The organism is Chryseobacterium indoltheticum, assembly GCF_003815915.1.
Taxonomy (GTDB): domain Bacteria; phylum Bacteroidota; class Bacteroidia; order Flavobacteriales; family Weeksellaceae; genus Chryseobacterium; species Chryseobacterium indoltheticum.
In genome coordinates this window covers 3,919,222-4,149,907 of sequence record NZ_CP033929.1, presented here as the reverse complement: position 1 = coordinate 4,149,907, position 230,686 = coordinate 3,919,222, and the positions used below count along the sequence as shown (strand labels likewise).

At 34.5% G+C, this 230,686-nt stretch carries 202 protein-coding genes, 12 tRNA genes, 3 rRNA genes, 1 other RNA gene and 1 pseudogene (2 of these 219 running past the window's edge); 146 read left to right on the top strand and 73 right to left on the bottom strand.

From position 1 onward, the window contains the following. A protein-coding gene (locus tag EG358_RS19130) for a DUF6759 domain-containing protein (protein WP_076560359.1) crosses the window boundary here: on the top strand, window positions 1-194 show its end. Its footprint begins 505 nt before the window's first position; only the last 194 of its 699 coding nucleotides appear in the window; the start codon falls outside the window, past its left edge; the stop codon is at window positions 192-194. A gap of 49 nt (window positions 195-243) precedes the next feature. Here EG358_RS19130 and EG358_RS19125 read toward each other — a convergent pair whose 3' ends face one another. Together EG358_RS19125 and gltX are read right to left on the bottom strand one after the other, a co-directional pair. Beyond that, a complete protein-coding gene (locus EG358_RS19125) occupies window positions 244-1,200 on the bottom strand; it encodes an acetyl-CoA carboxylase carboxyltransferase subunit alpha (RefSeq protein ID WP_076560357.1) in 957 nt (318 codons plus the stop codon). 47 nt (window positions 1,201-1,247) lie between these two features. After that, window positions 1,248-2,756, bottom strand: a complete 1,509-nt coding sequence (gltX, locus tag EG358_RS19120) for a glutamate--tRNA ligase (RefSeq protein ID WP_076560355.1) — start codon at window positions 2,754-2,756, stop codon at window positions 1,248-1,250. 120 nt (window positions 2,757-2,876) lie between these two features. On the opposite strand from gltX, the gene EG358_RS19115 reads away from it, so the two are divergent. Then, on the top strand, window positions 2,877-3,221 hold the full coding sequence (locus tag EG358_RS19115) for a phosphomannose isomerase type II C-terminal cupin domain (protein WP_076560353.1): 345 nt from the start codon (window positions 2,877-2,879) through the stop codon (window positions 3,219-3,221). 92 nt (window positions 3,222-3,313) lie between these two features. On the opposite strand, the gene EG358_RS19110 is transcribed toward EG358_RS19115, so the two are convergent. The 3 genes from EG358_RS19110 to EG358_RS19100 are packed head-to-tail and all read right to left on the bottom strand — an operon-like array spanning window position 3,314 to window position 6,184. Next, complete coding sequence (locus tag EG358_RS19110; protein WP_076560351.1) at window positions 3,314-4,213, bottom strand: glycosyltransferase family 2 protein; 900 nt, start codon at window positions 4,211-4,213, stop codon at window positions 3,314-3,316. After that, window positions 4,210-5,025 carry a DUF6492 family protein gene (locus EG358_RS19105; RefSeq protein ID WP_076560349.1) on the bottom strand — a complete coding sequence of 272 codons (816 nt, stop codon included), beginning with the start codon at window positions 5,023-5,025 and terminating at the stop codon, window positions 4,210-4,212. Before EG358_RS19105 ends, EG358_RS19110 begins: the two co-directional genes overlap by 4 nt. Window positions 5,026-5,032: 7 nt before the next feature. Further along, window positions 5,033-6,184, bottom strand: coding sequence for a glycosyltransferase (locus EG358_RS19100; RefSeq protein ID WP_076560347.1), 1,152 nt, complete (start codon window positions 6,182-6,184; stop codon window positions 5,033-5,035). A 97-nt stretch (window positions 6,185-6,281) separates the two neighbouring features. Between EG358_RS19100 and EG358_RS19095 the strand changes: the two genes are divergently transcribed. Beyond that, on the top strand, window positions 6,282-8,324 hold the full coding sequence (locus tag EG358_RS19095) for a glycosyltransferase (protein ID WP_076560345.1): 2,043 nt from the start codon (window positions 6,282-6,284) through the stop codon (window positions 8,322-8,324). On the opposite strand, the gene EG358_RS19090 is transcribed toward EG358_RS19095, so the two are convergent. Genes EG358_RS19090 through EG358_RS19075 form a run of 4 tightly spaced genes read right to left on the bottom strand, consistent with a single transcriptional unit; the run spans window position 8,321 to window position 12,042 of the window. Then, a complete protein-coding gene (locus tag EG358_RS19090; RefSeq protein WP_076560343.1) occupies window positions 8,321-9,157 on the bottom strand; it encodes a glycosyltransferase in 837 nt (278 codons plus the stop codon). The genes EG358_RS19095 and EG358_RS19090 overlap by 4 nt on opposite strands. 3 nt (window positions 9,158-9,160) lie before the next feature. Then, window positions 9,161-10,132, bottom strand: coding sequence for a hypothetical protein (locus tag EG358_RS19085; protein ID WP_076560341.1), 972 nt, complete (start codon window positions 10,130-10,132; stop codon window positions 9,161-9,163). Next, entirely contained in the window at window positions 10,129-11,067 is a 939-nt protein-coding gene (locus EG358_RS19080) for a glycosyltransferase family 2 protein (protein ID WP_076560339.1), read from the bottom strand. The genes EG358_RS19085 and EG358_RS19080 overlap by 4 nt, the downstream gene beginning before the upstream one ends. Next, window positions 11,068-12,042 carry a glycosyltransferase family protein gene (locus EG358_RS19075; RefSeq protein WP_076560337.1) on the bottom strand — a complete coding sequence of 325 codons (975 nt, stop codon included), beginning with the start codon at window positions 12,040-12,042 and terminating at the stop codon, window positions 11,068-11,070. A 62-nt stretch (window positions 12,043-12,104) separates the two neighbouring features. On the opposite strand from EG358_RS19075, the gene EG358_RS19070 reads away from it, so the two are divergent. Continuing rightward, complete coding sequence (locus tag EG358_RS19070; RefSeq protein ID WP_076560335.1) at window positions 12,105-13,184, top strand: glycosyltransferase family 4 protein; 1,080 nt, start codon at window positions 12,105-12,107, stop codon at window positions 13,182-13,184. Here the strand turns inward: EG358_RS19070 and EG358_RS19065 are convergent. The 10 genes from EG358_RS19065 to pdxA form a co-directional block, all read right to left on the bottom strand. Continuing rightward, complete coding sequence (locus tag EG358_RS19065) at window positions 13,181-13,921, bottom strand: polysaccharide deacetylase family protein (RefSeq protein WP_076560333.1); 741 nt, start codon at window positions 13,919-13,921, stop codon at window positions 13,181-13,183. The two genes, EG358_RS19070 and EG358_RS19065, sit on opposite strands and share 4 nt — an antisense overlap. Window positions 13,922-13,924: 3 nt before the next feature. After that, window positions 13,925-14,680 carry a glycosyltransferase family 2 protein gene (locus EG358_RS19060; protein WP_076560331.1) on the bottom strand — a complete coding sequence of 252 codons (756 nt, stop codon included), beginning with the start codon at window positions 14,678-14,680 and terminating at the stop codon, window positions 13,925-13,927. A gap of 69 nt (window positions 14,681-14,749) precedes the next feature. Next, window positions 14,750-15,508, bottom strand: coding sequence for a glycosyltransferase family 2 protein (locus EG358_RS19055; protein WP_076560329.1), 759 nt, complete (start codon window positions 15,506-15,508; stop codon window positions 14,750-14,752). A 128-nt stretch (window positions 15,509-15,636) separates the two neighbouring features. Then, complete coding sequence (gene rocD / locus EG358_RS19050) at window positions 15,637-16,887, bottom strand: ornithine--oxo-acid transaminase (protein ID WP_076560327.1); 1,251 nt, start codon at window positions 16,885-16,887, stop codon at window positions 15,637-15,639. Between the two features lie 245 nt (window positions 16,888-17,132). Beyond that, complete coding sequence (locus EG358_RS19045; protein ID WP_076560325.1) at window positions 17,133-18,155, bottom strand: MAC/perforin domain-containing protein; 1,023 nt, start codon at window positions 18,153-18,155, stop codon at window positions 17,133-17,135. Between the two features lie 128 nt (window positions 18,156-18,283). Then, on the bottom strand, window positions 18,284-19,639 hold the full coding sequence (gene accC, locus EG358_RS19040) for an acetyl-CoA carboxylase biotin carboxylase subunit (RefSeq protein WP_076560323.1): 1,356 nt from the start codon (window positions 19,637-19,639) through the stop codon (window positions 18,284-18,286). Window positions 19,640-19,736: 97 nt separating this feature from the next. Further along, entirely contained in the window at window positions 19,737-20,219 is a 483-nt protein-coding gene (accB, locus tag EG358_RS19035; RefSeq protein ID WP_076560321.1) for an acetyl-CoA carboxylase biotin carboxyl carrier protein, read from the bottom strand. Window positions 20,220-20,346: 127 nt separating this feature from the next. Beyond that, entirely contained in the window at window positions 20,347-20,550 is a 204-nt protein-coding gene (gene rpmF, locus EG358_RS19030; protein WP_076560319.1) for a 50S ribosomal protein L32, read from the bottom strand. 59 nt (window positions 20,551-20,609) lie between these two features. Then, window positions 20,610-21,134: a YceD family protein gene (locus EG358_RS19025; protein WP_076560317.1), complete on the bottom strand. Its 525-nt coding sequence runs from the start codon at window positions 21,132-21,134 to the stop codon at window positions 20,610-20,612. Between the two features lie 83 nt (window positions 21,135-21,217). Continuing rightward, window positions 21,218-22,309 (bottom strand): 4-hydroxythreonine-4-phosphate dehydrogenase PdxA, encoded by a 1,092-nt coding sequence (gene pdxA, locus EG358_RS19020; RefSeq protein ID WP_076560315.1) that lies wholly within the window; start codon window positions 22,307-22,309, stop codon window positions 21,218-21,220. 49 nt (window positions 22,310-22,358) lie between these two features. On the opposite strand from pdxA, the gene EG358_RS19015 reads away from it, so the two are divergent. Genes EG358_RS19015 through EG358_RS19005 form a run of 3 tightly spaced genes read left to right on the top strand, consistent with a single transcriptional unit; the run spans window position 22,359 to window position 25,106 of the window. Next, window positions 22,359-22,955, top strand: coding sequence for a riboflavin synthase (locus EG358_RS19015; protein ID WP_076560483.1), 597 nt, complete (start codon window positions 22,359-22,361; stop codon window positions 22,953-22,955). Next, window positions 22,945-24,399, top strand: coding sequence for a sensor histidine kinase (locus EG358_RS19010; RefSeq protein WP_076560313.1), 1,455 nt, complete (start codon window positions 22,945-22,947; stop codon window positions 24,397-24,399). The genes EG358_RS19015 and EG358_RS19010 overlap by 11 nt, the downstream gene beginning before the upstream one ends. Continuing rightward, on the top strand, window positions 24,399-25,106 hold the full coding sequence (locus tag EG358_RS19005; protein WP_076560311.1) for a tRNA1(Val) (adenine(37)-N6)-methyltransferase: 708 nt from the start codon (window positions 24,399-24,401) through the stop codon (window positions 25,104-25,106). Before EG358_RS19010 ends, EG358_RS19005 begins: the two co-directional genes overlap by 1 nt. A gap of 35 nt (window positions 25,107-25,141) precedes the next feature. Here the strand turns inward: EG358_RS19005 and EG358_RS19000 are convergent, their stop codons facing one another. Then, complete coding sequence (locus tag EG358_RS19000) at window positions 25,142-25,852, bottom strand: cell division ATP-binding protein FtsE (protein WP_076560309.1); 711 nt, start codon at window positions 25,850-25,852, stop codon at window positions 25,142-25,144. Between the two features lie 158 nt (window positions 25,853-26,010). Continuing rightward, window positions 26,011-26,169 (bottom strand): 50S ribosomal protein L34, encoded by a 159-nt coding sequence (gene rpmH, locus EG358_RS18995; RefSeq protein WP_034679005.1) that lies wholly within the window; start codon window positions 26,167-26,169, stop codon window positions 26,011-26,013. 209 nt (window positions 26,170-26,378) lie between these two features. Here rpmH and EG358_RS18990 point away from each other — a divergent pair, with 209 nt between their 5' ends. Then, window positions 26,379-27,383 carry a DHH family phosphoesterase gene (locus EG358_RS18990; protein WP_076560307.1) on the top strand — a complete coding sequence of 335 codons (1,005 nt, stop codon included), beginning with the start codon at window positions 26,379-26,381 and terminating at the stop codon, window positions 27,381-27,383. Window positions 27,384-27,516: 133 nt separating this feature from the next. Here the strand turns inward: EG358_RS18990 and EG358_RS18985 are convergent, their stop codons facing one another. From EG358_RS18985 to tilS, 9 genes are all read right to left on the bottom strand, one after another. Continuing rightward, window positions 27,517-28,308 (bottom strand): patatin-like phospholipase family protein, encoded by a 792-nt coding sequence (locus EG358_RS18985; RefSeq protein ID WP_076560306.1) that lies wholly within the window; start codon window positions 28,306-28,308, stop codon window positions 27,517-27,519. A gap of 66 nt (window positions 28,309-28,374) precedes the next feature. Next, window positions 28,375-29,157 carry an alpha/beta fold hydrolase gene (locus EG358_RS18980; protein ID WP_076560304.1) on the bottom strand — a complete coding sequence of 261 codons (783 nt, stop codon included), beginning with the start codon at window positions 29,155-29,157 and terminating at the stop codon, window positions 28,375-28,377. Between the two features lie 12 nt (window positions 29,158-29,169). Beyond that, a complete protein-coding gene (locus EG358_RS18975; RefSeq protein WP_076560302.1) occupies window positions 29,170-29,688 on the bottom strand; it encodes a hypothetical protein in 519 nt (172 codons plus the stop codon). Between the two features lie 182 nt (window positions 29,689-29,870). Continuing rightward, entirely contained in the window at window positions 29,871-30,386 is a 516-nt protein-coding gene (locus tag EG358_RS18970; RefSeq protein WP_076560300.1) for an ExbD/TolR family protein, read from the bottom strand. Between the two features lie 208 nt (window positions 30,387-30,594). Continuing rightward, window positions 30,595-32,673 carry a protein-disulfide reductase DsbD family protein gene (locus EG358_RS18965; RefSeq protein ID WP_076560298.1) on the bottom strand — a complete coding sequence of 693 codons (2,079 nt, stop codon included), beginning with the start codon at window positions 32,671-32,673 and terminating at the stop codon, window positions 30,595-30,597. A gap of 63 nt (window positions 32,674-32,736) precedes the next feature. After that, window positions 32,737-33,651 carry a hypothetical protein gene (locus EG358_RS18960; protein WP_076560296.1) on the bottom strand — a complete coding sequence of 305 codons (915 nt, stop codon included), beginning with the start codon at window positions 33,649-33,651 and terminating at the stop codon, window positions 32,737-32,739. 32 nt (window positions 33,652-33,683) lie between these two features. Beyond that, window positions 33,684-34,646: a redoxin domain-containing protein gene (locus EG358_RS18955; protein ID WP_083677030.1), complete on the bottom strand. Its 963-nt coding sequence runs from the start codon at window positions 34,644-34,646 to the stop codon at window positions 33,684-33,686. Window positions 34,647-34,740: 94 nt separating this feature from the next. Next, window positions 34,741-35,295, bottom strand: coding sequence for an RNA polymerase sigma factor (locus EG358_RS18950; RefSeq protein WP_076560295.1), 555 nt, complete (start codon window positions 35,293-35,295; stop codon window positions 34,741-34,743). Beyond that, a complete protein-coding gene (tilS, locus tag EG358_RS18945) occupies window positions 35,268-36,596 on the bottom strand; it encodes a tRNA lysidine(34) synthetase TilS (protein WP_076560293.1) in 1,329 nt (442 codons plus the stop codon). Before tilS ends, EG358_RS18950 begins: the two co-directional genes overlap by 28 nt. Window positions 36,597-36,682: 86 nt before the next feature. On the opposite strand from tilS, the gene EG358_RS18940 reads away from it, so the two are divergent. The 5 genes from EG358_RS18940 (at window position 36,683) to EG358_RS18920 (ending at window position 41,036) form a co-directional block, all read left to right on the top strand. Next, window positions 36,683-37,516 (top strand): OmpA family protein, encoded by an 834-nt coding sequence (locus EG358_RS18940; RefSeq protein WP_076560291.1) that lies wholly within the window; start codon window positions 36,683-36,685, stop codon window positions 37,514-37,516. A gap of 357 nt (window positions 37,517-37,873) precedes the next feature. After that, a complete protein-coding gene (locus EG358_RS18935) occupies window positions 37,874-38,521 on the top strand; it encodes an O-methyltransferase (protein WP_076560286.1) in 648 nt (215 codons plus the stop codon). Between the two features lie 81 nt (window positions 38,522-38,602). Then, window positions 38,603-39,319, top strand: coding sequence for a C40 family peptidase (locus EG358_RS18930; RefSeq protein ID WP_076560284.1), 717 nt, complete (start codon window positions 38,603-38,605; stop codon window positions 39,317-39,319). A gap of 7 nt (window positions 39,320-39,326) precedes the next feature. Further along, window positions 39,327-39,794 carry a DUF1648 domain-containing protein gene (locus EG358_RS18925; protein WP_076560282.1) on the top strand — a complete coding sequence of 156 codons (468 nt, stop codon included), beginning with the start codon at window positions 39,327-39,329 and terminating at the stop codon, window positions 39,792-39,794. A 3-nt stretch (window positions 39,795-39,797) separates the two neighbouring features. Beyond that, window positions 39,798-41,036, top strand: a complete 1,239-nt coding sequence (locus EG358_RS18920) for a 3-deoxy-D-manno-octulosonic acid transferase (RefSeq protein WP_076560280.1) — start codon at window positions 39,798-39,800, stop codon at window positions 41,034-41,036. Here the strand turns inward: EG358_RS18920 and EG358_RS18915 are convergent. Both EG358_RS18915 and EG358_RS18910 read right to left on the bottom strand, forming a co-directional pair. Continuing rightward, window positions 41,028-41,654 carry a deoxyuridine 5'-triphosphate nucleotidohydrolase gene (locus tag EG358_RS18915; RefSeq protein ID WP_076560278.1) on the bottom strand — a complete coding sequence of 209 codons (627 nt, stop codon included), beginning with the start codon at window positions 41,652-41,654 and terminating at the stop codon, window positions 41,028-41,030. The two genes, EG358_RS18920 and EG358_RS18915, sit on opposite strands and share 9 nt — an antisense overlap. Further along, on the bottom strand, window positions 41,654-42,406 hold the full coding sequence (locus tag EG358_RS18910; protein WP_076560277.1) for a glycosyltransferase family 2 protein: 753 nt from the start codon (window positions 42,404-42,406) through the stop codon (window positions 41,654-41,656). Before EG358_RS18910 ends, EG358_RS18915 begins: the two co-directional genes overlap by 1 nt. A 145-nt stretch (window positions 42,407-42,551) precedes the next feature. Between EG358_RS18910 and EG358_RS18905 the strand changes: the two genes are divergently transcribed. The 11 genes from EG358_RS18905 (at window position 42,552) to EG358_RS18855 (ending at window position 53,220) form a co-directional block, all read left to right on the top strand. Further along, window positions 42,552-43,022, top strand: coding sequence for a lipocalin family protein (locus tag EG358_RS18905; RefSeq protein ID WP_076560275.1), 471 nt, complete (start codon window positions 42,552-42,554; stop codon window positions 43,020-43,022). 198 nt (window positions 43,023-43,220) lie between these two features. Next, the gene (locus EG358_RS18900; protein WP_076560273.1) at window positions 43,221-46,151 is read left to right on the top strand and encodes a leucine--tRNA ligase; all 2,931 of its coding nucleotides are present in this window, start codon (window positions 43,221-43,223) and stop codon (window positions 46,149-46,151) included. Window positions 46,152-46,389: 238 nt separating this feature from the next. After that, window positions 46,390-47,253: a MotA/TolQ/ExbB proton channel family protein gene (locus EG358_RS18895; protein ID WP_076560271.1), complete on the top strand. Its 864-nt coding sequence runs from the start codon at window positions 46,390-46,392 to the stop codon at window positions 47,251-47,253. 60 nt (window positions 47,254-47,313) lie between these two features. Beyond that, the gene (locus tag EG358_RS18890; RefSeq protein WP_076560270.1) at window positions 47,314-47,922 is read left to right on the top strand and encodes an ExbD/TolR family protein; all 609 of its coding nucleotides are present in this window, start codon (window positions 47,314-47,316) and stop codon (window positions 47,920-47,922) included. A 13-nt stretch (window positions 47,923-47,935) separates the two neighbouring features. Next, on the top strand, window positions 47,936-48,478 hold the full coding sequence (locus tag EG358_RS18885; RefSeq protein ID WP_076560268.1) for an ExbD/TolR family protein: 543 nt from the start codon (window positions 47,936-47,938) through the stop codon (window positions 48,476-48,478). Window positions 48,479-48,520: 42 nt separating this feature from the next. Beyond that, complete coding sequence (locus tag EG358_RS18880; protein WP_076560266.1) at window positions 48,521-49,363, top strand: energy transducer TonB; 843 nt, start codon at window positions 48,521-48,523, stop codon at window positions 49,361-49,363. A 79-nt stretch (window positions 49,364-49,442) separates the two neighbouring features. After that, window positions 49,443-49,631 carry a C4-dicarboxylate ABC transporter gene (locus tag EG358_RS18875; protein ID WP_228421337.1) on the top strand — a complete coding sequence of 63 codons (189 nt, stop codon included), beginning with the start codon at window positions 49,443-49,445 and terminating at the stop codon, window positions 49,629-49,631. 34 nt (window positions 49,632-49,665) lie between these two features. Further along, window positions 49,666-50,493, top strand: a complete 828-nt coding sequence (locus tag EG358_RS18870) for a PstS family phosphate ABC transporter substrate-binding protein (RefSeq protein ID WP_394337954.1) — start codon at window positions 49,666-49,668, stop codon at window positions 50,491-50,493. A gap of 101 nt (window positions 50,494-50,594) precedes the next feature. Continuing rightward, window positions 50,595-52,244: a tetratricopeptide repeat protein gene (locus EG358_RS18865; protein ID WP_076560262.1), complete on the top strand. Its 1,650-nt coding sequence runs from the start codon at window positions 50,595-50,597 to the stop codon at window positions 52,242-52,244. A gap of 145 nt (window positions 52,245-52,389) precedes the next feature. After that, complete coding sequence (gene bshB1, locus EG358_RS18860; RefSeq protein WP_076560260.1) at window positions 52,390-53,109, top strand: bacillithiol biosynthesis deacetylase BshB1; 720 nt, start codon at window positions 52,390-52,392, stop codon at window positions 53,107-53,109. 35 nt (window positions 53,110-53,144) lie between these two features. Then, window positions 53,145-53,220: transfer RNA gene (locus EG358_RS18855), tRNA-His, on the top strand. A gap of 140 nt (window positions 53,221-53,360) precedes the next feature. Here EG358_RS18855 and EG358_RS18850 read toward each other — a convergent pair. Continuing rightward, complete coding sequence (locus EG358_RS18850; protein ID WP_029295477.1) at window positions 53,361-53,696, bottom strand: DUF3276 family protein; 336 nt, start codon at window positions 53,694-53,696, stop codon at window positions 53,361-53,363. A 101-nt stretch (window positions 53,697-53,797) separates the two neighbouring features. After that, window positions 53,798-55,459, bottom strand: a complete 1,662-nt coding sequence (locus EG358_RS18845; protein WP_076560258.1) for an ABC transporter ATP-binding protein — start codon at window positions 55,457-55,459, stop codon at window positions 53,798-53,800. Between the two features lie 90 nt (window positions 55,460-55,549). Here EG358_RS18845 and nusB point away from each other — a divergent pair, with 90 nt between their 5' ends. The 4 genes from nusB to EG358_RS18825 all read left to right on the top strand — a co-directional run bounded on the left by nusB (window position 55,550) and on the right by EG358_RS18825 (window position 58,313). Further along, window positions 55,550-56,455, top strand: a complete 906-nt coding sequence (nusB, locus tag EG358_RS18840) for a transcription antitermination factor NusB (protein ID WP_076560256.1) — start codon at window positions 55,550-55,552, stop codon at window positions 56,453-56,455. 17 nt (window positions 56,456-56,472) lie between these two features. Continuing rightward, the gene (locus tag EG358_RS18835) at window positions 56,473-56,988 is read left to right on the top strand and encodes a DUF1573 domain-containing protein (protein WP_076560254.1); all 516 of its coding nucleotides are present in this window, start codon (window positions 56,473-56,475) and stop codon (window positions 56,986-56,988) included. A 10-nt stretch (window positions 56,989-56,998) separates the two neighbouring features. Continuing rightward, complete coding sequence (yajC, locus tag EG358_RS18830) at window positions 56,999-57,355, top strand: preprotein translocase subunit YajC (protein ID WP_115596464.1); 357 nt, start codon at window positions 56,999-57,001, stop codon at window positions 57,353-57,355. A gap of 232 nt (window positions 57,356-57,587) precedes the next feature. Beyond that, window positions 57,588-58,313, top strand: coding sequence for an SDR family NAD(P)-dependent oxidoreductase (locus EG358_RS18825; protein WP_076560252.1), 726 nt, complete (start codon window positions 57,588-57,590; stop codon window positions 58,311-58,313). Here the strand turns inward: EG358_RS18825 and EG358_RS18820 are convergent, their stop codons facing one another. The 4 genes from EG358_RS18820 to ku form a co-directional block, all read right to left on the bottom strand. Then, complete coding sequence (locus EG358_RS18820) at window positions 58,314-58,853, bottom strand: hypothetical protein (RefSeq protein WP_076560250.1); 540 nt, start codon at window positions 58,851-58,853, stop codon at window positions 58,314-58,316. A 31-nt stretch (window positions 58,854-58,884) separates the two neighbouring features. After that, window positions 58,885-60,774 carry a DNA ligase D gene (gene ligD, locus EG358_RS18815; protein ID WP_076560248.1) on the bottom strand — a complete coding sequence of 630 codons (1,890 nt, stop codon included), beginning with the start codon at window positions 60,772-60,774 and terminating at the stop codon, window positions 58,885-58,887. A 77-nt stretch (window positions 60,775-60,851) separates the two neighbouring features. Beyond that, window positions 60,852-61,454 carry a DNA polymerase ligase N-terminal domain-containing protein gene (locus EG358_RS18810; protein ID WP_076560246.1) on the bottom strand — a complete coding sequence of 201 codons (603 nt, stop codon included), beginning with the start codon at window positions 61,452-61,454 and terminating at the stop codon, window positions 60,852-60,854. A gap of 2 nt (window positions 61,455-61,456) precedes the next feature. Continuing rightward, complete coding sequence (ku, locus tag EG358_RS18805) at window positions 61,457-62,242, bottom strand: non-homologous end joining protein Ku (protein ID WP_076560244.1); 786 nt, start codon at window positions 62,240-62,242, stop codon at window positions 61,457-61,459. A 259-nt stretch (window positions 62,243-62,501) separates the two neighbouring features. Here ku and EG358_RS18800 point away from each other — a divergent pair, with 259 nt between their 5' ends. Beyond that, complete coding sequence (locus tag EG358_RS18800) at window positions 62,502-63,350, top strand: mechanosensitive ion channel family protein (RefSeq protein WP_076560242.1); 849 nt, start codon at window positions 62,502-62,504, stop codon at window positions 63,348-63,350. Between the two features lie 132 nt (window positions 63,351-63,482). On the opposite strand, the gene recQ is transcribed toward EG358_RS18800, so the two are convergent. The 9 genes from recQ to EG358_RS18755 all read right to left on the bottom strand — a co-directional run bounded on the left by recQ (window position 63,483) and on the right by EG358_RS18755 (window position 72,437). Then, the gene (recQ, locus tag EG358_RS18795; RefSeq protein WP_076560240.1) at window positions 63,483-65,657 is read right to left on the bottom strand and encodes a DNA helicase RecQ; all 2,175 of its coding nucleotides are present in this window, start codon (window positions 65,655-65,657) and stop codon (window positions 63,483-63,485) included. A 309-nt stretch (window positions 65,658-65,966) separates the two neighbouring features. Continuing rightward, window positions 65,967-66,512, bottom strand: a complete 546-nt coding sequence (locus tag EG358_RS18790; RefSeq protein WP_076560238.1) for a hypothetical protein — start codon at window positions 66,510-66,512, stop codon at window positions 65,967-65,969. 46 nt (window positions 66,513-66,558) lie between these two features. Next, window positions 66,559-68,313: an aspartate--tRNA ligase gene (gene aspS / locus EG358_RS18785; RefSeq protein ID WP_076560236.1), complete on the bottom strand. Its 1,755-nt coding sequence runs from the start codon at window positions 68,311-68,313 to the stop codon at window positions 66,559-66,561. A 138-nt stretch (window positions 68,314-68,451) separates the two neighbouring features. Next, on the bottom strand, window positions 68,452-68,886 hold the full coding sequence (locus tag EG358_RS18780) for an ankyrin repeat domain-containing protein (RefSeq protein WP_076560234.1): 435 nt from the start codon (window positions 68,884-68,886) through the stop codon (window positions 68,452-68,454). Window positions 68,887-69,024: 138 nt separating this feature from the next. Then, the gene (locus EG358_RS18775; RefSeq protein ID WP_076560232.1) at window positions 69,025-69,231 is read right to left on the bottom strand and encodes a helix-turn-helix domain-containing protein; all 207 of its coding nucleotides are present in this window, start codon (window positions 69,229-69,231) and stop codon (window positions 69,025-69,027) included. 3 nt (window positions 69,232-69,234) lie between these two features. Next, window positions 69,235-69,804 (bottom strand): DUF2975 domain-containing protein, encoded by a 570-nt coding sequence (locus EG358_RS20070; RefSeq protein ID WP_076560230.1) that lies wholly within the window; start codon window positions 69,802-69,804, stop codon window positions 69,235-69,237. Window positions 69,805-69,936: 132 nt separating this feature from the next. Next, window positions 69,937-70,596 carry a DUF937 domain-containing protein gene (locus tag EG358_RS18765; protein WP_076560228.1) on the bottom strand — a complete coding sequence of 220 codons (660 nt, stop codon included), beginning with the start codon at window positions 70,594-70,596 and terminating at the stop codon, window positions 69,937-69,939. A gap of 64 nt (window positions 70,597-70,660) precedes the next feature. Next, window positions 70,661-71,923, bottom strand: coding sequence for a protein O-mannosyl-transferase family (locus tag EG358_RS18760; protein ID WP_076560227.1), 1,263 nt, complete (start codon window positions 71,921-71,923; stop codon window positions 70,661-70,663). Window positions 71,924-71,927: 4 nt separating this feature from the next. Next, complete coding sequence (locus tag EG358_RS18755; RefSeq protein WP_076560225.1) at window positions 71,928-72,437, bottom strand: DUF2480 family protein; 510 nt, start codon at window positions 72,435-72,437, stop codon at window positions 71,928-71,930. Window positions 72,438-72,558: 121 nt separating this feature from the next. On the opposite strand from EG358_RS18755, the gene lpxB reads away from it, so the two are divergent. After that, entirely contained in the window at window positions 72,559-73,683 is a 1,125-nt protein-coding gene (gene lpxB / locus EG358_RS18750) for a lipid-A-disaccharide synthase (protein WP_076560223.1), read from the top strand. A gap of 308 nt (window positions 73,684-73,991) precedes the next feature. Here lpxB and EG358_RS18745 read toward each other — a convergent pair whose 3' ends face one another. Beyond that, window positions 73,992-74,759 carry a hypothetical protein gene (locus tag EG358_RS18745; RefSeq protein WP_076560221.1) on the bottom strand — a complete coding sequence of 256 codons (768 nt, stop codon included), beginning with the start codon at window positions 74,757-74,759 and terminating at the stop codon, window positions 73,992-73,994. Between the two features lie 433 nt (window positions 74,760-75,192). Here EG358_RS18745 and EG358_RS18740 point away from each other — a divergent pair, with 433 nt between their 5' ends. From EG358_RS18740 to EG358_RS18690, 11 genes are all read left to right on the top strand, one after another. Then, entirely contained in the window at window positions 75,193-76,968 is a 1,776-nt protein-coding gene (locus tag EG358_RS18740; protein WP_076560218.1) for a ComEC/Rec2 family competence protein, read from the top strand. A gap of 145 nt (window positions 76,969-77,113) precedes the next feature. After that, on the top strand, window positions 77,114-77,776 hold the full coding sequence (locus EG358_RS18735; RefSeq protein ID WP_076560216.1) for a succinate dehydrogenase cytochrome b subunit: 663 nt from the start codon (window positions 77,114-77,116) through the stop codon (window positions 77,774-77,776). A 15-nt stretch (window positions 77,777-77,791) separates the two neighbouring features. Continuing rightward, entirely contained in the window at window positions 77,792-79,804 is a 2,013-nt protein-coding gene (locus EG358_RS18730) for a fumarate reductase/succinate dehydrogenase flavoprotein subunit (protein WP_076560214.1), read from the top strand. Between the two features lie 24 nt (window positions 79,805-79,828). Then, window positions 79,829-80,596 (top strand): succinate dehydrogenase/fumarate reductase iron-sulfur subunit, encoded by a 768-nt coding sequence (locus EG358_RS18725; RefSeq protein ID WP_076560212.1) that lies wholly within the window; start codon window positions 79,829-79,831, stop codon window positions 80,594-80,596. A gap of 140 nt (window positions 80,597-80,736) precedes the next feature. Then, entirely contained in the window at window positions 80,737-82,272 is a 1,536-nt protein-coding gene (locus EG358_RS18720; protein ID WP_076560210.1) for a TlpA family protein disulfide reductase, read from the top strand. A 168-nt stretch (window positions 82,273-82,440) separates the two neighbouring features. After that, a complete protein-coding gene (rlmD, locus tag EG358_RS18715; protein ID WP_076560201.1) occupies window positions 82,441-83,847 on the top strand; it encodes a 23S rRNA (uracil(1939)-C(5))-methyltransferase RlmD in 1,407 nt (468 codons plus the stop codon). Between the two features lie 43 nt (window positions 83,848-83,890). Beyond that, the gene (locus EG358_RS18710; protein WP_076560476.1) at window positions 83,891-86,365 is read left to right on the top strand and encodes a zinc-dependent metalloprotease; all 2,475 of its coding nucleotides are present in this window, start codon (window positions 83,891-83,893) and stop codon (window positions 86,363-86,365) included. Window positions 86,366-86,375: 10 nt separating this feature from the next. Beyond that, window positions 86,376-86,846 (top strand): DUF6452 family protein, encoded by a 471-nt coding sequence (locus tag EG358_RS18705; RefSeq protein WP_076560199.1) that lies wholly within the window; start codon window positions 86,376-86,378, stop codon window positions 86,844-86,846. After that, window positions 86,812-87,474, top strand: a complete 663-nt coding sequence (locus EG358_RS18700) for a DUF6048 family protein (protein WP_076560197.1) — start codon at window positions 86,812-86,814, stop codon at window positions 87,472-87,474. Before EG358_RS18705 ends, EG358_RS18700 begins: the two co-directional genes overlap by 35 nt. A gap of 204 nt (window positions 87,475-87,678) precedes the next feature. After that, window positions 87,679-90,639 (top strand): reprolysin-like metallopeptidase, encoded by a 2,961-nt coding sequence (locus EG358_RS18695; RefSeq protein WP_076560195.1) that lies wholly within the window; start codon window positions 87,679-87,681, stop codon window positions 90,637-90,639. Window positions 90,640-91,021: 382 nt separating this feature from the next. Then, on the top strand, window positions 91,022-94,771 hold the full coding sequence (locus EG358_RS18690) for a fibronectin type III domain-containing protein (protein ID WP_083677029.1): 3,750 nt from the start codon (window positions 91,022-91,024) through the stop codon (window positions 94,769-94,771). 118 nt (window positions 94,772-94,889) lie between these two features. Here the strand turns inward: EG358_RS18690 and coaE are convergent, their stop codons facing one another. From coaE to ruvB, 5 genes and pseudogenes are all read right to left on the bottom strand, one after another. After that, entirely contained in the window at window positions 94,890-95,525 is a 636-nt protein-coding gene (gene coaE, locus EG358_RS18685; protein WP_083677028.1) for a dephospho-CoA kinase, read from the bottom strand. A gap of 8 nt (window positions 95,526-95,533) precedes the next feature. Further along, entirely contained in the window at window positions 95,534-96,400 is an 867-nt protein-coding gene (locus EG358_RS18680; RefSeq protein ID WP_076560188.1) for an MBL fold metallo-hydrolase, read from the bottom strand. A gap of 26 nt (window positions 96,401-96,426) precedes the next feature. Next, window positions 96,427-96,996, bottom strand: a complete 570-nt coding sequence (locus EG358_RS18675; RefSeq protein ID WP_262696866.1) for an FMN-binding negative transcriptional regulator — start codon at window positions 96,994-96,996, stop codon at window positions 96,427-96,429. A 70-nt stretch (window positions 96,997-97,066) separates the two neighbouring features. After that, window positions 97,067-97,437, bottom strand: a pseudogene (locus EG358_RS18670) (four helix bundle protein). Between the two features lie 34 nt (window positions 97,438-97,471). Continuing rightward, window positions 97,472-98,494 (bottom strand): Holliday junction branch migration DNA helicase RuvB, encoded by a 1,023-nt coding sequence (gene ruvB / locus EG358_RS18665; protein WP_076560183.1) that lies wholly within the window; start codon window positions 98,492-98,494, stop codon window positions 97,472-97,474. Between the two features lie 287 nt (window positions 98,495-98,781). Between ruvB and hutI the strand changes: the two genes are divergently transcribed. The 4 genes from hutI to EG358_RS18645 all read left to right on the top strand — a co-directional run bounded on the left by hutI (window position 98,782) and on the right by EG358_RS18645 (window position 103,692). Continuing rightward, window positions 98,782-100,005, top strand: coding sequence for an imidazolonepropionase (hutI, locus tag EG358_RS18660; RefSeq protein WP_076560181.1), 1,224 nt, complete (start codon window positions 98,782-98,784; stop codon window positions 100,003-100,005). A 230-nt stretch (window positions 100,006-100,235) separates the two neighbouring features. Next, window positions 100,236-101,342: a DUF695 domain-containing protein gene (locus tag EG358_RS18655; RefSeq protein ID WP_076560179.1), complete on the top strand. Its 1,107-nt coding sequence runs from the start codon at window positions 100,236-100,238 to the stop codon at window positions 101,340-101,342. Window positions 101,343-101,351: 9 nt separating this feature from the next. Continuing rightward, window positions 101,352-102,266 (top strand): formimidoylglutamase, encoded by a 915-nt coding sequence (gene hutG / locus EG358_RS18650; protein WP_076560177.1) that lies wholly within the window; start codon window positions 101,352-101,354, stop codon window positions 102,264-102,266. Window positions 102,267-102,399: 133 nt separating this feature from the next. Next, on the top strand, window positions 102,400-103,692 hold the full coding sequence (locus tag EG358_RS18645) for an aldehyde dehydrogenase family protein (protein WP_076560175.1): 1,293 nt from the start codon (window positions 102,400-102,402) through the stop codon (window positions 103,690-103,692). Between the two features lie 61 nt (window positions 103,693-103,753). Here EG358_RS18645 and EG358_RS18640 read toward each other — a convergent pair whose 3' ends face one another. Further along, window positions 103,754-104,137: an HU family DNA-binding protein gene (locus EG358_RS18640; RefSeq protein ID WP_076560172.1), complete on the bottom strand. Its 384-nt coding sequence runs from the start codon at window positions 104,135-104,137 to the stop codon at window positions 103,754-103,756. 407 nt (window positions 104,138-104,544) lie between these two features. Here EG358_RS18640 and EG358_RS18635 point away from each other — a divergent pair, with 407 nt between their 5' ends. From EG358_RS18635 to EG358_RS18620, 4 genes are read left to right on the top strand one after another with little or no spacing between them, the layout of a single operon-like run. Further along, window positions 104,545-106,146 (top strand): hypothetical protein, encoded by a 1,602-nt coding sequence (locus tag EG358_RS18635; RefSeq protein WP_123890159.1) that lies wholly within the window; start codon window positions 104,545-104,547, stop codon window positions 106,144-106,146. 22 nt (window positions 106,147-106,168) lie between these two features. Then, entirely contained in the window at window positions 106,169-106,660 is a 492-nt protein-coding gene (locus tag EG358_RS18630; protein ID WP_076560168.1) for a hypothetical protein, read from the top strand. Then, on the top strand, window positions 106,660-107,166 hold the full coding sequence (locus EG358_RS18625; RefSeq protein ID WP_123890156.1) for a hypothetical protein: 507 nt from the start codon (window positions 106,660-106,662) through the stop codon (window positions 107,164-107,166). The genes EG358_RS18630 and EG358_RS18625 overlap by 1 nt, the downstream gene beginning before the upstream one ends. A 26-nt stretch (window positions 107,167-107,192) precedes the next feature. Further along, window positions 107,193-107,702 (top strand): hypothetical protein, encoded by a 510-nt coding sequence (locus EG358_RS18620; RefSeq protein ID WP_076560164.1) that lies wholly within the window; start codon window positions 107,193-107,195, stop codon window positions 107,700-107,702. Window positions 107,703-107,820: 118 nt separating this feature from the next. Here the strand turns inward: EG358_RS18620 and pyk are convergent, their stop codons facing one another. From pyk to EG358_RS18595, 5 genes are read right to left on the bottom strand one after another with little or no spacing between them, the layout of a single operon-like run. After that, a complete protein-coding gene (gene pyk, locus EG358_RS18615) occupies window positions 107,821-109,266 on the bottom strand; it encodes a pyruvate kinase (protein ID WP_076560162.1) in 1,446 nt (481 codons plus the stop codon). Next, complete coding sequence (locus tag EG358_RS18610) at window positions 109,259-109,732, bottom strand: IPExxxVDY family protein (RefSeq protein WP_076560160.1); 474 nt, start codon at window positions 109,730-109,732, stop codon at window positions 109,259-109,261. Before EG358_RS18610 ends, pyk begins: the two co-directional genes overlap by 8 nt. Continuing rightward, window positions 109,710-110,474, bottom strand: a complete 765-nt coding sequence (gene rnc, locus EG358_RS18605; protein ID WP_076560158.1) for a ribonuclease III — start codon at window positions 110,472-110,474, stop codon at window positions 109,710-109,712. The genes EG358_RS18610 and rnc overlap by 23 nt, the downstream gene beginning before the upstream one ends. A 10-nt stretch (window positions 110,475-110,484) precedes the next feature. After that, complete coding sequence (gene fabF / locus EG358_RS18600; protein WP_076560156.1) at window positions 110,485-111,729, bottom strand: beta-ketoacyl-ACP synthase II; 1,245 nt, start codon at window positions 111,727-111,729, stop codon at window positions 110,485-110,487. 31 nt (window positions 111,730-111,760) lie between these two features. Continuing rightward, window positions 111,761-112,000 (bottom strand): acyl carrier protein, encoded by a 240-nt coding sequence (locus tag EG358_RS18595; protein ID WP_002976354.1) that lies wholly within the window; start codon window positions 111,998-112,000, stop codon window positions 111,761-111,763. 316 nt (window positions 112,001-112,316) lie between these two features. Here EG358_RS18595 and EG358_RS18590 point away from each other — a divergent pair, with 316 nt between their 5' ends. Further along, a complete protein-coding gene (locus EG358_RS18590) occupies window positions 112,317-112,811 on the top strand; it encodes a hypothetical protein (protein ID WP_076560154.1) in 495 nt (164 codons plus the stop codon). Between the two features lie 66 nt (window positions 112,812-112,877). On the opposite strand, the gene ssrA is transcribed toward EG358_RS18590, so the two are convergent. Both ssrA and EG358_RS18580 read right to left on the bottom strand, forming a co-directional pair. After that, window positions 112,878-113,279: a transfer-messenger RNA gene (ssrA, locus tag EG358_RS18585) on the bottom strand. A 423-nt stretch (window positions 113,280-113,702) separates the two neighbouring features. Continuing rightward, complete coding sequence (locus EG358_RS18580) at window positions 113,703-117,530, bottom strand: T9SS type B sorting domain-containing protein (RefSeq protein WP_076560152.1); 3,828 nt, start codon at window positions 117,528-117,530, stop codon at window positions 113,703-113,705. Between the two features lie 370 nt (window positions 117,531-117,900). Between EG358_RS18580 and rpsU the strand changes: the two genes are divergently transcribed. The 15 genes from rpsU (at window position 117,901) to EG358_RS18505 (ending at window position 128,712) form a co-directional block, all read left to right on the top strand. Next, window positions 117,901-118,098 (top strand): 30S ribosomal protein S21, encoded by a 198-nt coding sequence (gene rpsU, locus EG358_RS18575; protein ID WP_034702010.1) that lies wholly within the window; start codon window positions 117,901-117,903, stop codon window positions 118,096-118,098. An 82-nt stretch (window positions 118,099-118,180) separates the two neighbouring features. Further along, window positions 118,181-119,068 (top strand): tyrosine-type recombinase/integrase, encoded by an 888-nt coding sequence (locus EG358_RS18570; protein ID WP_076560150.1) that lies wholly within the window; start codon window positions 118,181-118,183, stop codon window positions 119,066-119,068. Beyond that, window positions 119,065-119,355, top strand: a complete 291-nt coding sequence (locus EG358_RS18565) for an HPF/RaiA family ribosome-associated protein (RefSeq protein ID WP_076560148.1) — start codon at window positions 119,065-119,067, stop codon at window positions 119,353-119,355. The genes EG358_RS18570 and EG358_RS18565 overlap by 4 nt, the downstream gene beginning before the upstream one ends. Before the next feature lie 107 nt (window positions 119,356-119,462). Beyond that, a tRNA-Thr gene (locus EG358_RS18560) sits at window positions 119,463-119,536 on the top strand. A 20-nt stretch (window positions 119,537-119,556) separates the two neighbouring features. After that, a tRNA-Tyr gene (locus EG358_RS18555) sits at window positions 119,557-119,637 on the top strand. An 87-nt stretch (window positions 119,638-119,724) separates the two neighbouring features. Further along, window positions 119,725-119,797: transfer RNA gene (locus tag EG358_RS18550), tRNA-Gly, on the top strand. A gap of 92 nt (window positions 119,798-119,889) precedes the next feature. Beyond that, window positions 119,890-119,963, top strand: a tRNA-Thr gene (locus EG358_RS18545). A 20-nt stretch (window positions 119,964-119,983) separates the two neighbouring features. Continuing rightward, a tRNA-Tyr gene (locus EG358_RS18540) sits at window positions 119,984-120,064 on the top strand. A gap of 85 nt (window positions 120,065-120,149) precedes the next feature. Beyond that, window positions 120,150-120,222 (top strand) — tRNA-Gly (locus tag EG358_RS18535). Window positions 120,223-120,262: 40 nt separating this feature from the next. Then, a tRNA-Thr gene (locus EG358_RS18530) sits at window positions 120,263-120,334 on the top strand. Window positions 120,335-120,576: 242 nt separating this feature from the next. Next, on the top strand, window positions 120,577-121,257 hold the full coding sequence (locus EG358_RS18525; protein WP_076560146.1) for a response regulator transcription factor: 681 nt from the start codon (window positions 120,577-120,579) through the stop codon (window positions 121,255-121,257). Between the two features lie 41 nt (window positions 121,258-121,298). Beyond that, entirely contained in the window at window positions 121,299-122,663 is a 1,365-nt protein-coding gene (locus EG358_RS18520) for a sensor histidine kinase (RefSeq protein WP_076560144.1), read from the top strand. A 417-nt stretch (window positions 122,664-123,080) separates the two neighbouring features. Next, the gene (locus EG358_RS18515; protein WP_083677027.1) at window positions 123,081-124,322 is read left to right on the top strand and encodes a TolC family protein; all 1,242 of its coding nucleotides are present in this window, start codon (window positions 123,081-123,083) and stop codon (window positions 124,320-124,322) included. A gap of 7 nt (window positions 124,323-124,329) precedes the next feature. Next, a complete protein-coding gene (locus tag EG358_RS18510) occupies window positions 124,330-125,412 on the top strand; it encodes an efflux RND transporter periplasmic adaptor subunit (RefSeq protein ID WP_076560142.1) in 1,083 nt (360 codons plus the stop codon). Window positions 125,413-125,610: 198 nt separating this feature from the next. Further along, on the top strand, window positions 125,611-128,712 hold the full coding sequence (locus EG358_RS18505) for an efflux RND transporter permease subunit (RefSeq protein ID WP_076560140.1): 3,102 nt from the start codon (window positions 125,611-125,613) through the stop codon (window positions 128,710-128,712). Window positions 128,713-128,810: 98 nt separating this feature from the next. Here EG358_RS18505 and EG358_RS18500 read toward each other — a convergent pair whose 3' ends face one another. After that, complete coding sequence (locus tag EG358_RS18500) at window positions 128,811-130,319, bottom strand: DUF4394 domain-containing protein (protein ID WP_076560139.1); 1,509 nt, start codon at window positions 130,317-130,319, stop codon at window positions 128,811-128,813. 247 nt (window positions 130,320-130,566) lie between these two features. On the opposite strand from EG358_RS18500, the gene tuf reads away from it, so the two are divergent. The 19 genes from tuf (at window position 130,567) to EG358_RS18405 (ending at window position 150,903) form a co-directional block, all read left to right on the top strand. Continuing rightward, a complete protein-coding gene (gene tuf / locus EG358_RS18495; protein WP_115596457.1) occupies window positions 130,567-131,778 on the top strand; it encodes an elongation factor Tu in 1,212 nt (403 codons plus the stop codon). A gap of 54 nt (window positions 131,779-131,832) precedes the next feature. Continuing rightward, window positions 131,833-131,903: transfer RNA gene (locus tag EG358_RS18490), tRNA-Trp, on the top strand. Between the two features lie 12 nt (window positions 131,904-131,915). Further along, window positions 131,916-132,122 carry a preprotein translocase subunit SecE gene (secE, locus tag EG358_RS18485; RefSeq protein WP_076560135.1) on the top strand — a complete coding sequence of 69 codons (207 nt, stop codon included), beginning with the start codon at window positions 131,916-131,918 and terminating at the stop codon, window positions 132,120-132,122. Between the two features lie 18 nt (window positions 132,123-132,140). Beyond that, the gene (gene nusG, locus EG358_RS18480) at window positions 132,141-132,683 is read left to right on the top strand and encodes a transcription termination/antitermination protein NusG (RefSeq protein ID WP_076560133.1); all 543 of its coding nucleotides are present in this window, start codon (window positions 132,141-132,143) and stop codon (window positions 132,681-132,683) included. A gap of 71 nt (window positions 132,684-132,754) precedes the next feature. Beyond that, on the top strand, window positions 132,755-133,891 hold the full coding sequence (locus EG358_RS18475; RefSeq protein ID WP_076560131.1) for a hypothetical protein: 1,137 nt from the start codon (window positions 132,755-132,757) through the stop codon (window positions 133,889-133,891). A 232-nt stretch (window positions 133,892-134,123) separates the two neighbouring features. Then, window positions 134,124-134,570: a 50S ribosomal protein L11 gene (rplK, locus tag EG358_RS18470; RefSeq protein WP_034679146.1), complete on the top strand. Its 447-nt coding sequence runs from the start codon at window positions 134,124-134,126 to the stop codon at window positions 134,568-134,570. Window positions 134,571-134,581: 11 nt separating this feature from the next. Next, window positions 134,582-135,274, top strand: coding sequence for a 50S ribosomal protein L1 (rplA, locus tag EG358_RS18465; RefSeq protein ID WP_074231999.1), 693 nt, complete (start codon window positions 134,582-134,584; stop codon window positions 135,272-135,274). Between the two features lie 17 nt (window positions 135,275-135,291). Continuing rightward, the gene (rplJ, locus tag EG358_RS18460; protein ID WP_076560129.1) at window positions 135,292-135,876 is read left to right on the top strand and encodes a 50S ribosomal protein L10; all 585 of its coding nucleotides are present in this window, start codon (window positions 135,292-135,294) and stop codon (window positions 135,874-135,876) included. A gap of 48 nt (window positions 135,877-135,924) precedes the next feature. Continuing rightward, on the top strand, window positions 135,925-136,293 hold the full coding sequence (rplL, locus tag EG358_RS18455; protein ID WP_055983830.1) for a 50S ribosomal protein L7/L12: 369 nt from the start codon (window positions 135,925-135,927) through the stop codon (window positions 136,291-136,293). 584 nt (window positions 136,294-136,877) lie between these two features. Further along, a complete protein-coding gene (gene rpoB / locus EG358_RS18450) occupies window positions 136,878-140,699 on the top strand; it encodes a DNA-directed RNA polymerase subunit beta (RefSeq protein ID WP_076560127.1) in 3,822 nt (1,273 codons plus the stop codon). Between the two features lie 84 nt (window positions 140,700-140,783). After that, window positions 140,784-145,049: a DNA-directed RNA polymerase subunit beta' gene (gene rpoC / locus EG358_RS18445; protein ID WP_076560125.1), complete on the top strand. Its 4,266-nt coding sequence runs from the start codon at window positions 140,784-140,786 to the stop codon at window positions 145,047-145,049. A gap of 85 nt (window positions 145,050-145,134) precedes the next feature. Beyond that, window positions 145,135-145,443 (top strand): DUF3467 domain-containing protein, encoded by a 309-nt coding sequence (locus EG358_RS18440; protein ID WP_066676059.1) that lies wholly within the window; start codon window positions 145,135-145,137, stop codon window positions 145,441-145,443. Window positions 145,444-145,577: 134 nt separating this feature from the next. Next, window positions 145,578-146,222, top strand: coding sequence for a Crp/Fnr family transcriptional regulator (locus tag EG358_RS18435; protein ID WP_076560470.1), 645 nt, complete (start codon window positions 145,578-145,580; stop codon window positions 146,220-146,222). A 128-nt stretch (window positions 146,223-146,350) separates the two neighbouring features. Further along, the gene (locus EG358_RS18430) at window positions 146,351-147,196 is read left to right on the top strand and encodes a DUF5777 family beta-barrel protein (protein ID WP_076560124.1); all 846 of its coding nucleotides are present in this window, start codon (window positions 146,351-146,353) and stop codon (window positions 147,194-147,196) included. Window positions 147,197-147,198: 2 nt separating this feature from the next. Further along, a complete protein-coding gene (locus EG358_RS18425) occupies window positions 147,199-147,549 on the top strand; it encodes a cytochrome c family protein (protein WP_076560122.1) in 351 nt (116 codons plus the stop codon). A 10-nt stretch (window positions 147,550-147,559) separates the two neighbouring features. Beyond that, the gene (locus tag EG358_RS18420) at window positions 147,560-148,102 is read left to right on the top strand and encodes a YceI family protein (RefSeq protein WP_076560120.1); all 543 of its coding nucleotides are present in this window, start codon (window positions 147,560-147,562) and stop codon (window positions 148,100-148,102) included. Beyond that, window positions 148,102-148,629: an ankyrin repeat domain-containing protein gene (locus EG358_RS18415; RefSeq protein WP_076560119.1), complete on the top strand. Its 528-nt coding sequence runs from the start codon at window positions 148,102-148,104 to the stop codon at window positions 148,627-148,629. The genes EG358_RS18420 and EG358_RS18415 overlap by 1 nt, the downstream gene beginning before the upstream one ends. Before the next feature lie 2 nt (window positions 148,630-148,631). Continuing rightward, complete coding sequence (locus tag EG358_RS18410) at window positions 148,632-149,417, top strand: T9SS type A sorting domain-containing protein (protein WP_083677025.1); 786 nt, start codon at window positions 148,632-148,634, stop codon at window positions 149,415-149,417. Window positions 149,418-149,625: 208 nt separating this feature from the next. Then, window positions 149,626-150,903 carry an alkaline phosphatase family protein gene (locus tag EG358_RS18405; protein ID WP_076560115.1) on the top strand — a complete coding sequence of 426 codons (1,278 nt, stop codon included), beginning with the start codon at window positions 149,626-149,628 and terminating at the stop codon, window positions 150,901-150,903. A gap of 204 nt (window positions 150,904-151,107) precedes the next feature. Here the strand turns inward: EG358_RS18405 and EG358_RS18400 are convergent, their stop codons facing one another. Beyond that, window positions 151,108-152,160 carry an NAD(P)-dependent alcohol dehydrogenase gene (locus EG358_RS18400; RefSeq protein WP_083677024.1) on the bottom strand — a complete coding sequence of 351 codons (1,053 nt, stop codon included), beginning with the start codon at window positions 152,158-152,160 and terminating at the stop codon, window positions 151,108-151,110. 168 nt (window positions 152,161-152,328) lie between these two features. Here EG358_RS18400 and EG358_RS18395 point away from each other — a divergent pair, with 168 nt between their 5' ends. The 36 genes from EG358_RS18395 (at window position 152,329) to EG358_RS18220 (ending at window position 185,976) form a co-directional block, all read left to right on the top strand. Next, complete coding sequence (locus tag EG358_RS18395; protein ID WP_076560114.1) at window positions 152,329-153,231, top strand: helix-turn-helix domain-containing protein; 903 nt, start codon at window positions 152,329-152,331, stop codon at window positions 153,229-153,231. Window positions 153,232-153,305: 74 nt separating this feature from the next. Then, window positions 153,306-154,634, top strand: coding sequence for a carboxylesterase family protein (locus EG358_RS18390; RefSeq protein WP_083677023.1), 1,329 nt, complete (start codon window positions 153,306-153,308; stop codon window positions 154,632-154,634). Window positions 154,635-154,909: 275 nt separating this feature from the next. Then, a complete protein-coding gene (locus EG358_RS18385) occupies window positions 154,910-156,229 on the top strand; it encodes a phenylacetate--CoA ligase family protein (RefSeq protein ID WP_076560112.1) in 1,320 nt (439 codons plus the stop codon). Next, window positions 156,226-157,311 carry a 2Fe-2S iron-sulfur cluster-binding protein gene (locus EG358_RS18380; protein ID WP_076560109.1) on the top strand — a complete coding sequence of 362 codons (1,086 nt, stop codon included), beginning with the start codon at window positions 156,226-156,228 and terminating at the stop codon, window positions 157,309-157,311. The genes EG358_RS18385 and EG358_RS18380 overlap by 4 nt, the downstream gene beginning before the upstream one ends. A gap of 87 nt (window positions 157,312-157,398) precedes the next feature. Continuing rightward, window positions 157,399-158,337 carry a 1,2-phenylacetyl-CoA epoxidase subunit PaaA gene (gene paaA / locus EG358_RS18375; protein ID WP_076560107.1) on the top strand — a complete coding sequence of 313 codons (939 nt, stop codon included), beginning with the start codon at window positions 157,399-157,401 and terminating at the stop codon, window positions 158,335-158,337. 107 nt (window positions 158,338-158,444) lie between these two features. Next, window positions 158,445-158,726 (top strand): 1,2-phenylacetyl-CoA epoxidase subunit PaaB, encoded by a 282-nt coding sequence (paaB, locus tag EG358_RS18370; RefSeq protein WP_076560105.1) that lies wholly within the window; start codon window positions 158,445-158,447, stop codon window positions 158,724-158,726. Between the two features lie 72 nt (window positions 158,727-158,798). Beyond that, window positions 158,799-159,548 (top strand): 1,2-phenylacetyl-CoA epoxidase subunit PaaC, encoded by a 750-nt coding sequence (gene paaC, locus EG358_RS18365; protein ID WP_076560103.1) that lies wholly within the window; start codon window positions 158,799-158,801, stop codon window positions 159,546-159,548. Between the two features lie 37 nt (window positions 159,549-159,585). Then, a complete protein-coding gene (locus EG358_RS18360; RefSeq protein ID WP_076560101.1) occupies window positions 159,586-160,113 on the top strand; it encodes a hypothetical protein in 528 nt (175 codons plus the stop codon). Between the two features lie 65 nt (window positions 160,114-160,178). Continuing rightward, the gene (gene paaD, locus EG358_RS18355; RefSeq protein ID WP_076560099.1) at window positions 160,179-160,643 is read left to right on the top strand and encodes a 1,2-phenylacetyl-CoA epoxidase subunit PaaD; all 465 of its coding nucleotides are present in this window, start codon (window positions 160,179-160,181) and stop codon (window positions 160,641-160,643) included. Between the two features lie 129 nt (window positions 160,644-160,772). Beyond that, a complete protein-coding gene (locus EG358_RS18350; protein WP_076560097.1) occupies window positions 160,773-161,573 on the top strand; it encodes an enoyl-CoA hydratase-related protein in 801 nt (266 codons plus the stop codon). 84 nt (window positions 161,574-161,657) lie between these two features. Further along, window positions 161,658-162,791 (top strand): 3-hydroxyacyl-CoA dehydrogenase NAD-binding domain-containing protein, encoded by a 1,134-nt coding sequence (locus tag EG358_RS18345; protein WP_076560095.1) that lies wholly within the window; start codon window positions 161,658-161,660, stop codon window positions 162,789-162,791. Between the two features lie 89 nt (window positions 162,792-162,880). Further along, window positions 162,881-163,195 carry a hypothetical protein gene (locus EG358_RS18340; RefSeq protein ID WP_076560093.1) on the top strand — a complete coding sequence of 105 codons (315 nt, stop codon included), beginning with the start codon at window positions 162,881-162,883 and terminating at the stop codon, window positions 163,193-163,195. A 2-nt stretch (window positions 163,196-163,197) separates the two neighbouring features. Further along, window positions 163,198-163,611, top strand: a complete 414-nt coding sequence (locus tag EG358_RS18335) for a PaaI family thioesterase (RefSeq protein WP_076560091.1) — start codon at window positions 163,198-163,200, stop codon at window positions 163,609-163,611. A 37-nt stretch (window positions 163,612-163,648) separates the two neighbouring features. Beyond that, on the top strand, window positions 163,649-164,356 hold the full coding sequence (locus tag EG358_RS18330) for a DUF6624 domain-containing protein (protein WP_076560088.1): 708 nt from the start codon (window positions 163,649-163,651) through the stop codon (window positions 164,354-164,356). A gap of 148 nt (window positions 164,357-164,504) precedes the next feature. Beyond that, window positions 164,505-165,713 carry a 3-oxoadipyl-CoA thiolase gene (gene pcaF / locus EG358_RS18325; protein ID WP_076560086.1) on the top strand — a complete coding sequence of 403 codons (1,209 nt, stop codon included), beginning with the start codon at window positions 164,505-164,507 and terminating at the stop codon, window positions 165,711-165,713. Window positions 165,714-165,866: 153 nt separating this feature from the next. Beyond that, a complete protein-coding gene (locus EG358_RS18320) occupies window positions 165,867-166,460 on the top strand; it encodes an acyltransferase (protein WP_076560084.1) in 594 nt (197 codons plus the stop codon). 19 nt (window positions 166,461-166,479) lie between these two features. Beyond that, a complete protein-coding gene (locus EG358_RS18315) occupies window positions 166,480-167,307 on the top strand; it encodes an alpha/beta hydrolase (RefSeq protein WP_076560083.1) in 828 nt (275 codons plus the stop codon). A gap of 126 nt (window positions 167,308-167,433) precedes the next feature. Then, window positions 167,434-169,929: a phenylacetic acid degradation bifunctional protein PaaZ gene (paaZ, locus tag EG358_RS18310; protein ID WP_076560081.1), complete on the top strand. Its 2,496-nt coding sequence runs from the start codon at window positions 167,434-167,436 to the stop codon at window positions 169,927-169,929. Between the two features lie 150 nt (window positions 169,930-170,079). Next, the gene (locus EG358_RS18305) at window positions 170,080-170,850 is read left to right on the top strand and encodes a DUF4241 domain-containing protein (protein ID WP_076560464.1); all 771 of its coding nucleotides are present in this window, start codon (window positions 170,080-170,082) and stop codon (window positions 170,848-170,850) included. A 9-nt stretch (window positions 170,851-170,859) separates the two neighbouring features. Next, window positions 170,860-171,549, top strand: a complete 690-nt coding sequence (locus EG358_RS18300) for an SMUG2 DNA glycosylase family protein (RefSeq protein ID WP_076560079.1) — start codon at window positions 170,860-170,862, stop codon at window positions 171,547-171,549. A gap of 23 nt (window positions 171,550-171,572) precedes the next feature. After that, on the top strand, window positions 171,573-172,337 hold the full coding sequence (locus EG358_RS18295) for a methyltransferase domain-containing protein (protein ID WP_076560077.1): 765 nt from the start codon (window positions 171,573-171,575) through the stop codon (window positions 172,335-172,337). A gap of 307 nt (window positions 172,338-172,644) precedes the next feature. Then, window positions 172,645-173,409, top strand: a complete 765-nt coding sequence (locus tag EG358_RS18290; protein ID WP_076560076.1) for an enoyl-CoA hydratase/isomerase family protein — start codon at window positions 172,645-172,647, stop codon at window positions 173,407-173,409. A gap of 244 nt (window positions 173,410-173,653) precedes the next feature. After that, window positions 173,654-176,602 (top strand): SusC/RagA family TonB-linked outer membrane protein, encoded by a 2,949-nt coding sequence (locus EG358_RS18285; RefSeq protein ID WP_115596456.1) that lies wholly within the window; start codon window positions 173,654-173,656, stop codon window positions 176,600-176,602. Between the two features lie 10 nt (window positions 176,603-176,612). Further along, the gene (locus EG358_RS18280; protein WP_083677022.1) at window positions 176,613-178,124 is read left to right on the top strand and encodes a RagB/SusD family nutrient uptake outer membrane protein; all 1,512 of its coding nucleotides are present in this window, start codon (window positions 176,613-176,615) and stop codon (window positions 178,122-178,124) included. 209 nt (window positions 178,125-178,333) lie between these two features. Further along, window positions 178,334-179,569: a cation:proton antiporter gene (locus EG358_RS18275; protein ID WP_076560073.1), complete on the top strand. Its 1,236-nt coding sequence runs from the start codon at window positions 178,334-178,336 to the stop codon at window positions 179,567-179,569. Between the two features lie 58 nt (window positions 179,570-179,627). Further along, window positions 179,628-180,245 (top strand): hypothetical protein, encoded by a 618-nt coding sequence (locus EG358_RS18270; RefSeq protein WP_076560071.1) that lies wholly within the window; start codon window positions 179,628-179,630, stop codon window positions 180,243-180,245. Between the two features lie 53 nt (window positions 180,246-180,298). Continuing rightward, window positions 180,299-180,676 (top strand): four helix bundle protein, encoded by a 378-nt coding sequence (locus EG358_RS18265; protein ID WP_174565092.1) that lies wholly within the window; start codon window positions 180,299-180,301, stop codon window positions 180,674-180,676. A 36-nt stretch (window positions 180,677-180,712) separates the two neighbouring features. After that, window positions 180,713-181,003, top strand: coding sequence for a winged helix-turn-helix domain-containing protein (locus EG358_RS18260; protein WP_076560069.1), 291 nt, complete (start codon window positions 180,713-180,715; stop codon window positions 181,001-181,003). A gap of 66 nt (window positions 181,004-181,069) precedes the next feature. After that, the gene (locus EG358_RS18255; protein ID WP_228421335.1) at window positions 181,070-181,360 is read left to right on the top strand and encodes a hypothetical protein; all 291 of its coding nucleotides are present in this window, start codon (window positions 181,070-181,072) and stop codon (window positions 181,358-181,360) included. A gap of 44 nt (window positions 181,361-181,404) precedes the next feature. Further along, complete coding sequence (locus tag EG358_RS18250) at window positions 181,405-182,244, top strand: metallophosphoesterase (RefSeq protein ID WP_076560068.1); 840 nt, start codon at window positions 181,405-181,407, stop codon at window positions 182,242-182,244. Window positions 182,245-182,254: 10 nt separating this feature from the next. Then, a complete protein-coding gene (locus EG358_RS18245; protein WP_076560066.1) occupies window positions 182,255-182,554 on the top strand; it encodes a hypothetical protein in 300 nt (99 codons plus the stop codon). Between the two features lie 18 nt (window positions 182,555-182,572). Next, window positions 182,573-182,959, top strand: a complete 387-nt coding sequence (locus EG358_RS18240; RefSeq protein WP_076560065.1) for a hypothetical protein — start codon at window positions 182,573-182,575, stop codon at window positions 182,957-182,959. A gap of 12 nt (window positions 182,960-182,971) precedes the next feature. After that, window positions 182,972-183,457 carry a Coq4 family protein gene (locus EG358_RS18235; protein ID WP_076560063.1) on the top strand — a complete coding sequence of 162 codons (486 nt, stop codon included), beginning with the start codon at window positions 182,972-182,974 and terminating at the stop codon, window positions 183,455-183,457. Window positions 183,458-183,515: 58 nt separating this feature from the next. Continuing rightward, entirely contained in the window at window positions 183,516-184,889 is a 1,374-nt protein-coding gene (locus EG358_RS18230; protein ID WP_076560062.1) for a DUF4153 domain-containing protein, read from the top strand. Between the two features lie 6 nt (window positions 184,890-184,895). Then, window positions 184,896-185,420 carry a hypothetical protein gene (locus EG358_RS18225; RefSeq protein ID WP_076560060.1) on the top strand — a complete coding sequence of 175 codons (525 nt, stop codon included), beginning with the start codon at window positions 184,896-184,898 and terminating at the stop codon, window positions 185,418-185,420. A 43-nt stretch (window positions 185,421-185,463) separates the two neighbouring features. Next, window positions 185,464-185,976: a hypothetical protein gene (locus tag EG358_RS18220; protein ID WP_076560058.1), complete on the top strand. Its 513-nt coding sequence runs from the start codon at window positions 185,464-185,466 to the stop codon at window positions 185,974-185,976. A gap of 73 nt (window positions 185,977-186,049) precedes the next feature. Here EG358_RS18220 and EG358_RS18215 read toward each other — a convergent pair whose 3' ends face one another. From EG358_RS18215 to EG358_RS18205, 3 genes are all read right to left on the bottom strand, one after another. After that, a complete protein-coding gene (locus EG358_RS18215; RefSeq protein WP_076560057.1) occupies window positions 186,050-186,946 on the bottom strand; it encodes a hypothetical protein in 897 nt (298 codons plus the stop codon). 198 nt (window positions 186,947-187,144) lie between these two features. Continuing rightward, window positions 187,145-187,594, bottom strand: coding sequence for a D-aminoacyl-tRNA deacylase (dtd, locus tag EG358_RS18210; RefSeq protein WP_076560055.1), 450 nt, complete (start codon window positions 187,592-187,594; stop codon window positions 187,145-187,147). After that, complete coding sequence (locus EG358_RS18205; protein WP_076560053.1) at window positions 187,594-188,058, bottom strand: hypothetical protein; 465 nt, start codon at window positions 188,056-188,058, stop codon at window positions 187,594-187,596. Before EG358_RS18205 ends, dtd begins: the two co-directional genes overlap by 1 nt. Window positions 188,059-188,166: 108 nt before the next feature. On the opposite strand from EG358_RS18205, the gene greA reads away from it, so the two are divergent. The 9 genes from greA (at window position 188,167) to EG358_RS18160 (ending at window position 197,695) form a co-directional block, all read left to right on the top strand. Then, window positions 188,167-188,637 carry a transcription elongation factor GreA gene (gene greA, locus EG358_RS18200; protein ID WP_076560052.1) on the top strand — a complete coding sequence of 157 codons (471 nt, stop codon included), beginning with the start codon at window positions 188,167-188,169 and terminating at the stop codon, window positions 188,635-188,637. Window positions 188,638-188,669: 32 nt separating this feature from the next. Beyond that, complete coding sequence (locus EG358_RS18195; protein ID WP_076560050.1) at window positions 188,670-189,059, top strand: HIT family protein; 390 nt, start codon at window positions 188,670-188,672, stop codon at window positions 189,057-189,059. A gap of 66 nt (window positions 189,060-189,125) precedes the next feature. After that, window positions 189,126-190,313, top strand: a complete 1,188-nt coding sequence (gene clpX, locus EG358_RS18190) for an ATP-dependent Clp protease ATP-binding subunit ClpX (RefSeq protein WP_076560049.1) — start codon at window positions 189,126-189,128, stop codon at window positions 190,311-190,313. Between the two features lie 77 nt (window positions 190,314-190,390). Continuing rightward, window positions 190,391-192,385, top strand: coding sequence for a T9SS type A sorting domain-containing protein (locus EG358_RS18185; RefSeq protein WP_076560047.1), 1,995 nt, complete (start codon window positions 190,391-190,393; stop codon window positions 192,383-192,385). A 13-nt stretch (window positions 192,386-192,398) separates the two neighbouring features. Beyond that, on the top strand, window positions 192,399-192,614 hold the full coding sequence (locus tag EG358_RS18180) for a hypothetical protein (protein ID WP_076560045.1): 216 nt from the start codon (window positions 192,399-192,401) through the stop codon (window positions 192,612-192,614). Between the two features lie 61 nt (window positions 192,615-192,675). Next, a complete protein-coding gene (locus EG358_RS18175) occupies window positions 192,676-193,959 on the top strand; it encodes a peroxiredoxin family protein (RefSeq protein WP_076560044.1) in 1,284 nt (427 codons plus the stop codon). Window positions 193,960-194,003: 44 nt separating this feature from the next. Then, window positions 194,004-194,077: transfer RNA gene (locus tag EG358_RS18170), tRNA-Met, on the top strand. Window positions 194,078-194,360: 283 nt separating this feature from the next. Then, complete coding sequence (locus tag EG358_RS18165) at window positions 194,361-195,917, top strand: tetratricopeptide repeat protein (RefSeq protein ID WP_164462488.1); 1,557 nt, start codon at window positions 194,361-194,363, stop codon at window positions 195,915-195,917. A gap of 146 nt (window positions 195,918-196,063) precedes the next feature. Further along, window positions 196,064-197,695 (top strand): T9SS type A sorting domain-containing protein, encoded by a 1,632-nt coding sequence (locus tag EG358_RS18160; protein ID WP_076560040.1) that lies wholly within the window; start codon window positions 196,064-196,066, stop codon window positions 197,693-197,695. Window positions 197,696-198,355: 660 nt separating this feature from the next. Here the strand turns inward: EG358_RS18160 and EG358_RS18155 are convergent. The 4 genes from EG358_RS18155 to EG358_RS18140 are packed head-to-tail and all read right to left on the bottom strand — an operon-like array spanning window position 198,356 to window position 202,421. Further along, entirely contained in the window at window positions 198,356-199,423 is a 1,068-nt protein-coding gene (locus EG358_RS18155) for a DUF3810 domain-containing protein (protein ID WP_228421333.1), read from the bottom strand. Further along, window positions 199,413-201,185, bottom strand: coding sequence for an MFS transporter (locus tag EG358_RS18150; protein ID WP_076560039.1), 1,773 nt, complete (start codon window positions 201,183-201,185; stop codon window positions 199,413-199,415). Before EG358_RS18150 ends, EG358_RS18155 begins: the two co-directional genes overlap by 11 nt. Window positions 201,186-201,233: 48 nt before the next feature. Beyond that, on the bottom strand, window positions 201,234-201,959 hold the full coding sequence (locus EG358_RS18145) for a lysophospholipid acyltransferase family protein (protein WP_083677021.1): 726 nt from the start codon (window positions 201,957-201,959) through the stop codon (window positions 201,234-201,236). A 3-nt stretch (window positions 201,960-201,962) separates the two neighbouring features. Continuing rightward, a complete protein-coding gene (locus tag EG358_RS18140; RefSeq protein WP_076560037.1) occupies window positions 201,963-202,421 on the bottom strand; it encodes a GtrA family protein in 459 nt (152 codons plus the stop codon). 229 nt (window positions 202,422-202,650) lie between these two features. On the opposite strand from EG358_RS18140, the gene EG358_RS18135 reads away from it, so the two are divergent. The 9 genes from EG358_RS18135 to EG358_RS18095 all read left to right on the top strand — a co-directional run bounded on the left by EG358_RS18135 (window position 202,651) and on the right by EG358_RS18095 (window position 217,669). Then, window positions 202,651-202,914 (top strand): hypothetical protein, encoded by a 264-nt coding sequence (locus EG358_RS18135; RefSeq protein WP_076560035.1) that lies wholly within the window; start codon window positions 202,651-202,653, stop codon window positions 202,912-202,914. A 467-nt stretch (window positions 202,915-203,381) separates the two neighbouring features. After that, entirely contained in the window at window positions 203,382-204,101 is a 720-nt protein-coding gene (locus EG358_RS18130) for a hypothetical protein (RefSeq protein ID WP_076560033.1), read from the top strand. 394 nt (window positions 204,102-204,495) lie between these two features. Beyond that, entirely contained in the window at window positions 204,496-205,347 is an 852-nt protein-coding gene (locus EG358_RS18125) for a BadF/BadG/BcrA/BcrD ATPase family protein (RefSeq protein WP_076560032.1), read from the top strand. Window positions 205,348-205,660: 313 nt separating this feature from the next. Further along, window positions 205,661-207,949, top strand: coding sequence for an NADP-dependent malic enzyme (locus tag EG358_RS18120; RefSeq protein ID WP_076560030.1), 2,289 nt, complete (start codon window positions 205,661-205,663; stop codon window positions 207,947-207,949). Window positions 207,950-208,118: 169 nt separating this feature from the next. After that, entirely contained in the window at window positions 208,119-208,703 is a 585-nt protein-coding gene (gene ruvA, locus EG358_RS18115) for a Holliday junction branch migration protein RuvA (RefSeq protein ID WP_076560028.1), read from the top strand. Between the two features lie 6 nt (window positions 208,704-208,709). Continuing rightward, on the top strand, window positions 208,710-215,807 hold the full coding sequence (gene sov, locus EG358_RS18110; RefSeq protein WP_076560026.1) for a T9SS outer membrane translocon Sov/SprA: 7,098 nt from the start codon (window positions 208,710-208,712) through the stop codon (window positions 215,805-215,807). Window positions 215,808-215,969: 162 nt separating this feature from the next. Next, complete coding sequence (locus EG358_RS18105; protein WP_076560024.1) at window positions 215,970-216,845, top strand: CPBP family intramembrane glutamic endopeptidase; 876 nt, start codon at window positions 215,970-215,972, stop codon at window positions 216,843-216,845. Window positions 216,846-216,939: 94 nt separating this feature from the next. Continuing rightward, entirely contained in the window at window positions 216,940-217,317 is a 378-nt protein-coding gene (gcvH, locus tag EG358_RS18100) for a glycine cleavage system protein GcvH (protein WP_076560023.1), read from the top strand. Next, window positions 217,223-217,669: a VanZ family protein gene (locus EG358_RS18095; protein WP_083677019.1), complete on the top strand. Its 447-nt coding sequence runs from the start codon at window positions 217,223-217,225 to the stop codon at window positions 217,667-217,669. Before gcvH ends, EG358_RS18095 begins: the two co-directional genes overlap by 95 nt. A 7-nt stretch (window positions 217,670-217,676) precedes the next feature. Here EG358_RS18095 and EG358_RS19750 read toward each other — a convergent pair whose 3' ends face one another. Next, window positions 217,677-217,829: a hypothetical protein gene (locus EG358_RS19750; RefSeq protein WP_159436369.1), complete on the bottom strand. Its 153-nt coding sequence runs from the start codon at window positions 217,827-217,829 to the stop codon at window positions 217,677-217,679. Window positions 217,830-218,111: 282 nt separating this feature from the next. Between EG358_RS19750 and EG358_RS18090 the strand changes: the two genes are divergently transcribed. The 6 genes from EG358_RS18090 to rrf all read left to right on the top strand — a co-directional run bounded on the left by EG358_RS18090 (window position 218,112) and on the right by rrf (window position 225,575). Beyond that, window positions 218,112-218,999 (top strand): transposase, encoded by an 888-nt coding sequence (locus EG358_RS18090; RefSeq protein WP_228422012.1) that lies wholly within the window; start codon window positions 218,112-218,114, stop codon window positions 218,997-218,999. Window positions 219,000-220,281: 1,282 nt separating this feature from the next. Continuing rightward, a 16S ribosomal RNA gene (locus EG358_RS18085) occupies window positions 220,282-221,798 on the top strand. A gap of 303 nt (window positions 221,799-222,101) precedes the next feature. Beyond that, window positions 222,102-222,175 (top strand) — tRNA-Ile (locus EG358_RS18080). A gap of 93 nt (window positions 222,176-222,268) precedes the next feature. Continuing rightward, window positions 222,269-222,345: transfer RNA gene (locus EG358_RS18075), tRNA-Ala, on the top strand. Between the two features lie 199 nt (window positions 222,346-222,544). Beyond that, a 23S ribosomal RNA gene (locus EG358_RS18070) occupies window positions 222,545-225,306 on the top strand. A 161-nt stretch (window positions 225,307-225,467) separates the two neighbouring features. Next, window positions 225,468-225,575, top strand: a 5S ribosomal RNA gene (gene rrf, locus EG358_RS18065). The 16S, 23S and 5S rRNA genes sit together here with 2 tRNA genes alongside, the layout of an rRNA operon. 684 nt (window positions 225,576-226,259) lie before the next feature. Here the strand turns inward: rrf and EG358_RS18060 are convergent. Then, window positions 226,260-226,727, bottom strand: coding sequence for a VanZ family protein (locus EG358_RS18060; RefSeq protein WP_076562912.1), 468 nt, complete (start codon window positions 226,725-226,727; stop codon window positions 226,260-226,262). A 192-nt stretch (window positions 226,728-226,919) separates the two neighbouring features. Further along, window positions 226,920-228,548: an acyl-CoA carboxylase subunit beta gene (locus EG358_RS18055; protein ID WP_076562914.1), complete on the bottom strand. Its 1,629-nt coding sequence runs from the start codon at window positions 228,546-228,548 to the stop codon at window positions 226,920-226,922. A gap of 442 nt (window positions 228,549-228,990) precedes the next feature. Between EG358_RS18055 and EG358_RS18050 the strand changes: the two genes are divergently transcribed. Further along, a complete protein-coding gene (locus EG358_RS18050) occupies window positions 228,991-229,869 on the top strand; it encodes a DMT family transporter (protein WP_076562916.1) in 879 nt (292 codons plus the stop codon). Window positions 229,870-229,886: 17 nt separating this feature from the next. Continuing rightward, window positions 229,887-230,686: the 5' portion of a putative type IX sorting system protein PorV2 gene (locus EG358_RS18045; RefSeq protein WP_076562918.1), read on the top strand. 280 nt of this gene lie beyond the right edge of the window; only the first 800 of its 1,080 coding nucleotides appear in the window; the start codon lies at window positions 229,887-229,889; the stop codon falls past the right edge of the window.

Genomic DNA, 230,686 nt, shown 5'->3' with positions numbered 1-230,686 from the left:
AATCGAAGTGCAGACTTATTGTAAAAATAAACGGGAAAAAATATTATAACCTGGATGTGCCGCCAAACGGACAAAACTTTGTAATGGTTGAAAAAGGTGAATATGTTTTAACAACGATGGTGTGTGATGCAAAATATTCTTCGCTCAAGAAAGTAACAAGAGATATTGAAATTCAGCTGAATGTTGCTGAATAGAGAATAGAAAATAAAAAAAAGCGGTTAAGAAATTCTTAACCGCTTTTTTTTATCCTTTAAATTGCCCCATCGCAATAAATTTGTCTTGTCTGTGTGTTTCAAGCTCCTTACCTGTAAATTTTGAGAAAGCTTTAATATTCTGTAAAATAGAAGTTTTCAAATTTAAATAAGCAACTTCAGGATCATAGTGAGCTCCACCAAGTGGCTCTTCTACAATTCCGTCGATGAATTTTTCTCTTAAAGCATCTGCGGGAGTAAGATTTAATGCATTTGCAGCATCTTCTTTGTGATCCCAGTTTCTCCAAAGGATTGAAGAACAGCTTTCTGGTGCAATTACAGTATACCAAGTGTTTTCTAGCATATACACTTTGTTACCAACACCAATTCCCAATGCTCCGCCACTTGCTCCTTCACCAATAATGTAAGTGAAAATAGGAGTTTTAAGCATTGTCATTTCAAAAATATTTCTGGCAATCGCTTCACCTTGTCCTCTTTCTTCAGCTTCCAGACCAGGATAAGCTCCCGGCGTGTCTACCAAAGTAACCACAGGAATTCTGAATTTTTCAGCAAGCTTCATTAGTCTTAAAGCTTTTCTGTATCCTTCAGGATTTGGCATTCCGAATCTTCTGTATTGTCTTTCTTTGGTTGTTCTGCCTTTTTGAGTTCCCAAAATCATGATTCGTTGACCGTCCAATGTAGCCAAACCACCAATCAATGCAGGATCATCTGCAAAGTTTCTGTCACCGTGAAGCTCCAGAAAGCTTCCTTTATCTACCATACCTTTGATGTAATCTAAAGTATATGGGCGATCCGGATGACGTGATAACTGTACTCTTTGCCAAGGTGTAAGATTTCCGTAGATCTCTTTTTTTGTATCTCTGATCTTGTCTTCGATCTGGCTGCATGCTAATTTTACATCAACACCACTTTCTTCTCCTACCAAAGAACATGTTTGATATTGATCCATCAGCTCTTTTATAGGAAGTTCGAAACTTAAATATTCCATTCTTGAAGTAAATTAAATCTTTCAAATGTATGAAAAATTATGAAAACCTATTTAAAATTATTTACAGCATTGCTTATTCTGGCGACACTTTCCTCTTTTCCAATGAGTTCCAAAATATCCGGAACATCTGGTCCTTTCAGTTCTCCTACCAAAGCTAAACGAAGCGGCATCATTACTTTACCCATTCCCAAACCTTTGTTTTCAGCGAAGTCGTGTAAGTTCTGTTTGATGTTTTCAGAAACGAAATCATCAATTGAATTTAAATTTTCAGCAAATTCAGTCAAAAGATTTGAAGTTTCATCATTCCAAGCTTTTTTTGAAGCTTTTTCATCGTAAGAAGTTGGTGCTTCAAAGAAAAACTTTCCGTTTTCGTAAATATCTTTCGGGAAAGTTGCTCTCTCTTTCATCAGATGAATAATCTTTAATAATTTTTCATCTTCCATATTTAAATTTAAATCTGAGGTTTTCAGAATATTTAATAATTCTTCATCAGACGTTTTTTGAATATACTGATGATTAAACCACTCAGATTTTTCTTTGCTAAATCTTGCGCCTGCTTTATGAACTTTATGCAAATCAAATTCTTTCACCATTTCATCCAAAGACAAAATTTCTTTATCATCTGCAGGAGACCAACCTAAAAGTGCGACCATATTGATGAATGCTTCAGGCAAATATCCACTTTCTCTATATCCTTTAGATACGTGCCCTGTTGCAGGGTCTGTGAAATTTAAAGGAAATACAGGGAAACCAAATTTATCACCATCTCTCTTGCTTAATTTTCCTTTTCCTTCTGGTTTTAAAATCAAAGAAAGATGCGCGAACTGAGGCGCTTCCCAGCCCATTGCTTCATATAATAAAGTGTGCAAACCTAAAGAAGGCAGCCATTCTTCACCACGGATAACGTGAGAAATTTCCATTTCATGGTCGTCGATAATGTTGGCAAAATGGTAAGTAGGCATTCCGTCGTTTTTTACTAACACTTTATCGTCTAAAGTATCTGTATTTACCGCTGAATTTCCTCTGATAATGTCTACCAAACCTAAAGTTCTGTCAACAGGCATTTTAAATCTTACAACGTAAGGTGTTTTGGCATCCAACAATTGTTGAACTTCCTCTTCAGAAAGTGCAAGACTGTTTCTTAAGCGGTTTCTGGTTTTATTGTCATAAGAGAAAACATCACCTTTAGCTTCATATTCAGCACGGATAGCATCTAATTCTTCCGCAGTGTCGAAAGCGATGTAAGCATAATCGGTTTTAAGGATCTGCTCTGTGTATTTATCGTAAATATCTCTTCTTTCAGATTGTCTGTATGGAGCAAATTTTCCGCCTTTTTTAGGGCTTTCATCGGGGATGATTCCGCACCATTCCAAGGCTTCTTCAATGTATTCTTCAGCTCCCTCAACGTATCTTGCAGTATCGGTGTCTTCTATTCTCAATACAAATTCGCCGCCCTGATTTTTAGCAAAAAGATAATCATACAATGCGGTTCTTACGCCTCCCAAATGCAAAGGTCCTGTAGGACTTGGTGCAAAACGGACTCTTACTTTCTCCATTTTAAATAAAATTTTTGCAAATTTACTTAAAATTAAATGTTTTAATGATGTTTAATGTTTTCTATATTGGGATTTTTAATCTTAATATTTACATTTGTATAAATTTAGAATTCATCAATTATGCTAGAAATCGGCGAAAGACCTTGGGGTAAATATTACGTATTGGCAGACGAACCCAATTATAAACTGAAAAGAATTGAGGTAAATCCGGGACAAAAGCTGTCATATCAGTATCACCACAAAAGACAGGAACAATGGACAATCATTGAAGGAGATGCTACCATAATTTTGGATGATAAAGAAATAAAACTTTCGTATGGTGAAAGTATTTTTATCCCTTTGGGAGCTAAACACAGAATCATGAATCTTTCAGAAAAACCGGTTGTCTTCATAGAAGTACAGACGGGAACTTATTTTGGGGAAGATGATATTGTGAGGCTGGATGATGAGTATGATAGAGGTTAATTCAATTATTAATTCCTATTAATAAACAAAGCCAAAAATAAAATGTTTGTTTTATTTCTGGCTTTGTTGTTCAAATTTTTATCGTTAGAAGCTTAAAAAAGTTTCTTTACTTCTGATTTTATTTTTTCTAAGATTTTTTTTTCAACCTTATGCTTTTCAACATCGAAAAAATAATTGGCTCGCCAGGGTTTTTCAGATTTGGTAACCAATTCGAATAAGATGCGATTTCTTTCGGCTAATTTTAATCTTTCCTGATAGGTCTCATCATCCAAAAGATTTTTATCTGTGGTATAAGATATTTTAGAGTAATGATTTTGATGGAGCACAATGGGATCTCCTACAATTTGTATTTCAAGACCTTTTAAACGTACTCTATATAAAAATTCGTTATCATCAAACGCTATACCTTTCGCAAATCTTTCATCAAATCCTCCCAGATCGTGCAGGTTTTCCTTTGTAATTGCAGCGCAGAAATGATATCCTTTAGGATTTATAAAAGGATGATTATACCAGCAGTCTAGTCCGTCACCAATATATCCTACACTGTTTTTTTGCATAAGTTCATTTAGTTTTTCTGAATCATTCAAAAAAACTTCAATATTATTTGTGCTGTCTATACCAAGAGAGAAACAGGCAAAACTTATATAGTTTTGATTAGTGATATTTTCTAAGGTATACTTTAAAATGTCTCCATAATGAGTGCATTCAGGATTTTGTAGTATAATAATATCTCCTTTTGCTTCTTTGAATCCGATATTAAATGGGATACAAGAGTTGGAATACCACTTGTCTTTTTTTTCTAATCGGATTATTTTTAAAAACGGATACCTGTTTGCAAGTTCTTCTAGTCTTTCGTCTTCATCACTACCGTCATCTACAGCAATTACTTCAATGTCTAATTTGTGATTTTCAATTTGTTTTGAAATACTTAATAGAGTAGTGTCAAAGAGTTTTTTTCGGTTGTAATATGCTGTTACTATTGAGATTTTCATTTAAATAATAAGAATTTTTTCTTTTTTATCTGCCAATTACTTTGGAAGATAATCCCTAAATACACTTTTTTAAATTTTTCAATATCATGGAATTTCTTTTCAATCTGATATTGCTTTTCATAATGATATACTTTAAAAAAACCTTCTATAGGATACAGGTCTATAAGTCTGGTTTTAAGAAGGTATTCACCATATATCACACATTCCGATGGTGGGGTAACTTTGTCTATTTCCTGGAAGAAATCTAAAAAAGTTTTGTTTTCATTTTTTAAATAAACTTCTACAAAGTGTTCCCAAACTTTACAGCTCCAAAGGTATGGAGATGGACCGTAATCCCACTCTTTACCTTTGTTTCCAAACAGAGGACGAGTCGCTCGTAATGCTTCCTTAAAGAAAATGTTTTCAGAATCTAAACCAATATTTTCCATCGTTTCCAAAAATGGTTTAGATTCATGCATTATCGTGTAAGGCGTATTTTCATCATATAGAAAGTCCGAATAATAAAAATCACGGATAAATTCTGAATCAGAATCAATACACAAATAATTTTTACAGAGATTAAGTTTGTAAACGTGCGCTTTTATGATTTGCTGGTATCTCCATCCATCCGAACTGTCGGCTTCAATGATATCTGAATCTCTAATAACGTTATAATTTGCAATATTATTTTTGAAAAACTCAAAATCATTATCGTTCACAGATATAACGACCGGAATATTCTCTTTATTGTACTTTTCTATAGACGTAAGAAGTTTTTGTACCCTTTCGAAATCGGGTTTATATGTTTTAATGAATAAAATAAGTGATTGCATAATGTCATTAAAAATTTAAGGTTTTTTCCCAAAGCTCAACCGATTTTTTTTCAGAGAAATTATTCTTGAAAAAATGACTGGCTTCATCTTTTTGTCTCTCGTAATCTGATGAATTGTTTAAAAGACTTTTGATAATATCAGCAAATTCTTTTTCATCATCACTTACTAAACAGCCGTTATTTTTTTTGTCTGAAAAACCGTCCACTGCTTTTTCGGTTCCAACAACGGGCAACCCGTAAGACATTGCTTCCACTACTTTTATTTTAATGCCGGTTCCTTTCAGCATTGGGCAAATTGCAATTTTGCTTGCATGATAATAAATGTTTAAATCGTCTGCAAAAAAGACTTTTTCAATATTTTCATGATCCGGAACATGCTTACAGATTCTTCCAATAATACAAATTTTTATTTCTTTAGGAAGAAGAGGCAAGACTTTTTCGACAAACCAGTTAATCGATAATATATTAAAAGGATTGTCGCTGCCAACAAAGATAAGATCATATTTTTTTTCAATATTTGAACCTTCAAAATTTTCAGGAAAACTTGGCGGAATATTAATCACTTTATCTCCCAAAAAACTTTTGAAAATAAAATACTCGTCCTGAGAAATAGTAACGACTTTATCATAAAGCGAAAGATTGTTGATTTCTTCACCAAATCTTTTGCCCAAATCCAGGTTTTTATTGTTGTAAAACTCATTCAGCGTAATCCAGTCGTGAGTGTCAACAATTGTTTTTGCTCCTTTTAAATCCTGATCCCGGATGAGATCTGTCCAGAATTCATAATTGATAAAAATATAATCGTACTTTTTCTGAGCAAGAAGAGCAGTGAAATTATCTTTCAGATATTGAGTAAGGTATTGATTGGAATTTTCTTTGTTGAATTTTTTCTGAATTTTATATTTCCAATATTCTAAAGTCAGTTTTTTCTTTGGCGGTTTGGTTTTCAGAACAAAAACTTCATTAATAATTGCAGAATCAATGTCTTGAGGAGAATCTCCAAAACTGTTGTAATAATCTTCTACTCCTACAAGATCAATATTCAAGCCTAAAGACTTCAATTGTTTCAGATTGGTGTACGTACGCAAAACATTTCCGGCTCTTTTGGAGAAAGGACTTTCGGGAAAGAAAAATAATAAGTTCTTATTAGAAAAATTCATTAATGATTTTTGTTTAGAATGAGCGTCTTTTGAAAGTTGAGGAAATAAATGCTTAAATTCGTTTTCGCAAAAGCTTAGACAAAATAATAAATTTAAAATGGGAATTAAAAGATTTTTTAAAAATAAAATCAAAGATTATCAATTCATCAAAAATAGAAGAAAGTTAACCATCAATCTTCTTAATCTTGATTTTTTTAAAAGTCACCCATTTAATTTTTCCACAGACGCAAACTCTGAAGTTTCAATTATTATTCATAATGTAAATGATGTGAAACTGTTGCTCAATTGTCTTTATTATATTGAAAAATTTGACCGAAATATTCTCAAAGAAATTATTGTTATTAATAGTAAAAGTAACGATGAAACCCAGAACTATTTAGAAAAAATAAAGGGAATAATTATAATCGGACATGAAGAAAGTATTGGTTTAACTCAAAATGTAAATCTTGCCATTGAAAATGCAAAAGGGAAATTTATTTATCTTTTAGATTCTCATGTTTTGGTTCAGGAAAATTATTTGTCACGTTTGATAGAAGTTTTTAATATCAAAGAAAACGTAGGTTCAGTTGGTTCTAAAATGATTTCTATCAACAATACTATAATCGAGGCAGGAAATTTGGTTTGTGAAAATTCTGAAATTGTTGAATTTAGTAAATCTGAAGCAATTGATGCTCCTCAAGTTAATTTTTTAAGAAAAGTAGATTTTTGCGCCGGAAGTTTATTGTTCCGGAAAACCAAAGAAAACGGAGATTTAAATCTACTGAACGAAAATTTTTCTTCGCCCTATTTTGCAGAAGCTGATTTATGTTTGAAACTGAAAAAAGAAGATAATTTAGACACTTATTATCACCCTCTTTCAGAAGTTGTTTGTTTTGATAATTCTTTTAAAGCAGAAAATAATACTGATCGAAAAGTTTTCGCTGATCATTGGAATTCTTATTTTACCAATAAAAAATATGTAAAGAGCGAGAAAATTAATTATAACGCTCATTACAAAACTCCAAATTTTCTCTTTCTGGAAGAAAATATGCCAAAACCAGATCAGGATTCCGGTTCAAGAAGGTTTATGGAAATTATAAAGATTCTTCAGAGAAACGGACATCACATTGTTTTAGCGGTTAAACATTTTGATAAAACTAAAGATTCCGATTATATCACTTATTTTCAAAATGCAGGAGTTGAGATTTGCAAAGATTATGTAAATGCTCAAAATAAAATTGTAAAAGTAGAAGATCAGGTTGTAAACACTTTGTTGTATGTCGATGTTATCTGGATCTTCAGACCTTTAGGATTTAATCATTGGTACAATCTAATTAAGGATAAGATAAGCGGACAAAAAATCATTTACGATATGGTTGATCTTCATTATCTGAGATTGGAGCGCGAAAATAATTATATTGATGTTGTCACAAAAGAAAGAGAACGGGAAATAATTTTCTTCAAAGAAAAAGAATATGCAGGAATGAATATTTCAGATGCGGTGATTTCTATCAGCGACGAAGAAAAAAATACAGTTTCTGAAAACGGAGTCAAAAAAGATAAAATTTTCACGGTGAGTAATATTCACAAACCTGTAAAAAATATTCCGTTGAGTTTTTCCGAAAGAGAAGGCTTGCTTTTCATTGGCGGTTACAATCATTTGCCAAATATTGATGCTGTAAAATTTTTACATAACCAGATTATGCCTTTAGTTTGGGCAAAAAATAATCAGATTAAAATCTTTATGTTGGGACCAGATTTCCCTGCCGATTTGAAAGAAAAATATCATTCCGATCGCTTTCAGATTTTAGGATATCAGGAAACCGTAGATTTTTGGTTTGAGAATTCAAGAGTTTTTGTAGCACCACTTCGTTACGGAGCCGGAGTAAAAGGAAAAATCGGACAGGCTTTAGAATTCAAATTACCTGTAATTACTACCGGAATTGGTGCAGAAGGAATGAGCTTAGAAAATGCAAAAACGGCGTTAATTTCAGATGAAAATCCTCAAAATTTTGCAGATAAAATTCTTGAATTATATGATAATGAAAATCTTTGGCGGACGTTGCACGAAAACAGTCTTTTACCGCTTTCAAAATTTTCTATAGAAACTCAGGAGCAGAATATTAAAAATATGCTTCAGTATTTAGGGTTCAGAAATTAATTTTTATAAATTTTCTGATACTTTTTAGGCTTAAAAAATTTGTAAATCAATTTTCTGTACCATTCATCATAATATTTTGATTTATACTTTTTATTCTCACGAATTAAGCTCATAATGCTGTGAAAATCAAGCCCGTTTTGTTTGTAAAAAGTATAATGTTTCTTATAAATTTCAAAGAAATTATCAGAAAGCCTCGAACTGTTATCAATACTTGTATTGGTAAGCGAATCTGTGGTATTTCTGATTCTGTAAAAGAATAAAAACTCATCAATTTTATGAACTTTCGCACCAATTTCAACCAAAGAAATCCAGAAATCCCAATCTTCGTAATAGTTTAATTGAGTATCAAAACCACCCACTTTTTCGAAATCTTCTTTATAAATAAGTGCAGTAATCGGAATACAGTTTTCAATTAAGAAATCAAAAGTATTGAAAGGCTGCAGAACCCATTCTGTGTCTGTTTTTTCGAAGAATTTTCCTTTGGTGTAGCAGATTCTTATTTCATTGTTTTTTGAAAGAATCTGATGTGTTTTATCTAAAAATTTTTTGTCAATAAGATCATCACAATCCAAAAAGAGAATATATTTTCCTGTAGCCGATTTTACACCGTTATTTCGGGCAGAAGATTGGCCTTGATTTTCCTGATGAATGATTTTTAAATTTTTGAAATCGCTATTTTTTTCAATTAAATCTAAAGCAGATCTTTCGGAACCATCATTCACAATAATAACTTCAAAATCCTGATACGTTTGATCATAAACACTTTTCAGAGTTTCATGAATATAGTTTTCACCTTTGTAATAAGGAATAATGATAGAGATTTTTTCGTTCATGTCTTAAGAAATAAGTGTTTTAAACCAGCTTTCAAAACTGTATTTATTTTTGATTTCTGCAGGAATTTCCTGATAAGGATTTTCAATAAAATTATTCAGATTTTCTTCAGAATCTTCACCGATGATGAATATATTTCCTTGTCTGTAAAAATCGTAATTTTTCACATCCGGGTTATCGGTAATTAATTTCTTTTCGTATTTCAGCGCTTCAAAAAACCGGAAAGACAATCCATTATGCTCTTTTAATTTTAAATCCAAAAGAGCTTTTGAACTTTTAACCCAGCCCATATTTTCATCGTACGTCAGAAATTGATTTGTGAAATTGATTTCTCCTTCAGGTTCTCTTTTGTCCCAACTGAAAAGAAGTATTTTTTGACTGATTTTTTTGAGACTTAAAATTGCTGAAAACTCTTTTAATGTTTTAAATCGCTGTTCCACATACGTTCCGATGTAGAAAACATCATTTTTAATGATTGGTTGAGTTTTCTCTTCTTCAAAATTAAAAAAGAAATTAGTCAGAAAGAAGATATTTTTCTTTTCATCAACATCATTTTTATCAAATACGAAAAACTTATCAAAGAATTTTAGTTTTGGATAAACATCTGGCGTTCTGCTGAGTCCGTCCCAATGATTTCCGACTAGTTTTTTAGTTTTGGTTCTGATGATGCTTAAAAACTCTTCCGAAAAAAAATCTGTTGTCATCACCAAAATTGTTTCATATTCGGGTAATCTTTTAGCCTTTTCTCTCAAAGTATTTTCTATAAAGGCTTTCCTCAGAATTTCTTTATACTTTTTGTCTCCTAAAACTGTTTTTCGGTAAATATTATTAAGTTGCTCACGCCAGTTTTTATATCTGAATTTCTCATCAGAATACAGCAAAAAATCTACATTGTTATAATTCAGATATTCCAGGTTTTTTTTGATGAGGTCTGAAATTCCTGCATAGTTATGCATAATGATGAGGATTCTGTTCATCGGTAAAAATATTTAAAGAATAGGAAAAGAATAAAATGTTCAGATTTTAATTTTTGGTATAAAGCGTTTTTTTCATTTTGCACTTCTTTCAAAAATCTTTTTGCATCTTCATTAAAATCTTTTTCAAGATAAGCCGAAAACTTTCTTTCTTTATCATTAAGTGTTCTCAATTTTATTTTAAAATCTCTGAATATTTCAGTCTTTTTATCATAATCAAAACGGCTGATAAGTTTCTTTTTAGAAGCCTCATCTTTAGAATGGCAAATTCCTCCAACTTGTTGTTCGCCGTGAATACGGTAGGAAAAGAGTTGTTCATTTAAAAAGGCAAACTTTTTTTGTTCGGCAGAAACCAATGCAATCCACTCATCATGATGTAAACCTTCAACAGTTGGAAAAGGCAAAACCTGATTAGTAAATGATTTTCTGATTGCCATTGACGCACCTGTTGCAAAATTTCCAATGGTTGCAAAAATTTTAAAATAGTTGATTTCTTTTTTACTTTCGCTTAAAAATTTTGGAACATCCCAAACTGTATAATGTTTTTTTTGTACACTGTTTTCATCAATAATAAATCCGTTTGAGCATACAACATCGATGTTTTTATTATTTTCGAAAAAATTAGCGAACATTTTCACCTTATCTTTTTCCCACACATCATCCTGATCGCTCAAAAATATAATTTCGCCGGTACAAATTGAGATCGCTTTTTCAAAGTTTTTTACACTTCGCAAATTTTTTTCATTAAGATGAATTTTGAAAATATTTGGAAAATTCTTTTCGTATTCAGCTAAAATGTTTTTGGTTTGATCTGTTGAGCCGTCGTCGCAGACTACAATTTCATCTACTTTCAATGACTGGTCAAGAATAGAATCAATCTGCTCACGGATAAATTTTTCACCGTTATAAGTACAAAGTGCAACAGAAATTTTTGTCATTTAGCTCAGATTAAAAACAGTATTCACCCAATTGTCCAAAGTGTATTTATGATAAACTTCGTCTGGAAGTTTTTGATATTCGGTTTCAAAAAACGACTTTTCAATATTACTGAAATCATCATTGAGAATCAAAATATTTTCCGGATTATAAAAATCGTAATTTTTAATCGTTTGATTGTCTGTGATGAACTTTTTTTCTAAAGCCATTGCCTCAAAAATACGAAAACTTAGCCCCATCTGATTATCTCTTTGAAGATCAAGAATTACTTTTGTATTTTTATATAACTTAGGTAATGATTGTTGAGGAATGTTTTTGGTTCTGAATTTAATGATATTAATATTTTTCGAGTCAACAATCTGTGTGATTTTGTTTTTCCAACTTTTCTTACCGGCTACAATTGTTTTAAAATTGATATTTAGATCATTAATCTTATTAATTAAGAAATTGAGTTTCTGTAATCTCTGCGTATCGTAAGAGGTAATGTAAAAAAGATCAAGATGCGGGTTTTGCTCCTCTTTAGGGCAATATTTGAGATAATTATAGTTGGTTATTTTTTTAAACCCATGTTCTTTCACATCTTCGTCATCAAAAGAAAAAACGGTATCAAAAAAATGTAAAATATGCTGAGCCGGATTTCTCGACATGCTGTCGTATAAATAAGCAATATTTCGATCTGCGTATTTTCTGATCACTTCATGCACATGCTCTTCTATACTTTCAGGGTTAATTACAAGGATTTGATCCTGTTTTCCTATCTTTTTAAGAGAATCGATGATAAAATTTTGTCTTTTTTCGTGTTTCAGATTTTTTCCGATAAAAACTTTGCTCATCGCATTCTTTACCCTTGCACCAAAATTTTTGTGTGTAAAGGCTCCAATATTGATATGGTACGCTTCTACACCTTTTTCTTTTAGTTTATTTACGATATGTTCATCATAATGCCAAAAATCAAAACTGATTAAACAAATTTTCATAAAACAAAAGTAAAGATTTTAAAATTTAAATTTCTATTTTTGAGGAAATGCCCACTTTTTTCATGAAAAAGAATATTCTAATCGATGTTGAGCGACTCAAATACCCAAGATCAGGAATTGCAAATGTCTGTATTTCCTTAATCAAGGGTTTAGACGAAAAATTGTGCCATTTCAATTACACCTTTTACGGTCCGGCAACGAATATTCCGGCAATACAATCTGATTTTAAGATCATTAACTGGAAATTTTGGCATAAAAAAATTAAAGTAAATACTTCGTCTTTTTCTTTAATACATGTAACGCATCAATTATCAGATTATTTTCATTCTAAAAAATCAAATCAGAAAAAAGTTGTTACCCTGCATGATTTGAACTTTCTTCATGATAAAAGTTCTGCCAGAAAAATTGAGAAATCTAAAAAACTAGTTCAGAAAAATATAGGAAACGCAGATGCTATTGTTTGTATTTCAGAATTTGTAAAAAATGATTTCCTCAAAAATAAACATTTATTTACCTTAAAAAATGACGTTGAAGTGGAAGTTATTTACAACGGGCTGATTTTTCCCAAAAACGAAAAATTTAGTTCTAAAAAAAAATATGAATTTATCGATCGAAAATTTATACTCAATATCGGCGTGCTTTTTCCTAAAAAAAATCAGGAAGTTTTATTAGAACTTCTCAAAGATAATGATCAAGATTTGGTTCTGATAACTTCGTCTGCTAAATCAGCTTATAAAGAGAGTTTCCTTGAGAAAGTTAAAAATTCAGGCTTCGAAAAAAGAGTTCACATTTTAGAAAATGTAGAAAATAACGAAAAGTACTTTTTGCTTCAACATTGCGAATCTTATTGTCATCCTTCATTGGCGGAAGGTTTTGGGATTCCTCCGGTTGAAGCCATGTATTTTGGGAAGCCTATTTTTCTAAGTAATTTAACCAGCCTTCCGGAAATTGGTGGTGATTTGGCTTTTTACTTTAATAACTTTTCTGGTGACTCGATGCGAAAAACATATAGTGAAGGAATTGAAAAATTTTATGCTGATCAGGAAAATTTTATCACAAAATTGAAGGAAAGAGCTTCGCAATTTAGTTATAAACAAATGGCTGCATCTTATGAAAAGTTGTATGAAAGGCTTTTAAATTAAAGTTTAGTTTTGCCAAATTTAAGTTTCCTTTTAAAAGTTTTTAAAGTGTCTCCGTATTTGATGTCGATACGGTTAACCTCAAATCTGTTTTTAAATGGGTAAGCTGCAATGTTATTGCCAATTCTCATAGCAGAAGTAATCCCGATTTTTTCGAGCATTTCAAAGAATTCTTTTCTACGCTCTTTTTCTTTCGGAAATTTCCCGTAAGGATATGCCAGAACTTTTGTAAAATTAATTCCATTCTGTTCTAAAATTTCAATATTTTTTAAAAGATCGGTTTCGGCTTCTTGTAATTTTAATTGAGAAAAATTACGATGTGAATGACTGTGTAAAGCTATTTCAATTAATTTTGAATTTAAAGATCTTATCTCATCAAAATTCATGTATACCCTTTCTTCTCCATTTATATTATTCTGAATAAGCTCGGTAGGAATGAAAATTGTCGCTTTCATTTGGTGTTTTTCGAGCAACGGCATGAGATATCGCAAATTATTGTAATACCCGTCATCCAAGGTTAATATGATTTTGTTTTCAACCGATTTTGAGTATTCCAAATCCTTGAAAAATACTGTTGTGAAATTGTTTTTGATGTAAGTAAGTTGCTCTTCAAGATTTTCTACAGTTACAATTAGATCATTTTTGTAAGCAATTGATTGTGGTAAAACCTGATGATACATTAAGATGCGAATGCTTTCTTTTTTTGAAAAGCCTAAAATTCGTTTAAGAACCGAAATCATAATCTATCTGAATTTATAGATTTCGTGAAGTTTTTTATATTTAAGAAAGGTATAAAAAGCCGCTGTTGCCGCTGCATAATAACCAACTAAACCGTCAAGAAAGCCTAAACGTAAAAAATATGATTTGAAAAATTGAAACAAAGGCTTAAAAAGAATTTTAAAAATATTCGATTTTTTACCATTTTTATACATCTTTTCTGCCATCATCGAAGTGTATTTATTAGATTTTTCGATGTGATGATAAATGTCTTTGTATGTGTAATGATTTATTTTTCCTTTCAGTTTGCCTTTGGTTTCGGTTGTCGCAAAGGCTTCATGTACAATGTCTTCAGAGTATTTTCCGTGACCTTTTTTGAAGAGTCTTTCTCTTTTTATATTTCCCCAACCTCCGTATTTCAATGTTTCACCCAAAAAGATATTGTTGAATTCTACATCGTAAACATTAAATGCCGATTTTGGTTCAGAAATGATTCTTCGAATGGAATCGATGAGTTCTTCGTTAGGAATTTCATCAGAATCTAAAAATAAAATCCATTCTGATTGACATTGTTCAATCGCTAAATTTTTTTGTTTGCCAAAGCCTAAGAATTTTTGCTGAATAAATTTCACTTTCGGAAATTTTAGACAAATTTCTTTTGTACTGTCTGTAGAAAAACTGTCGACGATAATAATTTCGTCGGCTAAGTCGTAAACAGCATTCAGGTTTTTTTCAATTATCCTTTCTTCGTTAAAAGTAATCATTGCTACAGAAAGCTTCATAAATTAGTGACTTACTGCTGCAAAAATACAGTTTATTTTCAGAATTCTATATTTGATAAAAATAAATTATTATGAATATTTTTCTTTTAAAAATTCATAAGTTTTAAAAGAGCTTAAAGCACTTAAGTAGGAGAGTGTTAAGCCTTTTTTACCATCTAAGATCCCTAGTTTTAAAATATACATTTTGAAGAAGCTGAAGGCACTTTTTGATAATTGTTTTATCAATTGATATGGAATTCCTTTTTCATGTAAATCTTTTGCTTTGAGTTTTGAGTAATGAATTACTTTTTTGTAATAAGCTTCATAAGAATCAAAGGAAAAATGAAGAAGATAATTTTGTAAAGTTCCAGGATTGTCAAGATTGCTTAATCCTTCGTGAACTCTTTTGTTTTCGTCATAATGAGCCACTTCTTTTTTGAATAAACGAATGTTTTTATCATTTTGTGTTCCAGAATAATTTACTTTTTCACCCATAAAAAAGAATTTCCTCTTAAAGAAATAGGCTTTTCTGGTGACCGGTTTTTTAATTTCTTTTAGAATTTCATTTTTCAATTCCGGAGTAATTCTCTCGTCTGCATCTAAAAATAAAATCCAGTCGTTTTTTGCATAGGAAATGCAGAGATTACGCTGCTTGGTGAAATCTTCAAATTTGTTTTGATAAAGCTTTATGTTTGGATATTTATTTTTTATAATATCAACAGTTTTATCTGTACTAAAAGAATCTAAAACAATAATCTCGTCAGCAAATTCGACCGATTTGAGAGCCTCTTCAATATTTTTTTCTTCATTAAAGACAATTAATAAAGCACTTATTTTCGGATTTTCCATAACATCTGTATTTTAACTAATATTAGATGAAAAATAAGCCCGATAGTTAAACAATCGTTTGTTCTATTTCCTAAATAAAAAAATAACACTCTGATTTAGAGTGTTATTAGTATGAAAATATTTTGATTTTATTTTTTGAATTCTAAGATTGTCTTTTCGATAATCTTTACACAATCTAATAATTGCTCTTCTGTGATTACCAATGGCGGTGCCAGCCTGATAATGTTTCCGTGGGTTGGTTTAGCTAAAAGACCGTTTTCTTTTAATTGTAAACAAAGATTCCATGCTGTAGAACTTTCAGGTGTATCATTAATTAAGATTGCATTAAGCAAACCTTTTCCTCTTACTTTGGTAATCAAATCTGATTTCTCGATAAGCTTTTCAATTTCACTTCTGAATAATTTTCCTAATTCTTCAGCTCTTTCAGAAAGCTTTTCTTCTTCTACTACATCCAGCGCAGCAATTGCAACGGCACATGCGATAGGATTTCCTCCAAAAGTAGAACCGTGCTGACCTGGCTTGATTACATTCATAATCTCGTCATTCGCCAAAACCGCTGACACGGGATACATTCCACCGGAAAGTGCTTTTCCTAAAATTAAAATATCAGGTTGTACCTCTTCGTGATGACATGCAATCAGCTTACCTGTTCTTGCAATTCCTGTCTGTACTTCGTCTGCAATGAAAAGAACGTTGTATTTTTTGCATAATTCTAAAGCATTTTTCAGGAAATTTTCATCAGGAACGTAAACTCCTGCTTCACCTTGAATGGGTTCAACCAAAAACGCAGCAATATTTTGCGCATCGTTTTTTAGAACTTCTTCTAAAGCTGAAAGGTCATTATAAGGAATTTTTACAAATCCAGGTGTGAAAGGACCATAGTTTTTATTGGCATCAGGATCGTTTGAGAAAGAAACAATTGTTGTCGTTCTTCCATGGAAATTATTTTCACAAACTACAATTTTTGCTGCATTTTCTGAAATTCCTTTTACTTCATAGCTCCATTTTCTGGCTAATTTTACTGCAGTTTCCACAGCTTCAGCTCCGGAATTCATTGGTAAAACCTTATCAAATCCGAAAAGTGTAGTGATTTTTTTCTCGTATTCTCCCAAATTCGAATTGTAAAAAGCTCTTGAAGTTAAAGCTAGTTTTTTAGCCTGATTAACTAAAGCATCAACAATTTTTGGGTGAGAATGTCCTTGGTTGACAGCCGAATAAGCGGAAAGGAAATCGTAATATCTTTTACCTTCAACATCCCAAACAAAAACACCTTCTCCTTTATCTAAAACCACTGGAAGCGGATGATAATTGTGAGCACCGTGTTTTTCTTCTAATTCTATGAAATATTGTGAGTTTTTTGTTTGTTCTGCTGTTGACATATCTTTTTCCTTTTTTACAAATTTAAGTATAATAAATAAGATGGTTCAACAGAATAATGATGCTGAATATTAGGTATATTCAAGTATGTATTGTTGATATGAAATAATCATTTAGAAGATATTGCTCAAACTCATTATGACTTGCAGTTTTTATATCTTTTAGAAATTAAATTTAAATGTTTTGCATTAAAATGATCCGCCATTTTACTGACGGATCTATAGATAATTTTGATGATAAAATAGATTTAAGATTCTAGAACAACTTGATTTTCATTTATATATTGGTCAATATACAACTTTAGTTCAGCTTTCTTAGAGGGATCTTTAACTAGATCATATAAAAATATTAATCCGTTATCACCGAAATCTACTAGCACAGCATTTTCTGTTGTAGAGGTGCTTTGCCAATTATAAAAATTAATGGTTGGGGTCATTTTTTTGAGATTAAAAATTCCCGCCATAGCCAATGATTTATCTCCTCCTCTTGTTTTGTAAAATAATTTTTTTTCGTAATTTTTTGAAGCCGCTTGAGTATCAATTTCGTTATCTGTGCCAACAATAGTTTTTATTCCAATTCTTGCTGCGCTTGCACGGTCAGGATTGGTTGTTTTGGCTTGAAAGATCATATCAATAATAGATCCTGTGTATATATCTACTGCCACATGAGTCCCATATTTTTTGACAATTTGCTCAGCTGTTTTTTCCTCAAGATCTTTTGAGAAATTTGCAGTTAAATAATTGCTCAAAAGTTCATGACTCTCATTCAATCTAAATCTTTTTTGTTTTATGATATGACTGTAATTTCCATAAATGAAATGTGGATCATATTTTTTGTTGCTTAAAATAGCTGATGAAAACGGGATGGTTTTGCCATATACCTTAAATTGCTGAGTGGCTGAAACTTTTTTTGAAATCATTTGGAAATAAGCAGCTGCATCTTCTCCGTAGTTTTCGGTATATTCATTAGACAATAGATTCTCTTCAGATAAACGCGGGTGATGTTCTGCTTTAAATTTATCTGTATCGATTATTTTTAATGTTGTAGAGTTTTCGTTTGCATATTCACCCAAAACATTATAACCATAACCTAATGCATTGTATTTTCCAAGTTGCTTTGACGAATCTGTAATTGTAAGCTGAATGTGATCCCAGTCTTCAACATTTTCTATAGTTTTTTCATTTAGTAATTCGTCATTTGTTTCTGTTGAACAAGATATTACAGACATCATCATCATTGTAGATAATGATAAAAAGAAAAGTTTTTTCATATAATAAATATTTCTCTAAAATATAATTAAATCATTAGATTGGGAAAATTTACTTTATGATAAAAGTCATTTTAAATAAAAAAACCGCCTCAAGTGAAGCGGTTTTAAATATGTATTTTAAAATAATCTTAGTGATTATCATACTTTTTATCCATTACAAAACTCTCCATGAATTTTGTAGTATAGTTACCTGAAAGATAATCTTCATCTTCCATTAATTGTCTGTGGAAAGGAATAGTAGTTTTTACTCCTTCAATATAAAACTCCTCTAAAGCACGTTTCATTTTTGCAATTGCTTCTTCACGGGTTTGAGCCGTTGTAATCAGTTTTGCAATCATAGAATCATAGTTCGAAGGAATCGTGTATCCTGAATATACATGAGTATCAACTCTGATCCCGTGTCCGCCAGGAATGTTTAATCCAGTGATTTTCCCCGGTGAAGGTCTGAAATCAGCATAAGGATCTTCCGCATTGATTCTACACTCAATAGAATGTAATTTTGGATAATGGTTGATTCCTGAAATAGGAGTTCCTGCTGCCAGAAGAATTTGCTCTCTGATCAAATCATAGTCAATTACCTGCTCAGTAATTGGGTGCTCAACCTGAATTCTCGTATTCATTTCCATGAAATAGAAATTTCTGTGTTTGTCCACAAGGAATTCGATAGTACCTACACCTTCGTACCCGATAAATTCAGCTGCTTTTACCGCTGCTTCACCCATTTTCTCACGAAGTTCGTCAGTCATGAATGGAGAAGGAGTTTCTTCAGTTAATTTCTGATTTCTTCTTTGTACAGAACAGTCTCTTTCAGAAAGGTGACAAGCTTTACCAAATTGGTCACCTGCAACCTGAATCTCGATATGTCTTGGCTCTTCAATCAGTTTTTCCATGTACATACCTCCGTTTCCGAAGGCTGCAACAGCTTCCTGAATTGCAGATTCCCAATGTTCTTTAAGATCTTCAGCTTTCCAAACAGCTCTCATCCCTTTACCTCCACCACCAGCGGTAGCTTTGATCATTACGGGATAACCTGTTTCTTCTGCTGTTTTTACTGCGTGCTCATAAGATTCAATTAAACCTTCAGAACCTGGTACACAAGGTACGTTTGCAGCTTTCATGGTTGCTTTAGCGTTTGCTTTGTCTCCCATTCTTTCGATTTGCTCAGGACTTGCACCAATAAATTTGATACCGTTTTTCTGGCAGATTCTTGAGAAATTAGCATTTTCAGATAAGAAACCATACCCCGGGTGAATTGCATCTGCATTGGTAATCTCTGCAGCAGCAATAATATTAGGGATTTTAAGATAGGAGTCTTTACTCATTGCGGGACCAATACAAACAGCCTCGTCAGCAAATCTTACGTGAAGACTGTCTTTGTCGGCAGTAGAATATACCGCAACGGTTTTGATTCCCATTTCTTTACAAGTACGTAAAATACGCATTGCAATTTCGCCACGATTGGCAATTAATATTTTTTTGAACATCTTCTTCAATTTGAAAATTAGATAATTTGAAAATTAGATAATGTTATTTTAATGTAGAATTTAATCTAACATCTAATGTCTAACATCTAACTTCTAATTAAGATGGATCTACTAAGAATAATGGTTGGTCGTATTCAACCGGAGTAGCATCGTCCACTAAAATCTTAACGATTTTACCGCTTACTTCAGATTCGATTTGGTTGAATAACTTCATTGCTTCGATTACACAAACTACTTTTCCGTTTGAAACTTCGTCACCTACGTTGATGAAAACATCTTTATCAGGAGATGGTTTTCTGTAGAAAGTTCCGATCATTGGAGATTTAATAGTTACATATTTACTATCGTCAGAAACCGCTTCTGTTTTTTCCGGAGATGCAGAAACCGAAGCCGGAGCATGTCCTGGAGCCACCTGTTGTGGAGCTTGCTGATACATTGCAGGCTGAGCAACATAGCTTACTTCATTACCTCCAAGCGGAGTTTTAATAGTAATTTCGAAATCTTTAGTTTTATATTTTACTTCTGAAACCTCAGCTTTAGATACAAACTTAATAAGATTCTGTATGTCTTTAATGTCCATAAATTTGATATTTGATTTGCCGTCAAAGATACCAAAAAAACACAAAAAACAACAAAAAACCGCCAAATTTTATAAAAATTGGACGGTTTCTGTATTAAAACGGGTGTTTTTCGATGAAAAACGACTCTTAGTTTTCTTCAGTAGTAGCTACTTCTTTTTCCATAACTATTTTACCTCTGTAATATAGTTTTCCTTCATGCCAGTGAGCTCTGTGGTATAAATGCATTTCTCCTGATGTTGCATCTTTTGCTAATTGAGGAACTACAGCTTTATAATGAGTTCTTCTCTTATCTCTTCTTGTAGACGATTGTCTTCTCTTTGGATGTGCCATTTTGTAATAACTTTTTTAATTGATGAGCGATGAGATTCATCATCTCATCATTAAACTATTTAATTTTTATTCTTTAAATTTTTTAGTGCGTCCCATCGTGGATCGCTTTTCTCTTCCTGCTCTTCTTCTATTTCTTTTGGACTGAATTTTTCCAGGATTTCCAAATCTTCATCACTTACATTAGGTGATACTTTTTTCATGGGTATTGATAGCGCCACGTTTTCATATATCAATTGTGAAATATTAAATGCGTGATCGTTTGCAGGAATGGTGATAACGTCTTCTTCGCTGTCATCGTACTCTTCCCCAAATTTCACCAAAATACCAATTTGGTTTTCTATAGGATAGGTAAAATCTTCGTTGGTGATATCACAAACCAATTCTACTGTACCCTTTACTTTTATTTCAAATTCTAAAAAAGTAGTGTGTTTATCAAGTAAAACATCTACTGCAATTTTAGGATCTGTAAATTCCTGATCAGTGTCAAATAATTGAAAGAACTCTTTATCTATCTCAAACTTGAACTCGTGCTTGCCGGTTTTTAGTCCGGAAAAGCTTACGTCGTAGTTTCTTAACTTGTCCATAAAATGAGTGTGCAAAAATATGCATTTTTTTTAATATTACAAATAAAATTCATAACAAATTAATTTTAATTCGTTTACAGATTTTACATTTCACTTTCTATTGGTAGGTCTTCATCGATTCCGTTATCCGAAGGCATTCTTCTTGGCTGAAGGCGGTTGCTCATCAAATCTTTATAATCATTTCTGTTATTGAAAATTTTGATCGCCGTGAAAATTGCTTCCATAAAACTGCGCTCATCGGCAATGTTTTGCCCCGCAATATCGTAGGCTACACCATGATCGGGAGATGTTCTGATAAACGGAAGTGCGGCGGTATAATTTACGCCTTCTTCATAAGCTAACGTTTTAAACGGAGCTAATCCCTGATCGTGATACATTGCTAAAACGGCATCATAGTTTTTATATTTTGCGGGCTGAAAAAAACTGTCTGCCGGAAAAGGACCAAAAGTAAGGATTCCGTTGTCTGCAAGCTCTTTTATAGCAGGAGAAATAATTTCTATTTCTTCGTTTCCTATTACTCCGCCGTCGCCTGAATGTGGATTTAAACCTAAAACAGCAATTTTTGGTCTTGCAATCGAAAAGTCTTCAATTAAAGTCTGGTTTAAAGCACGAATTTGTTTTTTTATTTTTTCTTTCGAAATGTTTTCAGCAACCTGAGAAATAGGAATGTGATGCGTAGATACAGCTACCTTCAAATCTTCCGACACCAAAAACATCAATCCTTTTTTATTAAATTTCTCTTCAAAATAGCCGGTGTGACCTGCGTGTTTGAAACCCATCTTCACCATTTCGTCTTTGTTGATCGGTGCGGTTACCAAAACGTCAATTTCTCCTTTCATTAAAGCTTCAGTTGCAGCTTCTAATGAGTCTATTGCCATTTTTGTGGATTCTTCGGTAGGTTTTCCCAACTCTATATTAGAATTTTCCTTTACAAGATTCACCATATTGAGCTTTCCGTTTTGGGCTTGTGAAGCTTCGGTGATGTAATTGAAATTTAAATTAAGTTTAAAAAGATTTTTCTGATAGGTAAAAAGCTTGCCCGATCCAAAAATAACTGGAGTGAAAAAATCTGTAATGGTTTTGTCAATCAGAGATTTCATGATGATTTCCGGGCCAATGCCGTTGAAGTCACCAATTGAAATTCCTACTCGTACTTTATGGTTTTTTGGGCTCATTTTGATTATCTTTGAAGATTATAATTTTACAAATTTAGCAAAAAATAATATGTTCACAGGAATTATTGAAGCAGTAGGAGTTATTGAGAAAATACAGGAAAACGGAACGAATATAGACTTTACACTAAGTTGTCCTTTCACAAACGAACTAAAGATTGATCAAAGTCTTGCACATAATGGCTGTTGTCTGACGGTGGTAGAGATTAAAAATGATCAATATGTAGTTACTGCAATTAATGAAACTTTAGAAAAAACAAATTTAGGCAAATGGAAACAGGGCAGCGTAGTCAATTTAGAGCGCTGTATGAAGATGGATGGAAGGCTTGATGGACATATTGTGCAAGGTCATGTAGACAAAACCGGAGAAATTGTGAGCATCGAAAACAAAGATGGCAGCTATTTTGTTACTGTACAATATAATTCAGAAGGTAATTTTGTTACAGTTCCTCAAGGTTCTATCACGATGAACGGAATTAGTTTGACGGTTGCTAAAAGCGAAGATTTTCAGTTTTCTGTAGCTATTATCCCATACACTTGGGAGTTTACCAATATGAATACACTTAAGGTTGGCGATAAAGTCAATCTTGAATTTGATATTATTGGTAAATACATTTCAAAATTAATTAGCAGGCAGAATGGCATTTAATAAATATAAAGGATATAGTTTAAGAAACCGGGTATTTTTCGGATTCTTGTTAATATGTCTTTTAAGTGTTGCTGCATCTTCTCTTGTTCCTTATTTTGTGTTGCGAAATAATGCGCTGCAACAAAGCAAGATCGATATGCAGGAAAAAACCAATGCGGTAATGGCATATTTTGATTATGCTCTGAGCCGTAGTTCTGTGCAAACCGAAGACCTTAGAAAGGTGCTGGGAAATAAAATATTTGAGATTGCAGATATTAATCAACACGATATTATTATTTATGATCTGAAAGGTAATTATTTACTCTCAAATAAAGATCTGAATCTGGTCGACCGTAAGAAGGTGCCTCTGGATATTGTTAATAAGATACTGTCAAAAGAAACCCGGTACGATGTGCGTGGCTACGATGCTTCCAAAGATGCGGTCTATACTTCTTCGTATCTTGTTTTGAAGAATAATATGTGGGAGCCAATCGGGATCATTTACATTCCCTTGTATCATAACGAATCTGCTTACATGGAGGTGCTTCACAAGTATGTCGTTTACATTCTTTTAATAGATTTAGTGATCATTGCCTTCAGTATTTGGCTTAGTTGGGTGACTTCAAATAATTTAGCAAAAAATATTACAAAATTCTCTGATATGATTACTCGTATCACTCTGTTTGAGAATGAAATGCGTCCTATCAAGTATTATAAAAATGATGAACTGAATGCTTTGGCTAGGGCTTATAACAGGATGATTCTTCAGATTCAGGATCAGAAAGAGAGGCTTCGTTTTAAGGCGTCCGAAGAAGCTTGGCGCGAAATGGCAAAACAGGTAGCGCATGAGGTTAAAAATCCGCTGACTCCCATGAAATTGACCATTCAGAATTTTGAAAGAAAATTTGATCCACAAGATCCAAACGTCACAGAAAGAGTGAAGCAGATGAGCAAAACAATGGTAGATCAAATCGATGTTATTGCAACAGTGGCTTCAGCTTTCTCAGAATTTGCGAAGCTTCCCGAAAAAAATAATGAAGTTATTAATCTTAATAATGAGATAGAAGATATTCTGAGAGTTTTCAACGACGATCAGATATTTGTGCATGCGAATAAAAGCAATATAATGATCACGATCGATCGTGTTTTTCTTTCCAGAATTATTACGAATTTGGTAACCAATGCCAAGCAGGCTAAAAGTGACGATAGAGATTTGTTGGTAAATGTTGATATCGAGCAGCATCAAAGAAGAGTTATGATATCGGTTCAGGATAACGGAGTCGGAATTCCCGAAGATATGTACGAAAGAATTTTTGAGCCCAATTTCACGTCTAAAAACAGTGGAATGGGACTTGGTTTATCAATGGTAAGAAAAATGATTGAAGACTACAAAGGAGAAATTTCTGTAAAGTCAAAAGTTGGAAAGGGCTCTACATTTATCATCACGCTACCAACTAATTTATAGTGAAGTCTTTTAGGTTTAAACAGTTCGAAATTCAGCAGTCAAAAGACGTATTTCGTGTAGGAACGGATGGCGTTTTGTTAGGGGCTTTGGCAAACGTTGAAAACGCTTCAAAGGTTTTGGAAATAGGAACAGGAACCGGTTTGATTTCATTAATGCTGGCTCAAAGAAATTCTAAAGCAGTTTTTTTAGGAATTGACATTAATGAAGAAGCTGCAAATCTTACCCAAAATAATTTTAAGAATTCTCCATTTCATTTAAGGTTAAAAAATATTTTTCAGGATTTCAAAGCATTTCAAACTGATGAAAAATATGATTTAATTGTTTCAAACCCGCCTTATTTTGAAGAATCTGATTCTGAAAAAGATAAATTGGCGCGGCAGACTGTTGAGTTGAATTTCTTACAGCTTATTTCAAAATCCTCAGAATTGCTTTCTGAAAATGGTATTTTATCCGTAATTATTCCGTTTGAAGCTGGAAATGATTTTATACAATCTGCTCATAAAAACAAATTGTTTTTGGTTCGGCAAGTCAATATCAAAGGAATTGAAAGTTCAAAAGCAAAACGATTGGTGTTGGAATTTTCATTAAACAAAAAAGAAATAATAGAATCTGAATTTATTATAGAAAAAAGTCCGAGACAATACTCGGACCAATATCTTGAACTCACAAAAGAGTTTCATGTCTTTAAAAAAGAAGTTGGAAATTAGATTTTTAGAAGTTAGTAATTTCTAAATCTTATAATTTATTCAAACAATTCTGCCGTATCTAGCACAGAAACCTTTCCATCTTCACATCTTATTGCTTCTCCCGGAAAATTCTGAATCATATGATAATCGTGCGTTGCCATTACAACAGCGGCATGATTATCTTCAGCTACTTTTTTCAGAAGCGTCATAATTTCGTTAGAAGTTTCAGGATCTAAATTTCCTGTCGGCTCATCAGCTAAAATTAAGTCAGGATGATTCAAAAGCGCTCTTGCAATGGCGATACGTTGCTGTTCTCCACCAGATAGTTCGTGCGGCATTTTGTGTTTTTTGCCCTTCATGTTTACACTGGAAAGAACTTCATTGATGCGGTCGTCAATTTTTGTTTTATCGCTCCATCCGGTAGCTTCCAAAACGAATTTTAAGTTTTTTTCAACTGTTCTGTCAGAAAGCAATTGGAAATCCTGGAAAACAATCCCAAGTTTTCTTCTCAGGTTTGGAACATCAGACGCTTTTAATTTTGCCAGATCAAAGCCTACCACTTCAGCTTTTCCTGCAACCAACGGAATGTGTCCGTAAAGAGTTTTTAGAAGCGAACTTTTCCCTGAGCCTGTTTTTCCGATAAGATAACAGAACCTTCCTTTCTTTATATTAAGGTTAACGTCAGAAAGTACCGTGAAACTTTTTTGAGCAATCTTCGCATGCTGCAGACTTACAATGCTGTCTCCGGTGATATTTGTATGTGGCATAAATTCAAATTTTATAGGCTTTTCAGAAAGCGCTTTTTTCAGATTTTAAAAATAAAAAAAGATATTCTATAAACCTAAAAATTAATATATTTTAACAACAAAAAATGCCTGAAAAAGTACTTTTCAAGCATGATCTGTATATTTTTGACTAAAGAATATTATCTCTTAGCTCTTGCAGAACTTACTGTAAGGCTTTTTCTGCCTTTAGCTCTTCTAGCTGCCAAAACTCTTCTTCCGTTTGGCGTAGACATTCTTTCTCTGAAACCGTGTTTGTTTCTTTTCTTTCTTTCTGATGGCTGGAATGTTCTTTTACTCATTACTATATGTTTAAGTCGTAATTATCTATTAATTTTCAGGTTGCAAAGATATTAATTTTTTTATTAGATACAAATATTACCTTTCTTTTTTTGAAATATTTTTAATGGATTTATAGATGGATTTATAAAAAAACTATGCGTGTGCTATTCTATATTTACTATTCATTCCGTTTAAAACCTTTATCTTTGGGAACTCAAATTTATAGAAAATGTTTACACCTTCAGAACTTTTAGACATCAATCAGCTTCTTGTACCGGAAAATAAAATTGTTATTCTTACCCATTACAATCCGGATGGAGACGCTATTGGCTCTAGTTTAGGCTTAAAACATTACTTAAAAGCAAAAGGCCTGGAGGCTGAAGTTGTGGTTCCCAACGATTTTCCAAAATTCCTGAAATGGATGCCGGAAGCAAAGAAAAATATTATTGGTGAATACAAAAGAAAAGTAGCTTTTGATATTATTAATGAAGCTGATGTCATTTTCTGTCTTGACTTTAATTCTCCTTCGAGAATCGGGATTTTGGGCGATTGGCTAATGAGAGCGAAAGCAAAGAAAATTCTTATCGATCACCATCAGCAACCCGAAGATTTTGATTTTGTCTATTCAGATACTATTATTCCTGCAACTTGTCAGATGATTTATCATTTTATAGAAGCAATGGATGATGAAAAATTAGTCAATAAAGAGATTGCAGAATGTCTTTATACCGGAATTATGACTGATACAGGAGGTTTCCGTTTCCGTTCTACAAGTGCGACTACGCATAGAATTGTTGCTAATCTGATTGAAAAAGGCGCAGATCCTTCTGTAATTACCTCAAGTACCTGGGATACGAATACCGTTTCACGTTTGCATTTATTAGCCTTGATTTTAGGAAGAATAGAAGTGGTAAACGACGGGAAAGTTGCGGTTTTATATCTTACGAGAAAAGAGCTTCAGGAATATGGTTTCCAGAAAGGCGATACGGAAGGTTTTGTAAATTACGGATTAAGTATTGTCGGAGTAAAAATGGCAGCGTTTTTCATGGAAGATCTTTATGAGGATTTTATTAAAATTTCTTTCAGAAGTAAAGATGATGTAGACGTAAACCAGTTTTCAAGAAAATATTTCAGCGGTGGCGGTCACATTAATGCTGCAGGAGGAAAATCGATGGAGTCTTTACCAGATACGATTGAAACTTTTAAAAGCAGAATTACTGAAGAGGATTTGTAGTTAGTTAGTTAGTTAGTTAGTTAGTTAGTTAGTTAGTTAGTTAGTTAGTTAGTTAGTTAGTTAGTTAGTTAGTTAGTTAGTTAGTTAGTTAGTTAGTTAGTTAGTTGCAAACTCATAACTAATAATTCAAAACTTATAACTTTCTGTATCCTCTTTCCTCAAGATCATTACAGGTGTATTCATATACTTCCTGAAACATGACATCCAGAAATTTTTTGTTGAATAAACTGAATTTAGTCATTTTTGGAGGGTCTAAAAATATGTCGCAATGACTTGCTTTGGAGTAAACTGATTTTGCAATGGCTAAATGTAAAATACGGTCAAATTCTTTCATTAAACTCATGTTTTCCAATCCGTCGTAGCTGATAGAATTCACATGTGAGCCAATCAGGAAGTCACATTTATCGATAATTGGTTCTATCGGAAGATTGTCTAAAACTCCGCCATCAACATAAATTTTCTCACCAATTTTTACAGGAGGCAGTACAAAAGGTACGCTTGAAGAGGCTAGAAGCGGACCGAAAAGCTCCCCTTCAGAGAAAAAATCAACAATGCCGTGAGTCATTTCTGTAGCGGTAACATACACGGGAATTTTCAAGATCTTAAAATCATCTTCCGGAAAATGATCATTAAAAAGTTTAAGAATAAATTTTGAACTAAAAATCCCGTTTTTAGAAAGCTTCAGATAAGAACGTGAGAAAAATGTGGTTTGCTTTACAATCTCCATCATTTCATCAGGCGTCTTTCCAAATGAGTAGAATGCTCCAACTATAGATCCGGCGCTTGTTCCTGAGATTATATCAGGTTTAAGGTCATATTCCTCCAATGCTTTTAGAACAGCAATATGGGCAATTCCGCGCATTCCGCCTCCGGAAAGTGTAAGTCCTATAATGGGTTTCTTTTTTTTGAAAGAAAATAAATTCATTGAAAAATTTAAACCTTACTAAGATATGGTTTTATATATTAAAAATTTTAAGATTGATCATTGTTCCTAAAGAACCAATTTTTTGGGTAAATGATGCAAGAGCTCGGTATTGATAATTTCGGCACAGATAGAAGGTTTTTCCCAGTGTCCATTATGTCCGCAGTCGAGAACGTAAGATTTGATATTGGTGCGGTCAGGAAGATTTTTGATCGTGTTTTCCGTTTTTACGGCATTATCGTGTTTTCCGGCAAGAACTAAAATCCGGCATTCCAGATTTTCTAAAACATGTTTTTTGTCTGTTCTTTCCACCATTCCTTTTACGCAGGCTAAAGCTCCAAGATTATTGGTTGAAAGGGCAACTTCCAGAGCTATTTCTATTTTTCCTTCCAGAACATCTATTTCATTAGGATTAAACAAATTGGGAATTCCTACTCTTGCGTAATGCGCAAAAGCATCTTTTATCACTCTGTAACTTTTTTTACGCTGTTCTTTTTTCTCCGCATCATCGGGAAAATATGTAGAGAAAAATAGAGTTAAACTTTTTAAATAATCAGAAAAATGCTCGGCAAATGACAACGAAACGTAACCGCCCATTGAATGGCCGAGCAAATGTATATTTTTTAAATTTTGATGATCTAAAACTTTTTTTACTTCTTCCGCCATCATTTCCATCGTGTGAACTTCGGCTAAAATATCCGATTTTCCATGTCCCGGAAGATCTATTTTCAGTAAAGTAAAGTCTTTTGAAAGATTTTTTTCAAGGTCACTCCAGATTGAAATGTTTTCCATAAAACCATGAAGCAGAACCAATGTCTCTTTTCCTTGTCCTTTTTTTTCAAAATTGAGCATACCGTAAAGTTTTTAATATTGAATGTCGATATAATCTACAAATCCCGAACCATTTATCATATCCTGAAGTCTGTATGTTTTTCCGCCATCTTTAGATGCAAACGTTTTAGTTCCTTTTCTTGTGTAGGGTTTTCCGTTGTCGTTTTCAGGTATTTTTTGAGTGATTTCTCCGGTGAAATTCATGTGCTTTGCAGAAACTACCTGCATAAAGCCAGTAATGGTAACCGAATTGCTTCCGGATTTAATGCTTCCAGCAACATTATAATTGTCTCTTTCGCCTTCAATTTTTGTAAACTTTACAGATCCTGAATATTTAGATGAACTGTCATTCTGATAGAAGAATTTGTGACTTCCACTGAAATCCTTAAAACGGTTTTGAGATTTAATGCTATCATTCAATTTTGTTCTTGCAGCATTGATGGAGTCTACAATTTTTGTGCTGTCAACTTTGTCGTTAACTTCTGTAGTTTCTTTTTTTGAGCATGAAAAGCTTAGGATTCCGATTCCGGCTAAAATTAAGATGTTTTTCATCAAGGTTTGAAATTTTTATGCTCAAATTTATATAAAAAAAGAGCATTATAAAAATGCTCTCAGGTTTTAAAAATTTATTCGCCACGAATACACAAATGTTTTATGAATAAGATTTGTGCATTCGTGGCGAAAAGATAGAAATAAGTTACTTTAAAACTATGAAGTTATATTGCTTCAAAGTATTATTTTATTACGTTTTCGTAAACTTTCTTTTCCCAAGGTTTGATGTCGCTTATTCCATATCTTTCTTTTTTAGAAATTGAAATATTATCCATCATGTCTACAAAGTTTTTGTAATTCGCATCATCAGTCGGCTTTACAATGATTGTGAAATTTTCTTTTTTAGGAGCTTTTTCATACGCCTTAGAGATTATTTTTGAAACATTGAGACCGTTGTAGTCTGTTTCTTTTAAACCAGCTTCTGTAAGATCTTTTTCATTGCTTTGATGATAAAAAATACGGTTATTTTCTCCAATGATAAAGGTGATTTGATTTTGATCTCCTATTTGACCAACTGGAGCATCAGTTCTTTTCGCAGGCAATCCCAAATCCATTACATTGGGTTTTGAAAAACTTGATGTAAACATGAAAAACATCAATAATAAAAAATTTAAATCGACCATCGGAGTCATATCGATTTTAATGGGTTTCTTGTTTTGTTTGCCTCCGGATTTTTCTTTTGTAATAACTTCAGCCATAATTCAGTTTTTTAAATGTTGAACAAAATTTTAAAATCAATGAAATTTTATTTCACTTTAAAATGATTCGATGCAAAGTTTATACCTAAATTTTCAATTTAATGTTAAATTATTAAAATTAACTCTTGTTTTGGCAATTGCCTGTTGTTTTCATTAAAAAAGCCTTATCAAAATGAATTGATAAGGCTTAATTTTATAATTGAATGTTTTATTTGTTATTCTTAAAATAATTTACTCCACATTCCAGGAATTTTTTAAATTTTTCTTTTTCCATGTAACCTGAAACCGGAGTATTGATTACTTTTCCATCCGGAGTCAAAAGAACGTAATGAGGCTGCGAATTATTATTAAAATTAGCGGTTTGGAATAAACTCCATCTGTCACCAATTGTTTTCACTTTCTTTACCTGCCCGTCTCCTAAATCAATTTTGGTTTTTTGGTCTTCAGGAAGCTCTTCTTTGTCGTCCACGTAAAGAGAGGCAAGTACAACATCGTTCTGCAGAATTGGTAAGATATCCGGTTCGCTCCAAACGAATTCCTCCATTTTTCTGCAGTTTTCACATCCGTAACCTGTAAAGTCGAGTAGAATGGGTTTGTTTTCTTTTTTGGCCAGTTCAATAGCTTTAAAGAAATCATGTTCAGGATGCATTCCCAGAATTCCGTCTTTTTCGTCATGGAAATAACTTACATTCAAAGGAGGCAAAATCCCGCTTAATAATGATAGTTTTGGTCTTTCGGCAGGAATTAAACCCTGAATTAAATAAATCACAAAACCAATTCCTAAAACTCCGATGATCTTTCTTGCAATAGAAATTTTTGGCTTCTTATCGTCGTGCGGAAATCTTATTAATCCGAATAAATAAATAACCAATCCAATCGCAACTACAATCCAGATTGCAATGAAAAGTTCTCTTTTAATTAAGAAAGTTTTAGAAACTAAATCTGCTTTTGATAAGAATTTTAAAGCTAAAGCCAATTCTACAAAACCTAAAACAACTTTCACCGTGTTCATCCATCCTCCAGATTTTGGAAGACTTTGTAAAGCCTGCGGGAATAATGCCAATAGTCCGAAAACAATCGCCCAAGCCAATCCGAAACCAGCCAAAGCAAATGTTAACAACATCGGAACGTTTGCTGAACCTGTAATTGCGCTTCCCAATAAACTTCCCAAAATAGGACCTGTACAAGAGAAGGAAACAATTACCAAAGTTAAAGCCATGAAGAAAATACCAATCATTCCACCTGCCTCTTCTGCTTTTGAAGATTTGTTGGCAATAGAGCTTGGTAATGTAATATCATAATATCCGAAGAAACTTCCTGCAAAGAAAATAAAGATGATAAAGAATACGATATTCAGCCAAACGTTGGTAGAAATTTCGTTGAAAATATTTCCAGCAATTCCATCAATTAAATGGAAAGGAAGACTCAATAAAACAAATATCAAAAGAATGAAAAAACCATAAACCAAAGCATCTCTTTTCCCTTTTGCCGGATTTTTGTTCCCTTTTGTAAAGAAAGAAACCGTTAATGGAATCATCGGGAAAACGCATGGCGTCAACAAAGCGATTAAACCTCCAACGAAACCTAATAAAAGATACGTCCAATAATTTTCAGTAATTTTTGATGATCCTGTACCGCAATCTGTTAAAGGTTTTGCGATGTCAATAGAAGCTATTTTTAATTGTTTAGGATCCAATTTTGAAGCCTCCACAACTGCAGAATCTCCTTTCGCAGGGTTTTGTACAAGGGTTTCAACAGCTTTTACAGAATCTATTGTAATTTTTGTTTTATCATCAGCTACAGCTTCTTCTGTCACTCCGGTTGGAGTAATTTTTTTGTTGAATTCTAAAGTATTCGGAGCAAGACAAACTCTGTCGTCGCAAGTCTGATAAGTGATTTCAGCAACGACTTCTCCAGCTTTTGTGGGATCTTTTAATTTGAATTTTTGCTTAAAACCAGCAGCGTTGGAATAGTAAATAATCGTTCCGCCGAAAGCTTCAGAAAATTCTTCATGTTTTTTTCCTACTTCCTGAAATTTTCCAATCAGTTCTATATTTTTCCCTGAAACAACATATTCTGTTGGGATTCCCGTGTCTTCCGGGATGTCTCTCGAATAAATGTGCCATCCGCTTTCTAACGTTGCATTCAAAACAGCTTCATACTGATTGTTGCCCAATTCGTTAACGGTGAATTTGAATTTTACGGGATTTTTTATTTGTGCTGAAATTCCTACAAATAGCAATAGAAAAGTAAATGTGAGGATTTTCAGAATAGCATTTGACCGCATATGATAAAGGTATTTTTAATTAAATGAATTCTACAAAAATAAAGCTTTTTACTAAGATTTGATTTAAAACTTAAAACTGTATTCCAGATTGGCGATAAAACTTCGTGTTAAACCATCAGGTCTTACGTCACGTATAACAAATGGAGCTCCTAAAGTGAGTTGAAAAGCATGAGTTTCATTCAGATTATAATCGAAAAATAGATTTCCGTTAATCGTTAAACCTTCAGAACCATCAATTTCTCTTTCTGTTCCAAACGTATCAGTAAATTGATCGTTAGAAAGATGGTAAATATTCAGTAAGCCGGGAGTAATCTGAAGTTTGTCTGTAATTTTAAAAGGATAAGATACTCTAAGTAAAACGTCACCACTACGCTTAAAGTCTTTGGTCGTCTGAAAGCTCCTCAACGGAGAATTTACAGGATAATTTTCGACAACAAACTGATTGTTGTTTTGAGTCAATGGGTGTTGTAAAGCAGCGACCAACTGTAGTTTTTTAATCTGATATCCTGCTCCAACGATAAGATCAAAAGTTCCTAAGCTGGCTTGATAATCCATTGGTAAAGCTTTTCCGTTTTTAGATTTATTTCCGTCTGTTAAAGGGATTTTTGTGCCTAAAGTAAAGCTTACATTTTTATTTAAACGATAATTCGTACTCAAATAAACATCTGATAACCCAAAAGTACTTATATCATTTCCCGTTTGTGAAAGAGCGGTTACTTTTGCATTGATGCCAAACTTAGAATTTATTTGTCTGTTGTATTCTGCGTATTGACCGTAAGCGGTAATGTCGTTATCGGCTTTCCCGACAGAAAAACCTATTTTCAACTGATTTTTTTGCAAGGAAATAGAATCATTCTGATGTGGTTTTAAACTGTTTATGGTACAAAATCCGGAATCGCTGCACCCTTGAGCTTGTAATGAGCTTGTAGTCATTGCAAACAAAAGAAAGCAAAAACTGTAGAAATATTGATTTTTCATTTGTGTAGATTTAAATTATTTTAAACTAAAGTTTATAGTTGTTTAAGGATATCTTCCAAGGAAGCTCTTTCTTTATAATCAGGATTAAAATGTCTCCAGGAAATTTCTTTGTTTTCATTAATAATGAAAGTTGCAGAAACCGGAAGTCGTCCGGAATGATCAGATCGACTTTCTGTAAAATCATTTTTTATTTTTGAATTATAAAAATCTAAAGTCTCTTTATTTGGGGTGTATAAAACATCAAAAGCTTGTGCGATTTTATAATCTTCGTCATATAAAACGGTGTATGGCGTTCCTGTTTTTTCAATAGTTTTCTGTATGAATTCAGGTTTTTCAGGAGAAACGATGACCAGTCTTGTGTTTTTAGATTTCAGTTCCGGAGAAAGATCCTGAAGTTCTTTTACGTATTTGTTGCAGTAAGGGCACCATTGTCCGCGAATGAAAACCAAAATGATCTTCTGTTTTTGAGCAGATGAAGAAAATGATTTTCCCAATTGATCTTTCGCTGTGAAATTTTCTACTTTTTCGCCTACCATTTTTCCTTTTACCTGATCGATTGACTTCGTGTCGTTTTGTGACATTCTTTTTTGAAGAATACTGCTTCCTATCTGCAAAAATTGTGTTGCATTGTAATATCCAAAATCATATTGCACTAATTTTCCTTCTTTATCTAAAAACAGGAACGAAGGATAATTGACGATCTTGAATTCTTTTGCAAGACCAATACCTTCTTTTTCGGCATCCACCGCCAGGCTGATAAAGTTTTTATTGAAAAGTTCTCCCACTTTATTATCTGTGAAAGTATTTTTTTTCATGAGTTTACAAGGCCCGCACCAAGTCGTATATACATCGATGAAAATAAGCTTGTTTTCTTTTTTGGCAAGATTTTTAGCTTCTTCGAGATTTAATTTTTGAAAATTAATTCCTTTTGTACTTTGCGCCTGAATAGCAATTCCCAGTAACAGAAATACACTGTATAAAATTGTTTTAAACATAAATGAGATTTATACTTAAGTTCCTTGGAAAAGTAAAAAATCACCCGTGTTATGAAAGATTGTTTATAAGTAATTGATTTTCAGTGTGAAAATTTTAATGAGCGTTGTCGTTTTTTATCTTTCTGATTTGCTCAATACATTTGTATTTTTGGTTTTGCGCATTGTGCTTGCTGGAGTATTGATATTTATCCTGAATCTCTTCAATGCTTTTGTTTTGCACAAAAATATCCTGAATTAAATTTTGACAATGTGAAGAAATGGCTTTAATATATCCGGTAAGCTTTTCCCAATAATATTTTTCGTTTTCGATGGCAGAATTAATTTCCTGCTGGTTTTCTATGAAATAAGTATCCGGAAATTCTATGTAAAAATTCCTGTTTTTAAGTCTTTTCAGCCAAAGGTTCTTAGAAATTCCTACAATGTAATTACCTAAACAAGTATACGCTTCAAAATTATCGCTATGTAGTTTTTCGTAAAGAATAAGCAGCGAATCCTGAAAAATATCTTCTGCATCCTCCGATTTTCCTTTGTTATTAAGAATGTATTTTTTTACATAAACAAAATAGTTCTGGTACAATATACCGAATGCTACATTGCTGTTTTTTTTGAAATCTTCTATGGCTAAAGAATTGGTTGTTCTTCTGTCCATTGTACTGTTGTTGTTTTTTGTGTGTTGACTTCTGCCTCAAATCTACGATCTTGTCTTAGCGGAACGATTCCTAAGATCTGATCTTCGGTGTCGCACAAAACCCATATTTTTTCTTTAGCTAAAGCAGATAATTTTTCATCCCTGAAAAACTTAGAAACCTTCTTTTTTCCGGAAAAGCCTGAAGGGTAAAATTCATCGCCATTTTTTTGTTTCCTTAAATATAAAGGGAAATGAAGTTTATCTGTATCAAAAACCCAATTGAAAGACTGATTCTCATCAATATAACTTTTTAGATCGATCATTATTTGATCTTGATGAGAATCAAAATTTTCAAGTAAAATTATTTCAGGATCAATTTCTTGTGAAAGGTTTTTTAATTTTAAAATTAAACCTTCTCTATCGACTGTTAAATGATAATCTTCTGAAAAAAAAGAGCTTCCGTTTTCTGCTGAGAAAATTTTCTGAATTTCTTCCGTTCGCTTAAAACCGTATTTTTTTAAAATCTCAAATTGTACGAAATCGCTTTCCTGAGCCAGCTTTTCTTTTGATAGAATTTTGTGCTCTTTGTTAAATACAGAAAGGTCTTTTTCTATGATCTCAATTTGTTTGTGTACAAAATTTTTAGTTTGATTAAGATGCGAAATACTTTTTTTAAAGTTTTCTAAAAACTGACCGTTGGTTTCAGAAAGTTTAGGGACGATTTCATTCCTAATCTTATTTCTCAGATAATCATTTTTTTTATTGGAAAGATCTTCACGGAATACAATATTGTTTTCTTTAGCAAATTGATAAATTTCGTCTTTTGAAAAATTCAGCAACGGTCTTAAAATATTATTTTCATTTGCAGGAATTCCGCTTAAGCCATTAATGCCCGAAGCTTTTGAAAGATTAATAATAAAAGTTTCCAACTGATCATTCAGATGATGAGCGGTTACCAAAAAATCTAGATTTTCTTTTGCCTGAATTTCTCGGAAGAACCGATAACGAAGTTCACGAGCCCAAAGCTGAATAGAATTTTCTGGCTGCTTATCATTTTCGGAAACTTCATATAAATGAAATTTAATATCATTCTTTTTGCAGAAATCTTCCACTACTTTCTGATCAGAATCAGAATCTTCGCCACGAAGTTTATAATTAATGTGTGCAATCTGAAATTTTATCTCTGCATTCCTTAACTCACTAAACAGATAAGCCAAAACGATAGAATCTGCGCCTCCGCTTACCGCCAAAAGATAGGTTGGGTTATCTGATAATCGAATGAGATTTTGAAGCTGTTTTTCGAATGCGGATTGTGTAAGCATAATGCTCAGAATTTCTTTTGTACAAAGATAATCCTATTTATTAAAATGAATTTTGTTACCTTTGAAATCGTTTAAAAAGTTTATTTATGAAGATTTTTAAAATTTTAGTAGCTTCAGCAGTGGTGTTAGGAATGACATCTTGTGTAAGTAAGAAGCAGTATGATGCCCTAAGTGGCAACTACAAACAGTGTATTGAAAATATTGGTGAGAGACAACGTGAAATTCAGGATCTGAAAGGTCAGAATTCTACATTGACGGCGGAAAATAACTTATTAAAAAGTCAACACGATGCTTTGAAATCATCTTTGGATGCTTGTCTTTCAAATACCGGAAAAAGCTCATCGAATATTGATAAATTGGTTGGTGAGATCAACGCATCAAATTCTTATATCAAGCAATTGATTTCTGCAAATGCGAAAAACGACAGTTTAAATTTAGCTTTATCAAACAAGCTGAAGAGATCTTTGGATAACATGGCTGATCAGGATGTTCAGGTAAAAGTTCTTAAAGGTGTTGTGATGATTTCATTGTCAGATAAATTATTGTACAAAACGGGTGATTACAATGTTTTGCCTGCAGCTCAGGAAGTTTTGGGTAAAGTGGCAAAAGTAATCAACGATTACGATAAATATTCTGTATTGATTGAAGGTAACACAGATAACGCGCCATTGAGCTCTGCAAACTTACCGAGAGACAACTGGGATCTTTCTGCATTGAGAGGAACGGCAATCGCTAAAATATTACAGACTCAATTTGGGGTAGATCCTGCAAGAATTACGGCAGGAGGGCGTTCCGAATACAATCCTAAAGCTACAAACATGAGTGTTTCTGGAAGATCTGAAAACAGAAGAACTGAAATTATCATCATGCCTAAGCTGGATGAGTTTATGAAATTAATGGATATTACTCCTAAAAAGTAATAAGATAAAATTTAAATTAAAAATTCCGATAAGTGATTATCGGAATTTTTTTTGTTTTCAAACTACATCTTCTTTTTTCAGAAGCTTTATAATCTGGTTCAAGATAAAACTGCGTTTTCTTTTTCGGGAATTATTTCTTGCAGATGGCTTCGTAATCGTGTAATCTTTGCCATTTGCGGGTAACAAATTTGTTTTCATCATCTTCATTCGAGTATTTTTACCTCTTTCTCTATTTTGCAGTACCACAAAGTTATCAGTGTATCTCCAATAAAACAATCCGTATTTTCACGGATATTTTTTGAGAGTTTATATTTAAGACACAGAATTATTTTAATTAAATTTGAACAAATAAAAAAAATGAGTTTTTTTGAAGAAAAAAATCCCGAAATGGATCGATATCTGGAAAATCATGCTTCTTCCGAGCCTGAAATTCTTAAAAAATTAAGAAGAGAAACTTTTCAGAAAACCACTCAGCCGCATATGATTTCCGGTTATCAACAGGGAAGACTTTTAACGATTATTTCCAAAATGGTGAATCCTAAAAATGTTTTAGAAATAGGAACTTTTACAGGATATGCCACACTTTGTCTTGCAGAAGGTCTGTCTTCAGACGGAAAGATTACAACACTTGATGTGAATGAAGATTTGGCTTATCTGCCAAGAAAGTATTTCTCTGAAAGTGAATTTTCAAATCAGATTGATTTTCAGATTCAGGATGCAAAAGAATTTCTGCGCAATACCGATGAGATTTTTGATTTGATTTTTATTGATGCTGACAAAGAAAATTATGCTGAATATTTCAGATTAATAAAACCAAAAACAAAATCGGGCTCAGTAATTTTGTTTGATAATGTACTTTGGTACGGGAAAGTTTTAGAAGAAAATCCTAAGCAGAAATCGACTCAGATCATTAAAGAGCTTAATGATTTGGCGGCAAAAGATGAAGATTTTGAAAATCTTATTCTACCTTTGCGTGACGGAGTAAACTTCTTAAGAAGGAAATAAAATAAGGCTGAGTTTAAGGTTAAGATTTTACAGCGTATTTTTCTCAGCCTCAACCTCAACCTATAACCTTAATATAAATTGATGGATAAAGGAATTTGTATCGTTACCGTTGCGCCTGTTCGTGCCGAAAATTCGGATAGAGCGGAAATCGTTACCGAAATTTTGTATGGTGAAAGTGCAGATATTTTGGAAGTAAATAAAAACTGGACGAAAATAAAAATGCACTACGACGGCTATGAAGGCTGGATGGATACCAAGCAAATAAAACCTGTCACTGAAGAATATCTTGCCAGCAGAAAAGTTACGATGATTACTGAAGATTTTTCTTCGGTAATGACGCTTGAGGGAAAAACGCTTTTGTCGATGGGCTCTGAAGTGGAATTTCCGGCTGTTGCATCAAGAAGAAGTCATGATGTGCGCGAAAGTATTGCTTTAACGGCAAAAGAATTCCTGAATATCCCATATTTGTGGGGTGGAAAAAGTTTTTTTGCAGTTGACTGTTCGGGTTTTGTACAGTTAGTTTTTAAAATTCACAATATAAAAATGCCCAGAGATACTTATCAACAGGCGGAAGTAGGTGAAGCGTTGAGTTTCGTAGAAGAAAGCCAGCCGGGCGATTTAGCTTTTTTTGAAAATTCTGAAGGCAAAATTATTCACGTGGGAATTATGCTCGACAATCAAAAAATCATTCATGCTTCCGGAAAAGTGAGAATAGATACACTCGATTCTAGTGGGATTTTTAATAAAGAAATGAATAAACATACTCACAAACTTAGAGTAATTAGAAGCATTATTTAAACCTGTTATGGAAGGCATTATTTTTACTGTTTTTGATATTTTGAATTTAGTATTGGTTCTGCTTTTGTGGATATTTACTTTAAAAATATATAAAAAGCTTCCGGAAAAAATTCCTACACATTTTGATTTTCAAGGGAAGCCGGATCATTTTGGGAGCAAGAAATACGCATTCTTCATTCCTGCTATTGGTTTGGGAGCATTTATCCTTTTAACTTTTCTTAATCAATATCCTGAAAGTACTAATTATCCTGTGGAAATTACAAAAGCGAACTATGAAATTCAGTATTTTATTATGATACTGTTTGTAAAATGGCTTTTGTTTTTAGTTCTTTTATTGTTTTTAAATATTCAGGATTATACAATCAGATATAGCTTTAATGCTGATTCAAAAGCGAGAGTTCCTATTTTACTTGTGCTTCCTGTTATTTTTCTGAGTTTAATGGTTGCGTTTATTTCTGCATATATTTATAAATAATCTATGGCTATTTTATATTCCATATTTGTAAATCTTCTCATTTTCGGAATGAAAGTTTTGTCGTTGTTTAATGATAAAACTAAAAAAGGCGTTGAAGGAAGAAAGCAATCTTTAGATATTGTAAAGTCATTATTTTCACCGTCAGATAAAGTTTTGTGGATGCATGCTGCAAGTCTTGGAGAATACGAACAGGGACTTCCTGTTTTACAAAAACTGACAAAAAACTTTCCGAATCATAAAATTCTGATCACGTTCTTTTCACCATCGGGATATGAAAATGTGGTTAAGAAAAAGCATCTTGCAGATGCTGTTTGTTATCTTCCTTTCGATAAAGAAAGTACCGTAAAAGAATTTGTTTCTCAATTTGACTGTGAATTGTTTTTTACTGTAAAATACGATTATTGGTATAATCTTCTGGCTGAGCTTAAACGTAAAAATGTAAAAACTTTTGTGATTTCTGCATTGTTTTATGAAAGACAGTCTTTCTTCACAACGTATGGAAAGTGGTTTGTAAAACAGCTGAAACAAAATATAACATGGTTTTTTCATCAGACGCAGCACTCATATGTTTTGGCTAAAAATATTGGTCTACTAAAATCTTCGGTAACCGGAGATACCAGATTCGACAGAGTAAAACAATTAAGACTTCGTGATAATCATGTCGATTTCGTTGAAGAATTTATCAGTAATAAAAAGACAATTGTTTTTGGTAGTTCATGGCAGGCGGAAGAAAAAATTGCCAAAATGATCTCCGAAAAAAATAAGGATTTAAAAATAATAATTGCTCCACACGACCTAAAAAGAGTAGAAAATTTAAAACAAATCTTTCCTTCAGCGATTTTATACAGCGAATTGAAATCCTCTCCAACTCTCCAATCCTCAGACTCTCAAACATTGATCATCGACAGCATCGGATTATTGTCAAAACTTTATTCTTACGCTGATGTGGCTAGCGTAGGTGGAGGTTTTCATGAGGCGGGACTCCATAATATTCTGGAAGCAGCAACTTTCGGTGTACCTGTAATTTTTGGAAATCATTATAAGAAAAACCCTGAAGCAGACAATTTAATTTTAGCTAAAGGCGGAAAGTCTTTTGAAGATGAAAAGTCAGCAGCTTATTTTGTTTTGGATCTATTTAAAAATGAAAAAATGCTCTTGGAAATGTCTGAAAATGCAGAACAATTTGTTACGAAGCAACCTAATTCTTCAGAACTCATTCTTCAGAAAATTTTATCATTTTAAAAATCCCTGATTCTTAATATCTTTAATGATCAAATCAAAATGATCCGGAATTCTATCGGCATTAAGCCAGTTAAAATCTATTCCGTTATTGATAAAAAGTTTTTCAAGATAAATATTAGCAGTGATTTTATTGTACGCAACTGAAAGGTACTCATCAATTTCCATCCAGTAATCTTCATCTAATTTTTTAGTTAAGGCTAATGCTTTTACTATTTTATTAATCATGTATAGATAAAGTTTGTAGACATCATTGAATTTCTGTCGGCTCAGTTTTTCGTTGCTTTCCAGTATTTCATTGATCAATAAAAGATTTAAACTGATGTCACCGAATTTATCTGTCGTTACCTTTACATGTTCGGTAATTTGTGCACTTATTTTCCTGATCAGTACAATAAAATATTTTTGATTGCTGATATATTTAGAAGCATATTCTACTTTTTCTTTAATCAATTCTTCCATTGCATCACGCTTCTGATCAACGGTTTCTTCATCAATTAATTCAAAATATAATTTTTTAGATAAGATTTCGTCTTTTCTCAGTAATCTGAAAATTAAACGGTCTTTTTCTGCTGGTGAAAGCTGGCTCAAAGCGGCTTTAAATTCTTTAGAATACTCCATTAATTAAATATTTTCGAATACTTTATAAATCCGTTTAATGCCCAGTTTGCAGTGTAGTACAATGATTTTAATGTAGAAAATCTCATGAAGTCTTTATAAACGAGATATTGATCTTTGATGATATTCTGTTTTTTTCTTGAGATGCTGTTTTCGTGCATTCTATATTTTGCCATTGTTTTTGGAAGTGGCTTTCCTGACGGGATTTTCTTTAATAAATTGAGCCACATTACATGATCTTCTCTTTTACTGCCTTCCGGGAAGTACTCTTTTCCGACTCTTTGTGAATCGTACATCGATGAGAGAAGTGAAAGTCTGCAGGTTTTAAGTAAATTGTTGAAAGTAACTTCTTTATCGGCTTTAAAATCTTCAAGCTTTGGAATTAAATTTTCATCACATCTAGCGTAATTAGCGTAGGCAATTTCTGCATTTTCAAGCTTCATAAAATTGACCATTTCCTTAAGAAAATTAGGTTCCCAAAAATCATCAGCATCAAGGAAAGTGATAAATCTTCCGGAAGCTTTTTGTAAAGAAAGATTTCTTGCATGGCCTGCACCTCCGTTTTTTTCGGCAATAATCAGTTTTATTCTGTGATCTTGATGTTTTTGAATAATTTCAACTGATTTATCTGTTGACTGGTCGTCTGTAATGAGCCATTCCCAATCGGTAAAAGTTTGATTCATTACTGAGCTGATCGTTTCTTCTAAAAAAAGAGAAGAATTATAGCAAGGTGTAATGATGGAAACTTCAGGCACGTGTTTTTTTTGCAAATATAAGGTTTTTGGTAATCAGTTTTATTAGGGGAATTTTCAATGAATTGGAAATTATATATCAAAATTCAAAAAAAATGATTGAATTTTTAAAAAAAATCATAATTTTAACGCTTGAAAAATTTGATCTATGAAGAAATTAGCATTATTTGCAGGATTATCATTATTAGCTTTTACAGGATGTAACGACGACGACGCACCAGAACAGGTATTTCCTCTTGTAGGAACCTGGTCTCCAACAAAAGAAGTAAGAACGCAGGTTCCCGCTGACGGATCCGGATTTTCTGATGAAATAGTTTATACAGACTGTCAGAAAGAAGGAAGATGGGTTTTTAATGAAAATTCTTCTGGTAAAAGAACCAACAAAGATATGGCGGGTACAATAACGCCAACTTGTAGCACAACTTCTGAGCGTAACTTCACGTATATTTATAATGCTTCTGAGAAAAACTTCGAAATCAAATATCAGGGAACTGTGGTTTCGGATAAGGGGAAAGTGACTTTACTGAACGCTGAAACTTTAAATCTGAAAATTGAAGATACTACAGACCCCACTATATACAAGTCTACAACGTATACTTTTAAAAGAATCGCGCAATAATAATCAGTATTTCTATTTTAATATATATAATCTCATCGCAAGGTGAGATTTTTTTGTTTATAAAGATTATATTGTAATTAATTCAGAATTAAATTTACATTTATTTTATAATCATTATTTTTGTGAAACTAGATTGAGAATTGATAGTGAAATTAATTCTAATATCTAAAGTCTAACATCTAACATCTATAATAAAAAGTGTTTTACGATCATCAGCAGATAGAAAAAAAGTGGCAGAAATACTGGGAAGACAATCAAACCTACAAGACTTCCGATAAAACAGACAAACCCAAATTTTATGTTCTCGATATGTTTCCGTATCCGTCGGGAGCGGGGCTTCATGTAGGTCATCCGCTAGGATATATTGCGTCGGATATTTATGCAAGATATAAAAGACATCAGGGCTTTAATGTTCTCCACCCGGTTGGTTATGATAGTTTTGGGCTTCCTGCTGAACAGTATGCAATACAAACTGGAACGCATCCTGCGATTACAACCGAACAAAACATTACAAGATATGAGGAACAATTAAGAAAAATTGGTTTCTCTTTCGACTGGAGTAGGGAAGTGAGAACTTCTGACGCTTCTTATTATAAATGGACCCAATGGATTTTCATTGAATTATTCCATTCTTGGTATAATAAAAATACAGACAAGGCAGAATCTATCAAAACTTTGATCAAACATTTCGAAGAAAAAGGAACTGTAGATTTAAATGCCAATCAAAACGACGAATTAAACTTCACTTCAGAAGAATGGAAAAATGCTTCTGAAATTGATAAAGAAGATATTTTGTTAAATTATCGTTTAGCTTACAGAGCGGAAACGACTGTAAACTGGTGTCCTGCATTAGGAACAGTTTTGGCAAATGATGAAGTGAAAGATGGAAAATCTGAAAGAGGAGGTTTTCCTGTTTTCCAAAAGAAAATGATGCAGTGGAGCATGAGAATTTCTGCTTACTCTGAAAGATTATTGCAGGGTCTAAAAACTTTAGACTGGCCACAACCGTTGAAAGATTCGCAAGAATACTGGATCGGCAAATCTCAGGGTGCTCAGGTTAAATTTAATGTTGACGGGCATGACGAGATCGTTGAGGTTTTCACGACAAGACCCGACACTATTTTTGGAGCTACTTTTATGGTTTTGGCTCCGGAAAATCCTTTAGTGGAAACAATTACTACAGAAGAACAAAAAGCTGAAGTAGATACTTATATAGAAGAAACTTCCAAGAAAACCGAAAGAGACAGAATGTCTGACGTGAAAAACGTTTCGGGTGCTTTCACGGGAAGTTATGCAATCAATCCTTTCAGCAATGAAAAGATGCCGATCTATATTTCAGATTATGTATTGATGGGTTACGGAACGGGAGCTGTAATGGCTGTTCCTGCACATGATGAGCGTGATCACAGATTTGCAAAGAAATTTAATCTTGAAATTAAAAAAGTTGTAGAAACTGAAGAAGACGTTCAGGAAAAATCTTTTGATTCTAAAACCAGCGTTTGTGTAAATTCTGATTTCTTAAACGGATTGAATTATGACGAGGCAAAAGCATTAATAATTGATGCGATTGAAAAGAAAGGAATTGGTCACGGAACAACGAATTACAGACAGCGTGATGCTATTTTCTCAAGACAGCGTTATTGGGGCGAGCCGGTTCCTATATATTATAAGGATGGAATGCCATACACGTTGCCAGCTTCTGCTTTGCCTTTGGAACTTCCTGAGGTTGAAAAATATTTACCGACAGAAGACGGAGATCCGCCATTAGGAAATTCAAAAACTTTTGCTTGGGACGAAGCAAACCAAAAAGTAGTTGCTACAGATTTAGTTGATGACAAAACGGTATTTCCTTTAGAATTATCTACAATGCCCGGTTGGGCAGGAAGTTCTTGGTATTTCTTGAGATATATGGATCCTAATAATGGTGAAGTTTTTGCGAATAAAGATTTGTCTGATTATTGGGGACAGGTAGATTTATATATCGGAGGTAGCGAGCACGCAACCGGTCATTTATTGTATTCCCGTTTCTGGAATATGTTCTTAAAAGACAGAGGATATATTAATCAGGATGAGCCTTTCCAAAAGTTGATCAATCAAGGGATGATTTTGGGGATGAGTGCTTTTGTGTATAGATTTAATTACAATTCTACAACTGACAATGAATCAAAATCAGTTTTTATTTCTAAAAACCTTGTTGATAACCTTGTTAAAGGAAATAATGTAGACTTACTAACTAATTTTATTTCTAAAAATATTGGATTTAATCTGAAATCAAATTTGATTTTAACAAAAGATAGCTTTCAACAAATCCACGTTGATGTATCTTTATTAAAAGGAACATCTGACGAATTGGATACTGATGCATTCAAATCTTGGAGACCTGATTATGCAGACGCAGAATTTATTTTAGAAGACGGAAAATACATCACAGGTCGTGAAGTAGAAAAAATGTCTAAGTCTAAATATAATGTTGTAAACCCTGACGACATCTGTGAAGAATATGGAGCAGACGGTTTAAGATTGTATGAAATGTTCTTAGGTCCTTTGGAGCAATCTAAGCCTTGGAATACACAAGGTCTAAGCGGAGTTTATGGTTTCTTAAAGAAATTTTGGAATTTATACTTTAATGGAGAGGTTTTTGAAGTGTCTGATGAAGAACCTACAAAAGCTGAATATAAAGTTTTGCATACCTTAATAAAGAAGGTGGTTTATGATATTGAGAATTTCTCTTTTAATACCTCAGTTTCTTCATTTATGATCGCTGTAAACGAGTTGCAGAAATTAAAATGTAATAAACGCAATATTTTAGAGCCTTTAGCCGTTATCATCTCTCCGTATGCGCCACATATTTGTGAAGAACTATGGAGTTTACTGGGAAATAAAGAATCATCTATAGAGTTTCAGAAATTCCCGATTTTGAATGAAGACTATTTGGTTGAAGACGAAATTGAGTATCCTGTAAGTGTAAATGGTAAGATGAAATTTAAAATTGCTCTTCCTGCAACATTATCTGCGAAAGAGGTTGAAGATTTAGTGCTTCAAAATGACAAAATGGGAATGCTTTTGGAAGGTAAAACCCCTAAAAAAATCATCGTTGTGCCAAAAAAAATCGTTAATATTGTAATTTAAAAGAAATTTAACATTGCTAAAATAAAAAATTTAGAGGTTTTAAATTTTTGATTTTCTAACGTATTTTATAAAATTAGAAAATATTAATAAAATATTTAAATATAATTACGATATCGGAATCTTATTAAAATATCATTATGAAAAAAAGGCAAAATGTTATTTGATACTATTGCATTTTAATTAATTTTGCCTTTATTTTACAACTTTAAAATTTTAAAACAATATAATTTAGTTAAATATGGAAATGAATGTTTCAAAAAATGATGAGCAAGTAGTTGCTAGAAAAGCAGGAGGTCTTAATCCAGCTGTAATTATTCCTATTCTATTAGTTATAGGAATTTGTATTTGGTTATTCGTATTGGGTAGCCCGGGTAACTTTAAAGCTGATCCAAGATTGGCAGGTGCATCAGTTGCGTTTTCTGATGTAGAAGGTAAAGAGATGCATCCTGAAGGATTTTTGGGAATGATCTACATGGGAGGTATTATTGTACCGTTATTGGTAACATTCATGATTACTGTAATTGTTTTCTCATTTGAAAGATATTTTGTTTTAAGCAAAGCTTCAGGTGCAGGTAACGTAGATAACTTCGTCGTAAAAGTAAGAAGTTTATTAAATAGCAATAAAGTTGACGAAGCTTTAGAAGAGTGCGACAGACAGCAAGGTTCTGTAGGAAATGTTGTAAAAGAAGGTCTTACAACTTACAAAGCTTTAGCTCATGATACTACTCTAAACAAAGAGCAGAAAATGGTTGCTCTAAACAAAGCGATCGAAGAGGCTACAACTCTTGAGATGCCAATGCTAGAGAAAAACATGATGATTCTTTCTACTTTAGGTACTGTTGCAACATTAGTAGCACTATTGGGAACAGTAATCGGGATGATTAGAGCATTCTTCGCTTTAGGAGCTGGAGGTGGTACTCCGGATGCAGCTGCATTATCAATCGGTATCTCTGAAGCCTTGATCAACACGGCATTAGGTATTGGTACTTCTGCAGTAGCGATTATCCTTTACAACTTCTTTACTTCTAAAATTGACGGGTTGACTTATAAGATCGATGAGATCGCAATGAGCATTCAGCAGTCTTTTGCAGAATTCCACTAAGAAATAGTGAGAATGTGTTTTTACACAAAAAAAGAAGTTTTAATAATTAGATAATAAATAATGGCGAGAATAAAACCAAAAAGACATGGTGTAGTTACGGATATGACCGCAATGTGCGACGTTACGTTCCTACTACTTACGTTCTTTATTATGACCACTCAGTTCAAAAAACCTGATGTGGAGCAGATCAAACCGCCATCTTCAATCTCAGAGAAGTTACTTCCTGATGCAAGTTTAATGACTATTAATGCTACACCGGACGGGAAATTTTATTTTCAGCCTGTAGAAAATGCAACAGAGAGATTAGAGCTTTTAGAAAAAATGGGCAAAAAGTACAATGTTACTTTTGATAATAAACAAAAAGCAGCATTCCAAAAAGTACAATCTATTGGAGTTCCTATGAACCAATTGAGAAGCTACTTGGATTTGCCTGAAGATGAGCAGAAAAATTATAAGAGTCCTACAGGGATTCCGATGGATAGTACAAACAAGCAATTAACGGATTGGGTAGAGCAGAGTTTAAGTGTAAACGCAGACTACAAACTAGCAATCAAGGGTGATGTTACGACAGAGTATCCTAAAGTTAAAAGTTTATTTGAGGGTTTAAGAGATATCGATTTTCTTAAATTTTGGTTGATTACGTCTCAAGAAGGTAAACCTAACGAATAATTAAGAAGAAGAAATGGCACAAGTACAAGTACAGGAGAAGAGCGCCAAAGGTGGCAAAGTTCGTTCCAAGAAAAACAACCCTGCTGTCGATATGACACCAATGGTTGACCTTAATTTCTTACTATTGATGTTCTTTATGTTTACATCAACGTTTAGTAAACCAAATGTAATGGACCTAGGTCTTCCGGCAAAACCGAAAGATAAAAACCAACAACAACCACCGACTGAAATCGACTTATCAAATTCTATAACTTTATTATTAGGAAAAGACAACAGAGTTTTTTGGCATCAGCAAGACCAGGCAGGTCTTAACGACCAGACGATGATTGAAACTAGCTTAGATAGAGAAGGGATTAGAGAGATTATTAAGCAAGCAAAAGCAAGGGCTAAAAAGAAAGATCTGTTTACAGTGATTATTAAGCCTACTGATGATGCGGTATATAAGAACTTTGTAGACATTCTTGACGAAATGGCAATTACACAAAGCGAAAGATATGGGGTAACCGATCTTAAGCCTTATGAGAAAGCTGTTTATGATAAGAAAGTAGGTAACTAATCAGTTGCTGCAAAGTAATTTAACATTTAAATTTGCAACATAATGGCAGATGAAAATATTTACAATCAAAATCTTACTTTAGACGAGATTGTATTTGAAAATAGAAATAAAGAATATGGTGCGTACGATCTTAGACATCAGTATCCTAGATTACTGACAAAGTCTTTTCTTATCGGAACAGGATTATTCTTGGTTACTGCTTTGTCTCCTTTCATTTATATGACTATTAAAAGTATGAATGAAAAAGAAGCTGTAGAGGTAAAGTCTGATTTGGTTGAAATTATCGAAGAAGACCCGATTATCGAGCAGCCAAAAGAAGAAGAACCACCACCACCTCCGCCACCAGTGGAAGAGGAAAAGATTGAGATTATTCAAAACGTAGTTCCGGAACCGGTGAAAGCTCCAAAAGTGGAAACTCCGCCGCCGCCAATTTCTAAGCAATTGGAAACTACTACTGGTTTGGTAGCTCAGGAAGGAGTGAAAGCTCCTGCTTATACACCGCCACCACCACCACCATCTACAGGTAATAAAACTTCTACAGCTGAAGTTAAGCCGCAGGTAAGTGAAACTCAAGTTTATAACGAGGTTGAGCAAACTGCAGAATTCCCTGGAGGAATTAATGCCTTTAGAAAAAAAGTTGGTGAGAACTTTGACAGTTCGGCAATTGAAGGTGCAGACGGAGTGGTAAAAGGTGAAGTAACATTTGTAGTTGAAAGAGATGGTAGTATTACTGATATCAAAGTAACTGGTAAAAATTCAGATTTTAATTCTGAAGCAGTAAGAACTGTAAAATCTATTAAAAACAAATGGGCTCCAGCAAAAATTAATGGTAAAGCTGTACGTTACAGATACAGACTTCCATTGGCAATGCAACCGCCAGAATAAGTTATTAGTTTATTTTAAATAATAATTAAAAAAGAGAAGCATATGCTTCTCTTTTTATTTTTTTTAATATTTTTGTTGTATGATGTTCAATTGGTTATCCTTAGTCGCAGGAATTTGTTACGTTGTCTTAGGAATCGTAATGATGGTGTATAAATTTCTCGAGCCCATATATGCATACTCTCTGGGAGCAGTATTAATACTTTACGGTATCTTCAGAATATGGAGAGTAATAAAAAAATTCAGAAATACAGATGAAGATGAAAATTAGAGCATTTTTTTTAGCCCTTTTTTTTACGGTTTTAATGATTAACTGTTCAAAAAAAGAGGAAAATAAGGCTTCCTATAATAAAGGTGAAATGACAATCTTAACCGATGAGTCGTTTAAAAGTGTTACTGAAGCTTTGGCAGACGGTTATATGATTGGATATCCGGACACGAAAATAAAAGTAGTCACCAAGAAAGAGGATTTAGGATTTATTGATCTCCTAAATAATAAAGCGCGAATTGCGGTAATGTCTAAAGAATTATCTCCTGAAGAAATTAAGGCTTACGAAGAAAAAGTAGACATGACAATTGTACCTGCTAAATTTGCTGCAGACGCTATTGTATTCTTTGTACCCAAAAATTCTGAAAAGGAAAATATTACAATGGAAGAGATAACTTCCGGTCTTCAGTCGGAAGAGAAAAATTTTGTTTTCGACGGAACAAATTCCAGTAACCTAAATTTTGTAGCCCAAAAACTAAATAAACTTCCTAAAGATTTGAAATTTTCAATTATTCCAGGAAGTGTAAACTTGATAGAAGAATTAAATAAATATCCAAATAAAATCGGTGTAATTGGTTTAAATACAATAAGCCGGCCTTACGATAAAGAAGCTGAGAAACTAAGGAGTATGATAAAGATTCTTCCTGTTGTCAATGGAAAAGAAACTCATTCTCCCGATTTTGAAGGTCTTCGTGAGATGAAATATCCTTTTACAAGGGTTTTGTATTTTCTTACTAACGAAGGAGGTTTTAACATTGCAAATGGCTTTATAAGATATTCTTGTACACATTTGGGGCAAAAAATTGTTCAGAAAGAAGGATTGCAACCTTACAATCTTTATCGCAGAGAAGTACAGATGCGTTAAAAAATCTTAAAAAATAGCAACTCTCAAACCGATTTATTATATTGGTCTGAAAATTGTGTATTTATAATTCGGTTTTTTAGAATACATATTTAAAAATAATAATGAAAGATATAATGATTATGAATGTAAAGAAGATTGCTTTAGGAGCATCAGTGGTATTTTTTACCAATTTTGCCTTTGCACAGACATTACTGGATGGTATTAACAGCATGGATAGCGATAAATTTGCTGCTGCGAAAACCAATTTCGCGTCTATGATTGCAAAAGAACCTACAGCAGAAAATTATTTCTACCTAGGAAATTCTTTTTTAAGACAAGGTGAACCAGATTTCGCTCAGGCTACAGAAAACTTCAATAAAGGTTTAGCTGCTGGTAAAAAAAGCTATTTAAATCAAATAGGTTTAGCTACGGTTAAACTTGGAAAAGGTGATAAATCTGCTATTGCAGAGATCCAAAAGATTGTTTCAGACTCTAGAGAGAAAGATGCTGAAGTATTGTTCAGAGCAGCTGAAGCATTAACATTATTTGAAAAAAATAACTCTCCGGATTTAGCAATTCAATTTTTGAATAAAGCTATTGAAAGAGCTTCAAGAAAAGATGTTCCTGCTTACTATTACTATACTTTAGGTGATGCGTACAGATTAAAAAGAGTTCCTGGAGATGCGATGACAGCTTATGACAATGCATTACCATTAGCAAAAAATAAAGCTTCTGTTTATACAAGAATAGGAACTTTATGGATGGCTGCTCAGCAGTGGCAACAAGCAAAAACTAGTATTGATAAGGCAATTGCTACAGATCCTACCTACGCGCCGGCTTACAAGGCTTTGGCGGCTTATGACATCAAGTATCAGGAAAATGCAAAAGCAACTCAGGATTTGATTAATTATACAAAATATGCAGATGAAGATCCTTATACTCAGTTAGAGATTGCAAAATTGTATTTCACTAACGAAGATTATGCAAATTCAAAAGCTATTTTAGATAAAATATTTGATAAAATTGATGATCCTATTAAGTTCAAGTTAAGATCATATGTTAATTATGCAGATGGTCAATATGCTGAAGCTAAACAAAATATGGATTCATTCGTGTCTAAAGCTGAAAAATCAAGAATTCAGCCTGCTGACCAAGGTTTGATGGGATTAATTGCTGCAGGTTTGGCTAAAACTGAAACTGATGCAGCTAAAAAATCAGCTTTACAGGCAGAAGCACAGCAAAAAATTGGATTAGCTAAAGCTGCTAAAGATGAAACAATGAAGTGGGATATGGAATTGGCTAAAATCAATGGAGGAGGAGCTTCTCAGGCTGCTGTAAATGCTGGACCAACTTCTCCGGAAATTGAATCTTTCAAAAAATTAGTTGCTGCAAACCCACAAGACTCTGATGCTTTATACAAATTGGCAAATGCTTATCAGGATGCTAAAAACTGGAATGGAGCTGTGGTAACATGGCAAAAAATGAGCACATTGCTTCCAGATTGGGCGCCGGCATATTACAGCCAGGGTTATGCTTATCAGCAAGCTGGGAATAATGATGCAGCAAAAATTTCTTATGAGAAATTTATTTCAACGGTGAAACCAGCAGAAGTAGAAGCTAACAAACAGACTCTTGCTTATGCATACTTTGCGGTTGCTTATCTTGAAAAAGATAAAGATCTTGCTAAAGCAAAGGATTATGTTGCAAAATCTTTACAGCTAGACCCTGCTTATCAGGATGCTGTAAAATTAAATGCAGAAATAAATAAGTAATTTAAAAATTATATTATTAATATAACAACTTCCCATTCGTAATGTTTGGGAAGTTTTTGTTTAAACCTTATCTTTGAATTTGATGAGTTGCTCTTATTATTAGATAAATTGAAGACGATTACATCATTTAAATTATTATTAAATTATGAAAACAGATATACTTGCTTTTGGAGCTCATCCCGATGATGTTGAATTGGGTTGTGGCGGAACAATTGCTAAATTAATTTCAGAAGGAAAAACCATTGTTATCGTTGATTTAACCAAAGGTGAATTGGGAACTAGGGGAACCGATCAGACAAGAAAAGAAGAAGCGACTGAAGCTGCCAGAATTTTGGGAGTTGCTGCCAGAGAGAATTTAGGGCTAAAAGATGGTTTCCTTGTCAATTCTGAAGAATATCAGATAGAGATTGTAAAAATGATCCGCAAATACCAACCAGAAATCGTTTTAGCTAACGCAATTGATGATAGACATCCGGATCATGCAAAAGCAGCGAAATTAGTATCAGATGCGTGCTTTTTATCTGGGTTGAGAAAAATAGAAACGGTTTTAGAAGGCGAGATTCAGGAAGTATGGAGACCTAAACAAATATTCCACTATATTCAATGGAAAGAAATTCAACCGGAATTTGTCATTGATATTTCAGAACATCTTGAAAAAAAGCTGGAGGCCTGTATGGCATTTAAAACTCAGTTTTATGATCCAGCATCAAAAGAGCCGGTGACTCCAATTGCTACAAAAGACTTCTATGAAAGTTTGACATATCGTGCCCAGAATTTAGGTCGATTATCGGGAGTTGCTTATGCTGAGGGATTTACGACTGAGAAGCTGATTGCGATGAAAAATTTTGATGGAATTATTTTGTAATTAAAAAATCTTTCTTATATTTGCACCACCAAAACGGTGATTGTAGCTCAGTTGGTTAGAGCGCCGGATTGTGGTTCCGGAGGTCGGGGGTTCGAGACCCCTCATTCACCCACAGTAAACACATTTTCTTTCTGAAAATGTGTTTTTTTTATTTTTACAAATAGCATTTTTCCAACATGAAATTGGAATTAGTTATTCATAAAAAAAGCATCCTTTTTCAGATGCTTGTGTTTTTTTAGATATGTTTTGATTTAAACTTCGTCGTCAGAATCTATTGTGTATGTTCTGCTTTTGAAATCTTTATCATGCTTTTCTGAAATAACATCCTCACCCTTTTCATTAATGATGAAATCTGTGGACTCATTAAACATCTCCTGAAAACTCTTAAAATCTTCTTTATAAAGATAAATTTTATGCTTCTCGAATGTAGCTTCTCCATTCTCTCCGAAATTCTTTTTGCTTTCGGTAATCGTAAGATAATAATCTCCTGCTTTAGTCTCTCGCACATCAAAGAAATAAGTTCTTCTCCCCGCTTTTAACACCTTAGTGAAAATTTCATTTTCATGGCGTTCCTTGTATTCACTCATTATTAGATATTTTTTTTAATCTTGTTAAGAACAAATATAAAATATTTCTTTCAATCACAAAATTTTTTTTATGATTTATTTAACAATTCCAAATGTTTTGACTATGCGGTTGCAGAATTGGTAATTTCGCTAAGATTAAGAATTTTGTCGGCTCTTTGTGCGCTAGACTCTCTATGTGTGATGATTATAGAAGTCGCATTATTGATTTTAGTATCAATATTTTCAAGAATATTTTGCTCGGTTTCTGTATCCAAAGCCGATAGTGAATCATCAAAAATAATGACTTTAGGGTCTTTTATCAGTGCTCTTGCAATGCAAATTCTCTGCTTCTGACCTCCCGAAAGCATCACGCCACGTTCTCCTACCATGGTTTTGTACTGTTCCTTAAACTCAACAATGTTTTTGTGTACGTCTGCAATTTTAGAATATTCAACCACTTTCTCGTGAGTAGGATTATCGATAGAAAACCCGATATTATGCTCAATAGAATCTGAAAATAGATAACTCTCCTGTGGAATATATCCGATAAAGTTTCTGTAATTTTCAAGATTATGATCTTTTAAATTTCTCCCGTCAATCAGAATTTCACCTTCAGTAGGATCAATAAGGCGGCAGAGAAGTAAGGCGATGGTTGATTTTCCACTACCGGTTTTCCCCATAATGGCTAAAGATTTTCCGGCTTCAATTGTAAAACTTAAATTATCTAATGCTTTGATGCCTGTATTTGGGTAGACATAAGATACATTTCTGAACTCAATATCACCTTTAATAGGATAGTTTTCAAAGTTTTTGTTGTAAATATCAGACTGCTTCTCCAAAAACTCATTAATTCTCTGCATAGAAGCTTCTGCTCTTTGATTGATCGACGTCACCCAACCCACCATTGAAAACGGCCAGATCAAAATATTAATGTACATAAAGAAATCTGCAATTTTACCAACCGTAAGCTCGCCAGCGATATATTTTTGTCCGCCAATCAAAATTACAGCAACATTCAACAATCCTATTACAAACAAAATAATAGTAAAAAAATAGGCTTCTGTTTTTGCAAGATCTAAAGCTTTGTCTTGATAATCGCTTACTTTTATACCATAATTCTTTTGAATATATTTTTCTTTTGCAAAGTATTTTACCACTCTTATTCCTGAAAAACTATCTTGTACAAAAGTGGAAATGGCAGACTGACTTTTCTGCATTACTTTTGATTTTTTATTGATGATTGAGCTTACTTTAAATATGATGTAAGACAAAATGGGAAGTGGTAACAACGTCCAAACTGTCATTGAAACATCGGTTGTGAGCATATAAAAGCTGGTAATCAATAATAATACAACCAAATTGATCACGTACATTACGCCAGGTCCCAAATACATTCTTACAGCAACAATATCTTCGCTTAATCTGTTCATTAAATCCCCAATCGTTGTCTGCTTATAATCTGTAAGCGATAAATCCTGATAATGTCTGTAAATTTTATTTTTCAGTTCGTACTCAATTCTTCTGGAGGCAACAATGATGGTCTGTCGCATCATAAAAGTAAAAAAACCGGTAAGAAGTGAGCAGCCGACAATAATGGCAACATATATTAAAACCTGCTTATTAAAGCCGAGATTTCCTTGTTTCGTCAATTCGTCAACTGATTTCCCGACAAACTGTACTTTATAGATATTAAAAAAATTACTGGCAATTATAAATAGGAACCCCCAAAATAATAATATTTTGTGCTTCCAGAAGTATGGGTTCAGAGTTTTCAGTGCTTTCATAAAGTTTTACAAAATTACAAAAATTGAGGGAGACAGAGAATTTCATAAATTTTAAATTTCATATCTTTGCACCCATAAAAAGCTCTTTGAATGTTAGGAAGAAGACAAATCCGTGAAAAAGTAGTAGAAACCGTGTATTCGTACTACCAAAATCCGATAAAATTTGATGTGTTAGAAAAAAACATGTTTTCGGGAATAGAGAAAATCTATAATCTCTATATTTTTCAGTTGAATTTTTTGGTTGGTCTGAAAGATCTTGCAGAAAATCAGATGGAAATTGGTAAGAATAAATACTTTAAAACTGATTCAGATGTCAATCCCAATCAAAAATTTATCAATAATCAGGTTTTAAAAAAGCTTGAGGAAAATCCTGAGAGATTGTATTTCACGGGTCAGCATAAAGATTTGAAGTGGGACTTGCATGATGATATGTTGGTGAAAACTTTCCAACGTATGACAGCAGGAAAGCGTTATCAGGATTTTATGAAGGAAGATGGATATTCTTTTGAAGATGACCAGAAATTTATAGGGAAATTATTTTTAAGATATATTGCCGAAAACGAAGATTTTCATGATTATATCAGCGATAGAGAATTGACGTGGTCAGACGATATTCATATTGCAAACTCAATGGTGCAGAAGACCATTGGTTTTATGAAGGAGAATGAAGAAAGCCGTACTTTGATTAAAATGGTTAAAGATGATGAAGACAAAAATTTTGCAGGCAAACTTCTGAGAGATACTTTAAATAACTGGGAAGCCAATGAGAAAAAGCTTTCTGAACGTCTTGAAAACTGGGATTTGGAAAGAATAGCATTGATGGACAAAGTTATTTTAACGACTGCTATTTCGGAACTTGACAATTTTCCTTTTACACCTTCAAGAGTTATTATTAATGAATATATTGAGATTGCAAAAGTATTTGCTACAGATCGTTCCAACATATTCATCAACGGAATTTTAGATAAATATTGTAAAGACTTAAATAGAATATAAATTAAAATTAATTTAATATGAAAAAGACATTATCAATTATTGCTTTGTCTGTAATCGGTTTCGGATTGGTTTCTTGTAAAAAAGAAAATAAAGAAGTACAAAATCCAGAAGTTATTGGTGTAGATTCTACCAATGCTCCTGTTGCAGATTCTACAGTTGCACCGGTGACTCCTACAGTAGCGGGAACTGAAGCTGCAGCACCTGTAAAATCTAACCAGCCTACCACAACAATTGCATTATCTGAAAGCAATTTCGATTTTGGAAATATTAAAAAAGGTGCAAAAGTAAACCACGTTTATGAGGTTACCAATACAGGAACAAACCCATTAATTATCTCTGAAGTAAAACCTGGATGCGGATGTACTGCTCCTGAATTTACAAAAGAACCAATTATGCCGGGTAAAAAAGGAAAAATCACGTTAAGCTTTGATTCTTCAAACTTTGACGGAAGCGTACAAAAATATGCTGATGTTTTTGCTAACGTAGAAAATGCTCCGGTAAAATTGACATTCAATGCCAATATTCAACCATAAAAAAATGAATATGTTAACATTATTTTTACAAGCACCTGCACAGGGAAATTCAACTACCATGTTGATGATGATGGGGGTGATGGTTGTCGGATTTTATTTTCTGATGATCAGACCACAGATGAAGAAGCAGAAGCAGGAGAAAAAATTTCAGGAAGAGCTGAAAGTGGGAAGCAGAGTAGTGCTTACTTCTGGTCTTCACGGAAGAATAGCTCAGATTCAGGAAGACGGAGTAGTTATTGAAACTCTTTCCGGGAAACTGAAATTTGAAAAAGCAGCGATCTCAAGAGAGTTTACTGATAACCGTTTCGGTGAAAAAGCAACGAAAGCTGCTGACAAAAAAGAAGTTATCGAAACTGAAAAGAAATAATTTTAGTTTTAAATAATATTGTGTTTCGGCGCGGTGACCAAAAGTCATCGCGCTGATTCTTTTTAGTCGATAAAATTGTCATTCAGAACGCAGCAATGCTGAGTGAAGAATCCATCTTAATAATCTTAGTTTCTTAACTAAAACTTACTGTTTCAATTTAAAATTGTAACGAATTTCGCCTTCCTCGGATGATAATTTTCTTAATTTATAAGGTTTAATTTATCTTTACAAAATGAATCAAAACAAAACCGTTCTCATTCTCGGAGCCAATTCCGATGTTGCCAAACAATGCATTATACAATATGTAGCGAAAGGATTTTCTGTTATTGCCGCTTCCAGAAACACCAATTCTTTAGAAAATTTTGTTCTGCAAAATAATCTTAATTTAAAAGTTTCTGTTTTATATTTTGATGCTTCAGACTTTGATTCACATCAGAAATTTTATGATGAACTTCCAACAAAGCCTTACATTGTAATTTACGCAGCAGGATTTTTAGTTGATAATGAAAAAGCTTTAAGCAATTTCCAAGGAGCTCAACAAATGATGACAGTCAATTATATGGGAGCCGTTTCTGTATTAAATATAATTGCAATGGATCAAAGCAATAAAAATTTAGAGAGAATAATCGGATTATCTTCTCTTTCCGGAGTGAGAGGTCGCAAAAGTAATTTCGTTTACGGAAGTACAAAAGCGGCTTTCACGACTTATTTGGCTGGTTTAAGGCAGGAATTAGCGCAGAGAAACATAAAGGTCAACGTTTTGGTAAGTGGATATATTAATACAAAAATCAATGCTGGCTTAGACCTCAATAAAAACCTTCTGATGGAACCTGATTATGTTGCAAAACATATCGTGAATGCAGGGAATTCTTTCACGATTGTTCCAAACTTTAAATGGAAACTGATTTACATTATTTTGAAAATATTGCCGGAAAGCTTGGTGGCGAAATTACCGTAGTTATCTATTTTCAAAACTTACTCTTGGCAAATTTAATGATGTCATTAAATTGTTATAGCTGGTTAAAAGTAATGGCTGATTTCCGAAATGGGAAATTTTCAAATCTCCCTTTGTATTACTTAATGCAAAAGAATTTCCGGAATGCGAAATTTCATCTTTGAGAAATTTAAATTTCATTAGCTCATTTACATATTTTATCAGCGCCAACTTTTGTGAATTTGATAATAAGATATGTTTTTTAAATTTTTTGTCTTGAATAATTGAGCCAGTTGAATCTCTAATTTCGCAATCAACCTTAAATTTTATATATGTCAATTTAAGCTTTTGTTCTGAACGGTAAATTTTTATTATTTCATTATGACCTCCCCATTCGCCACAGTCTGCAAATCGAGATTCTATAAATATTGAATCTTCTTTATTGTAATTTAAAATATTTTCAAGTGCATATTTTGGTCGATCATTAGAAGAAGTCTTGAAAGATTCTTTATCAGAACAGCTAATAAAAAATGTTAGAAATAAAATTAGTGTAAGGATCTTCATTAGTTTTAGGTATGTTCAAATTTATTGATAATTACTCCACATCCTGCAACAATTCAAGCGCCTTCATCATATCAATTCCCTTTCCTAAAACAGGCTTAAATAAATCACCTTTTTCCTTAATTCGCTCCAAGGCATTTTCAATAGTAAAATCAGTAGGCTTTAATCCTTTTTTCAGCTCGTTCCATTCAATCGGCATCGAAACGGATGCTCCTTCTTTCGGTCTGATGCTGTAAACGCTTGCCAGAGTTTGCCCTTGTCGGTTTTGAAGATAATCGAGATAGATCTTTTTGTCGTCTCTTTTTTGAAGACTGCGTTCTAAAGTCGTGATTTTAGGAAGTTTGTCATTCACCTGCTTCATCAGAATATGGGCGAAATCTTTTACCTGATCATAATCGTAACTGCCACCCATTGGAATATAAATATGAATTCCCGTACTGCCGGAAGTTTTACAATAACCTTTTATTTTTATTAAATCTAAAACTTCTTTTACTTGTTGAGCAGTTTCAATCACATCATCGAAACTATTTTTCTTCGAGGGATCAAGATCTAAAACCAGATAATCAGGATGTTCCAAATCAGGAAGCGAAGAATTCCACGGATTAAAATCAATGCAACCCAGATTATTCAGATAGGCTAATGTCGCTTTATCGTTACAGATGGCGTAATCAATGTATTTATCTGTAGATTCAGAATAAACTTTTGTTGTTTTGATCCAGTCAGGGAAAGAGTCACCAGCATCTTTTTGATAAAATCCTGATTTTTCAATTCCATTAGGAAAACGGTTTAAAGAAAGCGGTCGATTTTTCAGATGTGGTAAAATGTATTCAGCTACCGACTGATAATATTCCACAATATCCCCTTTGCTGACCTCATCTTGCGGGAAATATATCTTATTCTGATTCGTGAGTTTTATTGTATGTCGATTCAGTTTAATTTCGCTATCATTTTTAAACTCATCTTCTGTATTTTCTGTATTTTTTTTAGTTTTCATACTTTTAGATTTGGTGGTTTTTTGAGTGTTTTTTGTGATTGAATTGCTGATTTCTTTTGCGTCTTTATCCTCCCGAATCGCTACAAATACAGGGTGGCGGAACATTCCGTCTTTTGTAATTTCAGAATATTTTATTTCACAAACCAATTCGGGCTTCGTCCATGTAACCGGCATATTGGTTTTGGGAATGGTTTCAAACGGCGAAGTTTTTACAATTAATTTTTTTAGTCTCTCATGAAGCTGATTCAATAATTCATTATTAAATCCGGTTCCGGTGTGTCCCGAATAGATGAGTTTATCATTGATATATTTACCAAGAATTAAAGCTCCAAAGGCTTTTCTGGATCCTTTTGGTTCTGTGAAACCACAAATTATCGCTTCTTCGGTATTGGTGAATTTTATTTTGAGCCAATCGGTACTTCGGCTGTTTTCAGTATAAATACTATCAGATTTTTTAGCAATCATCCCTTCCAGTTTCATTTTTTTCATGTGACTGAAAAAATCAATTCCTTTTTCAGGAACGTGATCGCAAAATTTAATCAGGTCGGTTTCAATTAATGCATCTTTTAAAAGCTCTTTTCTTTGAATTAAAGGCAATTCTTCTGTAGAATGCCCGTTTAGCCAGAGTAAATCAAAAACCTGATACGTTAAAGCGAGATTCGGATTGTCGCCGATTTGTTGTAATAGTTGAAAACTTGGTTTTCCATTTTCATCGTAAGCTACAATTTCACCATCCAAAATCATTTTGTGTTTTTGCTGAGAAAAATCTTCAACGATTGTTTGAAATTTTGATAAAAACGAAATGCCGTTTCGGGAGTAAAATAAAGGATTTTTTTTACTTAAATCAGCCACAGCACGATAGCCATCCCATTTGATTTCAAAAATCCAGTTTTCATCATCAAAAGCCTCGTCAGAAGATTTTGCGAGCATTGGCTTGATGAATTTCTCTAGTTTTTTTTCATCAACTAAAGAATTGAATCGTTGAAATTTATGTTTTGTTTGAGAAGTTATGACTTCTTTTTGCTGCTTTTTGGGCTTTTTTTTTCCTCTAAAAATTTTGAGACTAATGATTTTGGTGAAACATTTTCTTCGGCATCGTATTCATCCTTGGCAAATTTATCTTTATGTTTTATTAGCAGCCATGCGTTATTATCAGTATTTTTCATTTTCACTAATGCAAATTCACCTTTCAGTTTTTTGCCGTGAAGGATAAATTTTAGTGAGCCAGATTTTAGTTCTTTCAACAATTCTTTTTCATCAGAAAGCTTGCTGGCTTGGTCTAAAGGTTCATAAGTTCCGCTGTCCCAGACTTCAACTTGTCCTGCTCCATAATTTCCTTCCGGTATATTTCCTTCAAAATCTTTATAATCGTATGGATGATCTTCTACCATCATCGCCAGACGTTTATCATCAGGATTTAATGAAGGTCCTTTCGGAACAGCCCAACTTTTAAGAACGCCTTCCATTTCCAGTCTGAAATCATAATGCAACCTTGAGGCAGCATGTCTCTGGATAACAAAAATCAGCTTGTCGTCACTTTTTTTTGTTTTTCCTTTCGGTTCGGTAGTTTCATCGAACTTTCTTTTATCATTATAATCTTTAAGTGCCATAACTAAGAAGCGTTTTTGGATTTCGGACTTTGTAGACTGGCTTTCAACTGTGCCATTAAATCAATCACTTTTCCCTGTTTTGCTGGTTCAGATTGTTTCAGCTTTACAGATTTACCTTTCGCTTTTTTCTTAATGATTTTAAGCAATTCTTCCGAGTATGTATTTTTATAAAATGTAGGGTCGAAGGGTTCTGATAACTGCTCGATCAGGTTTTTAGCCATTTTCAGTTCGGCTGGTTTGGGCGCTTTCTTGGCTGGAATTTTTAAGTCTTTGTAATCTCTGATTTCCTGATCAAATCTGAGACGGTTTAAAACTAAAACCTCATCATTGTACGGCCGAATCATTCCTATCGCTTCACTGTCACGAAGAACAAACGTTCCTATACCGACCATTTTAGTTTGTTGTAAAGCCTTAATTAAAAGTCTGTAAGCATTTTCCCCATTTTTCTGCGGTTCGAGAAAATATGGAGTTTCAAAATAGACAGAGTCAACTTCTACTTCTTTTACAAAATGTTCTATCGAAAGAATTTTCGTTTTTTCCGGGCTTGCAGCTTCGTAATCTTCATCGTCAAGAACAACATATTTGTCATCCATAAGATAACCTTTTACAATGTTTGCCCACTTTACTTCCTTACCTGTTTTTTCGTTGACTCTTTTGAACTTAATATTTGAAAAGTCAGATTTATCCAGCATATCAAGATCCAGTTTACTGGTTTCTGTTGCAGAATAAATCTTTACAGGAATATTGACCAAGCCAAAACCAATGGCACCGTTCCAAATTGCTTTCATTGTCTTTATTTTTAGAAGAAAATACAATGATTGTGCCGTAGGAATATCAATTAATTAATGAAAAAGGATTATATATTTATTTTATAGTAAAATGTTTTCAATATAACTGCTTGTATTCGTGTTTTCTAAATTTTACTACCTTTGACGCTTCTATTTCTGAAAGAAGTCAATCTTCTTTTTAATTAAATAATTTTCAACAATATTACTGTTGGGAATAATCTCAAATTCTAATTTATAATAATTACTAAAAAAATTTTTAATGAAAGATTTAAATTTAAGCAATGTACAAGATAACTGGGAGAATTTTATAACGTCTGCTATTGCTATGGCGCCAAGACTTATTACTGCTTTGGTATCTGCCATTCTTATATTTATCGTAGGAAGATGGATAATAGGATTACTAAAAAAACTAATTAGAAAAGCATTTATCAAGAAGGAAGTGGAGCTTTCTCTGCAAAAATTTTTGCTGAATGTGATTACATGGTCACTGAATATTTTGCTATTTATTATAGTCGTTACACAGCTTGGTGTACAGACTTCTGCCTTTGTAGCCATGATTGGGGCTGCAGGTTTGGCAATCGGTTTAGCTTTGCAGGGATCACTGGCGAATTTTGCGGGAGGAATTTTAATTTTAATGTTGAAACCCTTTAAAGTAGGTGATTATATTGAGGTGAAATCTGGAGAATCTGGGACGGTACACGAGATTGATATTTTTCACACGAGGCTTATTACTCCACAAAATCAAATGGTGATAATCCCGAATGGAGATGTTTCCAATAACAGCATTACAAATTATACCCATTTGGGCACACGCCGTACGTGGTTTAATATTGGAGTTTCTTATAATGCAAACCTTAATGAAGCAAAAAAAATACTTTTGGGTGTAATAAAAGATAATCAGTATGCATTCGAAAGTCCTGCACCTCAGGTTGTGGTAACGGAATTGGGTGATAGCGCCATCAATTTATCGATAAGAGCAACAACTTCTCTGGATAATTTTTGGACGATGAATGAAGAGCTAATCATTAATTGCAAAAGAGCCCTGGATAATGCAGGAATTGAAATCCCTTTTCCACAGAGAGATTTGCATATTTACCAAAATGCTTAATTTTGTTAAAGAATGTTTTAAATCTAAGATTGTTTTTATTAAAAATGAAAAAAAATAAGGTGTTAAGGGTTTACTTGGTTTGACTAAATCTCATCAATTAACTTCACAGATTTATCTCAATATCTGTACTTTTCATTTTTGAGATTGATGATAAGCGACCGCAATATTAATTTCAAAATAAGAAAAATCCTCACCGATTTCTTCCTTAATAGCTTTCAGAGATTGAATAGACTGTCTTTTTGCAATATCAATAATAGGTTGCAGTTTGCTAATGTCCATCAATTCAATTGGCTTAATGGTTCCAACTTTTATGAAATTAACCAAATGATTTTGAATGGTTGGTATAGTCAAATTTCTGATTTTAGCGATTTCTTCGATGTTGTTTCCTGCTTTGAACATTTGAAAAGTCGTTGTAAAAGTTCCTGCCGGAGATTTGTTGGTGTTTTTCGTTGCAGTTTTCTTTTTTGGTTTCTTTTCGGAAATTCTACTGGTTAAATTATGAATCTCACAATAATTGTGAATTAATTTCAGAAGATTCTCGCCATATTTTTCGATTTTAAAAGCTCCGAAACCACTTATTTCATTAAGTTCTTCTTTTGTGTGAGGAAGATAAGCTGAAAGTTCTAGTAATGTTGCATCCGAAAAAATAACATAAGGCGGAACATTTTCTCGTTCGGCAATTTCTCGTCTCAAGCTTTTTAAATCCAAAAATAAATCTGGATTTTTGTCGATTGTAGAAGTCGAATAATGTGTCTCTACTACATCAACATTCACAGCTTTGGCTTTTTCTTTTACTTTTCTGAAGATGACTTTTTTATTCTTAAATAAAACCAGTTTGCTTTCTTCATTTAGTTTTAAAACCGAAAAGTCTTCATTCGATTCACTCAAAAAACCATTAATAAGAAGTTGAGTAACCAAATTTTGCCAATAACTTTTATCGTGATTATTTCCAATTCCATAAGTGGGCAAAGTCTGCATATAGTCTGTGATTTTTACACTTCTGGAGCCTCGCAGAAAATCAATAATTAAATTTTTTCCGTATCGTTCTTTTAACCTGAAAACTGCACTCAATAATTTTTGAGCATCTGTTGTTGCTTCCCAATTCTCAAATTCACTAAGGCAAAAATCACATGCATTACAGTTTCCATCATGTTTTTCACCGAAATATTCCATGAGATATTGTCTTCGGCATTTTTGCATTTCGGCAAAGTCGGACATTTGTTTCAGCTTTTGCAACATCAGCTCAGATTGTTCCTGATTACCTTCTATCATTGCAAATTTTTTCAGCTTCATTACATCGGCGGAAGAGTAAAATAAAATGGCTTCACTCGGCAAACCATCTCTTCCGGCTCTTCCCGTTTCCTGGTAATAACTTTCGAGATTTTTGGGTAGATCTGCGTGCATCACAAAACGGACATTGCTCTTGTCGATTCCCATTCCAAAAGCAATGGTAGCCACCATCACCCGGGTTTTGTCCTTTAGAAAATTTTCCTGAACTTCCGCTCTTTCCAATGATGAAATTCCTGCGTGATAAAAAGCGGAATTGATGCCGTTTTCCTTCAGCTTTTTAGACAATTCTTCCGTGCCTTTTCTCGACAAACAGTAGATAATTCCCGAATCGTCCGGATGTTCGTTAAGATATTGAATAATATTCTGCAGAACAGATTGCTTCGACTGAACGAAATATTTGATATTGGCTCTGTCAAAAGAAGAGATCAAAACCAATGGATTTTGAAGATTCAGTTGTTTGATGATGTCTTTCCGAGTGATTTCGTCGGCACTTGCCGTTAATGCGATGACAGGAATCTTTGGGAATTGCTTTTTTAATCCGTTTAAAAATAAATAATCCGGACGGAAATCATGACCCCAATGCGAGACACAATGCGCTTCATCTACCGCAAACATGGAAATATTGATCTCCCTGAGCATTTCTAAAAACGCTCCATTTTCCGAACTTAATTTTTCGGGAGCAACGTATAAAAGTTTGAGTTTTCCGTTTTTTAATTGATTTAAAGTTTCATTTTGCTCAAAAAATGACATCGAAGAATTGATGTACGAAGCTAAAATTCCGTTCACGCGCAATGCATCAACCTGATCTTTCATCAAAGCAATAAGAGGAGAAATAACAATTGCTGTTCCTTCCAAAACCAAAGCCGGAATTTGATAACAGAGCGATTTTCCACCGCCGGTCGGCATCAGGACAAAAGTGTCTTTCTTACTTATTACATTTTCAATGGCGTTCGCTTGTTCGAGGCGGAAATTATCGTAGCCAAAATACTTTTGAAGTATTTCTAAAGGAGATTTCATAATTCAAAATTTGTGTTTACGTAAAAGTAATAAATTCTGTTGCTTTTGAGAAAAAAATGATTTTATAATTGTTGAAAATTATGAGTCGTTATTATATTGATTTATTCGTAAGCTACTCCTTTCAAAACATGTGAAAAAACTTTCCGATCATTTTTTGTCTACATCAACATATTGATCTGTGTTTTTATAAAACCGTCGATATCTTCAATGGTTTTGGTTCTCATTGTTCTTTATTTTCCATAAAATCTGTTTCGAGATTTTCTATGAATTGAATGAAATCTTGTCTTGTCATAAAAGTTTTAATTGTGATTAAACTTCTTTAAACTGAGATTTTTTTTCAAGATAGGCAATTGTTTTGTTGAGATTGCTCTCATCAATGTTAGCTTTGTCTAAAATGAAATGCATGAATGAAGAGGCTGTAATGTAAAGATATTTGTCATCTAGAATACAGTAAGTGATTTCCTGCCAAATAAATTTGTATTCAGATTTATAGTTTTTGAAACAAAAATGAGTAGGATTAAATTCCCAAATTACATCTTTTGAATTTATTTTGATGTTTGATATTTCTCTTGCTATTAATTCCTGAATATTTTTTTTATTTTTTTTGTATTGAGAATAATAAGAGAAACAATAGATGTATGTCGCAATTACATATCCTCCAAAAAGTCCTGCAAATCCATAATCTTCAGTAATAAAAAATATTATTGCGAATAGTAAAATGATAGTGCCAGCGAATAAATTTTTATTGTTTTTTGCGAGATTTTTTTTCCAAATTCTTTTAAATTCATATTGCTGAATTTGTGTGAAAATTTCTTCGGTACAAGGAGTGTTGTAGATTAAAATTTCTTCGGTCATAGTTTTATTTAAATAAAAAAGCGGAGAAAAAATCTCCGCTTCTAATTTATGCTTTTAAATTTAATTGTAATTCCAATTCATCGAGTTGTTCATCAGCAATTGCGGCCGGTGCATCGATCATCACATCTCGCCCTGAATTATTCTTAGGGAAAGCGATATAATCTCTGATCACCTCGTTTCCGTCAAGAATAGCTACCAAACGGTCAAATCCGAAAGCCAAACCACCGTGAGGCGGAGCGCCGTATTTGAAGGCATTCATTAAGAATCCGAACTGAGCTTCTGCTTCTTCTTTTGAGAATCCTAATAAATCAAACATTCTTGACTGTAAATCTTTATCAAAAATTCTGATAGAACCTCCACCAATTTCGTTTCCGTTCAAAACCATGTCGTAAGCATTGGCTCTTGCTTTCCCCGGAGCGGTTTCCAATAAATGAATGTCTTCCGGCTTTGGAGAGGTAAAAGGGTGATGCATTGCATGGTAACGTCCGCTTTCTTCGTCAAATTCCAATAACGGGAAATCAACAACCCAAAGTGGTGCGAAAACATCTCCTTTTCTTAATCCCAAACGGTTTCCGAGTTCCATTCTCAAGGCGGAGAGCTGAGTTCTTACTTTGTGCTCGTTTCCTGAAAGAATTAACATTAAATCTCCTTCTTTCGCTCCGAATTTCTCGATGATTTTAGCTAAATCTTCCTCGTTGTAGAATTTATTCACAGAAGAAGTTTTCACGCCATCATTCTGGAATTTAGCCCAAATCATTCCTGAAGCTCCGATTTGAGGTCTTTTCACCCAATCAACAAGCTCGTCGATCTGTTTTCTTGTATAATCTGCGCAACCTTCAACATTAATCCCGACAACCAATTCTGCATCATCAAATATTTTAAAATCTTTTCCTTTTACTAAATCATTCAACTCTACGAATTCCATTCCGAAACGGATATCCGGTTTGTCGTTTCCGTATTTCTGCATTGCATCCGCGAATGTCATTCTTGGGAACGTTCCGAATTCCTGACCGGTAATATCTTTGATCAACGTTTTAGTCATTCCTTCAAACACATTCATCACGTCTTCCTGCTCCACGAAAGCCATTTCGCAGTCGATTTGTGTGAATTCCGGTTGTCTGTCGGCTCTTAAATCTTCATCACGGAAACATTTAACAATCTGGAAATATTTATCCATTCCACCAACCATCAACAATTGTTTGAAAGTCTGTGGAGACTGTGGTAATGCGTAAAATTGTCCCGGATTCATTCTGCTCGGGACAACGAAGTCTCTCGCTCCTTCCGGAGTCGATTTGATTAAAACCGGAGTTTCAACTTCAATAAACCCTTCGTCTGAAAGATAATTTCTAACCTTTTGCGCCATTTTGTGACGGAAGATCAGTTTATCTCTTACCGGAGCTCTTCTGATATCCAGGTAACGGTATTTCATTCTTAATTCTTCACCACCGTCTGTTTCGTCTTCAATCGTGAAAGGCGGAAGTTGAGACTCATTAAGAACTTCTAATTTTTCAACTAAAATTTCAATTTCTCCAGTCGGAATATTCGGGTTTTTGCTTACTCTTTCGATAACTTTTCCTGTCACCTGAATTACGAACTCACGTCCCAACTTCTTGGCATTTTCCATCAATTCCGCTGGAGAACGATCCTGGTCGAAAACTAACTGAGTAATTCCGTAACGATCCCGAAGATCTATCCAAATCATAAATCCTTTATCACGAATGGTTTGTACCCATCCTGAAAGTGTAACTTCTTCATTAAGATGTTGAAGAGATAATTCTCCGTTGGTGTGCGATCGAAACATAATTATTTGTTTAAAGTTCAATGTTTAAGGTTCAATGTTTTGAGCCTTGAATTTCCGTCTGCAAAGATAATATTTTTGAAGGGTTTAAAAACAAAAAACTTCCCGAAGGAAGTTTTAAGTTATATATTGTAAAATTTTCTAAAGAATAGCAGCCGTTTCCGGGTGGTTGTTTTCTAACGCATGATCTTTAGCTGTTTTGCCGTTGCTATCTTTTGTCTCTTTTTTTGCTCCGTTTTTTAAGAAAAGTTTTACGGTATCTGTGTATCCATACATTGCTGCATACATTAATGGTGTAACGTCGCTACAAGACTTGTTTACGCTTATTTTGTTTGCAAGTAAATAGTTGATAACATTTACTCTTTCATACCTTGCGCTTAAAGAAAACATATTATAGGAAACTCCTTTAATGTCAAAACATTTAATAAAGTCTTCTTTCTTGAAAACCTTTTTTATATCTTCTATTTTATCTGTCTGGAAAACTTTCATTTTTTCATTAGAAAGTTCTTGCGCAAACAGGCCATTACTAAAGATAGCAATTCCAAAAAGCAAAGTGGTAGTAATTATTTTTTTCATAAATATTAATTTTATCTAAATAATATACAAAGCTAAATAATTTATTTGATACATGTTGCTAATTATAAATCCATTTCATTGCTTTTTTCAAAACTTCATCGTTGTTGTTTTTGATTTGGTTTTTTTATTTTAAAGCTGTTAATCTTTTACATATTCCAAAAGGTCTCCAGGTTGGCAATCGAGAATTTTACAAATTGATTCTAGTGTTGATAACCTCAAGGCTTTTGCTTTTCCGGTTTTTAAAATGGAAAGATTTGCCTGCGTGATTCCTATTTTTTCTGCAAGTTCCTGAGATTGCATTTTTCTTTTCGCCAACATGACGTCAACATTAATGATGATCGGCATAATTTATATGGTTAGTTCGTTTTCAGTTTGTAAGTCTAATCCCTTTTTTAAAAATACAATAACAAAGTATACAAATACGATCTGTAAAATATTTTTTAAATACATTGGAATGAGTTGGTATGGAAATTTTTCAAAAAGAAATAGAAAAAACAAAGGTGAAATTAATAAAATGACAAGATTTAGTATTGCAAAACGATTTAGCCATTTGACGGTTTTGTTATTAAATATCTTTTCGTTACTAATACTTTGAAATGCTTTGAAACAATAATAATAGAATAATACATTGAATATAAGACCTAATAAAATAAGAAAGATACTCTGAAATTTAATTGAGTTAGCGGCTAGTTCAAAATTTGTGAATGGATAATAGAATCTAAAATAATATCTGGGACTGGTATAGTCTTTCCAAATTTCATAAAAAGAATATAAGAATGTGTTCGCTGTTTTAATTTTACAAATGCCAAGTGTAAAACCAATAATTACATAAATGAGTAAGAGAATACTGTAAACAAAAACTATATACAATAGCCAACTGATGTATTGAGAAAGAGAATTTTTACCGATGATTTTCATAATAATATATTTATTATTGCAAATATATAATTAATTATTGTAAAGCAATAATTAGTTATTGAATTTTTGTATTTCAAAAAAAATACCGAAGCAAAACACTTCGGTACTATATCTTTTTTAAATGTGAGAAAATTATTTCCCTCCAAAAAGTCCGCCCAGAATATCTCCTAAACCACCACTTTGTTGTTGCTTTTGTTGACCGCTTCCGCCAAGAACACTCCCTAAAATATCATTCAAAGGATTTCCTGAAGATTGTGATTGTCCACCTCCTAATACGCTTCCAAGAATATCGTTTAATGGATTTGACTGCTGTTGTTGAGCCTGAGTTTGTGCACCTCCCAAGATTCCTCCTAAAAGATCACCAAGACCTCCTGCTCCAACGTTGTTCTGTTGTTTTTCCTTTCCAATATACCCCATGATTACTGGAGCAAGCATTGCCAGAATAGGTCCGATCTTATCAATAGAGATTCCTGTATTTTGTGAGAGCTGATTTTCAACAGTACTTTTTTCATTTCCAAAAATATGAGAAAGTATAGACCCGCCTTCATTTTGTCTTGCTTCCAACTGCGAAGTGTCATCTAAAATACTTCCGTCGTGATCTTTTTCTAACGCACTATTTAAAGCTTCTGCTTCTTTATTGTCCTGAGATTTATTTCTCAAGTAAGAGATTACAAGAGGTGTTGCAACTGCCAAAAGTGCGATGATTTGGTTTTTGCTGATTCCGAATTTGGTTTCAGCTTTTTCTGCAACCTGGTTTCCTGTATTTCCTGTAAGTAAATCGATTAAACTCATAATTTATGCTTTTATGTTTAATCAAAGATGATAAAATTATCTGAATTTAAAAATTAATAATCATTTATAATTTCATTATTTCGTCTCTATTTTGATATTTTTCTCTGAGTTCAACGAATTCTAAGCACTGTTTTCTCAATTCTTCAACATTATCATTAGTTTGTTTATTATCAAGGGTAAATTCTATGCACCCTACATTATTGTGCAACCAAGGTAGCATATAATAACTAAGTCCGCCTTTATATACTTTTTCTTGCTGGAATGCTTTTGTGGCTTCTAATGAGGAAGCTATTCTGTGAGATCCTATATAAAATAAAGGAATGAGAAAAGTTACAAATTGTAATCTTTTCAAATTATATTTCATGTTCAGTGATTTTATTCCAAGGCTAATGATGAGGATAACAATAAAGTAACTCGGTATGAAAAAAACATAATTATCTGATACTGCATAAAATGTTGCAAAGCCAAAAGTAAATAAAAAAGAAATTACTACGAAAGGGAACATATTTCTATGATTTTTGTAAATCTCACGTATTCCCCAAGGGATAAAAATCAAAAAAATATTGAAGTTATAAAGTAAATACAGCAGAGATTTTAAAATATCTTTTAGTAATTCTGAAAAGCTTTGCTTGAAAGTATCTTCTATCCAGGTACCAGTTCCGGTAAGAAATGTGTACTTTATATGAATATCAGCTAAATAATTAACGAGGAACATTGAACTAAAAATCAATGCAAATGAAGACGCTGAAATAAAAATATTCTTTCTGGAATTTCTAAGCTGATAGATAAGTACAATATAAGCAGGAATTAGCATAATGTTTTGGATGTGAACCCACATACTTACTCCTAAAAAAATGCCTGTCAAAAGTAAATTTTTTAGAGATGGCGATTTTAATGATTTGACTGAAAATATTAAAAAGAAGATAATCCAAATTGCATTGAACGTATAAACTTCAATAGTAGAAGCGCTTCGCCAAAATGTGAAACTTAGTCCAAGAACAATGCTGCAACTTATTGCAATCCAGTTTTCTGAAATAAATTCTTTGATAAAAATATAGATTAATGTAATACTTAGAGCGGCAGGAACAATAGACATCAACCTCATTGTCATAATGCTGTCTACATTACAATATTTAGTCAAAAAAATTGCAGTATTTAGGTAGAGAAAGTGAGACAATGGAGTTGCTTGGTCTGTAAATGATTCTTTTTCAACATCTAAAAGAAAACCAATTCCATCCCCAAAAGAAACTTTCGAAAAACTTGAAAAATAGTAAATAATTAAGAAAAATAAGAATAGAAAAAACGGAATAAGTTTTTTATTATTCATCTACTTAATTTTTAACAATCGGTACATTCGAGCAAGCTTCACCAAACATTAGAGATTTTACAATCGGCTTTAGATTTTCGACCAATTCTACATACGCATTTTCCGGAATTGCTTTGTCTGTGCAGCCTTTCACCAAAACTCTTTTTCCGTTCATCTCAGAAAAATCATAGTTTTTGATGGCGTCATGCATTAAAACGATTTCTAAATTTTCAGCACTTCCGAAAACTATTTTCTTTGTAGCATCTGTAAGTTTAGCGGTTAATAGAAAATAAGCCCAAAGCGGAACAATAGCATCTGCCGAATTGTAGATGTAAACGTAAGCATCTTTGTATTCTTCAGTGTCGATTGCTGCTACTTTTTCACGGAAATCTTTTTCTTTTAAAATCATTTCCATAAAAAGAAAATCTTTCAGATCAATCCCTTTTCTTGCACCTTTGGGAACAAGATCAGTAAGGTCAAAGTTGATCAGTCCGCTTGCGGCTACTTTATTTTTTATTTCAAATTCTTCTGACATTTTTTTATCATTATCTTTGGAGCAAATTTACTTAATTATAATTTGAATTTTGATGTTTGCAATTTGAGATTAAATGTCATTTCAATAGACAAAATCATTCATCGCCTATCAATTATCATTTATGAAATATTATATCATCGCAGGTGAAGCATCCGGAGATTTACACGGAAGCAATTTAATGAAAGCTTTAAAAGAAAAAGATTCCAACGCAGAATTTAGATTTTGGGGTGGAGATCTTATGAAGAAACAGGGCGGTACTTTGGTGAAGCACTATCGAGATTTAGCTTTTATGGGCTTTTTGGAAGTTGCGATGAATCTCAGAACGATTTTAAATAATATTAAAATCTGCAAAGAAGATATTAAAAACAATCAGCCGGATGTTTTGATTTTGGTTGATTATCCCGGTTTCAATTTGCGAATCGCAAAATTTGCAAAAGAATTGGGCATAAAAGTAGTCTATTATATTTCTCCTCAACTTTGGGCTTGGAAAGAAGGTCGTGTTGAAATCATTAAAAAATATGTTGATGAAATGATGGTGATCTTACCTTTCGAGGAAGATTTTTATCACAAGCATGGTGTAAAATCTCACTTTGTAGGACATCCTTTGTTGGATGCAATTTCTACACTTCAGGATATTTCTGTTGATGATTTTAAAACTGAAAATGGTTTAAATGAAAAAGAAATCATTGCACTTTTGCCAGGTTCCAGAAAACAGGAGGTGGAAAAAATGTTGGAAATCATGCTTTCTGTTCGCCCACATTTTAATAATTATCAATTTGTAATTGCAGGTGCGCCAAGTCTTGAAAAGGAATTTTACCAAAAATATGTTGATGAAAATGTGCATTTTGTTTCCAACAAAACTTATGATTTGTTGAGGTGCTCAAAAGCTGCTTTGGTAACTTCGGGAACAGCAACTTTAGAAACTGCTTTGTTGAATATTCCGGAAGTGGTTTGTTACCGCGGAAGCAAGATTTCTTACGCTATTGCCAAAAGATTGGTGAAAAATATCAAATATATTTCTTTGGTGAATTTAATTATGGATCGGGAAGTGGTGAAAGAATTAATTCAAAGCGAACTCAATACTAAAAATCTAGTCAAAGAACTGAATTTCATTATTAAAGGTGAAAAAAGAAGTGAAATGCTTCAGGATTTTAAATTGCTCAGAGAAAAATTGGGTGGAAAAGGTGCAAGTAAAAATGCTGCTGATGTAATTTTGAGAAATAATTTTATTAATCAACACTTTTGATCTGCCTAATTAAAAATAAAAGAGTTCTTATTAGGATATAAGAACTCTTTGAAAATGTTTTTGAAATTAAAAAAAATATTTAGCTAATTTTTTTCTGCAAGATTATAATATTGATAATTAGTCCAATAATTGGTATAAATAGCAGAACTAAAATCAATAAAAACTTAACTAAACTTGTTGTCTTTGATTGTAAAACTTTAATGGTTACCAAAATAATAAGTAACAAATAAATAATTAGTAAACAGAAAAAAGCAAGTTCAAAGTTTGAATAACTCATTCACAAATTAATTTTTATAAAGATAAAATATTTATTTATTAGAGACTTTCCATCCTCCACCTCCTCCAGAGCCACCTCCTCCGGAACAGCTTCCACCAAAGCATTGCAATGTGGTAGTAGAAGCACAAATGTGACTTCCTAATGCGCAAGAAGTATCTGTTCCTGCTATTTTGCAATCCCCATGTCCACTATCTATATAGGCTTGAGCATCTTCTACAGATCTTATTGAAGATGCAGTACCAGTGAATCCAATACCACTCTCAAATTTAGCACAAGATTTTTTTGCTAATACATCAGTTTCTGGTCCCATTTTTTTAATTGAATTATCATATAATTCAATATACAACGCTACCAATCTATTTAAGGCATGTAAATCATTTCCACTTATTGTGTTGATGAAGTCTTCTGAGATAATCTCTTTTTTCCCATTCTTTGAAAAATATATTTGATTGGTTTTTTCATTTTTTTCTACATCATAATTGATAGAATAAAAATTACCAGATATATTTAAAATATCTTCAGCTAAAGTAATTTCAAAAATATCATTCTTATGACCTGTATTGTCTTCTTCATACCTAGTCGTAGTTATGGTATAGGAAGATAAGCTGTTTTTTTTAATTTTAATTTCATTTATCTTGTGCCCTATACTAAAAGGAGACAGGCTTTTTAATGTTTCATTTTTTAATGAATATTTCTCCATATCAGTACTTATTTCATCATTTCTTTCATTAGAACATGAGATAGTAAACAATAATAGTAATAATGTAATTACAAAATTTGATTTTTTAATTTTTTTCATCGTGTATATTTTTTTTATTTATGCTAAATTAGGAAATTTTCATTGTTTTTTGTAGGTTTTGCTAATGAAAATAGTAATTTGTAATGGATTTAATTTGTTTTTGACTTGTTATTATATATTTATGATAATGATTTTATTTAAGTTAAATTAATGTTATTTGTGGATTATGATTAATATTCTTTTGGGTAGTGAAGTATTTTATTTTTTGTATTATTTATTTTCTGAAATTTATGCTTGATAAAATAAGTCTCAGAAATATTTCAAATATAATTTTAGCTATTACCGTATTTTTTATCGTAAGAATTTTTTTTAATCTTTTTGAAAATCAGAAAGATGAATTTTTATTATTAAAATAAAATCATTGTTTAAGTTAAATCGAAATAAATCTATTTCTGTATTCTAAAATTTTCTAACTTAGTTTGTTCAAACACAAATGATTTTGAACAAGCAACCTCTTTTGATTGTTGTACTCTGTTTTATTCTTGGAATTTTCTTTCAGGATAAATTCTTTCTTAAACAAAATTCAATCATTGTAATTCTGTTTTTCTCTGCCATTATTTTTGGATTTTTTTTCCTGAAAAGCCAGCTTTTATTTAAAATCCGGAATTTACTTTTGATGATTTTCTTTTTCGGATTGGGAGTTTCTTTTCATTTTTATAATATTTCAGATATTAGAAAAATTAATCTGAAAACAAATGAAACTGTCATTTTTAAAATTTCTAAAAAATTAAATTCTAATCTGAAATTCAAAAAGTATGAAGCATCGATTGTTGTTGGAAATAAGGTGTTTGATGCAATCGTTAATGTTGAAAAAGCCAAAAACGAATTAGATTTTAATCATTATTATAAAGCTAAAGCATATTTGGCTCAGCCAAAGTCTCCGGAATACGATTTTCAGTTTGATTATTCAAAATATTTAAAGCGAAAAAATATTTTCTATCAATGCTATATTAACGGAGAAATTTCTTCTGGTGAAAGAAGCGATTTGAGTTTTACAGAAAAAATCAAGCAAAAACGGTTAGAAACTTTGCAGAAAATTAGTAATTCTGAAATGTCTTTTCGCAGCCGTGAATTTTTAAAAGGAATAATTTTGGCAGACCGCACAGAAATAGATTCTGAAACCGTTCAGGATTTTAACCGTTCGGGTTTGGTGCATTTTCTTGCCATTTCGGGGACACATATTGTTGTGATTTTCGGGATGTTTTATTTTCTGATGATGAGATTTTCATCTGTAAGTCTCAAAAAATATGCAATCGTCATCAGTTTACTATTCATCTGGATTTTTGCAGTTTTCATCGGATTTGGTAATTCTGTGGTGCGATCCTGCATCATGATTTCTGTGTATTTCATTTATGTGTTGCTTCAGCGGAAACCAGATTTGCTGCATTCGATGGCGCTTTCGGCGTTTATTATTTTGATGATTGATACGCAGCAGATTTTTGATGTAGGTTTTCAGTTAAGCTTTATAGCTGTTTTAGGGATTTATTGGTTGAATCAACCGATTTTAAAATACCTTCCGAGACAGAATAATTTTTTCAAAAAACTTATTTATAATACGATTTCTATATCTGTTGCAGCGCAATTGGCAACTTTGCCTTTGGTTTTGTATTACTTTCACCAATTTTCATTGATTTCAATTGTAGCTAATTTTATAATTGTTCCGTTTTCTGAACTAATTATTATATTTTCTTTTTTTATGACCGCGCTGATTGGTTTTAATGTAGATATTGGAACTATTAATTTGATTTATGATTTTATTATCAATATTTTGTTAAAAGTAATTCATTGGTTTGCAGATTTTGATGCTATTTTCTTTGAAAATATTCCTTTAAATTTAGCTGAGGTTTTTGTGTTGTTTGGAATTATTTATTTTTTGAAATTTATGCTTGATAAAATCAATTTTAGAACGGTTTCAAATGTAATTTTAGCGGTTGCTGTATTTTTTATCGTACGAGTTTCTTTTAATATTATTGAAAACCAGGAAGATGAGTTTTTGGTACATCATTATAAAAAAGAAAATATTATCTCAATGAAAAAAGGGAATCGGGTAATCTTTTGGATGAAATCTTCAGATGATAAAGATAAAATTCAGCAGTATATTATCAATCCTTATGTTTCATCACGAAGGATAAAAAATTTAGAAATAAAAAACTTTCCGGCTTCGGCTAAAATGGTAAGGTTTAAAGGTGAAATTTACGAATTAAAGTAATCTCAAATTTTGATGCTTTTTATTGTATTTTATATGCTAATGAATCTTATTTAGAAAGATTACAAACTGTCTAATAGTGAGATTTCTCACTTTTTAGTATTGTTAACATTTCCTAATTTTGTGGAAAATCAAATTTAAACTCAATATGGCAGGTTTAACAAGTTCTACAATAGGTAGAAAATATGCTATGGCACTTTCAGCGATGTTTTTGCTGATTTTCTTAGTAATGCATCTTTCCGTGAATCTATTGTCGGTTTTCGGTGAAACAGCTTATAACAATGCATCGCAGTTTATGGGGTACAATCCTCTTATTCAATTCGTTATGCAACCTGTGTTAATGTTTGCTGTAATTTTCCATTTTGTGATGGGATTTGTTTTGGAAATCAAAAACCAAAGAGCGAGACCAATCGGTTATGATAAAAATAACGGTTCTGCAAATTCTACATGGTCATCTCGTAACATGATTATTTCGGGAGCTGTGATTTTGGCATTCATCTTTTTACACATGTATGATTTCTGGCTTCACGAGATGAACTATAAATATGTGGATGGTCTTCCAATTGAAGAAACTCGTTTCTGGGAAGATTTGCACGGTAAGTTTGCTGATTTGTGGAGAGTAGTGCTTTATGTAATTTCATTCGGATTATTGGGTCTGCATTTGGCACACGGTTTCCAGTCTTCATTTCAGTCTATCGGAGCAAGACATGCAAAGTATACTCCGGTTATCAGAGCTATTGGAAACTGGTATTCGATCCTTATTCCGCTTGGCTTTATTTTTATTGCAATTTTTCATTACGTAACTCAATAATTTCAATATACTAATATGAGTAAATTAGATTCAAAAATTCCTGGAGGTCCATTAAAGGATAAATGGAAAAATCATAAAGACCATATGAACCTTGTTGCACCAAACAACAGAGATAAGATTGATATTATTGTTGTAGGTACAGGTTTGGCAGGAGGTTCTGCAGCAGCTACTTTGGCTGAGCAGGGATATAATGTAAAAGCATTTTGTTACCAAGATTCACCAAGAAGAGCACACTCGATTGCTGCACAAGGTGGTATAAACGCTGCTAAAAATTATCAGGGTGATGGCGACTCTACTTACAGATTGTTTTATGATACCATCAAAGGTGGTGACTATAGAGCAAGAGAGGCAAACGTTTACAGATTAGCTGAAGTTTCTGCAAATATTATCGACCAATGCGTTTCTCAAGGAGTTCCATTTGGTAGAGATTACGGCGGTCAGTTAGATAACCGTTCATTTGGTGGAGTTCAGGTTAAAAGAACTTTTTACGCAAAAGGACAGACTGGTCAACAGTTATTATTAGGTGCATATTCTTCACTAAGCCGTCAAATCGGAAAAGGAAGAGTAAAAATGTATAATCGTCACGAAATGCTAGAATTGGTAATCGTAGACGGAAAAGCAAGAGGTATTATTGCAAGAAACTTGGTAACAGGTGAGATCGAAAGACATTCTGCACATGCCGTTGTAATTGCTTCAGGAGGATACGGAAACGTATATTTCTTGTCTACCAACGCAATGGGATCAAACGTTTCTGCAGCTTGGAAGATTCATAAAAAAGGAGCGTACTTTGCAAACCCTTGTTACGTACAGATTCACCCGACATGTATTCCTGTTCATGGTACACAGCAGTCTAAACTGACTTTGATGTCTGAATCACTTAGAAACTCTGGAAGAATCTGGGTTCCTAAGAAAATTGAAGATTCAGTTGCCATCAGAGAAGGTAAATTGAGACCTGAAAATATCAAAGAAGAAGACAGAGATTACTATTTAGAAAGAAGATATCCTGCGTTCGGAAACTTAGTTCCTCGTGACGTTGCGTCTAGAGCAGGTAAAGAAAGATGTGATGCTGGTTTCGGAATCGAAAATAACGAAACTAAAGAAGGTGTTTATCTTGATTTCTCTACAGAAATCATTAAAAAAGGTAAAGAAGCTGCTATTGAAAAGCATATTCACAATCCTACAGATCAGCAAATTTACGATCTTGGAAAAGCTTGGATTGAAGAAAAATATGGTAACTTATTCGTAATGTACGAAAAGATTACTGCTGATGATCCTTATAAAACTCCAATGAAGATTTACCCAGCCGTTCACTATACGATGGGTGGTGTTTGGGTTGATTATAACTTACAATCTACAATTCCCGGGTGTTTCGTAATTGGTGAGGCTAACTTCTCAGATCACGGAGCCAACAGATTGGGAGCTTCTGCATTGATGCAAGGTTTGGCAGACGGATATTTCGTTCTTCCTTATACGATTGCAGATTATCTTTCTGCAGATATCAGAACGGGAGAAATTCCTACAAATTCTGCAGAGTTTGAAGCGGCTGAAAAAGAAATTAAAGACAAAGTAAACTTCTTTGTTAATAATAAAGGAACGCATTCAGTAGATTATTTCCATAAACAATTAGGACACATTATGTGGAATAAAGTGGGAATGGGAAGAACTCCTGAAGGTTTAAGAGAAGCGATTGCAGAAATTGATCAGGTTAAAAAAGATTTCTGGCAGAACGTAAAAGTAATGGGTGAAGCTGAAGGGATGAATACAGAGCTTGAAAAAGCGTTCAGAGTAGCAGACTTTATCGAATTAGGACAGTTAATGGCTATCGATGCATTACACAGAAATGAATCTTGTGGTGGGCATTTCAGAGAAGATCATGCAACTCCGGAAGGTGAAGCAGAAAGAGATGATGTTAACTTTAAATATGTAGGAGCTTGGGAATATCAGGGTGATGATATCAAACAGGAAGTTCTGCACAAAGAAGACCTTATCTATGAGAACATCGAAGTTAAAGCGAGAAGTTACAAATAATCTCCAACCTATAAATAAATAATTATGAGTGCAAAAAAAGGCCTTCATCTTACGCTGAAAATTTGGAGACAAAAAAATACAAAAACTAAAGGTCAGTTTGAGACCTATAAAATATCAGATGTTTCTACAGATTCTTCATTCTTGGAAATGTTAGATATTCTGAACGAAAACTTAATCAACGAAGGAAAAGAGCCGATCGCTTTCGATCACGACTGTCGTGAAGGAATCTGCGGTATGTGTTCTCTTTACATCAATGGTAGAGCTCACGGTCCTGATACTGGTATTACAACGTGCCAGCTTCACATGAGAATGTTCAAAGACGGTGAAACCATCGTTATCGAACCTTGGAGAAGTGCTGCGTTCCCTGTTATCAAAGATTTAATGGTAGACAGAAGCGCATTCGACAGAGTAATGGCTGCAGGTGGATTTATCTCGGTAAACACGTCAGGAAATACTTTGGATGCTAACGCAATTCCTATTCCTAAAGAAGATGCAGACAAAGCAATGGATGCTGCAGCTTGTATTGGTTGTGGAGCTTGTGTGGCGACTTGTAAAAACGGTTCTGCAATGCTGTTTGTCGGAGCTAAAGTTTCTCAATACGCTCTTTTACCTCAAGGTAGAGTAGAAGCAAAAAGAAGAGTTCTAAACATGGTGAAAGCTATGGATGAAGAAGGATTCGGTAACTGTTCAAACACCGGAGCTTGTGAAGTAGAATGTCCTAAGGGAATTTCTCTTGAAAATATAGCAAGAATGAACAGAGAATATATGGCTGCTTACGCAGACAGAGGATAATCTGTTTTAAAATAAATTATAAAAAATCGTCTTCCATATGGAAGACGATTTTTTTAGTTAAATCTTTCATAAATTACCTTCAAACATTGCATTTAGTATATTTGAAAAACTTATTTTTGCTTAATTATTTAAAATCAAAAATGAAAAAATATCTTTTGTTGTTTGTCATTGCAATATTTGTAATGTCTTGTTCAAAAAAAGTTGAAGTAAAAGGAAAAATCGCAGGCGGTTCTCCATTAGAAAGAATTGAGTTTGTAGAGGCTTCCGGTGTTGCGACCTTGCCATTGGCTAACTTTGGTATCGATAAAGACGGAAACTTTAAAGGAACTTTTGAAGCTCCCAAAAATGGAATGTACGTAATTAACTATGCCGGAAAACAGAATCTTATTTTCCTTAAAGGCGGTCAGAAACTTAATATCTCTGGTAATTCTGCTACTTTCCCTGGCGAATATGTTGTAACAGGTGATGCTAAAAGTGATAATGATTTCTTTCAGGCTTGTCAGAAATTCTTAACAAACTACGGTCAGAGTCTTAATATCCAGCAGTTGGCTTCAGGTGATGAAGGCGCTTATGTAAAGGCAATGCAGAAAATAGAGGCTGATATCAATAAAAATATTGATGAAAATGAAAAGAAATTCAATCCTGGAAAAGAAGTGGTTGAATGGAAAAAAATAGATGCTAAAACGGCAATTCTTAATTTATTGGTAAATTATGAAATGACCAAAAAGCAAATGTCTGGCAACAATCCTTCATTCAAGTTGGGTAAGGCATTCACAGATTATGAAGCCAAACTACAGGAGAATAAAGATAATATGATTAAAACAAGTCCGTTTTACAGACAATATCTTTTAACAAAAATGAGTACAGATTTCCAAACATTTGCTCAGGCAAAAGCACAGGGAAAAACAGATATTACAACTTCAGAATTATTCAATCAATTTTTGAAAGGTAAAAAAGACGTTTCTCAAACCGAAAAAGATTATCTATTGGCTTTTGTAATGGCTCAGTCTGATATCCATCCACAAACACCGGCTGCATCTACAGATAAGATCAAAAAAATTATCGAAGAAGATATTAAAGACGCTACCATTAAAGCTGATTTAAAAAAGATGCTTTTCGCAATCAACGGTTTCAAAATCGGTGATGATGCTCCGGAAGCTAGTTTGGTAAAACAAGATGGTAGTGCTTACAAATTAAGTGAAAACAAAGGAAAACCATACATGTTGGTATTCTATGCATCTTGGAATCCTTACATTGCTGAAGGTACAATGCCTGTTTTGAAAGAAGTAGTGAATTTTTACAAGTCTAAAATGAATTTCGTATTCGTTAATTTAGATGATACCAAAGAGCAGTTTACAAAAACCAGCAATGCTTTGTTAAAAGGAATTCCGGGAACAAATGTTTACGGTGACGGAGGTTTGAATTCTGATATTGCTAAAAAATACGGAGTGTACGGTTTCAAATTACCAAGCTTCATCGTGGTTGATAAAGACGGTAAAGTAGCAAGCAGATCTTTTGTAAATCTTGGTGATCAGGATTTGATTACAATCTTAGACAAACAAACAGGTCTTTCAGCTCCAAAAGTAGATCCTGCAGCTCAGTTGCAGATTGATCCTTCAGCTTTACAGCAACAAGCGGCTCCGCAGGTTGAGAAAGCTCCGGTTGAAGCGAAATAATCGGCTTAAACAAAATATAAAAAAAACCTTGTCTTCGGATAAGGTTTTTTTTATTGTATTTTTGCAGACAAAATTGAAACTGAAAGGTTTCAGATTAAAATTATTAGAAAAAATAGAAATAGATGAAGCGTAGGAGTAGAAAGCTATCTTCATCATACTTGAATTGATATGAGAAAGAAGAAAGACGTAATTCTTGAGAATATAAAGCTTTTTGCAGCGGGTGCAAAAGGAGTTGCGATAGGAAAGACTGAAGAAGGAAAAACTGTTTTGGTTTCCGGAGCAATTCCCGGAGATGTGGTGAATGCAAGAGTGAAAAAGTCAAAATCAAAATATTTTGAGGCTGAAGTAAAAGAAATTGTTGAAAGATCACCATTCAGAGTGGAACCGAAGTGTATTCATTTCGGAACTTGTGGCGGTTGCAAATGGCAGAATATGAGCTACGAAAAGCAGCTTGATTTTAAACAAGAAGAAGTTTACAATAATATTAAAAGAATTGGCGGAATCGATGATTTTGAAACCGTTCCGATTTTGGGTGCAGAAGAACAGTATTTCTACAGAAATAAGATGGAATTTTCTTTCTCTAACGCAAGATGGCTAAGCCAATATGAGATTAGTTCTGAAGAAAATTTCGGAAGCAGAGATGCGCTAGGATTCCATATTCCGGGAATGTGGAGCAAAATTTTAGACTTAAAAGAATGTTTCCTTCAGGAAGATCCATCGAATGCGATTCGTTTAGCAGTAAAGAAATTCGCTGAGAATAAAGGTTTAGATTTCTTCGATGTGAAAAGTCAGAAAGGGTTCCTGAGAACTTTGATGATGAGACAAAATTCAAAAGGAGAATGGATGGTTTTATTCCAGCTTTACAGAGAAGAAAAAGAAAATCGCACGCAGCTTTTTGATTATTTACTTGAGCAATTCCCACAAATAAAAACGTTGGTGTATGCCATCAATCCTAAACAAAATGATTCAATCTACGATTTGAATGTTAATGTTTACTTTGGAGACGGATTTTTAATGGAAGAAATGGATGGTTTGAAATTTAAAATCGGTCCGAAATCTTTCTTCCAGACAAATTATAAGCAAGCTTTAGAATTATACAGAAAAACCCTCGAATTTGCTGATTTAAAAGGTGATGAAGTGGTTTACGATTTATATACAGGAACCGGAACAATCGCTCAGTATGTTGCCAGAAATGCAAAACATGTGATTGGTATCGAGTCTGTACAGGAAGCAATTGATGCCGCAATCGAACATGCAGAATTGAACGGCTTAACCAATACGACGTTCTATTGTGGTGATATGAAAAACGTTTTTAATGACGAGTTTTTAGAGAACCATCCAAAAGCTGATGTATTGATTACCGACCCACCAAGAGACGGAATGCACCAGAAAGTTGTTGAACAGATCTTAAAATTGGCTCCTGAAAAAGTAGTGTATGTAAGCTGTAATTCTGCAACGCAGGCTAGAGATTTGGCTTTAATGAAAGAGCATTATACCTTGGTGAAGATTTTACCGGTAGATATGTTCCCGCAAACGCATCATGTTGAAAACATTGCGTTATTAATAAAGAAATAATTTATTTAAATTTGAAAAGATAAATATCAAAAATTTAATGAACATGATAAAGAACTGTAAAGCTTTTTTCTTAGTTGGTGCATTGTTTTTTACCCAACAAAATTTATTTTCTCAGGAAAAAGATTCCACGGCAGCCGTAAAAAAAGATACTGCGGCCGTAAAAAAAGACGATAAGAAAAAAAGTCTGATAAAACCATTTAAAGAAATCATTACCGATAAAGCGGTTTCAGATCAGGGAGTTTTTACAGTTCATAAAGTAGACGACAAATATTATTTTGAAATTCCTGATGCAATGCTCAAAAAGGAATTTCTTTTGGTAACAAGATTGACGAAGGCAGCTGCAGGAATGCGTTCCGGAACTTCTGGTTATGCAGGTGATCAAATCGGTCAGCAGGTAATTGCTTTTGAAAAAGGTCCGAAAGATAAAATTTTGTTGCGTTCAATTTCTCACGTCGATTATGCCAAAGATTCTACATCGCAAATGTATAATTCGGTGACGAGAAATAATGTGCAGTCTATTATTAAATCTTTTGATGTAAAAGCTTACGGAATCAATAAAAACTCCTCTGTAATTGAAGTTACAGATGTTTTGAATTCAGATAACGAGCTGACTTCTTTTTCTGTTTGGTCTAAAGATTCTTACAGAGTCGGGACTTTCCAGAAAGATATGTCGTTTGTGAATTTTGTGAAATCTTTCCCAAGCAATATTGAAATCAATACCACAAAAACTTTTGCAAGAACTTTAGGAAGACCTACAACTCCTGCAATTCCGGGAATGCCTGCTCCGAAGATCAGTGGAAATTATACAGTAGAAATCAATTCTTCATTCGTACTTCTTCCTGAAAACAAAATGCAGGCAAGATATTTTGATCCGAGAGTAGGATATTTTACCGTTGGGTATACCGATTTCGATTTAGATCCTCAAGGTGTAAAAAAGATTTCGTTAGTAAAAAGATGGCGTCTTGAACCAAAACCTCAGGATTTAGAAAAATATAATAAAGGTGAATTGGTAGAACCGGCAAAACCGATTGTATTCTATATTGATCCTGCAACTCCAAAAAAATGGATTCCTTATTTAATTCAGGGGGTTAATGACTGGCAAAAAGCTTTTGAAAAAGCCGGATTTAAAAATGCAATTGTAGCAAAAGTTCCGGATCCTAAAGTTGACAGCGAATGGAGTCTTGAAGATGCAAGATTTTCGGCAATCGTTTATAAACCTTCAGATGTACCGAATGCTTCAGGTCCTTCAATTGCCGATCCTAGAACGGGTGAGATTTTAGAAAGTCACATCAACTGGTATCACAATGTGATGATGCTTTTGAGAAACTGGTATTTTGTACAGGCTTCACCGAATGATGAGCGTGCTAGAAAAATTGAGTTTGATGATAAATTAATGGGTGAACTGATTCGTTTTGTATCTTCTCACGAAGTAGGGCATACTTTAGGTTTAAGACATAACTATGGTTCAAGTTCAACAGTTCCTGTAGAAAAATTAAGAGATAAAAAATGGCTTGAGAAAAATGGTCACACTCCTTCGATTATGGATTATGCAAGATTTAATTATGTTGCACAGCCGGAAGATAAAATTGGGGATGCCGGAATTTTCCCAAGAATTGGTGATTATGACGATTGGGCAATTGAATGGGGCTATAAAAGATTTAATCAGTTTAAAACTCCGGATGCAGAAAAACAATATCTGAATCAATGGGTGATCAAAAATCTTAAAAACGAAAGACTTTGGTTCGGTACTGAGTCTAATCCTTTAGACCCAAGATCACAAAGTGAGCAGGTTGGTGACAACGCAATGATTGCAAGTACTTACGGAATCAAAAATCTGCAAAGAATTGTTGATAACTTAGATAAATGGACGGAGACACCAAACGAAGATTACAAAAATCTTGACATGATGTACGATCAGGTGACGACACAGTTCAAAAGATATTTAGGTCACGTTTCAAAATATATCGGCGGACAGATGGAAACTCCAAAAACGGCAGAGCAATCTGGTGCTGTTTACGAAGTTGTATCCAAGAAAGATCAAAAAGAGGCTATGAAATTTTTAAGTGAAAATGCCTTCACCACTCCGCAATGGTTAATCAAAAGAGAAGTCTTTGAGAAAACCGGAAAAACTCCTGTGAAAACCATTGAAGACATTCAGAATGGCGTTTTGGGTAGAGTTTTAAGTCCGATGGTACTTCAAAGCTTGTATCAGTCTGAAGCGGTTGATCAAAATTCTTATCCATTGGTTGAGCTTTTTTCAGATTTAAATGATTCAATTATTAAAAAAGATAATACAGACATTTACGGAAGAAATCTTCAGAGAAATTATGTAGATACTTTAATACGATTGATTGATACCAAAAATTCTGATAAATCTGATGTTTCTGCAGTGGTAAGAGGAAATTTAAACACCATTAAAAAAGATCTTATAGCAAAAACAGCTTCTAATGATTTGGTAAACAAATATCATTATGAAGATTTGGTTTTCCGTATTGAGAAAGCTTTAGATCCAAAATAAAGATTTAAGTATGAAATATTTTAAATTCATCATATTCATTTTTGTGTTATCGACGGTCATTTCTTGTGGAGGCGATAATGATATCTGTGACAACGGTGAAGGTACACCGAGAATGAAAATTACATTTAAAAGAGATAATAAAATCTCAGTTGTCGATTCTATAAAAATTTATGCAGATCTTGGCTCTGGGATCATAGATTTGGGCTGGAAAATCAAAGTTGATTCTGTATTTGTACCGTTACGTGTTGATGATTCTCCGTTTACAGATGTTTATGTGCAGACAACGACTGAAGAAGATCCTACAAAAGTAAGAGTAAGTTATACCACAAAATCTATCTATGTTTCACCAGGTTGTGGGGTGAAAAGGAATTACGAAAATGTAAATTCAGTATTATCGGCTCCAAACTCACTGAAAAGTGTAGAACAAGGGCAAAATTTTATAGAAAATGAAGACAAGACTAATTTATTCTTTAATTTTTAGTGTTTTCGGGTTGCTTATTTTTTCTGCACAGGAAAAAGAGGAAGTTGAGAAACCAAAATGGAAATACGAACCCAATTTTATTGTTGGTTTTGATGTTTTGAACGCCGGAGCTTCATTTTTTTCAGACAGACAGATCTTTCAGGGATTTATTTCGTCTAAAGTAAAAGATAATCTTCACGGTATTATAGAAGCAGGTTTTGATAAAAATGTTTACCAAAATAATGGGTATGATGCCAAAGCAAACGGACCATTTTTAAAAATTGGAGCCTTCTATATGTTGGCAAGAGACCCTGAAAATGATTTTAATGGTTTCTATGGAGGCGGAAAAATTGGGGGTTCATTTTACACTCAGGAATATATGGCTATTCCAATACGTGGTTTTGGTGGAAATAGTTCTTCGGTATCAATGCCCTCATCTTCGCAGTCATCTTTCTGGCTCGAAGGAAATATCGGTGGAAGAGTACAGCTGTTTGAATCTAATTTTTACATCGACGTAAGTATGCAGCCACGCTATCTGATGGTAACTTCAAAGCAGGATGACGTTGTTCCAATGATTGTTCCCGGTTTTGGAAGAAGCTCCAATAAATTTAATATGGGCTTTGCATGGAATATTGCGTATAAGTTTTAATATAAACAGTTTAAAATTTAATTTCGTAGAAGATTACTAAAAATGTTTTTTTGCATATATAAAACTCTGGATTTTTCTGGAGTTTTTTTCATTATCAATAATTCTAAGTAAAGTGATTGCGATTTTAACAAAATAAATATAGTTATGTTGAATATGTATTTGCTAAAAACACTTATATTTGGCAATTAAAAATAATTCAATTATATGAAAAAACTCATTACTGCTTTATTTTGTAGTTTGATAGGAGGATCTGCGCTTGCGCAGTGGACACCAACTACTTTAAAGAAGAGTTCAAAATTTGAACCATCGCTTGTACGAAGTTATTACAAGCTAGATCTGTCTCAAGTAAGAGAAAAATTGAAAAACGCTCAAGAGACAGGTAAAAATGCAAAAGCAATTGAAATTTCTTTACCAACTCTAAATGGTAAAGTCGAGCGATTTGCTGTTTACAGTTTTCCAGTAGTAGTTAAAGAACTAGCAGATCAATATCAGCTAGGCTCGTATGTAGGAGTAGGAATTGATGATCCTAATAAATTTCTTAGATTTTCGGTTTCTCCAACTGATTTTCAATCAATGATCATTAATAGTAATGGACAATATGAATTTATAGAACCTCAAAACACAGATAAATCGGTATATGGGGTGCATCCTAAGACTATCAATACAGGCGATAAGAGCTTTATTTGTAGTACTTCTGAAAGTCCAGCAGCTAAACAGCAGATAGATGAAATGTTGCAAGGAGGTTCAGCATTTACAAATCAACCAACAGATTTCTCAAAAATGTCTGATAAGAAATACAGAACAATGAGATTGGCGATGTCTGTTACTGGAGAGTATACAGCCTTTCATGGAGGTACCGTAGCCGGAGCTTTGTCTGCAATTAATGCTACATTAACCAGAGTTAATGGTGTTTTTGAAAAAGATTTTGCTTTACATTTAAATTTACAAAATTTCCCTAATGTAATTTACACTAATGCTGCTACCGATCCGTATTCAGGTGCTCAGGCAGGAGCCGGTGGTGCGTGGATCTTAGAATTGCAGCAGACACTTTCTAATAATGTCGGAAATGGTAATTATGATATAGGCCATTTATTTGGTGCTTCTGGAGGAGGTGGAAATGCGGGCTGTATAGGATGTGTTTGTATAAACCCTGCAGACGCTAATTCTCCAGGGAAAGGATCTGGCTATACATCGCCAGCTGACAATATACCTCAGGGAGATAATTTTGATATTGATTATGTAGCTCATGAAATGGGTCATCAATTAGGAGCGAACCACACTTTCTCTCATGCTTTGGAGCCTTATCAGGTTAACGTGGAACCGGGTTCAGGATCTACCATTATGGGGTATGCTGGGATTACTGGTGGCGCTGCTACTGATGTGCAACCACACTCAAATGCTTATTTTCATAAAGCAAGTATCTCTCAGGTTCAGACAAACCTTAACAATAAAACCTGTGATGTAGAAGCTACAGTGGCTAATAATCCTCCTGTCATAGCAGCATTACCGACGTATAATATACCGAAAGGAACTGCTTTTGTCTTAACAGCTTCTGCAACTGACGCTGAAAATGATCCTATGACTTATACTTGGGAACAGGTAGATAATGCAACAGTTACTACTAATAGTACAAACTTAGGTTCGACAGGTACAGGACCTTCATTTAGATCTTTTACTCCAACAGCAAGTCCTACGAGATATTTTCCAAAACTGGCTTCTGTATTAAGTGGAGTACTCGATAATTCAAATAGCGGTTGGGAATCAGTTTCAAAAGTAGCTAGAACTACAAAATATGCTGTTACAGTTAGGGATAATAGCCCCGTTGCTAATCAACAACAAACGCAATTTGCTGAACAAACAATTGTTGTAGGAAATGAAGGCCCTTTCAAAGTTAATACACAGTTTGTTGCAAGTAATGGTGCTACAACAGTAACATGGGATGTAGCAAATACTACGGCAGCACCTTATAATGTTGCTAATGTGAAAATTGATTATACTATTGATAATGGTGCAACTTGGGTGATATTATCTAATTCTACTGCAAATGATGGTAGCGAAAGTTTTACTTTTTCTTCTCTTACTAACGGCCAAGCAGTTATTATTAGAGTATCTTCTATAGGTAATGTGTTTTATGCTGTTAGAACAGCTACAGTAAGTGCATTTGCTGCATGTAATGGCTCTGCTCCAACACCGATCACAACATCAAATATCACGACATCATCTGTGGATGTAAGCTGGGCTCCGGTTACAGGTGCCACTTATGTAATTCGTTATAAAAAATTGGCAGATGCTGCTTGGCAACAGACTACAAGTTCTGTTACAAACATCACTTTATCTAATTTAATTGATGGTACAGCATATGAAGTACAAGTAGCTACAGTTTGTTCTGGTACTACAGGTACATATTCTCCTTCTTCAAATTTTACAACGACAGGTCTTACTTACTGTACAGTTGCGACTGTGGATGGTACTGATGATCATATTGCAGGAGTTTCTGTAGCAAATATGACTAATACATCGGGACCAAGTACTTACACAAGCTATGTGGCTAATTCTAATTTACAAGTAAATCTTGTTAAAAATGGCACATATACATTATCAGTTACTAAAGGTTGGGCAGGTACTACTGCGTACCCTGAAATGATAAGTGCATGGATTGATTTTAACAGAAATGGAACTTTTGAAGATAATGAAAGAATTATGCAAGCTTCAAATTCGGTAGCTTCTACTACGGTAAACCCTACGACAGCAAACTTTACTGTTCCTTCGAGTTCAGTTTTAAACCAGGGATTGCGAATGAGAATAGGATTATTGTACTACAACACTCCAGGATATATACATAATTCATCATGTGGAACAATAAATGCTTTAGGAGAATATGAAGATTATAATGTGGTAGTAACAGACGTATTGTCTACTTCAGAATCAAGTGCAGTAAAGAATGAAATTCAAATTTATCCAAACCCTGCAACTGATTTCTTAAACATTACTAAAGTATCTGATAAAGCTACTTATAAGATTTACAGTGCAGCGGGACAATTAGTTGGTAATGGAAATATAAGCAATGGAAAAATTAATGTTTCATCATTGATAAAAGGTGCTTATGTAATATCTATTGAAGATAAAGGAAAAGAAAGTTTCAATTCTAAATTTATCAAGAAATAAGAAATTCTTTTTTATAATAATGAATCCTCAGGAAAACCCTGAGGATTTTTTTTATTTGGAATCATAAGCGTGATTTTAATGTAGTAATTGTAAAAAAAAATATTTATTATATATTTTAATTATAGAAAATGATTAGATTTGTAGTTAATATAACATAATATGCCTATGATTAAATTCTTTACTTGTTTATTAAATCTGCAAAGTGTACCTAATATTGGTGTTTTAAAGGCCCAATATTTAAAACAATTGATAGATTCTCAGCAAATCTGTTTTCAGAAAAATATGTTTTTATTAATAAGGGATTATATTAATAGATGTACAAAAAATATTACAGATAGATTCAAATTACATTGGTATTCAATTCATTTTAATAATTAATTTTATGAAGAAACTTCTACTTATGTGCCAATTACTTTTTGGTGCATTTCTCATGGCTCAGGTTAACTATACACAAGACTGGACAGCCACGGGACTTAATAACTGGACAACTACGGATTTTATTTTCTCTAGAACTACTACTGCAAACCAAATTTGTGGTACTACCGGAGGAACGATAAGAGGAAATAGATATAGCGGAAATGAAGGAGGTTTTATTTCTCCTAATATTCCCGGGAATAATCAGGGGGTTGTAACGATGTCTTTTGATTATAAAGTCACAGATTGGTCTGCAGGAACAGTCGCAACTACTGCCGCAAATCTTGGGACTATTGCAGTGCAATATTCAAGCAGTGCGGGAGGGCCTTGGACCACCGCTTACACGATTAATTCTACGAATCACGTAGAGGCAAATACCTGTGCAACGAGAACTGTAACATTCAGTCCGTCTGCCGGTAATTTATTTGTAAGGTTTTATGTGATATCGGCAGCGAGTGGAGATAATTATTATTATTTTGATAATGTCACAATGACTCAAGGTGCGGCTCCATCTTGTCTGGCTCCGTCTGCTATCACATTGGTAAATACGACAGCTACTAACGCAAATATTTCTTGGACAGCTCCGGCAACACCACCTGCAAACGGTTATGATGTTTATTATAACACGACGGGTGTTGCACCGACAGGTACCACACCTTTAAATGCTACCAATTCTGTACAAAGTGCAACTACGACTGCAACGATCTCAGGACTGACACCTATCACAACGTATTACGTGTGGGTAAGATCTATATGTAGTGCAACCGACAAAAGTACATGGACTCCAATGCAGTCTTTTATGACTCTATGTGTACCTGTAGCGACTCTTCCTTGGACAGAAAATTTTGATGCTATGACTACTTTAGGTGCCGATATTGTTCCATCTTGTTGGAAACAGGTTACTGGGTCTAATGCGTGGACGTCTTCAAATGCCACAGCATCTTCGACATCTCCGGGACCAAGATCGACGCCAAATTATGTTAGAATTCAATGGGGTAATACAAACGCAAGCCAGCTATGGACACCAGGATTTACATTAACAGCAGGAGTCACTTATGAGTTTTCATTTTATTATCATACTGGTGGAACAGATAGTGGTAATACAGGATTCTCAGGGAATGTCTTAGTAAATACTTCACAATCTTCGACAGGAGCTACAAATTTAGGAGCATTCATTAGTGCGACTCAAGGGACTGCTAATTATACTCAGTATAAAGTATATTATACACCTACAGCTACAGGAATATATAATTTTGCCGTAAATGCGTCAGCTAACAGTACTCCTTGGTATATGGGTGTTGATGATTTCAGATTAAGAGTTGCTCCTACTTGTATTGAGCCACTAGGAGTTGCAGCCGTTAGTTCTACAGGAAATACAGCTACTATATCATGGAATGCGCCAACAACGCAGCCTGCAAATGGATATCAAATATATTATAGTACGACAACCACTCCTCCGGGGACTCCTCAGGTAACTGGTGTTCCAGGAACGGCTGTTAACTATACAATTCCTGGGTTAACTCCTAGTACTACTTACTATTTTTGGGTTAGAGCAATATGTAGCTCAACAGATCAGAGTGACTTATCAGATCCTGTATCTATAATGACAACTCAGATTCCGGCAACACTTCCTTATACTCAAAACTTTACTGGAGGAAATGATTTAGGAATATTAAATGGTACACAGGCTAATAAATGGGTACGAGGTAATGTAACAGGAAATCCTGCTCAGTCATTATATATATCTAATGATAATGGTGTAACAAATGGATATGTACATACAACAAGTACTGTACATGCATTTAGAGATATTCAAATTCCTGCATCTACTACACTTGCTTCATTCTCTTTTGACTGGAAAGGTCAAGGTGAGGGTACGAATTTCAAGTATGACTATTTAGAAGTTTGGTTAGTACCATCTTCATATTTGCCGGTACCGGGAACTTTAATTACTGCAGGGGCAGGAAGAGTTTCTTTAGGACAATATAACCTTCAGGGTACTTGGCAGTCTTATTCTAATACCAATTTAAATCTTACCAATTTCGCCAATAGTGTAATGCGTTTAGTATTCCAATGGAGAAATGACGGTGGTGGCGGTACTCAACCTTCGATTGCAATTGATAATATTGTATTGAGAGTTTGTAGTACAGATACGCCGGTTGTGACAGTAACGCCAGCTTCTATTACGCATAATTCTGCTACTATTACCTGGCCACAAGATATTGGTGGTGCTTCTTATCAGATAAGATACAGACCTGTTGGCTCTACTACTTGGTTACCAACAGCTGGTCCTATAACTGTAGCGGCTGTACCGGGAACTACAAATACATATACTTTCCCGCAAAACTTATTGCCATATACACAGTATGAAGTTGAGGTTGCAGCGGTTTGTAATACAACCAATGTAGGAGTGTTCTCAAATAACAAATTTATGACGAGATGTGATCCTACACCTCCGAATATTACAGTAACTAACATTACTTCTACATCAGCTTTAGTAACTTGGAGCCCGCTTGCAGCTGGTGCTACTTATGAACTTCAGTGGAGAGAAGTGGGTACAATCCCATGGATACCTGCTGCTCCTTCTACTCCTCAACCTCCAGCGAATACTTACCTTCTTACAGGTTTAAGTTCTTATAAAACTTATGAAGTGCAGGTAAGAAATACATGTACAGGTTCTACTACTCCTAATCCATGGTCAACATCTCAAGTGTTTACTACGGTTAGAGTTTGTGAAATTCCGCCTCCGGGATTAACGATCACTCAGTTGACACCTACAACTGCAGAAGTAGTTTGGGATGCTTATACAGGTACTGGAGCTACTAATACTTACATATTAAGATACAGAAAGGTAGGAATACCGAGTTGGACGACTATTAACGTAAACAATAATACCTATACATTAACAGGATTATTAGAACTTACGAAATATGAAATGCAGGTAGCAAATGTTTGTACAGGTACACCGGGGAACTATACACCTCAGTATTACTTTACAACACCAACAGTTGTTTACTGTCAGATGCAGTCGACCAACTTTGGTTCAGAATTTATTTCAAAAGTAACAGCGAAGCCTACAGGTAAACCTGAGATGATTAATATTACGACAGGTTCTGCTTATTCAGATTATACAACAGTTCCATTGAAATTTATCGATATGGTTCAAGGTTCTGTAGGTAATCAGATCATTGTAGATAAAACAATTAGCTCGGGAGCTAAAGCTGGCGTTGCTGTTTGGATTGATTTCGACAGAAGCGGAACTTTTGATCTTAATGAAAGAATTTTAGCTGACGGTCCGAATACGAACCCTACAGCAAGTGCTACATTCACTGTACCTGCTGATGCTTTCGTAGGATCTACAGAAAAATATGTTGTAATGAGAGTGGCAATGTCTAAAGATGCTATTCCTGTAAACTGTATCAGCTTTACTGATGGTGAGGTAGAAGATTACACAGTGAGAATCTCTAAACTACCAGCAACTAATACACTTAATCAGACAGATATTTTAATTTATCCAAACCCGGTTAAATCTATTCTGAATGTGAAGAACGTTAGTAAAAAAGCCAATTACAAGATTTACAGTGCTGCTGGTCAGCTAGTCTCAAGCGGAATAATCTTAAATAATAAGATTGACGTAAGCAGATTGATCAACGGTGTATATGTGATTGACATTGATGATGTTCAGGGCACAGCTCAAAGAAAATTCATTAAAGAATAATCAATTAATTTAAATAGAATAAGCTCTCAGAAATGAGAGCTTATTTTTTTATTTTAGAAATAGTATTTAAAACAAAAATCCCGCTGGAATTTCTTCAGCGGGATCTTTATTTCTTTATTTATTCGATGTCAAAAATTGTCTTTTCAGTTTGATCTTTCAGGTCATCAAGGTTGGTATTGTTGTAGATTATACAATCTGCTAACTTTATTTTTTCCTTTTCAGGCATTTGTTTTTCCATTACAGATTGCACTTCACGGTAGGTTTTTCCGTCCCGATCCATCACTCTTTTTATTCTGATATTGTCTTCTGCAGTGACCAGAATAGATCGGTAGCATTGTTTGTTGAGCTGTAACTCAAACAGTAAGGCTGTTTCTTTAAATATTAAATACTTAGTCTGCTTTTTTACCCAATCCTCAAAATCTAAGCGAACAGCCGGATGAATGAGTTCGTTTAAACTTTGCAGCAAGTCTTTATTATTAAAAACCTGTTCTGCTACAAATTTTCTGTTGTAAAGACCATTTTCGTCATAAGAATCACTTCCTAAAAGTTCTTTTATTCTGACTTTTAAATCCTCATTATCATTCACAATATCTTTTGCCCGGTCATCCGAATAATAGACAGGAAATCCGCAGTCTTCAATAAATTTTGCAACGGTGGTTTTTCCGGAACCAATTCCGCCGGTTAAACCAATAATCTTGGGTTCCGGTGTCGAATCAGGCTCACTTTTCTGACTTTCTGAATACATTTCTTCCATAATAAATATTAATATCCAAAAACATCATTAAAACTGAAGGTTTCATCAAGACGAACACCTTTTTCAGTCATTTTTAAACTTGCCAGTTCGTTGTGAGCATCGTGCTCAAAAAACAATAGATAATCGTTGTCTACACATTGTTTTAGGAACTTAGCCTTTTCTTCTATCGTCAGCAGAGGTCTTGTATCATAACCCATCACGTAAACCTGAGGAATATGCCCTGCTGTAGGAATTAAATCGGCTGCAAAAACAATCGTTTTTTCCTGATATTGTATTACCGGTAACATTTGTTTTTCCGTATGGCCATCTACGAAGATCACATCCATTTTCAGTTCTGGTGCAAAACCATAGTTTCCGTTTGCAGGAAGTGGCAAAAAGTTAAGCTGCCCGCTTTCCTGGATCGGGATAATATTTTCTTTTAAAAAGCTTGCTTTTTCTCTTGCATTTGGCTCGGTTGCCCATTGCCAGTGATTTTCGTTCGTCCAGAACTGAGCATTTTTAAAAGCCGGTCTGTATCCAGATTTATCATCATTCCATTCAATAGCGCCTCCGCAATGGTCAAAATGAAGGTGAGTAAGGAAAACGTCGGTGATATCTTCTTTTACAAAACCGTATTTTTTTAAATTATTATCTAAATTGTCATCACCCCAAAGCGAATAATGTCCAAAAAATTTATCATCCTGCTTATTTCCGAGGCCGCAATCAATTAAAATTAATTTTTTTCCGTCTTCCACAAGAAGAGATCGGGTTCCGAGTTCTATTAAATTTCTTTCGTCTGCCGGGTTTGTTTTTTCCCACAGACTCTTTGGGACGACTCCAAACATGGCGCCTCCGTCCAGTTTAAATTTCCCACATTGTATAGGATATAATTTCATATAATATTAGGTTTTTATAATGTTGTTTATTTTTTTAATTGTTGCATTTTGGCGGCTATTTGTTTCCCGTTTTCATCGCCGTTTTCAAGATTTGAAATAATATTTTCAAAATCATGTTCTTTTCTGTTCTGAGACAATTTTTGTTTAATGAAAATCTCTGTCGGGATTATCTTTAAGCCAAAAGCACCTTTCATTTCCTTTTCTACAAACTCTTTTCCCATATCTTTCAACATCATCGGACATTGCTGTGCTTGTTCATATTTAGAAGTTAGCTTGTCCAAATGACTGTACAGTTCTTCCTGATTCATGATCTCAACTTTTCCATAAATCTGTACCGCTTCATAATTCCATGTCGAAACATTGATATGGTCGTACCAACTGCTGGAAATGTAGGCATGGGCTCCCAAAAAGTCACAAAGAACTTCATCTCCGTTCTTTATGATTTTCGCTTGTGGGTTTGCTTTCGAAATGTGAGTTTCAATATAATTATTTTCCGGATCATCTTCATTCAGCATCATCATAGAATGAGTCGCACGAACTTTATCAACCGAAGAAATTAGTAAAGCAAAAGAATTTTCTCTGATAATTTCTTTCATCAAATTGTAATCTTCACTTTTATATATTTTAGGAATAAACATTTTATAATTAAAAATTGAGAATGAATAATTAATAATTTTGTTTGGAAGTTTTTAAAATTGTAGTTAATAATTTTATGATTTCCTCAATATTTGTTTTTAAAGAATTAAATTCTGTTTCATTAATAAACTCTGTTCTATGTAAAAGTTTAATCCAATAAAAAGATTCATAAGCTTCTTTATATGATAGTTGAAGTTTATAGATGAATTCTTTTTTACTAAAAGAGGCAATGCCTTCTCTATATTTGCTCCGATTGAAGTTCCACTTCTGAGTAATTGCTTAGATAACGTTTTTTCATTTCTTTCATTGTAAAGAACTTTATACAAGTTGATGATTCTAATTGAAAAATCAAAAGATTTATTTCGAATAATATTGTCCTTTTCTTGAAAATTACTCTGCATTTTCCGATATTAATTATTCATTTTTAATTATTAATTAAAAAAGCTCACCGGGATTTCTAGGTACCGCAATATTCAGATGTTTATACGCTTTCTCCGTAACTTCTCTCCCTCTTGGAGTTCTGATAATAAATCCTTCCTGAATTAAAAAAGGTTCATAAACTTCCTCCAATGTTTCCGGATTTTCCGCAATAGATGTTGCCAATGCGGAAATCCCTACAGGTTTTCCTTTAAAATTCTCAATCATTACACGCATGATTTTATTATCCATCTCATCCAATCCGAATTCATCTACATTTAAAGAATTTAGAGCATATTTGGTGATTCCTATTTCGATTTCACCGTCTCCTTTTATTTCTGCAAAATCACGAACTCTTCTTAAAAGTGCATTGGCAATTCTTGGCGTTCCGCGGCTTCTTCTTGCGATTTCAATGGCGGCATCTTCATAAATTTTAACGCCCAAAACTCTTGCACTTCGGATAATAATGGTAGACAAAAGTTCAATCGTATAATATTCCAACCTGCTTTGAATACCAAATCTCGCCAACATTGGTTTGGTCAGCATTCCGCTTCTGGTCGTTGCTCCGACCAATGTGAAAGGATTTAATCCGATCTGAACACTTCTTGCATTCGGGCCGGTTTCCAGCATAATATCGATTTTATAATCTTCCATTGCAGAATAGAGATATTCTTCAACTACAGGCGATAAACGGTGAATTTCATCAATGAATAGTACATCGTTTTCTTCCAGATTAGTCAGTAATCCTGCCAAACTTCCGGGTTTATCCAAAACCGGACCTGATGTAATTTTGCAGCTTACGCCAAGCTCGTTCGCAATAATATTTGCTAAAGTTGTTTTTCCCAAACCGGGAGGACCATGCAGCAAAACATGATCGAGCGCTCCGCCACGTCTTTTGGCAGCGGTAACAAAAACTTCAAGATTTTCCAGGGTTTTTCGCTGTCCGGCGAAATCCTTAAAACTCTGCGGACGAATCTGCTCTTCCTGCATGAGCTCTTCGTGGGAAAAATTGTCTTTATCTGGATGTAAAAAATCGGGCATTAATTCAGTTTCATTTACCGTAAAGATAGGAAATTTAGGTTAAAATTTAGATTAATTTAAGGCTGAGGTTAAGGTTTAGGTTAAGATTGGACGCCTGACCTTTCATCATTTACAAGATTGATATATTTTAAGTATTTTTGAAAGGAGAATTTTAAATATAAAAATTACTTAGCTTCTAATTATCGTTTAGATTCGTACGGAATGACAAACTACACGTTCTTTTTGTCATTCCGTAGGAATCTAAGCAAAGTACATTAAAAGAAAAGTTTAGCTTTTAAACTAAATAAATGAAACTTATAGGCCCTTTCAAGCAAGTTGTAACACTTGCCAATCTTCCTTTAAGAGGAAAACTTTCTGACGAACAACTCGAAATTATTGTTGATGGCGGAATTTTAATTAATGAAAATACAATTCAGAAAATAGGAAATTTCGAAACCTTAAAATCTGAAAATCAAAATATAGAGATTGAATATGTAGAAGACGAGCAAATCGTACTTCCTGCGTTTGTAGATTCTCATACTCATATCTGTTTTGGCGGAAACCGTGCTAATGATTTTGCTATGCGAAATGCCGGGAAAACTTATCTTGAAATCGCCGAAAGTGGGGGCGGAATCTGGAGCTCAGTACAACATACACGAAGCGCTTCGGAAGAAGATTTATTAAAAACTTTACTGGAACGAATAGACTTTTTAATTTCTCTTGGAATTACAACTATTGAAGTAAAAAGTGGTTATGGTTTGGATGTTGAAAACGAGCTGAAAATGCTTCGGATGATTAAAAAAGCTCAGGAACAGACAAAGGCTACTTTAGTGCCAACTTGTCTTTCAGCGCATTTAAAACCTAGAGATTTTTCGGGTAGCAATGAAGACTATTTAAATTATATTTTAACCGAAATTTTACCAAAAGTAAAAGAAGAAAACCTTGCAAAACGAGTAGATATTTTTATTGAAAAATCTGCTTTTCAGCCAGAGGAAAGTAAAGTATTTTTGCGTAAAACTAAAGACTTAGGTTTTGAAATTACCGTTCATGCAGACCAGTTTACACCGGGAAGTTCCAGAATCGCTGTTGAAGTTGGCGCGAAATCTGCAGACCATCTCGAAGCTACAATTGATGAAGATATTGAGTTCTTGGCACAATCTGAAACCGTGGCGACCGCTTTACCAGGGGCTAGTTTAGGTTTAGGTGAAAAATTTACTCCTGCCAGAAAATTATTGGATGCAGGTGCTATTGTTGCCATTGCAAGTGACTGGAACCCAGGTTCGGCACCGATGGGAAATTTAATTACACAGGCCTCAATTTTAGCAACATTTGAAAAGTTAACCACTGCAGAAGTTTTAGCAGGAATGACATTCCGTTCTGCTTTTGGATTAGGCTTGGAAGACAGAGGGCAACTGAAGTCAGGATTAAAGGCCGACTTTGTAACGTATAAAACCAACAATTTCCAGAATGTTCTTTATAATCAGGGGAGCTTGAAGGCTGATAGTGTTTATATCGACGGAGCTAAGATTTAATGAAAAGGATACTTATTATTTTATCTCAATAATTGCATTAATTGTCCTTCAGTATTTCTTGTCATTGTTTTGGTTTTACAAATTGCAACAAAAAGAATGGGAGATACGTCATCTGGTTTTAAGGATGTTTTAATTATAATAATTTGGTTATCGGGAATTGTTTCAATAATCTATATGATTATTAAATTTTTGATAATTGTTTACAGACACAAATAAAAGCAAAACAAAATATGGGAATTTTAAATAAAATTTTCGGTAAAAATGAAGAGAAGGAAGAATCCGAAATCATGACGTATAAAGATTTTTGGGATTGGTTTATAACTAAAGAGAAAGAATTTTTTCAGATTATAAAAAGCCAGAATAATATCGAAGCCAATTTTTTTGATGTTATAGCACCAAAGCTTAAGGAGATTAATAGCGGATATTATTTCCTTGCAGGAATGAGCGATGATGCTATCGCGGAACTAATTATTACGGTAGAAGGTGATATTAAAAATATAGTTTTTGCTGAAGAGATTATTGCGGCAGCTCCATTACTTAACCATTGGAAATTTACTGCACTGAAACCTGAAATGAATCTTACAAGCGGAATTGAAATGGACGGGAAGAAATTTTCAAGTGAAAATATTTTCTTCTACGAAAATGAAATCGAAGGTTACCCAGACGAAATAGACATCACTTTTGTCTACGAAAATACAATTGATGAAAACAAAGATTCCGTTGTGACAGGAGTCTGCGTTTTTCTGGATAATTTTTTAGGTGAGCTGAATTTTGCCACTCAAATTGATACCTTTAATGTAATTGATAAGAGTGATGCTCAAAAAGAATTGGTACCGGTTACGAAACTGAAAGACTTTTTGTCTTGGCGAGAAAGAGAGTTTACAGAGAAATATAAAAATGTGAAAAACTTTGATGAAGAAGATCGGTTTTCTGTTTTTGAAGCCACTTTAAAAAACGGTTTACCTCTTATTGCGACAATCAATACGTCTTTGTTAAACTATGATTCTAAAGCTTCATATCCGTGGATTTCTATTTTGAAAGTTCAGTATGACGGAGCCAATAATAACAGACTTCCGGAAAAGAAAGATTACGAAAAGCTAAGCGATATAGAGGAAAAGATTATCGAAGAATTGAAGATCGAAGACGGTCATCTATACATAGGAAGAGAAAATGCAGACAATTTGAAAGAGAGTTATTTTGCAAGCAAAGATTTCAGAAAACCTTCAAAAGTTTTGAAAAAAGCAATGGAGAATTATCCTGAATATAAAATGACACTCGAAATTTATAAAGACAAATATTGGCAGAGTTTTGAACGCTATAATGTAAATCAAAATTAAATTAAAATCATGATTTGGCAAGGAAGATTAGACGGTGAAGAACTGCTTCATCACAGAATATTTCAGAGAGTAAAAGAAGAGAATAATTACGATACTATTTCAACTAATGATTTCGTTTTACACGGATTTGCCGTTGATGAAGGTGTTCGCAGAAATAAAGGAAGACAAGGTGCAAAAGATGCTCCGGATGTGATCAGAAAAAATATGAGCAATTTTCCGGTGATTCGTCCGGATTTTTCACTTCTTGATTTTGGAAATATTACCTGTGAAGACGGAAATCTGGAAAATGCACGGAATGAACTGGCGAAAAATGTTTCTAAAGTTTTGCTAAAAGGAGGTAAATCGTTGGTTCTTGGTGGAGGCCATGAAGTCACATTTGGCCATTATCGCGGTGTGAGAACTGCCTTTCAGGAACAGAAAATTGGGATTATCAATTTTGATGCTCATTTTGATAACAGACAGCCTGAAGATGGGATAGGAGGAAGCTCGGGAACAGGTTTTTGGCAAATTGCTCAGGAAGGCGAGATCAATTCTTTACATATAGGAATCCAGAGAAATTCGAATACGCTAAAACTTTTTGATACCGCACACCAATTTGGGATGAAATATATCTTGGCGGATGAATTGTTTTTCGAAAACCTTCCGTCAATATATGAAAGAGTCAATGAATTGGCAGAGTCGGTCGACTTTCTTTATGTAACGATTTGTATGGATGTCTTTAATGCGGCCATTGCGCCGGGTGTTTCTGCTTCGGCTTACAACGGGATTTTTGCAGATTCAGCATTCATGCATTTGTACAGACATATTCTTAAAAATGAAAAACTAATTGCTTTAGATATTGCAGAAGTTAACCCCAGTTTTGATATTCAGGATCATACCGCAAGATTGGCTGCAAGTCTGGCGAACGAATGGTTTATGATTTAGCATTAGTGAATACACTTCATAGAATTTATCATTAATTAAATAGGGTATAAGGAACACTATTTGTTGCCTTAAAAATGCTTTATCCAAAAGCAGAAGATTCAAGATTCTGAATCTTTAAAAATGGAAATGTAACATGGAAAATTTAATAGAAAACAAGCTGTTAAAAGCTGACGAGGCTTTTCAGGAATGGAAAAAAGTTCCGTTTGAAGAAAAGCAAAAACTTATTGCAAAAGCTGCCGAAATTTTTAAGAATAAATCAGAAGTCTTTGGTGAATTGATTACCAATGAAATGAATAAACCCATTTCACAAGCTATTTCGGAGGTTGAGAAATGTGCGTTAATGATGAATTATTATGCGGATGCTCAAAATATTTTAAGACCTGAAAAAATAGAATCTGAATATGAAATTTCAGAAATTCATTATGTTCCGAAAGGAGTAATCTTGGGAGTGATGCCTTGGAATTTCCCTTTTTGGCAGGTTTTAAGATTTGCAACACCCGCAATTTTAGCTGGAAATACAGTGGTTTTAAAACACGCATCCATCTGTTTCGGAAGCGGAAATGCGATAGAAAAAGTTTTTGTTGAAGCCGGTTTTCCTGAAGGAGTTTTCCAGAATCTTGAAGTGGGTCATGGTGACGTGAAAGAAATTTTAGAATATAAAACTATTAAAGGGGTAAGTCTTACAGGAAGCGAAAAAGCCGGTGCTGAAGTCGCTGCAACCGCGGGAAAAAATATCAAAAAATCTCTGCTTGAATTAGGTGGAAGTGATGCTTTTATCGTTTTGGATGATGCTGATTTGGATGAAGCAGCTAAAGTAGGAGCTTTGGCACGATTACAAAATTGCGGACAAACCTGTGTTGCAGCAAAAAGATTTATTATCCAAAGAGAAGTAGAGTTTGATTTTCTTCCAAAATTCATTGAAGAATATAAAAAATATGTTCCTGCAGATCCGATATTGAAAGAAACAAAATTGGGCGGTATGGCAAGACCTGATCTGGCAGATGATCTTGAAAAACAATATCAGAAAGCATTAGATCACGGTGCTGAAGCTATTATTCCTCTTGAAAGGATTTCTGAAAATGAATTTATTCCGGGATTGATCAGAGTGGAAGAAGGAAATCCTATTTTACAGGAAGAATTATTCGGTCCATTGGGCATGGTGCTGATTGCTCATAATGATGAAGAGGCATTAGAAATTGCCAATAATATTCCGTTTGGGTTATCCAATTCGGTATGGACGAAAAATGAAGAACGTCAGCAATTTTTTATTGATGGTTTAGAATCGGGAACAGTAAATATCAACAGAATGACAAGTTCTGACCCACGTTTTCCTTTTGGCGGAACCAAATCTTCAGGATATGGAACCGAGCTTTCTTTGTTGGCTTTAAAAGAGTTTGTGACAGCGAAAACAATATTGGGGAAATAGTTTTAAATTTTCTCAATAATTATAAAAAAAACCTCCCGAAAATTTTCGGGAGGTTTTTGGTTTATCCTTTCTTCTGAAATGTAGAGAGTTTCAGTGCATCTTTAATCATCTTTCCCGGACGGAATATTGTTCTCACACTTTCTATGCTAGAAGAATTTACTTCTGCTGCAGTATCTCTTCCTTCACTGGAACCGCCTGCCTGTAAGGTAAAATATTCTCCTACATAAACAATTTTCCCGTCTGCTACATCATCGGCAATTTTAGAAAATGTACTTTCTAATACAGCAAGAATATCAGCTTTCGATACGGTGGAAACTGTAGAAGCATATTTGGCGAGATCTGCAAGAGTGGTCTCTCCGTTGCCTACAATATCGGCGTAAAATTTCTGTGGCGCATCAGGATCTTGGGGATTTCTTTTTTGAATAACGTTGAATGTAATAGGCATTTTTTTTCATTTTTTAGTGTTAAACATTTGCTCATTTGTAATACTAATGTACATTAAAAAAACAAACGAAATAACGCCTGTAGATAAACATCTACAGATGAAAATAAAGACTCTGAAAAATAAGACGTCTAACTTTAAATAATAAGACGTCTCATTTGATGAAGTTAGACGTCTAATATTTTCAACTAAGACGTCTCAATTTTTATTTGCGTATCTGCATCGTTTCAACTGAACTTATTGTAAAGGGAGATTTCCACTACACATTTTTAGCAATTCTTCTTTAAAAACAATAGGGTAAACCGTAATCTTTCATGTTTTTTTTTCGTAATATTTGTCACATATTTGTAGAGTTAAGAAAAAAGTATATATTTAACACGCTAAAACACAATCAATATGAAAAAAATCTATTGCTCAGGCTGTGCCTGATAATCACAGTCTCATTCATTATCTACTCCTGTAGAACAGACCATCTTCCCGAACAGGAAACTTTTAATAATAGCTCCGCTTTTCAGCTTACCTCAAAAAGGATTTCTTTAAGTGAAAGTAAGCACAAAGAAAAACTCGTTACTGAACTGGGTAAGGCTGAGGCTAATTTTAAGGTTCTTTCTAAAATTAATGTAAACGGTAGAGTGATCGATTACGGAAACGGGGTCTCTATCGATACCGATGATGTAGCCTATATCGAAAACGGATCTGATTATCATACTTACACTTTTCATATTACTAGGGAAAATGCTCCTGCTAATGCTCCCATAGAAAACCTTGTACTGAGCCCTCTTCCCAACGGAGGCTACAAAGCGTTGCTTATCTCCTACTTGCTTTCGCAGCAGGAAAAACAGATTATACTCAATGGTGGTGATGTAGATACAAAAGGCAAATCTTTAGTTACTGATTTAGGAAACGGAACATTTAGCGACATCATGGGTAAAAGCCAGGATTGTGGATATATAGAAGAGAAGGCTTATACCATTTGTAGTGAAAATGTGCATTATCATGGGGAGACAAACTGTAATGCTGATGTAAAATCTCAGCTTATCACTGTATATCTATGGGTATGCACAGACGTAAATGACGGAGATGGAAATACAGGAGGAGGCCACACGGGAAATAATAACGGCGGTGGAGTAGATTCTGGCAATCCAGCGGGGAACACTCCAACCGAACCCTGTAACGGAAATGGTGTGGCAACCGAACCCGTAGATCCTATTAATAACACAGGAAACGGAACCTGTACTGGTATACCCACAGATATTTTGTTGCCGCATCCCAACACTGTAGATCCTTGCAAAAAAACAAAAGCTTCAGTTACTGCCACTGATAATCTTTTGAAAGAACAAAGTATTTCAACAGAAGTACAATCTTTGGAAAATCATGCTGCTAATAGCTTCACAGAATACGGAATGGCAATTATTAATACTGGAACTACTACAATAGCGCAAGATCCTTATACAAATAATGATCCTAGTAACCCTGGAAGTGTAAGTATAACGATTCCTTCAGTAGGAGATTATATTGCTAGTGCACATACTCATCCGGATCATGGAGCAGCTCCACCATCCGCTAAAGACTTTTATCAAGATTTAAAAGATGCCAAAAACCATCCAACTTTTCAGGCAGGATTAGTTTTTGCAAATAATGGTACTAAATATGCTTTTGTTATCAATGATAGGGCAAAAGTAGAAGCTTTTTTAACTACTTATCCTTTTGAAGCTAATACAACTGACGGTGGAAGAATATTTAATGATTCATCGTTGGTGGGAAAAGACTTTCTAAATATATATGAAAATTATATGACTGGGCGCCTCAATGATTATTCTGGAAATCGCCAAGATGATGGATTAGAATCTGCCTTTACTTACATTTTAGAAAAATATGATATAGGTATCAGTTTGGCTAAATCGGATTCTAATGGCAATTTAAAATCTTTACATTCTGTATCTTTTGAACATACTATTACTGCTTCAGGAGGAAAGAAAATTACTGGCTATAAAGCACAACCTTGTCCTTAATATTTAAATAAATAATATTATTATGAAAACCAAAATTTTAACTATATTAATAATTACCATATTTTCTTTATTTAAATCCCAAATAGGGAACCCTATAAATATAACAGATTATCCAAATTTCTACAATCAAACTGTAAATAAATTAGATAATATTATTCCAAATAAAACTCTTTATTATAATCAGTCTCTTTCTGTGTTTCTTCAGGATTTGGCACAAAATAATATAACTATAAAAGCATATGATCCTGGTCCTTTTGATAATAATTTTTTAAAATTAATGTTTGTAGGTGACGCAGAGATTAGAACAGAAATTCGAAAATACAATTACGCTCAACCTTATATTACAATAACCTTTCAAGATCGCTTTAATTTCAAACAGGCTCAAGCAATTATCAATCAACATTATTGGTTTTGGAATACTTCATCCGAAAACTTCTATAAAGATTTAAAGGTTAAGAAAATTGAATTTTGGTATGTAAGAGGATTAACAGATAAAAGTATAAATCCTAAGTGATGAAAAATACGTTTCTAATTTTTATTGTGTTGTTCTGTTTCATGAATTGTAGTGTAAAGAAGCACTATCTTTCTACACTTGAAAATATAAAAATTTTTCCGGCAAATAAAGCTGATTCTGCAAAAATTGATGCTTATAATGATGCAGGTAATAGACAAGCAGAAGAATGTCTTAAATTAAAAAATGTAATTTGTATAGATGACAGTAGCAATATGTATTTGCATGCCCAATTTCCTAAGGGCGTCTATAATTTTAGAATTATTTTATTTAATAATTTTAAACTACCTAAAGATGCTTTAGAGGGAGAAAACCGTATAAGAATAACAGTCGGAACTAATAACACTATTGACAACATAGAAATATTAAAATACACTGATGAGAATACAAGAAAAGCTATTGAAGATGTTTTTAGATTAAAAGAACTTAATACTTGGAAATCTGCTAAAATTTATGGTATTCCAGTAAAAGAGCAATTTGAGATAAGTATTTTTGTTACAAATAAGTAATGACTGCTTCTAATAACTAACTTGAAATGAAAAAACTATTTCTATTTATTGTAGTACTTTGCTTATTAAGTAATTGTAATGCTAGGAAAAAAACACTTGTACATTATCTTTCTACATTGGAAAATGTAAAATTTATAGTTTCTAAAGAAGATTCTATAAAAATAGATAGTGTGAAACTTTCTTTACAGAAAACGCAGGAAAAAATAGATAGAGAAAAAAATGGAGGATGGATATGTTTTGAGTCAGAGGATAGGGCACAGTTCAAAGGAGGAATTACATTATTTAGAAAATTAATATTTGAAAAATTTAAAATTTCTACAGAGAGTAAAGAAGGGGAAAATCTTATTAGAATCACAATTGGTAAGGATAACAACTTGGAAATGGTAAAACTTCTAAAATATTCTGATGAAAATACTAAAAAACAAATAGAAGATATTTTCAAGTCTAAAGAATTTGATAATTGGTCATCTGCAAGATTGTATCGTATTCCCGTAAAACAACAATTCGAGATTAGTATTTTTATTAAAAAAAGATAATTAGAAGACTAATAATTTTACAATTGCCGTAAATAATCTTTCAGAAGAAATGTAAAAGACAAAAATTAAAACCTCCCGAAATTTTTCGGGAGGTTTTAATTTATATTAAAAACAATAATTAAATTGTTGTTAATCTCAATGTATTTGTTTTGCCACCTTCGTAAGACGGCGTTGCGTTGATGTTGATTACAAAATCTCCGGTTTCAATATAACCGTGATTGTGCGTCAACATATTTACCTGAATGATGGTTTCATCCGTAGGTTTGTTCATATCATAATAATATGCACGAACTCCCCAAAGTAAATTAAGCATTGTAATGACTCTCTTGTTTCCACTGTAAACAATGATGTGAGAGTTTGGTCTGTGTGCCGATAACTGGAATGCTGTATAACCAGAACTTGTAAGCGTTACAATTGCAGCAACATTGGTACTTTTTGCAATTCTTACTGCTGCAAGACAAACTCTGTTTGTAATGAAACGTTCGTCAATACAGTTATAATCTTTTTCCATAGGCTCGTTTTTGTTCTGATAGAAACTTGTCATTTCAATATTCTTCACAATTTTCGCCATGTTTTCAACTACTTGTACAGGATATCTACCAACAGAAGTTTCACCTGAAAGCATTACCGCATCAGCTCCGTCTAGTACAGAGTTGGCAACGTCATTTACTTCAGCTCTTGTAGGTGTTAAACTGTTTATCATCGTTTCCATCATCTGAGTTGCGATAATTACAGGTTTTGAGTAGAATCTTGCTCTTTCAACCAGATTTTTCTGAATCGCAGGAACTTCTTCCATAGGAACTTCTACGCCTAGATCTCCACGTGCAACCATCAAACCGTCACATTCCAATAGAATCTGATCGATATTTTTTACACCTTCCGGTTTTTCAATTTTAGCAATGATCGGCGTTTTGAATTTTCCGTTTGGATGTTTTTTTATTAATTCCTTCAAATCAATAATATCCTGTGCGTGACGAACAAATGATAAAGCGATCCAGTCAACCTCCATATCCAACATGAAATTGGCATCCTGAATATCTTTTTCCGTCAAAGCTGGAAGAGAAACGTTGGTATTGGGAAGGTTTACTCCTTTTTTAGAACTCAAAGGTCCACCTTGAATTGTTTTTGCTTTTACGGTATCTATTTTGTTGGTTTCAATAACCTCCAAAAGTAGTTTTCCGTCATCAATAAGGATTCTTTCACCCACATTTACATCCTGGGGAAACTGCTGATAAGTCATATAAACTTTAGTAGAATCTCCTTCAATTTTTTCGTTTGTAAACGTAAGAATGTCTCCCGGATTAAGGTAAGAACCTTCTTTTACAACGCCCACTCTTAATTTTGGACCTTGTAAATCTCCTAAAATACTTACGGAATAACCGTATTCTTTATTAAGATCTCTAATAATTTCTATATTGGAACGAACTAAATCGTAGTCGGCGTGAGAAAAGTTAATTCTAAAAACGTCAACACCCGCTCTCATCAATCCCAACATTACTTCCTTTGAAGAGGAAGCAGGTCCTAGTGTTGCAATAATTTTTGTCTTCTTTAAATACTTATTCATAATACTGTATTATTTGATAGAGTTCTTCTTCAGAACTCAAATTGTAATCTTGAATCGGAAACGCAAGATTTTCAGCCAGCAAAATTACGGAAAAATCAGGAAACTGTTCCGAACTGTGCAGAATATATTCTACATCTGGATGATTATTTAATAAAAATTTAATGTTTTCTTCTTCTGCGAAGAGTTCAGTTTGTAGTTTTTTTTGACTACTTTCTGAAGATCGGTTAGAGATAAATGTAAAGCAGGTCTTGGTGTACTTATGATAGCCTTCAAACCGTGGAAAATAAAAGTCATAATGAGTCCCATGATAAACAAGATCATTTATTCGCGAAAATTTTAGATCGTTGTATTGATTGATCTTAAAAAAAAACTCATGATCTGGTATATGTTTGACTAATCTTACCAAGGCTATGGCAATATCTTCAAATTCTATATCATCAAGATCATAAAGTTTTTGGATTTCCAAGTATATTTTCTTTTTTATTTAAAATATAAAATGCTCTTTGTGCAGCTTTTTCTTCTGCTTTTTTCTTTGAAGTTTCTGCGGCATTCGAAATTTTTTCGCTTCCCAGCCATACATGACATCGGAAGACGACTGATTTGTTTACCTGAATTTCTTCACAGGTTTCGTACTTTATATTCAGTTTCTTTTTCTGGCTCCATTCCAGCAAAAGACCTTTGTAGCTTACAATTTTATTCTCAAGCTTATTGATTTCTGTTGGCGTAAGAAGTCTATCCAAAACGATTTTTTTGCAAATTTCGTATTGGAAGTCCAAATAAACAGCACCAATTAACGCTTCAAAGAGATTTCCTGAAATGTTTTCTCCTAAAGCGACAGCATGATTATTTTTTTGTAAAAGATCGGTAAGCTTTAAATCTTCTCCTAATTTATTAAGATTCTTCCTATTTACAATTTTAGATTTCATCTGTGTCATATATCCTTCATTTGCTTTAGGATAAGTTTGAAACAGATGGCACGAAACAATTGTACCCAAAACAGAATCTCCTAAAAACTCAAGCCTTTCATAGTTGCTTTCCTGATTTTTAGAAGATGTTTTAATTGAAAAAGCTTCACGGTAAAAGCTGACATTTTGAACCTCAATCCCTAAAATTTTATTTAGTTCTGTGCTCAGGAAATAGTCTCTTTCCGTAAGTTGTCTTTTTCTTTTTTTGATAAGGAATTTAGAAAAGTATTTCTGTAACTCCATTCAGTAATAATTAGATTTTCTTAAAAAGAACGCAAGCATTGTGCCCACCAAATCCAAAAGTATTACTCATGGCAACTTTTACATCTTTTTTTACAGCGTTATTAAATGTGAAATTTAATCTGCTGTCGATGTTCTCATCATCAGTAAAATGGTTGATTGTAGGAGGAACAATACCATGAATAATAGTTCCTAAAGCAGCAATTGCTTCAATAACTCCGGCTGCACCCAGTAGGTGACCCGTCATTGATTTTGTAGAATTAATCTGAATGTCGTAAGCATGCTCACCCAATAATCTTGAAATTGCGCTAGATTCTGCAATATCCCCTAATGGAGTAGATGTACCATGCATATTGATGTGATCTACTTCATCAGCAGTTAAACCTGCATCTTCAAGACAATTTTTCATTACTAAATAAGCTCCTAAACCTTCAGGATGAGGCGCCGTCATGTGATGTGCATCTGCACTCATACCGCCACCCAATAATTCTGCATAGATTGTTGCACCACGCTTCACAGCGTGTTCGTATTCTTCAAGAATAATAGTACCCGCACCTTCGCCTAAAACAAAACCGTCTCGGTCTTTATCAAAAGGTCTTGAAGCTGTTGTGGGATCATCATTTCTTGTAGAAAGTGCCATCATTGCATTAAATCCTCCAACGCCACTTGCCGTAACGGCAGCTTCAGATCCTCCACAAACGATAACGTCTGCTTTGCCAAGCTGAATAAGCATTTTAGAATCAATTAATGCGTTTGCTGATGATGCACAAGCAGAAACTGTAGTATAATTGGGACCGTGGAAACCATATTCAATAGAAATATGTCCCGGGGTAATGTCCGCAATCATTTTAGGAATAAAGAAAGGGTTAAATCTTGGAATGTCTGTATTTGCCCAACCCAAAACTTCGGTTTCGAAAGTTTCTAAACCACCAATTCCTGATCCCCAGATCACTCCGACTCTGTTTTTATCAACATTGTCTTCCATGATTCTTGAATGGCTCACTGCTTCTCTTGCAGCAACCATCCCAAGCTGGGTGTTTCTATCCATTTTTTTAGCTTCTTTCTTATCGAAATGGTCTAATGGATTGAAGTTTTTCACCTCGCAAGCGAACTTCGTCTTAAAGTTTGTGGCATCAAAAAGAGTAATCGGAGCGGCACCGCTCTCGCCTTTTAAAAGACTTTCCCAGTATTCATTCGCATTATTACCGACGGGTGTTATTGCGCCAAAACCAGTTACAACTACTCTTTTTAATTCCATAAACTTTGTAAATTTCCTTTGTTGAAGAATATTATTTATTTACTACTTCTTCTATATAAGCGATAGCGTGCCCTACAGTAGTAATTTTTTCAGCTTGGTCATCAGGGATTTGAATGTTAAATTCTTTTTCAAATTCCATGATTAACTCAACTGTATCTAGTGAGTCTGCTCCTAAATCATTTGTGAAGCTAGCCTCAGGAGTTACTTCTGTTTCTTCAACGTCAAGCTTATCAGCGATGATAGCTTTTACTCTTGATGCAATGTCTGACATAGTAAATTATTTTTTTTATTGTTAGATGGTGCAAATATATAAAATTCTTTACGATAAAACATTTTTTTAACCTTTTTTGTCGGTGGAGTAATGATTATTTATTGCATTTTTTGGTAGTCTTTTCGTAATCAGGGTTTTATAGTTTTTATGTTTTTGCAGAGTTTTAAAATTATCTCTGATCTCGCTTGTAGTAACGCTATATTATAGGTGATTTACTTGTAAATAAATTATTGTTATTTTGATTGATTTTAAAATAGCTTTCTTATTCGAAAGCATTTGTTCTATATTTTATATTTGCGTTTTAAAATAAATATCAATGCCAATTGCTTCTCATATGCTGCTTCCGATGACAGATTTTGTAATAGAATACTATTCGCATGAAGGATATGCAGATCTTCATACCCTTAAGGTGATGAATAATTATGCTAAATTTCTGAAAATGCCTCTGTCCTTGGAAATGTTTGTGCCAACAGATCAGTTTGGTACTGTTTTGAAGGAGCCTAAAAATTATTCTGATTGGAAATCTCTTTCTCACAATAAGATATTGGATGAGAATGGTTCTCCTTCGATGCTTGACGAATATAAATATTATAATAAAGCAGAGAGTAAATGTCTATTTGATGATTTTAAGGTTGCGTACAATGGTTTTTCAGTTGTTAGAATCGTGGCTGCTTATAATAATGCTATTGAATTGTCTTTCAATAAGGTTGAAGGTAAATTTCAACATTACGTTACTATAGAATCTCTTCTGGCTTTTGATACTGTATTTCTTTCAACAACAGCCTTGAAAAAGATTGGATTAAAGATTTAGATTTGAATTTTTGAAATATATAACAAAAAAACAGGAACTTTTTAAGGTTCCTGTTTTTTTGTATTCAAGTGGAGTTGGAGGGATTCGAACCCTCGTCCAAACAAGCAATACATAAGATTTCTACATGCTTATTCTACTATTGATTTTCGACTGGAGGCAGAGAGCAGACGCCCAACTACCAGCTTATCTTCTAAGGTTTTCGAGTTTTAGCCGAAGTGTCTAAAACCTTATTTCCGCATTACTATATCCCAGAATCAAACGCCGCAGAACAGAGCATTTGTGGAATATCTTGCTTCCCTACTGAAATCTTCGGGAAAACGCTTGATCTACTATACTTCGATATTAAGCTGCAAGAGCGAACTCTTCGTTGCCAGTTAAAATTTTGTAGCAAGGGATTTAAGAGATCGCGCTACGGTTCTCTGCATGCTTACTTACCCATTGGTCTTGCTGTCGAAACCAGTCAACCCCATGTTTAAAGTGAATGCAAAGATACGGTTTTTGTTTAAATTCCATTAATATTGATGAAAGCTTTTTTAATTAAACTTATTATTTGGAGCTTTATCCCGCTTTTCATTACAATTCCTCATTACGCGGCTCCACTTCGTTCCGCCGCTCCATTGCGGGATTTTCATTGCAATCGGGGCTAGGGTTATTAGTATGTAATTTAAATACTTGGCAGCATCTACAAAGTGTGGTATAGATTATTTTAAGACATATTCATTATTATTACAGAATAAATCAAAAAAAATCTGCGCCATCTGCAAAATCTGCGGGATATTTTAAAATATAAAATTCCCATCAGTCTTTGAAGTCTTATTCAGGAACAACAAAAAAGTGCCGAAAATAATTCCGACACTTATATTCAAATTAAATTTTATCCTAAACCGAACATTAATCTCTGTTTTTTAACATAATCCAGCCAGATATTTGTACTGGTTTTTGGGTAACTCTATCTTCCCAACTTAATTTATACCAGTATGTTCCTGTAGGTAAAGGTCTGCCAATATATTTGCCGTCCCAAATCGGTGTTTTGGGTGATGCTTTGAATATTGTTTTTCCATATCGGTCAAAAATACCTCCTTCAAAATTTCCATATTTGCTAATTTCGCTAAAATCGATAACATCATTTTTACCATCACTATTTGGTGTAATGACATTTGCCATAAAGAACGTGTAATATTCAGCTGAAGTTTCACACGTTGCACCTTGGTATTTTACCTTTATAGAATATTGAGTGTTTTTCATTACACTGAATACATTTGAATTTTGCCACGTGATACCATTGTCTATCGAGTATTCTACGGGTAAAGTTCCGGTGTTTTTAATAATTATTGTTAATAGATTGTTATAGTATGTGATTTCTGTAATTTCTGGAATTACAATATATCCTACGGTTGCGTTGAAAGTTTTTGAACAAACTCCATTGTTGATGGTAACTGTATAATTTCCGGCTGTTGTTGTATTTATTGTTTGTGTTGTTGCTCCTGTGTTCCAGATGTAGGTGTAGTTAGGTCCGGCTCCTGCGTCCAAAACTCCTTTGTCGCCTTTGCAAATTTCAATACTGTGTAATGTTGAAACGATTTCCGGCACTACAGTAATGGTAATTGTTGCTGGATTTGCTGCTGCACACCCATTTGCTCCTATTCCGGTTACGGTGTAGGTTGTGGTGGTGGTTGGTGAAACAGTTTGCGTGTTGCCGTTGCCTGCTATTCCTGTCCATGTGTAAGTATTTGCTCCAATTGCGGTAAGAGTAGTAGATTCACCTTTACAAATTGTTGCTTTGATTGCTGAAATATTTATTACCGGAGGAGTGGTGTTTTTAATAACATTTACAGAAGCTTGTTTTGTACATCCATTTACAGTTGCGCTCGTAATGGTTAAAGTATAGGTTCCTGCATTATTTACAATTGGAGTTAGTGTATTTGCTCCTGAAACAATATTTCCACCTCCGGTTGCTGTCCATAAAAATGTAGCTCCGGGTTGAAAAGTAGAAAGTGTTGCATTTAAAGTGATCTGTGTATTGATGCAGTTTATTTCTCCTGGCGTATTAATAGTAACCAAAATTGCAGGATCCATAATTGTTGTTACAGATTTTGTGTATTGACAACCGTCTGGAGTTGTCACTGTTACGGTATGAATTCCCGGAGTATTTATTGTTGCTGTTGCTGTGGTTGTTCCGTTTGACCATAAAAATGTGTTTCCTGCTCCGTTTGCTGTCGCTGTTAATGTTGTTGAAGTGCCTTCGCAGAAATTTAATGTTCCAGAAATTTGAACATTAGGGTCTGTTCCCTGAACAATATTTATTGAAACGGGTTCACTTGTGCACGTTCCATTATTATGAATTAAAGTATATGTTCCAGGCGTAGTGATGGTTATTGTTTGTGTTGTTGCGCCATTTGACCAGGTATTTCCTGTTGCAAAATTTGATGTTAAAGTAACAGGAGTGTTATTACAAATTATATTAGATGAACTTGTAATTGTAGGAATTGGTTTTAAATTAACAATTAACTGTAATTCTGCAATTCTAGAACAAGAACCGGTTTTAACTAAAACATAAATAGTTGTATTTCCGGAGTTATAAGTTGTCGGAACCGGAATCGTGTTGCCGTTTTCTGCTAAAGCATCAGCTTGATTCTGGTAATAACTAAAGGTAACTCCGGGAGTGGTGCTTATGTTTGGTTGAGCTGAAACTAAATTAAATGTTCCTGTATTTGAGTTGGAACATAAACTTAAAGATGTGTTTTGCGTTACTGGAACTGCTCCTTGAGTAACTGTTACAGATTTTGTATACTGACAGTTTGTAGCAGTTGTTACAGTTACAGTGTATGTTCCGGGTGTAGAAACTGAAATTATATTTCCTGTAGCTCCGGTTGACCATACATAAGTGTTTCCTGTTCCATTAGAAGTTGCGGTTAAGTTAGAGGGAGATCCGCAAGTAATCAGATTGCCTGAAATTTGAAGGTTGGGATCAGCTTCCGTTGTTAAAGTGACTGAAGTAGGTGTGCTTGTACAAATTCCATTAGAAACAACTACTGAATAAGTTCCGCCAGTTGTTACGGTGATGGTTTGTGTTGTAGCACCGTTTGACCATGTGTTTCCTGTTACTGCGCTGGACGTTAATGTTACATTTCCTCCAAAGCATATTGTGGAAGATGAGCTTGTAATTGTCGGAGCAGAAAGTTGGGTAACATTTAATTGCAGTGTAATGACTTTTGCACACGTTGTCGATTTTACTCTCACATAAATTGTAGCATTTCCTGAAGTAAAAGTTGTTGGGGTAGCTATTGTGCTTGTATTTCCGGCAATAGCATCTGCCTGATTTACATAATAGTCGAACGTTACTCCTGGAGTTGTACTGATATTTGGTTCTGCAGTAGTTAAATTAAAAACCGCAGTGGTTGTATTGGAACAACTTGCTAATGTTGCATTTTGAGCTATTGGAACAACGCCTTGTGTAACCGTTGCAGATTTCGTGTATTGGCAATTTGCTAAAGTTTTTACAGTTACGGTGTAAGTTCCTGGAGCTGTCACGTTGATGGCAGCTGTTGTGGCTCCCGTTGACCATAGATATGTATTTCCTGTGCCGGTTGATGTAGCAGTAAGAGTAGTGGAGCTTGCATCACATAAAGTTAAATTACCGGTAATCTGCGGATTTGCGTCGGTGTCTTGAGTGATAATTATTGAAGCTTGTGGGCTAGTGCAGATTCCATTTGTGCTTGTTAAAGTGTAAGTACCGGGAGTTGTTACTGTGATGGATGGTGTAGTTTCTCCTGTTGACCATGTGTTTCCTGTAGCATTGTTAGAGGTTAGAACAATACTTCCTGCCGGACAAAGTTTTGTTGTGGGTGAGGATATTGAAGCGGTTAAACTCTTGTCTTTAAAAACAACAGCATTGGTTTGTTTGCAGGAGCTTGCTGTACTTGTTGGGTTGTTAGGATCTTGATAACTAATACTGTAGTAATAAGTTGCTGTTGTATTTACTGTGGTTGGGGTGGTTATAGGATTTGTTCCTGTTGCAGCATTGTTTGCGGTATTATAATAATTTACTGTGAAATTGGGATTTCCATTTAAAATTCCTGCAGATAGAGTACTAAAGTTAAAAGTTGCGGTATTTCCACAAATTCCAATTTCTCTTGGTGAGTTTGCGTTTGGTCCTGCCGTTCCTGGTGGAATAAAGGGATTCGGAGCAGTTGTGACATTAGTAAAAGGAGATACAAACGTTGCTGTTCCTCCCCATGTTAAATTAAAAGTAAATACAGTTGATGACCAGTTGTCAATATATAAATAATAGGTTTGGCCAGCGACAACATCCATGTATTTACAGTAAGGATTGGTATTTCCGGCTCCTGATGAAGTGTTGGTATTGGTCGTATTCATCCCGGTATTGGTGAAATTTCCCGAAGCATTACATCTTATTGGTGTACCCCTGTTAGAACAGGTAACATTAGGCCCGTAAAGTGCCCAGTCATAATCAACAGGTCCGGTTGGTACAAGATCGAAAGTTAAAGTTCCGCTTGTCGCAATAGTAAATTTGTACCATACGGAATGATTTTCAAAAGAAAGGCATCCGCCAAGTGTTTCATTAATATTTCCTATTCCTGAAGGAGTATAGTTGATGTTTGAATTTCCACAAACGGTGATCGCAGAGATACAGTCTTCCTGAGCAAAAACTGAAATATGGAAAACCAATAATAAAGAAAAGAGTAATTTTTTTATCATATCTAAAAAATTTAGAGTGTTTTTTTATTAAGCCATCAATAACTCAATATCGTTAAATAAAGAGTTTTTAAAGTGATTTTGGTGTGATTTTTTTAATTGCCGTAAGAGTCGACAGGATAGAGTAAATAGCTATTCATCATTGTGTTTTGTTTGGATTAGTTACAAATTTATATAAATAATGTTAATTAAGGTCTTTTTTTTAATAAAATTGCATTTTTTTATTAGTTATTAAGATTAATAAATGTGTAAAACACCTTATTTTTTAAATGAAATAAATAATATACAATAGGTGTTTTTGTTTTTTTAATCTTAAAGTTTTGTAGTTTCATAAAAAACCTTTAGTTTTGCAATCCAAAATGAGATGTAATATATGTTAATAATTCCAGTAAAAGACGGAGAGTCTATCGACAGAGCACTTAAAAAATATAAAAGAAAATTTGATAAAACGGGTACAGTTCGTCAATTAAGATCTAGACAAGCGTTTATCAAGCCTTCTGTAACTCTTAGACAAGCTAGATTAAAAGCGGCTTATAAGCAAAGAGGATTAAGCAAGGAAGAGCAAGCTTAAGAAATTTTCTTAAACACATACTAAATCACTTCTTAAATAGTTATATTTGAGAAGTGATTTTTTCGTTTTATACTTTACAACAATGCGAGATAAATTTTTGGATTATTTGCAGTTCGAAAAGAGGTATTCGCCTCATACCATTACAAGTTATCGTCGTGATCTTGACGATTTTTATTCTTTTTATCTTAAAACCGAATCTTCCGAGAATCTTCTGAATGCTGATAAAAAAGTAATCAGAAATTTTATCGTTGAACTGAGTGAAAACGGGATCTCAAAGAGAACGGTTAACCGGAAGCTTTCTACGCTTCGTAGTTTTTATTTATTTCTTCTAAAACTGGGTGAAATTAAAGTTTCTCCGGTCGAAACGGTATCATCACTAAAATTTTATCCTGAAAAACAAATTCCGCTCTCGCAGGATGAAATGGGAGTTTTGCAAAATGAAATTTTTTCTGAAGTCGAAGATTTGCTTGAGAAATCTATTGTCGAAATTCTATATCAGACAGGAATTCGAAAATCTGAACTTTGTGGCTTAATATTTGAAAGTGTAAACTTAGAAGAAAACCAACTGAAAATCGTAGGAAAAGGTAATAAAGAAAGATATATACCCATTTCTGAAAGTTTGAGTTCTTTGCTTAAAGACTATCTTAAGATACGGAAACCACAAGAGGAATTTAAATCTTATTTTTTTATCAATAAAAAGGGAAAAAAACTAACGGAAAAATTTGTCTATGTAGTAGTTAATAAGTACCTTAGTCTTGTTACTTCTAAGCAAAAAAGAAGTCCTCATATTTTAAGACACAGCTTCGCGACGCATGTTTTAGACAATGGGGCAGAGATATCAAAAGTTAAAAAAATATTGGGTCATTCTAGTCTTGCAAGCACACAAGTGTACACTAATGCCAATATTGAACAGTTGAAAAAAGTGTTTAATCAGTCTCATCCAAGAGCAATTAAAAAAGAAGAATTATGAAGATTTCAGTACAAGCAATCGGCTTAACTCCACACGAACCACTAGAGTCACATGTAGACAAGAAAGTAAGTAAACTAGGTACGTTTTATGACAAACTTCAGGAATGCAAAGTCTTCCTAAAAGTTGAAAACAATTCAGATAAAGCAAATAAAACCACCGAATTGATTTTGGTAGTTCCAGGTGACGATATCGTTGTAAAAAAGACATCTGCAAGCTTTGAAGAAAGTTTAGATCTATGTGTTGAAACTGCTAAGAAACTGTTAATCAAGAAAAAAGAATTAGCTTAATAAAAAAAGTAAAAAAACTTTAATAAAAAGTTTGAGATTTCAAAAAATCTGTTCTATATTTGCACTCGCAAAAAGGAACATCGATCTTTTGAAATCTTTTTAATTTTGCCTCCATAGCTCAGTTGGCTAGAGCAGCTGATTTGTAATCAGCAGGTCGTGGGTTCGAGTCCCTCTGGAGGCTCAATTTAATATAAAATATCTGGGGAGATTCCAGAGTGGCTAAATGGGACTGACTGTAACTCAGTTGCTTCGGCTTCGTAGGTTCGAATCCTGCTCTCCCCACATTTTATATTAAAAAAAAGTCTTGCAGGTTTAAAAGAATTTTTCTAGATTTGCAGACCGTTAACCAATAGTTTTGGAAACAAAATTGCGAAAGTAGCTCAGTTGGTAGAGCGTCAGCCTTCCAAGCTGAATGTCGCGAGTTCGACCCTCGTCTTTCGCTCAAATTTCACACCGCATTAGGCGTGATTTTTTTTAACTGCTGATGCAGCACAGAGTAGAGTTTCTCTGAAAGCTTTCAGTTTTTATTAAATTGCCTCCATAGCTCAGTTGGCTAGAGCAGCTGATTTGTAATCAGCAGGTCGTGGGTTCGAGTCCCTCTGGAGGCTCAATTTAATATAAAATATCTGGGGAGATTCCAGAGTGGCTAAATGGGACTGACTGTAACTCAGTTGCTTCGGCTTCGTAGGTTCGAATCCTGCTCTCCCCACATTTTATATTAAAAAAAACTTGCATTTTTAAAGGGTTTTCCTTAAGTTTGCACAGCGTTTACCAATAGTTTTGGAAACAAAATTGCGGAAGTAGCTCAGTTGGTAGAGCGTCAGCCTTCCAAGCTGAATGTCGCGAGTTCGACCCTCGTCTTCCGCTCAAAAAAAATCATACTCTATAGTGTGATTTTTTTGTTTAGGCCGACTTAGCTCAGCGGTAGAGTGCTTCCTTGGTAAGGAAGAGGTCACGGGTTCAAGTCCCGTAGTTGGCTCACTTTTCATCCCGATTTCTTCGGGATTTTTTTATGGCGTAAACTTTCTTAATGTCATTTTAAATAAACATCACTTTCAAAATTAAAGTTTAATATTATTTTAATCAATCATAATATAAGGTTTAAAAGACTTTAGAAAGAAGTCTTTATGAAATCTGAGCATTAGATTTAAAGGTTCCATCAAATCAATTCCAACAAATCGTCTTGAAATTTTCATTAAATTCGTTATAAATATATTATTGATGAATATTCTCTTATTGGAAGACGACCTTATTCTATCGGCAGAATTGAGTAAGTTTTTAGAATCAAATCATTTTACCTGTGATAGAATTTACGATGGCGAAACTTTTCTTCGTCAAATAAAGAGCAGCAGCTACGATTTGTATCTTTTAGATATTAATGTTCCAAAAGTAAACGGGCTAGATGTCTGCCAAACCATTCGCTCTTTCGATAAAAATACACCGATCATTATTATTTCGGCTTATGGAGACATTTCAGACAAAAAAGATGCGTTTACCAGATTGGCAGATGATTATTTGGTTAAGCCTTTTCAGTTTGAAGAATTATTACTTCGAATGAATTCTCTTTTAAGAAGAAAAGTTCCTTTAGACAATATAGATTTAGACATTATAAGGATTGATGATTTAATTATCAATAAAACCGAACAGAAAGTTTTCCGTGCAGGAAACGAAATTGCTTTAACTTTAAAAGAATTTCAGCTTCTCGTTTACCTTGCAGAAGCGCAGGGTAGAACGGTTTCTAAACAACAGATCACCGAAAATGTCTGGGAACATAATTTTAATACGAATACCAATACGGTAGAAGTGTACATCAATTTTCTAAGAAAAAAAATCGACAAAGAATACAAAGTAAAGCTTATTCACACCAGATCTGGTTTCGGGTATTATCTAAATCCTTTATAAGCAGATCAAAAACTGACAACCAACCACCAATAACTATTTAAATGTCTTTAAAAAGAAAGATTGCGCTTACCTTAAGTGTTTCGTTTTCCCTACTTTTTGGGGTTGTTTTGATTATTATTTATATTTCGTTCAATGATTTCCGTAGGGAAGAGTTTAAAGACCGATTTGTAAGGCGATTAGGGTTTACTACCAATTTTATTTCAAAATCTAAAAATTTTGAGAACGAAGCGCCTATCTTTTTTAATGAAAATTCTGATAATTTCCTTCTCAATGAAACGATCTTGATTTTTAATGGTAACAAAGAACTTATTTACAGCACGATTAAAGATCAAAAAGTTACCTGGAATAAAGAACTTCTTACCGAGCTCGACAAGAAAAAAGATATTTACAACGAAGAAACGGTTCCGGAAGTGTATGCCGCTTTAAAAAACATCAACGGAGAAAACTATTACATTCTCACCAGCGCCTACGATACCAACGGAAAATCGAAGCTTGAGTATTTGAAATACCTTTTGATTACCGCTTTTATTACCTGCACTTTGCTGATCGGTTTTTTCAGTTATTATTTTATGGGAAAATTTCTTCAGCCTTTGGAAGATTTGAACAAAGAAATTTCTGAGGTTACGGCTCATAAACTTACAACACAAATCCCGGTGGAGCAGTCGAATGACGAGATAAGTATTCTGGCAAAGTCTTTTAATACGATGATTGTACGATTAAATGATGTTTTTCAGTCGCAAAAAGATTTTACGGCAAGTGCATCCCACGAAATCAGGACGCCGATTACAAGAATGGCTTTTCAGCTGGAAAATTTAATTAAACTCGAGCAGCATTCTCCTGAAACTCTTTCCGCTCTGAAACAGATGTTGAAAGATGTATATCAATTGTCTGATCTTACAAATTCACTTTTACTTCTCACAAAATTCGATAAAGAAAATATTCAGACCATTTATGAAGAAGTAAGAATAGATGAAGTGATTTTTGAATCATTTGACCATGTACAAAAAAGTTATCCTAATCTTAAAATGGATTTTCTCATTTTTGAAGAAACACAGGAAAATGCTTTTTTAACGATCAACGGTGTTCAGTCACTTTTAGATATTGTCTTTATTAATTTATTGAAAAACGCTGCAGTCTATTCTGATAATGCTGATGTGAAAATTTTAATTACCGAAAATGAGACTCATCTTTCTGTAGATGTATTTTCAGAAGGGAATACCATTTCCGAAGAAGAGCAGCCAAAACTTTTTGAAGCTTTTATGCGCGGAAACAATTCTCAGAATATTTCCGGCTCCGGTCTTGGACTTAGAATTGCAAAAAGAATTTTAGAATACCATAATGCAAATATTCAATACAATTCTCCTTTTGAAAACATGAATAAGTTTAGTGTGATTTTTAATAAATAAAATTAAAAATATTAAAAGTGTCTTTAAAGTATAAATCTTTTATTTTCTCGCAGATTAGCAGATTAGAAATGCTAAAATAATCTGCTTAATCTCTCAATCTGCGATAGTATTTTTTCAGGTATCTCATATTATTCAATAATAAAATAGATCTTTGAAATCTGTGTCATCTGCGGGACAAATTATATCCATCAAAATTTATTAGAGATTTGAGAACCTTAAGTTGAGTTCACTTCAAGCAATTAAAATCGATTAAATTTTTCTTACTGAAACTTAACTTTTTAAATCCCTTAATGTTTCAAATAAATGGTTAGAAAAAATATTTCAAAACCTTCCCAAAACCAAATTTAATTTTATTTTAAGCCTCCTTTAAGTTCGTTTTAATCGAGCAACCGCACTTTTGTCATCAAAATTGAGAGAATGAACAAAATTGCAGGACTGCTCGTGGCGATTTCTTCGATGATATCAGCGCAGCAGCAAATGTCGCTTTTGGAGTGCGAAAATGCCTTTCGGCAAAACAACCTTCAGCTTCTTGCCGAGCAATACAGCATCAATATGGCAGATGCAGATATTTTGCAGGCGAAAATATGGGAACTTCCGCAGATGAGTGGTTATATCAACGGATATAATCCCCAAGACCGTAGATTTTTAGACGCAGGAAGAGCCAAAGGTTTCGAAGTTACCCAACTGATTTATATGGGTGGTAAAAAGAAAAATGAAATCGCTTTTGCGAAATCTAATAAAGAGCTAGCGCAATTACAGTTTTCACAACTTTTGGTAGAATTGAGAACACAGCTTCACACCAATTATTATAATCTTTACTACGAGAAACTGAAACTTGAAAATACCAATAAGCAATTAGGGTATATGAACGATCTTTTGAAGGCATACAAAGTACAGTCTGCAAAAGGAAATGTTTCGCTGAAAGATGAGGTGAGACTTCAAAGCATCGTTATTCAGTTGAATAATGATAAAGTAAATATCAATAAAAATCTTTTGAAGTTTGAGCAGAATCTGAAAGTGCTTACCGGAATTACAGAAAATATCGAGCCTGAGATTTCAGAAGAAGAAGCCAAACTGGTTTTAACGGCACAGCCTTTCGGTGATGACGATGAATTGAAAAGAAAAGCGCTCGAAAACAATGCAGATTATTTATTTATTCTAAAACTGATTGATAATTCTAAATTATATGCGCAGTGGCAAAAATCGTTGAATGTTCCCGATTTGAATGTCGGTGCAGAATACGATCAGGCTTCAGGTACTTTTAATAATGAAATTAATCTGAAGGTCGGAATTCCGATTCCATTATGGAAAAGCAATAAAGGAAATGTAGAAAAGGCCAATTACGCCATCAAGCAGAATCAGAAAAATGCAGAATTCCAAAAACTCAATTTAGAAACGAAAGTACAATCTGCATTTCAGATCTGGAAAACTCAATACGATCAGTTAGCGGAGATAAAATCTACAGACTTAAGTAATCTTGATCTTGTTTATGACGGAATGCTTAAAAATTTCAGAAACGGAAATATCAGTCTGATCGAGTTTACAGATTTCATGGAAAGCTATCGCCAAACCGCACTGCAGATTTATGATATGAAAAATGATTTGATGGAATCTGCCATTCAGCTCAATCAATTAGTACAAACCAAAATCTTCTATTAACAATACAATGAAAAAAATAATTATACCCTTGTTTTCAGCTTTTCTTTTATGGTCATGCTCAAAACCTGAAATTGCAAAAACTCCCGAGCCAAAAGGTTTTGAACTGAGCAATACAATGCTCGAATCAATTTCCACTGCAAAAGTTGAGAATAAAAATGTAGAAGATTCTTACAGTTTTTACGGTAAAATTGCTGCAGATGCCAATTCATATATCGATGTTTTCCCTTTAGTCGGAGGAAATGTGATGAGTGTAAACGTGGAATTGGGTGACTATGTAAGAAAAGGACAGGTTTTGGCAACCATAAGAAGTACAGAACTGGCAGAAGTACAAAAAGATGTAAGCGATGCAAGAACAGATTTGCAAGTTGCTAAAAACAATCTTCGTGTTGCAAGAGAAATGTATGAAGGAAAGCTGAATACAGAAAGAGATGTTCTGGAAGCAAAAAGCCAGCTTCAGAAAGCAGAAGACCAAATGCAGAGAGCATCTGCAGTAAGTACGGTTTACAATGTGAAGAACGGAAATATTTACAGTGTTTTGGCACCAATCAGCGGTTATATTGTTCATAAAGACATCAATAAAGATATGCAGTTGAGAAGCGACAGAAGTGAAAATATTTTTGATGTTGCCAATACCATGAATGTCTGGGCCATTATGAATATCAATGAAGCGGATATCGACAAAATAAGTCTTGGAATGCCTGCTCAGGTTTCCACACTTTCTTATCCTGATAAAGTTTTTGACGGGAAAATTGATAAAATATTCAAAATTATCGATCCTGAAACCAATGCAATGCAGGCAAGAGTTGTTCTCGATAACGCCAACGGATTGTTGATTCCGGATAGTAAAGCAACAATCAAAGTTTCGAAGTCTGAAAATAAAACTGCTCTTTCTATTCCTTCAAAAGCCGTGATTTTTGATGATGACAGAAGTTATGTTGTGGTTTTCAAATCGAGAACTGATGTAAAGATTAAAGAAATTCAGGTTTTAAAACAGCTTGGTGAGGTCACTTATATTTCAGAAGGCCTTTCGGAAGGTGAGAACGTAATTACCAATAATCAGCTGTTAATCTATCGCTCTCTAAAAAATTAATTTACCAAACCATTAAGATATTTTGAATACATAAGCGATTAAAATTAACCTATTATTTAACCAAAGCTAAGTCATCCTTTTGATGCGCTTTAATTCATCTTTATCATTCATTTTCTTAATGGTTTTTAAATCATTTAGATACAATTAAACATTAGAGATTAGCCTGAAACTAAAACCTAATATCTAACATCTATTCACATGAATAAATTCATAAAAAATATAATATCGTTTTCACTTAAAAACAAGGCTTTTACCTTTATTTGGGTTGCGATTTTGGCAGTTGCAGGATTTATAAGTTTCAAAAATATGCCGATTGAAGCTTTCCCCGATGTTACCAATACGCAAATCGTAATCATTACCCAATGGGATGGTAGAAGCGCTGAAGAAGTGGAACGTTTTGTCACCACACCGATTGAACTGGCGATGAGTCCGGTTCAGAAAAAAACAAGTGTGCGAAGTACCACAATGTTTGGGCTTTCAATTGTTAAAATTCTTTTTGATGACGGAGTTGATGATATGTTTGCCCGAAATATGGTCAACAATCAGCTTCGAAATGTAAGTCTTCCCGAAGGGATTGATCCCGAAGTACAGCCTCCTTACGGACCGACGGGAGAAATTTTCAGATATACTTTAGAAAGCAAGAAAAAAGATTCACGCGAACTTCTCACTTTACAGAATTGGGTCATCGACAGAGCGCTTCGTGGTGTTCCGGGAGTTGCAGATATTAATGTTTTTGGAGGTCAGGATAAAGTTTTTGAGTTGAGTATTGATCCGAGGGCTTTAGATAAATATAATTTAACTCCGCTGCAGGTGTATGAAGCAGTGACGAAAAGTAATTTAAATGTCGGTGGAGATGTTATCGAAAAAAACGGCCAAGCCTATGTTGTACGAGGAATTGGTTTGGTACAGTCGATAGACGATATTGGCAATATTACCATTCATAATGACAGCGGAAACCCTATTTTGGTAAAATATGTTGCTGAGGTTCATGAAAGTTCGCGACCGAGAGTGGGGCAGGCTGGATTAAACAATCAGGACGATACCGTAGAAGGAATTGTCGTGATGAGGAAAGGAGAGAATCCGCGTGAAGTTTTGGTGGGTGTGAAAGCTAAAATTAAAGAGCTTAACGAAAAAATTCTTCCGAAAGATGTAAAAATGGTCACCTTCTACGATCGTGATAATCTGATGGATTTTACCACAGAAACCGTGATGCATAATTTGATGGAGGGAATCATACTCGTTACGGTAATTGTGTTGATCTTTATGGCAGACTGGCGAACGACTTTAATTGTTTCCATTATTATTCCTCTGTCTTTGCTTTTTGCATTTTTATGTTTAAAAATAGCAGGAATGAGCGCCAATTTACTGTCATTGGGAGCGGTAGATTTCGGAATTATCATTGACGGAGCCGTCGTCATGGTTGAAGGAATTTTCGTAATGCTCGACCATAAAGCCAAAAAATACGGTCCTGAAAGATTTAATAAGCTCGCAAAAGCAGGCTGGATCAAACAAACCGGAACCGGTTTAGGAAAAGCTATTTTCTTTTCAAAATTAATTATTATCACCTCGTTAATTCCGATTTTCTCATTTCAGAAAGTGGAAGGTAAAATGTTTTCACCTTTAGCATTTACCCTTGGTTTTGCATTGTTGGGAGCTTTGATTTTTACTTTGACTTTGGTTCCTGTTTTAACGCATTTACTTTTAAATAAAAATGTAAGAGAGAAGAATAATCCGTTTGTAAATTTCTGGGACAGAATTGTGTTGAATGGTTTCAAATTTACATTTAAGAATAAAAGATTAAGCTTAATTATTTCTATTTCATTTGTAGCAGTAACTTTATTTTCAGGGAAATTTTTGGGAACAGAATTTTTACCTCAATTAAATGAAGGTTCACTTTGGATTACTGCAGAAATGCCGATGAGCTCATCTTTAAAAGAATCTTTGAAGACTGCCGATATTTTGAAGAAAGATATTATGAGCGTTCCTGAGGTAACCGATGTTTTGGCGCAAACCGGACGAAGCAACGACGGAACAGACCCGAATGGATTCGGATTTGTGCAGTTTGCCGTAAATCTTAAACCTAAAGATGAGTGGAAAAGAAAGATCAGCTATGAACAACTCACCGAAGAAATTGACAAAAAACTCAGCAATTATCAGGGAATAACATTTAATTATTCTCAGCCGATTTCTGATAACGTTGCTGAAGCGGTTGCCGGTTTTAAAGCTGAAAACGGAATTAAAATTTATGGTGACAATCTTCAGACTTTGGATGAACTCGCTGATAAAGTTTTAAAATCAATAAAAGATGTGGATGGAGTACGTGACGCCGGAATTATTAAAAATATCGGTCAGCCGGAAGTAAATGTGGTTTGGGACAGAAATAAAATGGCAGCGTATGGTGTAATGCCGGAAGATGCGCAAACTGTTCTGGAAATGGCTTTTGGTGGGAAAACAGCTTCGGAAATGTATGATGGTGAAAGAAAATTCCCGATTCGTTTAAGATATTCTCACGAATACAGAAAAGATGAAAACGATATTGCCTCATTGATGATTCCAACGCAGGAAGGAACGATGATTCCGCTAAAAGAAGTCGGGAATATTGAAAAAAATAATGGAGCAGCATTTATTTATCGTGATGATATCAAACGGTATATTGGAATTAAATTCTCGATTCGTGACCGTGATTTGGGAGGAACCATTGCTGATGCACAAAAAGAAGTGGCAAAAATTAATCTTCCGGAAGGATATAAAGTAGGCTGGACCGGTCAGTTTGAAAATCAACAAAGAGCAACAGCACGTTTAACAGAAGTAGTACCCATCAGTATTTTAGGGATATTTTTTCTGCTATTTATTCTTTTTGGAAACATGAAAGATTCACTTTTGGTTTTAGCGAATGTACCGTTTGCTTTAATTGGCGGAATTATCGCATTGCATGTGACCAAAATGAATTTCGGAATTTCTGCCGGAGTTGGGATGATTGCTTTACTGGGAATTTGCATTCAGAATGGAGTTATTTTAATAACAGAGTTCCATCAAAATATCAAAGATGGCCTCAAACTGGACGAAGCTGTTTTTAATGGAGTAAAATCTAGAACAAGACCCGTCATTATGACTGCTTTAATGGCATCGATCGGATTATTACCTGCAGCTTTGTCAACCGGAATTGGTTCTGAATCTCAAAAACCTTTAGCAATTGTCATTATCGGAGGTTTGATTACGGCAACCATTTTAACCTTATTAATCTTCCCCATTATCTTCTGGATCTTTAACCGAACAAAGAAGACAGAAGAAATTATTTAAGAATTTATTCTTTCATTTACATTATATAGTTAGAAGCGCTGAAAAATTAATTTTTCAGCGCTTCTTTTATAAATATTAAACTATGTCGGATTTTATTTTTAGAATCCTAAACCAATTGTAAAACCTCTTACAGCATTCGGGTAATTGGCTACAGAAGTAGTAGAACCATTTGTTGTATTCACTGTATAAATCTTTGTGGTTCCGGCTGTAGTAGCTACCAAATAAGCTTTTTGGCTTGTGCTTCCGATATCGAAACCAGTGGCACCGTCGATATTGATGCCTAAAGATCCCTGCTCAATCAAAGTTCCATTGTTGGGCGGATTTTGTAAATATAATTTGTCGGTTGTATGATCAATCACAAAAAGTGAAGTTGTAGTGGCGCCTGCAAAATTGTTTGTATATGCGGCTGCACCTAAAGTAGGCGTTCCTGGATTAATTATGCCGTCTGTTGCGGTAATTCCTCCGGTAACAGGATCTAATCTTAAATTCTGTCCGGTATTGCTTACGACTCTTATTTTATCAACAGTAGGATTAAAATCAAAACCGAATTCTGTCCCTGACAGTAGAGTAGGTAACTGTGTTCCAACAACGGTTGCCGCGCCATTTCCTAAATTAATAGTATAAATTCTGCTTGAGCTTCCTAATGCATAAAGCTGCCCGTTTAAAGGTCTGAAATCAATTCCTAGAATATTTTCTCCAGATTGAAGCCCGGTAATTGCTTTCGTGACAGGTTGCGGATTATTAGGATTAAAAATTTGCAATGCATTAGAATTATCAACTGCATATGCAACAGGATTTGTAGGAATTGCCAAATCGATTACTTTTTGTGAAAGATTTCCGATGTTTGTCGCTTTTCCGTTGGCTAAATTTACAGTATATAAAACATTTTGTGTACCGGTTGTAGCCGCCATTACTGCCAAAGTATTATCAGGATTGATGTCGAATGCAGCTTGTCCTGTAAAAGTAATTCCTAAGCTACCTACTTCTACTAAAGTACCATTATTTGGAGGGTCTTGCTTAAAAAGTTTTCCTGAAGTAGCATCAAGATCGTATAAAATTGTAGAAGCTGCTCCCGAAACGCTGTTGGTATATGCAACGCCCATAATAGATGAAGTGGTTGCAATATTGGTATCAACAGCTGCGATAGCGCCTGTTTCAGGATGTAAACGTAGATTTTGTCCCGTATTGGTCACCAATCTGATTCTGTCTACAGTGGGATTAAAATCAATAGAGGCCACAGTTCCTGAAATGACAGGTAAAAAAGATGTTGTACTTACAACTCTGCTAGAGGCGGTAGAAGTATTGATAATATAAAACTTGCTTGCATTGGATACAGCATACAATTCACCGGTAGCGGGTCTGAAATCAATACTCATTAATTTTTCTCCCGACGGAATTCCCATGATAGATTTTGTAGAAGCAAAGTTTGAAGAATTGTTGGTATTAAAAGATACCAACTGATTATTTTCTGTTAACCCATACACCATTGCATTGGGTAAAGCAGTAACAGGCTCTTCAGGCATCGTCATCATATTTTCGTCATCGTCACAAGAGATTACCGTGACAAAAGCAAATGTAGCCATACAAAAGTAGAATAGTTTTTTCATAATAATTTATTTTAAAGGATTTCTGATGGTATATACGGAAGAAAATTATCCACGGATTTTTACAAACACTTTTTTTAATTGATTTTTTTTGCTTAAATTTGCATTCTGTTTAGAAAAAGCAGTCTGGTTTGTGACTTTCTGGGTTTAGTATTAAACTTTTTTTGATAAAAAGATTTTGGTATATAAAAATTCATTATATTTGCACACCGAAAATTTGAATAAAACAATAAAATAAATAATTTAAATCATGGCAAAGGAAACGTTTAATCGTAACAAACCACACTTGAACATTGGTACTATTGGTCACGTTGACCATGGTAAAACTACACTTACTGCAGCTATTTCAGCTGTATTAGCGAGCAAAGGTCTTGCTGAGAAAAAAGATTTCTCTGCTATTGACTCTGCTCCAGAAGAAAAAGAAAGAGGGATTACTATCAATACTGCTCACATCGAGTACGAAACTGAAAAAAGACATTATGCTCACGTTGACTGTCCAGGTCACGCGGATTATGTGAAGAACATGGTAACGGGTGCTGCTCAGATGGATGGAGCTATCGTAGTATGTGCTGCAACTGACGGTCCTATGCCTCAGACTAGAGAGCACATCTTGCTTTGTCGTCAGGTAAACGTACCTAGAATTGTTGTTTTCATGAACAAAGTTGACATGGTAGACGATGCTGAATTATTAGAGCTAGTTGAAATGGAACTTAGAGACTTATTGTCTACTTATGATTTCGACGGAGATAACTCTCCAGTAATTCAAGGTTCTGCATTAGGAGCTCTTACTGCTGCTACTGCTGCTACTCCTGATAGCGAAGACAAATGGTTCAAATCTGTTGAAGAATTGATGGATGCAGTTGATAACTGGATCGAGCAACCACCAAGAGATACTGATAAGCCATTCTTGATGCCAATCGAAGATGTATTCTCTATTGCTGGTAGAGGTACTGTAGCAACTGGTAGAATCGAAGCTGGTATTATCAATACAGGAGATCCTGTAGATATCATCGGTATGGGTGAAGAAAAATTAACTTCTACTATTACAGGAGTTGAGATGTTCAGAAAAATCCTTGACAGAGGTGAAGCTGGAGATAACGTAGGTCTATTGTTGAGAGGTATTGAAAAAACTGACATCAAGAGAGGTATGGTAATCGCTAAGAAAGATTCTGTTAAGCCACACAAAAAATTCAAAGCATCTGTTTATATCCTTTCTAAGGAAGAAGGTGGACGTCACACTCCATTCCACAACAAGTACCGTCCTCAGTTCTACGTAAGAACTACTGACGTTACAGGTGAGATCTTCTTACCAGAAGGAGTAGAAATGGTAATGCCTGGTGATAACTTAGAGATCACTGTAGAATTGTTACAGCCAATCGCTCTTAACGTAGGTCTTAGATTTGCGATCAGAGAAGGAGGTAGAACAGTTGGTTCAGGTCAGGTTACTGAAATCTTAGACTAATCATCTTAAAATAAATAAAGCTTCCGAAAGGAAACTCTCGGAAGCTTTTTATCTACGGGCATCGTCCAATGGTAGGATACCGGTCTCCAACACCGTTGATCAGGGTTCGAATCCTTGTGCCCGTGCAAATATAAATTATGAGTTCATTTGTCAATTTTTTAAAAGGTTCTTATAACGAATTCAGACATAAAGTTGAATGGCCAAAATGGTCAGACTTACAGTCTTCTACAATTGTAGTTACTGTTGCTACTGTCATTTTAGCATTATTTACTTTTGGTGTTGATGAGTTGTTTTCAAAATCAATCAGCAACATCTTAGGAATACTAATTAACAGCTTCAACTAATTAAAACTATTTTCCATAATGAGCGAATTGAAATGGTATGTGCTGAAAGCAATCAGCGGACAGGAAAATAAAGTGAAAAACTATATTGAGACAGAAATCAAACGTTTAGGGTTTGAGCAGTATGTTACTCAGGTAGTTATTCCTATGGAAAAGGTGATTCAGCTTAGAAACGGAAAAAAAGTTCCTAAAGAAAGACCTTACTATCCAGGTTACCTGATGGTAGAAGCAGATCTGATGGGGGAGATTCCTCACGTTATAAAAAACATTCCGGGTGTAATTTCTTTCTTAAGTTTAACCAAAGGTGGTGATCCTGTACCGATGAGAAAATCTGAGGTTAACAGAATGCTAGGTAGAATGGATGAACTTTCAGAATTTGCTACCGATGCAGAAATTCCATTCATTGTTGGAGAGAATGTAAAAGTAATCGATGGTCCTTTCAACGGATTCAACGGTACAGTAGAAAAAATTCTTGAAGATAAGAAGAAAGTGGAAGTATCAGTTTTGATCTTCGGAAGAAAAACTCCAATGGAGTTGAGCTACATGCAAGTAGAAAAAGTTTAAATGTATATATTTAAAATATAAAAAAAGGGTGCTTTTCAAAGCATCCTTTTTTTATCCATAAAATTGAGAATATGATACTGTTTGCAAAAAAGAATACTCCTTTTTTATTGTATTGCTTTTTTTTAGTTGTAATCTTTTTTTATGTAGTTGTAAAACTACATGGGAAGGCAACATTACCTGTCCATGAATGGACTATGTCTGACTGGTTGGTTAACTATGAAGATGGAGGTTTTAAACGTAGAGGTGTTACCGGAACTTCTTTTTTTGCAGTGCAGGACCTATTTGGCATACAATTGCCTTTTCAGGTATTTACTATTCAAATTATTTTTTATACCCTTATTTTTTTTTCATATTTTAAGCTGGTAATTGTAAAGAAAATAGATTGGAACATTTTGGTATTGCTGTGCTCTCCACTATGTTTTATGTATTTTCCAATTAATTTGTCTTATTCAGGGAAGAGAGAAATTGTTCTTTTTGCGCTTTCTGCGTATTTTGCATTCGGTAAAATGACCGTTCTAAAAGAAAGAATCTTTTTAGTTTTATTTTGCGCAGGGTTGTTTATCCATGAAATGTTTTATTTCTTTTTGCCATTTTTCATTGCCATACATTTTTTTAAAACAGGAGAAAAGAAATATACTTTTTGGATGCTTTTTTTAGTTCTATCTACTATTATAATGGGGATTATGCTTTTCTTCGGTAAAGAAATTAATTGTGGAAAGAGTGTAGAGATTATAAGAAAAAGAGGAGTGGCTTTTGGAACAAACAATATTTTTATTTATAATTTTTGGGAGGGTATAGAACTAATTAAAAAAGAAATTACGTCCTACTCTCTATTTGTTTTAGAACTCGTTATCGAAGTTTCAATGTTTTTATATTATGTCTTTTTATTTTATAGAAACAAATTTTATACTTTGCTTAAGTTTATCATTGCAAGCTTCATTTGGGTGATGCCATTGTATTTTCTGGGGATTGATTGGTATCGTTGGAATCATATATATTCTATGCTTTTATTAATCGTTGTAATTACGATATTGCCCAACAATGAGAGTCGTGATAAGGTTTCATTTAATCGGAATGTTTTTATTAAAAAACTTCTAGTTATTAACATTCTGTTTTTTGTCTTCTTTTTTATTCATATGCAATATGATGCGAGAGGGCTTTCCTTGCAAAATGTAATGGAATATTATTTTTTAAAACTTTATTCTTAATCAATTGATTCACTAGTTCCTTATTAATAACCTTTGTAAATAATCTAAGATTCAAAAAGAGACAGAAAATATTTAAATTATCTACTTAAAACTCAAATAATTAATTTGCTAATTCAAAAATATTTCATAATTTTGCAGTCCGAAAAGTAGGTTTACTTTATGTGAGTGCGGTAACCTACTGAATAATGAATGCTTCCAAACTCATTAATTATTCAAATTTAAAAAATAAAAAATGGCTAAAAAAGTCTTTAAAATGGTAAAACTTCAGGTGAAAGGTGGCGCTGCTAACCCTTCTCCACCAGTAGGTCCAGCTTTGGGTTCTGCAGGTGTGAACATCATGGAGTTTTGTAAGCAGTTTAACGGAAGAACCCAAGATAAGCCAGGACAAGTTTTACCTGTAGTAATTACAGTGTACGAAGACAAATCTTTTGAATTCGTAATCAAAACTCCTCCTGCAGCAATCCAGTTGATGGATGCGGCTAAAATCAAAGGTGGCTCTGGAGAACCAAACAGAAACAAAGTAGGTGCTGTATCTTGGGCTCAGGTTCAAAAAATCGCTGAAGATAAGATGACAGATCTTAACTGCTTTACAATGGATTCTGCAGTTTCTATGGTTGCAGGTACTGCTAGATCTATGGGATTAAGAGTAACAGGAACTAAACCAACTTTTAACGCTTAATACTTAGAGAAATGGCAAAATTGACTAAAAAGCAAAAGGAAGCTTTAAGCAAAGTAGAAAAAGGAAGAATCTATAACCTTGAAGAAGGTTCTGCTCTTGTAAAAGAGGTGAACACTGCAAAGTTTGATGCTTCTGTAGATATCGCTGTAAGATTGGGTGTAGATCCAAGAAAAGCAAACCAAATGGTAAGAGGTGTTGTATCTCTTCCTCACGGTACTGGTAAAGACGTTAAAGTTTTAGCTTTAGTAACTCCAGATAAAGAAGCTGAAGCTAAAGAAGCTGGTGCTGACTATGTAGGTCTTGACGAATATTTACAGAAAATAAAAGAAGGTTGGACAGATGTTGACGTTATCGTTACAATGCCAGCTGTTATGGGTAAATTAGGACCATTGGGTAGAGTTTTAGGACCAAGAGGTTTGATGCCTAACCCAAAATCAGGTACTGTAACTATGGAAATTGGTAAAGCAGTAACTGAAGTAAAAGCTGGTAAAATTGACTTTAAAGTAGACAAATACGGTATTATCCACGCTGGTATTGGTAAAGTATCTTTCGATGCTGCCAAAATCAAGGAAAATGCTCAGGAATTGATCTCTACTTTGATCAAAATGAAGCCAACTGCTGCAAAAGGAGTTTATGTAAAAAGCATTTATTTGTCTTCTACAATGAGTCCTGGTATTGCAATCGATACTAAATCTGTTAACTAATTATAATCCTTAAGACAATGACAAAAGACCAAAAAGTTGTAGCGATACAAGAGATCAAAGACTTGCTTCAGGATGCAAAAGTAGTTTATGTAGCAGATCTAGACGGTTTGAACGCTGCAAAATCTTCTGACTTCAGAAGACAGGCTTTCAAGCAAAATATCAAAGTAAAAGTGGTAAAAAATACACTTTTGCAAAAAGCAATGGAACAAATTGACGGAGTAGATTTCTCTGAAATGTTCCAGACTTTCAAAGGTAACTCTGCATTAATGATTGCTGAAACGGCTAACGCTCCTGCAAAATTAATCAAAGACTTTAGAAAAAAAGAAGAGAAGCCGGCTTTAAAATCAGCTTTCGTTCAAGAAACTTTCTATGTTGGTGACAACAGCCTTGATGCTCTAGTAAGCATTAAGTCTAGAGAAGAAATGATCGGTGAAATCATCGGATTACTTCAGTCTCCAATTCAAAGAGTTGTTTCTGCTCTTCAAAACAAATCTGAAACTGCAGAAGCTACTGCTGAAGAAGCTGCACCTGCTGTAGAAGAAACTCCAGCTACTGAAACTCCAGAAGCTGCTGCAGAAGGAGAAGCTCCAGCTGCAGAATAATTAGACTCTCAAAAAAATCAATCAATAATCAACAAAAACATTACAACAATGTCAGATTTAAAAAATTTAGCTGAAACGCTAGTAAACTTAACAGTAAAAGACGTAAATGAATTAGCTACTATCCTTAAGGATGAGTACGGAATCGAACCAGCTGCTGCTGCAGTTGTTATGGCTGGTCCTGGTGCAGGTGAAGCTGCTGAAGAAAAGACTGAATTCGACGTAATTCTTAAGTCTGCAGGTGCTTCTAAATTAGCTATCGTTAAATTGGTAAAAGATTTAACTGGTGCTGGTCTTAAAGAAGCTAAAGATATCGTAGACGGAGCTCCTTCTGCTATTAAAGAAGGTATCTCTAAAGACGAAGCTGAAGCTCTTAAGAAGCAATTAGAAGAAGCTGGTGCTGAAGTAGAATTGAAGTAATCACTTACTTTCAAAATATAAGAAGCAACTACATTTTGTAGTTGCTTTTTTTTGCATTATATCGAGCTAATTCCGTCATATTTTATTTTTAAATAATTTCCTAAGATTTTCCGCATTGAAAAAATTATCGTTGACAATGTTTAAAGTATTTTGCAGAAAAACATTTATTGTTATGGTGTTGGAATGAATAAATTTCAGTTTAGATAACCAACTCATTATTAGTGCTTTTTTATTGTTTATGAAATTAATAATCCGTATATTTGCAGTCTCTTTTGGCGCTAAAAATTAAACATAATACGGTAAAATATTGAAAATCAGCTCTTTCATTAATTTGGAAGGGTATTCTGTATTTTTACTGTTTACGCTTTTTTGCCATTAGAAAAAAAATAAAAATATTTTGCATTACACTGTGAAAAGATATACCAGTGTTGCAGTTAGAAAGAGACATTTATAAAGTAGTAAGAGCCAAGGTCTTTCGTGAGCGCCAAAAACACTTCTTCCTTGTTACTTTTGCCTTTTACCTTTCTTTTTCTGATATTTTTGAATAAAAACAAAATATTTTTTAACCCTTTCTTAAAAGTTTTATGAGTAAAACAACATCAACAACTAGGGGAGTTGAGAGAATTAATTTCTCTTCGGCTAAAGGAAAAATCATTACTCCGGATTTCTTAGATATCCAGCTAGAGTCATTTAAAGATTTTTTCCAGCTAGACACACTTCCTGAGGACAGAAAGAAAGAAGGTTTGCACAAAACCTTCCAAGAAAACTTTCCAATTACCGATTCTAGAAACCAATTTGTATTGGAATTCTTAGATTATTTGGTAGATTCTCCACGTTATTCAATCAATGAATGTGTGGAAAGAGGTTTAACGTATTCAGTTCCTCTAAAAGCTAGACTTAAATTATACTGTACAGACCCTGAACATGAAGATTTTCAGACTGTTGTACAAGATGTATATTTAGGTCCGGTTCCTTATATGACAGACAGTGGTTCTTTCATTATCAACGGAGCAGAAAGAGTTATCGTTACGCAACTTCACCGTTCACCTGGTGTATTCTTCGGACAGACTTACCACGCAAACGGAACAAAATTGTACTATTCAAGAATTATTCCTTTCAAAGGATCTTGGATGGAATTTACGACCGATATCAACAGCGTAATGTACGCGTATATCGACCGTAAGAAAAAATTACCTTTAACAACGTTATTAAGAGCGATCGGTTTCGAATCTGATAAAGACATTCTTCAGATCTTTGACCTTGCAGAAGAAGTAAAAGTTTCTAAAGCTGCTCTTAAAAAAGTAGAAGGTAGAACTTTGGCTGCGAGAGTATTGAACACTTGGTTCGAAGATTTCGTAGACGAAGATACTGGTGAAGTAGTTTCTATTGAAAGAAACGAAATCATCTTAGACAGAGAAACTATTCTTGAAAAAGAACATTTAGATCTTATTTTGGATGCTGGTGTGAAATCTATCTTGATTCACAAAGAAAATTCAAACGAATTCTCTATCATCCAGAATACTTTACAAAAAGACCCTACCAACTCTGAAAAAGAAGCGGTAGAATATATTTACCGTCAGTTAAGAAATGCAGATCCACCAGATGAGGAAACTGCAAGAGGAATTATCGAAAAATTATTCTTCTCTGAGCAAAGATATTCACTTGGTGAAGTAGGACGTTACAGACTAAACAAAAAGTTAGGTCTAAACATTCCTACAACTACTGAGGTTCTTACAAAAGAAGATATCATTGCGATTGTAAGACACTTGATCGAATTGGTAAACTCTAAAGCGGAGGTTGATGATATTGACCACTTATCAAACAGAAGAATTAAAACTGTTGGTGAGCAATTAGCAGGACAGTTCGGTGTAGGTCTTTCTAGAATTGCAAGAACAATTAAGGAAAGAATGAACGTTAGAGATAACGAGATATTTACTCCTCTTGACCTTGTTAATGCGAAAACTTTAACATCAGTTATTAACTCATTCTTTGGTACCAACCAGCTTTCTCAGTTTATGGACCAAACCAACCCATTGTCAGAAATCACGCACAAGCGTAGACTTTCTGCCCTAGGACCTGGTGGTTTATCAAGAGAAAGAGCAGGTTTCGAGGTACGTGACGTTCACCATACTCACTATGGTAGAATCTGTCCTATCGAAACTCCTGAAGGACCAAACATTGGTTTGATTTCATCTCTAGGTATTTATGCCAAAATCAATACATTAGGTTTCATCGAAACTCCATATAGAAAAGTAAATGACGGTACTGTAGATTTAAATGCAGATCCTATTTATCTAAATGCGGAAGACGAAGAAGATAAAGTAATTGCTCAGGCAAACGTAGAATTGAATGACAACGGTACATTTATCACAGACAGAATTATTGCTCGTCTAGACGGTGATTATCCTGTAGTTGAGCCTTCTGAAGTTAACTTGATCGACGTTGCACCAAACCAGATTTCTGGTATTTCAGCTTCATTAATTCCATTCTTGGAGCATGATGATGCGAACCGTGCATTGATGGGATCAAACATGATGCGTCAGGCAGTTCCTTTGTTGAAGCCACAAGCTCCAATCGTAGGTACAGGTCTGGAACAGCAAGTTGCGAAAGATTCTAGAATCTTGATCAATGCTGAAGGTACAGGTACTGTAGAATACGTTGATGCTGATAAGATTACTATTAAATATGAAAGAAGCGAAGACGAAGATTTAGTATCATTCGAATCTGCTACGAAAACATATAACCTTACTAAGTTTAGAAAAACTAACCAGAGTACTACAATTACCCTAAGACCAAACGTAAGAGTAGGTGAAACAGTGGTAAAAGGACAGGTACTTTGCGATGGTTATGCTACTGAAAAAGGAGAATTGGCTTTGGGTAGAAACTTAGTCGTTGCGTTCATGCCTTGGAAGGGTTACAACTTTGAGGATGCGATCGTAATCAACGAAAAAGTGGTACGTGAAGACTGGTTTACTTCTATTCACGTAGATGAATATTCTCTTGAAGTTCGTGATACCAAATTAGGTATGGAAGAATTGACAGCAGATATTCCTAACGTTTCTGAAGAAGCTACAAAAGATCTTGATGAGAACGGAATGATCAGAATCGGTGCTGAAGTGAAGCCTGGTGATATCATGATCGGTAAGATTACTCCAAAAGGTGAATCTGACCCTACTCCTGAAGAGAAGCTTCTTAGAGCAATCTTTGGTGACAAAGCTGGTGATGTGAAAGATGCTTCATTGAAAGCAGATTCTTCATTAAGAGGTGTTGTGATCAACAAGAAATTGTTCTCTAGAAACATTAAAGATAAAAAGAAAAGAACTGAAGAAAAACTTAAACTTGAAGAGATTGAAAACACTTACAAGACTAAGTTTGACGAGTTGAGAAATAGTTTAATTGAAAAATTAAATACTCTTGTTAGCGGTAAAACTTCTCAGGGAGTTACCAACGACTTAGATGAAGAAATCATCGGTAAGGGTATGAAATTTACTCATAAATTATTAACATCAGTAGAAGATTACGTTAACGTAAGCGGTGCAGATTGGACGGTTGACAACGATAAGAATGAATTGATTAAACAATTGATTCACAACTACAAAATCAAATTCAACGATATTCAAGGAGTTAAAAACCGTGAGAAATTCGCAATTTCTATCGGAGATGAGCTTCCAGCTGGTATCATGAAGTTGGCTAAAGTATATATCGCTAAAAAACGTAAACTAAACGTTGGAGATAAAATGGCGGGTCGTCACGGTAACAAAGGTATCGTTTCGAGAATCGTTCGTGAAGAAGATATGCCATTCCTGGAAGACGGAACACCAGTAGATATCGTATTGAATCCACTTGGGGTACCTTCTCGTATGAACATCGGTCAGATTTATGAAACAGTTCTTGGATGGGCTGGTCAGAAATTGGGTATGACGTTCGCTACGCCAATCTTTGATGGGGCAACGCTAGATCAGATTACAGAGTATACTGAGAAAGCAGGAGTTCCTAAATTTGGTCACACTCACCTTTATGATGGTGGTACCGGAGAAAGATTTACTCAGGCTGCAACGGTAGGTATTATCTATATGTTGAAACTTGGGCACATGGTAGATGACAAAATGCACGCACGTTCTATCGGACCTTACTCATTGATTACTCAGCAGCCATTAGGAGGTAAAGCTCAGTTTGGTGGACAGAGATTCGGAGAGATGGAGGTTTGGGCTCTTGAAGCATTTGGAGCATCAAATATCTTGAGAGAGATCCTTACTGTGAAGTCAGATGACGTGATTGGTAGAGCAAAAACTTATGAAGCGATTGCGAAAGGTGAAGCAATGCCTGAACCAGGTATTCCTGAATCATTCAACGTACTACTTCACGAGTTACAAGGTCTTGGATTAGACGTAAGACTAGAGGAATAATTTTAAATTTTAAATTATAAATGTTGAATGGCAACATTCAAAAATTAATCTAAAATCTGAAATCTAAAATTTAAAATCTAACAAATGTCAAATAAAAATAAATCAAGTAGATTTAATAAAATAACCATCGGTTTAGCTTCTCCGGAGTCTATTTTACAGGACTCAAGAGGGGAGGTTCTTAAGCCGGAAACTATTAACTACAGAACGCACAAACCTGAAAGAGACGGTTTGTTCTGTGAAAAAATCTTCGGTCCTATCAAGGATTACGAATGTGCTTGTGGTAAATACAAGAGAATTCGTTACAAGGGGATCGTTTGTGACCGTTGTGGTGTAGAGGTTACGGAGAAAAAAGTACGTAGAGAGAGAATCGGGCATATCAATTTGGTAGTTCCTATCGCTCACATCTGGTATTTCCGTTCTTTACCAAACAAAATCGGTTACCTTTTGGGTATTCCTTCCAAGAAATTGGATATGATTATTTATTACGAAAGATATGTGGTAATTCAGCAAGGTATCGCTAAGAAATTAGACGGTGCTGATTTTGATCATATGGAATTCCTTACAGAAGAAGAATACCTTGATATCATGGAAACTCTTCCTGTAGAAAACCAATATCTTGACGATTCAGATCCAAACAAATTCATCGCTAAAATGGGTGCTGAAGCTGTTGAGGAGCTATTAAAAAGAATCGATCTTGATGCATTGTCTTTCGATTTGAGACACAAAGCTCACAACGAAGGTTCTAAGCAAAGAAGAACTGAAGCTCTGAAAAGATTGAACGTTGTAGAAGCATTGAGAGGTGCTAATACTAGAATGATCAACAGACCGGAGTGGATGATTATGCGTGTACTTCCTGTAATACCACCAGAACTAAGACCATTAGTTCCATTGGATGGAGGACGTTTCGCTACTTCTGACTTAAATGACCTTTACAGAAGAGTTATTATCAGAAATAACCGTTTGAAGAGATTATTGGAGATCAAAGCTCCGGAAGTAATCTTGAGAAACGAGAAGCGTATGCTTCAGGAATCTGTAGATTCATTATTCGATAATACAAGAAAATCTTCAGCAGTAAAATCAGAATCAAACAGACCATTGAAATCACTTTCAGATTCATTGAAAGGTAAGCAAGGTCGTTTCCGTCAGAACTTACTAGGGAAAAGGGTAGATTACTCGGCTCGTTCGGTAATTGTTGTAGGTCCAAACTTACAACTTCACGAATGTGGTATTCCTAAAGATATGGCTGCTGAGCTTTACAAACCGTTTATCATCAGAAAACTGATCGAAAGAGGGATTGTAAAAACAGTAAAATCTGCAAAGAGAATTATTGACAGAAAAGAACCTGTAGTTTATGATATCTTAGAAAACGTGATGAAAGGTCACCCTGTTCTATTGAACAGAGCACCTACCCTTCACAGACTGGGTATTCAGGCTTTCCAACCTAAGATGATCGAAGGTAAGGCAATCCAACTACACCCGTTAGTAACAACAGCATTCAACGCCGATTTCGATGGTGACCAGATGGCGGTACATTTACCATTAGGGCCTGAAGCAATCCTTGAAGCTCAGTTATTGATGTTAGGTTCTCAGAATATTTTGAACCCTGCAAACGGTTCTCCAATTACGGTACCTTCTCAAGACATGGTTCTTGGTCTTTATTTCATGACCAAAGAATTGAGCTCTACAGAAGATATGAAAGTTTTGGGAGAAGGTCTTGCATTCTATTCTCCGGAAGAAGCGGAAATCGCTTATGCTGAAGGTAGAGTTTCATTGAACGCTAAAGTAAGATGTAGACTTCCTATTAAAGAAAACGGTGAAATCACTACGAAATTAACTGAAACTTCTGTAGGTAGAATCTTATTCAACCAAATCGTTCCTAAGCAGTCAGGATATATTAATGAGCTTCTTACAAAGAAATCATTAAGAAATATTATCGGTAGAGTACTTGCTGATACAGATTTCCCTACTACTGTGAAGTTCTTGGATGCAATGAAGGACTTAGGGTATTCAAACGCATTCAAAGGAGGTCTTTCGTTCTCATTAGGTGACATCGTTGTTCCTGTTGAGAAAAAGAAAATGATCGCTACTTCAATTGAAACAGTTGACGAAATTAGAGCCAACTATAACATGGGTCTAATTACAGATACAGAACGTTATAACCAGGTAATCGACGTTTGGACAAACACAAACGCTGGATTAACTGAGATGATCATGAGCAGAATGAAAGTTGACCAAGGTGGATTCAATTCTGTATATATGATGCTTGATTCTGGTGCGAGGGGTTCTAAGGAACAGATCCGTCAGTTATCAGGGATGAGAGGTTTGATGGCAAAACCGCAGAAAGCTGGTTCTACCGGTGCGGAAATTATCGAAAATCCGATTCTTGCAAACTTTAAAGAAGGTCTTTCCATCTTAGAATACTTTATCTCTACTCACGGTGCTCGTAAAGGTCTTGCGGATACCGCTCTTAAGACTGCCGATGCGGGTTACTTAACGAGAAGATTGGTAGACGTTGCACAAGACGTTATCGTTACAGAAAACGATTGTGGAACATTAAGAGGTACAGAAGTTACTGCACTTAAGAAAAATGATGAGATCGTTGAAAGAATCTCTGAAAGAATCTTAGGTAGAGTTTCTTTACACAATATCTATGATCCTGAAACTGATGAGTTAATCGCTCCTGCAGATCAGATCATTAATGAAGCTTTAGCTAAAAGAATCGAAGAAATAGGTCTTGAAGCAGTTGAGGTTCGTTCACCATTAACATGTGAAACCAAAAAAGGAATCTGTGCTAAATGTTACGGTAGAAACTTAGCGACAGGTAAACCAATTCATATGGGTGAAGCAGTAGGTGTTATTGCTGCACAATCAATTGGGGAACCGGGAACTCAGTTAACATTGAGAACCTTCCACCAAGGGGGTGTATCTACAAACGTATCAGAAAACCCTTCAATTACTGCAAGAAGAGATGGTATCGTAGAATTGGATGAGGTAAGAACAATTACTTCTGAAGATGAAAACGGAAACACTGCTGAAGTAGTAGTATCTCGTACAACAGAATTTAGATTGGTTGCTGATAACGAATCTAGAACTCCATTGATGATTGCCAACGTACCTTACGGTTCTCAGTTATTGGTAAAACCTGGTGATAAAGTGAAAAAAGGAGATACCATTGCAAAATGGGATCCTTATAACGCGGTAATCATTGCAGAAAATGCTGGTAAAGTAGAATACGAAGATATTATTCAGGGTATTTCATTCCAATTGGAGATTGACGAACAGACAGGATTTGAGGAGAAAGTAATCTCTGAATCTAGAAATAAGAAAGCCGTACCTACATTAAAAGTAGTAGATTCTAAAGGTGTTGAACAAAAAGGTTACAACTTACCGGTAGGAGCCCACTTAATGGTAAACGATGGTGAAAAAATTAAGGCTGGTAAAGTCTTAATCAAAATCCCAAGAAAAGCTGCTAAAACAGGGGATATCACCGGAGGTCTTCCGAGAGTTACAGAATTATTCGAAGCAAGAAACCCTTCAAACCCGGCGGTTGTTACAGAGATCGATGGGGTAGTTTCTTACGGAAAAATCAAGAGAGGTAACCGAGAATTGATCGTTGAGGCTAAAACTGGTGAGAGAAAAATTTATTTAGTTAAATTATCAAACCAGATCTTAGTACAGGAGAATGACTTTGTAAGAGCTGGTTCGCCACTTTCTGACGGTTCAGTTACTCCAGACGATATCTTGAAGATCAAAGGGCCAACTGCGGTTCAGGAATATTTAGTAAATGAAATTCAGGAAGTTTACCGTCTACAAGGGGTAAAAATCGACGATAAGCACTTCGAAATCATCGTAAGACAGATGATGACAAAAGTATCAATCGTTGATGGAGGTGATACTCAGTTCCTTGAAGCTGCTCTTGAGCACAAATACGATTTCTTAATGGAAAACAACAGAGTGTTTGGTCTTAAAGTAGTTACAGAAGCTGGTGATTCTAAAGAATTCAAGCCAGGACAGATGATTACTGCAAGAGAACTAAGAGACGAAAACTCTAAGTTGAAGCGTGAAGATCAGGCTTTAGTTGAAGTAAGAGAAGCACTTCCTGCAACGGCTACGCCGGTATTGCAAGGGATTACAAGAGCAGCTCTACAGACTAAGTCGTTCATGTCTGCAGCATCGTTCCAGGAAACAACTAAAGTTCTAAACGAAGCAGCAGTTGCTGGTAAAGTAGACAGCTTGAATGGTCTTAAAGAAAATGTAATTGTAGGACATAGAATTCCTGCAGGTACAGGTCTTAAAGAGTATCAGAATGTAATCGTAGGTTCTAAGAAAGAATTCGAAGACCTTAATTAAAATTAATGATTTGAAATTTGAGGTTTGAAATTATTTTTATACTTTCACAATCTCAAATTTCATATTTAAAAATATAACTTATACAATGGACAATCAAAATCAAAACAACGATCCAAACAACATCAACATCCAACTTAACGAGATGGTAGCTTCAGGAGTTTACTGTAACCTTGCGTTAGTAAACCACTCTCCATCTGAGTTTGTAGTAGATTTCATCCAGTTAATGCCGGGTGTACAGCAGGCTAACGTGAGATCAAGAGTAATCTTGGCTCCACTTCACGCTAAGAGAGTTTTAGCTGCACTTCAGCAAAACATCACAAACTACGAGCAACAATTCGGAGAAATCAAAGAAGTTGAGCCTTTCGTATTAGGAGGAAACAACGTTAACGCTTAAGATTTATCTTACTATATAAAATACCTCAACGGAAGTTGGGGTATTTTTTTTGTCATTTATATAAATATTTACACAAAAATTCAATCCGAATCATCCAATTGTATATCTTTGGTTTAGGATATGATAAAAATGACATGATAAATAATGAGTTTATATTAAATAAATTTGGCTACTTAGGTAATGATTTTTCGGTAGAGCTTCAGAAGCATGCTGTGGTAACAGAAGTGAAAGCTAAAACCGAAATTATCAGAGAAGGACAAAAGAATAAATATGTACCATTTTTAGTAAAAGGTTCTATAAAAGTATATGCCTTAAACGACGGAAGAGAACTCATTTATTATTATATACGACCCAATGACAGCTGTCTGATGACATTTTCGTCAATATTCTCAGACTGTATCAGCAAAATATACGCTGTTTCGGAAGAAGACTCAGAAGTGATATTAGTTCCGGTTTCTGTCGTTCTCGACTGGCTCATCAAATATCCTCAAATCAACAGGCTTTTTTACCACGAATACGACAAAAGGTTTTCAGATGTCATGAATATGGTCAATGAGGCGGTATTTCATAAGCTTGATAAAAGAATTTTAAGCTATATTAAACAGCAGATCTTAATTACCGGAAACAATCCTATTAAACTTACTCACAAAGAAATTGCTAACAATTTGGGGACTTCAAGAGAAGTGGTCAGCAGGGTTCTGAAAAAAGTAGAAAATGAAGGCGAAATTATCCAGACTAAAGAAGGAATAAAAATACTTGTAAATGAGGGTGTCAAATGAAACTAAGTCATCTTATTAAATAAATTTAACACATTGATTGATTAAAATAACTCACTCGGTGACTTTTATCACCAAATTTTAGCATCATAAGTTGATAAGTTTGTCATACGAATTAAACATTTGTGCGTATGACAAAAACTTTCCTTTTTTTGTCAATATTTATTTCAGGTTTTGCCTTTGCTCAGGAAGACCTTTTGAAAGATATTGACACCATTCAGACAAACAATACAGAAAATTCACCACCAGCATTTAAGGCGCTTCAGATTGTTACAGGTCAGTCTACAAAATTGTCTGCAAAAAATGAATGGTACATTGTTATCGCGCATCGTTTTGGAGATGTAAGCAAAGGCTTCAAAGACTTTTTCGGGTTAGATGATGCTTCTACGAAATTAGGAGTAATCTATGGTGTTACAGATAATATCTCATTGAGTCTTTCGCGAGAAACTAATCTCAAAACTTTTGAAGGCGCTGCGAAATATAAATTAATCAAGCAAAGTGAAAATTTCCCGGTTGATATTGTAGGATATAATGTTATGGCGGTGAATACAGACCTCAGCAAAGATAATTATCCGCATCTTCAATTTGGAGACCGACTTTCTTATCTTACTCAGGCATTGATTTCGAGAAGGTTTAACGAAAATTTTTCCTTACAGTTAACACCTTCTTACGTTCACAAAAACCTTTATGAGCCGATGATTGAAGATAAAAATCAATTTCTTGCAGGTTTGGGCGGTCGTTATAAAATTTCGAAAAGAATATCAATTAACGCCGAGTATTTTGTGAATTTTGATAATCACAGTTTTTATAAAAATCCACTCTCTTTAGGGATGGATATAGAAACCGGCGGACATGTGTTTCAGCTTTTATTTACCAATTCACAATTGAATTCAGATATTGGTTATCTCACAAACGCTTCAGGAAAATGGGAAAAGGGGCAGATTTTTTTTGGGTTTAATCTTTATAGAGTTTTTTAGGTATGAAAAAAATAATCTACATCGTTTCACTTGCAGTGGTATCAATTGCTTGTGAAAGCAGAACCTACGAAGAGATTTCAGACAAAACTCCTATTGCAGAGCTGGTAACCTACAACAAAGATGTAAAACCTATTATTGATGCCAACTGTGTAAGTTGTCATTCGCCGGGTGGTTCAGCTTCATTTCAACCTTTGACAGGCTATAATCAGTTAAAAAATAATATTGATAAAATTATTGATAGAATTAGCCGGCCAACCGGAGATCCTCAAAAAATGCCTCAAGGCGGTAGTTTATCATCATCACAAACTATGATCATCACAAAATGGAAAACCGATGGGTTGACAGAAAATTAAAAGAAACAATATGAAAAATTTAATATTATTAATCGTTATACTAAGTTTCGGATCTGTTGTTTCGGCTCAGAAGTATACAACCAAAACTGGCAAAGTAACGTTTGAGGCATCAGTACCATTATTTGAAGATGTTTTTGCACAGGATGATAATAATGTCGCTATTGTTAATGCTGATACAGGAGATTTTGCTTCTGTTTCATCGGTAAAGAATTATCGTTTTAAAGTTAAATTAATGGAAGAACATTTTAATGAAAGCTATGCCGAATCTGCAAAATATCCCAAAACAACCTTTAAAGGTAAGATTGTGAACTTTGATAAAACAAAATTGACGGCATCGCCAAAGAAGTACACAGTTCAGGGCACTTTAAATTTTCACGGAGTAGATAAAGCACTGAGTTCAAGTGCTGTAATTTATTCTAAAGAGGGCAAAATTTATATGCAAGGAAATTTCGTTGCAAAACCCGCAGATTATAAGGTGACCATTCCTAAAATGGTTACTAAAAAAGTAGCAGAAAATGTAAATGTTGAATACAATTATATACTATCAAAATAATGACAAAAATATTTTTTATCCTAAGTTTCATATTGAGTTTTACCGTAATGTCGGCTCAGGAAAAAGCAAAATCTATTTTTGATATTGCCAGAAGCGGAACTGTTGCAGAAGCAAAAGAGCTGATGAAGCAGAATCCCGATGTTATTAATCAAACCAACGAAAACGGATTTTCTCCGCTAATCCTCGCTTGCTACAGAGGAAATACTCCTGTTGCAGAATTTTTGATGGCAAAAGTAAAGGATATTAATTACGGTAGTGATCAAGGTTCAGCGCTTACGGCAGCGGTTTTTAAAAATAACAAAGAACTCACTCAAAAATTATTGGCAAATGGAGCCAATCCAAATCTTGCAGATACCAAAGGCACTACTCCTTTGATATATGCTGTTCAGCTTCAGGATAAAGATCTCGTAGAAACACTATTAAAAAACAAAGCCAATAAAAATTTGGCAGATAAACAAGGTAAAACAGCATTCGAATATGCCGTATTTACTAAAAATATCGAAATTATTAACTTATTAAAAAATTAAAGATGAAAAAAACATTATTTTCTTTACTATTAACTATGGGGTTTTTGGCTTCTTCACAGCAAAAATCTACAGGAGTGATGACATGCACGGTTGGCACAAGATCTATAACCGCTAATATTACCTTAAATAATACGACAAATAAAGTGAGACTGGATTTAACAGGACCTTCTGACAGATGGTTTGGATTTACATTCAGAAGTGCAGCCAACTCTGGGATGTCTGGTGCTCCTACAGATGCTTTGACGTATAGCAGCGCAGGCTTTTCCGACAGAAATCTGGGAGGCATCGGAGTATACAACACAGACACTCAAGACTGGACTGTAGTAAGCGCTCCCGTAGTTTCTGGTGGTATAGTTTCAATGGCTTATGAGCGTAATATGACAACAGGAGACGGGGTTAACGATTATCAGTTTAATTATGCTTCGGCAGGCAGTATTACTACCAAATGTGTTATTACAGGTGCAGCAGACTTAGCTATAGCACCACATGGAGGGTCTGCCAATACAGCTGTTACAAGCGGAACATTTTCAATTTTGGGTATAAGCGAGCTGGAAGCTGAAAGCAAAGCGATTAAAATGTATCCTAATCCTGCGAAGGAAAAAGTATATTTCAAAAATGCTGATAAAATAAGATCTGTTGATATTTACGAAACTACAGGCAGAAAAGTAAAAACAGTAAAAGTTGACGGTGAAAACATCAGTGTAGCTGATTTAAAATCGGGCAATTATTATTTTGAAATCACTTTAAAAGACGGTTCTACTTCGTATCAACAGTTAATTAAAGAATAAATTGAAGCCACTGAAAAGTGGCTTTATTATTTAAAATATAAAGACATTTTTCCGCCCTTTAGGATTAGGGATGGCTCGAAAAATCTTATCAAAATTACTCCATTTAGGGGTAATTTTTTTGATGAGATTAAACCGGCTCTTAATGTTTTTTTAACGTACGAAACTTTTTTGTGAAATTTACTGAGGCTACCTTTGCAAAAAAAATAAAATGAAAAAAGTATTGGCATTTTTAATGCTCACTTTATCACTAACAATATTTGCTCAGGCAGGAACAGTTGACACGGCCCAAATTGTTATTCCTAATCGTTTTAATAATGCAGAAGCGATGCAGAAGCCCTATGTTATTATGATTTCTGCAGACGGTTTCAGATATGATTATGCTAAAAAGTACAATGCTAAAAATCTTTTAAAATATTCAGGTGAAGGTATCCGTGCAAAAGCAATGACTCCAAGCTATCCGAGTATTACTTTTCCAAATCACTGGACATTAATTACAGGATTATATCCTTCTCATCACGGTTTGATTGATAATTTTTTCTACGATTATCAACGTAAAGAAGCATATGCAATGAGCAATCGCCAAAATGCTGAAGATGGATCATGGTACGGTGGAACTCCGCTGTGGAGTTTGGCAGAAAAGCAAGGAACAATCAGTGCTTCTTTGCAATGGGTAGGTTCGGCAAGTAATGCAGGTGGAATGAGGCCAACGTATTATTATCCTTATCACGAAAAATTTACACCTTCAGAAAAAGTAGGTAAAGTAATTAACTGGCTGAAACTACCTGAAGATAAAAGACCGCACTTTATCTCCTTATACTTTCCTGAAGTCGACGGAGCGGGCCATCATTTTGGTCCCGAAGCCAAAGAAACTGAAATAGCAGTTCACTTAATTGATGAAGCAATAGGAAATTTGGTTCAGAAAGTAAATCATTTAGATTTAAAAAATGTAAATTTCATCTTCGTTTCCGATCACGGAATGATAAAAGTTGATGGCGGAAATCCACTCGAAATTCCTGCAATGCTTTTTGATAAAAAAAGATTCGATTATTACAATTCTCAGACCTTATTGAGGGTTTATGTGAAAAACTCTGATGAGGTTAAAAAGGTGTATAAAGAATTAAAAATCAATAAAACAGATGACTACGAAGTTTATCTGGATAAGAAACTACCAAAATATCTTCATTTTGCTACGAAAGATGACCGATATAATAGAATAGGACAAATTTTATTAATCCCAAAAGCTCCAAAAATATTTTTAGAAAGAGATAAAAGAACTTCGGTAGGCAAACATGGTTACAACCCTAGAATTGTTCCTGAAATGAATGCTACATTCTTCGCTTGGGGTTCAGAATTTAAAAATAATTTGGTTATTGATCAATTTGAAAACATCAACGTTTATCCTTTGGTTGCTGAGATTTTAGGTTTAAAAATCATTAAGCCTATTGACGGAAAAATAAAAGTGTTGAAAAAAATAGTAAAGAAATAATATAAGTCCTGAAAGGACGACTTAGAAAAGGATAGGGCGAAACCCTATCAAAAAACAATTATAATAAGATTTCGGCGAGGCAAAAGCTAGCCGAAACTGTATTTTGCAATAGTCAAACAAAAGAAATTATGAATTAAACTTTTGTAAAACAAAAAAGACTCTCCAAAAATGAAGAGTCTTAATTTATAATTAAATCTGAGGAGATTACAAAGATTGCATATCAATCACAAAACGGTATCTTACATCGCTTTTCAGCATTCTTTCATACGCTTCATTGATGTCTTGCATTTTGATAACTTCAATTTCAGAAACAATATTGTGCTCACCGCAGAAATCAAGCATTTCCTGAGTTTCAGCAATACCTCCGATCACAGAACCGGCAACCGATTTTCTTCCCATAATCATTGGTGGAGTAAACAGGCTGTCTTCCATTTTACCGATAAAACCTACCAAAACATGAGTCCCGTTTATGGTCAAAGTTGAAATATAAGGGTTTACATCATGATCGTAAGGAACCGTGTCGATAATTAAATCAAACTTTCCTTTTACAGAATTCATCTGCTCTTCATCAGTCGAAATAATGACGTGATCTGCACCCAATTTTTTTGCATCTTCAGTTTTTCCCGGAGTTCTTGAGAATAAAGTTACTTCCGCTCCCAATCCTTTCGCTAGCTTAATTGCCATATGCCCTAATCCGCCCAAACCGACAACGGCAACTTTAGAATCAGAACCAACATTCCAGTGTCTTAAAGGCGACCAAGTGGTAATTCCTGCACAAAGAAGCGGTGCAACTGCAGCCAAATCCAGATTTGCCGGAATTTTTAAAACATGTCCTGCATCTACCACTACTTTTTGAGAATATCCACCAAAAGTATGGCCTCCCAAATGCTCATCTTTTCCGTTGTATGTTCCGATAAATCCGTTTTCGCAATATTGTTCCAGATCATGTTTGCAGCTGTTGCAATGTCCGCAAGAATCTACAATACAGCCCACTCCTGCAAGATCACCCACTTTAAATTTAGAAACATCGCTTCCTACTTTTGTAATTTTTCCTACAATTTCATGACCGGGAACTGATGGATATTTAGTTCCGCCCCAATCGTTTCTTGCGGTGTGAAGATCAGAGTGGCAAACGCCGCAATATAGAATTTCAATTTCTATATCATTCGCTGTCACTTCTCTTCTTTCAATATTCATTTCTGCTAAATCGGCAGTTTTAGATTCTGCTCCAAAAGCTTTTACTGTGAATGTGTCCATATATTTTTTTTAAGTTTTAAATTAATTATAATATTTCTGTTTTCTATTTACAAAATTCGATAGATTTAATGTAAAAGTACTTATATAAATTACAGAATCATTTACCAATTTTACTTACATTGAAAATTGTAGGCAGGAAATTGGTAATTTTGAATAAAAATTTACTTCATGGAAGATCAGGAAGTTGAAATATACAACAGCGTTTCAGAATACAATAAAATGGTGAATCAGGAAACGATGCATCCTTTGGTGAGTGTGGTAGATTTTTCAAAATCTGATCCTATTTGTCAGTTCAAAAGAACCTTTGGTTTTTACACTGTTTTTCTGAAAGACGTAATGTGTGGCGATATGCAGTACGGAAAACACAGCTATGATTATCAGGAAGGAACTTTAGTTTTCATCGCTCCCGGACAGACTTACGGAATTTATAATGCAGGAGCTTATATTCAGCCTGCAGGTTTTGCCTTAATTTTTCATCCCGATTTATTGAAAGGAACCAATTTGGGAAAAAATATCAGAGAGTACAATTTCTTTTCTTACGATGTTCATGAAGCGTTGCATCTTTCAGAAAAAGAAAGAGAGATTATTTTAGAATGTTTTAAAAATATAAAACTAGAACTTGAGCAAGCCATTGATAAACATAGTAAATCATTAATTGTTAATAATATTGAACTGTTTCTGAATTACTGCATGCGCTTCTACGACCGCCAATTTATTACAAGAGATCACATTAATCAGAATTTTATAGGCAAGTTTGAGAAATCTTTGGATGATTATTTGAAATCTGATAAGCCTAAAAATCTAGGGTTTCCAATGGTTAATTATTTCGCAGAACAACTTAATCTTTCAGCGAACTATTTTGGGGATCTGATAAAAAAAGAGCTCGGAATTTCTGCTCAGGAATTTATTCATAATAAGCTGATCGATGTAGCAAAAGATCAGATTTTTGATGCATCAAAATCTATCAGTGAAATCTCTTATGATTTAGGATTCAAATATCCACAGCATTTCACAAGATTATTCAAAAGTAAAGTAGGGGTTTCTCCAAGCGAGTTTAAAGCTCTGAATTAAATTTGTGATTAGTTTTTTTAACAAAAGTTTGTAAATTGTAATTATAAATAAATTTAAAGTCTATTGCGAAAACGATGACGGCAAATCGAAATAATACATATGCTTTTCGGGCACCTTTTGGAAAAATTTTAGCTTTTAGAGAAAACGGAATATTAAAAGCTAAAAACATTCGCTATGCGTATTCTGAAAGATTCAAAAAGCCAATTGCTGTACAGCCTTCAGATTCGGAAATTATTTTTCCTGAAAAAACTCCCGTTTGTCCGCAAAATATCAGCCCACTTCTTGAAAAAATGATTGGTAAAACCAATTTAGATGATTTTGAAGTGGATGAATCTCCCCAATATATTTCCATTTTTCGCCCTGAAAATTTTAATGAAAACGAAGAACTTTCTGTCATTGTATGGATTCATGGAGGTTCGTACGAAATAGGTTGTGGTGATCTTCCAACAGCAGATCCTACAGATTGGGTAAAAGACCAAAACATCATCATCGTTACCATTTCTTACCGTTTAGGAATTTTCGGATTTTTGGGAGGTAACGAAGAAAAACCAGCCAATTTAGGTTTGTTTGATTTAATCGAAGCTTTGAAATGGATTAAAAATAATATAGAATATTTTGGTGGAGATTCAGAAAATATCACTCTTTTTGGGCAGTCTTCTGGTGGCGATGCAATTGCTCATCTTATGATTTCAGAAGGAACTGAAGGTTTATTTAAAAGAGTGATTATTCACAGTGCTCCTTTAGGTTTAAGAAAAAACCGGCAAAAAATGTCAGCTGAATTTCTAAAAAACACTCAAATTTTTAACGAAAAATCTGATGCTCTGGAAATTATTGAAAACTATAAAAATTGTACGCCTTCTTTTCTAAAATACGGATTAAAAGCTGCAATGCCTTTCGGAACACAATATGGTTTTCCGCCTTTGTGTAATGAAGGTGAAGCAGAAGAAAGATGGAGACACAAAGCAAAAGAAGTAGATGTTCTAATTGGTTTGAATGATGAAGAAACTTCTTTTTATCTGAAAACTTCCGATATTATAAATAAATATTTTCCTGCAAAAATTTTGAACAGAGCAATTCGCACGACTACGGAAATTATTTATGGAAAACCCGCAAAAGACTTTGCTGAAAACTATGCGCAAAACGGAGGAAATGTTTATTTGTTCAGAATTCATCCCCGTTTGAAAATAGCCAATCATTTTTTAGGAGCACATGCAATTGATTTACCTCTCATTTTCGGAAACGAATCTGCATGGAAGTCTTCCGGAATTTTAAAAAATATTCCTTGGAAATACATTGATGAAAACGGAAGAAAATTAAGAAAGCTCTGGACCGAATTTGCTCAATACGGAAAGATTTCAGATGATTCAGAAAGACCGGAAATTCTTGAAATTTATAAAGTTTAATTTTTCCACTAAACTTCATTTCATTCATAAAAACAAACTTTGTAAACACTCTTTATGCAGCTTTTTTGTCATTCTGACGAACGAAGAATCTCAACCTTTTATCACGAGATTCTTCAAAAGACTTCGTTCATTCTGAATGATAAGTTCGACGCAAACATTTGTCTCAACCTCAGCCTCAAGTAATTTAGAATCATTCAAAATATGACGAAAATCATAAAAATTTTGTCATGTTCCAAATTCTTTTTAAATTTACACCTAACAAATGTTAGTTAGTAATGGAGTTTGATGTTGAATATCTAAGTCTTAATGAATTGAGAGCTCTTCAGTCCGAGAGATTGAAGAATTTGGTTGTATATCTTGAAGAGAAATCAGATTTTTATACAAGAAAATTTGATGAATTAGGAATATCAACTGAGGAAATAAGGACAATTGAAGATATTACAAAGCTTCCGATTACTTACAAACAGGATTTAAGAGACAATTATCCGTTCGGATTATTTACTGTTCCGAAAGATGAATTACAAAGAATTCATTGTTCAAGCGGAACAACAGGAAAACCGACGGTTGTAGGATATACAAAAGAAGATGTTGATTTATTCAGTGAAGTGGTAGCAAGATCGTTGAATGCAGCCGGAGCAAAACCGGGAATGCAGTTACACAACGCCTATGGATATGGAATTTTCACTGGCGGACTTGGACTTCATTACGGAGCAGAAAAATTAGGGATGAGCGTTCTTCCAATTTCAGGAGGAATGACAACGAGACAGGTTGATTTAATTATAGATTTTAAACCTGAAGTTATTTGTTGTTCGCCGTCTTACGCTTTAACAATCGCTGATGAATTTGCGAAAAGAGGGATCTCAGCAGACGAAATCAGTTTAAAATATGCCGTTTTAGGTTCAGAACCGTGGACGGAGATTATCAGACATCATATTGAAGAAAGATTAGGCGTTCATGCAACCAATATTTATGGTTTAAGCGAAATTATCGGACCCGGAGTTTCGATGGAAGATTTTGAAGAGAAAGGAGGTTCTTACATTTGGGAAGATCATTTTTATCCTGAAATTTTAGATCCGATCACAAAACAGCCGGTTCCTTTCGGGGAAGAAGGAGTTTTAGTAATCACAACTTTAACTAAAAAAGCAATGCCACTTTTACGATATTGGACGAATGATATCACGAGTCTTTATTATGAAGAAAACTCAAAAAGAACCATGGTTAAAATGAAACCAATTCTTGGAAGAGCTGATGATATGTTGATTGTAAGAGGCGTAAATGTATATCCAAGTCAGATTGAAGAAGCATTTTCTCATGTAGAAGGTGTGGTTCCGAATTATTATTTAACACCGATTGAGAAAGAGCAAATGTGTGTTGCCCTTGATATAGATTTGGAAATTGATGATGAATTTGTGAAAGCCAAACAAATTGAAATTAATACCGATGATTATGCTATTTTTGTCGGAAACTTTGGAAAAAGTATAGAAAACGAAATAAAAAAACGAGTAGGAATCACCACGAAAGTGAAAATTCATGCTCAAGACAGTTTGCCTAAGTGCGAAGGTGGAAAAATTAATAGAATACTAAAAACAAAATGAATTCATTTTATAAATTAAAAACGGTAAGGGTTCAGAAAGATACCGACGATGCAGTGAATGTAGCCGTTGAAATTCCTGAGGAACTGAAAGATAAATTCAGATTCAAGCAGGGGCAGTATCTTAACTTCCGAATGATGATCGACGGAAACGAAGAAAGGCGTTCTTATTCTATCTGCAATGCTCCAAGTGAAAAAAGCAACACGCTGGAAGTATTGGTGAAATTATTGGAAAACGGAAAAGTTTCTGGTTATTTCAACGAACATCTTCACATGGATGAAGTCCTGGAAGTGATGCCTCCGATGGGCGGTTTCAATACGTCTTATCACCCGACAAACGTAAAAACTTACATTGGTTTGGCGGCAGGAAGCGGAATTTCTCCGGTGTTGTCAAATATTAAAGAAAGTCTTTACCAAGAGCCGAATTCAAACGCTTATCTGTTCTACAGCAACAGAAGCATGAATCACGTAATGAAAAAGGCTGAAATTGATAAATTGGTCGAAACTTTTAATGGAAGACTGAAAGTTGTTTATTTAGTAAGCCGTGAGCAGCATGAAGACCCGATTTTTGAAGGTAGAATTTCTCCTGAAAAATTAGATTTATTATTTGAAAGATATGCAGATATCGATGTTAGAGAATCAACATTCTTCATTTGTGGACCTTCAGAGATGATAAAAGGCATCGCTGATTATTTAAAGAAAGAGAAAAAAGTACCTGCTATTCAGGTTTTATTTGAATATTTCACTGCTCCTGACGAAGAAAATTCGGAGGAGATGAGCGATGAATTCAAGGCAATTGCCAATTTAGAAAGTATGGTAACAGTCATTATTGATGATGATGAATATTCGTTCCACCTTAATTCTAAAAAAGAGAGTATCTTAGATAAAGCATTGAAAGACAATCTTCCCGTACCTTTTGCCTGCAAAGGAGGAGTTTGTTGTACGTGTAAAGCGCAAGTGTTGGAAGGAGAAGTTTTCATGGAGAAAAACTACGCACTTACCGAAGATGAGGTAGCCAGAGGTTACGTTCTGACGTGTCAATGTCACCCGACAACGAATGTGGTGATGCTTAATTATGATGTATAATTAAATTAATGTAACAATATATCAATTTACCAGTGTAACAATCATTGGTAAATTGCTAGACTGATACATTGCTAAATTGGAAAAATTATGGATTTAGAAAAATTTGTACAATACGTACACGACGAAAATAAAGTAGAACCAAAAGATGTAATGCCCGATGATTACAGAAAGCTATTGGTTCGTCAGATTTCACAGCACGCGCATTCTGAGATTGTCGGAATGTTGCCGGAAGCCAACTGGATTTCCAGAGCACCTTCATTGAGAAGAAAAATGGCTCTTTTAGCTAAAGTTCAGGATGAAGCGGGTCACGGTTTATACTTGTATTCTGCAACTGAAACTTTAGGAAACGGAACCATCAGAGCTGACAGAGACGCAACTTACGAAGATATGTTGGAAGGAAAAGCAAAATATTCAAGTATTTTCAACTATCCTACATTAAGCTGGGCAGATATCGGTGCGATCGGTTGGTTGGTTGATGGTGCTGCAATAATGAATCAGGTAATGTTGATGGGAAATTCTTATGGTCCTTATTCAAGAGCGATGGTAAAAATCTGTAAAGAAGAATCTTTCCACCAAAGACAAGGTTATGAGATTTTGATGGCACTTTGCCGTGGAACAAAACAGCAGAAAGAAATGGCTCAGGCTTCGTTAAATCGTTTCTGGTGGCCGGCTTTAATGATGTTTGGTCCAAATGATGACAGTTCGCCAAACTCTAAAATCTCTATGAATTACAGAGTGAAAAGAGAAAGTAACGACAGTCTTCGTCAGAGATTTATCGATGTTACGGTTTCTCAGGCTGAATTCTTAGGATTAACCATTCCAGACAAAGATTTGAAATGGAATGAAGAAAGACAGCATTACGATTTCGGAGAGCTTCCTTGGGATGAATTCATGACTATCTTAAAAGGAAACGGACCTTGTAACAAGAAAAGATTACAGACAAAAGTGAAAGCGCAACAAGAAAACCTTTGGGTGAAAGAAGCGGCTGCAGCTTTTGCAGAGAAACAGGAAAAAATTTCAATGTAACAATATACCAATGTAAAAATGTAACAATCAATTTGTCATGCTGAGCTTGTCGAAGCATCTCAATTGGTAAATTGTTAGACTGATACATTGTTAAATTAATTTTATTTATGACAAATTTAGATATGTGGGAAGTGTTTATTCAGACTAAACCGGGATTATCTCACAAACACGTTGGAATTGTACAGGCACCAACAGCAGAAATGGCTTTGCAGAACGCAAGAGACGTTTATACAAGAAGAAAAGAAGGAACTTCTGTTTGGGTAGTTCCAAGTAAATATATTGTGACTTCAGAAGGAATTGATAAAGAAGCTTTCTTTGATCCGGCTGATGACAAATTGTACCGGCACCCGACGTTTTACGATATTCCAAACGATGTAAAAAATATGTAATAAAAGAAGTTAGAAGTTAGATTCTAGAATTTAGTCTAATTTCTAACCTCTAATTTCTAAATTCTATAAAAAATGAACCCATTATATAATTATTTATTAAAATTAGCGGACGACAGTTTCATCATGGGACAGCGTTTGTCTGCTTGGTGCGGTGAAGGTCCTTATTTGGAGGAAGATATTGCATTGACAAACATCGCTTTGGACGAACTTGGACAGGCAAATAACTTCTACGTTTATGCCTCAAGAGTTGCCGATAACGGTAAAAGTGAAGATGATTTGGCATTTTTAAGATACGAACATGAATATCTGAATGCCCATTTAACCGAGCTTCCAAATGAAGATTATGCACAGACAATTCTTAAAGTGTATGTTTTTTCTGTGTATCAGAAATTAATGTACGAAGCATTGTCAAATTCTGCAGATGAAGAACTTTCTGCTCTTGCTCAAAAATCTTTGAAAGAAGTGAGATACCACTATACTCACGCTGCATCTTGGATGAAAATTTTCGCTCAGGGAACTGATGAAAGTAAAAATCGTTTGGTAAAAGCCATCGAAAATGTTTGGGAGTACACAAAAGGCTTATTTGCAAAAGTAGAAGGAGAAGATGATTTAATTGCTTTAAATATCACTCCGAATGTTGATGAATTGTACAATCAGTTTATCTCGATCACAGAAAAAGATTTTGCAGATTTTGGATTAGAATATCCGACAGATCATTTCATGCAGCCAAAATCAAGAACAGGATACCACACCGAATATTTCGGATTTATGCTTTGTGAATTGCAGTATATGCAGAGAGCGTATCCGGGATGTACGTGGTAGTTTTACCGGCTTGTGAGGTTTGAAATAATTTATTAAAATGGTTATATCAAAAGAGATCAAAGAGGGTTTGAATACAATTCTTAATGAAGCGGCAATAATTAATATTGAGTTTAATGAAATCGAAAATTATATATGCTGCAAATTCGATCTTTTAAGAGAAAGTGACAATGAAACTCCAAATATTACAAATTTTAAGTTTGAAAATGTTTTTAGATTTGTTGCAAAATATTCTGAGAAAGCAGGAAATATTATAAAAGTAAAAAAAATTACGCCAAATGAAATTTCAAGTTACGTTGACAAATTTATAAATAAAGATATCTATGGATGGAATTTTATAAACGTAGAAAAGTCAAATTTTAATTTTAAGAATTGCAGCTTTGATTATATAAAATGTCAGAGTTATGATAACCACGATTCAATTGAATTATTTCAAGAGGATCTTAATGAAGATATTGAGATGAAAATTTGGTTTGAGAAATTTGAGATTTATAATGAATTATATCAAAAAATAAATATTGAGGATTTAATTTTAAAACAGAATAAAATTTGGGATTCTATTTTTTGAATTGCACTTTTAAAATTAGTAATCTTTAGTAGTAAGATTAATATAAACTTTCACATTAGAAAAGATTGAAAAATCCTTTAGAAATATTAGAACTCGTTCCCGATCCGGAAATTCCGGTAATCAATATCGTGGAATTGGGCATTGTAAGAGAAGCTAAAGTTACGAGCGATAATTCTTGTGAAGTAACGATTACGCCGACTTATTCTGCCTGTCCCGCTATGTTTACCATCGAGGAAGACATCATCAAATTGATGAAAGAAAACGGTTGGAATGCAAAAGTGGTTACCAAAATGTTTCCGATTTGGACGACAGATTGGTTGACAGATGAAGCGAGAGAAAAACTCCGTGTGTACGGAATTTCACCTCCCGAAAAAGGAGCCGACGAACATCACATCGGGAAACCGAAAAAATGTCCTCGTTGTGGTTCGATGAATTCAAAACAAATAAGCAGGTTTGGGTCTACTTTGTGTAAGGCTTCGTATCAATGCTTAGACTGTTTAGAGCCTTTTGATTATTTTAAATGCCACTAGATTAATGTAACAATTTAGCAATGTAAAAATGTAACAATTTTGAATGCGGCAAATATTGTTAGACTGGTAAACTGATACATTGCTACATTTTTATGCGTAAATTTACATTAATTATAAAAAAATAAAACTATGTACACACAACTCGATATTGAGTCACATTTTGACGGAAAGCTGAAAATTGCTTACCTCAATCAGCCTGAAACGATGAATGCGCTTACAAAGCCATCTTTGGGAGATCTAAAAGATTTTATAAAAGAATGCAGTGATGATCCTACGGTAAGATGTGTAGCGATTTCAGGAAGAGGAAGAGCTTTTTGCTCAGGTCAAAACTTAGATGATGCTTTCGTACAAGGCAACGACCATCATGATGACGATATTATCAGAAGAATTGTGACGGATTATTACAATCCTTTGGTACTCGAAATTACACGTTGCAAAAAACCTGTTGTGGCTTTGGTCAATGGTCCTGCTGTTGGAGCTGGAGCAATGTTGGCTTTAATATGTGACTTTGTTTTAGCTAATAATAAAGCATATTTTTCTCAGGCATTTTCAAATATTGGGTTAATTCCTGATACGGGAGGTACTTATTTCTTGCCTAAATTATTGGGAAGACAACTAGCAAACTATTTAGCATTTACTGGCAAAAAATTATCAGCTGAAGAATCAAAATCGTATGGTTTGATTGCTGAGGTTTTCACGGAGGAAGAATTCAATTCAAAATCAATGGAAATTTTAGAAAAAGTATCAAATATGCCAACTGTTGGTTTAAAATTAACCAAAAAAGCCTTCGCCCATTCTTACAACAACACTTTGAAAGAACAGTTGGAACTGGAAGGAGATTTACAGCAGGTAGCTGCCGAAACAGAAGATTTCAAAGAAGGGGTACAAGCCTTTTTACAAAAAAGAAAACCTGAATATAAAGGGAAATAAGAATTATAGAATTTAGATATTAGAGGTTAGAAATTAGTATTAATCTAACTTCTAACTTCTAACTTCTAACATCTATAAAAAAATATGAACGTAGGAATTATCGGTGCCGGAACTATGGGAATTGGTATCGCACAAGTAGCCGCAACGAACGGATGCAAAGTTTGGGTCTATGACGCCAATGCAAAACAAGTAGAAACGGCAACCGTAGGTTTGGAAAAAACATTGACCAGATTGGTTGATAAGCAGAAAATTTCTTCAGAAAAAATGGTTGAAATTTTATCTAATATTTCCATCGCTACAGAACTGAAGGACTTTAAAGATTGTGAATTAATCATTGAAGCCATCATCGAAAATAAAGAAATTAAAACCAAAGTCTTCACAGAATTAGAGAAACACGTTTCAGAAAGCTGTGTGATTGGTTCCAATACATCATCTATTTCCATTACCTCTCTTGGTGCGGAATTACAAAAACCGGAACGTTTTATCGGAATTCACTTTTTCAATCCGGCTCCTTTGATGCCTTTAGTTGAGATTATTCCATCTCTCCTTACAGAAAAATCTTTAGCCGAAAAAATGTACAACCTCATGAAAGATTGGGGTAAAACTCCCGTTATTGCAAAGGATATTCCCGGATTTATTGTTAATAGGATTGCTCGCCCTTACTATGGGGAAGGCTTGAGAATCGTTGAAGAAAACATCGCAACGGTAGAACAGGTTGATGATGCCATGAAGACAATTGGAAACTTCAAAATGGGACCTTTTGAATTAATGGATTTAATTGGTGTTGATGTGAATTTTTCGGTAACAAAAACAGTTTACAACGAATATTTCTACGACCCCAAATACAAACCATCTCTTCTTCAGCAAAGAATGTCTGAAGCAAAACTTCATGGCAGAAAAACAGGAAAAGGCTTTTATGATTATTCTGAAGGCGCCGAAAAACCTGTTGCTCAAAAAGAAGAGACTCTTTATCAACAAATATTTTTAAGAATTATTTCGATGCTAATCAATGAAGCGGTTGAAGCAAAAAGATTAGGTGTTGCAAACGATGAAGATCTTGAATTAGCCATGCAAAAAGGTGTAAACTATCCAAAAGGATTATTGGCTTGGGGAAAAGAAATCGGATATGCAAAAATCTCTGAAACCCTGCAAAATCTTTACGAAGAATATCAGGAAGAAAGATACAGACAAAGCCCGTTGCTACGTAAATTGAATTAGACAATTTGAAAATGTGCTAATTTGAAAATTGATTAACACAGGTTTCCATTTTCAAATTCTCAAATTTATTTCATTTTCAAATTAATATTATGGATATAGATGGATTCAGAGCCGAATTGGAAACAAGGCTTCTCATTGAAAAAGAATATTTAATTCAGGAACTTTCTTCAATAAATGATGATAAGAAAAAGCTTGATTTATTAGGAAGATTTAATGAAAAATATAAAGAGCTTATCAAAAGATTAGCTGTTGAAAATGGCATTGATTTAAATGCTCTTTATCCAACCGAAAACCCATCAAACTCAGAAAATCTTTCAAACCAACAGATAATTCTTGGTAAAACCATGAGCGTTTACGATAAATTGGCTGATGAATTATATGAAAAATTAACAAGCAGAAATTAAAAATGAATCCAAGACAGGTTGCAGAATATATGTTTGATCAGGATTATTTTTCCCAATGGATGAATATCAAAATGATCGAAGTCAAAGAAAATTATTGTTTAATAGAAATGCCCATCAAAAAAGAAATGATTAATGGGTTGAAAACCGTTCACGGAGGCGTTACCTTTGCTTTTGCGGATTCCGCGTTGGCATTTTCGTCTAATAATACCGGCGATGCGGCAGTTGCTTTAAACTGCATTATTAATTTTACCAAAGCCGGGAAAGAAGGCGATGTCTTCAGAGCAGAAAGTATGCTGGTAAATGATACAAGAAAAACCGCTGTTTACGACATTAAAATTACCAATCAAAATCAAGAAATGATTGCAAAATTCGTCGGAACAGTTTATAAAATCGGAAAAAAAGTAATTGAGCTGTAAGCTCAATGTAGCAATGTAATAATTTATCAGCAATTCAATGAAAAAAAAAGGCTTTTTATTTCTCTTAATATTCGGTTTTTCAAATGCTTTTAGCCAAGCCAAAAATGAAGAACTGAAAAAAGAGCTCGACGAAATTTTAAGGTTGGATCAAACATACAGAAAACTATTTGACAATGGAATTACATCTGCCAAAAAAAGTGAAATATTAAAAAGCTTGAATATCGATGAAGAAGATTTCAAGAGTGAAGATTGGCAGCTTGTAGCGACGCAAGACAGTATCAATATTCGCAAAATTGACAAAATTATTTCAGAATATGGATATCCGGGTAAGACGCTTGTAGGAGAACCTACAAACACAGCAGCTTGGTATATCATTCAACATTCAGATAAAATTGAGAAATATTTGCCGATCATAAAAGAAGCAGAAAAGAAAGGAGAACTTCCATTCAGTTTAGTTGCCATGATGGAAGATCGTTATTTGATGGAGAATGGAAAAGAGCAAATTTATGGTACCCAAGGTCATAGCACTTATTATGAAAAAAACGGAAAAGGTTACCAAACGGAAGATATTATTTGGCCGATAAAAAATCCGAAAAAGATAAATGAAATCCGTAAAAAAGCAGGTTTTAGACAAACTATTGAAGAATATGCGAAGGATTTGTATGGAAAAGACTTTGTGTATAACTCGTATACTTTAGATGATATAGAAAACAACAGAATAGATGCTAAAGAAGTTACACGGTAAAAATCTTAATCAAGCAATATTCTAAAACATATTTACAAACATCAAAGTATGAGTTAAGAAATCTTTTATAAAATATTAAGTACAAGTTTAAATAAAAACCAAAGCATTTAACATTTTTATACTGTTACATTGCTAAATTAATTTAATTATGAACAACGTATACATCATAGATTACATCAGAACTCCTATTTCAAAACTAAGTGGAGGATTATCAGACGTGAGAGCCGATGATTTGGCAGCAATCGTTCTAAAAGAAATTGTTGCAAGAAACCCAGAAGTTCCCGTTGAGGAAATCGAGGATGTTATTTTCGGATGTGCTAATCAAGCGGGTGAAGATAACAGAAACGTTGCAAGAATGGGACTTTTATTGGCTGGTCTTCCGTACAAAATCGGAGGTGAAACAGTAAATAGGCTGTGTGCTTCCGGAATGTCGGCGGTTGCCAATGCTTTCCGTTCGATTGCTTCTGGAGAAGGTGAAATTTACATTGCAGGTGGAGTGGAGCATATGACGCGTTCACCTTATGTAATGTCAAAAACAAGTACGGCTTTCGGTAGAGATAGTCAGATGTTTGATACCACTTTCGGATGGAGATTTGTCAATCCGAAAATGAAAGAAATGTATGGCGTAGATGCAATGGGAGATACTGCTGAAAATTTAGCAGAAATGTACAATATCAGCCGTGAAGATCAGGATAAATTTGCTCTTTGGTCTCAGCAAAAAGCAACAAAAGCTCAGGAAAGTGGGAGATTGGCGGAAGAAATTGTAAAAGTTGAAATTCTTCAAAGAAAAGGCGATCCAAAAATTTTCGATAAAGATGAATTCATCAAGCCAACTTCTTCAATGGAAGGTTTAGGTAAATTACGCCCTGCTTTTAGAAGAGAAGGCGGAACCGTAACTGCCGGAAATGCTTCAGGAATGAATGATGGCGCTGCTGCCTTAATTTTAGCAAGCGAAGAGGCGGTAAAAAAATATGGTTTAAAACCAAAAGCTAAGATTTTAGGTTCATCTGTTGCCGGTGTTGAACCAAGAATCATGGGAATCGGTCCTGTTGAAGCGACTCAAAAATTATTAAAAAGACTGAATCTTTCATTGGAAGATATGGATGTTATTGAATTGAATGAAGCTTTTGCTGCTCAATCTTTAGCCGTAACAAGAAGTTTAGGGTTGAAAGATGACGATTCAAGAATAAATCCAAACGGAGGAGCGATCGCGATCGGTCATCCACTTGGCGTTTCGGGAGCGAGAATCATCGGTTCTGCCGCAATGGAACTTCAAAAACAGGATAAAAAATATGCATTGTGTACCCTTTGTATCGGTGTCGGACAAGGCTATGCAATGGTAATTGAAAAAGTATAACTTTTTCAATAATGTAACAATTTGCTGATGTACCAATATAACAATTTACCGATGTAACAATATTTTTAGCCTTGTCATGCTGAGCTTGTCGAAGCATCTATTGGTAAACTGTTAGATTGATACATTGTTAAATTAATTTTTTATTAAAAAATTATGAATATTTACTCATATCACGGCATTCGCCCTATCATAAAACCTTCCGCTTACGTTCATCCACAAGCGGTGATTATCGGAAATGTAGAGATCGGCGAAGAAGTTTATATCGGCCCCAATGCGGTTATCCGTGGCGACTGGGGAAAAATTATCATCAAAGACCGTGCAAATGTTCAGGAAAACTGTACACTTCACGTTTTTCCCGGTATTGAAACGATTTTAGAAGAATCTGCACACATCGGTCATGGTGCAATCATTCACTCCGGACACATCGGTAAAAACTGTTTGGTTGGAATGAATGCTGTTGTGATGGATAAAGCGGTAATCGGTGACGAATGTATTATCGGTGCATTGGCTTTTGTTCCTGCTAATTTCAGATGTGAAGCTAGAAAATTAATTGTGGGTAGTCCCGCAAAGATTATCCGTGATGTTTCCGATGAAATGATTAAATGGAAAACAGAAGGCACAAAACTTTATCAGGAATTGGCGAGGGAAGGAAAAGATGCAATTCTACCTTGTGAACCATTTACAGAATATGTTCAGCAGATTCCTACGAAAGTTGTTGATTACAGCATTTGGGATGATGTGAAATAATTCAACCTTAAAATTTAATATGATTAAAAATATTCTTATTTTCTGCAGTATTTTGTTTGCATTTCAAAGTATGGTTTTTGCCCAGACTGAAAATGTAAAACCATTGACTATTGGAGAAATCAGAACCATAAAGTCTAAGATTTTAAACGAAGATAGAGTTCTTAACATCTATCTTCCACAAGGCTTTGATAAAACAAAATCCTACCCAATTATCTATTTGTTGGATGGAAGCATGAATGAAGATTTTATTCACGTTACAGGATTGGTGCAATTCTTTAATCAAATGTATTCTATGCCGGAAACAATTGTGGTGGGAATTGCCAATATTGACAGAAAGAAAGATTTCACTTTTCATACTGATTTAAAAGATTTACAGAAGGATTATCCTACAACGGGGCATTCAGATAAATTTATCAGTTTTTTGGAGAAAGAATTAAAACCGTATATAGAAGGTCAGTTTAAAACAACCGATACGTACATCTTTGGTCAATCTCTTGGGGGACTTTTAGCAACAGAAATTTTGTTGAAGAGACCTGAAATGTTTAATAATTATTTTATCATCAGTCCAAGTTTGTGGTGGGATGATGAAAGTCTTCTAAAACAAGCTCCTCAATTGTTAACTAAAATTCCCGATACAAAGAAATTTATTTATGTTTCTGTCGGAAAAGGTGAGCATCCTGTGATGATAAAAGATGCCGAAAGTTTAGATAATATTCTGAAAAAATCAAACAAGAAAAACTGGACGGTAGAATATAAAATGATGGAAACAGACAACCATGCAACCATTCTTCACAGAAGCTTGTATGAAGGTTTAGTGAAATTGTTTCCTTATCAGGAACCGAAATAAATAAATGTAACAATATACAAATGTAAAAATCTAACAATAATGTCGTTATGTAATGCTGAGCCTGTCGAAGCATCTCATTGGTAAACTGCTAGATTGATACATTGTTAAATTAGAAATAAAAACTATATGGAAAAATTAAAAAACTATATCCACGGTGAATGGGTAGAAGGTACCGGAAACGGAATTCCTTTATATAATGCCGTGACAGGAGAGCAGGTTGCTGTTTCAGATACAGAAGGGCTGAATTTTGAACAGGCTCTTGACTACGGAAGAACAGTAGGTTATAAAAACCTTTCTTCCATGACTTTTTACGATCGTGGAGAAATGTTGAAAAAAGTGGCGCTTTACCTTTTAGAAAGAAAGAAAAAATATTACGAATTATCATATAAAACAGGGGCAACACATGCAGATTCTTGGGTAGATATTGAAGGTGGTTTTGGTACGTTCTTCACCTATTCTGGGTTGGCAAAAAGAATGCTTCCAAATACTCCATTTTGGGTAGATGGGGAAACTCAGAAAATTTCTGCGAATGGAACTTTCTTGGGAACTCACATTTTGACTCCAAGTGAAGGAGTTTCTATACAAATCAATGCCTACAATTTTCCTGTTTGGGGGATGTTGGAAAAGCTGTCGACTTCATTGTTGGCTGGTGTTCCGTCAATTGTGAAGCCTTCGCCATTTGGTTCTTATTTAACCAATGCGGTTTTTCAGGATATGATTGAAAGCGGTGTTCTTCCTGAAGGCGCACTTCAATTGGTTTGTGGAGAGCCTGGAAATATTTTGGATTATGTTAAGGATGGAGATTCTGTATTGTTCACAGGTTCTGCAACGACGGGTAGAAAGTTAAAAGCTTTGCCTTCTGTTTCAGGAAATGCTGTTCGTTTCAATATGGAAGCCGATTCTTTGAACTGCTCAATTCTTGGGTTGGATGCAAAACCCGGAACTCCTGAATTTGATTTATTCATTAAAGAGGTTCGTACAGAAATGACCACAAAAGCGGGTCAGAAATGTACAGCGATTAGAAGAATTATAGTTCCTGAAAACTTAATTGGTGATGTTCAGAATGCTTTATCTAAAGCTTTGGATCAAACTAAAATCGGAAGTCCTTTAAGCAGAGAGACAAGAATGGGTTCTTTAGTTGGAAAACAGCAATATGACGAAGTTTTAAGAAAGATAAATATTTTAAAAACTGAAACGGAATTAATTTACGACGGAAAACATGAATTGGTAGATGCAGACTATGAAAATGGTGCATTTATGAGTCCGAAATTGTTCTTAAATGATTCTCCTTTCACCAAAAATATCTCTCATGATGTTGAAGCTTTTGGTCCGGTTTCTACGTTGATGCCTTACAAAGATGCGGAAGAAGCGGCAGCGTTGGCAAAAAGAGGGAAAGGAAGTTTGGTGGGTTCGATTGTTTCTCACGATGAGAAGTTCGTTGCGGAAACTTCGTGGAAAATGGCTTCTCAGCACGGTAGAATTTTCGTGTTAAACAGAGATAATGCGAAAGAAAGTACAGGTCACGGTTCTCCGCTTCCTACCTTGATGCACGGTGGTCCCGGAAGAGCAGGTGGAGGCGAAGAAATGGGCGGCCTGAACGGTCTTCATTTCTTCCTTCAGAAAACAGCAATTCAAGGTTCGCCGGATATTTTAACAGCGATTACAAAAGTATATCAGCAAGGAGCAGAGAAAAAATTTGCAGACAAACATCCTTTCCAGAAATATTTTGAAGATGTTGAGGTTGGAGATTCTTTGGAAACCGCAGGAAGAACTGTAACTGACGCAGATATCGTGAATTTCTCGAACGTTTCGTGGGATCATTTTTATGCACATACCGATGCTACAAGCTTAACGGGAACTATTTTCGATAAAACAGTGGCTCACGGATATTTTATCCTTTCTGCAGCGGCGGGATTGTTCGTTTCAGGTAAAAAAGGCCCGGTTATTGCGAATTACGGATTAGAAAACTGTTCGTTCTTCAAACCTGTTTATGCAGGAGACACGATTACGGTTTATTTAACGGCAAAAGAAAAGATCAACAGAGGAGTTAAAGGAAGAAATATTCCTTCCGGCGTTGTGAAATGGTTGGTGGAAGTTGTAAATCAAAGAGATGAGGTTGTTTGTGTGGCGACAATTTTAACTTTAGTTGCAAAAAAATCTCCATTTATTGATTTTAAAGTTCAGAATATTCAGAAAAAATTAAATGCTTTGACTGAAAAAACGCAACCTGTTTTTGGGGATTTTACTCCGCAATTAATGGTTGAGCATTTGGAAGAAGTATTGAGAAATGGTTTCGGAAATTTAAAACCTGAAGATTTCCCTGCGATTCCTGCTGAAAAATTAGAGAAACTTCAGGACTGGCTATATACTGATCAGAAAATTCGTCCGGGAGCGCAATATCCCTTATGGAAAGAAGGAGAAATTCCTCAGAATAAAAATAAAAATCTGGATGCAGCTAAAACTCAGTTGATAGAAACATTAAAAGAGTTTACGGTTTATTTCAAAGAAAATCCTTTTGCAGAACATTATAATCCAAGATTTGGACATTTGAACAAGGAAATGATGGAGCTTTTCCAAAGAAAACATTTCACACATCATTTTGAACAGTTTGGCTTGATTTAATTAGTTTAAAACTGGAAATATATCAATTTAACAGCGTAGCAATTTTTGTTACGCTGTTTTTATAATCTTTTGTTAAAAACTTCGCCATATTTGATGTCTTTATTTTAATTCCTTATTTTCATGTTTAAATCAATTCAAAAAATATTTATCATGGAAGAAAGCTGGATGCAGAAGTACGAGGAAGTAAAAAATATACTGACTTGTCCTACAGATTTGGAATCTTATTTTACGTCAAAAGAAATCGCTGGCGAAAAAATGGAAGTCATGGAAATCGGAAATGTTTCTCTGCCTTCCGGAAAAGTGGTAGTACGAGATCCTTTGGTATTTCTAAACTCAAAACAAAAACCTTATTTTTTTGAAGCTCCAAAAGGAAATTTTCCCGTAACAATTGCTGTTGTAAAATCGGAGGATTGGGGTGACCGATATGCTGCTGTAAAGGTAAAGTTTAGTGACGAAAAACCTATTCTTTATCAGGAAGCTTTGATTGGAAACGAAAATCTTGAAGGCGTAAAAGAAGACGATTTTTTTGGATTTCATGTGGATGCCGGATTGGGATGTATTGCCGATGCAGAAGCACTTCCTGTATTCGATAAGTTTTTAGAGGAACTAAATGTAGACAATGTTTATGATGATTATTTTGCTGAATTGTTTGCTCAAAGTTATCAGCAGAATCCACAAAATCAAAGAGATGCAGGTGATTGGATCAACTGGACAATACCAAATACAGCATTTCAAATTCCTATGTTTGCGAGTGGCTTTGGGGACGGATCTTATCCTGTGTATTTTGCGTATGATGCAAAAGGAGAGATCTGTGGCTTGTATATTCAGTTTATCGACATCGAATTGGCTTTAAGTGATGAAGAAGAGGATGAAGACGAAGATGAAAATGATCAGCCACAAAATTTTGTCTTTCTATCATAAACTCTTTATATGAGTAATACTTTTGCTGAAAAAATTATAGAGTTCAATAAAAACTTGCGCTATTCCGGGCAATTGCCGAAAGATTTTCAGATTCTGAATCCGTATTTAGATAATCCTGAAACAATGGTTGTCATGGAAAAGTTTTATCATAAATATTACAACGATTCAATTCAAAGAAAATTTTTAATCGGAATTAATCCAAGTCGGCACGGAGCAGGAGTTACAGGCGTTCCATTTACTGATACAAAACGTTTGGAAAGTGTTTGCGGAATTAAAATGGAATCAGCCCATACGCATGAAGTTTTTTCCGTTTTTATGTATGATATGATCGCGTCTTATGGCGGTGCAGATGAATTTTACAGAGATATTTACATCAATTCACCTTTCCCTTTAGCAATTGTACGAAAAGCAAAAAACACCTGGATTAATGCCAATTATTACGATGATAAAGAACTTTTCAATGCTGTAAAAGATTTCATGATCGACTGTCTGAAAAAACATATCAGTTTGAATCTCGATACTCCGGAAGTTTTTATTTTAGGAAAAAAGAATGCCGAGTTCATTTCAAAATTAAATTCGGAAGCAAATCTGTTTGACAAAATGACGGTTTTAGAGCATCCGAGATATATTCAGCAATATAAATCAAAAGAAAAGCAGCTTTTTATTGATAAATATATTCTAGCTTTAAAGAACAAATAATTTCACCAAGTAAAAATATAAATATGCCCTGGAATCCTGAAGTGTACAATCAGTTTAAAAATATCCGTTATCAACCATTTTTTGATTTGATGCAACTTATTTCCGCAGATGGTTTAAAGAAAGCAATCGATATTGGTTGCGGAACGGGCGAACAGACTTATATTCTGTCAGAAAAATTTGTTGATGCAGAGTTTTTAGGAATTGATTCTTCAGCTGAAATGCTGTCACAATCTATTTCCTTTCACAATGATAGATTAAGTTTTCAGCAAAAAAAAGTTGAAGAATTATATGACTCCGAAGAAAAGTGGGATCTAGTTTTTAGCAATGCCGCTTTACAGTGGTCAGACGATCATGAAAAATTGTTTCCCAAACTGCTTTCTTTATTAAGTGAGAATGGGCAATTTGCCGTTCAAATGCCTTTACAGTCTGAAAATATTCTCAATCAAATTTTGTTTCAACTTGCTGCTGAAGAGCCTTACGAAACGCAACTTCAACAATGGAATAGAGTTTCTCCGGTTTTAAGTTTGGACGATTATGCTAAAATGATGTTTAAGGCAGGGTTGAAAGATTTAAATATCTCTATAAAAGTGTATCCGATTATAGCTGACGATGCAGAGAAACTATTTCAGTTTATTTCGGGTTCAGCGTTAATTCCGTATTTGGAAAAATTGGATGAGGTGAATAAAGAGAAATTTATTGGTGAATATAAAAAAAGAATTGCTGAAAAATTTAAGAAATTCCCTGCAATTTATTCGTTTAAAAGAATGCTGCTTTACGGAAGAAAATAGGATAAGAGTTTTCTGATAACAAAAAATTCCCTACTAACAGGGAATTTTCATTTATGCTTAGAATCGTGTTTTAAAAACTTTTAGCGTTTAATAAAAGTTTTCATGGGAATTAGTTTTTACCTTTTTAATTACCACAAAATAACAGATTTTAAATAAACTAGAATAGGGTATAAATACTGTATTTTTATATCCGTATAAATACGGATGTAATTTTGCCTTCTACATTTTTAGCGCTAAAAATTATAGCATTAACTTTCTCAAAAGTGCTTTATTTAGTACTTTTGTATAAATCGAATAAAGACTAAAAATGAGTGATTTTGTAACATCAGAAATTAAAAATAATATTGCCGAAATTACTTTCGGAACGGCAAAAAGTAACGCTCTTCCAGGGGCTATTCTTGAAAAATTAGCACAAACTATTTTAGAAGAAGGTGCGAAAAATGAAGTAAAAGCTATTCTTGTAAAAAGTCAGGGTGAAAAAGCCTTTTGTGCAGGGGCGAGTTTTGATGAGCTTTTGGCCATCGATGAATTAGAGGCTTCCACAAAATTTTTCGGAGGTTTTGCCAAAGTTTTAAATGCAATGCGAAATTGCGGTAAAATAGTCGTTGTAAGAGTTCAGGGAAAAACTACAGGTGGCGGAGTAGGAATTGCCTGCGGAGCAGATTATTGTTTTGCAACCAAAGATTCTGCTTTGGCATTAACCGAGATCAATTTAGGAATCGGGCCTTTCGTGATCGGGCCGTATGTAGAAAGAAAAATTGGTAAATCACAGTTTTCGGCAATGGCAATTGACGCAGACTTCAGATCGGCAGAATGGGCCGAGCAACATAATATTTATCACTCAGTTTCAGAAAACATTGCAGAAATGGATTCTAAATTAGAAAAATTCTTAAACATGCTGTCTACAAGAAGCGAGGATGCTTTAGCTTTAATAAAAAAAGTTTCTTGGGAAGGCACAGAACATTTTAATGAATTGATGCCTGCAAGAATTCATATGAGTGCAAGTTTAATTCTTGAAGATTCTGCAAAGAAAAATATTGAGGCTATTAAAGAAAGGTTAAGATCAAAGTAATATTTTCCTGAAATTTAATTAAAAAAACCATTGAGAAATCAATGGTTTTTTTAATTAAAAATAAAAACTTTATATGAATAAATGATTTTCAATATTTATATTTTACTCATAATTGATTATTTTTAATTGAGGGTTTTTTATTTAAATAGTGTTTAATGTGTTTTATTGTTAATATTTTTAATTAAAACTTGTATATATTATAATTTATTAACATATTTGATGAAAATTATTAAACACTTATAAGATGAAAATAAAATTATCATTAGTAACTACTGCTGTTGTCTTCTTTATGGGGGCGCAAGCTGTTGATGCCCAAAAAGTAAAGGATACACTTATTCAAGAAGAAAAGATAGATGAAATTGTAATTGTTGCTTATGGTTCTCAAAAAAGAGAGACAATAGTTGGGTCTAACACACAGGTAAATGCAAAAGAATTTGCAGATCGTCCCATTACAAGTATTGGTCAGGCTATTGATGGAGCCAGTCCCGGAGTAAAAGTGAGTACATCTACGGGGCAACCCGGAAGCTCTCCCAGTATTCAAATAAGAGGTATAGGATCTTATGGTATCACCACATCACCTCTGTACGTGATCGATGGAGTAATATATAACGGATCATTGTCAGCAATTAATACCAATGATATTGCCTCTTTTAATATCTTGAAAGATGCAGCATCTACATCATTGTATGGTTCAGCTGCAGCAAATGGCGTTATATTAATTACTACAAAAACTGGAAAAAAAGGAGCGGATGCTCTTAATTTTAGTATGAGTACAGGATATGTTGGAAGATCAATCCCTGAATATGACAGGGTAAATGCTTATCAGTATTATCCTCTTGTATGGGAGGCAATGAGAAACGGACGTCTTACCTCTGTACCTGCGAGTACTGTAGCAGATGCAAATAAATATGCCACAGAAAGACTGATTTCTGATGTTTTAAAAAATAATGTTTTTGATGTAGATAATAAGCTATTGGTAGTAGATGGTGTATTAAATCCTAACGCAAAATTGAAATATACTGATTTGGACTGGCAAGACCCATTGATCAAAACGGGATTCAGACAAAACTATGAATTAAATTATAGTGGTGGAACTAACAAAACAACATATTTTTCTTCGGTTAGTTATACTAATGAAGCCGGATATTTAATTAAATCTGACTTTGAAAGGTTTACTGCAAGGTTAAAAGTTGATTCTCAAATCAAGAATTGGCTAAAAGTAGGAACAAGTATAAGCGGAGTTTCATCCAATGGAAATAATTCCGTAGATGGTGCAGATAATAACTCTTCATATATAAATCCTTATGCATGGACGAGAAGAATAGGACCCATCTATAGTCCTTACGCTCACGATCCGGATACTTTTGCAACTTTATATGATTCTTTTGGGGATGTTATCTATGATTCTGGAAGTGCAAGAGGCGCAGATGCGGCGGCAGGTAGAAATGTTATTCAGGAAACGCTTTTAAATAAAGATATATCAAAAAACTATTATATCATTTCAAGAGCTTATGCTGAAGTTAAAGTTGATCCCTATTTAACTTTATCTACAAACGTAGGATATGATATTCAGAATAACAGAAGAAACCGTTACATCAATAAAGTGATTGGAGATGCCGCTCCAGGTGGTGCTGCCGAAATAAGAACTTTTACTGAGCAGACTCTTACTTTCAACCAATTATTGAATTATAAGAGAAAATTTGGATCACATAATTTCGAATTTTTATTAGGTCATGAAAGCTATAAATTTATTTACGAATATATGCTTGGGTACAAGCAAGGGCAGGTTGTAGATGGAAACGATGAATTAATCAATTTTGTTACTCCTACTACTCTCACCTCACAAACGGATAACTACCGAAAAGAAAGTGTATTTTCGAGATTAAATTATGATTACAAATCAAAGTATATACTTTCAGGATCTTACCGTGCGGATGGTTCCTCAAGATTCGCTAAAGATGTAAGATGGGATTATTTTTGGTCTGTTGGAGCAGGATGGAGAATAAAAGGAGAAGATTTTTTGAATGACTCTAATACGATTAGTGAATTAAAATTGCGTGGATCTTACGGAGAAGTAGGAAATGACAGAACAAATAGTTATTATATGTATAAAAGTACATATGCTTTGGGATATAATAATGCGCAAGAACCAGGCATTTTGTATGATTTTAAGGCTGATCCGAAAGTTTCTTGGGAAACCAACAAACAGTCGGATGTAGCAATTGACTTTGGATTTTTCAATAATAGAATAACAGGAACTGTAGAATATTATAATAGAATTACCAATGATCTTCTTTTTAAGGTACCTCAACCTGTTTCAGCAGGCATACCTGATAGTGAAATAACCCAAAATGTAGGTACTATGTATAATCGTGGTTTTGAGATCGGAATAAATGCTGATGTTATTAAAAATGAAAATTTCACATGGAATTTAAATGCAAACGCATCAACTCTTAAAAATCAGGTTACTCAGCTGTCAAAGGGTATAACGGAACTTATTGAAGGAACTAAAAAGGTTTCGGTAGGGCATTCTGTCTATGATTATTGGTTAAGACAATGGTATGGTGTAGATCCCACAGATGGATCTCCTTTATATTTAGCTGCTGATTCTTATATAGGAACTACCGCAGTTGATATAAGAACTGTAAATGGTACTTTAGTTACCACGAACCATAATAAAGCTAAATATGATTATTCAGGTACAGCAATTCCTGATTTATTTGGTAGTTTTGGCACATCCATCACCTATAAAGAATGGTCTTTATCGACAATGTTTACTTATCAAGTAGGAGGGATGACTTATGATTCCAATTACCAAACTCTAATGTCAAACTATCCACAAGGAGGCGCATTAAGTACAGATATTTTAAATCGATGGACAACTCCTGGTCAGATTACGGATGTTCCGGCTTTAAATTCTGCGACTTATACAAGTTCTGGCGCAGCTTCAAGCAGATGGCTGATTAAATCTGATTTCATCACTTTCAGACAAGCAACATTAGGATATAGCTTTAAGCAGAGTGTTATTTCACAATATGGCATTACGGCATTGCGATTATTAATGTCCGGAGAAAATATTTGGAGCAAAACAGCCAGAAAAGGATTAGAACCTGTTCAGTCTTTTAATGGAACAACCACAAACAGATATACACCGGCGAGAATTATCACAATAGGATTTAATATATCATTTTAAAATAGAAATTATGAAAAATATAAAAAAACATTATAAAAAAATAATATTACTATCATTTGCTTTTTTTGCTTTAGCTATGACATCCTGTTCGAGTGAATATCTTGAAACAGATCCTACCACTGCAGTTTCAGAAGACGCAGCATATTCGAGTGCGTCCAATCTTAAGGCTATTATTAATGGGATGCATAGGGATATGTACTATAGACAGAATAGCAACCAAGGGCAAAACGGCCAAGGAGGTATAATGATAATGATGGATGCTTTAGGCGAAGATTTGGTTTTTCCGTCTACGGGTAATAATTGGTATATTTCTACAGTAAGATGGCAGGATAATGTAAACGAAAATGCATCAAATGATTTTTATCCTTATCAGTTTTATTATGCTCTTATCAGAAATGCAAACTTAGTAATTGCGAATGGACCAAACGTTCCCGCTCCTACTGCTGCTGATGAACTCACTATAAAAAAAGCTATTGGTGAAGCTTATGCTTTTAGAGCTTTTAGTTATTATATGTTGGTACAGATTTATGGGAAAAGATATGTGCCGAGTACAACAAATAGTCAGCCCGGAGTTCCAATACGATTAGTTGCCGATGAAGTTCCTTTGGCTAGAAATACTGTCGAAGAAGTTTATACTCAGATTAATAAAGATTTGGGTGAAGCGCTTGCACGACTTACAGGAAGTAGTAGAGCTACAAAATCACATTTTGATAAGAGCGTTGTTTTAGGTTTAATGGCTAGAGTTGCTTTGACGCAAGGAAATTACCCTTTAGCGGCAACTTCAGCAGTATCTGCAAGAGCAGGATTTAGTTTAATGGAAGATGTAGCAGCCTATACTTCAGGTTTTAATACTGCTACAAACGGCGAATGGATGTGGGGAGCAATCATTATTTCTGACCAAACAGATTATTTTGGAAATTTTGGAGCTTATATGTCGAGAAATTATAATTCTACAAATATTCGCCAAGCGCCTAAAGCTGTAAACAGTAAGCTTTATGATCCGTTTCCAAGTACAGATATCAGAAAAAAAGTATTTGATCCGACAGGAAAACATCTTGATCTTTCATTACCAAGTAATTATGCTAAATATCCTTATACAAGTCAAAAATTTTTGGCAGTAAGTACTTCGGATAGTAGATTGGATGTACCCTACATGAGAGCTGCAGAAATGTATCTTATAGAAGCAGAAGCATTAGCTAGAATGAATAATGAAACAAGTTCCAAAATAGTTTTTAACATTTTTGCTAAAAAGAGAAACCCTTCTTATACAGGGGCAACTACTACCGGCGCTGCTTATATTACTGAAATTCTTAATAGCAGAAGATTGGAATTGTGGGGTGAAGGATTTAGGTTTTTAGATCTTAAAAGACTTAATCAGGGTCTAGACAGAACGGGAGCTAATCATTCATCTGTTGTTATAAATAACGTATCTACAGTTGCAAATACGGATCCTAGATGGGAGTTCCTAATTCCTAGAAGAGAAATAAATGCTAATCCGCTTATTGTACAAAATCCACTATAATAATCTTTGATTCAAATTTGTTGAGTCCTGCTTTCAAGCAGGATTCTTTTATATAGATATTTTTAGGTAATTTGGAAAATCTAATTTTGATCTTTCAAATCATAGAAATAATTAATCTTAATCTATGCCAATCTGTAAAATTTCCATAATTTAAAAGCCGGATACTCTTATTGAGTTTCCGGCTTTTAAAATAATTAATTACAATTTATATGAGCATATATTTAGTACTGACTTTACTCATAAGTCTATCAGCTTTGTTCGCTTACATCAATCAGAAGTTTATAAAATTGCCTTTCGTTATTGGGTTGTTCTTTTTATCAACCATATTATCGATCGCTATTATTTCTTCGCACTTTCTCTTCGGGTTTGATGTGAGTGCTGTCGAAATTTTTTTTGAAAATGCAAGGATTGATAAAATTATAATTGATATTCTACTCGGTTTTCTTCTCTTTGCCGGCGCTTTGCATACCGATTGGGAAGATATAAAAGGTCAGATAAGGCCGATTGCCAACTACGCAATTTTGGGAGTTTTGTTGTCTACAATTCTTATTGCTGGTGCTACTTATTATATATCAGGTTTTTTAGGAATCGAAATAAACTTTATTTACTGTCTGCTTTTTGGGGCTCTGATTTCGCCTACAGATCCTATTGCAGTTTTGGGTATTCTGAAAAAAGCAGGAGTTCCCAAAAAAACAGAATCTATCATTGTTGGAGAAAGCTTATTTAATGACGGAATCGGAGTTGTTGTTTTTATCGCACTTTTAGATACTTTGAAAACAGGAGAATTCAGCTTTTCACATTTCGGCGTTTTGTTTCTTCAGGAGGCGATCGGAGGCATTATCTGGGGTGTAATTTTAGGATATATTTTGTATCTTTTTTTAAAATCTATCGATCATTATGAAACCGAAATATTACTTACGCTCGCATTTGTGATGAGCGGATATTATTTTGCCAATTATTTCCATATTTCAGGTGCTCTTTCTATGGTTGTGATGGGACTTATTGTAGGGAATTTCCGTACTTCTGTTGCGATGAGCGATATTACACAGGAGTACGTCCACAAGTTTTGGGAATTGGTAGACGTTATCTTAAATGCTGTTTTATTTATCATAATTGCTTTCGTGCTTGTTGTGATAGATTTTGAAGAAAGCTATATTTATTTAGGGTTAATTTCCGTGGCTGTTGTGCTTTTTATAAGAACTTTAGTCGTTTTTTTACCGTTAAAAATTCTTCCCAAAAGAATTGGTATTGGTAAAAATGATGCAAAAATTATTGCCTGGGGCGGATTAAGAGGCGGGCTCTCGCTTGCGTTAGTATTATCATTGCCAGAAAGCCCATCTAAAGAAGTTCTTCTTATTGCTACTTACTTTGTTGTTTTGTTTAGTATTTTGATTCAGGGATTGACAATTGATAAAGTTGCGAAAGCATTGAGCAAAAAAAAATAAAAAAACATTTTGTCATTTCAAAATATAATATAACTTTGTAGTTCAAAGTTCTTTTTATATGGAGTCAAAAAACTATCACGAAGACTTATCGCATATTCGTTCTATGATGGAGCGATCTTCAAGATTTATTTCATTAAGCGGATTATCCGGAGTTGTTGCTGGTTTGGCGGCAATTATCGGAGCGGTTTATGTCTACTTTGTTTTTCAGAGAGAAGGAATTGATTATTTTGATGGCGACAGAAATATTTTCGGGAAAGAACTCGTTAAAGAACTCGTTCTTATCGGAGCTGTTATTTTGGTCGTTGCGATTTTTAGCGGGTATATTCTCACTGCCAATAAAAGCAAAAAGAAAGGATTGAAAATCTGGGATGCAACCACGAAAAGACTTTTAGTAACATTCGCTGTTCCTTTGGTAACAGGTGGTTTATTTTGTCTCGTGTTGCTGTATCATCATCTATTTGTTTTAGTAGCACCCGCCACATTAATTTTCTACGGATTGGCTTTGGTAAGTGCAGAACGCTATACTTTGACAGATATTAAATATTTAGGCTATTGCCAAATTATTCTTGGGTTGCTTTCCTTTCTATTTTTGGGATGGGGATTAATTGCCTGGACGATTGGTTTTGGAGTTTTGCATATTGTGTATGGCTTGATTATGCATAAGAAGTATAAATAGTTAGTTAGTTAGTTAGTTAGTTAGTTAGTTAGTTAGTTAGTTAGTTAGTTGATATGGGAAATATTATTTCGTTTAGGGATTTGATTGTTTGGCAAAAGTCGCATGAATTTGTTTTGGAGACTTATAGAATAAGTTCAGCATTTCCAAAAGAGGAAACTTATGCTTTGACAAGCCAATTAAGACGAGCGGCTGTTTCAATTCCAGCTAATATTGCAGAAGGATTTACTAAGAAAACCCTACCAAATAAATTGAATTATATTTCTCATTCTGAAGGTTCATTACAAGAGGTAAAGTATTATTTAATTTTAGCAAGAGACCTTAATTATATAAATGATATAACCTTTGAAAACGCTATTAATTCGTGTGGAGAAATTGGAAAATTATTGAATGGATACATCAAAACTATAAGAAATTATCACCAAAATAAATAAAACTAAAAGACTTTTTTAACTAAGATACTATTAGCAATGATTAACATCAGTCAACTCAACAAAGAATTCGAAAGCCGTGTAAGATTGGGCATTATGTCCGTTCTTATGGTCAACGACTGGGTTGATTTTTCTGAAATGAAAAACCTTCTTGAAATCACAGATGGAAATATGGCAAGTCACAGCAATGCTTTAGAAAAAGCTAATTATATTGAGGTGAAAAAAGAATTTGTAGGCAAAAAGCCCAAGACTTCATACCGTGTAACACAGTCAGGAAGAACTGCGTTTACCGAACATTTAGATGCATTAGAAAAATTAATAGGAAGATAAGACCTATATTTTTTTGAAAATTAACTTTGAAATACAAAGTACTTTTAATAAATAAAATTAAATATTATGATGACACAAAAACAAAAAACAACAATGATTTATTCTCTACCCGCCTTAATACTAGTGTTTGCGGTACTTGGGAATCTATTCTCTAAAGAATTCAACTGGTCTCCTTCCGATTTTCTTATTGGCGGTATACTTTTATTCGGAACGGCAATTATTATCGATCTAATTCGTCGGATTGTAAAAAACCAAACCTATAAAATCTTTCTATGCATCGTGGTTTTGTTTATACTGATTTTTACTTGGGTGGAGCTTGCAGTAGGTCTTTTCGGAACACCTTTCGCCGGAAGTTAGTTTTATATTGAGAGCTTAAAATTATTTCAAGTAATATATAAATCATGACTAGGAAAAAATTTCTAAAAAGACTTTTACAGCTTTCGGCAGTCGGTGCTTTGCCTTTTCTTTATTCTTGGCAAATTGAGCCTTTTTGGGTAGAATTTGTAGAACGAAAACTTCCAATAAAAAATTTACCTGAAGAATTGGAAGGAAAAATTCTCATGCAGATTTCCGATTTACATGTAGGAGACAGATTCGACTGGAATTTTTTAATTGAATCTTTCCAGAAAGCAAAAGAATTTAATCCGGATTTTGTGGTGTACTCTGGTGATTACGTAAATCATGGAACAGAAGAAGATCATAAAAATTTAGAAAAAGTAATGGCAAAAGCAGTTTACGGAAAGTTGGGCACTTTCGGAATTCTCGGAAATCACGACTACGGAAAAAACTGGAAAGATTTGGGTTCTTCAGCAGAGATTCATCGAATTCTCCAAAACAATGGCGTCACAATGCTTAAAAATGAGCAAACAGAATCTCACGGATTGAATATTATAGGTTTTGATGATTTGTGGTCTCCCAATTTTGATCCCATGAAGGTGATGAAAGATTACATTCCCGAAAAAGCCAATCTTGTACTTTGCCACAATCCCGATGTTTGCGACAAAGATGTCTGGAACGGTTATAAAGGCTGGATTTTGAGTGGACATACTCACGGCGGACAATGCCGAATTCCCGGAGTCATTACGCCAATTCTTCCGGTAGAAAATAAGAAATATGTTTCTGGTGAAATTGATTTAGGAGACGGAAGAATGTTGTATATCAACCGTGCGTTAGGCCATTCTTTTCAAGTGCGTTTCATGGTGCGTCCAGAAATAACGGTATTTACTTTAATTCAAGCTTAAAATTTTAAAGATGAAAAATCAAGATATTCTTACTGTAGGGAAAATATCCTTTTGGCTCTCATTCATATTAGGAAATATTTGCCTTTTTGGATATATACTTACTAAAATTGAGGCTTTTGCTTCCTATGGATTTGTACTCTTATTATTTGCAGCTCCAGTTAATTTAGTTGTGATTGCGTTACTAATTATTTATGGATTATTTAATAAATCCTACTTAAAAGACTGTATAAAAGCATCATTAATTATTTGTATAAATATTCCAATTGCAATTCTGTATTTCTATCTAGGGGTTTTTCTAATTGGGTTTTAATTACCTGAAAAATACAATATGAGCTCATCTTCAAGTCTTACAGAATCTCAAATTAGAGAATGGTGGAATGAGAAAAGATACCTCTATACTTTAGGATTGTTTATCTCAGGAATTATTGCATTTGTTCTTTATGTCATTGTTGGAGTAAATCTTATAATGCCTTATGATGAAGATTTTGAAATTACATTATTTACGATTTTTTTCCAAGGCATCGGCTATTTAGTAATGATTTCTTTTGCTAATCTATTTTATTCCTTAGGCGTTAAACATGACCTTAATTATAACAAAGAAAATACAGATGACTTTCGAAAAAATCTATTCAATTTAGGCTTTTGGTTTTCAGTCTCTTTACCTTTTTTAGTTCCTTTAATGGGTGTAATCTCTTACTTTTTAAACTATTATTAAAATACATAAACTATGAAAAAATTACGCGTTCAATTCCTTCTTTTTGTTTACGACAAAACACAAAAACTCTACAGAACATATTTCAAAAAGAAAAAAAGACAATGGCAGTTTAATGAAAAACAATTGCTGGAGTTTCACAAAGATTCTTTAGGCCGAAAATTGGGTGAGTTTTATAAAAAGCACGGTTTTACAATGATTCCTAAAATGGAAAACCACGATGTACATCATTTATTAACAGGTTGCGGAACCAACTTCGAAGATGAAATTGCGATGCAGTTCCTTCTTCTCGGAAACGGAAAACTCAATGCCCATCTTTTGGCAGCGGTGGTTTTAGGAAGTATTATTCTTCCGGAATACTATAAAATGTATCGCAATGCCTATCAAAAAGGAAAAAATATGAGAGCATTTCACCACATCGATTTCGAATCTTTATTATGGCAAAATTTTGAAAATATTCAGGATTTTTTCAGACAAAAAGAAACTCCGGTCTACTATTAATCTCAACCTCAACCTCAGCTTTAAACTCAATCTTAACCTTAACCTTAACCTCAATTTCATGAAAACACATCACTATATATTTCTTAGCACCATCGCATTTATCGTTTTATTTTATAACGAAAATGTAGGTCTGAATCTTGGTATTTTAGGCGTTCTATACTCAGTGTTAACGCTTATTAAAACCCCGGATAGAAACCGCAGCAAAACGTTTTTTCTACTTTTTGCAACAAGTATTCTGTCGAGTATAGCTTTTGCTTGGTTCGGCGATTTTAGCTCGTTTCTGGTATTGGTAGTTTCACTTTTGCTGCTTTCTTTCAGATCAAAAAACAAACGTCTGAAAATCCTGTTGCTGATTCCTGTTTTTATAGTCAATGGCTTCACATTTATATGCCGAATTTTCAGTTTTGACGATTGGCTTCCGAAAAGAAATATGTCTGGAGTCTGGCAAAAAGCGTTGGCATTTGTAGGAATTCCTCTTATTTTAATTTCAGTTTTTTTTGGAGTCTATTCCATGGGAAGTGATCATTTTGCAGGCTTTTTTACCGATTTTCAGTTGAATATTAATGTTTGGCAATTGTTCTGTATTTCTGTCTTAGGATTTTTTATCGCCTTTAATTATTGGAATTATTATGTAGAAAAAATGATCTACAAGCAAAATCATATTTTGAGTAATGATTTTCGGAATCAGCACAAAATTCAAAAACCAACCTATTCTTTTTTAGATCTGAATACTGAAAGAATGAGCGGTGTGATTTCTTTCATTTCATTAAATATTTTGTTGCTGTTTTTTATCATAACGTTTAACTATGAGCAGTTTTACGAAATCATAAAAACACCGAGTCAACTTTCTGACGAAACGCACGAAAGAGTAGGCGCAGTAATCGTGTCGATTGTAATGGCGATTTTGGTGATTCTGTTTTACTTTAAGTCAAATTTTAATTTTGATCCGAAAGCTGGTTTGCTGAAAAACTTAGTAAAAATATGGATTGTTCTGAATGCTGTTTTGGTCATTTCAGCAATGTTGAAAAACACCGAATATATTGTTAATTTAGGCTTTACTTACAAGCGTCTTGGCGTTTATGCTTTCCTGACATTATCTTTGATAGGATTGACATTGACTTTTGTGAAAATTCAGAAGCAAAAAACAAACGCATTTCTTTTCAACTCGATGAGCTGGTGTTTTTATGGAATGGTTTTAGTATGCAGTTTTATCAATTGGGGCGGAATCATCACTTCTCAAAATATGAAACGTCCGGATTTTGTGGTCGATTATCATGTAAACTCGATTAATTTTAATGAAAAATATCTATTAAAATACGCCGAAGAGAAAAAGGATATTGACCTTAAAAAACAAGTTTTAGAAAAAAGTAGGTTAGGAATTTCGCCCACATTTTTATCTAAAGTTTTTTATTATGAAACCATTCAAAAATAAATTGTCATGAAAAATTCAGTTTTATTAGTAAGCCTTTTATTGATTGTGTCATGCAAAAAAGCGGTTCCTTCTCAAGAAAGGAAAACAGATTCGGTTATCGTTTCAGAACAACGCGAAAACACTTCAGCATTAGATTCTTCGAAAATCAATAAAAGTAACGATACTTTGCAATCAGTACATTCTAATTCTGATGAAAATGGAAGCACCCAAAATGGTGAAATCGTAAAATTGATTGATGGCGAAAGATTACCAAGCACATTAGAATGTGAATTTACAGATAAAATCCAAAAAGTAGTTGTGAGAATAACAAACTATAAGAAAGATCAACTGAAAGCGACCATAATGCCTGAAAATAATAATATGAATATCCGTTTTAATCAAATTAAAACACCAGACGGAAAATACGACGGTCCGTTTGGAAGAGATATTTCGTATAAAATTTCTGGCAAAGGAGAAGTTGCGCTTATCATCGGTAAGAATCTGATGGCAGATGGAGATAATATTGGTCGGTTTTCTGTAAGAGTAGAATAAATTGGTATAGTTTATGCAAATGTAATTTTCAAATTTTATTATTATGAAAAATATATTTTCATTAGCAATAGTTTCCACAATGGCATTGGCAAGTTGTGGTGCGGTACAGTCTATTGTACAGAATACATTTCCTTATACCACCAATGTGTTGGTATCCACGGGAGTGCCTGCAAATAAAGAGGTTTCTTCTACTGCCACTGCATCAAATGTGCAGACTTGGGTGGGCGGAAACAACAATGCGCAAATTAAAGATGTAAGAATTTCAGATGCTAAAATTTCTGTTGCTTCACCAGTTGGTGGTAACCTAAGTGCTTTGAAATCTGTGAAAATCTATATTTCTTCAAACGGAACTGGCGAAAAATTGGTGGCTTCGAGATCCGCTATTGATACCAATTCTTCAAGTTTAAATTTAGATTTAAATGATACCGGCTTTCTGGATACTGTAGTAAAAAGTTCAGGCTTAACGGTAAGAACTGTTTACGAATTGAAGAACCAGACAAGCTCTGATATGAATCTGAAAGTTGCATTAAATTTCAGCAGTGTACCTGTACGATAAAGTAGTTAGTTAACAAAAACATCAAAAGCTTTCTTATATTTAAGAAAGCTTTTTTTATTATGATGAATTTGTGTTACCTGATTTTATAAATTGAGAGCTCTGCAGACTTGTCTGATATAGCTCCTAAATTAAGCCCGCCTTGTACTAGGCCAAATCGTAGTCTGTCTCCTGCATTGAGTTTGTAAATATGACTTATTTGTCCTTGGGTAAGTGTTATATTGATTACAACGAGATTTAGTCCCAGTATGCCGGATAGATCTAATAGATTTACACCTCCGAATACCCTGTAATCTAAAAGTGTACTTACAGCTGTTCCTCCTGCTCCTACTGTTTTTACGATAGCGATTCCTGGCGGATTATTCGATAAAAGCTGAGCAGAAACTCCTTGCCCTGTTCTAAAGCTGTAATCGATATGATAAATACCTGTAGAAGGCACTATGTATTCGTTATTTATAATTTGTGAAGATGCAATTTCAGTAGTAACCGTACTACCCGAAGTACTTAACGGCAGATAATTAAATGTACTGCTGAATAGGCCAAGGCTTATATTGACAAGAGAAAGATTTCCAGTAAATTTTGCCGCATACGTTGCTTTAGACATTCCTAAATCATTTGCGAGAACTTTATTCCAGACACCTTGGGTACTATTGGGGTGGGTATAATATGCATCATACATAAAGAAACCTGTAGTAATCACATCCTGAGTTTTAGGAAAATCACTTGGGTTAGGGGTGGTTATAGGGCTTGTTACGTAAACGATAGCTCCATTTTGAGCAACTGTATAGGCTGCTTCTTTCAGTCTTAGTGAATCCCCGGAAATTCTCGGCGGGATTATACCATCCGGATAAGTGAGCTCGGCTCTCTTTTGAACATGCAATGTCGACTTGGGATTATCTGTGTTGATACCCACTTGTGCATTTATATGGCAGCCCATTATCAATAGGGCTACGATAAGGTAGCAGTTTTTCATAGTAATCTAGTTTTGGTACATAAAATTAGAGAAAAAAAATAGTATGTATTTGATAAAAGATGACTTTTACTGCGGTATATTCAAATATTAGGGAAAATACGGTATTTTTTACAGTGTTTTTACGGCTATTTTTGTGAATTTAATAGAATTAATCTATTGGACATTATTATTTCACTAGAAAGAGACAATTGCTAAGTATTATTGTTTTGTAAAAGAGTCCATTACAATGGTGACTGGGCCGTCATTTATTAACGAAACCTTCATGTCTGCTCCGAAAATGCCACTCTCTATTCGTAAATAAGATTTTGAAAGCTCTTCCTTGAAGTATTCAAAAAGCGGAATTGCTTTGTCAGGTTTTGCTGCTTTTATAAAAGATGGCCTGTTGCCTTTTTTGTAATCAGCAATTAAGGTAAATTGACTGATGCACAAAATCTCTCCGTTAATATCTTTAACAGACAAATTAAGTTTGTCATTTTCATCACTAAAAACTCTGAGGTTCAAAATTTTTTGTACAAGCCAGTCTGCATCTGTTTTTTCATCGTTTTCGTCAATCCCGATCAAGAGCATAAAGCCTTTATTTATTTCACCCACCACAATTCCATCAACTTTTACCGAAGCTTCAGAAACTCTTTGTATTACTACCTTCATTAATTGTATAAGCTTAGATTCTTTGTGCCTGCATCATAGTTCCAAAAATACATTTTTGGAGGAAGTCCTGTTGTTGCTCCTTGAGCTGGAGAGCCATTATTAAGAAACCATTTAGAATTGTCTTTTGGACAGATGATATACAAATTGTCTTTTACTTCCAAAGTAGTGTTGTTATCCGGGCAAAGATGAGGTGCATTTCTGTCATATACTTTAAAAGTAGCAGGATTGTCGAGGGTTCTCACAACAATTAATCCTCTTGTGCCAGACTGTTGTTCGTCTATGTAAATAGGCTGCCCCACAAAGTTAAGGTCATTATAAGCTGCCAGATTCAGGTTTAAATTTACGTTGATTGTAGAATTAGGAAAACAGCTTACTGTATCATCCCGATTACTGCATGAGTTTATATTTAAAAAGCTGAATGTCAGCAAGATGAAAATTGATATGAATGAGAAAGTTTTTTTCATTTGAAGATAAATTTTTATATATTTGTAAAACAATAACGATTAACACGCAAAAACATTGTCCGGCAAATGTCGGATTATTTTTTTATACTAAAACTAAATTTTAAAATTATGGCGAGCTATGTAACTAAGGAAGGATTAGATAAAATGAAAGCCGAGCTTGAGCAATTGGAGAAAATTGAAAGACCAAAAATTACTCAACAGATTGCAGAAGCAAGAGATAAAGGTGATTTGTCTGAAAATGCAGAATATGATGCAGCCAAAGAAGCACAAGGAATGTTGGAAATGAGAATTTCTAAACTTAAAGATATTGTTACCACATCTAAAGTAATCGACGAAACTCAGCTTGATACTTCAAAAGTTTCTATCCTTACAACAGTAAAACTTTTGAATAATGATACCAAAAAAGAACAGGTCTTCACATTGGTTCCTGATAACGAAAGCGACTTGAAGTCAGGTAAAATTTCAGTAAATACACCTATTGCAAAAGGTCTGTTGGGGAAAGTAGTTGGGGAAACTGCAGAAATCGTTCTTCCAAATGGTAATAAATTATCTTTTGAAGTTTTAGAAATAACACTTTAAAACTCAAAAATTGTAACTTTCAACTTTAAAAAATGAGCTCAATTTTCACGAAAATCATCAACGGAGAAATTCCTGCATATAAAATTGCAGAAGACGATAATTTTGTGGCATTTCTAGATGCAATGCCTTTGGTAAAAGGTCATACACTGGTTGTTCCAAAAAAAGAAGTAGATCTTATTTTTGATTTGGAGACTGAAGAATACAAAAATCTTTGGGCTTTTGCTCAGGAAGTTGCTAAAAAAGTAAAAAGTGCAATTCCGTGTGTAAGAGTGGGAGTTGCTGTAGTGGGACTCGAAGTTCCCCATGCCCACATTCATCTGATTCCGTTAAATAAAGTGGAAGAGATGAATTTTCGAAACGAAAGATTAAAACTTTCAGCGGAAGAATATTCCGAAATACAAAATTTAATTATTAATTCTTAACAATATAAAGAAGGTCGTAAAAAAGAAATTTTTTACGATTTTCTTTACATAATATATTATATAAAAATGAATCCAAACCAATGTTCTTTCTGTGGTAAGAAGAGAAATGAAGTACAAATGCTGATTTCGGGACAGAATGGCTTTATTTGCGAAAACTGTATAGAGCAGGCACATTCGATTGTAAAAGATACGGTTTCGCCAGCGGGGTTTTCACCGGCTGAGTCTATTGACGAACTAAAAAAACCAAAACAAATAAAAGAGTTTCTAAACCAATACGTTATCGGGCAAGATCAGGCTAAAAAACAACTGGCAATTGCGGTGTACAATCATTATAAAAGATTGCTTCATGCGAAAGATGAAAACAGGGAAGTAGAGCTTGAGAAATCAAATATCATCATGATTGGTGAAACGGGAACAGGAAAAACGCTTTTGGCTAAAACCATTGCCAAAGAGCTTAATGTTCCTTTCTGTATTGTTGATGCGACGATTTTAACGGAAGCAGGATATGTAGGTGAAGACGTTGAAAGTATTCTTTCGAGGCTTTTGATGGTTGCAGATTATGATGTAGAAAAAGCAGAAAAAGGAATTGTCTTCATTGATGAGATCGATAAAATTGCAAGAAAATCTGATAATCCGAGTCTTACGAGAGATGTCTCTGGTGAAGGTGTGCAACAAGGTTTGTTGAAGCTTTTGGAAGGAAGTATCGTGAATGTTCCGCCGCAGGGAGGTAGAAAACATCCTGATCAAAAATATATTCAGGTAAATACTCAGAATATATTATTTATTGCCGGAGGCGCCTTTGATGGTATTAAAGAAATCATCGAAAGAAGAATGAATAAGCAGGCGATTGGTTTCAGTGCAGAAAAGATCAATAATGTAGGAGAAGACGAATATGTTTTAAAAAATATTAATGCCATCGATCTTCGCTCATTTGGATTAATTCCTGAGCTTTTGGGAAGATTTCCAATTATTACCTATCTCGAAAAACTGACCAAAGAGACGATGATAAGAATCATGAAAGAGCCAAAGAATTCTATTATCAATCAGTTTGTAGAACTTTTTAAAATGGACGGTACAAAACTGGTGTTCACAGATGAAGCTGTAGAAATTATTGTCGATGAAACGATGGAAAAAGGTTTGGGAGCCAGAGGATTACGTGGAACTACGGAGAAGGTTTTGGAAGATTATATGTTTACGGTAGGGGAGCAAGACGAAATTGTACTTTCTAAAGATAATATTTTGATTAATAAGTGATTTTAATTTTTTTTTAGAAAAAAGTCATATCTTTACACCGAATATTTTTTTTTAACACAAAAAAACAATATACATCAATGAAAAAAAATTTATTAACAATCGGGATTTTAGCAACCGGTTTATCTGTTCAGGCGCAGACGGTTCTACTTCACGTAGATGACACAGCTAAAATGTATGTAAGTAACGGAACCCTCGTTTATAACGGTGGAGGTCTTCAAACCAGAGGCTCCGGCAATATTGATTTGCACGGAAACATGATGGTAGTAGGCAGCGGTTCTGATGTGGTGAAAACCATTAATCCAGATGCATCAAATAAGTTTGATGGATCTAATATAATTATAAGAATTAACGATACTGCTTCGCCAGTTACTTCTCCTTATGGTCAGCTGTACATTAAAGGTATTGCCCAAGGTAATATTACAGGTGTAGTTGATAAGGAGTACGCTGCTACAAAACACGGTGCTTATCAGCAAATTGGTATTCCTTTTATTGGGAAAACCTTCTCGAGCCTTAGTACTGAGTTGGCTGGGAATTTTAATAATTTAAGATGGCAGGGCAGAGAAATTCTTAAGTGGAGCAATGCCAATCGTAGGTTTGATGGCTCTATTATTCCGAATTCACCAATTACAAGTCTTAATACTCCAGGTATTACGATAGATGTTGCTTCGGCTACAACTGCGGCGGACAGAACTGCTTATTTTACATTGGGAGCTTCAGCCTTGAATCCTGCTACATTACATACGGTAAAAGGAGTGCCTTATGCAGATGGGATAACTGGTGGTAATACAATGTCTCTAACTCCATCATCTATTCCGGCAACATTTGGAGCGGGTGGTAATAATAGAAATATTTACCAGGAAAAGTACAATACGTATATTTATGATCCTTTTGATAATGCTACTCCGTGGAACGTAACAACAAGTAGTTTTGGTCAATTCTTTTATCAGTTTTCAAATCCATATTTAACTAACATTGATTTATCTATGATTGGTTTTACTGAGGCTGGATCTGTTAATGACAATAATGCATTTAATAATATTTGGGGTATCGTTGTTGATCCGCAAAGTGTTACCTTTAATAACACTACAGGAGGTACAACTTCTTATGCTGGCCCTCAGATGGTAACTTTTGATCCAGGTACACACAAACCAATGGGCAGTCTTACTGCCGCTTTAGTAGTGAAGCCCTTGGGGACATTTAAGGTTAAATTGAGAGATGCTACTCCTCAACAGATGGATTTTGATAATCTTAGAAGATTCAGTAGTGCTCCAAGAGTCGAAGGTACTTCATATAGCGTAACTGCTGCTAAAAATACAAATACAGGAAATATTAAGCAGCTAGGTGTTTTGGCGTTAGATGCCAATGGTAATCAGATCGGAGAAACATATTATGTTGTGGCTCCACATTTTACCACAGGTAATATTCCAGATGCTCATGTAAATTCGGTACAGGCAATGACTACTACCTCTGCAATCATTCAGACATTTGAAGAAACTGCTAATGGTAGTATTGATCCTAACTATTCTTCTGCTTACAGATTATATATTAATGAAGCAAATGAGTCAAATTATCTTGGGAAAAGAATTGACCTAAGTGTTTTCGGACAAAATGTAGCCTCTCTAAAATTTGAAATTAGAGATAACGTTAATTTAGTTCCTGCTGCTACGCATTTATTGTCTGGTGGTACTGGTTTCTATTATACTGTAGCAAATGGACAGGCAGTGCAAATTAGTCAAGGTGATGTGATTCCTGTAACAAATTCTAGCTATGGTCTGTATTATGGCGCACCTCAAAATGTTACATTAGACACTAACGAGGCTAAACCACTATCTAGAACGGTAGTTGTATACAATCCTAATATCAAAAATTATATCGTTAGATTTGATCCGGCATGGAAGTCTGCTTCAGTTGAAGTTTTCGATGCAAGTGGAAAGCTTGTTATTTCAGAAAAATCAGTAAAAGCTGATGCTGACTATGTGATCAGACTTGATTCTACATTAAAAACAGTATATGTAGTAAAAGTTGTTGGGAATGACGGAAATATTGTAAATACAAAAATATTAATCAAATAAAACAAGCGGTATAATGAGATTTTTTGATAAAAAAATATTTTTGATATTTTCTATATTAGCTATTAGCATTGTAAAGGCTCAAGATACGCCTGGTGCTCCGTGCGGTCTAGAGGATTCTCCACCCTGTGATGTAACTTCTCCAATAGATATGTATGTTTATGTATTAATGATTGTTGCAATTTTGGCAATTGCTTATTTTGCTAAAAAATACAAAACTCAAAAAATATAAAAATTAAATTAAAATATTTGAAACTCTCTGATTAGTCGGAGAGTTTTTTTATTTTTACACTATGAAAAAGTTATTTGTATTGTCTGGAATGCTGTTGGCATTTTCAATGAACGCACAGTTTTCTGTAAATATCCAGTCGCAGCCGGATTTTAATGAGCAAGAAGCTGTTTTGTATACATTGAATGGTTCCAAAGATATTATTTTTACCAAAGAAAAAAGTAAAGGTAATGTATGGACATTTAAGTATCCCACTAATTATTCAGGGATGATGAAAGTGTATTTTCCCAATACCAACAATTCTGTAAGTTTTATTTCTGAAAATAAAAATATCAATATCAAACTTGAAACGAAGGCCAATAAAATTCAGAATGTCATCTATCAGGATGAATCAAATGAGTTGATGAATGCTATTCAGGAGTCTTCTCAGAAAAAAGAAATAATTCTTCCTGCATTGGTTCAAATTAAAGAATATTATAAAGACAATACAGAATTTGGGAAGGCATTAATCAGTGAAATGGGAAGGCTCTCAGGCACTGGCAGTATCGACCAGGAAAAACACCCGTTTGTTTATTATTATAATACCAATTATAATAAATTTCTTTCTAATAATCCTGCAAAGAAAGTTACCAAAGAAGAAATTGTAAATTTTATCGATAAATCAAACGATATGTTAGAGAGCTCGTCTCTTCTACGTCCTATCCTCGTGTCGTATCTTAATGTAGGTGGAAATACTAATGTTAATACCTCTGTGGATACTTTAATTAATACATTGAATGTTGAAACACCTAGAGGCCAGACTGTGCTTTCAGAGTTAATTGATATTTTCGACGTGTATGATATGACTGAATTTAAAACTAAATATCTTACAGTAGCCAAGAATTTAAAATGTACCATTACCGATCGTTTAGCTTCTACCTTAAAGTCTAATGCTGCTACAGATATTGGTGCAGTTTTCCCGGCCTATAAATTTCATTCTGCGGTAAATACCAATGCAAAATCAATTGCTGATGTAAAAGCTGATAAGAAAGTAATCGTTTTTTGGTCTTCGACCTGTTCGCATTGTGAAAATGAGCTACCACAACTTTTAACCAAATACAAAGATCTGCAGGCAAAAAATATTCAGATCATCGGTTTGTCTTTAGATACTGATAAAAATGCGTATACCACAAAAATTGCTGCATTCCCTTGGATCAATGATTCAGAATTGAGAGGGTGGAACAGTTCTTTTGCCGAAATTTATAATATTCACGCAACACCAACGTATTTTATTTTAGATGCTAACAATAAGATTATCAGCAAGCCCAATCATGTAGGTGATGTTTTGCAATATTTTAATGTAAAATAATTTTGGAGGATGTAGAATATTTTATATATTTGCACCACCAAAACGGCGAGGTAGCTCAGTTGGTTAGAGCGCAGGATTCATAACCCTGAGGTCACGGGTTCAATTCCCGTCTTCGCTACAATATTAAACCGCAATCATTGATTGCGGTTTTTTTATTTGTGAAAAAATATCAATATTTTGATCAATTCTAAAACTTTGAAGCCTACAAAATTTGTTCTTTTATATATTGAATAGAAGTATTGCGAGACTTTCAGACAAATAGTATGTGGTATTTACAGTAAAACATATAATAATCTATTTAAACCGTCTATTTATACTCCGTATTAAAATATATTTTATAAATTTAAATAAGAATTTAAAATTCTATCCCAATTGGGATTATTTTCTAGTAAATGTAAATGATGAAAAGAAAACTATTTTCTGTTTTAATATTTTTTACGCTGTCACATTTTTGCAATGCACAAAATGAAAATTCTTATGCAACTTTCATAGATTCGGCTAATCAAGTAAAGTATAAAAACGTAAAGAAAGCAGATCTATATATTCAAAAAGCTAAAAAAATAGTTTCAGAGAAAGATCTTGGAGATTTTTATCTTAGTACGATTCAGGTTTATATTGATATGAATCATTTTGACGAAGCATTAGAATATAGCACCAAAGCTCATACTATATTTACTGAAAAAAAGGATTTTGAAAAATTAGCCAAGGTGAATAGTTTTTTTGCTTTCATTTATGCGCAGCTTAATGATCCTCAAAGAGCTATTAAGTATTATAAAATTACATTAGGTTTTTACGAGAAGAAAAATAATAAAGATGGAATGATCAAGGCTCTGAATAATCTGGGCAATGCTTATTTTACATTATCTAAATACGACTCATCCCAATATTATTTTCAGAAAAGTCAGGTTATTTTTAAAGATCATGATGATCCTGCTTTAAAAGCATTTGTAATGTCAAATCTTGGCAAGCTCTTCTTTAGTAAAAAAGAATATAGCCAGTCAGAAAATTATTTGCTGGAGGCCAAAGATATTTTAGAGCAAAATAAGATCACCGATACAGAAGCCAACTATAATGTCAACTATAATCTGGCAGCTTTTTACATCGAGCGGCGTAACGCTCCAAAAGCATTATTATATGCCGAGAAAACTGGTGATTTTACTCAAAAAAATTCTGTAGATTTTAATAATATAAGATACTTAGATAATTTATATAATGCCTATCTTCTTAATGATGATTATAAAAATGCAGCTGTTGCTTTTAAAAAATATGATTCAATAAGAGAAATGCTGAATATTGAGGAAAAAGCTGTAAACGTAGAAAGAATAAAAGCTCAGCATGAATATGAGCTAAAACAAAAGGTAAATGGCTTAAAACAAGAAAAGAGAAATCTGGTTTATATCATTATTCTGGTAGTTTTTCTGTTGATCGTTGTGATCTGCATTTTATACACAATCAACTATAGAAATAAAACTGAAGCTTTAAATCTTGAGAAAAAACTGATCGAGGCAAGAGAAAAAGAACTGGAGTTTGATAACCACATGAAAGAAAAATTATTGGTATATCAATCAATGGAGCAACAAAAAGTTGATTCTATTTTTAAATCTATCCTCGAAAAGGTAAATGCGCTGAAAACAAAATATCAGCATGCTGAAGAAATTTCAGAAATTATAAATGAGATTAAAATAAGTGTAAAGCCAAATACCTGGGAAGATTTTGAATATCATTTTTTACAGATTCATGAATCGTTCTATAAAAATTTAGAACAGAAACACCAGAATCTTACCAATTACGATAAAAGACTGGCAGCAATGTTAAAGCTACGATTATCTACTAAAGAGATCTCAAATTTATTGAATGTTACTCCAAAGACCATAGAAAATTCACGCACAAGATTGCGAAAAAAATTAGATCTTACCAATACAAAAGAAGATTTGTCGAAATACCTTGATGATTTCTAATTGGTTGTATTTTAAATATTTAGGCTCGGGTGTGTGGTTCATGTGTGGAGGATTTTTAGTCTATAGGTGGTAACTGTGTAATATTTTGCAATTATACTTTGATAATACTTTATTCCTTTGTTCTAGAAAAAAGAATAATAGAGAATATGAAAAAATTAATTACATTATTATGTACAGGGTTCATGATTTCTGCATCATACGCACAATGGAATCCTAATACTGATCAAAACTTATTTGTAGTGGGTACCGGAAACGGATATTCATTCTCTACAACAACTAATGATGGTAAAACGTTTATCGGATATTGGAAACAAGTAGCAGCTCCGGCAAATTATGAATTGTGGCTTCAAATTCTAGATGAGAACGGTAATAAGCAATTAGGAACAAATGGTATTATGCTGAGCAATACAATTCCTATGAGTACATATACCGCAATTAGTAAAATAGTAGCAGATTCTTCAAATAATGTGTATCTGGGGGTAAGTGGTACTGGTACTACAAAATCTGTACATGTTTTTAAAATCAGTCCTCAAGGTACTTCTGTCTGGGCGAACGGTATTAATATAGGCGAAGGGTTTCCTCCTTCAATTCTCCCTTTGAAAAATGGCGATATTATAACAGCTCACGGTCAGTATAGTCAGCCTTATTTAAAGATGCAAAGATTCAATGCTGCTGGACAGCCTGTATGGGCAAATCCAGTGGAAATAGTTTCTAATGATACTACAAAAAGAACTCTTCCTGCAGATATTTATGAGTTAGGAAATAATGAAGTAGAAATTATTTTTCATAAAATGGCAACAGCTCAGATCAGCTATTTATTTGCTCAAAAATTAGATTTAAACGGAACTATTATGTGGGCAGATGGTGCAAAACAAATTAGCACACAAACAACCGTTCCTACAACAACTTTTTCTGGTTTTGCAGATGGAAGTAATGTTTATTATGGTTACTCAAGCGGGCAGAATAACAGATTCGACTCATATTTACAGAGAGTAAACCCTGATGGTAGTCTACCTTGGGGAGTAAATGGGGTTGATTTTGATACCAACCAAACTAACTTTGAAAAAAATATTAAAGTAGCTTTTGTTCCCGGTTCTCAAAATATATGGGCAATTGCAAATTATACTGGTAGCGCACAAGGAACGGGAGGAGAATATGTACAAAAATTTGACAAAGCTACTGGAAATAGACTCTTTACAGACAATGCGAAACAAGTTTTTCCTATATCATCTGATATTATGATGCATACGGGCGATTTGTTTTTAGCTGATGGAAAACCCTATTTTGTAGTAGAAAAAATAAATGGTGCCGCACCGATTTCGACATCATTAAACGCTGTTTTGCTGGATGATAATGGAAACTTTGCTTGGTCTCAACAATATATTCCAATGGCTACTTTAAATAGACCTAAAAGTTATATTAATATTTTAAAGCCTGTTAATAACAGAGGTGTAATTGTGTTTAAAGAAGAAAAAACATCTGTTCCAAATGCTGATCCTTTAACCTATGCACAAAGCCTTATACTTCCTGCAGCAACGCTTGGAACGAGCGACATTGTAAAGTCAAAATCGATCAAGTTATATCCAAATCCTGCTACGGATATCATTCATTTAGACGGGGCAGATAATTCTTCTTTTGTTATCTACAATGCTGTGGGACAGCTGGTAAAGTCTGGCGAGATCAAGAAAGGCGAAATTGCAGTACAGGAACTTGCAAAAGGGCAATACATTTTGCAACTAAAAGATCAGGAAAAAGCAATAAAATTTATTAAAAAGTAAGAAGTAAATATAATGAAAGATTGGTGACTGTATAATTATTAATCATTTACAAATTTAATAATAGAACGTTTTTCGATGTATTATTAAAACTATAATTTACTAAGCCATATTCCAGTAGACCTAAAGTAATTTAGGTCTTTTTTATTGAAAATTTTATGGTAGTTTTTCAGGTATATTTTGTCTTTTTTTTAGTCATGCAAATGTATTTTGAGATGTTTTTTACTTCCTATTTTCATTTTGTGGAAAATTTTGCTTCATTTAGAAGCTTAGATCTTTCAATTTCAAATGAAAATCCTGTCTTATCGGTGATAATTAGCAAATTATAGCCAGTAAATTGTATTAAAATTAGTTAATATTTAAGGCTAAAAACTTTTTAATTTACTTACTAATTTTAATTTTTAAAATGTCTTTTTCATTCCAATGCCTTGTTAGTCAATTTTTGTGAAAGAGTATATATCTCTATGTGGGGATGATCGGAAATCGCAGAAGTTTTAAATCATAAAATTTTCATAAAACTTGCATAAAAAGTTGTATGTAATTTTGAATTTTAAAAAAAAATCGTACTTTTACAGTGCCTTGAATGAGGGAACAAGTCAAGGTAATAAATTTTTTTTCATCATTTGTGTTTTTAGAATCGTATCGCCTGATACGATTCTTTTTTTATTTAATATTCATGCTTTTGTAACGCACCAAAAGATCGATGAAATACGAATATGTAATTGCACCTTCCTGCTGATTGCTTTTAAGAAAAAGGTTATTAGTAAAACCAAAAAAGTCATTAAGGTATCCCTGATGTTCTGCTATAAATTTCCTTTCATTCAACCGGTCTCGTTTCATTTCCTCGGAGTAATTTCCTAACGCTGTTTTTACAAACATTTCATCTTCTTCCACAATAGAATTCAACAAACTCTTTAAAGTAAAATATTCTGTACTGTACCTAAGTTCGGGATTTTTTGAATGTACACCAATCAAATATCCAATAAAATTAGCTTCCTGTTCTCTTGCAAATCCAAGCTGATGAGAGCTTTCATGAGAAAGAGTAAACGGAAGGTAAGAAGAGGGTAATTCAGCGTTGAATTGGGCTTCTGCGGTAAAAGGATTGTAATATCCTAGAATCCCGGTAAAGCTCATTGTCTTTCCAAATAAACTGGGCTTAAATGAATTGGTTGTAGTGCTTTCTTTTTGACTTATAAAATTGGGAAGCGTTTTTTGCTGGTTTAAAATTTCCTGTTGAATTGAATTTAGATCTTTAATAACAAAAACACCATTCTTATCTTCTTTAACGAGCTTTCTGGTTGCTTTCGATTTTTCGAGATATTCTAAAGCCAATGCTTTTCTTACTTCCAGTGTAATTTCAGTTTTGGGAAGTTTTGCAATGATGGGTGTCTGAAAATAAAGCATTCCCCAAAATACTTGATAAGTGAAATAAACAATATTCAGAATGATCAATATATTAAATAAAGCACTGCTTCTCGTCTTCTTTTTAAAGAGTTTGATGATTAAATAAATCAATAAAATTCCCAATAAAATATAGAGTAAATCTCCAAATGAAAAAGGAATCCAGGCGAAAAATATCTGATGGATTCTTTTCTGAAATTCAAATATTTTTTCAAAAAAAGAAACGACAATCTGTAGCTTTGAAAAAGTATAGAACAAAAGAAATTGGGCAAGTAAAATACCCGCCCAAAATCTCTTTTTTTTATATGTTTTTGTAGTATTAATGTGCACCTTCAGATTCTAAAACGTCAACATCAATTCCTTGTTTGCTCAATGTCTTCTTTGCAAGATATGCAAATACCGTAATATAAGCAAAGCAAAGTACCGGGATAATATAAGAGCTGTGAATTCCGATAATATCAGAAAGCTTTCCTTGTAACGGAGGGATAATTCCGCCTCCCAAAATCATCATTACCAAAAATGCAGATCCTTGAGCGGTATATTTGCCTAATCCTGTAATAGCCAAAGTAAAAATTGACGGCCACATAATGCTGCAGGCAAGACCGCCTGATAAGAATGCGTAAATAGCAAAATTTCCGGTGGTCATTAAACCTACAATCATCGCTGTAACACCAAAAATACCAAAGATAATAAGCGTTAAAGCTGGTTTGTTTTTACTCACAAGGAATAAAATCACCTGAATAACGATACAGATTGCATAAAAATAAAGATTAGACATGTCTTTTTGTGCAATAACATTAATTCCTATAATAACCAGAAAAGCAATAAACGGAACTACAATAGTCGCAATCATCTGCTGCTGTTTGCTAAGATTGAAAACGGTAATAGCACCGGTCCATCTTCCAATCATTAAACTTCCCCAATACATCGAAATATAAGGCGCTAAATCTGAAGACTGGTGTCCTCCAAATTCAGGCAGGCTTAAAAGCTCCCCCAAATTACTTCCGATGGCAACTTCCACTCCTACATAAGCAAGAATGGCAAGCATTCCCAGCACAAGTTGCGGATATTTCATTGCTCCCCATCCTTCAGGATTTTTCTTAGAGCTTGTATTTGCATACACAAGACATAAAACTACGGCTAGCAAAGCTCCACCCAAATAATACATTCTTGTTTTTTCTAGAGGATGTTTTACTTCTTGTAATTCAGCTTTTTTAGTATCAATATTTTTTTGAATATTGTCTATTGTCGCAACATTAGTTTCAGTCTTTTTGCTGTTTTCTAAAACAGTTATTTCATTGTTGAAAACCTCAATTTTTTTAGCGGCATCAGAATTATAACTTGCAAATACTGGGATGAAACAAAGGATGACCAATACAGTCATTGCAATCAAATTCTTTCTTGCTTTTCCTGCTTTTTCCATTGGTTCTGTAGAAATTCCTGCGGGTAATTTTTTAGAAAAATGAAAAATTCCTGCGGCAATTAAAAACAATGCTCCAACAGCGGTGTACAGTAAAATTACTTTGTCTAAAGCTAAATGTTTAATCTGATCATCATCTACAGTTGCGGTGGTTCCGAAAAGAGCCAAACCAACGATGATGGGGCCGATTGATGTACCAAAAGAGTTAACACCTCCTGCAAGATTCTGGCGGCTGGTTCCGGTTTTAGGATCTCCCAACAAAACGGCAAACGGATTTGCGGCAGTCTGCTGAATGGAAAAACCCAGTGCTACAACAAATAATCCGATCAGCATTCCGTAATACACATTTGCTTTCACTGCAATGATCATAATCGCTGCACCTATTGCAGAGAGCAAAAGCCCGTAAACGATACTTTTTTTGTAGCCCCATTTTCCGATAATATCAATGCCTTTGATAGTACTGAATATGAAAAGTAACAAGGCACCCAAAAAATAGGCTGTATAAAAAGCAAAATCGATAAGCTGTGACTGAAACTGGTCAAGTGAAAAATAGTTTTTACAGAACGGAATAAAGATACTGTTTCCCGCTGCAATAAACCCCCAAAAGAAAAACACTAAGATCAGTGTATACAGTGCAGGGTAATTTGTTGGTTGAGTAGTTGTTTTTGACATATTTGTTAAAAAAAAATTCTTGATAACAAATATATATTATTTCTTTGATTAACTATGTTCTGTCAAAGTTTTTTTTATCGTCTCAAAAGCTGACAATTTGAGCTCTTTTGGTGATGAGGTCGGTTCCAGAATATCATTGAAAAATACTTTTACTTTCCCTGGATAGCCTTTAGAATTATCAAACGGAAACATTTCTTTCAAGCCGATAAAAGTAAAAACGGCAATAGGAGAGTGGTGTTTAGAAGAAAGCGTGAAAGCTCCATCTTTAAATTCATCAAGAACAATAGAAGTATCATCCGGAACTCCGCCTTCAGGAAAAAGAACAATGCTGTTGCCTTCTTCCATTTTTTCGGCACATCTTCTATAAACATCAGCACGACTTCTTGCACTGCTTCGATCAACCATTACACATATTCTTTTATAAATAGTTCCAAAAATCGGAATTTTCACCAATTCTTTTTTTCCAACATAACAAAGCTGATGATTTGGGAATAAAATGCAGGGAAGCATAATATCCATAATTGAAGTGTGGTTTGAGATAATAACGTACTGTTTGTTTTTGTCGATTTTTTTATCGGTCAGATTAATGAGCTCGTATCGTAAACCCATCCCGAAGAACATTCCGTAGCACCAGATTCTTATAAAACCGTGTGCGTACTTAAATGTACTTTTCTTTAAAGATAAAATATAGACAGGTATTCCCAGAATAATAGTCAGAACAAATGCCAATATAATCAGCCAGAATCTCCAGAGGTAATTTAAAATTGTAGTCACAAATCAGCCGTTAAATATTACTTTTTTCTTTACAGAATAATTAAGAATGGAAACCAGCAGAATCGCAGCAATTTTACTGATCATTTCCGGACTCAAGGTATAAAAAATTAAATCAATATTATCCTTAAATATAAAACTGTAAAAGATCTGGAAGAAACTTAAACTTAAAATGGTCGAAATAAAAGAAACGACCATAAAGTAGGCAAACTCTTTTCGCTTAGAATGCTTTCCGCGTTCAAAAACAAACCAGATGCTCAGAAAATAATTAAATAAAATTCCGCAGCTTGTCGAGAAAATATTACTTAAAGGATAATGGATTCCGTGGAAATTCTGCTCCTGAGAAATAGCCTGCGGAAGATAGGTGCTGAATAGTTTGAAACTTCCGATTTCAACAATCGCACTGAGGCCGCCCGCAATGATAAATAATAATACTTGTTTGTGGCGTAGTAGTAATGCTCTCATCTATTTTAATAATACGCAAATTTATAACTATATGTTAAACAGTGAAAAAAGTTGTTAAATTTTTTTTTCGTGTGAAAATAATTTCTAATTTTAATTTTCAGAACGAAAGAAACTGTACCTGATAAAAAACTCATTTTCAACTTTTTCTGTTGATGGTCTTTCTATCTTGTAATGCATGATGAGAAGTATCTGCACAAGTTTACCAACCAAAATTAATCCTAATATTTGTATGAAATCTCAAAACAAATACAGAAAATTTCAGCTTCAGCAAAAAAATATTGAAGTTTTAGAAAAAGAAAATACCCGTTTCAGAAGGGTGTACTCAGAGTACGAAAATATGTCTGATGAACTTTGGAATCTAGAAAGTTCAAAAGGCGATCCTGTACCCGACGATTTTATAAACGCCATGATAGTGCAGGCGACTTATCTTGAAGAAGAGATAGAAGACTGGTTGATACAGTTTAACCAAAAAAATACTGACATGAAGAACTAAAATGAAGAAGTCTATTCACAAATTATAAAAGAGAGCTACAAAGTAATTAGCCCTCTTTTATAATTTGGTATTCTGAGTAATTATTTTACTTTATACTTCAAATATTCCACTTCTTCTTTTAATTCTTTGATTTGTTGCTCGTAGATCAATATAAGCTTTTGTGACAATTCAGAGTTTTCATGATAAACCCGATTGTCTACTCCCTGATATCCGGTTGATTGTTCTTTTATTTCCTGATTAAAATTTTTTTATAAAGAAAAATGAAATAGATCAAAATGCCGCTTTGGCATCCGAAATGCTTCAAGCTTTACATTTTTGAAATATAGGTGACGGATATGAAAGGATTGAAAAAAAAAGATTTGTATTACAAAACATCACCCTTAAATAAATATAACCGCAGAAATTTTCTGCGGTTTGTTTTTATAGTGAAATTTTTTCTAAATTTATCTTATTAAAAAACACAAATTATGTCAAAAAATGAAACAGGGCATGTAAAAAACATTGCAAATGCCAATCTATTATGCACACACATTGCAGAACTTGGTGCAAAATACAATCCCAGTAATCCAAAACTGCTCCTGACAAATCTTCAAAATATGTACAATACTGCTTTTGCACATCAGGAAACCGTAAACAATTCAATAGCTCCCTATTCACTTGCGGTAGATCATCGCGAAAAGCTTTTTGCTCCCGTAAGCAAAAAAATAACAAAGCTTCGAAAAATGTATAAGACAACAGAAGGAGTTACTATGGCTCAGCTGGAAGATTTTATGACCATTGCAAGAAAGCTGAAAGGGATTAAAAAGAATAATTCGGCTGTTACAGGTCCACAGCAAGAAAATATTAAAATTTCGATTTCACAAATGAGCTATGATCAGCGTACCAATAATTACGAGGTTCTTATTTCATTATTACAGAATACACCAAACTATTTGCCAAACGAAATAGAATATCAGGTTTCTACACTCCAGCAGGAAAAAGTGCAGATGTTACAGGCAACCCAAGAAGTTGCAGATTCCTTCATTCCTTTAAATACAGCCCGTACTGTAAGAAATAATACGGTTTATAATTCAGAAGACAATTTAGTAGACACCTTCAACAAAGCCAAAGATTATATGTTTACAATTCTCGACGGAAACTCGTTACAATACAAAACAATCTCTAAGATCAAATTTAAAAAAGCATAACCGGACTAAAGGTTCAAAAAAATCATTCATTCAACCTTATAGGTTTCCAAAAACCTATAAGGTTTTATTCACAAAACTTATATTTTTCAGTTTGTCATCCTGAAAGGATCTCAACAGCAAATTAAAATAAATAAGACATCCTTCAGAATAGATAAGATATCCTTCAAAATAGATGAGGCATCCTCCAAAGTATATAAAGTATCCTCCGGAATCGATAAGCCTTTTTTAAAATAAAACACGTCTGTGGACAAATAGAAAAGCCAATCTCTAAACTAGTTAACGCATACTCTAAAATAGATAAGGCATCTGCCGGATCGGAATGACATATATCTCGTGTCAATAATCGCTTATTTAAAAGATAAATTCATAATTTAGCACTCTTAAAATATGAAATATGGTTGCTATTGTTGATAGTGGTTCTACAAAATCAGATTGGGTAATATTAGACGAATTCAAAAATGTTTTTTTGAAAACGGAAACCATTGGTTTCAACCCCAATTTTATCAGCAAAGAGCTTATTGTACCCGAAATTGAAAAAAACAACAGCTTAGTATCCGTTAAAAATTCGATTACCAAGATATTTTTCTATGGGTCAGGATGCGGCGTTAGACAAAACTGCCAAACCATTGAGGAAGAAGTGGGGAAAGTTTTTATCAACGCAAAGATTACTGTAAAAGAAGATCTTATGGCAGCTGCATATGCTGCGTACAGAGGGAAGCCAACGATAGTCTGTATTTTAGGAACGGGCTCGAACTCATGTTATTTTAACGGAGAAAATTTAAAGATAAAACTTCCTTCATTAGGTTATCTTATGGGCGACGAAGGAAGCGGAAGTGCCATCGGAAAGCAGTTGGTGCGCAGATTTTTTATGCAGAAACTTCCTCAGGATCTTCACCTTGAGTTTAAAGAAATATATGGCTTAACGATCGATGAAGCGTTAAAAAACATGTATCATACGACAAGACCCAATGCGTATCTTGCCAATTTTAATAAATTTGTGGTCGAAAGAAAAGAGCATCCCTATTTCCAGCAAATGGTTTTGGAAGAGATGAAAAACTTCTTCGATTATCAGGTTCTTCCTTACGAAGAAGCCAAAGAAGCCGAGATTAATTTTATCGGTTCTATTGCTTATTATTACGAAAATATTTTACGTTCTGCAGCGTCAGAACTCAATTTGAATGTGGGGCACATCGTGCAAAAGCCCATCGAAAGCTTAGTTGATTACCACATTAAATATATTTTATAATAAGTAATAAGTTTTAATAAAAAAATAATATATAAATACATGTCAAATTAAGTAATCAAACTTTTCTAAACGACTTAGGAGTTCGCAGCGTAAAGAAATTCTAAAAGATTCCGTAAAGAAATTTCCATTGTTTGAGTGGCGGCAGAAAATAGGACTAACATCTGAAATATTGTTTCCGCCCACGTTTGGAGATTTTTAAGAAGTTTTTTAAAATTTTAGCGGAGAAATCCAGTCTTGAATTTTTGGTTCTTTTGTTTTAAGACAAAAGAAAAACTTCTAATTTGATAAATTTTAAATAAAAACAGAAAATTATATGTCAAGTAAAACTCACCGCGACGAAAAAAACTTTAGTCAGGCAGCGTTAGATTATCATAAAGCAGAACCCAAAGGAAAAATTGAGGTGATTCCTTCAAAACCACACTCTTCACAGAGAGATTTGTCTTTGGCATATTCTCCCGGAGTTGCGGTTCCTTGTATGGAAATCCATCACAATCCTGAAACAGTGTATGATTATACAGGAAAAGGAAATCTGGTTGCTGTGATCTCCAATGGTACGGCAGTGCTTGGTTTGGGAGACATCGGAGCTGAAGCTTCAAAGCCTGTAATGGAGGGAAAAGGTCTTCTATTTAAAATTTTTGCAGACATCAATGTTTTTGATATCGAAATTGACGAAAAAGATCCTGATAAATTTATTCAAATCGTGAAAGGTATTGCTCCGACTTTCGGAGGCATCAACCTTGAAGATATCAAAGCTCCCGAAGCTTTTTATATTGAGCAGAAACTAAAAGAAGAATTAGATATCCCGTTGATGCACGATGATCAGCACGGAACAGCAATTATTTCTGCTGCAGCATTGATCAACTCTCTTCAGATTGCCAATAAAAAAATTGAAGAAGTGAAAATGGTGGTAAACGGAGCAGGAGCAGCAGCTATTGCATGTACCAATCTGTATATTTCTCTTGGTTTAAAAAGAGAAAATGTATTGATGTGCGACAGTAAAGGCGTTATCAATCATAAAAGAGAAAACCTTACTCCGGAAAAATTAGATTTTATTGCTCAGACTGATATTGAAACTTTAGAAGATGCTGTAAAAGGCTCAGACGTTTTCATCGGTTTGTCAAAAGGTAATGTGATGACTCCTGAAATGCTAAGCAGCATGAGCGAAAACCCAATCGTTTTTGCATTGGCAAATCCGGATCCGGAGATTGCTTATGATTTGGCAATTGCGACGCGTAAAGATGTGATCATGGCGACGGGAAGAAGTGATTATCCTAATCAGGTAAACAATGTTCTTGGTTTCCCATATATTTTCCGTGGCGCACTGGATGTGCAGGCAAAAGGAATTAATGAAGAAATGAAATTGGCTGCTGTACATGCAATTGCTAATTTGGCTAAAGAACCGGTTCCTGAAGCGGTAATTTTAGCATATAATGTTCAGAATTTACAGTTTGGCAGAGAATATTTTATTCCGAAGCCATTTGATAACAGATTGATTACAAAAGTATCAAGTGCGGTAGCGAAAGCAGCTATTGAAAGTGGTATTGCAAGAAAAACAATCGCAGATTTCGACGAATACGAAAATCAGCTTCTAGACAGAATGGGAAGAGATGAAAAGTTGGTAAGAATGATGCAAAACCGTGCAAAAGCAAACCCGAAAAGAATTACTTTAGGAAATGCTGAAGAATATAATGTTCTGAAAGCTGCGCAGATTTTATATGAAGAAGGAATTGCTTATCCGAGCCTTTTAGGAGATAAAAAATACATCAAAGAACAGATGGAACGCTTCGGAATCGACATTGATGTGCCGATTATAGATCCTAGCGATGATGACCAAAAAGCAAACAGAAAAAAATACAGAGAAACACTTTGGAAACTTCGTCAGAGAAAAGGGATGAACGAGTACAAGGCAAAAAGATATGTTCGCCAGAGAGATTATTTCGGACCGCTGATGTTGAGACATGGTGATACCGACGGTTTGATTATTGGTTTTTCTAAAAACTATACTTCAGTTTTGCGTCCTGTTTTAGAAGTTATCGAAAAAGATAAAGGCGTTGATAAAGTTGCGGCAATGATGATGATTTTGTCTGAAAAGAAACCTATTTTCTTCGCAGATACGTCTATCAACCAAAATCCTACAGCTGAAGACTTGGTTAATATTGCTAAAATGGCAGAGCACACCGTGAAATCATTTGCTATCGAACCGAGAATTGCAATGCTTGGTTTCGAAAACTTTGCAGCAATCTCAGATACTTCCAAAAAAGTAGCAAAAGCGGTAAGCATTCTTCACGAGAAGTTCCCGAAAATGATTGTGGATGGAGAAATTCAGCCTGATTTTGCGATGAATGCAGATCATTTGAGCGATTATCCGTTCTCAAAATTAGGAACAACTCCGGCAAACACATTCATCTTCCCGAATCTTGAATCTGCAAACTTGTCGTATAAAATCATCAGAGGAATGAAGGTTGCGCAAGTAATAGGACCTATTTTGATGGGACTGAAACAGCCTGTTCACGTTTTACAGATGCGCTCAAGCGTAGACGAAATCGTTAATCTGGCAACGGTAGCAGTTTTAGATGCACAAAGAAGAGAGGTGAAAAAATAATTACTCACTTTTATCAAATATAAAAAACTCCAAATCAATTTTGGAGTTTTTTATTTTTATGCTAAATTCTTGTCTTTGTTAATACAAAAAAAGTTAAATATCATTCTTATGTTAAATGAATTTATTACTTAGTTTAAATTACTATATTTGGAAGTTATAAAATTTAATAATGATATTTTCTTTACAGGGCATCGTTCAGGAGCTTACCCCCACTTACGCAGTAATCAATGTAAATGGTGTGGGATATTATACCGGGATCAGCCTCATGACTTCTCAAAAACTGGTTTTAAATAAAGAAACATTTTTATTCATTCAGCAGATCATCCGTGAAGACGCACATTTGCTTTTTGGGTTTCATACCCGCTTGGAGAAAGAAATGTTTAATCTCTTAATTAGTGTAAATGGAGTAGGTGCTGTTTCGGCGCTTATTTTATTATCAACTTTAACCCTTGAGGAAATTGCATCGGCAATACTTTCAGGGAACGGCGCACTAATTCAAAAAGCAAAAGGAATCGGTACAAAAACTGCCGAAAGAATTATTGTTGATTTAAAAGACAAAGTTCAGAAATTTGGGGATGCCGAAGGAAATATTTCTTCGTTTGAGAATAATAAAGTGAAGGAAGAATCGTTATCTGCATTAGAAGTTTTAGGGATTCCTAAGAGAACAAGTGAGAAAATTGCAGATCGTATTTTGAAGCAAATTCCCGAAATTACTGTAGAAGAATTGGTAAAACAAATTTTAAAAAACATTTAACATTTGGTGAAAAATAATAAGTTTCTCAGCATCTATATACTCTTGTCGTTTTTATTCTCCTCTATACATATTTATGGGCAGGATCAACCGCAGCAGGGTGTTTCTATAAAAAAGGATTACGAAGTTACCGACCCTACTTACTACGAAGCATATTACGATGTAAAAATCGGAATGTACTACGTGTATCCTAAGATTGGTAATACAATTACCGGACCACCTGTTGCCATGTCGCCGGAAGATTATAAAGAGTTTATGCTTGCAGAGCAGTCCAAGGCTTTTTATAGAGATAAATCTGACCGTTATAATCTAATGTTCAGAAGAGATAAAACAGATGCGGCAAAGAAAGGTTTGATTCCTTCTTTAACGATCAATAACCGACTTTTTGAATCTATTTTTGGAAGTAATAAAATTGAAATTATTCCTTCGGGTTATGCTTCATTTGACTTTGGAGGTTTATATCAAAAAATAGATAATCCATTAATTTTACCACAAAACAGAACGAGTTTTACCTTTGATATTGATCAAAGAATTCAGTTGGGATTAATCGGAAAAGTAGGTGAAAACTTACAGCTTAAAGCAAATTACGATACTCAAAGTGGTTTTGCCTTTGAAAACAGAATGAATTTGGTCTGGCAATCAAAAGGAACCTGGAGAGATCTTCAGACTAAAGGCTTAAATGATGTCAACAAGCCGAATTCGGGTGGTGAAGATAAGATCATCAAAAGAGTTGAGTTTGGTAATGTAAATATGCCGCTTTCTACGAGTTTAATTCGTGGTTCAGAATCTTTGTTCGGGGTGAAAACCGAGTTTCAGTTGGGTAAAACTTTCGGAACGGTGGTGCTTTCGCAACAACAGGGTGAAGCACGAAATATAGTCGTACAAGGTGGTGGAACAATGAGCAACTTCAAGATAAATGCGTTAGATTATGAAGAAAATCAGCATTATTTTATCGGACAGTATTTCTTAAATAATTATGATAATGCTTTGCTTAATTATCCACAGATCAACTCCAGAATCAGTATTTCAAGAATGGAAGTATGGGTTTTAGATCAGGGAAATTCAAATTTAGCCTATCAGAAAAGTATTATCGGAATCAGAGATTTAGGAGACGGAGCTTCAGGGTCGCCGGATAACTCTCAAAACGGATTATATAATCAGGTTAATAACGCAATTGGTAAACCTAGAGAACAAGGAAAAAATTATCTGACCAATTTCCAGGGACAGACGTTTGCAGGAAGTGCACAACCTTATGAAAATGGGGAGCACTTTGTTTTGAGTACCAAAGCAAGAAGAATGGATGCGAATGAATATACCTTTCATCCGCAATTAGGATATATCTCTTTAAATCAAAAACTCAATGACAATCAGCTTTTGGCGGTTTCATATTCATATACAGTAAACGGAACTAATCAAGTTTATAAAGTAGGAGAGTTTTCTGAAGAAAGCCCGGTATTGGTCACTAAATTATTAAGATCAAATAGCAATACAAGAGTTGATTCACCGATGTGGAATCTAATGATGAAGAACTTCTATTCTTTAGATGCAGCTCAGGTAGACAGAGATGGTTTTATTTTAAATGTTTATTATCGTGACGCTAAGACAGGTGGTAAAGTAAATTACTTGCCCGGAACGACCGTTGAAGGCACCAATTTGCTTAAACTCTTAAACTGGGATAGACTTAACGTGAATGGTGACTTACAGGCCAATAATGGTGTTTTAGGTGACGGGGTGTTTGACTTCGTAGAAGGAATTACGATCCGAAAAGATCTCGGCCGGATTATGTTTACCAAAGTACAGCCTTTCGGAAGTTATATGTCTCAGGTTTTGGGCAGTAATGATCCTCAATATGTATTTTCAGATCTTTATACACAACAGAAATTACAAGCCAGCCAGAGTAATCTTGCCCAGCGTTATACGATGGAAGGCCGTTACAAAGGAGCTCAGGGACAGGGGATTTCTTTGGGTGCCGTCAACGTACCTCAAGGTTCTGTAAAAGTTTCTGCAAACGGAGTACAGCTTACAGAAGGTATTGATTATACGGTAGATTATATGCTTGGAAGTGTTACCATCATCAATGAAACGGTAAAACAATCTGGTCAGGCAATCAATATTTCGTTAGAAAATCAATTGACCTTTAACACTCAGAGAAAAAGATTTTTAGGTTTAAATTTAGAAAGAAGAGTCAGCGAAAACTTTATTTTCGGTGGAACAGTTGTTAATTATTCCGAGTCTCCGCTTACCCAAAAAGTGAATTACGGTCAGGAAGCCGTAAACAATACAATGGCGGGAGTGAATATGATGTACAACAATCAGTTACCATTCCTGACTAGACTCACCGATAAAATTCCGGGAATCAACACTGAAGCTCCTTCCAACTTAAACTTTAAAATGGAAGGCGCCTATTTAATTCCGGGAATCAATAAAGGAACAAACGATCAGTCATACATCGACGATTTTGAGCAGACTACTTCAAAAATATCATTAAAAGAACCTACCGCCTGGAGTTTGGCTTCCAAACCTGAAAAAAGTCAGGGAAATCCACTTTTTACAGGAGCAGGCTCTAATGATGATTTGACAAACGGTTACGGAAGAGGTTTGTTGTCGTGGTATAATATCGATCCGAGATTTTGGGGCGTTGGAGGTAAAGCTCCGCAGGGAATTACTGCAGCTTCTGTTTCCAATCACGCATCAAGAAGGGTACAGTTTTCAGAAATTTTCAACAACAGAGATTTTGTAGCAGGCGAGCAAACGTTTACCAATACTTTTGATATTTCTTATTTCCCTCAGGAAAAAGGGCCTTATAATGCCAATCCGGCAACGGAAACAACGGCACAAAGATGGGCGGGAATTATGCGTCCTATAAGTGTTACCAATTTTGTAAATTCAAATATTGAATATGTAGAATTCTGGATGATGGATCCTTATGCGGACGGAAATACTTTAGGTGCAAATCCTAAACTTTTACTACAATTAGGAAATGTCTCTGAAGATGTGCTTAAAGACGGTTTAATGCAGTATGAAAACGGTTTACCTACCGGAGGAAGTCCTTCAAGTACGACCGCTTCCAATTGGGGAGTACAGCCAAAACAACCGCCGATTTTATATGCGTTTTCAACTGAAGGGGCAGACAGAACAGCACAGGATTTAGGATATGACGGATTAAGCTCAGATCAGGAATCGATGAGGTTTGGAAATACTTTTGTAAATCCGGTAACCAATCTTTCAGACCCTGCAGTTGATGATTTTGTATTCTATTTGTCGGATAAATTTACAGGAAATCAGGCTGCATCTATTGTACAACGATACAAATATTTTAGAGGTCCGGAAGGAAATTCAAGAAGCGGTTCACTAGAAGTTTCTTCACAGACTCCGGATGCAGAAGATATCAATAAAGATTATAATCTGGATCAAACTGAAAACTATAATGAATATGCGATCAAATTAGATCAGGCAAGTTTAGGATTAGGAACAGATAACTATATTATTGATCAGAAAACAGTAACGGCTACTTTTCAAAATGGATCTACTGATGATGTAAAATGGTACCTTTTTAGAATCCCGGTTTCAAAATTCAATGAACCAGGAGTTGGTGGTGAGAAAAATGCTTCGGTTCTTAATAATGTAAGATTCGCAAGATTATTATTAACAGGATTTGATCAGACTTCAACTTTGAGATTTGGTACAATGGATTTGATTAGATCAGACTGGAGAAAATATACTAAAAATATTGCAAAGTATTTTAATACGGCTCCAGAACCAGGTGATCCTAGTACTCCAGATCCAGCATTAGATGAAGGAACAGTAGAGGAGACTACTCTTGACAATTTTGAGGTAGGAAGTGTAAATATTGAAGAAAATGCTTTAAACCAACCTCCATATGTACTTCCTCCGGGAATAGACAGACAAGTACTAAGTGGAAATGCGGGAGCACAAAGACAAAACGAATCATCATTGTACTTAAAGGCAACTAATTTAGTTGCTAATGAAGGTAGAGGGGTTTTTAAAAATACAAGTATTGACATGAGAAGATACAAAAAATTAAAACTTTTTGTACATGCTCAAGATCCTGTAAGCCGCGCATCTGAAGGACAAATTGATGATAAAACTAAGTTTTTTATTCGTTTCGGAAGTGATGCTACAGATAACTATTATGAATACGAATCTTCTCTAAAAATTACTCCGAAAAGCTCAACAACACCAATGGACATTTGGCCATTTGAAAATGATGTTGATTTAGAAATTCAAAATTTTGTAGATGCTAAAATAAGAAGAGATAAAAAATCACCTAATCAAATTATTAAAAGGTATGAAGATTTAGAATTTGGAGGAGGAGATACATCCAAAAAAATCTATATTAAAGGTCGCCCTAGTTTAGGAAATATCACAACAATAATGATTGGAGTTAGAAATGCTCAAACTAGAGGAAATCCTTCAATTACGAGAATTCTTTGGGTAAACGAAATTCGTCTTTCTGAAATCGAAAATGATGGCGGTTATGCAGGAAATGCAAGCTTGAATTTTAACTTGGGAGATTTTGCAACGATTAATACAAGTGCTTCTTATTCATCTGTAGGTTTCGGAAACATAGATTCTAAACCGGCTGAAAGAAGTCAGGCTACTCAATCTGCGTTCAGTATCAATACGGCAGTAAACGTAGATAAATTCTTACCTGAAAAAACAGGAATGAAAATTCCGGTGAACTATTCTTATTCTCAAACCATCGAAGATCCGAAGTACAATCCTTTAGATACCGATGTTGAATTTAGCAAAGCTGCAAATAAGGAAGAGCTCAAAAAAGTCGCCAGAACGTATACTCAGCAGAGAAGTATTGGTGTGGTAAACATGCATAAAGAAAGGGTAAAACCTGACAGTAAACCTAAATTTTATGATGTAGAAAACCTTTCATTGACGGCAGTTTATAATGACGATCATTACCGTGATATCTATACCAAGAAAAACTACAGACAGTATTTCAGAGGATATTTAGATTACAACTACACATTCAAACCGTGGGTAATAAAGCCATTCAATAAAATGATCAGCGATACGGCAAAATCTACAAAATATCTGAGATGGGTAAAAGAGTTTAATTTCAATCCGGTTCCTACGAGATTATCTTTCAGAACTGAGCTCGACAGGAATTATAACGAGCTTGAATTTAGAAATATTGATGCCATTCTTAGCGGAAATCTTAATGATGATTTTGCTGCTTTGAAGAATAGAAACTTCTACTTCGGTTGGCAATATGGTTTAGGATTTAATTTTACTAAATCTTTGAAACTGGAAATCAATTCAGCAACGAGAACATTGAATGACCAGGTAGATGTGAATACAATGGATACTTCTTCGATCTTTGGAAATATTTTCCGATCAGGAAGACCAGTTTTATACAATCACAGAGTTCAGTTAAATTATAAATTACCGTTCCAATATCTTCCATATCTCGATTTCATTGATGCCGAATTGGGTTACGGATTTACGTATAACTGGAACGCAAGATCTACGGCGCTTCTTGCAAGTCCTGAAGGAAGTTTAGGATCAATTGGTCAGAATACCAATATTATTTCGGCAAACGCTACTGCAGATCTTCCGAAATTCTTTGGGCAGTTCAATTACTTTAAAAAGATTTCTACAACACTGCAAAAGCGTAAACAGGAACAGGATTCATTAAATAATGCAGTGAATCAGGCTTGGGAGAAAAACAGATATACGTACAAAAAATATAAGTTTAAAAACAAGCTTTCTATTTTACAGAGTGCGGCATTTGTACTTACTTCTATGAAGCAATTGAATGTAACGTACACCGAAAATAACGGAAGTGTACTTCCTGGTTTACTATCGGCTCCAAACGGATATGGTTATGGCCAGACATTGGGAGGTCCATCTATAGGTTTCCTTTTTGGTTCGCAGGCAGACATCAGACGATTGTCTATGGAAAGAGGCTGGGTAAGTGATTCACCATATATGATCGATCCTTATATGAAGATGTCCACACGAGAATTTAGGGCAGATTTGCAAGTCTCCCCGGTGAATGATTTTAATATAAGTTTTAATGTTTTACAGACCTATAATAGAAATTTCTCACATACAGGATTCAATTATGTAGATGATTTTGGAAATGCGAATCCAAACCTAACATTTGCAAGTGATATGGTGTCGTATTCCAATACGGTGGTTCTTTTAAATTCATCATTTAAAGAAAGTACCGTGATTTATGATGCTATCAGAGCCAATGCTCAGTTGATTTCACAACAAATGGGCGGAGTTTTAAATCCTGATGGATATACAGAAGGATATGGTATTTCTAATGCGTATGTTTTAATTCCGGCATTCCGTGCTGCAATGGAAGGTAAAAATCCTGAGCGCTTAGGAAATGCAAAAAAAGCAGGACTTCCGATTCCGAACTGGAGAATTATCTATTCAGGTCTTAGAAATATCCCGATTATTAACGGACAGTTTACCAAATTTGATATTCTTCATAGTTATACCGCAACGTATACAGCAACTGGCGTGCAATCGAATATTGATTATTTCAACAGCCGAAATGACACATCGAGTTCTTTAAGAGACGTGAATGATAATTATATAAATCCTTATACATTCTCTCAGGTAAGTTATACAGAATCTTTCTCACCACTTATCGGGGTTGATGTTACGATGAGAAACAATATGCAGTTTGGGGTGCAGTACAACAAAACAAGAAGTATGATTCTTGGTTTGGTCAATCATTCTCTTACCGAAGATGCCTATACAGAATATGTGGTAAGATTAGGATATATTATAAGAAACTTCCGTTTGGGAACCAATAATCAGAGAGGAGCAAGAGCGAAAGGTTCAGACCTAAATATCCGTGGTGATATTTCTCTGCGAGACAGCCAGACAAGTATTATGAATATCTTATTGAATGATTCTCAAATTACGGGTGGACAAAAATTAATGAATATCAAGCTTTCCGCAGATTACAATGTTTCGGAAAATCTGAATCTGAGATTATTCTACGAGCAAATGACTTCAAAATACAAAATCTCAACAGCTTTCCCGCTGTCAACAATCAGAGCCGGGATTTCTGCGACATTCACTTTTGGTGATTCCGGAGGTTTATAAATAAGCTAATAAAACTCCTTTCTAAAATAAGAAAGGAATTTTATTTCACAACTATTGGATAATAGGTTTTCAATCATTATCTTTGGTAGGTAATAATAATTAATTTAAATAAGAATAAAAGATGCGCAGTATTGTGTGTCTTTTGTTTTTTTAATGACCAGCATGGAAACTTCAAACAAGAGAAAGAGAATTTATACAGAAAATAATTTATTAAAAGCAGGAATTATTATTTTCTTTGGATCTTTAATAGGTAATATTATTTTATCATATTTTAATGAATCAGAATTTTCTTCCCGTATAACACGTTTCAACGATTTTACCTTAATTCATTTTATTGCAGCTTTTACAATCGCTCCCGTTTTGGAAGAATTGATCTTCCGAGGAATTTTTACGGGGAAAAAGATCTTTAAATATGTAATGTATTTAGGGTCTCTATTCTACATTATATTATTGCAGAATTATTATCTGATTCCATTACTTGCTATATTCATTATAAGCTATGAATTAAATAAAAATAAAGAAATTCCAAATTATGTCTATTACATCAATGCATTGCTTTTTGGTTTCATGCATTATGAGTATAATGACTTAAAACTGTTAGACACTTGGATTGGCATTGTAATGACTTCAGGAATGGGCTTGATTTTAATTTGGATGGTTCTGAATTTCGGACTGATATATTCAATACTATTGCACGCGCTCAATAATTTTGTTGCAATTGCGATTGTCGTTTTAGGAAACGAAACTGCAGATATGACTTTAAAGAAAGTGGAAACCCAAGATTTCACAATGAACTATCAACGTGTATCGTTTTTTATTAAAGATGAAAATATGCAGGTTGAGGTCAATAAATCTTTAAAAGCAGAAAATATGAGTATTTCCAATATCCACAATGCCCTATGTTTTGATGAGAAGCTCGATGATCTTTATTTTGGAAAATTTAATGTCTCGATTGAAAGAAAATCTAATAGTACAAAAAAGCTAAATTGCGAATCTTTTCACCAACTTTTAAATAAAACAGACCTCAAAGAAAACTAATAAAATGAGAAGTTTGAAAAGCATTAATTATTTCAACATTTTATTGGAGCATTAATGTATTTTTGAATAAATTTGTCAACATAAAAAAAATAAAATGAATACACCGTCAGAATTAAAGTACACTAAAGACCACGAGTGGGTAAAGATCGAAGGTAACGTTGCTACAATTGGTATCACAGACTTTGCGCAAGGCGAGTTGGGAGATATCGTTTATGTAGATGTAGATACAGTAGATGATGATGTGAATGGAGGAGATGTCTTCGGAAGTGTAGAAGCTGTAAAAACGGTTTCAGATTTATTCTTGCCTATTTCAGGAAAAGTTACTGAGTTTAATGCTGCGTTGGAAGATCAGCCAGAATTGTTAAATACAGATCCTTATGGAAACGGATGGATCATCAAGCTTGAGATTGCGGAAGGTGCGGATCATTCAGAATTGCTTTCAGCAGAAGAATATCAAGCAATCATTGGATAAAATTTCAAACATATTTATTAAGATACTGCCCATTTATTGGGCATTTCTTACTTATATGCTTCTGCGTCCCGGTGTCGAAAATCACGAATACTTCTTTATGTTCGACGGTATTGACAAGGTTTTGCACTTAAGTATATTTGCGGCATTAGGCTTTTGCTTTATTGCTGCTTTTCCCAGGATCAGATTTTCTTATTTCTTCCAGATCATTTTGATTTACGCATTTCTCACAGAAATTTTCCAGGAAGAAATGAAACTCGGCAGATCAATGGAAACACTCGACATTGTTGCTGATACCATAGGATGCTTAATCGGCTACTATATATATAAGGTATTAGCGAAACGTTATCTCTGATTTCGCCTTAAAAGCTTAAAATACATTTACCTCTGAAACTTTCGGAGGTATTTTTTATATAAGTATTACCTATTCCGATAAATCTTCCAACTAAAACTCTCCAACCCATCCATTTCTCCAACGCTCCAACTTTTTTCTTGTAGCTATTTCCGGCTTTCACTACTCGCTTTTTTGCGCCGAGCTTTTCCTTTGCTTCAAAAAGAGCTCAGACATGCCGTTCAATGGTAAGTTTGCATTAGTAAAAATAGATTAATAATTTGGTTAAAAAAATCAACCAAAGAGCAAAAGCAGCAGGATAAAGGCAGACGCTTCACTGATACTAAGATATCGCCCCGGATTTTATTCCCCTGCTGCTGTTTTCTTCCAAATCCGGATAGAACATTGTTGGTAAAACTTTTACCATGGTGGATCAGAAGAAAACCTCTTTAATAAAGAATTTGTTATGTCAAAATTATCAAAAAAAGTGATTGGTGTAGATGTAGGAGCAAAGTTTTTAACGGTAAGTTTTACGGATAATGTAAATCAAGATCAGGTTTTTAATATCCAAAACAATCAACGCTCGATTTTATCGTTTCTCAAGAAATTTCCCACAGAAGATTATTGTTTGGCTATCGAAGCCACAGGTAATTATAGTAGTCGCATACTCCATCTTTCTTTGGATAATGGTTTTGAATCAAGTTTGATTAACTGTATGTCTGTTAAATATTTTTCAAGGATGAAAAATATCATCAGCAAAACTGATGCAGAAGACGCCAAAGTCATCAGACTTTATGGAGAGATTTTTCGTCCGGAAGTTTATATTCCCAAAAGCATCGAGATTGAACATCTTGACCAAGAAATAAAACTTCTGAATGATCTCGAGGAAGAGAAGCGACGGTATTCGGTAAAGCTAAAGTGGCTTCGTTACAATCCTCAGCTCAATCCCAACACGGAAAAACATTATGAAAAGAGATTAAAACAATTAGATAAAGAAATACGGGAAGTAGAAATGAGGCTTCCACAACTTCAAGATGAAGAATTTAGAGAAATAAAAGGTTTGATACAAAGTGTTTCGGGAATTGGGGAGAAGACCTCCCTTCAACTGATGACCGCTACATCTGGTTTTAAAAATTTTGATTCATCGAAATCACTCGTAAAATATTTTGGATTGGCTCCACGTATTTATCAATCAGGAAAGAAATCATATTCTCCCGGTAAGTGCCGTACATCCAAAACGCACATTAGAAGTTTGCTATATGTTTGTTCCTGGACGGCAATAAAACATAATACGCAGTGCAAAGAACTTTATCTGCGACTATTGGAAAAAGGAAAGCCTAAAAACTTGCATTAATTGCAGTTTGTAACAAATTACTGAGATTTGTTTTGGTGTTGTGAAAAACAAAACTGCATATCAACAAAATTTTCAAAAAAACTTTAAAATTTTAACCTGAATAATTTGCATAGTAACATAGAACATCCGGGCTATGACTGCAGTCTGTTATAGAATTTTTAATAAGATGTATACTTTTGAGGTTATGATTCAAAGTTCGAAATCCAGGATTTGGATTTTTCTTTTATATTTAATTGAATGGTTCCATTTAGCAAACCCGATATAATTAAAATTTGATTTTGAAAAGCCACAGAGTGGCGACCAGTTAATAGAACATTACAAAAATACGAGATTAAGCTCCGTAGGAGCGACACCTTTGTAGCAAGGCATGTGTTTTAAGAACATAAGCTCCATCGGAGCTGTACCTAAAAGCCATTTAATTTCCGCTAATGTTTCTTTTCTGCCAGCCATTCAATTTCGACCTTTTCTTTATCCCTTTGTCTTCCTTTACTAAGTGAAACGCCCTGGTTTAGCTTAAAAGAGAGATAAAATAAAAGAAGCTTTGTTTACCGGTGCGACAAAAACCATATTATTCTATTTCTCATAAGCCTTCCGTTTTATAAACCTTTCCCTTGCCCGAGCCTAAACCCCATACAGCTCTCCAACGCTCCGACTCTCTAACACTAAATCATTCCTAAGCTCCAACGCCCCATACAGCTCTCCAACAATCCGACTCTATAACTCTCCAACCCTCTAACAGCCCAAACCCCATAAAATTATTCTCTCACGTAACCAATACCTTAGCTTTAAATATGAATTAAAAGTAAACATAATGTTACATAAATTAGGATTGTGTTGTATAAAAGTTCTACTTTTGCCCCACTGAAAAACGAGAGTGATTCGGTAGCGCAGAAGAGCTTTTAAAGAGGCGGAAACGATAAGGCTAATGTCATCTACAGATGGATAGAGATCAATAAAGACTTTTAATTTTTTTAGAAATAAAATTTGGTAAAGATAAAAAGATTAGTATCTTTGCAGTCCGGTAAAACGGGAGCGCAGGAGTAGAGAGGTTTAAGTGTTTGGATAAGGATTTAGGGTCATCAAAAAACTTTAAAATTTCTTCAAAAAACATTTGGCAGATTAGAAATAAAGTTTTACTTTTGCACACGCAAATCGGTACTGAAAACGACAGAAAATGTAGGTATCGTAAAAAGCGGAAGAGAAGAGATCATTGAAAAATAATATACAACCAAGTAAGGAAAAACTAAAGCGTAAAATAACTTTGAGTGAGTCAGACAAACATACAATGGAGAGTTTGATCCTGGCTCAGGATGAACGCTAGCGGGAGGCCTAACACATGCAAGCCGAGCGGTAGAAGATCTTCGGATCTTTGAGAGCGGCGTACGGGTGCGGAACACGTGTGCAACCTGCCTTTATCAGGGGGATAGCCTTTCGAAAGGAAGATTAATACCCCATAATATAATGAGTGGCATCACTTATTATTGAAAACTCCGGTGGATAGAGATGGGCACGCGCAAGATTAGATAGTTGGTAGGGTAACGGCCTACCAAGTCAGTGATCTTTAGGGGGCCTGAGAGGGTGATCCCCCACACTGGTACTGAGACACGGACCAGACTCCTACGGGAGGCAGCAGTGAGGAATATTGGACAATGGGTGAGAGCCTGATCCAGCCATCCCGCGTGAAGGACGACGGCCCTATGGGTTGTAAACTTCTTTTGTATAGGGATAAACCTTTCCACGTGTGGAAAGCTGAAGGTACTATACGAATAAGCACCGGCTAACTCCGTGCCAGCAGCCGCGGTAATACGGAGGGTGCAAGCGTTATCCGGATTTATTGGGTTTAAAGGGTCCGTAGGCGGATCTGTAAGTCAGTGGTGAAATCTCATAGCTTAACTATGAAACTGCCATTGATACTGCAGGTCTTGAGTAAAGTAGAAGTGGCTGGAATAAGTAGTGTAGCGGTGAAATGCATAGATATTACTTAGAACACCAATTGCGAAGGCAGGTCACTATGTTTTAACTGACGCTGATGGACGAAAGCGTGGGGAGCGAACAGGATTAGATACCCTGGTAGTCCACGCCGTAAACGATGCTAACTCGTTTTTGGGTTTTCGGATTCAGAGACTAAGCGAAAGTGATAAGTTAGCCACCTGGGGAGTACGTTCGCAAGAATGAAACTCAAAGGAATTGACGGGGGCCCGCACAAGCGGTGGATTATGTGGTTTAATTCGATGATACGCGAGGAACCTTACCAAGGCTTAAATGGGAATTGACAGGTTTAGAAATAGACTTTTCTTCGGACAATTTTCAAGGTGCTGCATGGTTGTCGTCAGCTCGTGCCGTGAGGTGTTAGGTTAAGTCCTGCAACGAGCGCAACCCCTGTCACTAGTTGCCATCATTCAGTTGGGGACTCTAGTGAGACTGCCTACGCAAGTAGAGAGGAAGGTGGGGATGACGTCAAATCATCACGGCCCTTACGCCTTGGGCCACACACGTAATACAATGGCCGGTACAGAGGGCAGCTACCTAGCGATAGGATGCGAATCTCGAAAGCCGGTCTCAGTTCGGATTGGAGTCTGCAACTCGACTCTATGAAGCTGGAATCGCTAGTAATCGCGCATCAGCCATGGCGCGGTGAATACGTTCCCGGGCCTTGTACACACCGCCCGTCAAGCCATGGAAGTTTGGGGTACCTGAAGTCGGTGACCGTAACAGGAGCTGCCTAGGGTAAAACAAGTAACTAGGGCTAAGTCGTAACAAGGTAGCCGTACCGGAAGGTGCGGCTGGAACATCTCATTTTAGAGCGTCTTTAGACGATAAACAAAACACGTATCGCAAGATACAATGTACTTACTTAAAGTTCATGCTTTAGTTTTTTATTTGGTTGATATATAAGTAAAGGAAAAAGTTAGAAGTAAAAAGCTCCAAGTAATTGGAACGTTAAGATTACTCATTACCTATTACTTATATAATATATAAAAAAATACAAAACCCACTAGAAATTAGTAACAGGGAAGAGAGATTTTAGAATTAGAAATTAGAAGTTAGTCGTTAGAAATTAGTCTAACATCTAAAATCTAGCCTCTAATATCTAAATAATGAAGTCTCGTAGCTCAGCTGGTTAGAGCGCTACACTGATAATGTAGAGGTCGGCAGTTCGAGCCTGCCCGAGACTACTAATTAAGGAGTTAGGTTATAGGTATTAGGAGTTAGGAAAAGCGCAAGCCAAATACTAACAACCAAACACCGACAACTAACAACCACTAGAGGGGGAATTAGCTCAGCTGGCTAGAGCGCCTGCCTTGCACGCAGGAGGTCAAGGGTTCGACTCCCTTATTCTCCACCATCACCGATGGTTTAATTTTAAAGAAGCAAATAGAGCCAAAAACAATATTTTGCGAATTAGATCAGAGGTAGAAAAAAGATCATTGACATTAACGGTAAAAATATCACAAAGAGAAAACCGAGCGCAATTAAGCGTTTGAGTTTACAAAATAATTTAACAGCAATGTTAAGCAAAAATACTGAACTAATTAATAATTAGGAAAGAAATCGTTAAGGGCGTATGGCGGATGCCTAGGCTTTCAGAGGCGAAGAAGGACGTGGTAAGCTGCGAAAAGCTCGGGGGATTGGCACACACGAATTGATCCCGAGATGTCCGAATGGGGCAACCCGTCTGGTTGAAGACCAGTCACTCCGCAAGGAGAGCAAACCCGGAGAACTGAAACATCTAAGTACCCGGAGGAAAAGAAATCGAAGAGATTCCGTAAGTAGTGGCGAGCGAACGCGGATTAGCCCAAAAGTCTTTATATATTTAAAAGAATGTTCTGGAAAGAACAGCCATAGAGGGTGATAGCCCCGTATTTGAAAGGTATATTTAGATGATAAATGAGTAGGGCGGGACACGTGAAATCCTGTCTGAATATGGGGGGACCATCCTCCAAGGCTAAATACTCCTGAAAGACCGATAGTGAACAAGTACTGTGAAGGAAAGGTGAAAAGCACTTCGAATAGAAGGGTGAAATAGAACCTGAAACCGTACGCCTACAAGCGGTCGGAGCCCACAAGTTGGGTGACGGCGTGCCTTTTGCATAATGAGCCTACGAGTTAATGTTACTAGCGAGGTTAAGGACTTCAGGTCCGGAGCCGGAGCGAAAGCGAGTCTGAATAGGGCGCTTAGTTAGTAGTATTAGACGCGAAACCTTGTGATCTACCCATGGGCAGGTTGAAGCTTTGGTAACACAAAGTGGAGGACCGAACCGGTTGACGTTGAAAAGTCTTCGGATGACCTGTGGGTAGGGGTGAAAGGCCAATCAAACTGGGAGATAGCTCGTACTCCCCGAAATGCATTTAGGTGCAGCGTCGTGTATAAGTTTATTAGAGGTAGAGCTACTGATTGGATGCGGGGGAGTCAAATCCTACCAATTCCTGACAAACTCCGAATGCTAATAAATGTTCCACGGCAGTGAGGGCGCGGGTGCTAAGGTCCGTGTCCGAGAGGGAAAGAACCCAGACCAACAGCTAAGGTCCCCAAATCTCTATTAAGTTGAAGCAACGCGGTTGGACTGCATTGACAGCTAGGATGTTGGCTTGGAAGCAGCCATTCATTTAAAGAGTGCGTAACAGCTCACTAGTCGAGCGGTCCGGCATGGATAATAATCGGGCATAAATAGAGTACCGAAGCTATGGATTTACAACCGTTGGGTTGTATCTGGTAGGGGAGCATTCTGTTTGCACAGAAGCAGTATCGTGAGATATTGTGGAGCGTACAGAAAAGAAAATGTAGGCATAAGTAACGATAAAGCGGGCGAGAAACCCGCTCACCGAAAGACTAAGGTTTCCTCAGCCATGCTAATCAGCTGAGGGTTAGTCGGGACCTAACGCGAACCCGAAAGGGGTAGTGGATGGACAATGGGTTAATATTCCCATACTTGCTCACACTAAAAAGGGGACGGAGTGCCGTACCTGCTGGAGACTGACGGAATAGTCAAGGCCTAGCCTTCGGGCGAAGCTGCTGCAGGGAAAGTGCTTCCAAGAAAAGCCGAAGTGAAGCAACCCGTACCATAAACCGACACAGGTAGTCGAGGAGAGAATCCTAAGGTGCTAGAGTGAATCATGGTTAAGGAACTAGGCAAAATAGTCTCGTAACTTCGGAAGAAGAGACGCCAGCAGCAATGCTGGCCGCAGTGAAGAGGCCCAGGCGACTGTTTATCAAAAACACAGGACTCTGCTAAATCGAAAGATGCTGTATAGGGTCTGACACCTGCCCGGTGCTGGAAGGTTAAGGAAGGGCGTTAGCAGCAATGCGAAGCGTTTGACTGAAGCCCCAGTAAACGGCGGCCGTAACTATAACGGTCCTAAGGTAGCGAAATTCCTTGTCGGGTAAGTTCCGACCTGCACGAATGGTGTAACGATCTGGGCACTGTCTCAACCATGAGCTCTGTGAAATTGTAGTCTCGGTGAAGATGCCGAGTACCCGCAATGGGACGAAAAGACCCTGTGAACCTTTACTATAACTTCGTATTGACTTTGAGTAAGTAATGTGTAGGATAGGTGGGAGACTTTGAAGCAGGCACGCTAGTGTTTGTGGAGTCAACGTTGAAATACCACCCTTTACTTACTTGGAGCCTAACTTCTTTTAGAAGGACACTGCGTGGTGGGTAGTTTGACTGGGGTGGTCGCCTCCAAAAGAGTAACGGAGGCTTTCAAAGGTACCCTCAGCACGCTTGGTAACCGTGCGTAGAGTGTAATGGCATAAGGGTGCTTGACTGTGAGACCTACAAGTCGATCAGGTGCGAAAGCAGGACATAGTGATCCGGTGGTTCCGTATGGAAGGGCCATCGCTCATAGGATAAAAGGTACTCCGGGGATAACAGGCTAGTCTCCCCCAAGAGCTCACATCGACGGGGAGGTTCGGCACCTCGATGTCGGCTCGTCACATCCTGGGGCTGGAGAAGGTCCCAAGGGTTGGGCTGTTCGCCCATTAAAGTGGCACGCGAGCTGGGTTCAGAACGTCGTGAGACAGTTCGGTCTCTATCTATTGCGGGCGTTAGATGTTTGAGAGGGCTTGAATCTAGTACGAGAGGACCGATTTGAACAAACCTCTGGTGTATCAGTTGTTCCGCCAGGAGCACCGCTGAGTAGCTACGTTTGGAAGAGATAAGCACTGAAAGCATATAAGTGCGAAACTCGCCTCAAGATGAGACATCTTTTAAGGGTCGTTGGAGATGACAACGTTGATAGGCTATAGGTGTAAAGTTGGTAACAGCATAGCCGAGTAGTACTAATTACCCGTAGATTTATAGCCTAATTGGCAACTGCTTAATTGCGCAATTAAAGGTTCTCTCTTTGTGAATATTCTTATCGATTAAAATCAGGTATCGGATGATAGATACAAGGTAGCAGGTAGCAGTTTAAAGCTATTACCTAAAGCCTATAATCTGCAACCTAAACCTTATATACAACCTTTAGGGTGGTTTTAGCGGTGGGGCTCACCTGTTCCCATTCCGAACACAGAAGTTAAGCCCACCAGCGCCGATGGTACTGCGAAAGCGGGAGAGTAGGTCGCCGCCAGTTTTTTTTAAAAGTCTCATACATTCATTTGTATGAGACTTTTTTTTGGGCTAAACCTAAATGATGAGAAATAAGTAATGAGTAATGAGCAATAGACAATGTGTAATTTTGATAAGTGATAAGTGATAAGTGATAAGTGATAGAAGGGTGATTTAGGTGAATGAAATTAGTTGTTCCAATCAATAAAATGAGAGACTGTCAAAATCATATTATCACTAAACAAAAGCTGTTTTTAAGGCTTAGGTTAATATTAAGTTCCGGAGGAGTGAAAGCTTTGTAGTGAGTTTTAGAGTAAATATGTTTATTGAGCTCCAGAGGAGTGAAACATTTTCTTTATTGTTTCAGTTTTAAATTGTTTAAGTGATATCATTGCGAAGGTATTTAGGGGAGCTTTTAAGGACTAGCCTATATGCAAGTAAATGAAGGCAAATGTCGTTATATTATAGCAATCAAAAGCTGAAGTTTATTATACAGACTCAAACCCTAACCCGGATAGCAGCGGTTACCCCGCAAACTAATGGGAAAGTCGAAGGTTTCGGCTTTGGCGAAGAAAAGAGTGAGGAGTAATAGCGGATAGCCGGATAAAGCTCCTAAAAAAATCTAAGTCGTAAATTAAATGAACTAATCTATCCTGAAAGTTTAGGTGAAAATATAAAAGCCAACAGATGATCTATTGGCTTTGTAAATTTAAGAGGCTGTAATAGGCTCTTTCTTTTCTGTTAGTTGAAAGTGAACCTGAATGTTGGCAATGTTTTTCCAGGTTGCGTATTTAAATAGAACATAACCCAGCAACATTCCGAGAGTATTCAGAAATACATCATCTATATCTGCAACGCCTCTTCCTGTGAGGTATTGTATTGATTCGATTGTACTTATTGCTATTAAAAAGAACAATGTAATAGGAATAAAACGGTTGAATTTCTTGATGCATAATCCCAGCCATCCAAACGGACTGAATAAGAATATGTTTCCAAATATGTTGACAATAAAAGCCTGATTATCTATATTATTATCATTAAAAAAATGCTGTATAGTGATAAACGGCTGATGCTGAATATATGAAATTTCAGAAGGTTCTCTTCCAGATGCATAAAACATCATGTACAATAAAACGACGGTATATAAGGCAATAAATACTGCAAAATATCTTTTCATAGGTTTCCTTTTGGGATTAGTAATTAAAAAGAGGTTGTAGTGCTTATTAGTTTTTAGATATAATCTAATAACAAAAATCTTACCCTAGTAGTATGTCGTTTTGAAACTTTATAATTCTTTAGGACTATTTAACATAATATAAAAAGCCCCACTTCTAAAAGCAGGGCAAAATTCTTTAAAACCGAGTATTAATCAGACTTGGATTACTCCTAAATTGAATTTTTCAGTTATAGGAGAATGATTAGCGGCTTCAATACCCATAGAAATCCATTTTCTGGTATCGATAGGGTTAATGATAGCGTCGGTCCATAATCTTGAAGCGGCATAAGTAGCTTCTGTTTGTTTTTGATATTTTTTTGTAATGGTATCTAAAATTTCCTGATGCGCTTCTTCAGTAATTACTTTTCCTTGCTTTTTCAAAGTAGACTCCTGAATCTGTGCAAGAACTTTTGCTGCCTGAGAACCTCCCATTACAGCCAGATCTGCCCATGGCCAAGCTACAATTAATCTCGGGTCATACGCTTTTCCACACATTGCATAGTTTCCGGCACCATAAGAATTTCCGGTGATGATTGTAAATTTAGGAACTACAGAATTAGAAACAGCGTTTACCATTTTTGCTCCGTCTTTGATGATTCCTCCGTGCTCAGATTTCGAGCCGACCATAAATCCTGTTACATCCTGTAAAAAGATCAATGGGATTTTTCTTTGGTTGCAATTAGCAATAAATCGGGTTGCCTTGTCAGCAGAATCAGAATAAATTACTCCACCAAACTGCATCTCTCCTTTACCACTTTTCACTAATTTTCTTTGGTTAGCAACAATTCCTACAGACCAGCCATCGACTCTTGCAGTTGCACAAATAATAGTTTTACCATAATCTGGCTTGTATTCTTCATATTCAGAATTATCCACAAGGCATTTGATGATTTCTAATGTATCATACTGATCGGCACGTGAAATAGGCATAATTCCGAAGATATTATCTATTTTTTCTTTTGGTGGAAAACTTTCTATTCTGTCGAAGCCTGCTTTTTCATAACTTCCAACAGATTTCATAATATTTTTAATGCGGTCTAAAGCATCTTTATCATCTTTAGCTTTATAATCGGTAACTCCTGAAATCGAGCAATGCGTTGTTGCTCCACCCAAAGTTTCGTTGTCAATACTTTCACCAATTGCAGCTTTCACCAAATAACTTCCGGCTAGGAAAATAGATCCGGTTTTGTCAACAATCATAGCCTCGTCACTCATGATCGGAAGATAAGCTCCACCTGCAACGCAACTTCCCATTACAGCCGAGATCTGGATAATTCCTGCAGCGCTCATTTTGGCATTATTTCTAAAAATTCTTCCAAACATTTCTTTATCCGGGAAAATCTCATCCTGCATCGGAAGATACACTCCCGCAGAGTCTACCAGATAAATGATTGGAAGTCTGTTTTCCATGGCAATTTCCTGCGCTCTCAGGTTTTTCTTTCCAGTAATTGGAAACCAGGCACCTGCTTTTACAGAAGCGTCATTGGCGACAACTAAACATTGTTTTCCTGAAACATAACCCATAACAACCACAACACCACCACTTGGGCAACCTCCGTGCTCTTCATACATTTCGTACCCTGCAAAAGCACCAATTTCGATGGAATCTGAATTTTTATCAAGAAGATATTCTATTCTCTCTCTTGCCGTCATTTTCCCTTCATCACGAAGTTTCTGAAGTCTTTTTTCGCCGCCGCCTTTTTTTATTTCTGTCAGCAAACGGTTTATTTCAGATAATTTTAATTTATTTTGATCTTCTCTTTTGTTAAATTCAATATCCATGAAATTATATTTTAATCTGGCTAAAGATACTATTTTTAGAAAAAGTAATAAAATATGTTTTATAATATGTTAAAGGTTTAATTATCAATAAATTATGATATTTTTAACAAATTACATGTTTTTTTTGGTGCATATTTTGCTAACTTTACAATAGAGTAATAGAAATGAGAGTTTCTATATAAATACTCTAAGTTCCTAGTTTATTTTTTTAATAGTTTATTATTTGAAGGCCCTGAAAGTTTCATAGACTTTCAGGGTTTTTGGATTTTATACCAATTATTCTATATCTGAATTTCAGTATTAAAGTAATTTATAGAATTAAATTTAAGCCGAATAAGAAGGCGGGAATTTTCATTAGAAATAATGAAAGTAATCTTAGATTTTTTTAAATTTAATGAAAAGCTATTTGTAAATTTGTCTGTTTAAAATTCAGAGGATCAATATGCAGAAATTAGCGCTTTTCAGATTACATTTAATTGTCTTTTTATGGGGATTCACTGCTATTTTAGGTAAACTGATCACCGCAAATGCCCAGATTCTTGTCTTTTACAGAATGCTTTTCGCTGCCATATTTCTTTATGCATTTATAAGGATTTATAAAAAAGAGAGTATAAAAGTTTCAAAAAAACTGTTTTTGCAATTATCAGGTGTTGGCCTTTTTATGGCGCTGCATTGGTACTGCTTTTTTTATTCGATTAAAGTTTCTAATGTTTCTATCGCTTTAAGTTGCCTTTCATTGTCTACTTTGTTTGCTTCAGTGTTGGAGCCGATTGTTTTTAAACGGAAAGTAGATATTTCTGAAGTGGTAATGGGAACTGTTATTGTTGCCTGTATTTTACTTATTTTTAAAACCGAGTTTCAATATAAAGAAGGAATTTTTTACGGAGTTTTGTGCGCAATTTTCGGAACCGTTTTTTCAGTTTTTAATGGAAAACTTTTCGGAAAAACCAGTTCAGGAAATATTATTTTCTATGAAATTTTCTCAGGTTGGTTTATTCTGATGATATTTTATCTTGCAACAGGACAAATCATGCAGATGAACGAAATAAACTATAAAGATCTTGCGTTAATAGGTTTGTTGGCAAGCGTATTTACAGCATATCCTATGTTCGAATCGGTGAAGCTTATGAAATATATTTCGCCCTTTACTTTAATTTTAACAGTTAATTTAGAACCAGTTTACGGAATTATACTAGCTTTTTTTATCTTTGGAGAATCAGAGCACATGAGCCCGGTATTTTATGTTGCATCTTTGGTTATGATTTTGGCAATTGTTGTAAACGCGCTGATAAAAACTAGAAAACAAAAAAACATTAACTAAGCATCCATTTCTACACGATGAAAAAATATCTATTATTAGTATTTTCCCTTTTATTTGGGTTTTCTCAATCTCAGATTATCAGAAAATATTCCAATGAATTTTTAAATATAGGTGCCGGAGCGAGAGGAATCGGGATGGGAGGTGCCGTAATGACCAATCAGGATGATGTCTATTCGCCGATGTGGAATCCAGCAGGTTTGAATGGCATTACAAGAGATTGGCAAGGCGCAGCAATGCACGCAGAATATTTTGAATCTATTGCTAAGTATGATTATCTGGCCTACGCCAAAGTTTTAGAAACCGGCGTTTTTGGAGTTTCCATTGTACGGCTTGGTGTAGATAATATTCTAAATACCACTCAATTAATCGATACTGAAGGAAATATTGATTACGATAAAATTACTAAATTCTCACAATCGGATTATGCCGGAATTATTACGTACGCATTCAATCCCGGAGGTAATCCTAAATTGGATGTCGGTGTAAATGCCAAAATTGTGTACAGAAATGTCGGGAAATTTGCAAGTGGATATGGTTTTGGTTTTGATGTAGGAGCAATTTATAAAGCTGATAACGGCTGGAAATTCGGAGGTGTTCTTCGTGATGCAACTACGACTGTCAATTTCTGGAGTGTGAATCAAAAAGAATTGTCTACCATTGTAAACGGCGAAGAATTTAACCCTGCTCCAACCGATAAAATGGAGTTGACAATGCCTAAATTAAATGCAGGCGCAAGTAAAATGTTTAATATTAATAGCAGTATTTATATTTTACCGGAGGCTGGAATTAATGTAGATTTTGCTAAAACGGCAGCTCT

Bases quoted from the DNA above. Each gene is read 5' to 3' on its own strand.
- EG358_RS19125 (WP_076560357.1), bottom strand. From the start codon at position 1,200: ATGGAATATTTAAGTTTCGAACTTCCTATAAAAGAGCTGATGGATCAA.
- gltX (WP_076560355.1), bottom strand. From the start codon at position 2,756: ATGGAGAAAGTAAGAGTCCGTTTTGCACCAAGTCCTACAGGACCTTTG.
- EG358_RS19115 (WP_076560353.1), top strand. From the start codon at position 2,877: ATGCTAGAAATCGGCGAAAGACCTTGGGGTAAATATTACGTATTGGCA.
- EG358_RS19110 (WP_076560351.1), bottom strand. From the start codon at position 4,213: ATGAAAATCTCAATAGTAACAGCATATTACAACCGAAAAAAACTCTTT.
- EG358_RS19105 (WP_076560349.1), bottom strand. From the start codon at position 5,025: ATGCAATCACTTATTTTATTCATTAAAACATATAAACCCGATTTCGAA.
- EG358_RS19100 (WP_076560347.1), bottom strand. From the start codon at position 6,184: ATGAATTTTTCTAATAAGAACTTATTATTTTTCTTTCCCGAAAGTCCT.
- EG358_RS19095 (WP_076560345.1), top strand. From the start codon at position 6,282: ATGGGAATTAAAAGATTTTTTAAAAATAAAATCAAAGATTATCAATTC.
- EG358_RS19090 (WP_076560343.1), bottom strand. From the start codon at position 9,157: ATGAACGAAAAAATCTCTATCATTATTCCTTATTACAAAGGTGAAAAC.
- EG358_RS19085 (WP_076560341.1), bottom strand. From the start codon at position 10,132: ATGAACAGAATCCTCATCATTATGCATAACTATGCAGGAATTTCAGAC.
- EG358_RS19080 (WP_076560339.1), bottom strand. From the start codon at position 11,067: ATGACAAAAATTTCTGTTGCACTTTGTACTTATAACGGTGAAAAATTT.
- EG358_RS19075 (WP_076560337.1), bottom strand. From the start codon at position 12,042: ATGAAAATTTGTTTAATCAGTTTTGATTTTTGGCATTATGATGAACAT.
- EG358_RS19070 (WP_076560335.1), top strand. From the start codon at position 12,105: ATGAAAAAGAATATTCTAATCGATGTTGAGCGACTCAAATACCCAAGA.
- EG358_RS19065 (WP_076560333.1), bottom strand. From the start codon at position 13,921: ATGATTTCGGTTCTTAAACGAATTTTAGGCTTTTCAAAAAAAGAAAGC.
- EG358_RS19060 (WP_076560331.1), bottom strand. From the start codon at position 14,680: ATGAAGCTTTCTGTAGCAATGATTACTTTTAACGAAGAAAGGATAATT.
- EG358_RS19055 (WP_076560329.1), bottom strand. From the start codon at position 15,508: ATGGAAAATCCGAAAATAAGTGCTTTATTAATTGTCTTTAATGAAGAA.
- rocD (WP_076560327.1), bottom strand. From the start codon at position 16,887: ATGTCAACAGCAGAACAAACAAAAAACTCACAATATTTCATAGAATTA.
- EG358_RS19045 (WP_076560325.1), bottom strand. From the start codon at position 18,155: ATGAAAAAACTTTTCTTTTTATCATTATCTACAATGATGATGATGTCT.
- accC (WP_076560323.1), bottom strand. From the start codon at position 19,639: ATGTTCAAAAAAATATTAATTGCCAATCGTGGCGAAATTGCAATGCGT.
- accB (WP_076560321.1), bottom strand. From the start codon at position 20,219: ATGGACATTAAAGACATACAGAATCTTATTAAGTTTGTATCTAAAGCT.
- rpmF (WP_076560319.1), bottom strand. From the start codon at position 20,550: ATGGCACATCCAAAGAGAAGACAATCGTCTACAAGAAGAGATAAGAGA.
- EG358_RS19025 (WP_076560317.1), bottom strand. From the start codon at position 21,134: ATGGACAAGTTAAGAAACTACGACGTAAGCTTTTCCGGACTAAAAACC.
- pdxA (WP_076560315.1), bottom strand. From the start codon at position 22,309: ATGAGCCCAAAAAACCATAAAGTACGAGTAGGAATTTCAATTGGTGAC.
- EG358_RS19015 (WP_076560483.1), top strand. From the start codon at position 22,359: ATGTTCACAGGAATTATTGAAGCAGTAGGAGTTATTGAGAAAATACAG.
- EG358_RS19010 (WP_076560313.1), top strand. From the start codon at position 22,945: ATGGCATTTAATAAATATAAAGGATATAGTTTAAGAAACCGGGTATTT.
- EG358_RS19000 (WP_076560309.1), bottom strand. From the start codon at position 25,852: ATGCCACATACAAATATCACCGGAGACAGCATTGTAAGTCTGCAGCAT.
- rpmH (WP_034679005.1), bottom strand. From the start codon at position 26,169: ATGAGTAAAAGAACATTCCAGCCATCAGAAAGAAAGAAAAGAAACAAA.
- EG358_RS18990 (WP_076560307.1), top strand. From the start codon at position 26,379: ATGTTTACACCTTCAGAACTTTTAGACATCAATCAGCTTCTTGTACCG.
- EG358_RS18985 (WP_076560306.1), bottom strand. From the start codon at position 28,308: ATGAATTTATTTTCTTTCAAAAAAAAGAAACCCATTATAGGACTTACA.
- EG358_RS18980 (WP_076560304.1), bottom strand. From the start codon at position 29,157: ATGCTCAATTTTGAAAAAAAAGGACAAGGAAAAGAGACATTGGTTCTG.
- EG358_RS18975 (WP_076560302.1), bottom strand. From the start codon at position 29,688: ATGAAAAACATCTTAATTTTAGCCGGAATCGGAATCCTAAGCTTTTCA.
- EG358_RS18970 (WP_076560300.1), bottom strand. From the start codon at position 30,386: ATGGCTGAAGTTATTACAAAAGAAAAATCCGGAGGCAAACAAAACAAG.
- EG358_RS18965 (WP_076560298.1), bottom strand. From the start codon at position 32,673: ATGCGGTCAAATGCTATTCTGAAAATCCTCACATTTACTTTTCTATTG.
- EG358_RS18960 (WP_076560296.1), bottom strand. From the start codon at position 33,651: ATGAAAAATCAATATTTCTACAGTTTTTGCTTTCTTTTGTTTGCAATG.
- EG358_RS18955 (WP_083677030.1), bottom strand. From the start codon at position 34,646: ATGTTTAAAACAATTTTATACAGTGTATTTCTGTTACTGGGAATTGCT.
- EG358_RS18950 (WP_076560295.1), bottom strand. From the start codon at position 35,295: ATGGACAGAAGAACAACCAATTCTTTAGCCATAGAAGATTTCAAAAAA.
- tilS (WP_076560293.1), bottom strand. From the start codon at position 36,596: ATGCTTACACAATCCGCATTCGAAAAACAGCTTCAAAATCTCATTCGA.
- EG358_RS18940 (WP_076560291.1), top strand. From the start codon at position 36,683: ATGAAGATTTTTAAAATTTTAGTAGCTTCAGCAGTGGTGTTAGGAATG.
- EG358_RS18935 (WP_076560286.1), top strand. From the start codon at position 37,874: ATGAGTTTTTTTGAAGAAAAAAATCCCGAAATGGATCGATATCTGGAA.
- EG358_RS18930 (WP_076560284.1), top strand. From the start codon at position 38,603: ATGGATAAAGGAATTTGTATCGTTACCGTTGCGCCTGTTCGTGCCGAA.
- EG358_RS18925 (WP_076560282.1), top strand. From the start codon at position 39,327: ATGGAAGGCATTATTTTTACTGTTTTTGATATTTTGAATTTAGTATTG.
- EG358_RS18920 (WP_076560280.1), top strand. From the start codon at position 39,798: ATGGCTATTTTATATTCCATATTTGTAAATCTTCTCATTTTCGGAATG.
- EG358_RS18915 (WP_076560278.1), bottom strand. From the start codon at position 41,654: ATGGAGTATTCTAAAGAATTTAAAGCCGCTTTGAGCCAGCTTTCACCA.
- EG358_RS18905 (WP_076560275.1), top strand. From the start codon at position 42,552: ATGAAGAAATTAGCATTATTTGCAGGATTATCATTATTAGCTTTTACA.
- EG358_RS18895 (WP_076560271.1), top strand. From the start codon at position 46,390: ATGGAAATGAATGTTTCAAAAAATGATGAGCAAGTAGTTGCTAGAAAA.
- EG358_RS18890 (WP_076560270.1), top strand. From the start codon at position 47,314: ATGGCGAGAATAAAACCAAAAAGACATGGTGTAGTTACGGATATGACC.
- EG358_RS18885 (WP_076560268.1), top strand. From the start codon at position 47,936: ATGGCACAAGTACAAGTACAGGAGAAGAGCGCCAAAGGTGGCAAAGTT.
- EG358_RS18880 (WP_076560266.1), top strand. From the start codon at position 48,521: ATGGCAGATGAAAATATTTACAATCAAAATCTTACTTTAGACGAGATT.
- EG358_RS18875 (WP_228421337.1), top strand. From the start codon at position 49,443: ATGATGTTCAATTGGTTATCCTTAGTCGCAGGAATTTGTTACGTTGTC.
- EG358_RS18870 (WP_394337954.1), top strand. From the start codon at position 49,666: ATGATTAACTGTTCAAAAAAAGAGGAAAATAAGGCTTCCTATAATAAA.
- EG358_RS18865 (WP_076560262.1), top strand. From the start codon at position 50,595: ATGAAAGATATAATGATTATGAATGTAAAGAAGATTGCTTTAGGAGCA.
- bshB1 (WP_076560260.1), top strand. From the start codon at position 52,390: ATGAAAACAGATATACTTGCTTTTGGAGCTCATCCCGATGATGTTGAA.
- EG358_RS18850 (WP_029295477.1), bottom strand. From the start codon at position 53,696: ATGAGTGAATACAAGGAACGCCATGAAAATGAAATTTTCACTAAGGTG.
- EG358_RS18845 (WP_076560258.1), bottom strand. From the start codon at position 55,459: ATGAAAGCACTGAAAACTCTGAACCCATACTTCTGGAAGCACAAAATA.
- nusB (WP_076560256.1), top strand. From the start codon at position 55,550: ATGTTAGGAAGAAGACAAATCCGTGAAAAAGTAGTAGAAACCGTGTAT.
- EG358_RS18835 (WP_076560254.1), top strand. From the start codon at position 56,473: ATGAAAAAGACATTATCAATTATTGCTTTGTCTGTAATCGGTTTCGGA.
- yajC (WP_115596464.1), top strand. From the start codon at position 56,999: ATGTTAACATTATTTTTACAAGCACCTGCACAGGGAAATTCAACTACC.
- EG358_RS18825 (WP_076560252.1), top strand. From the start codon at position 57,588: ATGAATCAAAACAAAACCGTTCTCATTCTCGGAGCCAATTCCGATGTT.
- EG358_RS18820 (WP_076560250.1), bottom strand. From the start codon at position 58,853: ATGAAGATCCTTACACTAATTTTATTTCTAACATTTTTTATTAGCTGT.
- ligD (WP_076560248.1), bottom strand. From the start codon at position 60,774: ATGCTCGCAAAATCTTCTGACGAGGCTTTTGATGATGAAAACTGGATT.
- EG358_RS18810 (WP_076560246.1), bottom strand. From the start codon at position 61,454: ATGGCACTTAAAGATTATAATGATAAAAGAAAGTTCGATGAAACTACC.
- ku (WP_076560244.1), bottom strand. From the start codon at position 62,242: ATGAAAGCAATTTGGAACGGTGCCATTGGTTTTGGCTTGGTCAATATT.
- EG358_RS18800 (WP_076560242.1), top strand. From the start codon at position 62,502: ATGAAAGATTTAAATTTAAGCAATGTACAAGATAACTGGGAGAATTTT.
- recQ (WP_076560240.1), bottom strand. From the start codon at position 65,657: ATGAAATCTCCTTTAGAAATACTTCAAAAGTATTTTGGCTACGATAAT.
- EG358_RS18790 (WP_076560238.1), bottom strand. From the start codon at position 66,512: ATGACCGAAGAAATTTTAATCTACAACACTCCTTGTACCGAAGAAATT.
- aspS (WP_076560236.1), bottom strand. From the start codon at position 68,313: ATGTTTCGATCGCACACCAACGGAGAATTATCTCTTCAACATCTTAAT.
- EG358_RS18780 (WP_076560234.1), bottom strand. From the start codon at position 68,886: ATGAAAAAAATAATTACTACCACTTTGCTTTTTGGAATTGCTATCTTT.
- EG358_RS18775 (WP_076560232.1), bottom strand. From the start codon at position 69,231: ATGCCGATCATCATTAATGTTGACGTCATGTTGGCGAAAAGAAAAATG.
- EG358_RS20070 (WP_076560230.1), bottom strand. From the start codon at position 69,804: ATGAAAATCATCGGTAAAAATTCTCTTTCTCAATACATCAGTTGGCTA.
- EG358_RS18765 (WP_076560228.1), bottom strand. From the start codon at position 70,596: ATGAGTTTAATCGATTTACTTACAGGAAATACAGGAAACCAGGTTGCA.
- EG358_RS18760 (WP_076560227.1), bottom strand. From the start codon at position 71,923: ATGAATAATAAAAAACTTATTCCGTTTTTTCTATTCTTATTTTTCTTA.
- EG358_RS18755 (WP_076560225.1), bottom strand. From the start codon at position 72,437: ATGTCAGAAGAATTTGAAATAAAAAATAAAGTAGCCGCAAGCGGACTG.
- lpxB (WP_076560223.1), top strand. From the start codon at position 72,559: ATGAAATATTATATCATCGCAGGTGAAGCATCCGGAGATTTACACGGA.
- EG358_RS18745 (WP_076560221.1), bottom strand. From the start codon at position 74,759: ATGAAAAAAATTAAAAAATCAAATTTTGTAATTACATTATTACTATTA.
- EG358_RS18740 (WP_076560218.1), top strand. From the start codon at position 75,193: ATGATTTTGAACAAGCAACCTCTTTTGATTGTTGTACTCTGTTTTATT.
- EG358_RS18735 (WP_076560216.1), top strand. From the start codon at position 77,114: ATGGCAGGTTTAACAAGTTCTACAATAGGTAGAAAATATGCTATGGCA.
- EG358_RS18730 (WP_076560214.1), top strand. From the start codon at position 77,792: ATGAGTAAATTAGATTCAAAAATTCCTGGAGGTCCATTAAAGGATAAA.
- EG358_RS18725 (WP_076560212.1), top strand. From the start codon at position 79,829: ATGAGTGCAAAAAAAGGCCTTCATCTTACGCTGAAAATTTGGAGACAA.
- EG358_RS18720 (WP_076560210.1), top strand. From the start codon at position 80,737: ATGAAAAAATATCTTTTGTTGTTTGTCATTGCAATATTTGTAATGTCT.
- rlmD (WP_076560201.1), top strand. From the start codon at position 82,441: ATGAGAAAGAAGAAAGACGTAATTCTTGAGAATATAAAGCTTTTTGCA.
- EG358_RS18710 (WP_076560476.1), top strand. From the start codon at position 83,891: ATGATAAAGAACTGTAAAGCTTTTTTCTTAGTTGGTGCATTGTTTTTT.
- EG358_RS18705 (WP_076560199.1), top strand. From the start codon at position 86,376: ATGAAATATTTTAAATTCATCATATTCATTTTTGTGTTATCGACGGTC.
- EG358_RS18700 (WP_076560197.1), top strand. From the start codon at position 86,812: ATGAAGACAAGACTAATTTATTCTTTAATTTTTAGTGTTTTCGGGTTG.
- EG358_RS18695 (WP_076560195.1), top strand. From the start codon at position 87,679: ATGAAAAAACTCATTACTGCTTTATTTTGTAGTTTGATAGGAGGATCT.
- EG358_RS18690 (WP_083677029.1), top strand. From the start codon at position 91,022: ATGAAGAAACTTCTACTTATGTGCCAATTACTTTTTGGTGCATTTCTC.
- coaE (WP_083677028.1), bottom strand. From the start codon at position 95,525: ATGGAAGAAATGTATTCAGAAAGTCAGAAAAGTGAGCCTGATTCGACA.
- EG358_RS18680 (WP_076560188.1), bottom strand. From the start codon at position 96,400: ATGAAATTATATCCTATACAATGTGGGAAATTTAAACTGGACGGAGGC.
- EG358_RS18675 (WP_262696866.1), bottom strand. From the start codon at position 96,996: ATGAAAGAAATTATCAGAGAAAATTCTTTTGCTTTACTAATTTCTTCG.
- ruvB (WP_076560183.1), bottom strand. From the start codon at position 98,494: ATGCCCGATTTTTTACATCCAGATAAAGACAATTTTTCCCACGAAGAG.
- hutI (WP_076560181.1), top strand. From the start codon at position 98,782: ATGAAACTTATAGGCCCTTTCAAGCAAGTTGTAACACTTGCCAATCTT.
- EG358_RS18655 (WP_076560179.1), top strand. From the start codon at position 100,236: ATGGGAATTTTAAATAAAATTTTCGGTAAAAATGAAGAGAAGGAAGAA.
- hutG (WP_076560177.1), top strand. From the start codon at position 101,352: ATGATTTGGCAAGGAAGATTAGACGGTGAAGAACTGCTTCATCACAGA.
- EG358_RS18645 (WP_076560175.1), top strand. From the start codon at position 102,400: ATGGAAAATTTAATAGAAAACAAGCTGTTAAAAGCTGACGAGGCTTTT.
- EG358_RS18640 (WP_076560172.1), bottom strand. From the start codon at position 104,137: ATGCCTATTACATTCAACGTTATTCAAAAAAGAAATCCCCAAGATCCT.
- EG358_RS18630 (WP_076560168.1), top strand. From the start codon at position 106,169: ATGAAAACCAAAATTTTAACTATATTAATAATTACCATATTTTCTTTA.
- EG358_RS18625 (WP_123890156.1), top strand. From the start codon at position 106,660: ATGAAAAATACGTTTCTAATTTTTATTGTGTTGTTCTGTTTCATGAAT.
- EG358_RS18620 (WP_076560164.1), top strand. From the start codon at position 107,193: ATGAAAAAACTATTTCTATTTATTGTAGTACTTTGCTTATTAAGTAAT.
- pyk (WP_076560162.1), bottom strand. From the start codon at position 109,266: ATGAATAAGTATTTAAAGAAGACAAAAATTATTGCAACACTAGGACCT.
- rnc (WP_076560158.1), bottom strand. From the start codon at position 110,474: ATGGAGTTACAGAAATACTTTTCTAAATTCCTTATCAAAAAAAGAAAA.
- fabF (WP_076560156.1), bottom strand. From the start codon at position 111,729: ATGGAATTAAAAAGAGTAGTTGTAACTGGTTTTGGCGCAATAACACCC.
- EG358_RS18595 (WP_002976354.1), bottom strand. From the start codon at position 112,000: ATGTCAGACATTGCATCAAGAGTAAAAGCTATCATCGCTGATAAGCTT.
- EG358_RS18590 (WP_076560154.1), top strand. From the start codon at position 112,317: ATGCCAATTGCTTCTCATATGCTGCTTCCGATGACAGATTTTGTAATA.
- EG358_RS18580 (WP_076560152.1), bottom strand. From the start codon at position 117,530: ATGATAAAAAAATTACTCTTTTCTTTATTATTGGTTTTCCATATTTCA.
- rpsU (WP_034702010.1), top strand. From the start codon at position 117,901: ATGTTAATAATTCCAGTAAAAGACGGAGAGTCTATCGACAGAGCACTT.
- EG358_RS18570 (WP_076560150.1), top strand. From the start codon at position 118,181: ATGCGAGATAAATTTTTGGATTATTTGCAGTTCGAAAAGAGGTATTCG.
- EG358_RS18565 (WP_076560148.1), top strand. From the start codon at position 119,065: ATGAAGATTTCAGTACAAGCAATCGGCTTAACTCCACACGAACCACTA.
- EG358_RS18525 (WP_076560146.1), top strand. From the start codon at position 120,577: ATGAATATTCTCTTATTGGAAGACGACCTTATTCTATCGGCAGAATTG.
- EG358_RS18520 (WP_076560144.1), top strand. From the start codon at position 121,299: ATGTCTTTAAAAAGAAAGATTGCGCTTACCTTAAGTGTTTCGTTTTCC.
- EG358_RS18515 (WP_083677027.1), top strand. From the start codon at position 123,081: ATGAACAAAATTGCAGGACTGCTCGTGGCGATTTCTTCGATGATATCA.
- EG358_RS18510 (WP_076560142.1), top strand. From the start codon at position 124,330: ATGAAAAAAATAATTATACCCTTGTTTTCAGCTTTTCTTTTATGGTCA.
- EG358_RS18505 (WP_076560140.1), top strand. From the start codon at position 125,611: ATGAATAAATTCATAAAAAATATAATATCGTTTTCACTTAAAAACAAG.
- EG358_RS18500 (WP_076560139.1), bottom strand. From the start codon at position 130,319: ATGAAAAAACTATTCTACTTTTGTATGGCTACATTTGCTTTTGTCACG.
- tuf (WP_115596457.1), top strand. From the start codon at position 130,567: ATGGCAAAGGAAACGTTTAATCGTAACAAACCACACTTGAACATTGGT.
- secE (WP_076560135.1), top strand. From the start codon at position 131,916: ATGAGTTCATTTGTCAATTTTTTAAAAGGTTCTTATAACGAATTCAGA.
- nusG (WP_076560133.1), top strand. From the start codon at position 132,141: ATGAGCGAATTGAAATGGTATGTGCTGAAAGCAATCAGCGGACAGGAA.
- EG358_RS18475 (WP_076560131.1), top strand. From the start codon at position 132,755: ATGATACTGTTTGCAAAAAAGAATACTCCTTTTTTATTGTATTGCTTT.
- rplK (WP_034679146.1), top strand. From the start codon at position 134,124: ATGGCTAAAAAAGTCTTTAAAATGGTAAAACTTCAGGTGAAAGGTGGC.
- rplA (WP_074231999.1), top strand. From the start codon at position 134,582: ATGGCAAAATTGACTAAAAAGCAAAAGGAAGCTTTAAGCAAAGTAGAA.
- rplJ (WP_076560129.1), top strand. From the start codon at position 135,292: ATGACAAAAGACCAAAAAGTTGTAGCGATACAAGAGATCAAAGACTTG.
- rplL (WP_055983830.1), top strand. From the start codon at position 135,925: ATGTCAGATTTAAAAAATTTAGCTGAAACGCTAGTAAACTTAACAGTA.
- rpoB (WP_076560127.1), top strand. From the start codon at position 136,878: ATGAGTAAAACAACATCAACAACTAGGGGAGTTGAGAGAATTAATTTC.
- rpoC (WP_076560125.1), top strand. From the start codon at position 140,784: ATGTCAAATAAAAATAAATCAAGTAGATTTAATAAAATAACCATCGGT.
- EG358_RS18440 (WP_066676059.1), top strand. From the start codon at position 145,135: ATGGACAATCAAAATCAAAACAACGATCCAAACAACATCAACATCCAA.
- EG358_RS18435 (WP_076560470.1), top strand. From the start codon at position 145,578: ATGATAAATAATGAGTTTATATTAAATAAATTTGGCTACTTAGGTAAT.
- EG358_RS18430 (WP_076560124.1), top strand. From the start codon at position 146,351: ATGACAAAAACTTTCCTTTTTTTGTCAATATTTATTTCAGGTTTTGCC.
- EG358_RS18425 (WP_076560122.1), top strand. From the start codon at position 147,199: ATGAAAAAAATAATCTACATCGTTTCACTTGCAGTGGTATCAATTGCT.
- EG358_RS18420 (WP_076560120.1), top strand. From the start codon at position 147,560: ATGAAAAATTTAATATTATTAATCGTTATACTAAGTTTCGGATCTGTT.
- EG358_RS18415 (WP_076560119.1), top strand. From the start codon at position 148,102: ATGACAAAAATATTTTTTATCCTAAGTTTCATATTGAGTTTTACCGTA.
- EG358_RS18410 (WP_083677025.1), top strand. From the start codon at position 148,632: ATGAAAAAAACATTATTTTCTTTACTATTAACTATGGGGTTTTTGGCT.
- EG358_RS18405 (WP_076560115.1), top strand. From the start codon at position 149,626: ATGAAAAAAGTATTGGCATTTTTAATGCTCACTTTATCACTAACAATA.
- EG358_RS18400 (WP_083677024.1), bottom strand. From the start codon at position 152,160: ATGGACACATTCACAGTAAAAGCTTTTGGAGCAGAATCTAAAACTGCC.
- EG358_RS18395 (WP_076560114.1), top strand. From the start codon at position 152,329: ATGGAAGATCAGGAAGTTGAAATATACAACAGCGTTTCAGAATACAAT.
- EG358_RS18390 (WP_083677023.1), top strand. From the start codon at position 153,306: ATGACGGCAAATCGAAATAATACATATGCTTTTCGGGCACCTTTTGGA.
- EG358_RS18385 (WP_076560112.1), top strand. From the start codon at position 154,910: ATGGAGTTTGATGTTGAATATCTAAGTCTTAATGAATTGAGAGCTCTT.
- EG358_RS18380 (WP_076560109.1), top strand. From the start codon at position 156,226: ATGAATTCATTTTATAAATTAAAAACGGTAAGGGTTCAGAAAGATACC.
- paaA (WP_076560107.1), top strand. From the start codon at position 157,399: ATGGATTTAGAAAAATTTGTACAATACGTACACGACGAAAATAAAGTA.
- paaB (WP_076560105.1), top strand. From the start codon at position 158,445: ATGACAAATTTAGATATGTGGGAAGTGTTTATTCAGACTAAACCGGGA.
- paaC (WP_076560103.1), top strand. From the start codon at position 158,799: ATGAACCCATTATATAATTATTTATTAAAATTAGCGGACGACAGTTTC.
- EG358_RS18360 (WP_076560101.1), top strand. From the start codon at position 159,586: ATGGTTATATCAAAAGAGATCAAAGAGGGTTTGAATACAATTCTTAAT.
- EG358_RS18350 (WP_076560097.1), top strand. From the start codon at position 160,773: ATGTACACACAACTCGATATTGAGTCACATTTTGACGGAAAGCTGAAA.
- EG358_RS18345 (WP_076560095.1), top strand. From the start codon at position 161,658: ATGAACGTAGGAATTATCGGTGCCGGAACTATGGGAATTGGTATCGCA.
- EG358_RS18340 (WP_076560093.1), top strand. From the start codon at position 162,881: ATGGATATAGATGGATTCAGAGCCGAATTGGAAACAAGGCTTCTCATT.
- EG358_RS18335 (WP_076560091.1), top strand. From the start codon at position 163,198: ATGAATCCAAGACAGGTTGCAGAATATATGTTTGATCAGGATTATTTT.
- EG358_RS18330 (WP_076560088.1), top strand. From the start codon at position 163,649: ATGAAAAAAAAAGGCTTTTTATTTCTCTTAATATTCGGTTTTTCAAAT.
- pcaF (WP_076560086.1), top strand. From the start codon at position 164,505: ATGAACAACGTATACATCATAGATTACATCAGAACTCCTATTTCAAAA.
- EG358_RS18320 (WP_076560084.1), top strand. From the start codon at position 165,867: ATGAATATTTACTCATATCACGGCATTCGCCCTATCATAAAACCTTCC.
- EG358_RS18315 (WP_076560083.1), top strand. From the start codon at position 166,480: ATGATTAAAAATATTCTTATTTTCTGCAGTATTTTGTTTGCATTTCAA.
- paaZ (WP_076560081.1), top strand. From the start codon at position 167,434: ATGGAAAAATTAAAAAACTATATCCACGGTGAATGGGTAGAAGGTACC.
- EG358_RS18305 (WP_076560464.1), top strand. From the start codon at position 170,080: ATGGAAGAAAGCTGGATGCAGAAGTACGAGGAAGTAAAAAATATACTG.
- EG358_RS18300 (WP_076560079.1), top strand. From the start codon at position 170,860: ATGAGTAATACTTTTGCTGAAAAAATTATAGAGTTCAATAAAAACTTG.
- EG358_RS18295 (WP_076560077.1), top strand. From the start codon at position 171,573: ATGCCCTGGAATCCTGAAGTGTACAATCAGTTTAAAAATATCCGTTAT.
- EG358_RS18290 (WP_076560076.1), top strand. From the start codon at position 172,645: ATGAGTGATTTTGTAACATCAGAAATTAAAAATAATATTGCCGAAATT.
- EG358_RS18285 (WP_115596456.1), top strand. From the start codon at position 173,654: ATGAAAATAAAATTATCATTAGTAACTACTGCTGTTGTCTTCTTTATG.
- EG358_RS18280 (WP_083677022.1), top strand. From the start codon at position 176,613: ATGAAAAATATAAAAAAACATTATAAAAAAATAATATTACTATCATTT.
- EG358_RS18275 (WP_076560073.1), top strand. From the start codon at position 178,334: ATGAGCATATATTTAGTACTGACTTTACTCATAAGTCTATCAGCTTTG.
- EG358_RS18270 (WP_076560071.1), top strand. From the start codon at position 179,628: ATGGAGTCAAAAAACTATCACGAAGACTTATCGCATATTCGTTCTATG.
- EG358_RS18265 (WP_174565092.1), top strand. From the start codon at position 180,299: ATGGGAAATATTATTTCGTTTAGGGATTTGATTGTTTGGCAAAAGTCG.
- EG358_RS18260 (WP_076560069.1), top strand. From the start codon at position 180,713: ATGATTAACATCAGTCAACTCAACAAAGAATTCGAAAGCCGTGTAAGA.
- EG358_RS18255 (WP_228421335.1), top strand. From the start codon at position 181,070: ATGATGACACAAAAACAAAAAACAACAATGATTTATTCTCTACCCGCC.
- EG358_RS18250 (WP_076560068.1), top strand. From the start codon at position 181,405: ATGACTAGGAAAAAATTTCTAAAAAGACTTTTACAGCTTTCGGCAGTC.
- EG358_RS18245 (WP_076560066.1), top strand. From the start codon at position 182,255: ATGAAAAATCAAGATATTCTTACTGTAGGGAAAATATCCTTTTGGCTC.
- EG358_RS18240 (WP_076560065.1), top strand. From the start codon at position 182,573: ATGAGCTCATCTTCAAGTCTTACAGAATCTCAAATTAGAGAATGGTGG.
- EG358_RS18235 (WP_076560063.1), top strand. From the start codon at position 182,972: ATGAAAAAATTACGCGTTCAATTCCTTCTTTTTGTTTACGACAAAACA.
- EG358_RS18230 (WP_076560062.1), top strand. From the start codon at position 183,516: ATGAAAACACATCACTATATATTTCTTAGCACCATCGCATTTATCGTT.
- EG358_RS18225 (WP_076560060.1), top strand. From the start codon at position 184,896: ATGAAAAATTCAGTTTTATTAGTAAGCCTTTTATTGATTGTGTCATGC.
- EG358_RS18220 (WP_076560058.1), top strand. From the start codon at position 185,464: ATGAAAAATATATTTTCATTAGCAATAGTTTCCACAATGGCATTGGCA.
- EG358_RS18215 (WP_076560057.1), bottom strand. From the start codon at position 186,946: ATGAAAAACTGCTACCTTATCGTAGCCCTATTGATAATGGGCTGCCAT.
- dtd (WP_076560055.1), bottom strand. From the start codon at position 187,594: ATGAAGGTAGTAATACAAAGAGTTTCTGAAGCTTCGGTAAAAGTTGAT.
- EG358_RS18205 (WP_076560053.1), bottom strand. From the start codon at position 188,058: ATGAAAAAAACTTTCTCATTCATATCAATTTTCATCTTGCTGACATTC.
- greA (WP_076560052.1), top strand. From the start codon at position 188,167: ATGGCGAGCTATGTAACTAAGGAAGGATTAGATAAAATGAAAGCCGAG.
- EG358_RS18195 (WP_076560050.1), top strand. From the start codon at position 188,670: ATGAGCTCAATTTTCACGAAAATCATCAACGGAGAAATTCCTGCATAT.
- clpX (WP_076560049.1), top strand. From the start codon at position 189,126: ATGAATCCAAACCAATGTTCTTTCTGTGGTAAGAAGAGAAATGAAGTA.
- EG358_RS18185 (WP_076560047.1), top strand. From the start codon at position 190,391: ATGAAAAAAAATTTATTAACAATCGGGATTTTAGCAACCGGTTTATCT.
- EG358_RS18180 (WP_076560045.1), top strand. From the start codon at position 192,399: ATGAGATTTTTTGATAAAAAAATATTTTTGATATTTTCTATATTAGCT.
- EG358_RS18175 (WP_076560044.1), top strand. From the start codon at position 192,676: ATGAAAAAGTTATTTGTATTGTCTGGAATGCTGTTGGCATTTTCAATG.
- EG358_RS18165 (WP_164462488.1), top strand. From the start codon at position 194,361: ATGAAAAGAAAACTATTTTCTGTTTTAATATTTTTTACGCTGTCACAT.
- EG358_RS18160 (WP_076560040.1), top strand. From the start codon at position 196,064: ATGAAAAAATTAATTACATTATTATGTACAGGGTTCATGATTTCTGCA.
- EG358_RS18150 (WP_076560039.1), bottom strand. From the start codon at position 201,185: ATGTCAAAAACAACTACTCAACCAACAAATTACCCTGCACTGTATACA.
- EG358_RS18140 (WP_076560037.1), bottom strand. From the start codon at position 202,421: ATGAGAGCATTACTACTACGCCACAAACAAGTATTATTATTTATCATT.
- EG358_RS18135 (WP_076560035.1), top strand. From the start codon at position 202,651: ATGAAATCTCAAAACAAATACAGAAAATTTCAGCTTCAGCAAAAAAAT.
- EG358_RS18130 (WP_076560033.1), top strand. From the start codon at position 203,382: ATGTCAAAAAATGAAACAGGGCATGTAAAAAACATTGCAAATGCCAAT.
- EG358_RS18125 (WP_076560032.1), top strand. From the start codon at position 204,496: ATGGTTGCTATTGTTGATAGTGGTTCTACAAAATCAGATTGGGTAATA.
- EG358_RS18120 (WP_076560030.1), top strand. From the start codon at position 205,661: ATGTCAAGTAAAACTCACCGCGACGAAAAAAACTTTAGTCAGGCAGCG.
- ruvA (WP_076560028.1), top strand. From the start codon at position 208,119: ATGATATTTTCTTTACAGGGCATCGTTCAGGAGCTTACCCCCACTTAC.
- EG358_RS18105 (WP_076560024.1), top strand. From the start codon at position 215,970: ATGGAAACTTCAAACAAGAGAAAGAGAATTTATACAGAAAATAATTTA.
- gcvH (WP_076560023.1), top strand. From the start codon at position 216,940: ATGAATACACCGTCAGAATTAAAGTACACTAAAGACCACGAGTGGGTA.
- EG358_RS18095 (WP_083677019.1), top strand. From the start codon at position 217,223: ATGGAAACGGATGGATCATCAAGCTTGAGATTGCGGAAGGTGCGGATC.
- EG358_RS18090 (WP_228422012.1), top strand. From the start codon at position 218,112: ATGTCAAAATTATCAAAAAAAGTGATTGGTGTAGATGTAGGAGCAAAG.
- EG358_RS18060 (WP_076562912.1), bottom strand. From the start codon at position 226,727: ATGAAAAGATATTTTGCAGTATTTATTGCCTTATATACCGTCGTTTTA.
- EG358_RS18055 (WP_076562914.1), bottom strand. From the start codon at position 228,548: ATGGATATTGAATTTAACAAAAGAGAAGATCAAAATAAATTAAAATTA.
- EG358_RS18050 (WP_076562916.1), top strand. From the start codon at position 228,991: ATGCAGAAATTAGCGCTTTTCAGATTACATTTAATTGTCTTTTTATGG.